This window comes from Streptomyces asoensis, assembly GCF_013085465.1.
Lineage (GTDB): Bacteria > Actinomycetota > Actinomycetes > Streptomycetales > Streptomycetaceae > Streptomyces > Streptomyces cacaoi_A.
Map to the genome: position 1 here is coordinate 9,325,997 of NZ_CP049838.1, position 230,686 is coordinate 9,556,682.

Annotated in this window: 188 protein-coding genes, 1 tRNA gene, 6 pseudogenes and 1 riboswitch (2 of these 196 cut by a window edge); of the genes and pseudogenes, 131 read left to right on the plus strand and 64 right to left on the minus strand. The window is 71.1% G+C overall.

Annotated elements, in window-relative coordinates; genetic code table 11:
• From G9272_RS41315 to hypE, 14 genes are all read left to right on the plus strand, one after another.
• Window positions 1–442, plus strand: the end of a protein-coding gene (locus tag G9272_RS41315) for a hydrogenase expression protein HypE (protein ID WP_171401323.1). The gene continues 632 nt to the left of window position 1, outside the view; only the last 442 of its 1,074 coding nucleotides appear in the window; its start codon lies beyond the left edge, outside the window; the stop codon is at window positions 440–442.
• Window positions 443–525: 83 nt separating this feature from the next.
• Window positions 526–2,307 (plus strand): nickel-dependent hydrogenase large subunit, encoded by a 1,782-nt coding sequence (locus G9272_RS41320; RefSeq protein WP_171401324.1) that lies wholly within the window; start codon window positions 526–528, stop codon window positions 2,305–2,307.
• On the plus strand, window positions 2,304–2,837 hold the full coding sequence (locus G9272_RS41325; protein WP_171401325.1) for a hypothetical protein: 534 nt from the start codon (window positions 2,304–2,306) through the stop codon (window positions 2,835–2,837). Before G9272_RS41320 ends, G9272_RS41325 begins: the two co-directional genes overlap by 4 nt.
• Window positions 2,834–3,475, plus strand: a complete 642-nt coding sequence (locus tag G9272_RS41330; RefSeq protein WP_171401326.1) for a DUF5947 family protein — start codon at window positions 2,834–2,836, stop codon at window positions 3,473–3,475. Before G9272_RS41325 ends, G9272_RS41330 begins: the two co-directional genes overlap by 4 nt.
• Window positions 3,472–4,164 carry a DUF6084 family protein gene (locus tag G9272_RS41335; RefSeq protein ID WP_171401327.1) on the plus strand — a complete coding sequence of 231 codons (693 nt, stop codon included), beginning with the start codon at window positions 3,472–3,474 and terminating at the stop codon, window positions 4,162–4,164. Before G9272_RS41330 ends, G9272_RS41335 begins: the two co-directional genes overlap by 4 nt.
• On the plus strand, window positions 4,161–5,594 hold the full coding sequence (locus tag G9272_RS41340; protein ID WP_171401328.1) for a hypothetical protein: 1,434 nt from the start codon (window positions 4,161–4,163) through the stop codon (window positions 5,592–5,594). Before G9272_RS41335 ends, G9272_RS41340 begins: the two co-directional genes overlap by 4 nt.
• The gene (locus G9272_RS41345; protein WP_171401329.1) at window positions 5,591–6,142 is read left to right on the plus strand and encodes a hydrogenase maturation protease; all 552 of its coding nucleotides are present in this window, start codon (window positions 5,591–5,593) and stop codon (window positions 6,140–6,142) included. The genes G9272_RS41340 and G9272_RS41345 overlap by 4 nt, the downstream gene beginning before the upstream one ends.
• A gap of 11 nt (window positions 6,143–6,153) precedes the next feature.
• Window positions 6,154–6,258, plus strand: coding sequence for a DUF6893 family small protein (locus tag G9272_RS46515; protein WP_020129546.1), 105 nt, complete (start codon window positions 6,154–6,156; stop codon window positions 6,256–6,258).
• 143 nt (window positions 6,259–6,401) lie between these two features.
• Complete coding sequence (hypA, locus tag G9272_RS41350) at window positions 6,402–6,794, plus strand: hydrogenase maturation nickel metallochaperone HypA (RefSeq protein WP_171401330.1); 393 nt, start codon at window positions 6,402–6,404, stop codon at window positions 6,792–6,794.
• 3 nt (window positions 6,795–6,797) lie between these two features.
• Window positions 6,798–7,574: a hydrogenase nickel incorporation protein HypB gene (gene hypB / locus G9272_RS41355; protein WP_171401331.1), complete on the plus strand. Its 777-nt coding sequence runs from the start codon at window positions 6,798–6,800 to the stop codon at window positions 7,572–7,574.
• Window positions 7,571–9,952, plus strand: coding sequence for a carbamoyltransferase HypF (gene hypF, locus G9272_RS41360; RefSeq protein ID WP_171401332.1), 2,382 nt, complete (start codon window positions 7,571–7,573; stop codon window positions 9,950–9,952). Before hypB ends, hypF begins: the two co-directional genes overlap by 4 nt.
• Before the next feature lie 31 nt (window positions 9,953–9,983).
• On the plus strand, window positions 9,984–10,289 hold the full coding sequence (locus G9272_RS41365; RefSeq protein ID WP_171401333.1) for a HypC/HybG/HupF family hydrogenase formation chaperone: 306 nt from the start codon (window positions 9,984–9,986) through the stop codon (window positions 10,287–10,289).
• Window positions 10,286–11,413, plus strand: a complete 1,128-nt coding sequence (gene hypD / locus G9272_RS41370; RefSeq protein WP_171401334.1) for a hydrogenase formation protein HypD — start codon at window positions 10,286–10,288, stop codon at window positions 11,411–11,413. Before G9272_RS41365 ends, hypD begins: the two co-directional genes overlap by 4 nt.
• Entirely contained in the window at window positions 11,406–12,491 is a 1,086-nt protein-coding gene (gene hypE / locus G9272_RS41375; RefSeq protein ID WP_171401335.1) for a hydrogenase expression/formation protein HypE, read from the plus strand. The genes hypD and hypE overlap by 8 nt, the downstream gene beginning before the upstream one ends.
• Window positions 12,492–12,587: 96 nt before the next feature.
• Here hypE and G9272_RS41380 read toward each other — a convergent pair whose 3' ends face one another.
• Together G9272_RS41380 and G9272_RS41385 are read right to left on the minus strand one after the other, a co-directional pair.
• Window positions 12,588–12,977 carry a hypothetical protein gene (locus tag G9272_RS41380; RefSeq protein WP_171401336.1) on the minus strand — a complete coding sequence of 130 codons (390 nt, stop codon included), beginning with the start codon at window positions 12,975–12,977 and terminating at the stop codon, window positions 12,588–12,590.
• A 120-nt stretch (window positions 12,978–13,097) separates the two neighbouring features.
• The gene (locus G9272_RS41385; protein WP_171401337.1) at window positions 13,098–14,120 is read right to left on the minus strand and encodes a LacI family DNA-binding transcriptional regulator; all 1,023 of its coding nucleotides are present in this window, start codon (window positions 14,118–14,120) and stop codon (window positions 13,098–13,100) included.
• Window positions 14,121–14,530: 410 nt separating this feature from the next.
• Between G9272_RS41385 and G9272_RS41390 the strand changes: the two genes are divergently transcribed.
• The 11 genes from G9272_RS41390 (at window position 14,531) to G9272_RS41440 (ending at window position 28,873) form a co-directional block, all read left to right on the plus strand.
• Entirely contained in the window at window positions 14,531–15,799 is a 1,269-nt protein-coding gene (locus tag G9272_RS41390; protein WP_171401338.1) for an ABC transporter substrate-binding protein, read from the plus strand.
• Window positions 15,800–15,892: 93 nt separating this feature from the next.
• Window positions 15,893–16,765: a carbohydrate ABC transporter permease gene (locus G9272_RS41395; protein WP_171401339.1), complete on the plus strand. Its 873-nt coding sequence runs from the start codon at window positions 15,893–15,895 to the stop codon at window positions 16,763–16,765.
• A 32-nt stretch (window positions 16,766–16,797) separates the two neighbouring features.
• The gene (locus G9272_RS41400) at window positions 16,798–17,727 is read left to right on the plus strand and encodes a carbohydrate ABC transporter permease (protein WP_253268096.1); all 930 of its coding nucleotides are present in this window, start codon (window positions 16,798–16,800) and stop codon (window positions 17,725–17,727) included.
• Window positions 17,728–17,818: 91 nt separating this feature from the next.
• Window positions 17,819–18,676 (plus strand): glycoside hydrolase family 43 protein, encoded by an 858-nt coding sequence (locus tag G9272_RS41405; protein ID WP_171401340.1) that lies wholly within the window; start codon window positions 17,819–17,821, stop codon window positions 18,674–18,676.
• A gap of 132 nt (window positions 18,677–18,808) precedes the next feature.
• Complete coding sequence (locus tag G9272_RS41410) at window positions 18,809–21,289, plus strand: carbohydrate binding domain-containing protein (RefSeq protein WP_171401341.1); 2,481 nt, start codon at window positions 18,809–18,811, stop codon at window positions 21,287–21,289.
• A gap of 188 nt (window positions 21,290–21,477) precedes the next feature.
• On the plus strand, window positions 21,478–23,253 hold the full coding sequence (locus G9272_RS41415) for a tannase/feruloyl esterase family alpha/beta hydrolase (RefSeq protein WP_253268097.1): 1,776 nt from the start codon (window positions 21,478–21,480) through the stop codon (window positions 23,251–23,253).
• A gap of 121 nt (window positions 23,254–23,374) precedes the next feature.
• The gene (locus G9272_RS41420; protein ID WP_171401342.1) at window positions 23,375–24,250 is read left to right on the plus strand and encodes a dioxygenase; all 876 of its coding nucleotides are present in this window, start codon (window positions 23,375–23,377) and stop codon (window positions 24,248–24,250) included.
• Between the two features lie 74 nt (window positions 24,251–24,324).
• Window positions 24,325–24,888 carry an MSMEG_1061 family FMN-dependent PPOX-type flavoprotein gene (locus G9272_RS41425; protein ID WP_171401343.1) on the plus strand — a complete coding sequence of 188 codons (564 nt, stop codon included), beginning with the start codon at window positions 24,325–24,327 and terminating at the stop codon, window positions 24,886–24,888.
• Between the two features lie 57 nt (window positions 24,889–24,945).
• Entirely contained in the window at window positions 24,946–25,815 is an 870-nt protein-coding gene (locus tag G9272_RS41430; RefSeq protein ID WP_171401344.1) for an ABC transporter ATP-binding protein, read from the plus strand.
• Window positions 25,812–26,792, plus strand: coding sequence for an iron-siderophore ABC transporter substrate-binding protein (locus tag G9272_RS41435; protein ID WP_171401345.1), 981 nt, complete (start codon window positions 25,812–25,814; stop codon window positions 26,790–26,792). The genes G9272_RS41430 and G9272_RS41435 overlap by 4 nt, the downstream gene beginning before the upstream one ends.
• Before the next feature lie 8 nt (window positions 26,793–26,800).
• Window positions 26,801–28,873 (plus strand): iron ABC transporter permease, encoded by a 2,073-nt coding sequence (locus tag G9272_RS41440; protein ID WP_171401346.1) that lies wholly within the window; start codon window positions 26,801–26,803, stop codon window positions 28,871–28,873.
• Here G9272_RS41440 and G9272_RS41445 read toward each other — a convergent pair.
• Complete coding sequence (locus G9272_RS41445) at window positions 28,870–29,505, minus strand: TetR/AcrR family transcriptional regulator (RefSeq protein WP_171401347.1); 636 nt, start codon at window positions 29,503–29,505, stop codon at window positions 28,870–28,872. The two genes, G9272_RS41440 and G9272_RS41445, sit on opposite strands and share 4 nt — an antisense overlap.
• A gap of 583 nt (window positions 29,506–30,088) precedes the next feature.
• On the opposite strand from G9272_RS41445, the gene G9272_RS41450 reads away from it, so the two are divergent.
• Window positions 30,089–30,277 (plus strand): hypothetical protein, encoded by a 189-nt coding sequence (locus G9272_RS41450; RefSeq protein ID WP_253268098.1) that lies wholly within the window; start codon window positions 30,089–30,091, stop codon window positions 30,275–30,277.
• Window positions 30,278–30,383: 106 nt separating this feature from the next.
• Here G9272_RS41450 and G9272_RS41455 read toward each other — a convergent pair whose 3' ends face one another.
• From G9272_RS41455 to G9272_RS41470, 4 genes are read right to left on the minus strand one after another with little or no spacing between them, the layout of a single operon-like run.
• Entirely contained in the window at window positions 30,384–32,384 is a 2,001-nt protein-coding gene (locus tag G9272_RS41455) for an acetoacetate--CoA ligase (RefSeq protein ID WP_171401348.1), read from the minus strand.
• Window positions 32,381–34,027: a bifunctional 3-(3-hydroxy-phenyl)propionate/3-hydroxycinnamic acid hydroxylase MhpA gene (locus tag G9272_RS41460; protein WP_171401349.1), complete on the minus strand. Its 1,647-nt coding sequence runs from the start codon at window positions 34,025–34,027 to the stop codon at window positions 32,381–32,383. Before G9272_RS41460 ends, G9272_RS41455 begins: the two co-directional genes overlap by 4 nt.
• A 33-nt stretch (window positions 34,028–34,060) precedes the next feature.
• The gene (locus tag G9272_RS41465) at window positions 34,061–34,999 is read right to left on the minus strand and encodes a fumarylacetoacetate hydrolase family protein (protein ID WP_171401350.1); all 939 of its coding nucleotides are present in this window, start codon (window positions 34,997–34,999) and stop codon (window positions 34,061–34,063) included.
• Window positions 35,000–35,056: 57 nt separating this feature from the next.
• Complete coding sequence (locus G9272_RS41470) at window positions 35,057–36,247, minus strand: VOC family protein (protein ID WP_171401351.1); 1,191 nt, start codon at window positions 36,245–36,247, stop codon at window positions 35,057–35,059.
• 158 nt (window positions 36,248–36,405) lie between these two features.
• On the opposite strand from G9272_RS41470, the gene G9272_RS41475 reads away from it, so the two are divergent.
• The 18 genes from G9272_RS41475 (at window position 36,406) to G9272_RS41560 (ending at window position 57,308) form a co-directional block, all read left to right on the plus strand.
• Window positions 36,406–37,041: a TetR/AcrR family transcriptional regulator gene (locus G9272_RS41475; RefSeq protein WP_171401352.1), complete on the plus strand. Its 636-nt coding sequence runs from the start codon at window positions 36,406–36,408 to the stop codon at window positions 37,039–37,041.
• 206 nt (window positions 37,042–37,247) lie between these two features.
• Window positions 37,248–37,424, plus strand: coding sequence for a hypothetical protein (locus G9272_RS41480; protein ID WP_020126694.1), 177 nt, complete (start codon window positions 37,248–37,250; stop codon window positions 37,422–37,424).
• Window positions 37,425–37,524: 100 nt separating this feature from the next.
• Window positions 37,525–39,165, plus strand: a complete 1,641-nt coding sequence (pgm, locus tag G9272_RS41485) for a phosphoglucomutase (alpha-D-glucose-1,6-bisphosphate-dependent) (RefSeq protein ID WP_171401353.1) — start codon at window positions 37,525–37,527, stop codon at window positions 39,163–39,165.
• Between the two features lie 138 nt (window positions 39,166–39,303).
• The gene (locus tag G9272_RS41490; RefSeq protein WP_171401354.1) at window positions 39,304–39,576 is read left to right on the plus strand and encodes a hypothetical protein; all 273 of its coding nucleotides are present in this window, start codon (window positions 39,304–39,306) and stop codon (window positions 39,574–39,576) included.
• A complete protein-coding gene (locus tag G9272_RS41495) occupies window positions 39,576–41,849 on the plus strand; it encodes a heavy metal translocating P-type ATPase (protein WP_171401355.1) in 2,274 nt (757 codons plus the stop codon). The genes G9272_RS41490 and G9272_RS41495 overlap by 1 nt, the downstream gene beginning before the upstream one ends.
• Window positions 41,846–42,370, plus strand: a complete 525-nt coding sequence (locus tag G9272_RS41500) for a copper chaperone PCu(A)C (protein WP_171401356.1) — start codon at window positions 41,846–41,848, stop codon at window positions 42,368–42,370. Before G9272_RS41495 ends, G9272_RS41500 begins: the two co-directional genes overlap by 4 nt.
• Window positions 42,371–42,693: 323 nt before the next feature.
• On the plus strand, window positions 42,694–44,208 hold the full coding sequence (locus G9272_RS41505; protein WP_253268282.1) for an MFS transporter: 1,515 nt from the start codon (window positions 42,694–42,696) through the stop codon (window positions 44,206–44,208).
• A 110-nt stretch (window positions 44,209–44,318) separates the two neighbouring features.
• Window positions 44,319–45,362, plus strand: coding sequence for a beta-ketoacyl-ACP synthase III (locus G9272_RS41510; RefSeq protein ID WP_171401357.1), 1,044 nt, complete (start codon window positions 44,319–44,321; stop codon window positions 45,360–45,362).
• Entirely contained in the window at window positions 45,359–45,598 is a 240-nt protein-coding gene (locus G9272_RS41515; RefSeq protein WP_171401358.1) for an acyl carrier protein, read from the plus strand. The genes G9272_RS41510 and G9272_RS41515 overlap by 4 nt, the downstream gene beginning before the upstream one ends.
• 22 nt (window positions 45,599–45,620) lie before the next feature.
• Window positions 45,621–46,511 carry a (3R)-3-[(carboxymethyl)amino]fatty acid oxygenase/decarboxylase gene (gene scoE, locus G9272_RS41520; protein WP_171401359.1) on the plus strand — a complete coding sequence of 297 codons (891 nt, stop codon included), beginning with the start codon at window positions 45,621–45,623 and terminating at the stop codon, window positions 46,509–46,511.
• Window positions 46,508–47,005, plus strand: coding sequence for a (2E)-enoyl-ACP glycyltransferase (scoD, locus tag G9272_RS41525; RefSeq protein ID WP_171401360.1), 498 nt, complete (start codon window positions 46,508–46,510; stop codon window positions 47,003–47,005). The genes scoE and scoD overlap by 4 nt, the downstream gene beginning before the upstream one ends.
• 21 nt (window positions 47,006–47,026) lie before the next feature.
• Window positions 47,027–48,589 carry a fatty acid--CoA ligase gene (locus G9272_RS41530; RefSeq protein WP_171401361.1) on the plus strand — a complete coding sequence of 521 codons (1,563 nt, stop codon included), beginning with the start codon at window positions 47,027–47,029 and terminating at the stop codon, window positions 48,587–48,589.
• Between the two features lie 32 nt (window positions 48,590–48,621).
• Complete coding sequence (locus tag G9272_RS41535; RefSeq protein WP_171401362.1) at window positions 48,622–48,867, plus strand: phosphopantetheine-binding protein; 246 nt, start codon at window positions 48,622–48,624, stop codon at window positions 48,865–48,867.
• Complete coding sequence (locus G9272_RS41540; RefSeq protein WP_171401363.1) at window positions 48,864–53,111, plus strand: non-ribosomal peptide synthetase; 4,248 nt, start codon at window positions 48,864–48,866, stop codon at window positions 53,109–53,111. Before G9272_RS41535 ends, G9272_RS41540 begins: the two co-directional genes overlap by 4 nt.
• A gap of 89 nt (window positions 53,112–53,200) precedes the next feature.
• Window positions 53,201–54,247: an ABC transporter substrate-binding protein gene (locus tag G9272_RS41545; RefSeq protein ID WP_171401364.1), complete on the plus strand. Its 1,047-nt coding sequence runs from the start codon at window positions 53,201–53,203 to the stop codon at window positions 54,245–54,247.
• Window positions 54,248–54,330: 83 nt separating this feature from the next.
• The gene (locus G9272_RS41550) at window positions 54,331–55,305 is read left to right on the plus strand and encodes a FecCD family ABC transporter permease (protein WP_171402399.1); all 975 of its coding nucleotides are present in this window, start codon (window positions 54,331–54,333) and stop codon (window positions 55,303–55,305) included.
• Window positions 55,302–56,102, plus strand: a complete 801-nt coding sequence (locus tag G9272_RS41555; protein ID WP_171401365.1) for an ABC transporter ATP-binding protein — start codon at window positions 55,302–55,304, stop codon at window positions 56,100–56,102. Before G9272_RS41550 ends, G9272_RS41555 begins: the two co-directional genes overlap by 4 nt.
• A gap of 90 nt (window positions 56,103–56,192) precedes the next feature.
• Complete coding sequence (locus G9272_RS41560) at window positions 56,193–57,308, plus strand: substrate-binding domain-containing protein (RefSeq protein WP_171401366.1); 1,116 nt, start codon at window positions 56,193–56,195, stop codon at window positions 57,306–57,308.
• Here G9272_RS41560 and G9272_RS41565 read toward each other — a convergent pair.
• Window positions 57,265–57,741 carry a MarR family winged helix-turn-helix transcriptional regulator gene (locus tag G9272_RS41565; RefSeq protein WP_171401367.1) on the minus strand — a complete coding sequence of 159 codons (477 nt, stop codon included), beginning with the start codon at window positions 57,739–57,741 and terminating at the stop codon, window positions 57,265–57,267. The two genes, G9272_RS41560 and G9272_RS41565, sit on opposite strands and share 44 nt — an antisense overlap.
• Window positions 57,742–58,003: 262 nt before the next feature.
• Here G9272_RS41565 and urtA point away from each other — a divergent pair, with 262 nt between their 5' ends.
• The 9 genes from urtA (at window position 58,004) to G9272_RS41610 (ending at window position 67,614) form a co-directional block, all read left to right on the plus strand.
• Complete coding sequence (urtA, locus tag G9272_RS41570; RefSeq protein ID WP_171401368.1) at window positions 58,004–59,260, plus strand: urea ABC transporter substrate-binding protein; 1,257 nt, start codon at window positions 58,004–58,006, stop codon at window positions 59,258–59,260.
• A 144-nt stretch (window positions 59,261–59,404) separates the two neighbouring features.
• Window positions 59,405–60,289 (plus strand): urea ABC transporter permease subunit UrtB, encoded by an 885-nt coding sequence (gene urtB, locus G9272_RS41575; protein WP_171401369.1) that lies wholly within the window; start codon window positions 59,405–59,407, stop codon window positions 60,287–60,289.
• Complete coding sequence (gene urtC, locus G9272_RS41580; protein ID WP_171401370.1) at window positions 60,286–61,383, plus strand: urea ABC transporter permease subunit UrtC; 1,098 nt, start codon at window positions 60,286–60,288, stop codon at window positions 61,381–61,383. Before urtB ends, urtC begins: the two co-directional genes overlap by 4 nt.
• Window positions 61,380–62,177: an urea ABC transporter ATP-binding protein UrtD gene (gene urtD / locus G9272_RS41585; protein ID WP_171401371.1), complete on the plus strand. Its 798-nt coding sequence runs from the start codon at window positions 61,380–61,382 to the stop codon at window positions 62,175–62,177. Before urtC ends, urtD begins: the two co-directional genes overlap by 4 nt.
• Window positions 62,178–62,182: 5 nt before the next feature.
• Window positions 62,183–62,905, plus strand: coding sequence for an urea ABC transporter ATP-binding subunit UrtE (gene urtE / locus G9272_RS41590; RefSeq protein WP_171401372.1), 723 nt, complete (start codon window positions 62,183–62,185; stop codon window positions 62,903–62,905).
• A gap of 239 nt (window positions 62,906–63,144) precedes the next feature.
• Complete coding sequence (locus tag G9272_RS41595; RefSeq protein ID WP_171401373.1) at window positions 63,145–63,993, plus strand: PP2C family protein-serine/threonine phosphatase; 849 nt, start codon at window positions 63,145–63,147, stop codon at window positions 63,991–63,993.
• A 50-nt stretch (window positions 63,994–64,043) separates the two neighbouring features.
• On the plus strand, window positions 64,044–65,060 hold the full coding sequence (locus G9272_RS41600) for an MASE1 domain-containing protein (RefSeq protein WP_171401374.1): 1,017 nt from the start codon (window positions 64,044–64,046) through the stop codon (window positions 65,058–65,060).
• A gap of 256 nt (window positions 65,061–65,316) precedes the next feature.
• Entirely contained in the window at window positions 65,317–66,075 is a 759-nt protein-coding gene (locus G9272_RS41605; RefSeq protein ID WP_253268099.1) for an FG-GAP repeat domain-containing protein, read from the plus strand.
• Window positions 66,076–66,159: 84 nt separating this feature from the next.
• Entirely contained in the window at window positions 66,160–67,614 is a 1,455-nt protein-coding gene (locus G9272_RS41610; protein ID WP_171401376.1) for a WGR domain-containing protein, read from the plus strand.
• 25 nt (window positions 67,615–67,639) lie between these two features.
• Here G9272_RS41610 and G9272_RS41615 read toward each other — a convergent pair whose 3' ends face one another.
• The 8 genes from G9272_RS41615 to G9272_RS41645 all read right to left on the minus strand — a co-directional run bounded on the left by G9272_RS41615 (window position 67,640) and on the right by G9272_RS41645 (window position 76,534).
• On the minus strand, window positions 67,640–68,719 hold the full coding sequence (locus G9272_RS41615; RefSeq protein WP_171401377.1) for an LLM class flavin-dependent oxidoreductase: 1,080 nt from the start codon (window positions 68,717–68,719) through the stop codon (window positions 67,640–67,642).
• Window positions 68,720–68,768: 49 nt separating this feature from the next.
• The gene (locus tag G9272_RS41620) at window positions 68,769–69,593 is read right to left on the minus strand and encodes a DUF1684 domain-containing protein (protein WP_171401378.1); all 825 of its coding nucleotides are present in this window, start codon (window positions 69,591–69,593) and stop codon (window positions 68,769–68,771) included.
• The gene (locus G9272_RS41625; RefSeq protein WP_437184389.1) at window positions 69,590–71,233 is read right to left on the minus strand and encodes a dipeptide ABC transporter ATP-binding protein; all 1,644 of its coding nucleotides are present in this window, start codon (window positions 71,231–71,233) and stop codon (window positions 69,590–69,592) included. Before G9272_RS41625 ends, G9272_RS41620 begins: the two co-directional genes overlap by 4 nt.
• Before the next feature lie 275 nt (window positions 71,234–71,508).
• Window positions 71,509–72,489 (minus strand): ABC transporter permease, encoded by a 981-nt coding sequence (locus tag G9272_RS41630; RefSeq protein ID WP_253268100.1) that lies wholly within the window; start codon window positions 72,487–72,489, stop codon window positions 71,509–71,511.
• Window positions 72,486–73,445 carry an ABC transporter permease gene (locus G9272_RS41635; RefSeq protein WP_171401379.1) on the minus strand — a complete coding sequence of 320 codons (960 nt, stop codon included), beginning with the start codon at window positions 73,443–73,445 and terminating at the stop codon, window positions 72,486–72,488. Before G9272_RS41635 ends, G9272_RS41630 begins: the two co-directional genes overlap by 4 nt.
• An 8-nt stretch (window positions 73,446–73,453) precedes the next feature.
• Window positions 73,454–75,076 (minus strand): ABC transporter substrate-binding protein, encoded by a 1,623-nt coding sequence (locus G9272_RS41640; protein WP_171401380.1) that lies wholly within the window; start codon window positions 75,074–75,076, stop codon window positions 73,454–73,456.
• Between the two features lie 218 nt (window positions 75,077–75,294).
• Window positions 75,295–75,426 carry a putative leader peptide gene (locus tag G9272_RS46300; RefSeq protein ID WP_367398576.1) on the minus strand — a complete coding sequence of 44 codons (132 nt, stop codon included), beginning with the start codon at window positions 75,424–75,426 and terminating at the stop codon, window positions 75,295–75,297.
• Window positions 75,427–75,445: 19 nt separating this feature from the next.
• Window positions 75,446–75,555: riboswitch (SAM riboswitch) on the minus strand.
• Between the two features lie 163 nt (window positions 75,556–75,718).
• Window positions 75,719–76,534: an SAM-dependent methyltransferase gene (locus G9272_RS41645; RefSeq protein WP_171401381.1), complete on the minus strand. Its 816-nt coding sequence runs from the start codon at window positions 76,532–76,534 to the stop codon at window positions 75,719–75,721.
• 259 nt (window positions 76,535–76,793) lie between these two features.
• On the opposite strand from G9272_RS41645, the gene G9272_RS41650 reads away from it, so the two are divergent.
• From G9272_RS41650 to G9272_RS41660, 3 genes are all read left to right on the plus strand, one after another.
• Entirely contained in the window at window positions 76,794–79,706 is a 2,913-nt protein-coding gene (locus G9272_RS41650) for a protein kinase domain-containing protein (protein WP_171401382.1), read from the plus strand.
• 75 nt (window positions 79,707–79,781) lie between these two features.
• A complete protein-coding gene (locus G9272_RS41655; RefSeq protein WP_171402402.1) occupies window positions 79,782–80,315 on the plus strand; it encodes a kinase in 534 nt (177 codons plus the stop codon).
• A gap of 319 nt (window positions 80,316–80,634) precedes the next feature.
• Window positions 80,635–81,075: an ATP-binding protein gene (locus tag G9272_RS41660; protein ID WP_171401383.1), complete on the plus strand. Its 441-nt coding sequence runs from the start codon at window positions 80,635–80,637 to the stop codon at window positions 81,073–81,075.
• Window positions 81,076–81,117: 42 nt separating this feature from the next.
• On the opposite strand, the gene G9272_RS41665 is transcribed toward G9272_RS41660, so the two are convergent.
• Window positions 81,118–82,425, minus strand: coding sequence for a PP2C family protein-serine/threonine phosphatase (locus G9272_RS41665; protein ID WP_171401384.1), 1,308 nt, complete (start codon window positions 82,423–82,425; stop codon window positions 81,118–81,120).
• Window positions 82,426–82,694: 269 nt separating this feature from the next.
• Here G9272_RS41665 and G9272_RS41670 point away from each other — a divergent pair, with 269 nt between their 5' ends.
• From G9272_RS41670 to G9272_RS45655, 3 genes and pseudogenes are all read left to right on the plus strand, one after another.
• Window positions 82,695–83,252, plus strand: a complete 558-nt coding sequence (locus G9272_RS41670; RefSeq protein ID WP_171401385.1) for a YciI family protein — start codon at window positions 82,695–82,697, stop codon at window positions 83,250–83,252.
• Between the two features lie 48 nt (window positions 83,253–83,300).
• Entirely contained in the window at window positions 83,301–83,726 is a 426-nt protein-coding gene (locus G9272_RS41675) for a VOC family protein (protein ID WP_171401386.1), read from the plus strand.
• A gap of 197 nt (window positions 83,727–83,923) precedes the next feature.
• Window positions 83,924–84,184, plus strand: a pseudogene (locus G9272_RS45655) (4-carboxy-4-hydroxy-2-oxoadipate aldolase/oxaloacetate decarboxylase); the annotation flags it as partial.
• A gap of 215 nt (window positions 84,185–84,399) precedes the next feature.
• Here G9272_RS45655 and G9272_RS41685 read toward each other — a convergent pair.
• Window positions 84,400–84,723, minus strand: a complete 324-nt coding sequence (locus G9272_RS41685) for an antibiotic biosynthesis monooxygenase family protein (protein WP_171401387.1) — start codon at window positions 84,721–84,723, stop codon at window positions 84,400–84,402.
• A 276-nt stretch (window positions 84,724–84,999) separates the two neighbouring features.
• Here G9272_RS41685 and G9272_RS41690 point away from each other — a divergent pair, with 276 nt between their 5' ends.
• The 3 genes from G9272_RS41690 (at window position 85,000) to G9272_RS41700 (ending at window position 89,962) form a co-directional block, all read left to right on the plus strand.
• Window positions 85,000–86,280, plus strand: coding sequence for a glycoside hydrolase family 16 protein (locus G9272_RS41690; protein ID WP_171401388.1), 1,281 nt, complete (start codon window positions 85,000–85,002; stop codon window positions 86,278–86,280).
• Entirely contained in the window at window positions 86,262–87,665 is a 1,404-nt protein-coding gene (locus tag G9272_RS41695; protein WP_171401389.1) for a chitinase, read from the plus strand. The genes G9272_RS41690 and G9272_RS41695 overlap by 19 nt, the downstream gene beginning before the upstream one ends.
• An 89-nt stretch (window positions 87,666–87,754) precedes the next feature.
• The gene (locus G9272_RS41700; protein ID WP_171401390.1) at window positions 87,755–89,962 is read left to right on the plus strand and encodes an RICIN domain-containing protein; all 2,208 of its coding nucleotides are present in this window, start codon (window positions 87,755–87,757) and stop codon (window positions 89,960–89,962) included.
• Window positions 89,963–90,037: 75 nt separating this feature from the next.
• On the opposite strand, the gene G9272_RS41705 is transcribed toward G9272_RS41700, so the two are convergent.
• The gene (locus G9272_RS41705; protein ID WP_171401391.1) at window positions 90,038–90,883 is read right to left on the minus strand and encodes an oxidoreductase; all 846 of its coding nucleotides are present in this window, start codon (window positions 90,881–90,883) and stop codon (window positions 90,038–90,040) included.
• 106 nt (window positions 90,884–90,989) lie between these two features.
• Here G9272_RS41705 and G9272_RS41710 point away from each other — a divergent pair, with 106 nt between their 5' ends.
• On the plus strand, window positions 90,990–91,925 hold the full coding sequence (locus G9272_RS41710; RefSeq protein WP_171401392.1) for a LysR family transcriptional regulator: 936 nt from the start codon (window positions 90,990–90,992) through the stop codon (window positions 91,923–91,925).
• A gap of 55 nt (window positions 91,926–91,980) precedes the next feature.
• Here G9272_RS41710 and G9272_RS41715 read toward each other — a convergent pair whose 3' ends face one another.
• The 3 genes from G9272_RS41715 to mmsA form a co-directional block, all read right to left on the minus strand.
• A complete protein-coding gene (locus G9272_RS41715; RefSeq protein WP_171401393.1) occupies window positions 91,981–93,090 on the minus strand; it encodes a substrate-binding domain-containing protein in 1,110 nt (369 codons plus the stop codon).
• Window positions 93,091–93,179: 89 nt separating this feature from the next.
• A complete protein-coding gene (gene mmsB, locus G9272_RS41720; protein ID WP_171401394.1) occupies window positions 93,180–94,478 on the minus strand; it encodes a multiple monosaccharide ABC transporter permease in 1,299 nt (432 codons plus the stop codon).
• Window positions 94,475–96,025, minus strand: a complete 1,551-nt coding sequence (mmsA, locus tag G9272_RS41725) for a multiple monosaccharide ABC transporter ATP-binding protein (RefSeq protein WP_171401395.1) — start codon at window positions 96,023–96,025, stop codon at window positions 94,475–94,477. Before mmsA ends, mmsB begins: the two co-directional genes overlap by 4 nt.
• A 213-nt stretch (window positions 96,026–96,238) precedes the next feature.
• On the opposite strand from mmsA, the gene G9272_RS41730 reads away from it, so the two are divergent.
• The 3 genes from G9272_RS41730 (at window position 96,239) to G9272_RS41740 (ending at window position 99,598) form a co-directional block, all read left to right on the plus strand.
• A complete protein-coding gene (locus G9272_RS41730) occupies window positions 96,239–97,507 on the plus strand; it encodes an ROK family transcriptional regulator (RefSeq protein ID WP_171401396.1) in 1,269 nt (422 codons plus the stop codon).
• A gap of 51 nt (window positions 97,508–97,558) precedes the next feature.
• Window positions 97,559–98,317: an IclR family transcriptional regulator gene (locus tag G9272_RS41735; protein WP_171401397.1), complete on the plus strand. Its 759-nt coding sequence runs from the start codon at window positions 97,559–97,561 to the stop codon at window positions 98,315–98,317.
• A 228-nt stretch (window positions 98,318–98,545) separates the two neighbouring features.
• Window positions 98,546–99,598: a PP2C family protein-serine/threonine phosphatase gene (locus G9272_RS41740; RefSeq protein ID WP_171402403.1), complete on the plus strand. Its 1,053-nt coding sequence runs from the start codon at window positions 98,546–98,548 to the stop codon at window positions 99,596–99,598.
• Here G9272_RS41740 and G9272_RS41745 read toward each other — a convergent pair.
• The 3 genes from G9272_RS41745 to G9272_RS41755 form a co-directional block, all read right to left on the minus strand.
• A complete protein-coding gene (locus G9272_RS41745; protein ID WP_171401398.1) occupies window positions 99,570–101,063 on the minus strand; it encodes a family 43 glycosylhydrolase in 1,494 nt (497 codons plus the stop codon). The two genes, G9272_RS41740 and G9272_RS41745, sit on opposite strands and share 29 nt — an antisense overlap.
• On the minus strand, window positions 101,060–104,311 hold the full coding sequence (locus tag G9272_RS41750; protein WP_171401399.1) for a discoidin domain-containing protein: 3,252 nt from the start codon (window positions 104,309–104,311) through the stop codon (window positions 101,060–101,062). The genes G9272_RS41745 and G9272_RS41750 overlap by 4 nt, the downstream gene beginning before the upstream one ends.
• A 159-nt stretch (window positions 104,312–104,470) precedes the next feature.
• Window positions 104,471–105,499 (minus strand): LacI family DNA-binding transcriptional regulator, encoded by a 1,029-nt coding sequence (locus G9272_RS41755; RefSeq protein ID WP_171401400.1) that lies wholly within the window; start codon window positions 105,497–105,499, stop codon window positions 104,471–104,473.
• A gap of 217 nt (window positions 105,500–105,716) precedes the next feature.
• Between G9272_RS41755 and G9272_RS41760 the strand changes: the two genes are divergently transcribed.
• The 10 genes from G9272_RS41760 to G9272_RS41805 all read left to right on the plus strand — a co-directional run bounded on the left by G9272_RS41760 (window position 105,717) and on the right by G9272_RS41805 (window position 116,721).
• On the plus strand, window positions 105,717–107,033 hold the full coding sequence (locus G9272_RS41760) for an ABC transporter substrate-binding protein (protein ID WP_171401401.1): 1,317 nt from the start codon (window positions 105,717–105,719) through the stop codon (window positions 107,031–107,033).
• A gap of 67 nt (window positions 107,034–107,100) precedes the next feature.
• Complete coding sequence (locus G9272_RS41765) at window positions 107,101–108,063, plus strand: carbohydrate ABC transporter permease (protein ID WP_171401402.1); 963 nt, start codon at window positions 107,101–107,103, stop codon at window positions 108,061–108,063.
• Window positions 108,064–108,086: 23 nt separating this feature from the next.
• Window positions 108,087–108,908 carry a carbohydrate ABC transporter permease gene (locus tag G9272_RS41770; protein WP_171401403.1) on the plus strand — a complete coding sequence of 274 codons (822 nt, stop codon included), beginning with the start codon at window positions 108,087–108,089 and terminating at the stop codon, window positions 108,906–108,908.
• Window positions 108,909–109,067: 159 nt separating this feature from the next.
• The gene (locus G9272_RS41775; protein WP_253268284.1) at window positions 109,068–111,002 is read left to right on the plus strand and encodes a glycoside hydrolase family 127 protein; all 1,935 of its coding nucleotides are present in this window, start codon (window positions 109,068–109,070) and stop codon (window positions 111,000–111,002) included.
• Between the two features lie 114 nt (window positions 111,003–111,116).
• Window positions 111,117–113,300 carry a beta-L-arabinofuranosidase domain-containing protein gene (locus G9272_RS41780; protein ID WP_171401405.1) on the plus strand — a complete coding sequence of 728 codons (2,184 nt, stop codon included), beginning with the start codon at window positions 111,117–111,119 and terminating at the stop codon, window positions 113,298–113,300.
• 45 nt (window positions 113,301–113,345) lie between these two features.
• Window positions 113,346–113,585 carry a hypothetical protein gene (locus tag G9272_RS41785; protein ID WP_171401406.1) on the plus strand — a complete coding sequence of 80 codons (240 nt, stop codon included), beginning with the start codon at window positions 113,346–113,348 and terminating at the stop codon, window positions 113,583–113,585.
• Window positions 113,585–113,962: a fic family toxin-antitoxin system, toxin component gene (locus G9272_RS41790; RefSeq protein ID WP_171401407.1), complete on the plus strand. Its 378-nt coding sequence runs from the start codon at window positions 113,585–113,587 to the stop codon at window positions 113,960–113,962. Before G9272_RS41785 ends, G9272_RS41790 begins: the two co-directional genes overlap by 1 nt.
• Window positions 113,963–114,140: 178 nt before the next feature.
• On the plus strand, window positions 114,141–115,247 hold the full coding sequence (locus G9272_RS41795; RefSeq protein ID WP_171401408.1) for an NAD(P)/FAD-dependent oxidoreductase: 1,107 nt from the start codon (window positions 114,141–114,143) through the stop codon (window positions 115,245–115,247).
• 232 nt (window positions 115,248–115,479) lie between these two features.
• Complete coding sequence (locus G9272_RS41800; RefSeq protein ID WP_171401409.1) at window positions 115,480–116,301, plus strand: SAM-dependent methyltransferase; 822 nt, start codon at window positions 115,480–115,482, stop codon at window positions 116,299–116,301.
• 99 nt (window positions 116,302–116,400) lie between these two features.
• Window positions 116,401–116,721 carry a DUF6191 domain-containing protein gene (locus tag G9272_RS41805; protein ID WP_171401410.1) on the plus strand — a complete coding sequence of 107 codons (321 nt, stop codon included), beginning with the start codon at window positions 116,401–116,403 and terminating at the stop codon, window positions 116,719–116,721.
• A gap of 60 nt (window positions 116,722–116,781) precedes the next feature.
• On the opposite strand, the gene G9272_RS41810 is transcribed toward G9272_RS41805, so the two are convergent.
• The gene (locus tag G9272_RS41810; protein ID WP_171401411.1) at window positions 116,782–117,147 is read right to left on the minus strand and encodes a hypothetical protein; all 366 of its coding nucleotides are present in this window, start codon (window positions 117,145–117,147) and stop codon (window positions 116,782–116,784) included.
• 382 nt (window positions 117,148–117,529) lie between these two features.
• Between G9272_RS41810 and G9272_RS41815 the strand changes: the two genes are divergently transcribed.
• The gene (locus tag G9272_RS41815; protein WP_171401412.1) at window positions 117,530–119,353 is read left to right on the plus strand and encodes a glycoside hydrolase family 15 protein; all 1,824 of its coding nucleotides are present in this window, start codon (window positions 117,530–117,532) and stop codon (window positions 119,351–119,353) included.
• Between the two features lie 49 nt (window positions 119,354–119,402).
• Here G9272_RS41815 and G9272_RS41820 read toward each other — a convergent pair.
• Window positions 119,403–120,432: pseudogene (locus tag G9272_RS41820) on the minus strand (amidohydrolase family protein).
• 272 nt (window positions 120,433–120,704) lie between these two features.
• Here G9272_RS41820 and G9272_RS41825 point away from each other — a divergent pair.
• The gene (locus G9272_RS41825) at window positions 120,705–122,837 is read left to right on the plus strand and encodes a SpoIIE family protein phosphatase (protein WP_171401413.1); all 2,133 of its coding nucleotides are present in this window, start codon (window positions 120,705–120,707) and stop codon (window positions 122,835–122,837) included.
• Between the two features lie 8 nt (window positions 122,838–122,845).
• On the opposite strand, the gene G9272_RS41830 is transcribed toward G9272_RS41825, so the two are convergent.
• Window positions 122,846–123,466: a class I SAM-dependent methyltransferase gene (locus G9272_RS41830; protein WP_171401414.1), complete on the minus strand. Its 621-nt coding sequence runs from the start codon at window positions 123,464–123,466 to the stop codon at window positions 122,846–122,848.
• Between the two features lie 173 nt (window positions 123,467–123,639).
• Between G9272_RS41830 and G9272_RS41835 the strand changes: the two genes are divergently transcribed.
• The 4 genes from G9272_RS41835 to G9272_RS41850 all read left to right on the plus strand — a co-directional run bounded on the left by G9272_RS41835 (window position 123,640) and on the right by G9272_RS41850 (window position 127,134).
• Window positions 123,640–124,485 carry a restriction endonuclease gene (locus tag G9272_RS41835; protein WP_171401415.1) on the plus strand — a complete coding sequence of 282 codons (846 nt, stop codon included), beginning with the start codon at window positions 123,640–123,642 and terminating at the stop codon, window positions 124,483–124,485.
• A 156-nt stretch (window positions 124,486–124,641) separates the two neighbouring features.
• Window positions 124,642–125,316: an alpha/beta hydrolase gene (locus G9272_RS41840; RefSeq protein ID WP_253268102.1), complete on the plus strand. Its 675-nt coding sequence runs from the start codon at window positions 124,642–124,644 to the stop codon at window positions 125,314–125,316.
• 287 nt (window positions 125,317–125,603) lie between these two features.
• Window positions 125,604–125,780, plus strand: a complete 177-nt coding sequence (locus G9272_RS41845; RefSeq protein WP_020126612.1) for a hypothetical protein — start codon at window positions 125,604–125,606, stop codon at window positions 125,778–125,780.
• A 124-nt stretch (window positions 125,781–125,904) separates the two neighbouring features.
• Window positions 125,905–127,134 carry an aminotransferase class V-fold PLP-dependent enzyme gene (locus G9272_RS41850; RefSeq protein ID WP_171401416.1) on the plus strand — a complete coding sequence of 410 codons (1,230 nt, stop codon included), beginning with the start codon at window positions 125,905–125,907 and terminating at the stop codon, window positions 127,132–127,134.
• Between the two features lie 10 nt (window positions 127,135–127,144).
• On the opposite strand, the gene G9272_RS41855 is transcribed toward G9272_RS41850, so the two are convergent.
• From G9272_RS41855 to G9272_RS41865, 3 genes are all read right to left on the minus strand, one after another.
• Complete coding sequence (locus tag G9272_RS41855) at window positions 127,145–128,044, minus strand: SDR family oxidoreductase (protein WP_171401417.1); 900 nt, start codon at window positions 128,042–128,044, stop codon at window positions 127,145–127,147.
• Window positions 128,045–128,118: 74 nt separating this feature from the next.
• Window positions 128,119–129,750, minus strand: coding sequence for a phytoene desaturase family protein (locus G9272_RS41860; RefSeq protein WP_171401418.1), 1,632 nt, complete (start codon window positions 129,748–129,750; stop codon window positions 128,119–128,121).
• On the minus strand, window positions 129,743–130,252 hold the full coding sequence (locus G9272_RS41865) for an SRPBCC family protein (protein ID WP_171401419.1): 510 nt from the start codon (window positions 130,250–130,252) through the stop codon (window positions 129,743–129,745). The genes G9272_RS41860 and G9272_RS41865 overlap by 8 nt, the downstream gene beginning before the upstream one ends.
• Window positions 130,253–130,449: 197 nt before the next feature.
• Here G9272_RS41865 and G9272_RS44840 point away from each other — a divergent pair, with 197 nt between their 5' ends.
• From G9272_RS44840 to G9272_RS41885, 4 genes are all read left to right on the plus strand, one after another.
• A complete protein-coding gene (locus tag G9272_RS44840) occupies window positions 130,450–131,049 on the plus strand; it encodes a cell envelope biogenesis protein OmpA (RefSeq protein WP_216377860.1) in 600 nt (199 codons plus the stop codon).
• A 138-nt stretch (window positions 131,050–131,187) separates the two neighbouring features.
• Window positions 131,188–131,331 (plus strand): hypothetical protein, encoded by a 144-nt coding sequence (locus G9272_RS41875; RefSeq protein WP_171401420.1) that lies wholly within the window; start codon window positions 131,188–131,190, stop codon window positions 131,329–131,331.
• Between the two features lie 258 nt (window positions 131,332–131,589).
• The gene (locus tag G9272_RS41880; RefSeq protein WP_253268103.1) at window positions 131,590–133,050 is read left to right on the plus strand and encodes a lipase/acyltransferase domain-containing protein; all 1,461 of its coding nucleotides are present in this window, start codon (window positions 131,590–131,592) and stop codon (window positions 133,048–133,050) included.
• A gap of 14 nt (window positions 133,051–133,064) precedes the next feature.
• The gene (locus G9272_RS41885) at window positions 133,065–137,396 is read left to right on the plus strand and encodes a WD40 repeat domain-containing protein (protein ID WP_171401421.1); all 4,332 of its coding nucleotides are present in this window, start codon (window positions 133,065–133,067) and stop codon (window positions 137,394–137,396) included.
• A 181-nt stretch (window positions 137,397–137,577) separates the two neighbouring features.
• Here G9272_RS41885 and G9272_RS41890 read toward each other — a convergent pair.
• Window positions 137,578–137,858 (minus strand): annotated as a pseudogene (locus G9272_RS41890) (ADP-ribosylglycohydrolase family protein); the annotation flags it as partial.
• Window positions 137,859–138,216: 358 nt separating this feature from the next.
• On the opposite strand from G9272_RS41890, the gene G9272_RS41895 reads away from it, so the two are divergent.
• The 4 genes from G9272_RS41895 (at window position 138,217) to G9272_RS41910 (ending at window position 144,999) form a co-directional block, all read left to right on the plus strand.
• Window positions 138,217–139,398 carry an ROK family transcriptional regulator gene (locus G9272_RS41895; RefSeq protein WP_171401422.1) on the plus strand — a complete coding sequence of 394 codons (1,182 nt, stop codon included), beginning with the start codon at window positions 138,217–138,219 and terminating at the stop codon, window positions 139,396–139,398.
• Between the two features lie 160 nt (window positions 139,399–139,558).
• A complete protein-coding gene (locus tag G9272_RS41900; RefSeq protein ID WP_171401423.1) occupies window positions 139,559–141,355 on the plus strand; it encodes an alpha-galactosidase D in 1,797 nt (598 codons plus the stop codon).
• Between the two features lie 54 nt (window positions 141,356–141,409).
• Window positions 141,410–143,794 carry a glycosyl hydrolase family 95 catalytic domain-containing protein gene (locus tag G9272_RS41905; RefSeq protein ID WP_171401424.1) on the plus strand — a complete coding sequence of 795 codons (2,385 nt, stop codon included), beginning with the start codon at window positions 141,410–141,412 and terminating at the stop codon, window positions 143,792–143,794.
• On the plus strand, window positions 143,791–144,999 hold the full coding sequence (locus G9272_RS41910; RefSeq protein WP_171401425.1) for an SGNH/GDSL hydrolase family protein: 1,209 nt from the start codon (window positions 143,791–143,793) through the stop codon (window positions 144,997–144,999). Before G9272_RS41905 ends, G9272_RS41910 begins: the two co-directional genes overlap by 4 nt.
• Window positions 145,000–145,024: 25 nt before the next feature.
• Here G9272_RS41910 and G9272_RS41915 read toward each other — a convergent pair whose 3' ends face one another.
• Complete coding sequence (locus G9272_RS41915; RefSeq protein ID WP_171401426.1) at window positions 145,025–145,498, minus strand: MSMEG_6728 family protein; 474 nt, start codon at window positions 145,496–145,498, stop codon at window positions 145,025–145,027.
• An 85-nt stretch (window positions 145,499–145,583) separates the two neighbouring features.
• Window positions 145,584–147,860 (minus strand): catalase, encoded by a 2,277-nt coding sequence (locus G9272_RS41920; protein ID WP_171401427.1) that lies wholly within the window; start codon window positions 147,858–147,860, stop codon window positions 145,584–145,586.
• 168 nt (window positions 147,861–148,028) lie between these two features.
• On the opposite strand from G9272_RS41920, the gene ppk2 reads away from it, so the two are divergent.
• Window positions 148,029–148,994: a polyphosphate kinase 2 gene (ppk2, locus tag G9272_RS41925; RefSeq protein ID WP_171401428.1), complete on the plus strand. Its 966-nt coding sequence runs from the start codon at window positions 148,029–148,031 to the stop codon at window positions 148,992–148,994.
• A gap of 69 nt (window positions 148,995–149,063) precedes the next feature.
• On the opposite strand, the gene G9272_RS41930 is transcribed toward ppk2, so the two are convergent.
• Window positions 149,064–149,510, minus strand: coding sequence for an excalibur calcium-binding protein (locus tag G9272_RS41930; protein ID WP_171401429.1), 447 nt, complete (start codon window positions 149,508–149,510; stop codon window positions 149,064–149,066).
• Between the two features lie 243 nt (window positions 149,511–149,753).
• Between G9272_RS41930 and mscL the strand changes: the two genes are divergently transcribed.
• The 5 genes from mscL to G9272_RS41955 all read left to right on the plus strand — a co-directional run bounded on the left by mscL (window position 149,754) and on the right by G9272_RS41955 (window position 152,788).
• Window positions 149,754–150,203 carry a large conductance mechanosensitive channel protein MscL gene (gene mscL, locus G9272_RS41935; protein WP_171402406.1) on the plus strand — a complete coding sequence of 150 codons (450 nt, stop codon included), beginning with the start codon at window positions 149,754–149,756 and terminating at the stop codon, window positions 150,201–150,203.
• Between the two features lie 75 nt (window positions 150,204–150,278).
• A complete protein-coding gene (locus G9272_RS41940) occupies window positions 150,279–150,719 on the plus strand; it encodes a phage holin family protein (RefSeq protein WP_171401430.1) in 441 nt (146 codons plus the stop codon).
• A complete protein-coding gene (locus G9272_RS41945) occupies window positions 150,716–151,144 on the plus strand; it encodes a DUF3618 domain-containing protein (protein ID WP_171401431.1) in 429 nt (142 codons plus the stop codon). The genes G9272_RS41940 and G9272_RS41945 overlap by 4 nt, the downstream gene beginning before the upstream one ends.
• A 190-nt stretch (window positions 151,145–151,334) precedes the next feature.
• Complete coding sequence (locus tag G9272_RS41950; RefSeq protein ID WP_171401432.1) at window positions 151,335–152,192, plus strand: DMT family transporter; 858 nt, start codon at window positions 151,335–151,337, stop codon at window positions 152,190–152,192.
• A 122-nt stretch (window positions 152,193–152,314) separates the two neighbouring features.
• A complete protein-coding gene (locus tag G9272_RS41955) occupies window positions 152,315–152,788 on the plus strand; it encodes a hypothetical protein (protein ID WP_171401433.1) in 474 nt (157 codons plus the stop codon).
• Window positions 152,789–152,834: 46 nt separating this feature from the next.
• On the opposite strand, the gene G9272_RS41960 is transcribed toward G9272_RS41955, so the two are convergent.
• From G9272_RS41960 to G9272_RS41970, 3 genes are all read right to left on the minus strand, one after another.
• On the minus strand, window positions 152,835–154,064 hold the full coding sequence (locus G9272_RS41960) for a PP2C family protein-serine/threonine phosphatase (protein WP_171401434.1): 1,230 nt from the start codon (window positions 154,062–154,064) through the stop codon (window positions 152,835–152,837).
• A gap of 155 nt (window positions 154,065–154,219) precedes the next feature.
• Window positions 154,220–154,534 carry a hypothetical protein gene (locus G9272_RS41965; protein WP_171401435.1) on the minus strand — a complete coding sequence of 105 codons (315 nt, stop codon included), beginning with the start codon at window positions 154,532–154,534 and terminating at the stop codon, window positions 154,220–154,222.
• 56 nt (window positions 154,535–154,590) lie between these two features.
• Window positions 154,591–155,790 (minus strand): PucR family transcriptional regulator, encoded by a 1,200-nt coding sequence (locus G9272_RS41970; protein WP_437184348.1) that lies wholly within the window; start codon window positions 155,788–155,790, stop codon window positions 154,591–154,593.
• Window positions 155,791–155,940: 150 nt separating this feature from the next.
• Here G9272_RS41970 and G9272_RS41975 point away from each other — a divergent pair, with 150 nt between their 5' ends.
• The 5 genes from G9272_RS41975 (at window position 155,941) to G9272_RS41995 (ending at window position 160,561) form a co-directional block, all read left to right on the plus strand.
• Window positions 155,941–157,440, plus strand: a complete 1,500-nt coding sequence (locus G9272_RS41975; protein WP_171401436.1) for a long-chain-fatty-acid--CoA ligase — start codon at window positions 155,941–155,943, stop codon at window positions 157,438–157,440.
• A 545-nt stretch (window positions 157,441–157,985) separates the two neighbouring features.
• Window positions 157,986–158,279 (plus strand): hypothetical protein, encoded by a 294-nt coding sequence (locus G9272_RS41980; RefSeq protein ID WP_171401437.1) that lies wholly within the window; start codon window positions 157,986–157,988, stop codon window positions 158,277–158,279.
• A gap of 113 nt (window positions 158,280–158,392) precedes the next feature.
• Window positions 158,393–158,466 (plus strand) — tRNA-Met (locus G9272_RS41985).
• 190 nt (window positions 158,467–158,656) lie between these two features.
• Entirely contained in the window at window positions 158,657–159,859 is a 1,203-nt protein-coding gene (locus G9272_RS41990; protein WP_253268104.1) for a lactonase family protein, read from the plus strand.
• Window positions 159,860–160,099: 240 nt separating this feature from the next.
• Complete coding sequence (locus G9272_RS41995; RefSeq protein WP_171401438.1) at window positions 160,100–160,561, plus strand: SRPBCC family protein; 462 nt, start codon at window positions 160,100–160,102, stop codon at window positions 160,559–160,561.
• Window positions 160,562–160,604: 43 nt separating this feature from the next.
• On the opposite strand, the gene G9272_RS42000 is transcribed toward G9272_RS41995, so the two are convergent.
• From G9272_RS42000 to G9272_RS42015, 4 genes are all read right to left on the minus strand, one after another.
• The gene (locus G9272_RS42000; RefSeq protein WP_171401439.1) at window positions 160,605–160,778 is read right to left on the minus strand and encodes a hypothetical protein; all 174 of its coding nucleotides are present in this window, start codon (window positions 160,776–160,778) and stop codon (window positions 160,605–160,607) included.
• Window positions 160,779–160,803: 25 nt separating this feature from the next.
• A complete protein-coding gene (locus G9272_RS42005) occupies window positions 160,804–161,160 on the minus strand; it encodes a PRC-barrel domain-containing protein (RefSeq protein WP_171401440.1) in 357 nt (118 codons plus the stop codon).
• A 129-nt stretch (window positions 161,161–161,289) separates the two neighbouring features.
• Complete coding sequence (locus tag G9272_RS42010) at window positions 161,290–161,784, minus strand: GNAT family N-acetyltransferase (RefSeq protein ID WP_253268105.1); 495 nt, start codon at window positions 161,782–161,784, stop codon at window positions 161,290–161,292.
• Between the two features lie 56 nt (window positions 161,785–161,840).
• Window positions 161,841–162,071 (minus strand): hypothetical protein, encoded by a 231-nt coding sequence (locus tag G9272_RS42015; protein ID WP_171401441.1) that lies wholly within the window; start codon window positions 162,069–162,071, stop codon window positions 161,841–161,843.
• Between the two features lie 216 nt (window positions 162,072–162,287).
• Here G9272_RS42015 and G9272_RS42020 point away from each other — a divergent pair, with 216 nt between their 5' ends.
• The 4 genes from G9272_RS42020 to G9272_RS42035 all read left to right on the plus strand — a co-directional run bounded on the left by G9272_RS42020 (window position 162,288) and on the right by G9272_RS42035 (window position 165,235).
• A complete protein-coding gene (locus G9272_RS42020; RefSeq protein WP_171401442.1) occupies window positions 162,288–162,959 on the plus strand; it encodes a beta-glucanase in 672 nt (223 codons plus the stop codon).
• 94 nt (window positions 162,960–163,053) lie between these two features.
• Window positions 163,054–163,479 carry a DUF6003 family protein gene (locus G9272_RS42025; protein ID WP_171401443.1) on the plus strand — a complete coding sequence of 142 codons (426 nt, stop codon included), beginning with the start codon at window positions 163,054–163,056 and terminating at the stop codon, window positions 163,477–163,479.
• 107 nt (window positions 163,480–163,586) lie between these two features.
• The gene (locus G9272_RS42030; RefSeq protein ID WP_171401444.1) at window positions 163,587–164,207 is read left to right on the plus strand and encodes a TetR/AcrR family transcriptional regulator; all 621 of its coding nucleotides are present in this window, start codon (window positions 163,587–163,589) and stop codon (window positions 164,205–164,207) included.
• Window positions 164,204–165,235 carry a DMT family transporter gene (locus G9272_RS42035; RefSeq protein WP_437184349.1) on the plus strand — a complete coding sequence of 344 codons (1,032 nt, stop codon included), beginning with the start codon at window positions 164,204–164,206 and terminating at the stop codon, window positions 165,233–165,235. Before G9272_RS42030 ends, G9272_RS42035 begins: the two co-directional genes overlap by 4 nt.
• Here the strand turns inward: G9272_RS42035 and G9272_RS42040 are convergent.
• The 4 genes from G9272_RS42040 to G9272_RS42055 are packed head-to-tail and all read right to left on the minus strand — an operon-like array spanning window position 165,217 to window position 169,167.
• Window positions 165,217–166,215, minus strand: a complete 999-nt coding sequence (locus tag G9272_RS42040; protein WP_171401445.1) for an aldo/keto reductase — start codon at window positions 166,213–166,215, stop codon at window positions 165,217–165,219. The two genes, G9272_RS42035 and G9272_RS42040, sit on opposite strands and share 19 nt — an antisense overlap.
• Window positions 166,212–166,970: an SDR family NAD(P)-dependent oxidoreductase gene (locus tag G9272_RS42045; protein WP_171401446.1), complete on the minus strand. Its 759-nt coding sequence runs from the start codon at window positions 166,968–166,970 to the stop codon at window positions 166,212–166,214. The genes G9272_RS42040 and G9272_RS42045 overlap by 4 nt, the downstream gene beginning before the upstream one ends.
• Window positions 166,967–168,304: an L-fuconate dehydratase gene (locus G9272_RS42050; RefSeq protein ID WP_171401447.1), complete on the minus strand. Its 1,338-nt coding sequence runs from the start codon at window positions 168,302–168,304 to the stop codon at window positions 166,967–166,969. The genes G9272_RS42045 and G9272_RS42050 overlap by 4 nt, the downstream gene beginning before the upstream one ends.
• Before the next feature lie 11 nt (window positions 168,305–168,315).
• A complete protein-coding gene (locus G9272_RS42055) occupies window positions 168,316–169,167 on the minus strand; it encodes a fumarylacetoacetate hydrolase family protein (RefSeq protein WP_171401448.1) in 852 nt (283 codons plus the stop codon).
• Window positions 169,168–170,031: 864 nt separating this feature from the next.
• Here G9272_RS42055 and G9272_RS42060 point away from each other — a divergent pair.
• From G9272_RS42060 to G9272_RS42100, 9 genes are all read left to right on the plus strand, one after another.
• Window positions 170,032–171,084, plus strand: a complete 1,053-nt coding sequence (locus G9272_RS42060; protein ID WP_171401449.1) for a sugar ABC transporter substrate-binding protein — start codon at window positions 170,032–170,034, stop codon at window positions 171,082–171,084.
• A gap of 109 nt (window positions 171,085–171,193) precedes the next feature.
• The gene (locus G9272_RS42065; protein ID WP_171401450.1) at window positions 171,194–172,768 is read left to right on the plus strand and encodes a sugar ABC transporter ATP-binding protein; all 1,575 of its coding nucleotides are present in this window, start codon (window positions 171,194–171,196) and stop codon (window positions 172,766–172,768) included.
• Window positions 172,769–172,770: 2 nt separating this feature from the next.
• Complete coding sequence (locus tag G9272_RS42070) at window positions 172,771–173,811, plus strand: ABC transporter permease (protein ID WP_171401451.1); 1,041 nt, start codon at window positions 172,771–172,773, stop codon at window positions 173,809–173,811.
• Between the two features lie 85 nt (window positions 173,812–173,896).
• A complete protein-coding gene (locus G9272_RS42075; protein WP_171401452.1) occupies window positions 173,897–174,610 on the plus strand; it encodes a FadR/GntR family transcriptional regulator in 714 nt (237 codons plus the stop codon).
• 116 nt (window positions 174,611–174,726) lie between these two features.
• Window positions 174,727–177,936, plus strand: coding sequence for a glycosyl hydrolase family 95 catalytic domain-containing protein (locus G9272_RS42080; protein ID WP_171401453.1), 3,210 nt, complete (start codon window positions 174,727–174,729; stop codon window positions 177,934–177,936).
• A 161-nt stretch (window positions 177,937–178,097) separates the two neighbouring features.
• Window positions 178,098–179,033 carry an amidohydrolase family protein gene (locus tag G9272_RS42085; RefSeq protein ID WP_171401454.1) on the plus strand — a complete coding sequence of 312 codons (936 nt, stop codon included), beginning with the start codon at window positions 178,098–178,100 and terminating at the stop codon, window positions 179,031–179,033.
• A 223-nt stretch (window positions 179,034–179,256) separates the two neighbouring features.
• Complete coding sequence (locus tag G9272_RS42090) at window positions 179,257–181,530, plus strand: MMPL family transporter (RefSeq protein WP_171401455.1); 2,274 nt, start codon at window positions 179,257–179,259, stop codon at window positions 181,528–181,530.
• Between the two features lie 119 nt (window positions 181,531–181,649).
• Window positions 181,650–182,858, plus strand: a complete 1,209-nt coding sequence (locus G9272_RS42095) for a sensor histidine kinase (RefSeq protein WP_171401456.1) — start codon at window positions 181,650–181,652, stop codon at window positions 182,856–182,858.
• Window positions 182,855–183,535 (plus strand): response regulator transcription factor, encoded by a 681-nt coding sequence (locus tag G9272_RS42100; protein ID WP_171401457.1) that lies wholly within the window; start codon window positions 182,855–182,857, stop codon window positions 183,533–183,535. The genes G9272_RS42095 and G9272_RS42100 overlap by 4 nt, the downstream gene beginning before the upstream one ends.
• Before the next feature lie 55 nt (window positions 183,536–183,590).
• Here the strand turns inward: G9272_RS42100 and nadE are convergent, their stop codons facing one another.
• Together nadE and G9272_RS42110 are read right to left on the minus strand one after the other, a co-directional pair.
• A complete protein-coding gene (nadE, locus tag G9272_RS42105) occupies window positions 183,591–184,421 on the minus strand; it encodes an ammonia-dependent NAD(+) synthetase (RefSeq protein ID WP_171401458.1) in 831 nt (276 codons plus the stop codon).
• 149 nt (window positions 184,422–184,570) lie between these two features.
• Window positions 184,571–185,479: an SMP-30/gluconolactonase/LRE family protein gene (locus G9272_RS42110; protein ID WP_171401459.1), complete on the minus strand. Its 909-nt coding sequence runs from the start codon at window positions 185,477–185,479 to the stop codon at window positions 184,571–184,573.
• Window positions 185,480–185,564: 85 nt separating this feature from the next.
• On the opposite strand from G9272_RS42110, the gene G9272_RS42115 reads away from it, so the two are divergent.
• Window positions 185,565–186,002 carry an Lrp/AsnC family transcriptional regulator gene (locus G9272_RS42115; protein ID WP_171402410.1) on the plus strand — a complete coding sequence of 146 codons (438 nt, stop codon included), beginning with the start codon at window positions 185,565–185,567 and terminating at the stop codon, window positions 186,000–186,002.
• Window positions 186,003–186,053: 51 nt separating this feature from the next.
• Here G9272_RS42115 and G9272_RS42120 read toward each other — a convergent pair whose 3' ends face one another.
• Both G9272_RS42120 and G9272_RS42130 read right to left on the minus strand, forming a co-directional pair.
• Window positions 186,054–186,812: a DUF5995 family protein gene (locus G9272_RS42120; RefSeq protein WP_171401460.1), complete on the minus strand. Its 759-nt coding sequence runs from the start codon at window positions 186,810–186,812 to the stop codon at window positions 186,054–186,056.
• A gap of 423 nt (window positions 186,813–187,235) precedes the next feature.
• Entirely contained in the window at window positions 187,236–188,000 is a 765-nt protein-coding gene (locus G9272_RS42130) for an esterase/lipase family protein (protein WP_171401461.1), read from the minus strand.
• A 306-nt stretch (window positions 188,001–188,306) separates the two neighbouring features.
• On the opposite strand from G9272_RS42130, the gene G9272_RS42135 reads away from it, so the two are divergent.
• Entirely contained in the window at window positions 188,307–188,978 is a 672-nt protein-coding gene (locus G9272_RS42135; protein WP_171401462.1) for a hypothetical protein, read from the plus strand.
• A 62-nt stretch (window positions 188,979–189,040) separates the two neighbouring features.
• Window positions 189,041–189,514 (plus strand): GNAT family N-acetyltransferase, encoded by a 474-nt coding sequence (locus G9272_RS42140; RefSeq protein ID WP_171402411.1) that lies wholly within the window; start codon window positions 189,041–189,043, stop codon window positions 189,512–189,514.
• 1 nt (window position 189,515) lies between these two features.
• Here the strand turns inward: G9272_RS42140 and G9272_RS42145 are convergent, their stop codons facing one another.
• Window positions 189,516–190,343 carry an alpha/beta fold hydrolase gene (locus tag G9272_RS42145; protein WP_171401463.1) on the minus strand — a complete coding sequence of 276 codons (828 nt, stop codon included), beginning with the start codon at window positions 190,341–190,343 and terminating at the stop codon, window positions 189,516–189,518.
• Between the two features lie 527 nt (window positions 190,344–190,870).
• Between G9272_RS42145 and G9272_RS42150 the strand changes: the two genes are divergently transcribed.
• The 6 genes from G9272_RS42150 to G9272_RS42175 all read left to right on the plus strand — a co-directional run bounded on the left by G9272_RS42150 (window position 190,871) and on the right by G9272_RS42175 (window position 199,743).
• Window positions 190,871–191,905, plus strand: a complete 1,035-nt coding sequence (locus G9272_RS42150; RefSeq protein ID WP_171401464.1) for a LacI family DNA-binding transcriptional regulator — start codon at window positions 190,871–190,873, stop codon at window positions 191,903–191,905.
• Between the two features lie 587 nt (window positions 191,906–192,492).
• A complete protein-coding gene (locus G9272_RS42155) occupies window positions 192,493–193,587 on the plus strand; it encodes an ABC transporter substrate-binding protein (RefSeq protein WP_171401465.1) in 1,095 nt (364 codons plus the stop codon).
• A gap of 86 nt (window positions 193,588–193,673) precedes the next feature.
• Window positions 193,674–195,233, plus strand: coding sequence for a sugar ABC transporter ATP-binding protein (locus G9272_RS42160; RefSeq protein ID WP_171401466.1), 1,560 nt, complete (start codon window positions 193,674–193,676; stop codon window positions 195,231–195,233).
• On the plus strand, window positions 195,226–196,188 hold the full coding sequence (locus G9272_RS42165; RefSeq protein WP_171401467.1) for an ABC transporter permease: 963 nt from the start codon (window positions 195,226–195,228) through the stop codon (window positions 196,186–196,188). Before G9272_RS42160 ends, G9272_RS42165 begins: the two co-directional genes overlap by 8 nt.
• Complete coding sequence (locus tag G9272_RS42170) at window positions 196,185–197,219, plus strand: ABC transporter permease (protein ID WP_171401468.1); 1,035 nt, start codon at window positions 196,185–196,187, stop codon at window positions 197,217–197,219. Before G9272_RS42165 ends, G9272_RS42170 begins: the two co-directional genes overlap by 4 nt.
• Before the next feature lie 136 nt (window positions 197,220–197,355).
• On the plus strand, window positions 197,356–199,743 hold the full coding sequence (locus G9272_RS42175) for an AbfB domain-containing protein (protein ID WP_171401469.1): 2,388 nt from the start codon (window positions 197,356–197,358) through the stop codon (window positions 199,741–199,743).
• A 26-nt stretch (window positions 199,744–199,769) separates the two neighbouring features.
• On the opposite strand, the gene G9272_RS42180 is transcribed toward G9272_RS42175, so the two are convergent.
• From G9272_RS42180 to G9272_RS42195, 4 genes and pseudogenes are all read right to left on the minus strand, one after another.
• Window positions 199,770–201,485 carry an MOSC and FAD-binding oxidoreductase domain-containing protein gene (locus G9272_RS42180; protein ID WP_171401471.1) on the minus strand — a complete coding sequence of 572 codons (1,716 nt, stop codon included), beginning with the start codon at window positions 201,483–201,485 and terminating at the stop codon, window positions 199,770–199,772.
• Between the two features lie 224 nt (window positions 201,486–201,709).
• Window positions 201,710–202,327: a hypothetical protein gene (locus G9272_RS42185; protein WP_171401472.1), complete on the minus strand. Its 618-nt coding sequence runs from the start codon at window positions 202,325–202,327 to the stop codon at window positions 201,710–201,712.
• A 313-nt stretch (window positions 202,328–202,640) separates the two neighbouring features.
• A pseudogene (locus G9272_RS42190) lies at window positions 202,641–203,473 on the minus strand (IS5 family transposase).
• Between the two features lie 37 nt (window positions 203,474–203,510).
• Window positions 203,511–206,786: a LamG-like jellyroll fold domain-containing protein gene (locus tag G9272_RS42195; RefSeq protein ID WP_171401473.1), complete on the minus strand. Its 3,276-nt coding sequence runs from the start codon at window positions 206,784–206,786 to the stop codon at window positions 203,511–203,513.
• Between the two features lie 498 nt (window positions 206,787–207,284).
• On the opposite strand from G9272_RS42195, the gene G9272_RS42200 reads away from it, so the two are divergent.
• The gene (locus tag G9272_RS42200) at window positions 207,285–208,115 is read left to right on the plus strand and encodes a class I SAM-dependent methyltransferase (protein WP_171401474.1); all 831 of its coding nucleotides are present in this window, start codon (window positions 207,285–207,287) and stop codon (window positions 208,113–208,115) included.
• 127 nt (window positions 208,116–208,242) lie between these two features.
• Here G9272_RS42200 and G9272_RS42205 read toward each other — a convergent pair whose 3' ends face one another.
• Window positions 208,243–211,671 (minus strand): CARDB domain-containing protein, encoded by a 3,429-nt coding sequence (locus G9272_RS42205; protein WP_171401476.1) that lies wholly within the window; start codon window positions 211,669–211,671, stop codon window positions 208,243–208,245.
• A gap of 527 nt (window positions 211,672–212,198) precedes the next feature.
• On the opposite strand from G9272_RS42205, the gene G9272_RS42210 reads away from it, so the two are divergent.
• From G9272_RS42210 to G9272_RS45660, 7 genes and pseudogenes are all read left to right on the plus strand, one after another.
• Window positions 212,199–216,491, plus strand: coding sequence for a discoidin domain-containing protein (locus G9272_RS42210; protein ID WP_171401477.1), 4,293 nt, complete (start codon window positions 212,199–212,201; stop codon window positions 216,489–216,491).
• A 99-nt stretch (window positions 216,492–216,590) separates the two neighbouring features.
• A complete protein-coding gene (locus G9272_RS42215; protein WP_171401478.1) occupies window positions 216,591–217,601 on the plus strand; it encodes a LacI family DNA-binding transcriptional regulator in 1,011 nt (336 codons plus the stop codon).
• A 384-nt stretch (window positions 217,602–217,985) separates the two neighbouring features.
• The gene (locus G9272_RS42220; protein ID WP_171401479.1) at window positions 217,986–219,401 is read left to right on the plus strand and encodes an ABC transporter substrate-binding protein; all 1,416 of its coding nucleotides are present in this window, start codon (window positions 217,986–217,988) and stop codon (window positions 219,399–219,401) included.
• 149 nt (window positions 219,402–219,550) lie between these two features.
• Entirely contained in the window at window positions 219,551–220,513 is a 963-nt protein-coding gene (locus G9272_RS42225) for a carbohydrate ABC transporter permease (RefSeq protein ID WP_171401480.1), read from the plus strand.
• Window positions 220,514–220,532: 19 nt separating this feature from the next.
• Window positions 220,533–221,408: a carbohydrate ABC transporter permease gene (locus G9272_RS42230; RefSeq protein ID WP_171401481.1), complete on the plus strand. Its 876-nt coding sequence runs from the start codon at window positions 220,533–220,535 to the stop codon at window positions 221,406–221,408.
• A gap of 173 nt (window positions 221,409–221,581) precedes the next feature.
• Window positions 221,582–223,198 (plus strand): glycoside hydrolase family 13 protein, encoded by a 1,617-nt coding sequence (locus tag G9272_RS42235; RefSeq protein WP_171401482.1) that lies wholly within the window; start codon window positions 221,582–221,584, stop codon window positions 223,196–223,198.
• Window positions 223,199–223,306: 108 nt separating this feature from the next.
• Window positions 223,307–223,532: pseudogene (locus G9272_RS45660) on the plus strand (nucleotidyltransferase domain-containing protein); the annotation flags it as partial.
• A 205-nt stretch (window positions 223,533–223,737) separates the two neighbouring features.
• Here the strand turns inward: G9272_RS45660 and G9272_RS42240 are convergent.
• From G9272_RS42240 to G9272_RS42275, 8 genes and pseudogenes are all read right to left on the minus strand, one after another.
• Window positions 223,738–225,246 carry an MFS transporter gene (locus tag G9272_RS42240; RefSeq protein WP_171401483.1) on the minus strand — a complete coding sequence of 503 codons (1,509 nt, stop codon included), beginning with the start codon at window positions 225,244–225,246 and terminating at the stop codon, window positions 223,738–223,740.
• A gap of 130 nt (window positions 225,247–225,376) precedes the next feature.
• Window positions 225,377–225,724: a VOC family protein gene (locus tag G9272_RS42245; RefSeq protein WP_171401484.1), complete on the minus strand. Its 348-nt coding sequence runs from the start codon at window positions 225,722–225,724 to the stop codon at window positions 225,377–225,379.
• Between the two features lie 119 nt (window positions 225,725–225,843).
• A pseudogene (locus G9272_RS42250) lies at window positions 225,844–226,080 on the minus strand (lamin tail domain-containing protein); the annotation flags it as partial.
• A gap of 210 nt (window positions 226,081–226,290) precedes the next feature.
• Entirely contained in the window at window positions 226,291–226,911 is a 621-nt protein-coding gene (locus G9272_RS42255; RefSeq protein ID WP_171401485.1) for an FG-GAP repeat domain-containing protein, read from the minus strand.
• Between the two features lie 17 nt (window positions 226,912–226,928).
• Window positions 226,929–228,209 (minus strand): DUF3533 domain-containing protein, encoded by a 1,281-nt coding sequence (locus G9272_RS42260; RefSeq protein WP_171401486.1) that lies wholly within the window; start codon window positions 228,207–228,209, stop codon window positions 226,929–226,931.
• Window positions 228,210–228,416: 207 nt separating this feature from the next.
• Window positions 228,417–229,202 (minus strand): MBL fold metallo-hydrolase, encoded by a 786-nt coding sequence (locus tag G9272_RS42265; protein ID WP_171401487.1) that lies wholly within the window; start codon window positions 229,200–229,202, stop codon window positions 228,417–228,419.
• Window positions 229,203–229,287: 85 nt separating this feature from the next.
• The gene (locus tag G9272_RS42270; RefSeq protein ID WP_171401488.1) at window positions 229,288–230,205 is read right to left on the minus strand and encodes an MBL fold metallo-hydrolase; all 918 of its coding nucleotides are present in this window, start codon (window positions 230,203–230,205) and stop codon (window positions 229,288–229,290) included.
• A 283-nt stretch (window positions 230,206–230,488) separates the two neighbouring features.
• Window positions 230,489–230,686 carry the 3' portion of a beta-L-arabinofuranosidase domain-containing protein gene (locus G9272_RS42275; RefSeq protein WP_171401489.1) on the minus strand. Its footprint extends 2,115 nt past the window's final position, so only the last 198 of its 2,313 coding nucleotides appear in the window; its start codon lies off the right edge, out of view — the gene reads right to left on this strand; it ends in the stop codon at window positions 230,489–230,491.

Genomic DNA, 230,686 nt, shown 5'->3' on the forward strand with positions numbered 1-230,686 from the left:
CGCCCCGATGATCCCGCTGGACGACAAGCTGCGTCCCACCTGGCTGTTCGGGGCCACCGTCCACGAGGGCTGCGACCGCGCGGGCTACTACGAGCAGGGTGAGTTCGCCCTGTCGTACGACTCGCCGAAGTGCCTGGTCAAGCTGGGCTGCTGGGGTCCGGTCGTCAAGTGCAACGTGCCCAAGCGCGGATGGATGAACGGCATCGGCGGCTGCCCGAACGTCGGCGGCATCTGCATCGCCTGCACCATGCCCGGGTTCCCCGACAAGTTCATGCCGTTCATGGACGAGCCGCCCGGAGCCAAGCTCTCCAGCACGGCCAGCGGCGCCTACGGAGCCGTGGTCCGCAAGCTGCGCTCGATCACGGCGAAGACGGTGGACAAGGAGCCCAAGTGGCGCCGGACCGGCGAGAAGATCACCACCGGCTACCGGCCCCCCTGGTGACGCACCGCCGCGCGTGACCCGCTTCTGCTTCGTGCACCCCCCACAACCGAACCACTCGCGCAACGAAGGGCACGGCAAAGACGATGGCAAGGACGAAGGCGGCCGGCGACGGCAGCGGCCTGGTGGAGATGGCCTGGGATCCGATCACCCGGATCGTGGGCAGCCTGGGCATCCACACGAAGATCGACTTCAAGCAGAAGCGGGTCGCGGAGTGCTACAGCACTTCGTCGGTCTTCCGCGGCTACAGCGTCTTCATGCGCGGCAAGGACCCCCGCGACGCCCACTTCATCACCAGCCGCATCTGCGGAATCTGCGGCGACAACCACGCCACCTGCTCGGTGTACGCGCAGAACATGGCGTACGGCGTGAAGCCCCCGCACCTCGGCGAGTGGATCATCAACCTCGGCGAGTCCGCGGAGTACATGTTCGACCACAACATCTTCCAGGAGAACCTGGTAGGGGTCGACTACTGCGAGAAGATGGTCAGGGAGACCAACCCCGGCGTCCTCGAACTCGCCGAGCGCACCGAGGCCCCGCACGCGGCCGAGCACGGCTACCGCACCATCGCCGACATCATGCGCTCGCTGAACCCCCTCGAAGGGGAGTTCTACCGCGAGGCCCTCCAGGTCAGCCGCTACACGCGCGAGATGTTCTGCCTGATGGAGGGCCGCCACGTGCACCCCTCCACGCTCTACCCGGGCGGCGTCGGCACCATCGCCTCCGTACAGCTCTTCACGGACTACCTCAGCCGCCTGATGCGCTACGTGGAGTTCATGAAGCGCGTCGTGCCCCTGCACGACGACCTGTTCGACTTCTTCTACGAGGCCTTGCCGGGCTACGAGGAAGTGGGCCGCCGCCGGGTCCTCCTCGGCTGCTGGGGCGCGCTCAACGACCCCGAGTACTGCGACTTCACCTACGCCAACATGACGGACTGGGGCCGGCGGATGTTCGTCACGCCCGGTGTCATCGTGGACGGCAAGCTCGTCACCAACGACCTGACCGAGATCAACCTCGGCATCCGCATCCTGCTGGGCAGCTCCTACTACGAGGACTGGCAGGGTCAGGAGCAGTTCGTCACCCACGACCCGCTCGGCAACCCGGTGGACCCGCGCCACCCTTGGAACCAGCACACCATCCCCGCCCCGCAGAAGCGGAACTTCGACGACAAGTACAGCTGGGTCATGTCCCCGCGCTGGTTCGACGGCAAGGACCACCTCGCCCTGGACACCGGCGGCGGCCCCATCGCCCGCCTGTGGTCGACCGCGCTGTCCGGCCTCGTCGACATCGGATACGTCAAGGCGACCGGCCACAGCGTGGTCATCAACCTGCCGCGCACCATGACCAAGCCGGAGACCAGCTTCGAGTGGAAGATCCCGAAGTGGTCCAACGCGCTGGAGCGCAACCGCGCGCGCACCTACTTCCAGGCGTACGCCGCCGCGGTCGCCCTGCACTGCGCGGAGAAGGGCCTCGAGGAGGTCCGCGCCGGACGCACCCAGACCTGGGAGAAGTTCGAGGTCCCCGACGAGGGTCTCGGCGTCGGCTTCACCGAGGCGGTCCGCGGCGTCCTCTCCCACCACATGGTGATCCGCGACGGCAAGATCGCCAACTACCACCCGTATCCGCCCACCCCCTGGAACGCCAGCACCAGGGACTCCTTCGGCACGCCCGGCCCGTACGAGGACGCCGTGCAGAACACCCCCATCTTCGAGGAGAACACCCCGGAGAACTTCAAGGGCATCGACATCATGCGCGCCGTCCGCAGCTTCGACCCCTGTCTGCCCTGTGGCGTCCACATGTACGTCGGCGGCGGCAAGACCGTGAAGTCGATGCACGTGCCCACCGGCCTGAGCGGACTGGGCGGATGAGCGCGCCGACGGCGACGCGACCCGTCGACGCGGAACAGACCGGACGCCGTGTCGAGGAGGTGCTGGACCGGCTGGCCGCGAGCGGCGACCCGGCCGCCGCCGAGGCGGCCGAGGAACTCGTCCGCTCCCTCATGGACTTCTACGGCTCCGGTCTGGCCCGCGTCCTCCACCTGCTGTCCGCCGCCCCGGGCGACCCGCTGGCGGGCCTGCTCGCCGACGAACTCGTCGCGAGCCTCCTCGTCCTGCACGACCTGCACCCCGAGGACCGCGACACCCGGATCACCCGGGCCCTCGACAGCGTCCGGGAACACGCCCTGGACGTCGTGGACTTCGACGAGGAGAGCGGCGCCCTGACCCTGCGGACGCGGGAGGCAGGCGGCTGTGGATGCGGCTCCGGCGACAGTGCCCGGGAGGCCGCGCGGGCGGCCCTCGCCTGCTTCGCACCGGAGGTCAGGGCCGTCGACGTCCAGACCGCGCCCGCGGGGCCCACGCTCCTCCAGATCGGCACGGCACCGACGGGCGCCCGATGAGGGCGTCCCCGGCGACGCGCACACCCGGCCTGCGGAGGTTCCTCACCGAGCGACCTCCGCGGCTCGAACGGTGCGAGCTGTGCGCCGTGCCGGTCGAGGCGGACCACCGCCATCTGGTCGACACCGAGAAACGTGCCCTCGTCTGCGCCTGTGCCGCCTGCGCGCTGCTGATGCAGCAGCCGGGCGCCGCCGCGGGCCGCTTCCGCACGGTCCCGGCCCGCTACCTCACCGACCCCGGACATCGGCTCGACGAGAGCGCGTGGGACGCGTTGCAGATCCCGGTCGGCGTCGCCTTCCTCTTCCGCAACGCGGCGCTCGACCGGCTGGTCGCCCTCTACCCGAGCCCGGCCGGAGCCACCGAGAGCGAACTCGAACCGGCCACCTGGACGGCGGTCCTCGGCGGCAGCCGCCTCGCCGGACTGCTCGAACCCGACGTGGAGGCGCTGCTGCTGCGCCGCGCCGAGGGCCGCTTCGAGTGCCACCTCGTACCGATCGACATCTGCTACGAACTGGTCGGCCGTATGCGCCTGTTGTGGCAGGGCTTCGACGGCGGGGCCGAGGCCCGGGCGGCGCTGGACGCGTTCTTCGCGGACGTCGCGCGACAGGCCCGGCCCGTGGACGAGGCGGTGCGGCCATGACGGAGTTCTCCTTCGCCTGCACCGGCGTCCGTGCCGACCGGTACGCCGCAGGACCGACCCTCGTCTTCCGGCTGCGCGTCACCGCCGCCGACGGCGCGCGGGTGCACGCCCTCGCGCTGCGCTGCCAGATCCGCATCGAGCCCGCCCGCCGCGGCTACGAGCCGGCCGAGGCCGACGGGCTGGCGGACCTCTTCGGCGAGCGCTCCCGCTGGGGCAGCACGCTCCAGCCGGTGCAGTTCGCGCAGATCTCGCTCATGGTCCCCGGTTTCACCGGAGAGACCGAAACCGATCTCGTCGTCCCCTGCACCTACGACATGGACATCGCGGCCACCCGCTACCTCGACGCCCTCACCGCCGGAGAGGTCCCGCTGCTGATGCTGTTCTCCGGCACGGCGTTCACCGGCGAAGGCGGTTTCCAGGTCGAGCCGGTGCCGTGGGACCGGGAGGCGGCCTACCGGATGCCGGTCGCGACCTGGCGGGAGATGGTCGAGCAGCACTTCCCCGGGTGCGGCTGGATCCGGCTGCCGCGCGACACCATGGACGCCCTCCTCGCCTACCGCTCCCGGCGCGCGCTGCCCTCCTGGGACGCCACCCTCAAGGCCCTGCTCGACGACAGCGGCAGCGCGGACCGGCCCCGGCGCGACCCGCTGCGCGCGCTCACCGGCACCACCGGAAGGACGGATCCGTGACCGTGACCGCGTTCGCCTCCGAGACGGAGGAGCGGTTCGCCCTCGCCCGGCAGGTGGCCGACGCCGTCCTCTTCGAGGGCTATGTGCTCTACCCGTACCGCGCCTCGGCGGCCAAGAACCGGCTGCGCTGGCAGTTCGGGGTGCTGGTGCCGCCCGGCTGGGGCGCCGAGTGCGAGGAGCACGACTTCCAGCACACCGAGTGCCTGATGGAGCCGAAGGCGGGCGCGACCCTCTCCGTCGAGGTGCGCTTCCTGCACGCCCGACGGCGCACCGTGCAGCGGGTACGTCCGGACGGCGGCTTCGACACGGTCGCCGAACTCCGCCTCGACGACCGGGTGCTGATGCCCTGGGACGAGGGGGGCGAGGAACGAGTCGAGGTGGTCGCCTCGGTGGACGAACTCCTCGGCGACGGCGTCACGCAACCCTTCCGGCGGCCCGCCCGGGAGGACATCGAGCCCGTCCTGGACGCGGCCGGCCGCACCGTCGGCCGACTCCTGCGGCGGTGCGAGGAGATCAGCGGGACGATCCGGCTGTCCGCCCGCGAGCTCGACGGCCCCTACCGGACCATGCGGCTGACCGCCGTCGTCGAGAACACCAGTGACTGGACACCGTCCGAGGCCCGAGACGCCGGCCGGGACGCGGCGCTGCCGCACTCCCTGGTGGCCACCCACCTCCTCATGGCCCTCAGCGCCGGATCGTTCCTGTCGATGACCGATCCCCCCGAGTGGGCGAAGGCCGCGGTCGCCGCCTGCCGCAACCTGCACACCTGGCCCGTGCTCGCCGGCGAGACCGGCAGCGCCGACCTCGTGCTGTCCTCGCCGATCATCCTCGAGGACCATCCGGCCATCGCACCGGAGAGCCCCGGCGCGCTCTACGACGCCACCGAGATCGACGAGATCCTCGCGCTGCGCACCGCGGCCCTCACCGACGAGGAGAAACGCGAGGCCCGGGGCACCGACGAGCGGGCGGCCGCCGTGATCGAGCTGGCGGACTCGATGCCGGCCGAGGTCCTGGAGCGGCTGCACGGAGCGGTCCGCAGTCTGCGCGAGGCAACCGGCCCGGCGGCCCCCGCCGTTCCGGGCGGCGGCTTCCCCGACGAGTACGGGGTGCAGCGCCCTGACACCCCCTGGTGGGACCCCGCCGGCGAGGCGGGCTTCGACCCGGCGCAGGACCATGTGCTCGTGGACGGCCGGCGGGTGGGCAAGGGCAGCCGCGTCGAGCTGTGCCCGGGCCTGCGGCGCACCGACGCGCAGGACATCTTCCTGCGGGGCCGCACCGCGAAGGTCGAGGCGGTGCTGCACGACGTGGACGGCGGGGTGCACCTGGCGGTCACGGTCGAGGGTGACCCGGGCGCCGACATCCGCCGTGAGCAGGGCCGGTTCCTGTACTTCCAGCCCGACGAGGTCACCCCGCTGGAGGACGACGCATGAACCCTCCCGCACCGGCAGCTCCGAGGACGCTCGTGGCGGGCATCGGCAACATCTTCCTCACGGACGACGGCTTCGGCGTGGAGACCGCCCGCCGGCTCGCCGAGCGCGACCTGCCCGGACATGTCGAGGTCGTGGACATCGGAGTGCGCGGGGTGCACCTCGCCTACCAGCTCCTGGACGGCTACGACACCCTCGTCCTGGTGGACGCCACGGCGCGCGGCGAAGCCCCCGGCACGCTGTACGTGATCGAACACGACGTCGGCGGCGGGAGCCCGCCGCCCGGCACGCCCGCGCTGGACGGCCACCGGATGACTCCCGACGCCGTCCTGGCGCTGCTGGGCACCCTGTGCGCCGGGACCGGCGGCGAGCCGCCACGGCGCGTCCTGGTCGTCGGATGCGAACCGGCCACGGTGGACGAGGGCATCGGCCTCAGCCCGCCGGTGTCCGACGCCGTACCGGAGGCGGTCCGGCTGATCGAAGAGCTGCTGCGCAACGGAGAGCCGGGAGAGTCCGCGCCGCGGGCCACGGCCGACGGGATCTCGAGATGAGGAGAGACGGGATGAAGAAGATGATCATCGGCGGAGCGGCCCTCGCGGCCCTGGTCGCCATCGGCGCCGAAGTGTTTCCCGACGTGCGGCGCTACCTGCGCATCCGCCGGATGTGAACCGCGGCCGCCACCGGTGTGCCACGCGGTTGCGTCGAACGGCGTACCCGGCGGCCGGTGACGGCGTGCCGGGCCGTCCGGCCCCGGTGCGCGCGCCTCTAATGAAGGCCGACCGGAGGCAGGCCGCGAAAGGACGGAGACCCATGCACGAGATGTCCGTCGCGCTGGCCGTCGTCGACCAGGTGGCAGAGGCCGCCGAGCGGGCCGGCGATGTCACGGCGGTGCGAACGGTACGGCTCCAGGTCGGCGAACTGGCCGGCGTCGTACCCGATTCGCTCGCCTTCTGCTTCGAACTGGTCTGCGCCGGAACCCTGCTGGAAGGCGCCGAACTGGTCACCGAGGCAGTGCCGGGCAGAGCCCGCTGCACACCCTGCGCCCACGAGTGGGCCGTCGGCATGCCACCCCGGCTGACCTGCCCCACGTGCGACGGGACGACCACCGATCTGCTCGCGGGCCGGGAACTGCGGATCGCCGCCGTGCAGTGGGAGACCGGCGACCCCATGCCCACCCGCGAACCGATCTCCGAGGAGTGCTGAACCATGTGTCGTGTCGTCGACCTGCGCCAGGCCGTGCTTGCGAAGAACGACGCGAGCGCCCACACGCTGCGCACCCGCCTCACGGCCCACGGCACCACGGTCGTCAACCTGCTGTCCAGTCCGGGCAGCGGCAAGACCGCCCTGCTGGAGAGCGAACTGCTGCGGGCACGGGAGCGGTCCGTGCCGGTCGCGGCGCTGACCGCCGATCTCGCCACCGAGAACGACGCGATCCGGCTCGCACGGTCGGGCGCCCCGGTCAAGCAGGTGCTCACCGACGGACTGTGCCATCTGGAGGCGGGCATGCTCGCCGGGCATCTGGACGGGTGGCTGCCCGACGGCACCCGGCTGCTGTTCGTGGAGAACGTCGGCAACCTGGTCTGCCCCGCCGGCTACGACCTGGGGGAGACCCTGAGGGTCGTCCTCGCCTCGGTGACGGAGGGCGAGGACAAGCCGCTGAAGTACCCCACCGCGTTCGGCCTCGCCCACCTGGTCGTCGTCACCAAGATCGACCTCGCGGAGGCCGTGGAGTTCGACGAGATCGCCTTCCGCGCGAACGTGCAGCAGGTCAACCCGGGCGTCGAGGTGGTCCTGACCTCGGCACGCCGAGGGAAGGGCGTGGGCGCGCTGCTCGACCGGGCGCTCGCCGCCGCGGAGGGCGCGCCCCTGCACACGCCGGTGATGGCCGGCCGGCCGGACCTCCATCACGGCCACTCGCACCCCCACCCGCACACCCATGCCGACGAGACCGACGCCGGCGACCTGGCACCCACCCCCTCGTGAGCGCTCCGCCGCCGTCGGCCGCCGTCGCCGGCGAACCGCCGCTGCGCCGCCGGGTCACCGTCCGGGGAGTGGTGCAGGGCGTGGGATTCCGGCCCTACCTGTACGGCCTCGCCACCGAACTCGCCCTGGCCGGACACGTGACCAACACCCCGGAGGGCGTCGTCGCGGAGGTCGAGGGCACCGCCTCGGCCGTCGCCCGGTTCTGCGACCGGATCGCCGCCCAGGCGCCCCCGCTGGCCCGCGTCGAGTCCGTCCACCACCGCGAGATGCCACCCCTCGGCGGCACCGCGTTCACCATCCTCACCTCCCGGACCGGCGGACCGGCCCGCACCCTGGTCTCCCCGGACTGCGCCACCTGCGCCGACTGCCTCGCCGAGTTGGCCGACCCGGCGGACCGGCGGTACCGCCATCCGTTCGTCAACTGCACGCACTGCGGCCCGCGTTTCACGATCGTCACCGGAGTGCCGTACGACCGGGCCCACACCACCATGGCCGGCTTCGCCATGTGCCCCGACTGCGCCCGGGAGTACGCGGATCCGGCCGACCGCCGCTTCCACGCGCAGCCGGTCGCCTGCCCGGCCTGCGGGCCGCGGCTGCGGCTGCTGGTCCCGCCGTCCGACGACCTCACGGGGACGGACCCGGTCACCGAGGCGCGCGCACTGCTGTCGGGTGGCGCGATCGTCGCCGTGAAGGGACTGGGCGGCTACCACCTGGCCTGTGACGCCACGAACGAGGAGGCGGTCGGCCGTCTGCGCCGGCGCAAGGCACGGGGGGACAAGCCGTTCGCCGTCATGGCCCGGAGCACGGCCGACGTCGAGCACCTCGTCCGGCTGGGCCCCGAGGAGCGGGACCTGATCGAGGACGGTGTCCGGCCCGTCGTACTGCTGCGCCGACGCCCGGACCCGGTGTACGGGGCGGGGGCCCCGCAGCCCGCCGAGGCCGTCGCGCCCGGCAGCCCCGACCTCGGCGTGATGCTGCCGTACACGCCCCTGCACCAGCTGCTGCTCGGCCTGCCCGGCGACCCGGACGGCCCCCGGCTGCTCGTCATGACCAGCGGCAACATGTCCGGTGAGCCGATCGTCACCGACGACGCCGAGGCGCTGGAGCGGCTCGCGCCGCTGGCCGACGCCTGGCTCACGCACGACCGGCCGATCCACGTTCCCTGCGACGACTCCGTGGTCCGCGTCTGCGACGGGGAGCCGCTGGTGATCCGCCGCTCCCGCGGCTACGCCCCGCTGCCGGTCGCCCTCCCGCTGCCCGTCCGTCCCGCCCTCGCCGTCGGCGGCGACCTGAAGAACGCCTTCTGCCTCGGGGCGGGCCGGCGAGCCTGGCTGTCCGCGCACATCGGCGACATGGACGACCTCGGTACCCAGCGGGCCTTCGAGGGCGCGGTGGCGCAACTGGAGTCCATCACCGGCGTACGGCCCGGCATCCTGGTGGCCGACCGGCATCCCGGCTACCGCTCCGCCCGGTGGGCCGAGCGCCATGCGGCGACGCGGCCCGTCGTACGCGTCCAGCACCATCACGCGCATGTCGCCGCCGCGATGGCCGAGCACGGGCTGGACGGCACCCGGCCGGTCATCGGCGTCGCCTTCGATGGCACGGGCCACGGCGACGACGGAGCCGTGTGGGGCGGCGAGTTCCTGCTCGCGGACTACGACGGCTTCAGCCGGTTCGGGCACCTCGCGTACGTCCCGCTGCCCGGTGGCGACGCCGCGGTGCGCAGGCCGTACCGCATGGCGCTGGCCCATCTGAGGGCGGCCGGGATCGACCGGTCGGACGACCTCGCCTGCACGGTTGCCTGCCCACCCGACGAACTGCGCCTGCTGGAACGGCAGTTGGAGCGCGGCCTGCACTGTGTCCCCACGTCCAGCATGGGGCGGCTCTTCGACGCGGTGTCCTCGCTGGCCGGGGTGTGCCATCGCGCCGGATACGAGGCACAGGCCGCCGTCGAGCTGGAGGGAGCGGCGCTCGGCGCGCCGAGCGGCGACCACTGCGCGTACGCCTTCGACCTCCACGCGCCCGGGTCTGCGTGCGAAGAGGGCGATGCGGTACGCGCCGACCCCGCGCCCGTCCTCGCCGCGATCGTCGCCGACCTGCGGGCCGGCGTCGAATCCGCGCTGGTCGCGGCCCGCTTCCACCGGGCGGTGACCGGCCTGGTGCACCGGATCTGCGTGCGGGCCCGGGAGCGGCACGGCCTGGACACGGTCGCCCTGACGGGAGGCGTGTTCGCCAACACGCTGCTCTCCTCGTCCTGTGCCGCCACCCTGCGCGAGGACGGCTTCACGGTTCTGCGGCACCGGCTGGTGCCGCCGGGCGACGGCGGTCTGGCACTGGGCCAGCTGATGGTGGCCGCCCGGACCACTCCCACCGACTGAGTAACGCGCGACCCACAGCGAGGAGAGGCTCATGTGCCTGGCGGTACCCGGCAGAGTGCTGGACATCGAGGACCGGGACGGCACCCGGATGGCCACCGTCGACTTCGGCGGTGTGGTCAAGGAGGTGTGCCTGGAGTATCTGCCCGATCTCCAGGTCGGCGAGTACGCCATCGTCCACGTCGGCTTCGCCCTTCAGCGGCTGGACGAGGAGTCGGCGCGACAGACGCTCGAGCTGTTCGCCGAACTCGGCATGCTTCAGGAGGAGTTCGGCGACGCCTGGGAGATGGCGGCGGCGGAGGCGGGCACGGACCCGTTGGAAGAGGTGCACAACCAGTGAAGTACATCGACGAGTTCCAGGATCCGGAGCTGGCCCGGCGGCTCCTCGACGACATCCATGCCACGGTGACCAGGCCGTGGGCGCTGATGGAGGTCTGCGGCGGTCAGACGCACAGCATCATCCGGCACGGCATCGACCAACTCCTGCCGGAGCAGCTGGAGTTGATCCACGGTCCGGGCTGTCCCGTGTGCGTGACCCCGCTGGAGGTCATCGACAAGGCTCTGGAGATCGCCTCTCGGCCGGAGGTGATCTTCTGCTCCTTCGGGGACATGCTGCGGGTGCCGGGCACCGGACGGGACCTGTTCCAGGTCCGTGGGGAGGGCGGCGATGTGCGTGTCGTCTACTCGCCGCTCGACGCGCTGCGGATCGCCCAGCAGAACCCCGACCGCGAGGTGGTGTTCTTCGGCATCGGCTTCGAGACGACGGCGCCCCCCAACGCCATGACGGTCCACCAGGCCCGGAAGCTGGGCGTTCGGAACTTCAGCATGCTGGTGTCCCATGTCCGGGTACCCCCGGCCATCGAGGCGATCATGTCGTCGCCGAGCTGCCGGGTGCAGGGCTTCCTCGCGGCCGGGCACGTGTGCAGCGTGATGGGCGTGGAGGAGTACCCGGAACTGGCGGAGCGCTTCCGCGTCCCGATCGTCGTGACGGGTTTCGAGCCGCTGGACATCCTCGAAGGCGTGCGCCGGGCCGTCCGTCAGCTGGAACGCGGCGAGCACACCGTCGACAACGCCTACGCCCGTGCCGTACGCCCGGAGGGCAACCCGGCCGCCCGGGCCATGCTGGAGGACGTCTTCGAGGTCACCGACCGGGCCTGGCGCGGCATCGGCGTGATCCCCGGCAGCGGCTGGCGGCTGTCGTCGAAGTACCGCGACCACGATGCCGAGCACCGCTTCCCGGTCGACGGGATCCGGACGGAGGAGCCGGCCGAGTGCCGCAGCGGCGAGGTCCTCCAGGGGCTGCTCAAGCCGCACGAGTGCGAGGCCTTCGGCACCCTGTGCACCCCCCGCACCCCCCTGGGAGCCACCATGGTCTCCAGCGAGGGCGCCTGCGCCGCGTACTACCTCTACCGGCGGCTGGACATGCCGGCCACCAAGACCCGGGAGGCGACCCCCGTTGTCTGACACCACCGATCTGCATGCCCCCGCCCGCGCGCTCGACGTCGAGGGCTGGACCTGTCCGGCGCCGCTGCGTGACCGGCCCCGGGTCGTCATGGGTCACGGTGGCGGGGGAGTGCTCTCCGCCGAACTGGTCCAGCAGATCTTCGCGCCCGCCTTCGGGGGCGAGGTGCTCGCTCAGCTGGGCGACTCCGCCGTCCTGACCCTCGGCGGGGCCCGGCTGGCGTTCTCCACCGACTCCTACGTGGTGCGGCCGCTGTTCTTCCCCGGCGGCAGCATCGGCGACCTGGCGGTCAACGGCACCGTCAACGACCTCGCCATGAGCGGCGCCCGCGCCGCCTACCTCTCCTGCGGATTCATCCTGGAGGAGGGCGTCGAGCTGGACGTGGTCCGGCGGGTGTCCGAGGCGCTGGGCGCGGCCGCGCGCACCGCCGGTGTGGAGGTGGCCACCGGGGACACCAAGGTGGTGGAGGCCGGTCACGGCGACGGGATCTACCTCAATACCGCGGGCATCGGTCTCGTCCCCGCGGGCGTGGATCTGCGGCCGCAGCGGGTCGTCCCCGGTGACGTGGTGATCGTCAGTGGTGCCATCGGTGTCCACGGGGTGGCGGTCATGAGCGTGCGCGAGGGCCTGGAGTTCGGGGTCGAGATCAAGAGCGACTGTGCGGCGCTCGGCGGCCTGGTCGACGCCATGCTCGCCGTCACCCCGGATCTGCACGTGCTGCGCGATCCCACCCGAGGCGGCCTGGCGGCCGCGCTCAACGAGATCGCGGCGGCCTCCGGCGCGGGGGTGGTCATCCGGGAACGCGACGTTCCGGTCCCGTCGGCGGTTGCCAACGCCTGCGCCATCCTGGGCCTGGACCCCATGTACATCGCCAACGAGGGCAAACTGGTGGCCTTCGTCCCGCGCGAGCACGCCGACGCAGTCCTCGAGGCGATGCGAGCCCATCCGCTGGGCGCGAACTCCGTGGTCATCGGCGAGGCCGTCGAGGCGCATCCCGGGATGGTCGTGGCCAGGACCGGCCTGGGCGGAACACGGGTGGTCGATCTGCCGATCGGGGAGCAGCTGCCGCGGATCTGCTGACACGGATCCCGCGCGTCGTACCCGCGCGTCGTAGGGGTCTACGACGCGGCCGCGGGGGGCGTGGAGGAGCCGGCCGTCCGCGCGCCGAGCGGGCCGTCAGTGGCCCGATCGGCGTCCGGACGGCGGGTCCTGCGGGTCCACGCCGGTCGTGGCGGACGCGTCCCGGCTGCCGCTGGGGCGCTGGGAGCGACCCTTGCGGCCGGTGTCCTGCCGGCCTTTCTCGTCCGTGTCGGCGTACTCCTCACCGCGTCCACCGTGACTCTTGACCTTGTCACCCGGAACGGACTTCGTCTCCTCCGCGGACCTGGTCCGGCCCCGGCCCTTTGCGCCGCCGTGCTCAGCGGCGTGGAAGGAGCGGTGGGCACTCGGGTTGTCCTCCTGACGTGTCTCGTCCACATCGGGCGACCAGCCGTGCTGCCCGGCGCCCTCGTGCCGGCTCGGACCCTTCCCGTGCGGTGGCTCGGACGAACGTGGTTTCTTCGTCATGATCCGACCTGCCTGTTCCTGGTCAGTGGAGGACGCCGGTCGAGCGCCACCGTGCTCAATGAATTATCCCCTCTTGTGATATTTCGAGCACATCGTGGCCGTGCGGGAGGGTCCGTCGGTTCAGGCCGGACCGCCGTCGGGCGGTGGGGCGGTCGAGTTGCGTACCACGAGCTGGGTGCCCACCTCCATGTGTTCCATCAGCAGCCGCTGGCCTTCGATGACGGAGAGCAGCGCGCGGGCCGCCTTCTGGCCCATGTCGTGCAGCGGCTGACGCACGGTGGTGAGGCCCGGGAAGCTCTGGGCCGCCTGCGGGAGGTCGTCGAAGCCGACCACCGAGAAGTCGGCGGGCACCGTGAGACCGCACGCCCGTGCGGCGTCGACGGCGCCGAGCGCCATCAGATCGGCACCGGCGACGATCGCCGTCGGACGGTGATCGTCGATCAGCCGGGAGGCGGCGCGGAATCCGCTGGCGTAGGAGAAGTCGCACGAGGCGACCAGTCGCTTGTCGACCTCCAGCCCGGCGAGCCGCATCGCGTCCTCGAAGCCCTGGTAGCGGATGGACGTGCTTTGCAGGTCCTCCTCGCCGCGCAGGTAGGCGATCCGGGTGTGCCCCAGGTCGATCAGGTGCTGTGTGCCCTGGCGCATCCCGTGGTAGTTGTCGACGCTCAGCCGGGGCAGGGGGACGTCCAGCCGCCGGGGATCGATGATGACGCAGGGCAGCTTCTGGCGGCGCAGCAGTTCGACCGTCTCGTCCTCGAGGACGGGCGCGATCATGAGGACGCCGTCGACGAGGCCGCGTCCCAGGAACTCGATCCGGTCCTTCTCCCGTACCGCGTCGTGGTACGAGGCGTTGACGAGCAGTTCCTGCTCGGCGCCGGCCAGTTCGTCGGCGACGCCGCGGAGGATCTCCAGTCCGTACTGGCTCGTCAGGTCCAGTGCGATGAGGCCGATGAGCCCGCTGCGGCCGGCCTTGAGGTTGCGGGCCGACACGTTCGGCCGGTATCCGAGCCGTCCGGCCACCTCCATGACGCGGCGCCGGGTCTCCTCGGAAGCCCCCGGCTTGCCGTTCACCACATTGGACACGGTCATCGCGGAGACGCCGGCCTCTTCGGCCACCTGCGCGATGGTCACCCGCCCTGCCACCCAAACTCCCTCTGCTCGGCGCCCGGCACGCGACGACATTAGAGCCTGCCGTTCCTCACTCATGCCACATAGTCAAGAAAACTTTAACGATAAGTTGCGATAGGCGTCAATGAACCCCGCTATGGGGGCGGTGGTCGACCCTGCGAACAGGGCTTGGGTGAGGGTCCTGCCGGTGGTGGGCGGGGGCCGTGGAGGCCTCGGCCCGGTCGGTCGGCCACGGAAAGTTACGTATAGATGTCAGCTAAGTTTTGCGTTACAGTCCCGGCCATCGGCACGTAACGTTCGCCGCAACTCGGGTCGACAGGCCCCTTTTCCACACGTATCAGCGCTGCACCCACAGGCGCGGGCTGATCGGTCCACAACCCCTTGAGAAATGACGAGTCGGTCCGTACCGACGGGTGAGGTGTGCAATGAAGCGTTCTGGGAGACGTCTCGCGGTCGCCGCCACGGTCGCCGCCATGGCGATGTCGCTGGCCGCGTGCGGAGGTGGGTCGTCCGGTGCCTCCGCCGACGGCACCGTGACCCTCCATGTGGAGGCATGGAAGGGCGGCGGCGCGGAGCCGGCGAACGTCGCGGAGATCAACAAGGCGTTCGAGAAGGCGCATCCGAAGATCAAGATCGACTTCCAGTACACCACCGCGGACCCGACCTACACCCAGAAGCTCCAGCCCGAGCTGCTGGGCGGCAAGGCCGGCGACGTGATCATGGTCGACGCGGACAAGATGAAGAAGTGGGGTGCCTCCGGCTACCTCGCCGACCTGTCCGGCGAGTCGTGGGCGAGCCGGATAACCCCGGACGCCAAGCAGTTCGCGCAGGCCGACGGCAAGACCCTCGCCATGCCGATGGAGCTGATCGGCATCGGTCTGTACGCCAACATGGACCTGCTGAGGAAGGCCGGGATCACCGAAGTCCCCACCGACTGGCCGACGTTCCTCGCCGACCTGGGCAAGGTCAAGAAGGCCGGCATCGACCCCATCGCGCTGCCCGACAAGTCGGGCTGGACCGGCAGCTCGGTCTTCCAGGCCGCCGGATCGTCCCTGGTCTACCAGCAGAACAGGAAGTGGGACGCCGATTTCCTGGACGGCAAGGCCTCCTTCGACCCCGACTGGAAGGCGTCGCTGGAGCAGTTGAAGACCCTCGAGGACGAGGGCTACGTCAACTGGAAGAACCAGCTCGGAGTCGACGAGTGGTCGCAGGGCCCGCAGGACTTCAGCGCCGGCAAGAGCGCCTTCTGGTACCAGGGCGCCTGGCAGGTCTCCAACGTCAAGAAGGCGGGCTTCCCGGTCTCCTTCGCCCCCTGGCCGGGCGGTGCCGCGGGCACCAAGCCCAACGGGATGCTCTTCTCCGGCACCATGTGGGCCGTCAACTCCCAGTCCCAGCAGGGTGACGCGGCGCGCGAGTACGTCAAGTTCTGGTCGCAGAACCAGAACCTCTCCAAGTACCTCGAGGCCGAGCACGCGGAGTCGCCCTTCATCAGCGGCCTGACGCCGGAGAGCACCGAGACGACGGCCTTCACCGCCGCCTTCAAGGACGGCCGTTACCGGATCCTTCCGTCCGACTCCTGGTACGGCTCGGCCGCCGAGACCACGACCGGCTCCAAGATCCAGGCCTATCTGCTGGGCAAGGCCTCCGCCGCGCAGACCCTGAAGGACATCCGGACCGCGGCGTCCGCCAAGTAGCCCGGCCACCCCTCGATCAGCCGTGGTGGGGGCGTCGTCGCGGCTCACCGACCGCCCCCGCCACGGCCCTTCCGGGCAAGAGGAGGATCCCTCGTGTTCCACCGACGGCGCGCCACCATGGCCGCCTTCCTGCTGCCGGCCATCGTCGTGTACGGCGTGTTCATGCTGTATCCGCTGGCCCGTGGCGTCTATCTGAGCATGACCGACAGCCTCGGAGGCCCGATCGCCGACTTCGTCGGCACCCGGCAGTACCGTGCCATGGCCGACGACCCGGCCGTCACCGACGCCCTGTGGCACACCGTGCTGTACGCGGCGGTCGTCGTGGTCGTGCAGAACGGCCTCGGGCTGCTCTTCGCGAGCATGCTGTTCCGCCGTCCGAGGGTCCGCAAGGTGCTCAACGTCGTGCTGCTCACGCCGACGCTGATCTCACCGGTGATGGCCGCCTTCATCTGGTCCTACCTGTTCGCCCCGACCGGCGGTATCAACGCGCTCCTGGACCTGGTCGGTCTGCACGGCCTGAACCACGTCTGGCTCGGCGACACGTCCACCGCGCTGTACTCGGTGGCCGCCGTCAACATCTGGATGTTCACCGGCTACTCCTGCGCGATCTTCCTCGCCGGCTATATGAACATGCCCACCGAACTGCTGGAAGCGGCCGCGCTGGACGGCGCGAGCGGCTGGCGGCGCTTCCGCAGCATCGAATGGCCGCTGCTCGCCCCCGCGCTCACCGTCAACGTGACGCTCAGCCTGATCGGCTCGCTCAAGGTCTTCGAGTTCCCCCTCGTGCTGACCAACGGCGGCCCCGCCGGAGCCACGGACACGCTGACGCTGCTGGTGTACCGCAACGTCTTCGGCGGCGGGAAGTTCGCCTACGGCGTCGCGCTGTCGGTCGTCCTCCTGGTGACCGTGGTCGTCCTGTCCAGCGCCACCTCGTCCCTGCTCCGGCTCCGCGAGCGCCGCATCTGATGGAACCCGACGGAAGCCGACGGATCGCCACCATGACTTCAGACATCACTTCGCCGCCCATCGAGACCCGGCCCGCCCACCTCGGCAAGCGCCGTGTCCCCACCCGCCCCCGTACGACGTCCGGGACGTCCCGCAACCCGCTGCGGCGGCTGGCCGGCGGCCTCGGCACCGCCCTGCTCTGCCTGGGCACGCTGCTGTTCGTCCTGCCGTTCCTCTTCACCGTCGTCACCTCGCTGCGCACCGCCGCCGACGTGGCCCGCTCCCCGCTGGGCATCCCGCACTCCCTGACCCTGAAGAACTTCTCCGACGCCTTCAGCCAGATCCACTACGGGCGAAGCACCCTCAACACCCTTCTCATCACGAGCCTTTCGTGCGTGGTCATCACCGTGATCGGCTCGCTCGCCGCCTATCCGCTCGCCCGGATCACCCAGCACTGGTCCACCGCGGTGTACCGGCTGTTCATCCTGGGCACGTCCGTCCCCGTGTTCGTCGTGGTGGCGCCGCTGTACCTGCTGATGCGCGACCTGAACCTGCTCGACAACTACGCGGGTGTCGTCCTCATCTACACGGCCCTCAACCTCCCGGTCGCCGTGTTCTTCTACACCAGCTTCATCCGCGGGATCCCGGCCGATCTGGAGGAGGCGGCCGCCCTCGACGGCTGCGGTGCCTTCCGTACCTTCTTCACGATCATCCTGCCGCTGCTGCGCCCGGTCACCAGCACACTGCTGACGTTCGTCTCCCTCCAGATCTGGAACGACCTGCTGGTCCCGCTGGTGTTCCTCCAGGACCCCGACAAACGGACCGTCATGGTGAACGCGTACTCCTTCATCGACCCGCACACCGTGCAGCCGACCACCCTGTTCCCTGCCGCCCTGCTCGGTGTTCTGCCGCTGCTGGTCATCTTCGTCTTCTTCCAGCGCCAGGTGGTCGCCGGCATGTCCGCCGGGGCGGTCAAGTCATGAACCCCGCCGGCTGATCGCGGCCTCCCGCACACGACGACCTCACCGTCCCTGGGGCACCCCTGCCCCGATGTCCCGGAAGGACCATCCACCGATGTACGTGGTCTCATACTTCACCGACGCCGACGAGGCGCTCCACCTGGCCTGGAGCCACGACGGCGAGGAATTCGCGACGGTGAACGCCGGTCGGCCCGTGCTGCGCGGCACGGTCGGCACCGGCAGACTCCGGGATCCGTTCATCGGGGTGGGGCCCGACGGCCTGTTCCACCTGCTGGCCACCGACGGCTGGACGAGCCCCCGCATCGTCCACGCCACCTCGGCCGACCTTCTCACCTGGTCGCCTCAGCGACTCCTTCCGGCGATGGCCGACGTGGCGGGAGCCCTCAACGCCTGGGCGCCGGAGTTCTTCCTGGACCGCGGGACCGGGCTGTACCACCTCATCTGGTCGTCGGTCGTCGAGGCGGGAGGCACCGCCGAGGGCCGTGACTTCGAGCATGTCGGCCAGAACCACCGCATCTGGCACTGCACCACCGAGGACTTCGAGACGTTCTCGGCCCCCGGGCTCTTCTTCGACCCCGGGCACTCGGTCATCGACGCCACCGTGCGGGAGTCGGACGGCGGCGGGTTCCTCATGGCCTACAAGGACGAACGCGGCACCAACGACCTCGCCACCGCCCACAAGGACATCCACCTGACCACCTTCGAGACCCCCGGCGGCCCGTACAGCGCCTCCACCGGGCCGGTCACCCCCTCAGTGGTGGAAGGGCCGTCGATGTTCCACCGCGGCGGCGAGACGGTCATGATCTTCGACCACTACCTCGAGGGACGGTACGGAGCGGCCCGCAGCAAGGACGGCGTGGAGTGGAAGCCCGTCTCCCTGGCCCTGCCGCCGGGGATGCGCCACGCCTCCGTCCTCGAGACGCCGCTCCCGGCAGCACTCCCACTGCGGTGAGGGGCCGGGCGGCGTGACGCTCCCGCCACAGACTCCGGGCTTCGGGCGTATCCGCTTCGGCCGGCCCGGTGCAGGACATCCGTGCCGCATCCCGCGGTGCGGAGGACACTTCACCCACCAAGGAGCGTCGCGATGAAGCGTCGCAGATCGGATCGCCCGGGAGTCCGGGCATCCCGCGTCCTCGCCCTGCTCGCCACTCTGGCGGGCGCCCTCCTGCTCCCGGCCCACACCGCCCTGGCCGCGGGCACCACCCACTACGTCGACTGCTCGGCCGCCGCCAACGGCAGCGGCACCCAGGCCAGTCCCTGGAACGCGGTCGGCAGCGTCAACGGCACCACCTTCGCCGCCGGTGACAGCATCCTCTTCGCGGCGGGCACCACCTGCACCGGGCAGCTCACCCCCGGCGGCTCGGGCGCGTCGGGCAGTCCCATCACCATGGGCGCGTACGGCAGCGGCGCCAAGCCGGTCATCGACGCGAACGGCGCCACGGGTCCGGTCATCCACCTGCTCAACCAGCAGTACTGGGAGATCGGCGGCCTGGCGCTGACCAACGCGGCCACTTCGCCCGCGTACCGCTCCGGCGTCCTGGCCGAGAACAGCTCGGGCGGAGTCCTGCACCACATCCGGGTGCACGACATGAACATCCACCACATCAGCGGCTGGTCCGGCGGCTGGTATGCCACCAACGCGGGCGTCGGCGTCCAGACCGACCACACCACCCCGGTCTCCACCTGGGACGACGTGGTGGTCGAGAACAACACCTTCGACCATGTCGACCGCATAGCCGTCGCCGTCACCCCGGACGGGGACGGCCAGGGCACCGGCCTGACCACGAGCACGGTCATCCGCGGCAACACCATGACCTACGACGGTGCCGACGACATCCTCGTCGTCAAGAACGACGGCGCCCTCATCGACGGCAACAAGGCCGGGTACGGCGGAGCGAAGAACACCTGCCCGCCCTCCGGCCAGTACTGCAACGGGGCTTCCGCCGGCATCTGGATGTCCGGCAGCTCCAACACGGTCGTCCAGAACAACGAGGTCTACTGCCACGTCAACGGCGCCGACGGCACCGGCTACGACGTGGACTGGGGCAACCACAACACCACCTTCCAGTACAACTGGAGCCACCAGAACCTCGGCGGCTTCATGCTGGTGATGCCGCCGTTCACCATCGCCAACGAGCCCACCTCGACCGTCCCCAGCGACGGCACGGTGATCCGCTACAACATCAGCGAGAACGACGGCACCAACGCCGGCTGCCCCGCCGCCGGCACCCCGACCCACGGCACCGGCGTCTTCCACTTCGTCGGCAACATCCCCAACCGGAGCGGCAGTTCGGTCGCCGTCCCGCTCATCTACAACAACAGCGTCTACCTCGACAAGAGCGGCCTGAACACCCCGATCCTGTACTCGCGGCGGGGCGGCAGCGTCACCGGCACCCTCTCCTTCCGCAACAACGCGGTGTTCGACTACGGCACCGGCGGCTACTTCACCACCAGCTCCGGTTCCGTCTACGCCAACAACCTCTTCTACGGCACCCACCCGTCCTCCGAGCCCGCCGACGCGGCGAAGGTCGTCACCGACCCCGAGTTCCGCAACCCCGGCAACACGAACACCTCCTCGACCTTCACCGGCGTCGACGCCTACCAGGTCCACCCGTCCTCGCCGGTGATCAGAGCCGGTGCGGTCATCAGCGGCAACGGCGGCAAGGACGCCTTCGGCAACACCGTCTCCGCGACGGCGGCGCCCAACATCGGCGCCTACAACGGCACCGGCGGCAACCTGGTCTCCAACGCCGGTTTCGAGACCGGCGCGCTCTCCCCCTGGACCCAGGCCAGTGGCAGCGCGTCCTCCGTGCCCGCCTCCAACGCCCGCACCGGCAACTACGCCCTGACCACCGCGGCCGCAGGCAGCGGCGCCAACCAGACGCTGACCGGTCTGACCCCCTCCACCACCTACCTGCTGACCGGCTGGGCCAAGGTCGCCAACGCCGGCGAGACCCTCGCCGTAGGCGTCAAGAACTACGGCGGCACGGAGACCTTCACCAACATCGCCACCACTTCGTACTCCCAGGCCGCCGTCCTGTTCACCACCGGCTCCGCCGCCACCACGGCCACCGTCTACTGCTGGAAGAACGCCGGCGGCAGCGGCGCGGGCTACTGCGACGACCTCGCGGTCGAGCCCCTGACCTCGGCCGCCAACGCGGTCACCAACCCGGGCTTCGAGACCGGAGTGCCGGCCCCGTGGAGCCAGAGCACCGGGACGGCGTCCGGTGTGGTCGCGTCGAACGCCCGCACCGGCACGTACTCCCTGCGCACGGGAGTCAGCGCCAGCGGGGGCATCCAGACCGTCAGCGGTCTCGCCTCCGGCAGCAGTTATCTGCTGGCCGCCTGGGCCAAGGTGGGCACCGCGGGCGAGGAGGTCGCGGTCGGCGTGAAGAGCTTCGGCGGCACCGAGAGCTATCTGCGGGCCTCGACCACGTCCTACGTTCAGCAGCCGATCTTCTTCACGACGGGCGGTTCCACCACGTCGGCCGCCGTGTACTGCTACAAGAACGCCGGCTCCTCGGCCGGTTACTGCGACGACTACACCCTGATCAAGCTGTCCTGACCGCGACCGACAGCACCGCAGGAAGGTTTCTGCGCAGCGGGCGGGTCGGTACACCGACCCGCCCGCGGGCCGTCAGGTGTCCGAATAATTGTTGTCGAAATTGTTGACGATCTCTCCGGTGTGGGCCACGCTGGCCGCTCGGTGGCGCCGTCGCCCATGGCGCGCCGCCCGTACCGAGAGGGGAACCCATGCGTTGGTCCTTCGTCCGCGGTCGAAGGAGACCGGCCGCTGTCGCCGCCCGGGTGGCGGTGGTGGCGATGCTCGCCGCTGTCCTGGTACCGGTCACGAGCGCGAGCGGCGCGCAGGCACCGCACCGCGCGGTCACGGCTGACGGTCTGGCGGATCTGCCCGCGGTACGGCCCGTGGTGGACTGCGCCCGCGTGACCGGCCTCGACCTGGACGGGGTCACCGACGCGCCGGTCACGATCTCCTCGGCGACCGTCGTGACGACCGGAGCGGCCCCCTACTGCGAGGTACGGGGGACCATCGCCCCCGCGAACACCATTGTCATGCGCCTGCCGGTCAACGGCTGGACGCAGCGCTACGTCCAGACCGGCTGCGGTGGTCTGTGCGGAAGCGCGGCCATCAACTACGGCCAGGCGTCGACCTGTCCGGTCGTCGAGGACGGCACGGTCGCGAGTGCCACGACCGACATGGGCCACCAGGGCCAGAACGACGGCTCATGGGCGCTGGACAACCCGCAGGCGCAGATCGACTTCGCCTACCGGGGTGTGCACGTCACGTCCCAGGTGGCCAAGGCGGTCATCGCGAGGTTCTACGGCAAGCGCCCCGCCTACTCCTACTTCACCGGCTGCTCCGACGGCGGCCGTGAGGCGCTCATGGAGGCGCAGCGCTACCCGGACGACTTCGACGGCATCGCCGCCGGCGCGCCCGCGAACAACATGGTCGTCCAGAACACCTTCCACCACGCCTGGAACGTGCTGACGAACAAGGACGGCAACGGCGACTACATCCTCCTCGCCGACAAGCTGCCCCTGATCCACCGGGCCGTGCTGGCGGCCTGCGACGCGCTGGACGGCCTGACCGACGGGCTGCTCGACGACCCGCGGCGCTGCGGCTTCGACCCGAGGACGCTGGTGTGCGTATCCGGTCAGGACCCGTCGACGTGCCTCACCGCAGCGCAGGCCGCCGTGGTCCAGCGACTGCACGACGGCGCCACCGACGCCCAGGGCCGCAGGCTGGAGCTCGCCATCTCCCACGAGTGGGGCTCCGAACTGGAGTGGACCCTGTTCGTGCCGAAGACGCAGGGCGAGACGGTGGCGAGCGAGAACTTCGTGACGTCCTTCGCCCGCTATCTGGCGTACCCGAACGCCCCCGACCCGGACTTCCGGCTCTCGGACCTCGACTTCACCGTCGAGTCGTTCTGGAAGACGGTCCAGTCCTCCAGCTATCTGGCGGCCATGGACCCCGACCTCGGCGCCTTCGAGAAAAGCGGCGGCAAGCTGCTCCTCTGGCACGGCTGGAACGACCAGCACATCTCACCGCAGGGGACGCTGGCCTATTACGACGCCCTGCGCGAGACGATGGGAGCGAGGACGGCCGACCGGTTCGCCAAGCTGTACATGTTCCCGGGGGTGGCGCACTGCGGGGGCGGTGAGGGGCCGAACACCTTCGACGTCCTCACCCCGGTGATGGCGTGGGCGGAGAGCGCCACCACGCCCGGGCGGATCGTCGCGTCCAACAGCACGAACGGCACCGTGACGCGCACCCGTCCCGTGTACCCGTACCCCGAGGTCGCCCGCTACGACGGCACGGGCAGCGTCGACGACGCCGCGAACTTCGTGGCCCGCACCCCGTCGGCCCACCCGGCCGGCGACGCCTACGACTGGCTCGGCAAGCGCCTGTACTCCCATGGCTACCAGACCTGGTGCAGGGTCGTGGACGGCAGGCTGGTGTGCCGCCCGACCCGGACCTGGCTGACCGAGCGGGAGGGGGCCGCCTAGCCGCGGGGCCGGCGTCCCGAAAGGGGCGCCGGTGTTCCGGCGTCGGGGCTTCCCGCGCCGGTGGAGACTGGTCCGAGGACCAGACCGTCGGCCAGGAAGCCCCGAACCGCTAGGAACGACCATGGACTTCACCGTCGAGACCGCCACCGAAGCGGTCGTGGACAGCTTCCGCAGCACCGAGGACCCCCGGCTGCGGGAGGTGCTGATGAGCCTGACCCGCCACCTGCACGCCTTCGTGCGCGACGTCGGGCCCACTCCGGGGGAGTGGGAGGCGGCGATCGACTTCCTCACCGCCGTCGGGCAGAAGTGCGACGACACCCGGCAGGAGTTCGTCCTGCTCTCCGACGTCCTGGGCGTCTCCATGCTCGTCGAGACGCTGAACGGAGTGGAGGAGGGAACAGAGAGCACCGTCCTCGGCCCCTTCCATATGACCGAGTCCCCCCGCAGGGACCTCGGCGACAGCATCGACCTCCTCGGCACCGGCCGCCCCTGTGTGGTCTCCGGCCGGGTGCTCGCCACCGACGGCACCCCGCTGCCGGGCGCCGAGCTCGACGTGTGGCAGTGCGACGAGGAGGGTCTCTACGACGTGCAGCAGCCCGACGTCCAGCCGCCGGGCAACGGACGCGGGCTGTTCCGCACCGACGACGAGGGCCGCTTCTGGTTCCGCACCGTCGTCCCGTCCCCCTATCCGATTCCCACGGACGGGCCGGTGGGCACCTTGCTGCGAGTCACCGGCAGGCACCCCTTCCGGCCCGCCCACGTCCACTTCATCGCGAGAGCCGAGGGCCATCGGCCGGTCACCACCCACACCTTCGTCGCCGACGGGCCCTACCTCGACTCCGACGCCGTCTTCGCCGTCAAGCAAGGTCTGATCACCGACTTCGCGGAGTCGCGCGACGAGCGCGCGGCCGAGCGCTTCGGAGTGACAGCGCCCTTCACCCACGCCGGTTTCGACATCGTCCTGGCGCCGGAAGTCACGGTCAACTGCCGCGAGTAAGGCAAGGCAAGCCTAAGTTAGATAATGTTCCCTGTGCAGTTATCTGCCGGACGCATGCACATGGGGAGTCGGCCTTGCCGCACACGATCGATACCGCCGGGGCCGGACCGGACGCCGTGACCCAGAGGGGCTGGGTGGGGCTGGAGTCACGGGCAGAACTGCGCGTACTGCTGGGCGAGCCCTGGCCCGTGGTGATCGACAAGGTCCATGACCGGCTCACCGACCAGGACCTGGACATCGTCGCCCGCTCGCCGTTCTGCCTGCTGGCCACCTCCGACGCGCGCGGCAACTGTGACGTCTCCCCGCGCGGTGACGGTCCGGGTTTCACCCATGTCGTCGACTCCGGCACGATCGCCCTGCCCGACCGGCCGGGGAACCGGCGGGGGGACAGCCTCCACAACATCCTCGACAACCCGCACGCCGGGCTGCTGTACCTGATCCCCGGCGGCAAGGAGGTCCTGCGCGTCAACGGCCGGGCCCGCATCCTCACCGACGCCCCGTTCTTCGATGCCATGACGCTCGACGACCGACGGCCCACGCTCGCCCTGGTCCTGGAGATCGACGAGGTCTATCTGCACTGCCCGCAGTCGCTGCGCCGCTCGGGTGTGTGGAATCCGGCGTCGTGGCAGACCGGCTGAGCCGGGAGTCGGGCACCTCTGATCGACTTGAACTTAGGTTAGGCTAACCTTTGTCGTGTGAGATCTGGTGAAGAAGCAGCCGGCACCCCGCGTCTACGCGGTCATGAACTGTCGGCCACGGGTGTGACCGTGTCGTACGACGGCGTCGATGTCGTGCACGACGCCTCGGTCGCGCTCCGGCCCGGTGAGGTGACCGTGCTGGTCGGCCCCAACGGCAGCGGCAAGTCGACGCTCCTGCGGACCATCGCCCGTTTGCAGTCGGCCCGCCACGCCACGCTCAGGATCGATGCCGACACCGACGGCCTCACCCTGACCACCCGTGAGTTCGCGCGGCACGTCGCCCTGCTGACCCAAGGTCGCCCCACGCCCAGCGGACTGACCGTGCGGGACGTCGTCGAGTTCGGCCGCTACCCGTACCGGGGCCGCTTCGGCCGGCCCGATCCGGACGCGTCGGCCGCGGTCGACCGGGCACTCGCGCTGACCGGTGTCACGGACCTCGCCGAGCGGGGCGCCGACCACCTGTCCGGCGGGCAGCTCCAGCGGGTGTGGCTGGCCGGCTGCCTCGCCCAGGAGACCGGCGTGCTGCTGCTGGACGAGCCGACGACCTATCTCGACCTGCGCTACCAGATCGAACTCCTCGACCTCATCCGCGACCTGGCGGACGACCACGGGATCGCCGTCGGCGTCGTCCTGCACGACCTCGACCAGGCGGCGGCCGTCGCGGACCGGATCACGCTGCTCGAAGCGGGCCGGATCGTCGCCGACGGCCTGCCCGAGGACGTCCTCACACCGGAACGCCTGACGGCTGTCTACGGCATCCGGATCGACGTCGAGACCGACCCCCTGACCGGCCGACTGCGCACCCGCCCGATCGGCCGCCACCACACTCGACACTCTCGAACCGAAAGGCTCGGCACCACCTCATGAGACGCCTCCTGCTCACCGCGGCCACCACCACCGCCGCGGCGCTCACCCTCGCCGCGTGCGGCACCACCGAGCCTGCCGCCGACAGCTCCGAGAAGCCCTCCCAGGCCATCAGCCTCACCGACGCCACCGGCACGAAGATCAAGCTCGACGGCCCGGCCACCAAGGTCGTCGCCACCGAGTGGAACGTCGTCGAGAGCCTCGTCACGCTCGGCGTGGACCCCGTCGGCGTCGCCGACGTCAAGGGCTACAAGACCTGGGACACCGCCGTCCCGCTGAAGAACGAGCCGAAGGACATCGGCACGCGCGGCGAGCCGAGCATGGACACCATCGCCTCGCTCTCGCCCGACCTCATCGTGGCCACCACCGATCTGACCCCCGCCGCGGTGAAGCAACTGCGCAAGGTCGCCCCGGTGCTGGAGGTGACGTCCGCCGACTCCGCCGACCAGATCGGGCAGATGCTGGAGAACCTCGACCTCATCGCCAAGGCCACCGGCACCACCGCCAAGGCGGAGACGGCCCGAACGGCCTTCGAGGCCAAGGTCGCCGAGGGCAAGAAGGCCCTCGCCGCCGCCGGTCTCGCCGGTGCGCAGTACGCCTTCGCCGACGGCTACGTCACCTCCAACCAGGTCTCCCTGCGCCCGTACACCAGCGGTTCGCTCATCGGGGCCGTCAACGAGGCGGTCGGCCTGAAGAACGCCTGGACGGTCAAGGGCGACGCGGCCTACGGCCTCGGGACCACCGACGTCGAGGGCCTCACCGCCCTGCCGAAGGACACCCGGTTCGCCTACATAGCCAACGACGACGACGCGAGCAGCACGCCCTTCACCGGTGCGCTGGCGAAGAACGCCGTGTGGACGTCCCTTCCGTTCGTGAAGGCCGGCGAGGTGCACCGACTGCCCGACGGCATCTGGATGTTCGGCGGTCCCGAGTCGATGGAGGCGTACATCGACGCCGTCGTCGACGCGCTGACGAAGTAGCGCCGGCCATGGCCGTCACCGCAACGCCCCCCGCGCTCCGTCCGCCGGCGGCCGCGTCCCGGACGGGCGCGGCCGCGGTGACGGCCGCGCTCGTCCTCCTGGTCACGGCCCTCGCCGTCATCGACATCACTCAGGGCACCGCCGCCGTCGGACCGGCCGAGGTGTTCAAGGCCCTGACCGGGCAGGCCGATCCGGCCGACGCCTCCGTCGTGATCGCCTCCCGGCTGCCGCGGATGACCGCCGGCATCATGGTCGGCGTCATCCTCGGCGTGGCCGGCGCCGTGCTCCAGGCGGTCAGCCGCAATGTGCTCGCCTCTCCCGACACCCTCGCGGTGAACGCCGGTTCGTACCTGGGGCTCGGGCTGGTCGGCGTCACCGGCGTCTCGCTGCCGATGATCGCCTCCTCCGGGGTCGCCTTCGTCGGCGGACTGCTCGCCGCGACCGTCGTGCTCGCCCTGTCCGGCCTCGGCACGGGCACCGTACGACTGGTCCTCGCCGGCACCGCGCTGGCGCTGGGGCTGACCTCCGTGACGGAAGGCCTGCTCCTGCTGTTCCCCCAGGAGACCGAGGGCCTCTACCAGTGGAACCAGGGCAGCATCAGCCAGAACGGCTTCGACGGCGTCCTCCAGATGCTGCCCGTCGTCCTGGTCGGGCTCGTCGGCCTGCTGCTGACCGCCCGTCGGGTCGACGCGCTGGCCCTGGGTGACGACGCGGCGCGCGGGCTGGGTGTCCCGGTCCGCGCCACCCGCCTGACGGTGGTCGTCCTGGCGACACTGCTGTCCGCGGCGGCCGTCACCCTCTCCGGGCCCATCGGCTTCGTCGGTCTGTGCGCCCCGGCCCTGGTGCGACCGCTCGCCCGCCGGTACCGGGGCTTCGTCCGGGCCCGGACGACCCTGCCCGTGGCCGGCCTCGTCGGCGCGGGCCTGGTCCTCGGGGCGGACGTGCTGCTGCGGGCCCTCGTGCCCCCGGACACGGCGGTCGCCGTGCCCACCGGCGTCGTCACCAGCCTGGTCGGTGCCGTGTTCCTGGTGGTGATGGCCCTGCGGCTGCGGGACACGGCCGGGGCGGACGCGCCGGACCGGTTGCGCATCCCCAGCCGGGCGGCGTTCCTGACCACGGTGGCCGTACTCGTCGTCGTGGTCGTCGGCGTGACGATCGCCGGAGTCCTGCTCGGCGACAGCAAGCTGCTGCTCGGCGATGTCGCGAACTGGGCCCAGGGGCGGGCCGGCCGGGCGGTGTCCTTCGTCCTCGACACCCGGACGCCACGCGTCCTCGCGGCGCTGTGCGCGGGCGCGGCGCTCGCCCTGGCCGGCACGCTGGTGCAGGCCGTGACCCGCAACCCGCTCGCGGAGCCGGGCGTCCTGGGTGTGTCCGGCGGAGCCGCGCTGGGTGCCGTGCTCCTGGTCACCACCGTGCCCGTCGCCGGGACCTGGGGCGTCGCGGGTGCCGCGTTCGCGGGCGCCGCGGTGACCTCCGTCGTCGTCTTCGGGCTCGCCGCCCGGGGCGGCTACCAGCAGAACCGGCTGGTACTCGTCGGCATCGGCACCGCCGCCGGTACCACGGCACTGATCAGCCTGCTCATCGTGCTCACCGACCCGTTCAACGCGACGAAGGCGCTGACCTGGCTGTCCGGTTCGACGTACGGTCGGACCATGGCGGACGTCCTGCCCGTCGCGCTCGTGCTGACGGTCAGCGTGGTCGTCGCGGTCGCCCGGCGCACCGAGCTGGACCTCGTCTCGCTGGATGCGGACACGCCCCGGCTGCTCGGCCTGCGACTGTCCCGGGCCAGGCTCGGGTTCCTGGTGGTGAGCGTCCTGCTCAGCGCGACGGCCGTCGCCTCGGCAGGCACCATCGGTTTCGTGGGCCTGGTGGCGCCGCACGCGGCGCGTGCTCTCGTGGGCCGACGGCACGTCCGGGTGGTGCCGGTCGCCGTCCTCCTCGGCGCCGCGCTCGTCTGCACGGCCGACCTGCTGGGCCGTACGGTCATCGCCCCCGCCCAGCTGGGCGCCGGCCTGATGACGGCGGTGATCGGCACGCCGTACTTCCTGTATCTGCTGGTGCGCGGCCGGCGGGTGAGTTAGGCGCTGAGACGCTCGGGGCGGGCGAGGCGGCGGACCTGTGCGGCGGCGAGGTCGCCGTCCGCCCCCACCGCGATCAGGGCGGCCGTGGCGGCGCGTGTGCCGTCGTCGCTCCAGGTCCCGGCGTTCACGCATTCCAGGAGCGCCAGCAGCAGCCCTTCGAGGGCTCGGCCGAGCGGGTCGGGCGGGACGCTGGTGTGGAAGACGCCCTGCCGCTGCCCGCGCTCGATGATCGCCGTCGCCGTCTCGCGGGCCGGGCCGAGGATCTCGTTCACGCGCTCCTCCTCCAGGTCCTGGGGGGCCAGTCGCAGCAGCGTGCGATAGCGGTCGCCGACGGGCCACAGGGCCAGGACGAAGCGTGCCATCGCGGTGACGGCGTCGGGGCCGGGGACCGGCACGGTCGTCAGCGCGCGACCGAGGGCCTCCGTCGCGTCCGAGGCGAGCCCCTCGACCAGGGCCGACCGGCCGCGGAAGTGGTCGTAGACGGTGCGGCGCACCACACCGGCGGCCTCGGCGATGTCACCGAGGCTGCTGTCGGGGTCGCGGCCGAGTTCCCGCCTCGCCGCTTCGAGGATGCGCGCCCGGGTGAGCCGTGTCCGGCGGCGTCCACCGCCTGCGACGTCTGGGTCGGTCATGTCGGACCTCCGGTCGACGGGGGAGGGCCCTCAATATTTGCACACCGACGGGTAATAAACTAGCGGGCGCGCCGCCCGGAAGCCGGCGTCGATCCGGTGCCGTGGCTGTCTGTCTCGACCGCCGGACGCGAACGCGGCCGCGCCGGGGCGTAGTTCCGGATGCCGGGCCGATGAAGGCCGGCGGCAGGTGGCCTCGCAGCGGCGTGCGACTACGGGAGATCATGGGCGCGCCCCGAGGGATCCGCGCACGCACCGCGTATCGGGGCACCGTCCGGTGCGGAGATCAGGACCGAGGGGAGCCACGGTGGGGACAGCGCCCGTCCGGCCGGTCCGCACCGCGACCTTGTCTCCCGCCCGGACGAAGCGTCGGCACGTCGATCTGTGCCGGACCCACACCGCGCTCTGCCGCTGACCGGACCTTCCGGCTTTCTCCTGGCGGGCCTGCGCGTGTCCGCCCTGCCTGCCCACGGGCGGCCGCGCAGGCGCGGGTTCTCACCGGCCGCCGGAACACCGTGTCAGGGCCACCGCCCACAGCCGGGTGTCCGCCCTTCCCGCAGAGCCATGTCCGGGTGCGCCCGCGCCCGTGGAACCCCGTCCCCCCCGAGATGACACCGACGTCGCCGACCCACGGCAGCACGGCTTCGTCGTCAACGGTCTGCTCCACGAACTGCGCAAGCGGAAGATCGTCGCCGCCGACTACACCGGTACGACGCTGCGGGAGAACCTGGGGCTCGAGCTGCCGGCCGGAAAGGCGCCGGCCCGCCGAAGCTGACCGGCGCGTGGCGCGGCGCCCAGGAGCCTGCGTGGCCTCGGCCCTTGGGACCTCGCCCGTGAGCCGCCCGGCGGCCATCGCCCCGACCGCCCCGACCGCTCGGACATCACACCTGGTCAGCGCTTCTGCGGCCGCGGCGGTCGGCGCCGAGCCGGACGAAGTGGTCGATGAGTTCGGGGGCGTCCACCGCGGCGGGGTTGACGACCTGCTCGGCGGGTGCGCCCTGGAGGAGGCGTTTCACCGGGACTTCGAGCTTCTTGCCGGTGCGGGTGTGCGGGATGGCCGGGACTTCGAGGATCTCGTCGGGGACGTGGCGGGGTGAGGCGCCGGTGCGGATGGCGTCGCGGATGCGGTCGCGGAGACCGTCGTCCAGTTCCGCACCGGCCGCGAGGACGACGAACAGCGGCATCCAGTAGCCGCCGTCGGGTTCCTCGGCGCCGATGACGAGGGCTTCGGTGATCTCGGGCAGCCGTTCGACGACGTCGTGGATGTCGGCGCTGCCCAGCCGGACGCCGTTGCGGTTGAGGGTGGAGTCGGAGCGGCCGTGGACGATCACCGAGCCGTGGGAGGTGAGCGTGATCCAGTCGCCGTGTCGCCACACACCGGGGTACGAGGCGAAGTAGGCGTCGCGGTAGCGGCTGCCGTCGGGGTCGTTCCAGAAGGACAGCGGCATCGACGGGAGGGGCCGGGTGACGACCAGTTCGCCGACCTGGTCCACCACCGGGATGCCCTCGGGGTCGTACGCGACGAGTGCCACGCCCAGGTACGGCGCGGACAGTTCACCGGCCCAGACCGGCATGTTGGGCGCGCTGCCGGCGAATCCGGAGACGATGTCGGTGCCGCCGCTGACGGAGGCGAGCAGGACATGACCGCCGACGTGGTCACGGACCCACGGGTAGGCGGAAGCCGGCAGGGCGGAACCGGTGCAGCCGACGACGCGGATCGACGACAGGTCGTGCACGGACGGGTCGATGCCGAACTTGGCCATGCCCAGCAGGTACTGGGGACTGGTGCCGAAGACGGTGACGCGATGGCGGGCCGCCAGCTCCCACAGGACGTCGGGGCGGGTGAACGGGGCGGGGCTGCCGTCGTACGTGCACGTGGTGGCGCCGGTCAGCAGGGTGGAGGCGACGAGGTTCCACATCATCCAGTGGGTGGTGGTGTACCACAGGAGCCGGTCGCCGGGGCCGAGGTCGGAGTGCAGACCGAGGGTCTTGAGGTGTTCGAGCAGGACACCGCCGTGGCCGTGGACGATGCCCTTGGGCAGGCCGGTGGTGCCGGAGGAGAAGACGACCCACAGGGGATGGTCGAACGGTACGGCGGTGCAGGCGAGTTGTTCCGTGCGGGCGGTGGCGTCCTCCCACGGGACGACCAGCGACGGGTAGGTGTGCGAGGGCCAGGGCAGGCCGACATGGCCGACCAGCAGGGTGGCCTTCAACGTCGGGAGCGCGGTGGCGAGTTCGAGGCCGGCGTCGCGGCGGTCGTGGGTGACGCCGTTGAAGAGGTAGCCGTCCGCCGTGATCAGGACGGTGGGTTCGAGCTGGGCGAAACGGTCGGCCGCCGCCCTGGGCGCGTAGTCCTGTCCGCACACCGACCACACCGCGCCCAGGCTCGCGGCGGCGAGGAACGCGATGATCGCGTGCGGGGTGTTGGGCAGATAGCCGACGACCCGGTCGCCCTTGCCGACCCCCAGGTCGCGCAGGGTCGCGGCGACGGAGGCGACCTGGGCGCGCAGCCGCTCGCCGCTCACCTCGTACCCGGCGCCGGTCTCGTCGAGCGCGACGATCGCCGTGTCGTCGTCCCCGAGGTTGCGCAGCGCGTGGTGGGCGTAGTTGAGGGTGGCGCCGGGGAACCAGTCGGCGCCGGGCATCCGTTCGTCCTCGAGCACCCGCTCGTACGGGGTGTCCGCGTCGACGTCGAAGTACTCCCACACCGCGCTCCAGAAGCCCTCCAGGTCGGTGACCGACCAGAGGTGCAGGGAGGCGTAGTCCGAGTCCACGGCGACCCCCCGGTGCCGGGCGGCCCAGTGGGCGAAGTCCACGATGCGGCTGTCGGCGGCGGCCTGCGGATCGGGTGTGAAGAAGGGGTCCGGGTACGGCGTGTTCATCGCGTGGTGCTCCTCGACAGGCTTTCCTCGACCGACCGTCGGGAAGGCAGGGGGCTTCGGGTGGTGTGCAGCAGGGACGCCCAGTCGGACGTACCGGTGAGGTCGCCGGCGCCGGACGGTACGACGTCCATGACGACGCGGTCGGGACGCAGCAGCACGGCGTCCGCCCTTCCCTCGCGCAGCCAGGCGGCGAGACGGCCGTCGTCGCCGAGGCCGGCCACCGGGACGGTCCGGGCGCCGAGGCCGTCCGCGACCGCCCGCAGCGAGGGCGTCGGCGGTACGGCGGTCAGCAGGGCGAAGGAGTCGCCGAGCAGCTCGTCGAGACGGACGCGCCGGCCGTCGACGGTCACCCACGGCTGCGGGCAGAAGCCGCCCACGAGACCGCGGCCGCCCCAGCGGGCACGACGGTGCACGAGGGGCCCCGCGGCGAGCACCGGAACGAGGTCACGGGCGGCCGCCGCGGACAGGCCGGGGATCCGCACCACCGCGTTCAGGAGGCCGCGGCGGACGGCGGCGGCGCCGTCCTGGCCGCCGGTCATGGCCCAGCCCATCGCGACCGCGAGCCGGATCACATGGCGGGCGTGCGGCTTGCGTTCACTCTCGTATGTCTCCAACAGCCGTTCGTCCGCGCCCTGTCGGAGGACACGGGCCAGCTTCCAGGTCAGGTTGTGGGCGTCGCGCAGGCCCGCGCAGAGCCCCTGTCCGATGAACGGCGGGGTGAGGTGCGCGGCGTCGCCGAGGAGGAAGACCCGGCCCCGGCGCCAGCGGTCGGCGATGCGCGCCCGGAAGGTGTACCGCGCCTGCCGCAGCACCGTGAAGTCGGCCCCCGGCGTCAGGTCCGCCCACGGAGCGATGAGTTCCCGCAGCCGCTCCTGATCGAGTTCGGAGTCGTCCCGCAGTCGGAACTCCCAGCGGTAGCGGTCCTCGCCGATGCGCATGAACGTCGCCGGCCGCCGTGGGTCACAGATCTGGTCGACGCCTTCCCAGCAGCGGACCGGGAGGCTGGTGCGCACGTCGACGACCGTCCAGCGTTCCTCGAAGCGCAGGTCCTCCCAGGCGGCGCCGATTGCGTCGCGGGTGAGGCTGCCCGCGCCGTCGCAGCCGAGGACGGCGTCCGCCCGCAGCAGGTGTTCGCCCGTGTCGTCGCGGTAGGCCACCCGGACCGGACCCTCGCCGTCCGGCCCGTCGCCGTCCTGGTAGACGCCGACGACCTCCACTCCGCCGCGCAGTTCGCACTCCGGCGTGCGGGCGAGGGCGTCGCGCAGCAGACGTTCCAGTTCGGGCTGGTCGAACATGCTGGTCTGCGGGAAGCCGTGGGCGCCCTGCGCGGTGCGCGGGAACTCGGCCATCACCCGGTGCCGGGCGTCCAGCAGCCGCAGCCCGCGCGCGGGGCGGGAGATCGCGGCGAACTCCTCCTGGACGCCCGCGGCCTGGAGGATGCGGCGCACCTCGTCGTCGGCGGCGACGGCGCGGGGCAGGGGGTAGACGTCGTGGTGGCGTTCGAGGACGACGGTCCTGACGCCACGCCGGGCCAGCAGGAGGGCGGCGGTCACGCCCACGGGCCCGGCTCCGACGATCACCACGGGTACGTGTCCCGGCCGGGGCGCGGTGTCCCGTCGTCCGGCGGCCTGGTCTACGGTCATGTGCGGCTCACTTCGGGTCTCAGGTCGCGTCGGTCATTTCGCGTCGGTGACGGCGGTGCGCTGCTCGCCGAGGTCGATCCGCCCGTCCGGCGTGGCGATCGTCGCGGTGATCAGGTCGCCCTGGCCGAGGTAGTGCGGATTGCGGGCCTGGCTCTTGAAGAACGCCTTCCACTTCACCGCCGGCGGCAGCAGCGCGCCGATCTTCTCGATCGCCTTGTGCGGTGCCTTGAGGGCGGTACCGCCGGGCGTGCCGGTCAACAGCAGGTCACCGGGGTCCAGTGCCTGGAAACGCGCCAGCAGGGTCAGTGCCTGTGCGGGGCGGACGATCATGTCGGCCAGGGTGCGGTCCTGGCGCAGGTCGCCGTTGACGGACAGTTTCAGCCGCAGGTCGAGAAGGTGCGCGAAGTCCTCCGGCTCCAGGAGGGAGAGGTACGGGCCGGTCGGGGTGAAGGTCGGGTACGACTTGCTCTCGTAGAACTGTGTCTTCGTCAGCTGTACGTCACGGGCGCTGATGTCGTTCGTGATCACGAGTCCGGCGATGTGGGCGGGCAGGTCCTCTTCCTCGACGACCGTGCCGACCGGCAGCGGCGCCCCCATGACCAGGCCGAGTTCGATCTCGTAGTCCAGGAACCGCACATGGGACGGGCGGACGATGTCGTCGTGCGGGCCGCTCACCGAGCCGGACGCCTTACGGAAGAAGGCGGGCGGGATGTCGCCGGTGAACCCCGAATCGCGGGCGTGACTGCGGTAGTTGACCATCTGGGCGACCACCCGGCAGGGGGTGGTGACCGGTGAGAGCGTGACCAGGTCGGCCACGGGCGTGCCCGTCCCGCCCGAGACGGCGGCCTCCCGGACGGCGGCCCGGTCGGCCAGCAGTTCGGCGGTGGTGACCGCTTCGGTGTCGATACGGACGGCGCGCGTGTCGCGCACCACCCACCAGCCGTCGGCGGTGCGCAGGACGTCGGTGCTCATGTTCGTTGCCTTTGTGAGAGAGCGAGGGGAGGAAGGGGCGGAAAGGGGTGGAGGGGGTCAGGTGTTCGCGGCCTTGAGCAGGCCCAGGAGACGCGCGGGGTCCATCTCGTTGTCGCCGCGCAGGGCCTGGAACACCTCGCGGACCCTGGCGGGGGAGGGGCTCGCGCCGAGGAAGTCCCGGGTGGCCGGCGGCCCCCACTGGGCGAGGCCGCTCGTGGACATGGGCGCCCAGCCGGGCTCCAGGTCGCAGGAGAAGAGGTCGCCGTCGGCGAAGTGCTCCAGCATGAAGCGGTCGGGGTCGCGCCAGTAGTCGAAGAGCTGGCTGCCCTGGATGTGCCGGCCGATGCCCCAACTGCGCTTGTAGCCACGCTCGTTCAGGTACTCGCCGCCCGCGGCGATGGAGTCGAGGTCGGTGACCTGGTAGGCGGAGTGGACATAGCCGTTGCCCGGCCCGAGGTGCATCGCGAGGGTGTGGTGGTCGACGGCCAGACTGCCCTGGTCGCAGCGGATGAACGCCATCGTCGGTCCGCGGTCGCGCTGCCCGTCCAGGAACAGGAAGTCGGACACGATCATCCCGAGGGTGTCCAGGTACCAGTCCAGAGCCCGGGCGAACACCCTCGTCTCCAGCACCAGATGGCCCAGACGCTGGATACGGGACGGTTCACGCGGCGGGCGCTGCGTGAGGTTCCTGCGACGGTGGTCCGTGCCGGAATTGAGGAGCAGCGGTTGCTGTTCGGGCAGCGCCGGCAGCGGCTCACCGCAGTGCACGACCCGGACCGGGAAGCCCGAGGGGTCGAGCAGGTCGACGGCCTTGCCGCCCCCGGGGGCGTCCGCGTCTCGTGCGCCTCGTGCGCCTGGTACATCTCGTGTGTCCCGTACGTCCGAGCCGGTGGCGCGGGCCAGCCGGTCCAGGTCGGCCCGCTCGGCCGCGCGGAACACCGGGCCGATGAAGCTGCTGGTGCGTCCCTTGCGGATCACCATGCACGGCGTGCCCGCGAAGGTGCCGCGCAGCCACAGCTCACGCTCGGTGCGGGCGGCGATGCCGAATCCGAAGTCACGGGCGAAGGCCTCGGCGCGGTCCAGGTCGGGCTTCTCGAACTCCAGCCAGGCCAGGTCGGCGACCTTGATGACGGGGTTCCGGGAGCGCCCGGGGTGTTCGCCGCGCAGGGCGCCCTGTTCGCTGTGGAGGTCCTGGTGGGCCGTCCTGAGGTCCGTGACGTCGACCGCGTTGACGTGAGTTCCGGACATGGTGTCCTCCAAGCAACATTGCTGTAATGAGGAAATCATCAGCTTTGACACTTCGATCGTCAAGAGCTGATCGGTGTCGGGTGATGAATTCATCAGGTATGGGTTGACCGATTCATCAGAACTGTGACCTGGCCCACCCGGTGGGTAGACTCCCGCCCATGTCGACGTCAGCCCCGCCCCTCAACCGCTTCGAACGGCGCCGCGCCGAGACCCGCCAGGCGCTCGTCCGCGCGGCCCGGCAGATCCTCGCCGAGACCGGAGACACCAGCGCGAGCATCCAGGCCATCGCGGAGCGCGCCGATGTCGGCTTCGGCTCGTTCTACAACCACTTCGAATCGAAGACCGAACTGTTCGACGCGGCGGTCAAGGACGCCCTCGAAGAGCTCGGCAAGGCCTTCGACGAGCATCTCCAGGGCATCGACGACCCGGCGGAGCTCGTCGCGGCGGGCTTCCGGCTCAGCGCGCGCCTGGCCGACTCCCGGCCCGAGCTGATGCAGGTACTGCGCCACCGCGGACTCGGCCACATCCACTCCGACACCGGCCTGGCTCCGCGTGCCGTGCGTGACCTGGAGGTCGGCATCGCCTCCGGCCGGTTCACCGTCGGCGACCCGACCGTCGCCCTGACCGCTCTGGGTGGCTCCCTGCTGGCACTGCTGGACCTGCGCTTCGCCCGCCCGGACCTCGACGGGGACGAGGCGGCCTCGAACCTGGCCGAGATGCTGCTGCGCATGCTGGGCCTCCCGCCGCAGGACGCCCAGGACGTCGCCCGCCGCCCGCTGCCCGACCTCGGCTGACGACGGGACGCGCACCGCTTCGCCTCGGCGGTCGAGGCGGGAGTGCCGGGACGGCGGGCGACCGCGATCGTCGACGACGTGGCGCCGAATTCGTGGTGTGTTCACGGCCCGGTCGGGGGCATCCGGTGAGCAACGACCTGGAAAGAGCAACGACACCGCACGAGCGACGCCACCGAACGAGTCGACACCCCGAAGGGACGGACCCCTTGCTCGCCATCATCTCGGCAGTGCTGTTCTTCATCGCCTTTCTGATCAACGCGGCGGAGATCTCCACCAACGACACCTTCACCTCCACCAACCTCATGCTTCTCGGCCTGACCGTGCTCGCCCTCCACGTCGCGGGCATCGGCAGCGGCTGGTCGGTGCGCGGCCGCCGGCGCTGAGCCCTGCGGGCGGAAACCGACCCGTACTCGCGGACAGCCGCCCCCACAAGGGAAGATGGAAGGCGCAAGCCTTGATCGACCGATGTGGAGGAGCGGGCACATGCAGCACGAGCGAGCGGGCACGAAGGCCGCCCCCGAGGATCTCGTCGACGTCGCCCGGCTGGTCACGGCGTACTACGCGCTGCACCCCGACCCGGCCGACCCGGGGCAGCGCGTGGCGTTCGGCACCTCGGGGCACCGGGGGTCGTCGCTGAACACGGCGTTCAACGAGGACCACATCGCCGCGACCAGCCAGGCCATCTGCGAGTACCGGACCGCCCAGGGCACCGACGGCCCCCTCTTCCTCGGCGCCGACAGTCACGCCCTGTCCGAGCCCGCCCGGGTCACCGCCCTGGAGGTGTTCGCGGCCAACGGGGTGACGGTCCTCGTCGACAGCGCCGACGGCTACACGCCGACGCCCGCCGTCTCCCACGCGATCCTCACCCACAACCGCGGCCGCACCGCCGCCCTCGCCGACGGCGTGGTCGTCACCCCGTCGCACAACCCGCCCGCCGACGGCGGCTTCAAGTACAACCCGCCGAGCGGCGGCCCCGCCGGGTCCGACGCCACCTCCTGGATCCAGGACCGGGCCAACGAGATCATCACGTCCGGCCTGAAGGACGTCCGGCGCGTCCCCTACGCCCGGGCCCTCGCCGCGCCCACGACCGGCCGCTACGACTTCCTCGGCACCTATGTCGCCGACCTGCCGAGCGTCCTCGACCTGGACGCGATCCGCGCCGCCGGTGTCCGCATCGGCGCCGATCCGCTGGGCGGGGCGTCCGTCGCGTACTGGGGCCGGATCGCCGAACAGCACCGGCTCGACCTGACCGTCGTCAACCCGCTCACCGACCCGACCTGGCGTTTCATGACGCTCGACTGGGACGGCAAGATCCGCATGGACTGCTCGTCGCCGTACGCGATGGCCTCGCTGATCGAGCAGCGCGACCGCTTCCAGATCGCGACCGGCAACGACGCCGACGCCGACCGGCACGGCATCGTCACGCCGGACGCCGGCCTGATGAACCCCAACCACTACCTGGCCGCCGCCATCGCCTACCTCTACGCGCACCGTGAGCAGTGGCCGGCCGACGCGGGCATCGGCAAGACGCTCGTGTCGTCCTCGATGATCGACCGGGTCGCCGCCGACCTCGGTCGCCGCCTCGTCGAGGTGCCCGTCGGCTTCAAGTGGTTCGTGGACGGGCTGGTCGACGGCTCGCTCGGCTTCGGCGGCGAGGAGTCGGCCGGCGCCTCCTTCCTGCGCCGCGACGGCTCCGTCTGGACCACGGACAAGGACGGCCTCATCCTGGCGCTGCTGGCCTCCGAGATCACGGCGGTCACCGGGAAGACCCCGTCCGAGCACTACGCCGGCCTGACGGACCGCTTCGGCTCGCCCGCCTACGCGCGCATCGACGCCCCGGCCACCCGCGAGGAGAAGGCGCTGCTCGGCAAGCTCTCGCCCGCGCAGGTCACCGCCGACACCCTGGCCGGGGAGCCGGTCACCGGCGTGCTCACCGAGGCTCCGGGCAACGGCGCGTCCATCGGCGGCATCAAGGTGACCACCGCCAACGCCTGGTTCGCGGCCCGTCCCTCGGGCACCGAGGACGTCTACAAGATCTACGCCGAGTCCTTCCTCGGCCCCGACCACCTCAGCCGGGTCCAGGAGGAGGCCAAGGACGTGGTCGACGCCGCACTGGGCGGCTGAGCCGCCCGGGCCGGACGGTCATCCATGTGACGCGCGCCACACCCCTGCTCCGGAACCCGGTCGGCGGCCGCTCCGACTACTGAAGCGGTACGACGCGATCCCGGCGACGTCGTACGACGTGACCTGGAGACGCGGCTGATGGACGTATCCCGGAATTCCTCCTTGTCCGGTGTGGGCGCGGCCTTACGGAGGGCGGGGCCCCCACCCGCCCTCTGCGGCTTCCTCCTGCTCATGGCGCTGCTCTTCGCGGTCTCCTACGCCGTCGGCGCCGCTTCCGGCCCCGTGGCACCCGGCATGCACGGCACCGGAACCGGGACGAGCGGCGGCGGTGGCGGCGGCGGGGGAGTGGAAGACGTCGACGACATGGGTGACATGGGCGGCATGGCCGACATGCAGGGGGGCGGCCACTGATGAGTACGGAACCGGTGACCGCCCTGGTCACCACCGATCTGACCGTCGGCGGCATGACCTGCGCGGCCTGCGTGACCCGGGTCGAGAAGAAGCTCGGCAAGCTGGACGGCGTCACGGCGACCGTCAATCTGGCCACCGGGCGGGCTCGGGTGAGCCACCCGGCGGACATCGGCCCGGACGAACTCGTCGCGACCGTCGAGAAGGCCGGTTACACGGCCGCCCTGCCCGAGCCGCCCAGGAGCAAGGAGCCCACGGACGGCGGCGACGCGTCCGAGGGGACCCGGCAGGAGCGGCACCGGCTGGTCGTCACCGCCCTGCTCGCGCTCCCCGTGCTCGTCCTGTCGATGGTGCCCGTCCTCCAGTTCCGCAACTGGCAGTGGCTGTGCTTCGTGCTCGCCGCGCCGGTCGCCGTGTGGGGGGCCTGGCCCTTCCACCAGCGTGCCGTGCGAGGACTGCGGCACTCCGCCGCGACCATGGACACGCTGGTGTCGCTGGGCGTGGTCGCCTCCTTCCTCTGGTCGGCGTACGCGCTGTTCCTCGGCGGCGCCGGCGACCCCGGCATGCGGATGCCGTTCACGCTCGTGCCGACCGCCTCGGACGGCGTCGCGCACATCTATCTCGAAGCGGCCGTCGGTGTACCGCTGTTCGTGCTGGCCGGACGGTTCCTGGAGGCGCGGGCCCGGCACGGAACCGGGGCGGCGCTGCGCTCGCTGGCCCGGCTCGCCGCGAAGGAGGTGTCCGTCCGTGACGCCGACGGAGCCGAACGGCTCATCCTCATCGAGGAGTTGAGGGTCGGTCAGGTCTTCGTCGTGCGGCCGGGCGAGCGGGCGGCCACCGACGGCGAGGTGGTGGAGGGCAGTTCGGCCGTCGACCTGTCCCTTGTCACCGGCGAGAGCGAGCCCGTCGAGGTGGGACCGGGGTCCGCGGTGGTCGGCGGGGCCGTCAACGCCGGCGGGCTGCTGCTCGTACGGGCCGAGGCGGTCGGGTCCGACACTCAACTCGCCCGGATCACCCGGCTGGTCACCGAGGCACAGGCCGGGAAGGCGCGGGCGCAACGGCTGGCCGACTCGGTGGCCGGAGTCTTCGTGCCCGTCGTGCTGGCGCTGGCCGTCACCGCCCTCGGGTTCTGGCTGGGCGCAGGGGCCGATCCCCAGGCGGCGATCACCGCGTCCGTGGCCGTCCTGGTCGTGGCCTGCCCGTGCGCGCTGGGCCTCGCGACCCCGACCGCGCTGATGGCCGCGACCGGCCGGGGCGCCCAGCTGGGAATCCTGGTCACCGGGCCGCAGGCGTTGGAGGGGCTTCAGCACCTCGACGTCGTCGTCCTGGACAAGACCGGCACGCTGACCTCCGGACACATGAGCGTCGCCCGGGTGACCGCGGTGCCGGACGGGCTCGGCCGCGAAGCGGCACTGCGGCTGGCGGGAGCCGTCGAGCAGGGTTCGGAGCATCCGCTCGGCCGGGCCCTCTGCGCGTACGCCCGACGCGAGTCGGACGAGCGGTGGCTGCCGGAGGTGAGCGACTTCGGTGCGCTGCCGGGGCGGGGAGTGCGCGGCCGGGTCGAGGGGCGACTCGTCGAAGTCCTCGAGCCGGACGAGGAGTTGCCCGACGCTCTCCGGGACGCCCTGGCGGCGGCCGAATCCGCCGCTCGTACGCCCGTACTGGTCCGGGTGGACGGCAGGGCCGAAGCCCTGATCGAGGTCGGGGACGTCGTACGCCCCGGAAGTCATCGCGCGGTGGACCGGCTGCGGCGGCTCGGTGTACGCCCCGTACTCGCCACCGGCGACCGGGAGGCACCCGCCCGTGCCGTCGCCCTGGCACTCGGCATCGAGGAGGTGCACGCCCGCCGCAGCCCCGAGGGCAAGGCCGCCCTCGTACGCGAGTTGAAGGAACAGGGCTACCGGGTCGCGGTCGTCGGGGACGGGGTGAACGACGCCGCCGCGCTGGCAGGCGCCGATCTCGGGATCGCCATGGGCAGCGGCACGGACGTGGCCATCGGGGCCGCCGACGTCACCCTCGTCCGGGGCGACATCGAGGCCCTCGCGGACGCGGTCCGGCTCGCCCGGCGCACGCTGGGCACGATCCGCGTCAACCTGGTGTGGGCCTTCGGCTACAACGTCGTCACCGTCCCGCCGGCCATGGTCGGCCTGCTCAACCCGATGGTCGCCGCGGCCGCCATGTCGGCGAGCTCGGTGCTGGTCGTCGCCAACAGCCTGCGGCTGCGCGCCTGGCAGCCCTCGGCTCGGTCCGTGGCCGCACGGAAGGGCACCCGATGACCGAACGAGCAACTCGGCGGCCCTCGCGCCGTCGGCTCACCGACACGCTGCTCGCCGCGCTCGCGCCCGTCGCCGTGTGCGGTCTCGCCCTCGGCGGGCTGAGCACGTGGACCGCCTACGGCAACGCCGGCAGCCCGGCCCGGATCAAGGTCACCGACGGCAAGGTCTTCCTGCCCTCCGGCGGCGTCCCGGAGACGGCCGCGTTCTTCCGGGTCACCAACAGCGGGGGCTCGGCGGACCGGCTGCTGAAGGTGACCACCGTCGAGGCCGGCGCAGGCTCGCCCCGCCTCAGCCGGCACCTCATGACCGGCACCGGCTCGGCCTCCGCGCAGACGGTGGCCTCCGTCGCCGTACCGGCCGGCGAGGGCCTCGACATGTCTCCGAACGGCCTCGACGTGATACTGCCGGCGAAGTCGGGCTGGCAGTCCGGTGACCTCGTCGCGTTCACCCTGCACTTCGAGCACGGCGGGGCGGTGAAGACGCTCGCGGTGGTGGTCCGGCCGGGCCAGGACACCACCTGACCGGCCGGGGAAATCGATCCGGAAACGCGGGAACTCGGGGCCGCCCGTGGCCGACTACTACTTCGAGACGACCATTCCGAAAGGAGGGAAGGAATTCGCCAGGTGAAATCCCTGGTATTCCGTGTCCGACAGTTTCCGACTGTCGGCCCCTCATGCTGCCCGGAAATACCGGGAGCGGCGGCGGCGGCGCGGAAATATGAGGTGCGGGAAAACGGTCATTCCCATTCCGGATTCCGACTGCTACGGTGACGGAAATTGATCGACCGGCCGGAATTTCGGTTCGTGGAATTCCGAATACTGTGATTCTGAGGGGGTGATGGATGATGTCCCTGTTCGTTCTGGCGTTGGGGCAGCTCGTCATCTCGCTCGACTACAACATCGTGTACGTCGCCCTGCCGGACATCGGCGCGGCCCTGGGCTTCTCCGACCACGATCTCCAGTGGGTGGTCAGCGCCTATGTCGTGGCCACCGGAGGCTTCCTGCTCCTGGGCGGCCGGGCCGCCGACCTGCTGGGCCGGCGCCGGATGTTCGTCCTCGCGGCGCTGCTGTACGCGGGATCCTCCCTGGTGGGCGGCCTGTCGGACACCTCAGGAGTCCTGGTGGCCGTCCGGGCGGTCCAGGGCATCGGCGGCTCCCTGCTGTTCCCGGCGACGCTGTCCCTGATCAACACCCTGTACACGGAAGGGCCCGAGCGGAACCGGGCACTCGCGGTGTGGGGCGCCGCCGGAGCCGCCGGTCTCTGCTTCGGGTCCCTGCTCGGCGGGGTGCTGGTGGAGGCGTTCGGCTGGCCGTCGGTGTTCTTCGTCAACGTGCCCCTCGCGGCCGCCCTCGCGGTGGCCGGCCGGCTGCTCTTCCCGCCTGACGGGCCGTGGAACCGCTCGCGGCGCTTCGACGTGGCGGGCGCGCTGACCGCGACCGGTGGGGTCACGCTCCTGGTGTTCCTGCTGGTGCGCGCCCCGGCGGAGGGCTGGGACTCGCCCGCCGCCCTGACCGGCGCGGCGCTCTCGGCCGGCCTGCTGACGCTGTTCGCCGTCGTCGAGCGGCGATCGCGTGAACCGCTCGTCCCGGCCCGGCTGTTCGCCCATCGCGGTCTGTCGATCGCCATGGGGGTGACCGCCCTGTTCAGCGCCACGTTCAGCTCGGTGCCGTACTTCCTCACCCTGTACTTCCAGACCGTCCACGGCTACACCGCCGTCGCGACCGGCCTCGCGTTCCTCGTGCCCGCCCTGGTGATCGTCGTGGGCACACAGGCCGGTGGACGGGCCGTGGCCGCCTTCGGCGTGCACCGTGTGCTGGTCGGCGGCATGGCGCTGGGGGCGGTCGGTGCGGCGGCACTCGGGCTGGGGCTCACCTCGGACGGCACGTATCCACGCCTGCTGCCCGGGATCGTGCTGCTGGGGCTCGGGCAGGGTGCCGCGTGGACGGGGATGTGGATCGCCGCGTCCGCCGGGGTGGCCGCCGACGACCAGGGCGTCGCCTCCGGACTGGCGTCGACCACGCTCCAGGTGGGCGGCGCGGTGGGCCTCGCCGTCCTGGTCGCGATCGCCGGCGGCGTCGGGCAGAACGCCCCGGGCCCCGGGCTCCTGGACGGCATCCGGACCGCCGTCTTCGCGACGGCGGGCGCCATCGCCCTCGGCGCGGTCGCGCTGCTCGCCCTCCACGGGAGCGTCGTGACCGCCGGTCCCGCCGAAGTCCTCGCGGACGGCGGCGATCCCGGCGATCCCGGCGATCCCGGCGATCCCGGCAGGGCCGGCCGGTCCGGCGGCAACGCCGACGACACCGGGGCCCCGAGAACCACCCCCCATCCCCAGGCGCCCGCTTCCGATCCCTCGTCCTGACTCACCCCCCGACCCACGCACCTGACCCGCCGCCCCTCTGCCTCACCCCTGATCCGCCCCCCTTTCCCCGGGCCGTCCGGCCCGTCCTCCGTCATGCCAGGAGCAGACCCATGTCCCCGATCGCCGGCGGTTCCTCCGCGCCCTCGGCCGCCGTGCTCTGCGGGCTGGCCGGATGGGTGCCGTCCCGGGTGGTGACCAACGAGCACCTCGCGCGACGGCTCGACACCGACGACACCTGGATCCGCACCCGGACCGGGATCCACCGACGGCACGTCGTCGAGCCCGGGCAGGCGACCTCCGACCTGGCCGTCGAGGCCGGCCGTCGGGCCCTCGCCTCCTCCGGTACCGACACGGTGGACGCCGTCGTCGTCGCCACGGCCACCCCGGACCACACCTGCCCGGCCACCGCCCCCGCGGTAGCCGCACGGCTCGGCCTCCCGGGGGCGGCGGCCTTCGACGTCGGCGCGGTGTGCACCGGATTCGTCTACGGACTGGCCTGCGCCGCCGGGCTGATCGCGGCCGGCGTGGCCGAACGGGTCCTGCTCATCGGGGCGGACACCTACTCCACGATCGTGGACCCGCTGGACCGGGCCAACGCGATCATCTTCGGCGACGGTGCCGGAGCCGTCGTCCTGCGCGCCGGACATCCCGACGAGCCCGGCGCGGTCGGCCACTTCGACCTCGGCAGCGACGGCGCCCACGAGGACCTGATCATGGTCGCCGCCGGTGGCTCCCGGCAACGCTCCCGGCCCGCCGAACCCACCCACGAGGACCGGCACTTCGCGATGCGGGGCAAGGAGGTCTACCGCCACGCGGTGACCCGCATGGCCGAGTCCGCGCGGGCCACGCTGTCCCGGGCCGGCCGGCGGATCGACGACGTCGACCACTTCGTACCGCACCAGGCCAATCTGCGGATCCTGCACTCGGTGGCCGACGACCTCGGTCTGCCCCGGGAACGGTGTGCGACCCACGTCGAGTCCGTCGGCAACACCGGCGCCGCGTCCATCCCGCTCGCCCTCGCCGACGCGGCCGCCCGTGGCACGGTCCGGCCCGGCGACCGGCTCCTGCTCACCGCCTTCGGCGGCGGACTCACCTGGGGTTCCTGCCTCCTGACCTGGCCCGTGCTCCATCGACAAGAACGGACGACGCCATGAGCACCACCTACGAGCAGCTCGTCGACATCCTGACGAGACTCCACGACGCCCCCGCCGACCGCGTCCGCCCCGAGGCGACCCTCGGCGAACTGGACGTCGACTCGCTGACCACGGTCGAGATCAGCATCCGCATCGAACGCGACCTCGGCGTGACGGTCGGCGAGGACGAACTCGGACCGGACCTCACCCTCGGCCACATCGCCGGACTCGTGGACGCCCGCCAGACGGCCGTCTGAACCCATGGAAGGAAGCACCGCAATGCAGATCGAGGAACAGCCCGGCGACGCCATCGGCGCCACGGTCGAGGGCTTCGACCACACCACCGCCTCGGACGCCGACATCGCGGCACTCAAGAACACCGTCTACACGAGGAAGATCGCCGTCCTCAAGGGCCAGGACCTCTCCCCGCGGGAGTTCCTCGCGCTCGGCAGGCGGCTGGGCCGACCCGAGACCTACTACGAGCCGATGTACAAGCACCCGGAGGTCCCGGAGATATTCGTCTCCTCCAACGTGCCGGAGAACGGCAGGCAGATCGGCGTACCGAAGACCGGCAAGTTCTGGCACGCCGACTACCAGTTCATGCCGGACCCCTTCGGCCTCACCCTGATCCACCCCCAGGTCGTGCCGGAGAAGAACCGCGGGACGTACTTCATCGACATGGGACGGGCCTACGAGAAGCTGCCCGAGGAGCTGAAGAAGGAGATCGCCGGAACGTACTGCACCCACTCGGTGCGCAAGTACTTCAAGATCCGGCCGCACGACGTCTACCGCCCCCTCTCCGAGATCATCGACGAGGTCGAGCGCAAGACCCCGGCCGTCGTCCAGCCGACCACCTTCACCCACCCCATGACCGGCGAGACGGTCCTCTACCTCAGTGAGGGCTTCACCGTCGGCATCGAGGACCGGGACGGCAACCCGCTCGACGAGGAGCTGCTCAAGCGGCTGTTCGAGGCGACCGGGCAGCTCGACGAGACCTTCGCGCACGACGGCATCCACCTCCAGGGCTTCGAGCGGGGCGACCTCCTGATCTGGGACAACCGCAGCCTCGTCCACCGCGCCCGGCACACGAGCACGCCGGAGCCCACCGTCTCCTACCGCGTCACCGTGCACGACGAACGCCGGCTGCACGACGGGATCAAGGCGGCATGACGGACGAAGCCCTGCTGGCGCACGTGCTGACGCCGTACAAGGACCGGTGCAGGTACCTGCGCTCGGCCGTCGTGACGGAAATCGACGGGCGCGCCTCGGCCCGCTGCGCATTCGAGATCCCCGAGTCGTGCTACATCGACGACACCGGCCATCTGAATTCCGTCGAGGTGAACATCTGCTACAACCAGATGATGTATTACCTCGTCGCCAAGTCCGTGCAGGAAGGACTGGGGACGGGATTCGAGTCCTGGACGCTGGACGACTTCTTCGAGCGCCAGCTCCCGGACATTCTCATCGCCCGGTTCGCCGCCAATTTCCGGCGCCCGATCGATTCCCGCGCGTTCTCGGGGGAGATGGAATTCCGTTCCGTCACCCGGCGCGTCCCGGCATCCGGTCGCCCGTTCCTCCACGCCGAGACCGCCTACCGCTACCGGGATGCCGGCTCGGGCCGGTGCGACGGCGTGGCGACCCTGGCGTTCGTCAACCTCCCCTGACCCGAGGCGAGAGAAGGATCCATGACCACGGACAGGCTCCACCACCCGGAGCTCCGGACACTCGTCCGGACCACGGGCTTCCACGCGCGGCACCGGCCCACCACCCCCGCGATCCTGTGCGAGGGGCGCACGCTGACGTACGGGCAACTGCACCGCGAGAGCAACCGCATCGCCCACGCCCTCCGCGCCGCCGGGCTCACCCCGGGCGACCGGGTCGCGTACCTCGGCAAGGAGTCCGAGCACTACTACGAGATCCTCTTCGGCTGTGCCAAGAGCGGCACGGTGCTCGTCCCCGTCAACTGGCGGCTCGCCGCCCCCGAGGTCAGCCACATCCTCCAGGACTCCGGCACCCGGCTCCTCTTCCTGGAGGACGAGTTCGCAACCGTCGTCGACAAGATGCCGACCGCGCCCCCCGAGACGGTCGTCGCGCTCGGCGAGCACTTCGCCGCCTGGAGGGCGCCCCACCCCGACACGGAACCACCGGACACCGCCACCCCGGACACCCCGGTGGCCCAGCTCTACACCAGCGGCACGACCGGCCTGCCCAAGGGCGTGGTCCTCGCCCACCGCAGCTTCTTCGCGATCCGTGACGCCCTGGCGAGCGAGGGGCTGGACTGGATCGACTGGCGCGCCGGGGACATCGCGCTGATCGGCATCCCCGGCTTTCACGTCGGCGGCCTGTGGTGGGCCGCGCAGAACCTCAACGCCGGAACCACGATCGTCGCGATGCGCGCCTTCGCCGCACGCCAGGCCGTCGACCTCATCCGCGACCTCGGCATCACCACGGCCTGCGTCGTCCCGGCCATGCTCCGCATGATGCTGACCGAACCCGGCATCCGCGCCGAGGACTTCACCACCCTGCGCAAGACGGTCTACGGCGGTTCCCCGATCTCCGAGGCCCTGCTGGAGGAGAGCCTCGCCGTCCTCGACTGCGAGTTCGCCCAGATCTACGGGCTCACCGAGACCGGCAACACCGCCGTCTGCCTGCCTCCGGCCGCCCATGTCCCGGGCGGCTCGCTCATGCAGGCGGCGGGCCGGCCGTACCCGGGCGTACGCGGCAAGGTGATCGACGGGGAGGGCCGGGAGCTTCCGCCGGGCGCGGTGGGGGAGGTCTGTCTGTCCACGCCCGCCCACATGGTCGAGTACTGGAGACTGCCCGAGAAGACCGCCGAGACCCTCGTCGACGGCTGGATCCACACCGGGGACGCCGGCTTCATCGACGAGGACGGCTACCTCTTCATCCGCGACCGGATCAAGGACGCGATCCTCGTCGCGGGCGAGAACGTCTATCCGGCCGAGATCGAGAACGCGCTGGAAGCCCATCCCGGTGTGGCCGAGGCCGTCGTCGTCGGCGCCCCCGACGAACGCTGGGGCGAGTATGTCCACGCCTTCGTCGTCCCGGCCCCCACCAAGCCGCCCAGCCCCCGGGACCTGCACACCTTCCTCGTCCCACGGCTCGCGAGCTTCAAGCTGCCCGCCCGCTACGAGTTCATCGACGTCGTACCGCGCAACCCCAGCGGAAAGATCCTGCGCCGCGAACTGCGCGACCGCTTCTGGCGCGACTCCGCACGCAAGGTCAACTAGCCCCTCACCGGGCCGGATCGAGAGAGAACGACATGCCTGCTCCCCTCACCCTGGACGGCTTCCGCGCGGACCTGGCGGAGTACCTGTACCAGCGGCCCGACGAAGTCGACCTCGACGAGCACCCCCTCCAGGCGGGCCTGGACTCCCTGCGCATCGTCACCCTCCTCGAACGGTGGCGGGAGACCGGCGTGGACGTCACCTTCGTCGACCTCGCCGAATGCACCTCGTTCGCCCAGTGGTGGCAGCTGCTCAACGCACGCCAGGGAGGAACGACGTGACCGTGCGCCGTCCGCTGCCGCCCGCTCAGGAAGGCGTGTGGACCGGACAGCGGCTCGACCCGGACAGCCCCGCGTACAACACGGCCGAGTACGTGCACATCCACGGCCCGGTGGACGCGGCCGTCTTCGACGAGGCCCTGCACCTCGTCGTCGCGGAGACGGAGGCCCTGCACGTCGTCTACGGGGTCGACGACCAGGGCCGCCCCTGGGAGACGGACGCCCCGGCCGGCGACTGGCGCCTGCACACGGCGGACCTCAGCGCCGAACCCGACCCGCACGCGGCGGCCCTGGCCTGGATGGACGCGGACCTGGCCCGCCCCGTCGACCTCACCCGCGGCCCCGTCTTCGGCCACGCCCTGCTGCGGATCGCGGGGGAGGAACACCTCTGGTACCACCGCGTCCACCACATCGCCCTCGACGGCTTCGGCCTGTCGCTGGTCGCCCGCCGGGTCGCCGAGGTGTACACCGCCCTCACAGCGGGGCAGGCGGTACGGGACAGCGGCTTCGGCACCCTGGCCTCGGTGCGGGACGAGGAGCGCGCCTACCGCGAGTCGCCCCGCTTCGCCGAGGACCGCGCCTACTGGACGGACCGGTTCGCGGACCGGCCGCCCGTGGTGACCCAGGCCGGCCGCGCCGCGCTGCCCGGGCGCACCTTCCACCGACGGGTCGTCGACCTGGACGCGGCGCGGACGGAGGTCCTGCGTGCCGTCGCCCGCGACCTGAAGGTGACCTGGTCCGAGCTGCTGCTGGCCGTCACGGTGGCCCGGCTGCACCGGACGACCGGCGCCCCGGAGATGATCCTCAGCCTGCCGGTGATGGGCCGCCTCGGCTCCGTCTCCCTCCGCGTCCCCTGCATGGTCCGCAACATCCTGCCGCTGCGGGTGACGGTCGCCGCCTCGGACAGCCTGCGCGACCTCGCCGACCGCATCTCGCGCGAACTGCGGGCCGGACTGCCGCACCAGCGCTACCGCTACGAACAACTGCGGCGCGACCTCAGACTCCTCGGCGGGCAGCGGCGGCTGTCCGGCCCGGGCGTCAACATCATGCCCTTCGCCTACGACCTCCGGTTCGCCGGACACCGCAGCACGGTCCACAACGTCTCCGCCGGCCCCGTCGACGACCTGTCCGTCAACGTCTACGACCGCTCCGAGGGCGCCGGCCTGCGCATCGCCGTGGACGCCCACCCCGACCTCTACGACACGGCGGACGTCGCCGCGTTCCAGGATGGGCTGCTCGCCCTGCTCGCGGCGGCCGTCGCCGCTCCCGACCGGGCGCTGGGCGAGCTGCGCGCCCGCGAGACCGTCCCGGTCCTGGACGGCGGGCCGCTGCCCGGCCCGGCACGTCCGGTGCTCGGGCTGATCGCCGAGCAGGCCGCCCGGAGCGGCGGATCGGTCGCCGTCGAGCACGACGGCCGCAGCGTGACGTACGCGGAACTCCTCGGCTCCGCGCAGGACCTCGCCCGCCGACTGGCCGTCCGGGGGGTGGGCCCCGGGGACCTCGTGGCCATCACCCTGCCACGCGGCATCGACGCCGTCACCGCCGTCCTCGGCGTCCTGCTCCGCGGGGCCGCCTACTGCCCGTTCGACCCGACCGCACCACAGGCGCGCGGGGCGGGGTTGCTGGAGGAGGTCCGGCCCGCGCTGGTCCTGACGGCCGACGCCTACGCCGACGTGATGGCCGACGACCGGCCGGACCCCGACACGGCTCCACCGGCCGCACCGACGCCGGACGACCTCGCCTATGTGCTGCACACCTCCGGTTCCACCGGCCGCCCCAAGGGCGTCGAGATCGGTCACCGGGCCCTCGCCCACTTCGTCGCCGGCGCCTCGCACCGCTACGGACCGCGACGCGACGACCGGGTGCTCGGGTTCGCGCCCCCGCACTTCGACACCAGCGTCGAGGAAATCTTCCTCACCCTGTGCGCGGGCGCCACGCTCGTGGTCCGCACCGACGACATGACCGACTCGGTCCCCGCCTTCCTGGACGCCTGTGCCCGGCTGCGGATCAGCTTCCTCGACCTGCCCACCGCGTACTGGCACGAGGTGGCCCACGCCGTCTCGACCGGAGCCGCCGCCCTCCCCGCCGAGGTGCGGACCGTCGTCATCGGCGGCGAGGCCGCCCTGCCCGAACGGGTCGACCGCTGGCGCGAGGCCGTAGGCACGTCCGTGCGGCTGCTGAACACCTACGGCCCGACCGAGGCCACCGTGGTCGCCACCGTCGCCGACCTCCACGATCCCGACCTCGCCCCCGGTGACGTACCCATCGGGCTACCGCTGCCCGGCACCGGCGCGGCGGTCGTCGACGGCGAACTCCACCTCCTGGGCGACAACCTGGCCCTCGGCTACCGGGGGGACCGGCCCCCGGACGCCGCCCGCTTCGCCCCTCTCCACGCCCTGCCCGGAGCCCCCCGCGCCTATCGCACCGGCGACCTGGTCCGCATCGGCGACGACGGGCAACTGCGCCATCTGGGCCGCTCGGACACCGAGTTCAAGATCAGCGGACACCGGGTGCACCCCGCCGAGGTGGAGAGCGTCCTCCTGGGTCATCCGGGAGTGCGCGACGCCGTCGTCGTGGGGCAGGTGCTTCAGGGCGGGACACGGCGCCTGGCGGCGTACGTCGTGCCGGACGGACCCGCTCCGGCGGTGGCCGCGATCCGGGAGCACCTGCGCGCGGCGCTGCCCGCGGCGATGATCCCGTCGGCGGTCGAGTTCCTGGACCACCTGCCCCGGACGAGCTCGGGGAAGACCGACCGGCACGCGCTCGCGACGAAACTCCCCGCCACCCGGACCACGGTGTCCGCCACGCTGGAACACACCGTCGCCGCCGCCTGGCAACAGGTGCTCGGGGCGCCGACCCTGTCCGCGCAGGACGACGTGTTCGAGCTGGGCGCCCAGTCCCTCCAGGCCATCCAGGTCGCCAACCGCCTCGGCGTCGCACTCGGCCGGGAAGTGAGGGTCGCCTGGCTCTTCCAGCATCCGACCGCCGCCGAACTGGCCCGTTTCCTGGAGCAGCGGGCGCGGCCGGTGACGGTCGGCCTTCCGGAGACCCTGCTCGCCGACGCCGTCCTCGACCCCGGTGTCCGTCCCGGCGACGGTCCCCGGGCGGGCGGCACACCGGATCGGATCCTGCTCACCGGCGCCACCGGATTCGTCGGCGTCCACCTGCTGGCGGAGCTTCTGACGAGCACCGGCGCCGAGATCGTCTGTACCGTCCGCGCCCCGAGCTCCGCAGCGGCCACCGAGCGTGTCCAACGGGCCCTGGACACGCATCGGATCGGCCTCACGGACGCGCTGCGCGACCGGGTCACGGCGGTCCCCGCGGACCTCACCCGCCCTCGACTCGGCCTGGACGAAGAGGAGTTCGCCGAACTCGCCCGCACCTGCGACACGATCCTCCACAACGCGGCGAACGTCAGCATCCTGCGCGAGTACGCCACCCTCCGCGCCGCCAACACCGAATCGACCAGGGAACTGTTGCGCCTGGCGGCCCCGCGCTCGATCCCCCTGCACTTCGTGTCGACCCTCTCCGTCGCCCCGCCGCTCGCCCTGGCCGCCGAGATACCCGAGGCGTTCCTCCCACCCCACCCCGGACTGCGCTACGGCTACCAGCAGTCGAAGTGGGCGGCCGAAGAGCTGCTGCGCCAGGCCGCCGAGCGGGGCCTGCCGGTCACCGTGCACCGGCTCGGCCGGATCGTCGGCCCGGCCGTCACCGGCCATGTGAACGAACGGGACTTCCTCTGGAGCGTGCTGCGCGCCGGGATCCCCGCCGGCCTCGTCCCCGACCTCTTCGAGGAGGAGATCTGGACACCGGTCGACCACATCGCCGAGGCACTCGTCCAACTCTGCCTCCGGCCTTCGGGCGCGGCGACCGTCTTCAACCATGCCGCCACGCCCCCGGTGCGGCTGAGCGACGTCTACGACTGGCTGGAGGAGTACGGCTACCCGCTGCGGCGACTGACCCTGGACCGGTGGCGTGCCGAGTTGCCGCGTTCCTCCGGTACAGCAGCGACCACGCTCGCCTTCTTCGACGCCCGGGACGCGGACCCGGGCGATGCCACCGGCCCCGACCTGCGCCTGGGACGGGTCCGCGCCGACAACGTCGTGAACGGACTGCGCACCGGCGGCATCACCTGCCCGCCCGTCGGCAGGGACCTCGTCCACCGCTACCTCGACCACTGCGTCACCACGGGCAAGCTGCCCGCTCCCGCCCGGCGGCGGCACCGTCCGACAACTCCCGCGAAGTAATGGGGGATTGCCGGGAACTCACGGGCACCGCCCCCCGACTACTTCAGCAGAACCCGTCGTATCACCAGCCCCCGCTGCAAGGAGCCCGCATGTCGAAGAAACGGCCGGTCGCCGTCGCCCTGGCCGGCGCCCTCTGTCTGGTCACCACGGCGTGCGGCGCCGACTCCTCGACCGACACGGCCGGCGGCAGCGGCGACAAGGCGTCCGCGGCCGCCGCGAAGTCCGGCTACCCGGTGACGCTCGAGAACTGCGGGGTCTCCGAGAAGTTCGGCGAGGCGCCGAGCCGGGTCGTCGTCATGAACGGCGCCTCGGTCGCCGAGGTCTCCACGCTCCTCTCCCTCGGCCTCCAGGACAAGATCGTGGCCAACCAGCAGAGCTACGGCATGTCCGAGGTCGCGGGACGAGCCGCCGCCATCAAGGCGCTGCCCACCGGTGACGTCAAGCTCAACGACGCCTACGACATCCCGCGCGAGGCGATGATCGGACTGCGCCCGGACCTGGTGCTGTCCACGACCTCGTACGGCTTCGACGAGAAGAACGGCTTCGCCACCCGGGAGCAGTTGACGCAGGTCGGCGCCAACACATATGTCTCACCGCAGGGTTGCGACCAGGACACCACGAAGATGACCATCGCCGACAGCTACACGCTGCTGCGTGACCTGGGCAAGGTCTTCAACGTCGGCGACCGGGCCGAGAAGATCGTCGCCGCGTCGGAGAAGCACATCGCCGACGTCGCCGCGAAGGTGAAGGGCGAGCAACAGCCCAAGGTCATGGTGCTGTTCTCCAACATGGCCATGGGCGGCAACGACTTCAGCTCGGTCGTCGCCAAGGGCATCTACAACGACATCCTGGCCAAGGCCGGCGGCTCCAACGCCTTCGCGTCCGCCTCCGAGACCTCCTTCGCCGACCTGAGCAAGGAGAAGGTGGCCGCCACCGACGTCGACGCCCTCGTCGTCATCGGCTACAACGACCCCGACCCGGCCGCATACGCCGAGAAACTGCTGAAGGAGTTCCCCCAGTGGCCCGCCGCGAAGAACAACACGTACGTGGCCCTGTCGGACTCGATGTACCTCGGCCCGAGCAACGACCTGGCGGTCGCGAAGATCGCCGAGATGCTGCACCCCGACAAGTTCTGAGCCCGCGACCGAGCAGCCCGCGCCTGAGCAGCCTGCGGCTTCCCGTCGCCGTCGGCGGCCTGCTGGTCCTCCTCGGCGCCGTGATGGTGGTGGCGGTGAGCATCGGCGCGGTCACCATCCCCCTCGCCGACGTGTGGGGCGTCCTCGTCCACCACCTCACCGGCCGGGGCAGCGCCGGCGACCCGGCGCTGGACCAGATCGTGTGGACCTTCCGGGCCCCTCGGGTCGCCCTGGCCGCCCTGGTCGGCGCGGGCCTGGCCGTCGCCGGGGCGGTGCTCCAGACCCTGGTCTCCAACCCGCTCGCCGACCCCGTCGTCCTCGGCTTCTCCTACGGCGCCTCGCTCGGTGCCGTGCTGGTCATCACCCTCGGCGGGGCGGCGCTCGGCGGTCTGGGCGGACTCGGTGTGTCGGGCGCGGCGTTCGTCGGCGCGCTGGCGGCCGGCGCCCTGGTGTTCGCCCTCGGGCAGCGACAGGGACGGCTCGCCCCCACCCGGCTGGTGCTGGCGGGAGTCGCGGTCGGCTATGTCCTGCTGTCCGTGACCAGCTTCGTCCAGCTGCTCGCGACGCCCACCGAACTGCGCACGGTCATGTTCTGGATGCTGGGCAGCGTCGCCGGCGCCCAGTGGAGCCAACTGCCGACCGTCACGGTGGTGGTCCTGACGAGCACGGCCCTGCTGACCCTGTTCGGACGGCGGCTCAACGCCCTGCTCGCCGGCGACGAGTCCGCCACCGCGCTCGGCGTGGACGTCAACCGGCTGCGCGCCGTCCTGCTGGTCATCAGCGCCCTCCTGACCGGCACCGTCATCGCCGTCGCGGGCGGTGTCGGCTTCGTCGGTCTGATGATCCCCCACCTGGTCCGCCTCACCGTCGGCGCCGACCACCGTCGGCTGCTGCCGCTGAGCGCGCTGCTGGGCGCCGTCTACCTGGTCGTGGTGGACCTGCTCTCCCGTACCGTCAACCGCCCCAACGAACTGCCGCTGGGCATCCTCACCGCCCTGCTCGGCGCCCCCTTCTTCCTGTGGCTGCTGCGCCGCAACAAGGGCCTGGACACCGTATGAAGCTGAGCGTGGACCAGCTCCACATCACCCTGGACCACAAGGCGATCCTCCGCGCGGTGAACCTGGAGGCGGCGAAGGGCGACATCGTCGGACTCGTCGGCCCCAACGGCAGTGGCAAGTCCACCCTGCTGCGCACGGTCTACCGCTCGCTGCGCCCCGCCGACGGGGTGGTGCGGGTGGGCGGTGACGACGTGTGGGAACTGTCGGCCCGCGCCGCGGCCCGTCGCACGGCGGCCGTCCTCCAGGACGCCGGCACCACCACCGGCCTGACCGTGACCGAGATCGTCGCGCTCGGCCGCACCCCCCATCACGGCCTGCTGGGCCGCGACGGCGCCGAGGACCGCGAGGCGGTGGCCGAGGCGGTCACCCGCTGCGGAGTCACCCCCTTCGCACACCGGGACTACGCGACCCTGTCCGGCGGCGAACGCCAACGCGTCCTGCTGGCCCGTGCCCTCGCCCAGCGCCCGCGGCTGCTCGTCCTGGACGAACTCACCAACCACCTGGACATCCGCGCCCGGTTCGAACTGCTCCACCTCATCCGCGGCACCGGCATCACCACCCTCGCCGTCCTGCACGACCTCGACCTGGCCGCCCGCCTCTGCGACCACCTCGTGGTGCTGCACGAGGGCGCCGTGGTGGCGGCGGGCCCCGTCCTGGAGGTCCTGACCCCGGACCTCCTGCGTGACGTGTTCGGCGTACGGGGCGACACGGAACGGCATGCCGACGGCGTCGTCCGCATCACCTACGCGGCCGAGCCGCTCGCCCTGGACCGGGAGGCCGAGCCCGCCGAGCGGTGACGCGCGTCCGGGCCCCGGCCCGCATGTGCGAATGGGTCTCGATCCGGGCCGCCGCTTGGGCTGCGGGAGCGGTGCGGCAATCATGGGGCCATGCACCGGCCCGTCCGTCTTCGTACCCACGAGTGGTTCACGGTCGACGACTCGACCCTGAACGTCGCGCTCGTGTACCCGATGCAGGGGCCCGCCGGGGTGTTCGGACCCACCTGTGAGACCTGCGCCCGGCTGGCCGCGGAGGAGATCAACAAGTCGGGCGGAGTGCTCGGCAAGGAGCTGCGGCTCCTCGAGGTCGACGGGGGCGCCGAGCCGCAGCAGGTCGCGGAGGACGTGGAGGCCCTCGTGGCCACCGGGGCGGTGCAGGGGGTCACGGGCTGGCACATCTCCTCGGTGCGCCAGGCGATGGCTCCGCGGATCGCGCACCGGGTGCCGTACGTCTACACCGCGCTGTACGAGGGCGGCGAGCGCACCGACGGCGTCTACCTGACCAGCGAGACCCCCGCCTCGCAACTGCTGCCCGCCATGCGGCTGCTCACCGAGGCCCGGGGCGTGCGCCGCTGGTTCGTCGTCGGCAACAACTACGTCTGGCCCCGGCGCACCGCCCGGGCCGCCCGCCGCTACGCACGCGACTCCCGCGGCCGGGTGTGCGGCGAGGCGTACCTCCCGCTGGGCGCCGACGACTTCCAGGACGTGCTGGGCCGGATCGAGCGGGCCGACGCCGACGCCGTACTGATGCTGCTGGTCGGCAGCGACGCGGTCCGCTTCAACCGGGCCTTCGCCGCCGCCGGGCTCGACCAGCGCTGTCTCAGGCTGAGCACGCTGATGGACGAGAACATGCTGCTGGGCAGCGGCCCCGAGGCCACCGTCGACCTCTGGAGCACGGCCGGTTTCTTCGCCTCACTCGCCGACCAGAACACCATGGACTTCCACGGCCGGTACGCCGACCGCTTCGGGGTGGCGGCCCCGACCCCGGGCAGTCTCGGCGAGTCCTGCTACGAGGGCGTGCTGCTGCTCGCGGCGCTCATCGAACGAGCCCGCACCGTGGACGTGACCGCCATCGGGGCCGCCGCCGACACCGTTTCGTACGAGGGTCCGCGGGGCCTGCTCGGCCTGGAGGGCCGGCATGTGCGCCAGCGCATCTATCTGGCGCAGGCGGACGGTCTCGACTTCAACGTCCTCGCTCAACTGCGCGCTCCGCACGAGTTGTCGTAGCGCCGCTGCCGTCCTCGAGCACGTCGGCCAGCCGGTCCAGCAGGACTTCCAGCCGTTCGCCGCGCTCTTCCCCCAGCAGTGGCTCCCACTCCGCCCGGTCGGCCCGCACCTCGCGGACCAGTTGCTGCCGGCGCTCCATGCCCCGCGGGGTGAGGTAGGCCAGGACGCGGCGCCGGTCGGCGGGGTCGACCCGGCGGAACACCAGGTTCTGGTCGACGAGTTGGTCGATCAGCTTGGTGGCGCTGGGGGCGGGCATGAAGGCGTGGTCGGCGAGGGCCGTCATGTGGTGTCCCTGCCCGTCCGAGAGCAGGTCCAGCACCCACCACGCCTCCACCGAGCAGTCGAACTCCTCCAGCACGGACTGGAGTCGGCGGGCGGCGAGGCGCTCGGCCCGGGTCAGCAGACGGAGCAGTTCCTGGGGCCGTCTCGCCATCGCACTCCTCCGCTCGAAACTCTGGTTCCCCGTGCGGGGTTGGGCGGGATCTTACCGCATAAGGTCCTTTCCCCAGGAAGTATCAAGGCCCGCTTTATTGCTTCCACCAGAAACTGTTCATCAATTGCGCGGAAACGCGGCGGAAACAGTTTCCTCGCAGGCTGTGCGCCAACGCCGCGGCTACTGAAGCGCGTTGTATCCCCTTCCTCCCCAGAGTCCTTCCGCTCTCTTCGCACCGCCCTTCGGGGCATGGAGGTTTTGTATGTCCGGGCTCAGCATCAGCAGGCGTGGCCTGTTGGCCGGTATCTCGGCGGTCGGCGCCTCCGCCGCCCTCAGCGCCTGTGGCGCCAAGACGGGTGAAGGCTCCTCGACGGACGCGGCCGGCGCCTCCGCCGACACCTCCGGCAGCACGGTCAAGGTCGGTCTGCTGAACTCCCTGTCGGGCACGATGGCCATCAGTGAAGTCACCGTCCACAACGCCCTGTTGCTCGCGATCAAGGAGATCAACGCGGCCGGCGGCGTACTCGGCAAGAAGCTCAAGGCCGTCAGTCAGGACGGCGCCTCCGACTGGCCCACCTTCGCGGAGAAGGCCGAGGCCCTGATCAAGGACGACAAGGTCGCGGCCACCTTCGGCTGCTGGACCTCGGCCAGCCGCAAGGCCGTCAAACCGGTCTTCGAGCGGTACAAGTCGCCGCTGTTCTACCCCGTGCAGTACGAGGGCCTGGAGGAGTCGCCGTACATCTTCTACATCGGCGCGACCACCAATCAGCAGATCGTCCCGGCCCTCGACTATCTCAAGAAGCAGGGCCTGACCAAGCTCTATCTGGTCGGCAGCGACTATGTGTTCCCGCGCACCGCCAACAAGATCATCAAGGCCTATGCGAAGGCCAAGGGAATGACCGTGGTCGGCGAGGACTACGCGCCGCTCGGCTCCACGGAGTTCGGCACCATCGTCAACAAGGTCAAGGACTCCGGCGCGGACGCCGTGTTCAACACCCTCAACGGCGACAGCAACGTGGCCTTCTTCAAGGAGTACAAGTCCTCCGGGCTGACCGCGAAGAGCATGCCGGTGCTGTCGGTCTCCATCGCCGAGGAAGAGGTGAAGAGCATCGGCACCCAGTACCTCCAGGACCAGCTGACCGCGTGGAACTACTACGAGACGACACCCGGCGCGGCCAACACCAAGTTCGTGGCGGCCTACCAGGCCGAGTACGGCAAGGACAAGCCGACCAGCGACCCGATGGAGGCCGCCTACATCTCCGTATACCTGTGGAAGGCGATGGTCGAGAAGGCCGGCTCCTTCGACGTCGCCAAGGTCAAGGCGGCCTCGGACGGCATCACCTTCGACGCCCCGGAGGGCAAGGTGACCGTCGACGGCGCGAGCCAGCACGTCTACAAGACGGCCAGGATCGGCAAGGTCGGCGCGGACGGCCTGATCACCGAGGTCTGGAACTCGGGCGGCCCGATCAAGCCGGACCCGTACCTCAAGGGCTACGACTGGGCCTCCGGCCTGTCCTGATCCCGGCCCTGTCCTGACCCCTGGCCCGTCCTGATCCCGGCCCGCTCTCCGCTCCCCGCTCCCGCGGTGGGACCCGGCCCCGTCCAGGGGCCGGGTCACGCCCATGGCCCGCCCGCACCCCCGTCCCCGACCAGGAGCCGCTTCATGACGGTCATCCTCAACCAGTCCTTCACCGGCATCAGCATCGGCGCAGTCCTCCTGCTCATCGCGCTCGGCCTGACCCTGACCTTCGGTCAGATGGGCGTGATCAACATGGCGCACGGCGAGTTCATCATGACCGGCGCCTACACCACGTACGTCCTCCAGAAGTCCATCAGCAACGCGGGCGTCTCGCTGCTCGTCGCCCTGCCGGTGGCCTTCCTGGTGGCCGGCGCCATGGGCGCGCTGCTGGAGTGGCTGCTCATCCGGCGCCTCTACACCCGCCCGCTGGACACCCTGCTGGTCACCTGGGGCGTCTCGCTCATGCTCCAGCAGCTCGCCCGGGACGTCTTCGGCGCCCCCAACGTGCAGACCCACGCCCCGGACCTGCTCACCGGCAACATCTCGATGGGCGGCGTCACCTTCGCCAGCAGCCGTCTGTTCATCCTCGGTCTGGCCCTGCTCAGCGTCCTCGCCCTCACGATCGTCCTGCGGCTCACCCCGCTCGGCCGCCGGATCCGGGCCGTCGTACAGAACCGCGACCTCGCCGAGGTGTCCGGCATCGCCACCGGCCGGGTCGACCGCGTGACCTTCTTCATCGGCTCGGGCCTCGCGGGCGTGGCCGGCGTCGCGCTCACCCTGGTCGGCCCGATCGGCCCGACGATGGGCACCAACTACATCGTCGACGCCTTCCTGGTCGTCGTCGTGGGCGGTATCGGGCAGCTCAAGGGCAGCGTGCTCACCGCCTTCGCGCTCGGCGTGCTCCAGTCGGTCCTCGAGTACTCGACGACGGTCAGCGTCGCCAAGGTCATCGTGCTCGTGGCGATCGTCGCCTTCCTCCAGTGGCGACCCCAGGGCCTGTACACACTGCGCACCCGGAGCCTTGCATGACGACGATCACCGAGACCCCGCCCACCCCGCTGACGGCACGCCTGCGCGTCCCCGGCGCCTTCGCCCTCGGCGCCGTCCTCCTCCTCGGTGTGGCCCCGCTCGCCCTCTCCGACTTCCGCCTCTCGCTCCTCGCCAAGTACCTGTGCTACGCGATCGTCGCCGTCGGCGTGAGCCTCGCCTGGGGCCGGGGCGGGCTCATGGTGCTCGGCCAGGGCGTCTTCTTCGGCCTCGGCGGCTACGCCATGGCCATGCACCTCAAGCTCACCGACGCCGCCGCGACCGGCGAGACACTGCCCGACTTCATGCAGCTGTACGGAACCGGCGACGCCCTGCCCTGGTGGTGGGAGCCGTTCGCCAACCCGGGCTTCGCGCTCGCCATGACCGTCCTGCTGCCCATGGCGGTGGCCGCACTGCTCGGCTTCTTCGTCTTCCAACGCCGGGTCAAGGGCGCCTACTTCGCGATCCTCAGCCAGGCCCTCGCCGCCGCCCTGTCCATCTGGCTGATCGGTCAGCAGGCCACCACCGGCGGCACCAACGGCCTCACCGACATCCAGGGCTTCTTCGGCTACTCGCTGGACGACCCGGTCAACCAGCGGATGGTGTACTTCGTCATCGCCGCCGTCCTGCTCCTGCTGATGGCGGCCGCCCGCCAGCTGTTCGTCAGCCGCTACGGCGAACTCCTCGTCGCCGTGCGCGACTCCGAGGAGCGGGTCCGCTTCCTCGGCTACAACCCGGCCAACGTCAAACTCGTCGCGTACGTCGTCGCCGCCGGCATGGCGGGCCTCGCCGGGGCCCTCTTCGTCCCGGCGGTGGGGATCATCTCGCCGGCGCTGATCGGGATCGTGCCGTCCATCGGCTTCGTCATCGGCGCCGCGGTCGGCGGCCGGGCCTCGCTGGTGGGCGCGGTGCTCGGGGCGATCGCCGTCGCCTGGGCGCAGAGCACGCTCTCCGACGCCTTCCCCGCCGCGTGGACGTACCTCCAAGGCCTGCTCTTCGTCCTGGCGGTCGGCTTCCTGCCCGGCGGTCTCGCCTCCGTCGGCGTCGTCCTGCGGCGGCGCCGTACCCGTACCCCTGCGACTGGAGAGACAGCATGAGCGGCGAGGGACTGACCGTGCGCGACCTGCGGGTGACGTTCGACGGGTTCACCGCCGTCGACGGCGTCGACCTGGACATCCGCCCCGGCGACCTGCGCTTCCTCATCGGCCCGAACGGCGCGGGCAAGACCACCCTCGTCGACGCGGTCACCGGGCTGGTCAAGGCGACCGGCTCGGTCCGCTTCGGCGACCAGGACCTGCTGGGCAGGCCCGTACAGAAGATCGCCCGGCTGGGGATCGGCCGTACGTTCCAGACGGCGACGGTCTTCGAGGAGCTGACCGTCGTACAGAACCTGGACATCGCCGCCGGCGCCGGCCGGGGGATCTGGACCATGCTGCGGCGCCGCAAGGACGTGCCCGAGCCGGTCGCCAGGGCCCTGGAGACCATCGGCCTGAGCGACCTGCGCGACCGCCCCGCCGGGGTGCTGGCCCACGGGCAGAAACAGTGGCTGGAGATCGGCATGCTGCTCGTCCAGGACGTGCGGCTGCTCCTGCTGGACGAGCCCGTCGCCGGTATGAGCCACGACGAACGCGAGGCCACCGGTGAGCTGTTGCGTCGGGTGAGCGAGGACCGCACGGTCGTCGTCATCGAGCACGACATGGACTTCATGCGCGCCTACGCCCGGAGCGTCAGCGTCCTGCACGCCGGCAAGGTGCTCAGCGAGGGCTCCGTCGCCGAGGTCCAGGCCGACGCCAAGGTCCAGGAGGTCTACCTCGGGCGCGCCTCCGAACCCGAGCCCACCCCCCGACCCGCGCCCGCCGCCGCGGCCGCGTCCGTCGCCGAGGAGGCGTGAAGCCCATGTTGGAGATCAACACCGTCCGGGCGGGCTATGACCGCACCACCGTGCTGCACGCGGTGACCGTCGCCGTTCCCCAGGACGGCGTCGCGGCCGTGCTCGGGCACAACGGGGCCGGCAAGAGCACCCTGCTGCGCACCGCCATGGGCCTGATCAAGCCGACCGGCGGGGCCGTCCTGCTCGACGGCGAGGACATCACCCGTCTCGCCCCGCACCAGCGGGTCGCCCGCGGTATGGCGTACGTCCCGCAGGGCCAGCAGTCCTTCCCGCACCTCACCACCGCCGAGAACCTCCAGCTCGTCGCCGACGGCCGCCCGAGGGTCGCGTCGGGCCGGTCGGGCGGTGGGGGAGGGAAGGAGGCGATCGCCGAGGCCCTGGACCTGTTCCCCGTCCTGCGTGAGCTGTCCGGCCGCCGGGCCGGTCTGCTCTCCGGCGGCCAGCGCCAGCAGCTCGCCATCGCCCGCGCCCTGGTCACCCGGCCGAGGCTGCTCCTGCTCGACGAACCGACCGAGGGCATCCAGCCGTCCGTCGTCGCCGAGATCGAGGAGACGATCCTGACCCTCGCCCGGCGTGGCGGACTCTCCGTCCTCCTCGTCGAACAGCACGTCGGCTTCGCCATGCGGGCCGCCCAGCGCTACTACGTCCTGGAGGCGGGCCGGGTGACCTCCTCCGGCGACGGCGGAACGGGCGCCGAGCAGACCGTACGGGCGGCGCTCAGCGTGTGAGCCGGCAGGACCGCGCCGGCGCCGCCCATCGGGCGGTCCGGCGCGGGCTCACGGGGTTCCATGCCCGTGCAGGGAAATGTCACCCGATCGAGGTGTCGCGCAGCGGCCGTCGAAGGTCTGTGCGACGTCGCCCCTGTCGGGCCGCGCCTCAGGGCCGCTATCATCCCCTAAAGGTAAAATGTGAGGTTTGCCCGATGTGGCTGCCCTCCCGACGAGCTGCCGTCCCGCCGGAGTGATCAATGTCCCGCAAGCGCCCCACGGACGACGGCGACGAGCTGCTGGCCAGACTCGGTTCGCTGACCGCCCAGGCGCGCGAACGCGCGGAGCTGCAACGCTCCCGCGTGGAGCTGGCCCTCGCCCTCCAGCGCGGCATGCTGCCCAGGGATCTGCCCGCGGCACCCGGCTTCCGCCTGGCCGTGCAGTACGCGCCCGCCTGCCACGGCCTCAACGTGGGCGGCGACTGGTACGACGCCTTCGCGATGCCGGACGGGCGCATCGGCCTGTCCATCGGCGACGTCCAGGGCCACAACATAGAGGCGACCGCGTTCATGGGTCAGGTGCGGGTCGGTCTGCGCGCCCTCGCCTCCGTCACCAGCGAGCCCGGTGAGCTCCTCGCCCGGACCAACGACCTGCTCCTCTCCCTCGGCAGTGACCTCTTCGCCACCTGCACCTTCATGCGGCTCGACCCCGCCACCGGGCTCCTCGAGAGCGCCAGGGCCGGGCACATCCCGTGTGTGTGGGCCACGGCGGACGGCAAGTCCGGCGTCGCCGAGGACGAGTGCGGACCGCCCCTGGGGGTCCAGGAGGGCATGGACTACCCGGTCACCCGCTACCGGCTCACCAAGGGCGGAGTGTTCGTCCTGCTCACGGACGGCGTGGTGGAGGGGCCGACCCTGAGCGTCGAGGAGGGCCTCGACCAGGTCGTACGGCTCGCCGGCATCGCCGCCGTCGCGGGCATGACAGCGGACTCCCTCGCCGCCGCGGTGATCAAGGGCGCCGAGCGCGTGGGGCACGAGGACGACGCGGCCGTGCTGGTGGTGGGACACGACGGGCTGACGGCGCCGGACGTCCCCCTGGTTCAGCCATAGGGCCGGACACCGCGCGTCTCGCCTCGCCGACCGCGCCGCGCAGGTGTCTGATGGCTGCTGTGGTGGCTACCCCGGACCTGCGTCGAGCAGCCGTCTTCGCCGTGCAGACACTGGCCGTAGCCCTGGGCTACTACGCGGCCGGGCGGCTGGGGCTCATGCGGCAGCTCGTCGTCGAGGGCGCGATCTTCACCCCCATCTGGCCGCCCACGGGCGTGGCGCTCGCCTGTCTGCTGATCCTGGGGATCCGCTGCTGGCTGGGCATCGCCCTCGGGGCCCTCTTCGTCGTCCTCTCCCTGACCTCGCTACGGCCCGTGGTGATCGGCAACCTGGTGGGCAACACCGCCGCCCCCGTCTGCGCGTACCTCATGCTCCGCAAGGTGGGCTTCCGCAACGACCTCGCCCGGTTACGGGACGGCCTCGCGCTGGTCTTCCTGGGCGCCCTCACCGCCATGCTGGTGAGCTCGACCGTCGGTGTCGGTCTCCTGATCCTCACCGACAAGCTCGGCACGCACAGCTTCTGGCCCGTCTGGCTGGCCTGGTGGGTCGGCGACGCGATGGGCGTTCTGATCGTCACGCCGGTCCTGCTCGTGCTGCATGGGATGCGCCGGCCCCTGCACCTGTCCCGCTGGAAAGAGGCCTCAGGACTGGCCCTCATCGCCGGCGCCCTCGTCCCGCTGGCCACACGCAGCCCCGTCAGCCTGCTCTTTCTCGTCTATCCCCTGCTGATCTGGGCGGCGCTGCGGTTCCAGCTCGTCGGCAGCATGCTGTGCGCCCTCTTCACATCGGTCATGGCCACGATCGCCGCGACGGACGGCATCGGCCCCTTCGACCGTCTGACCCGCGTCGAAGTGATGATCAAGCTCCAGGCCTTCAACGGGACGATGGCCCTGACCGCCCTGCTGCTCTCCGCGGTGATCACCGAACAACGCAACACCAGACGCTCCGTGGAACTCGCCTGCCAGGAACTGGTCGAGGTCCTGGAACACCTCACCGCGGGCGACGCCCCGCCCGGCCGACCGACGAAGGGCACGGAGGACGGAGGGCTGACGAAGGACACGGAGAGCTGAAGGCAGCGGCTCGGAGCGGTGGAGCGGGGCCGAAGGGTGGCACCAGTGCCGGTCGACCGGTGCCCATGTCTGTCCCCCTGACCGGCTCGCCCCGGTGCCGGACCTGGGTTTTGAGGTCCTTGTCGGTGTGCCGGGCCGGGCCCGGGTCGAGTGACGCGAGCGCCTCGATCTCGGGCCGGTGCGCGTCCCGGTGCCGCCCGCCCGCCTCCCCGGAGGCCCGATCAACCCTTACACGGGTGTGCGATAGTTGGGCGCCGTGATCGCTGTGGCGGAGGCACGCAAGAGGCAACTGAGGCGCGGCGCCTGGGCCGCCGCCGGGCTGCTGCTCTTCGCCGGATGCGAGGACTCTCGAGGAAGGGCGCCCCTGCCCCCGACCGCGCCGTCCGCCGTCACCGCGTGTCTCACGGCAGCGGGGGAGCTGACGGCCGACGTGAACAACGACGGCTATCGGGACCGTGTCGTCGACCCGTCCCGGGTCGGTGCCCGGCTGACGATCACCTTCGGCGTCGGCTCGGCCCGTGAGACGAGGGCCGGGGTACGCGCGTTGGCGGACCGGGCCGGGGAGCACCAGCAGTTCGTGCGTGCCGCCGTCGCGGACTTCGACGGCGACGGATGGACCGACCTGGTCGTCGTCGCCGGAGGGGGACAGAGAGGCGACGACCCGATCGATCCGAAGATCTCCGAGCTGAGGCTGGGACCCTTCTCCGACACCGGCCGCGGGCAGAGGACGGTTCACCTCGACATGGGGGCCGTGAAGGACATCGCCGTCGCCGACAACAACCAGGACAGGTATCCCGACCTGTTGGCGTACACCTACAGCGGGGACGGCGTGTACGAGACACGGGCCCGTCTGGGCGACAGGACCGCGGGACTCACGAACGACCCCCACGAGTACACCGACACGGCGGACGGAACCGGCTACGACCCCCCGGACGACTTTCTCCACGCCGGCCCGGAGTCCTTCTACCCGCGCTGCGCGGCGGGCGACGTGACGGCGGTTCCGGACACCGCCTGACGTGATTGTCAGTGCCTCCGCCTACGGTTCGGGGAGTGGGACTCGCCGGAACGGCCGCGGGTCCACCCTGGGGAGGGGTTTGTCATGGCTACCGGGTCCAGCACCGTGTCGACGACGTATCTGGAGCTGTCGCAGGACGGCGGCGGCGCGCACAAGTTCTACGAAGTGGCCGTCGACGGCGTGGTGGTGACGGTGCGGTACGGGCGGATCGGCGCCTCCGGGCAGCTACAGACGACGACGTTCCCCACCGCCGAGAAGGCCCGGGCCGCCGCCGCGCGGAAGGTCGGGGAGAAGGTCCGCAAGGGGTACGCCCCGGCCGTCGCCGGGCAGCGCCCTCCACGTTCGGTGACCCGCCGTCAGGTGACCTCGGCGCCGTCCACCGCGCGTGCCGTGGCCCCGGTGCTGTGGCGGTTCCGCACCGGTTCCTCGGCGTTCGGCATCCACGTGGACGACGACCGCTGCTGGGTCGGCAACCAGTCCGGTGACGTCTACACCCTGGACCACGAGGGTGCGGTCCTGGCCCGCTTCAGCCTTCCGGACGGCGTGAAGTGCCTGGTCGCCGACGACTTCTGGATCTACGCGGGCTGTGACGACGGCAAGGTCTACGACCTGTCCTCGAAGCTGCCGTTCGCGGCGTACGACATCGCGGCGGACGTCGACATCTTCTGGCTGGACATCCACGAGGGTTTGCTGAACGTCTCGGACCGCGACGGCCGGCTCACCGTCATCGACCACGAGGACGAGCACCAGTGGGCCCGCCGCAGCCAGGGCGAGCACGCCTGGATGGTCCGCGCCGACGACCGGGCCGTCTACCACGGTCACCACCGGGGCGTCACCGCCTACGCGCCCGACGGCGGCGGCGAACTCTGGCACACCCCCACCCGAGGCGGCGTCCTGTTCGGCTGGCAGGAGGAGAACGCCGTGTACGCGGGGACCGCGCACAAGGTGGTGCAGCGGCTGTCCAAGGCCACCGGCGCGGTCGAGGCCACGTACGGCTGCGACAGTGCGGTGTACTCCTGCGCCACCTCGCCCAACGGGCGCTTCGTGTTCGCCGGTGACGCGTCGTCGTCCGTCTACTGCTTCGACCGGGACGGCACGCGCCTGTGGAAGCTCGGCACGGGCGGCGGCTCGGCGCTGTCCATGCAGTACCGCGACGAACGGCTGTACCTGGTGAGCACCGACGGCTCGCTGGTGTGCGTGGACGCGAGCGAGACGGCCATCACCGCGGCACAGCAGGGAACGGTGCCGGTGGCGCGGGACGTCAAGCTCGCCGAGGCGCTGCCGACGTATGTCCCCGCCACCGCCGCGGCCACGGTGGCCACCGTGACCCGGGCGCCCTCCGGGTCGATCGTCGTCGAGTGCGTCCAGGAAGCCGGCCGGGTCCGGGTGCACGTGGTGTCCGACGGCTACGACACGTCCTGGAACGTCCAGTTCCCGCGCGAGATACGCGAGCCCGGGGCACGCTACGTCGTGGACGCCCTGCACACGGCGGCCGGCGGCTTCTACCGGGTCCGCGGTGACATCCGACGGCTGCTCTGACCGTACGGCTCCTTCCCGGTCTCGCTCATCGGCCGGCCCCGCCCCGGGCGGCGACCGGCGGTGCGACCTGCGGTGCGGTCGGGGCGGCCGCGCCGGCGGGCCGCCAGCCCAGCTCCGGCGCGATCAAGTGCCGGACGTCGTGCAGGATCTGCTCGTAGTCGCCCCGGTGGAACTCGTACGGCAGCTCCAGGCGCAGCTCCGAAACGGCCGAGACGACGGGGTCCGTGGCCAGCTGCTCCAGGATCTGCTCCGCCGTCCCGACCACGTCCGGCGCGAACAGGGTCCGGTTCCTGCCCTGCGGCGCCAGGGTGCGCGCGTGCCGGCCGGCCGCGTACTCCCGGTACCGGGCCCGGGTGGTGGCGTCGGCGCTGTCGAAGGGCACGATCACCCGCCCCAGAGCCACCCGCGCCGGACGAGCGGCGGAGACCGTGCGCCGGTACGCGGAGAGCAGGGTGAGCTGGGCCGTGGTGAAGTCGTCGGTGCCCTCCCCGGTGACGATGTTGCCGCTCAGCAGGTTCAGGCCGTGTTCCGCGGCCCACCGGATCGACCGCAGGCTGCCGCCCCCGTACCAGACACGGTCCAACAGGCCCGGGTCGTGCGGCTGTAGCCGCGGCCGTTGGGTGTTGCCCGGCGACTGGATCACGGTGTCCGGCCCCCCGAGGTAGTCCCCGCGCAGGTTGTCGACGACGCGGGCGATCCTGCCGTACGACAGATCGAAGCCGCGCCAGTCCCCGTCGTACACCAGATCGCCGAGCAGCTCGGCGTGCGGCATGCCGGTGCTGAACCCGGCCTGAAGCCTGCCGCGGGACAGCACGTCCGCCAGCGCCAGGTCCTCGGCCAGCCGGAACGGGCTCTCGTACCCGATGGGGATGACCGCGGTACCCAGCTCGACCCGCTCGGTCCGCTGGCCCGCCGCGGCGAGGAACACCGCGGCCGAGCCCACCCCGTGTTCGAGATGGCGCTGCCGGACCCAGGCGCCGTCGAAGCCGATCCGCTCGCCGTACTCGAACAGCTGAAGCGTCTCCTCCAGACCGGTGTAGGGATCCTCGTCGGCGAAGTTGCCCGGGGTCAGAAAGGCCAGCGAGGTGATGGAGGGGATGCTCATGCCAGTCCTCAGGGTCGGGGTCGGCTCGTCGGCGCTCGGTGGTCGGAGGTCAGGACCCGCCCCGCTCGCGGGGGAGCTTCTCCCCGGCCTCGACCAGCACGGGCAGCCGGTTCTCCGCGGGCGGCAGCGGGCAGGTGGCCAGATCGGTGTAGGCGCACGGCAGGTTCGCCGCCCGGTTGAAGTCCAGAACGACCGTGCCGTCGGCGGCGGGTGCGTCCAGCGCGAGGGCCCGGTTGGCCGCGTAGGTGGTGACCCCGGAGGTCGCGTCGGTGAACAGTACGAGCAGACTCCCCGGGCCGTGACCGGGGAACGCGGTCAGCGCCAGCGGACGACCGTCCAGCTCGAACTCGACCCGGCCCGGCGCGTCGTACACATGCTCCAGTCCCTCGACCGCCGCGCCCACCGTCGTCGGCCTGGGCTCGTCGAACGCCGTGTAACGGCCGGTCACCACCCAGCGGGGGTGCGGGGCGTAGGCCGGCGTGCCGGTGAAGCCGTTGCGCAGCGGCGTGTTCGGGTGGCGGGGGCGGATGATGTCCTGCCCGCCGCGCTTGGCCACCTCGATGACGGCGTCGCCCCACACGGCGTCGACCCCACCGCGCTCCGGGATCACCCCGAAGCGGTGCTCGCCCCGGACGACGGTTCCGTCGACGACCAGTTCCTCGCCCTCGTCGAGGACCACGACGATTCCGTCGGCGTCGGTCGACCACGCCCCCGGCGCGTCCGGGAAGCGTTCCGGCCGATCGCTCAGCCAGTGCAGGCCGGTGATCGCCAGGAAGCCGTGCGGGTCGGCGAGCCGTGCCTCCTGCCGGTGATGCCACTCCTGCCAGTCGTGGACGAAGGCTTCGAGTTCCGCCGACGTGTCCTGAACGGTCACAGGTGCTCCTTCGGTTGGTGCGGCCGGTCCCCGGCCGACGCGTGGCGGCCGCCGGGGATCGCCGCGAGCAGTTCGCGGGTGTAGTCGTGGTGGGGGTGGGTGAACAGGTCCTCGGTGGTACCCGTCTCGACGACGCGGCCGGACCGCATGACGGCCACCTGGTGCGCGATCTGGCGTACGACGGCCAGGTCGTGGGAGATGAACAGGTACGCCACTCCCGTGTCGGCCTGGAGCTCGGCGAGCAGGTCGAGCACCTGGGCCTGGACGGACACGTCGAGCGCGGACACCGGTTCGTCGCACACCACCAGGTCGGGCGAGAGCGCGAGGGCGCGGGCGATCGCGACGCGCTGCCGCTGCCCGCCGGACAGTTCCGCCGGACGGCGGTCCAGCACCGAGCCGGGCAGCGCCACCCGGTCGAGCAGCTCCCGGGCCCGGGCGAGCCGGGAGGCGCGGTCGCCGACCCGGAACGCGCGCAGCGGCTCGGTGATCACCTCGCCGATCGAGAACCGGGGATCCAGCGAGGCGTACGGGTTCTGGTAGACGAGCTGGGCCCGCCGGCGCAGCTGCCGGGCCTCTGCCCCGCGGGCGGTCGTGACATCGGCGCCGTCGAACAGCACGCTCCCCGAGGTCGGATCGACCAGCCGCAGCACCAGACGGGCGGTGGTGGACTTCCCCGAGCCGGATTCGCCGACCAGGGCCAGTGTCCGGCCGCGGTGCAGGGTGAGACTGACGTCGTCGACCGCGCGCAGGGTGCGGGCCGCGCCCGCGGCGGCGGGCAGCCGGAACTCCTTGACCAGGTTGCGGGCCTCCACCAGCGGTGCCTCGTCGGGAGCCGGCGCGGTGACGGCGCCCGTGGCGCGCGGCCGGGCCGTGGTGAGGCTGGGCGCGCTGGCCAGCAACCGCCGGGTGTACGCGTGCTGCGGGTTCTCCAGGACCTCCCGGGTGGGACCGGCCTCGACGACCCGGCCCTCGGACATGACCACGAGCCGCTGCGCCCGGTCGGCCGCTACGCCGAGATCGTGCGTCACCAGCAGCACGGCGGTGCCGGACTCCTCGGTGAGGTGCTGGAGGTGGTCGAGGATGACCCGCTGCACGGTGACGTCGAGCGCGCTGGTCGGCTCGTCGGCGATGATCAGCTGCGGTTTCGCGGCGATGGCGACCGCGATCAGGGCCCGTTGGCGCATCCCGCCGGACAGTTCGTGCGGGTACTGCCGGGCGCGGGTGGCCGCGTCGGGCAGCCCCGCCTGGTCCAGGATCGCGATCGCGGCCGACGGAGCGGAGCGGCGGGTCGCCAGAGCGTGGATCCGCAGCACCTCGGCCACCTGCTCACCGATGCGTTTGACGGGGTTGAGCGACACCGTCGGGTCCTGCGGCACCAGACCGATCTGCGCGCCGCGTACGGTACGCAGTTCCCGCTCGGACAACGCGGTGAGGTCGTGCCGGCCGAAGCGGACGGTACCGGCGTCGATGCCGCCGTTGGCCGCCAGCAGCCGGGTGATCGCGTGCGCGGTCGTGCTCTTCCCGGAGCCCGACTCGCCGACCACCGCGGTGACCTGCCCCGGCCACACGTCGAGGTCCACGCCCCGTACCGCGCGCACGGTGCCGCCGCGGGTGCGGTACGACACCGACAGGCCGCGCACTTCCAGCAGCGCGGGCTCGTCCGCTGAAGCTTCACCGGTTGCGGCCTCGTCCGTCGTGGCCTTGTCCGTAGTGGCCTTGTCCGTGGTGGCCTCGTCCGTCGTGGCTTTGTCGGTCGTGGGCCGACCGGTCGTGCTGTGGTCGGTCGGGCCGTGGTCGGTCGCGCTGTGGCCGGTTGCGGCCTGGTCGGTCAGGGGCTGGTCGCCCACGGCTTCGTGGGTCACGGTTTCTTCCGTCACGGGTACGTCCGTCTCGGGTTCGTTCGTCGTGGGGCGGGTCATCGCCCGCGGGACCATTCGCCGTCCAGCGCCCGCGCGATGCGGTTGGTGGCGAGGCCCGTTGCCGCGATCGCCAGGCCGGGCAGCGCGGTGAGCCACCAGGCGTTGGCCAGGTAGTTGCGCCCGTCGGAGATCAACGTGCCCCATTCCGGCGCCGGTGGGGGCGCCCCGTAGCCGAGGAAGCTCAGCGACGACACGGCGAGGATGGCGGCGCCGAACTCGAGGGTGGCGAGCACGATCACCGGGCCCGCCGCGTTGGGCAGCACGTGCCGGCCCAGCACCGAGTACCAGCGGGCCCCGCAGGAGCGCGACGCCTCGACGAAGACCGCCTGGCGCACCCGCAGCACCTCGGCGCGGGTCACCCGGGCGAAGCCGGCGACGCTGGCGATGCCGACCGCGACCGCCACCTTCACCGTTCCGTAGCCCAGCGCGGTGACCAGGGCCAGCGACAGGAACAGCGACGGGATCGACAGCAGTACGTCGACGAAGCGCATCAGCACGTCCTCGACCCAGCGGCCCACGAACCCGGCGACCAGGCCGATCAGGCCGCCGACCACGAACGCGAACCCCACCGCGATCAGGGTCGCCTTCAGTGACAGCTGGGCACCGTGCACCACCCGCGAGAACACGTCACGTCCCAGCTCGTCGGTGCCGAACCAGTGCCCGCCGCCGGGGCTCCGGAAGTTCTCCGCGGGCACCCCGTGCAGCGGGTCCTGCGAGGTGAACAGCCCTGGCCAGAACGCGGCCAGCACCACCAGCACCAGCACCAGGACCGAGGTCAGCAGCCCGGGCCGGCGCACCAGGAACAGCAGGAACCGTCGCGGTCCGACACCGCGTCCGGCGCTCGCGGGGCCCGGGTCGGCACCGGGATCCACCGGTCGGGCCAGGCCGGTGGCGGCTTCGACCGCTCCGACCGTTTCGGCAGCTCCCGCCGTTCCGGCGGCTCCGGCGGTGACATCGTCGGCAAGTGTCCGGCTCATGCGGGACGCACCTTCCTGGTCGCCGCCACCACGATCCGCGGGTCGAGCAGCGGGTAGACGAGATCGACGACCAGATTGGCAGCCACGAAGATCAGCGCCCCGAACACCACGACCCCCTGGACCAGCGGGATGTCCTGGACGGTGACCGCGGCGGCGGTCACCCGGCCCAGACCGTCGCGGGAGAACACCGTCTCGACGACGACCGAACCGGCGATCAGCTGGCCGGCCAGCAGCCCGACGACCGTCAGCGCCGGCAGCGAGGCGTTGCGCAGCGCGTGCCGCAGATGGATGCGCAGCCGGCCGGCGCCCTTGGCCCGGGCGGTCTCCACATAGGCCTGGTCCAGTGCCGTGAGCAGGCTCTTGGCCAGCACCTGCGCCACCAGGGCGCCGGTCGGGATCGCCAGCGTCACCGCGGGCAGCACCAGGCCCCGCAGCCCGTCGTTGCCGAACGCCGGGAACAGCCTCGTCCGGAAGGAGAACAGCTCGACGAGCACCAGCCCGACCCAGAACGTCGGCACCGACACCCCCAGCGGCGGCAACGACAGCAGCAGCTGCCGCAACCACCGCAGGGTGGTGTAGGTCGCCAGTACCGCCAGGCCGCCGCCGAGGGCCACCGCGAGCAGCAATGCCGCCCCGGTCAGCTGGAGGGTCTGCGGCAGCGCGTCGGCCAGCGTCGAGGTCACCGGCCGGCCGGTGGACACCGAGTCGCCGAAGTCGCCGCGCACCGCCCTGCCGAGACAGTCGGCGTACTGCGCGAGAACCGGCTTGTCGAAGCCGTACTCGTGCCGCAGCGCGGCGAGTTGGGCCGGATCGACCTGGCCCGTGTCCGCTCCCGCGCCGGCCATCGCCGAGACGGGATCACCGGGCAGGTAGTCCAGCACGAGGAAGGACACCGTGTAGGCCGCCCACAGCACCCCGAGGGCCTGCGCGAGTCGCTTGACCACATAGAGACGCATGCCGGCCGCTACCCGATCCAGGTGTCGTGCAGCTGGATCCGGCTGGAGGCCTCGAAGTCGAGGTTGTGCACCTTCTTGGCCACCCCCAGCTGGGTCTGAAGCTCCACCACGGGTACGACATAGGCGTTCTGAACGATCAACTGCTGTGCCTGGGTGACGAGTTGCTTGCGCTTGGCCGTGTCGGTCGTCGCGGCCTGCTGGGTCAGCGCGGTGTCCAGCGCGGTGGCCGGCAGGTGGTAGAAGTTGGCCAGCCGGGTGGAGTACGAGCTGCGCAGGATGTCCGGGTCGGCGCGGGTCACGTTGCCCCACACCGCGTCGAAGTCACCGGACTGAAGGGTCGGGGAGAACTGGGCGATCTGGAGCTGCTTGAGCACCACCTCGACACCGACGGCCTTGAGCTGCTGCTGGATCAGTTCCAGCGCGGGCTGGTTGGTGGCCGCGTTGGCGAACCACTTGACGGTCAGGCTCAGCTTCTTGCCGTCCTTGACCCGGACGCCGTCGCTGCCCGCCTTCCAACCGGCCGAGTCCAGCAGGGACTTCGCCTTGGCGGCGTCGAAGGCCAGGTCCGAACCGAGATCGGCGTAGTCCGGTGTGGTGTGCGCCAGGATGCTGGTCGCCGGCTCGGTGCCGGTCGGGAACACGGCGTCGACGATCTGCTGCCGGTCGATGGCGAACAGGATCGCCTGGCGTATCTTCGCGTCCTTGAAGAGCGGCCGGGAGTTGTTGAGCCCCAGGTTGAACACCACGCCCGGGTTGGCCCGTTGCCGGAGGTTCACCGCGCCGCCCTTGAGCGCCGCCTCGTTGGCCCGGCCGACGCTGCCGATCGCGTCCACCTGGCCGGACTGGAGGCTGCCGGTGCGCACGCCGGCCTCGGGCACCACCTTGAACACCAGCTTGTCCAGGTACGCCTCGCCCTGCTTGGTCCACAGCGAGGAACCCCAGGCGTACTTGGCGCGCTTGGCCAGGGTGATCGACTGGTTCTGCACATAGCCGTTCAGCACGAACGGCCCGGATCCGACCACTCCCTTGCTGCACTTCTCCTGCGGGCTCCTGCGCGCGCTCGCCGACGACTCGATCCCCAGCGAGTGCGTGGCCGTGGCCTGGAGGAACTGCGCGTTGGGCTGCTTGAACTTCACCCGCACCGTGAGCGGGTCCACGGCGGTGGTGCTCTCCACGCCGCTCAGGTACCCCTGGGCGAGTGTGCCGAGGGCGCCGAGCTTCGGCACCGCGTCGAAGTTGTCCTTGACCACCTGCGCGGTCAGCGGTGTCCCGTCGCTGAAGGTCACACCTGATCTCAGGTGGAACGTGAACGTCGTGGTGTCCGGGCTGATGTCCCAGCTCTTCGCGAGCCATGGCACGATCTTGCCGGTCTTGGGGTCCTGGTCGGTCAGGGAGTCCACGACCTGACGCAGTGAGTAGATGGTGTCGTTGCTGCCCACCTGCTGCGGATCCACGCAGCCGGCGTCGGAACCCACCGCGAAGGTCAGGGTGCCACCCGACTTCGGGCTGCCGCCCTCGCCGCTCGAGGTGCCGGTGTCGCTCGACGAGCAGGCGCTGAGCAGAAGGCTGCCGGTCACGAGGGCGGCGAGCGCCGCCCACCGGGGGGTACGGGAATCCGGATGCGCTGTCACGGGATGGTTCTCCTACTCCAAGGTCACCGCGCACATGCCGGAGCGGAACGCGGCCATGGCTGTGCGCGGAGGGTGCCGGCCTCGCACGGGCCGACACTGCTCAGAACTGTGCGGGGGACTGTTCAGGGGGAGGGGATGTCGACGACTGTGTCGATGGCGAAGTCGCTGACGGCATGACCGTGCTGTGGGCGAGGGTCAGCCTGCGAGGTGGGGCGTGATCAGCCCTGACACAGACAGCTGGCGGAACGCCGCAGGTCGATGTGGCGTCGGCGCGAGAATCCGGAGAACAGCGCCGCGGTCGCGATCGAGGCACTCAGGTTGCCGCTGAGCCGCACGCTGGTCCTCCACATCTCAGGCCCCCGAACCGGGGCCACGCGCTTGCAGAGTCGGTGACCCTGCCGGGCTTTCACCTGGAGCACCCCACCGCGGAGGAGGGTTGCCGGTCAGCTAGCCAGGGCTTGATGCTGACACTCAATGCCGGGGTCGATCTTACGGAGTACTGACATTATCCGTCAATATCGGTAGGAGAGTTGAACAGCTCCGCCGCACCGGCCGTGACGGCGGGTGCGGCGGAGCGGTATCAGCGCCGGCCGGCCGCCCGTCCGGTGAGGAGGGTGGCGGCGTGGGTGGTGGCGTGGGCGGCTACAGCTTGCGGGCGAGGCCGCCGTGTTCGCCGATGACGTCCGGCGCGGGGGAGGTGGCCTCCGGGCGCCAGAGGGGGACCGAGACGACTCCGGGCTCCAGGAGCTCCAGGCCGTCGAAGTACGCCGTGATCTCGTCGACGGATCGCAGGTTGTACGGGACGGCGCCGCTTTCGTTGTAGGCGTCCTGGGCCTCTTCGAAGACCGGGTCGATGCCCCGCGAACCGTCGTTGATGGAGAGGTAGCTGCCGGACGGCAGTGCCGCCATCAGGTTGGTGACGATGGAGCGGGCCTGGTCGTGGTCGGCGACGTGGCCCAGGATGTTGCTGAGGATGAGCGCGGTGGGACGGCTGAAGTCCAGCGTCTCGGCGGCGCGCGCCAGGATGCGCTCCGGGTCCAGCACATTGGCGTCGACATAGGAGGTCGCGCCCTCCGCGGTGGAGTAGAGCAGGGCGCGGGCGTGGGCGAGGACCAGGGGATCGTTGTCGACGTAGACGATCCGGGTCTCGGGGGCGAGACGCTGGGCGACCTCGTGGGTGTTGTCGGCGGTCGGCAGGCCCGTTCCGACGTCCAGGAACTGTCGTATGCCCGCCTCGGAGACCAGGTACGTGATGTTGCGGCGCAGGAACGCGCGGCTGCTGCGGGCGATGGTGACGATGCCGGGGAACACGGCGGTGTAGGCGTCACCGGCCTGCTCGTCCACGGGGTAGTTGTCCTTCCCGCCGAGCCAGTAGTTCCAGATGCGGGCCGAGTGCGGCACCGAGGTGTCGATCTTCTGATGTGCCGCTGATCCGGGCGTGGTCACATGGTCGGTCATGAGGGGCGTCCGTCTTTCGGCCGAGGCGTGGGCAGTTCGAGCCACAACTTACGTCCCAACGACCCTGGTACGTACACCCGTTCACATTTTCGGTGGGTTCGAACAGTGCCCTCACGGAGACATCCGGGTTCACGTCTCCGTGTCGGCCGGTCCGGACGCACCGCTCACACCTCGCTCGCACCTCGTCCCGGAACCCCTCAACTCGCCTTGTGCATAGGTACATTGAGACCGCCCAATCCTTGAGCGAGTGGGGGCGAGGATGCGCGACACGGTCCTGGACGGCCGGTACACGCTCACCGAGCGGATCGGTGCGGGCGGTATGGGTGTGGTGTGGCGGGCCAGGGACGCGCGGCTCGAACGCACGGTGGCCGTCAAGCTGCTGAGCCTGCCACCGGGCACGGTCGGTGCCGAGCGGGAACGGCTGCTCGCCATGTTCGGGCGGGAGGCGCGGGCCGCCGCCGCCCTCGACAGCTCGTACATCGTGCCGGTCTTCGACCACGGCGCGGAAGGTGAAGTCCCCTACCTGGTCATGCCGTTGCTCTCGGGGCGGACCCTGCGCGAGCTGCTGGCCGAGGGGCCGCCGGCGCCGGAGCGGGTCGCGGTGCTCGCGGCACAGGTCTGCCGGGCCCTGGCGACCGCGCACCGGGCCGGCATCGTGCACCGCGACATCAAACCGGCGAACGTGATGCTCACGGACGAGGGCATGGTGAAGGTGCTCGACTTCGGCATCGCCAAGTTCCTCGACGCGACGACCGGCGGCCGGCTCACCGTGACCACCGACTCGCCCGTCGGCACCCTCTCCTACATGGCGCCGGAGCGCTTCACCCGCGGCGCGGACGACGGGCGCACGGATGTGTACGCGCTGGGCTGCACGGTGTACGAGATGCTCACCGGCGCACCGCCCTTCGACTCGGCGTCGGCGCCCGCGCTGATGCACTGCCATGTGTACGAGACACCGCAGAAGCCGTCGGTACGGCGTCCGGGGCTGGCCCCCGCCTGGGACGAACTGGTGGGGCGGATGCTGGCGAAGCCGGTCGATGAGCGACCGACGGCGGAGGAGGCACGGGCGCTGTTCGAGACGCTGGCCGTGGCCGAGGCCGCGCCGCCGCTCTCCGAGTCCGCGCCCCCACTCCCGGATCACACCGCCCTGCCGGGGCAGCACTCCGCTTCCATCGAACCGGGGAGCTCGGACCGGGTGTCCGCGCATCGGAGTGAGCAGGATCCTGCCCCTGCCCCTGCCCCTGCCCCTGCCCCGGCTCCGGCTCCTGCCCTCGCCCCGGCGCCGACCCCGGGGCCGTTCGCGGCGGAGGCCACGCCCCTCGGAGTCGACGTCACCTCGTACCTGCTCGCGCCGCCCCGCCCGAGGCAGCCGCCGACCGTTCCCGCGGCCGCCCGTCGGCGCGGGCGCGTCGCGTGGATCGGGGCCTCCGTGGTCGCCGTCGCGCTCGTGGCCGCAGTCGCCGTCCTCCAGCCCTTCGGCGGCGGCGACAGCGACGACGAGGGGAGTGGGAAGAACGGCTCGGGCGGGTCGAAGGCCGGCCTCGTGGCCCCGGTGGCGAAGACCCAGACGCTCACGCTCGGCTCCGCCGCCGACTCCAAGGGCCCCGCCCCGGCGGTGCGGAACGCCCGCAAGGGCGGCACGGTCACGGTCCTCGAACCCGGCGAGATCACCACCGTCGACCCGGGCAACATGTGGTCCGGCGCCGACCGGTTGATCTCCCGCCTCGTCTACCGGAGCCTGACCGCCCTCAGAACCCTGCCCGACGGCTCTGTCCGACTCGTCGGGGACCTCGCCCAGGACACCGGTCGGTCGTCGCTGGACGGCCGCGAATGGACGTTCACCCTCAAGGCGGGCCTCACCTACAACGACGGATCGCCCGTACGCGCCCAGGACTTCGCGTACGCGGTCGAGCGCGCCCTCGACCCCGACGAGTTCCCGATGGGCGACCGCACCCTGCGCAGCTTCCTGCTCGGTCCCGAGGACGCGGACGGCATCGGCGGCGAGCACGAAATGCCGCCGGGTGTCATCGAGACCCCGGACGACAGCACGATCGTCTTCCACCTCGACGGCGCCCACCCCGACTTCAACGTGGTCCTGGCCGGCCCCAACGGCGCACCGGTGCCGGAGCGGGTCTCCGACATCTCCGGTACGTCCGCCCTCCTGCCGTCGACGGGCCCGTACCAGATCGGCTCCTTCACCGGCGCCAGGAACCTCACGCTCACCCGCAACCCGAAGTGGCGCGCGGACACGGACCCGGTGCGCACCGCGTACCCCGACCGGTACGAGATCACCGGCGCGCTCACCCTCGACGAGATCAAGTCCCGGATCCGCGCGGCCGGTCCGGACTCCGCCGTGATGACGTTCTCCGGCTCGCTGGACAAGGACGGGCTCGGCACGACGGACGGCGCCACCGGCAGCGGAACGGTCAGGGTGACGTCACCCGCCCCCTACGTCCACGCGTACTCCGTCGACACCGAGCGGGTACCGAAGCTGAAGGTCCGTCAGGCCATCGCCACCGCGTATCCGGCGGCGGACGTCCTGGCCGCGAGCGGCGAGGACGGCGTCGCCACGCACCACCTGATGCCGCCGGGCATCCGCGGTTCCCGCGACTTCGACCTGTACGGCGCCGGCGCGCACGGTGACCCCGGCGCCGCCCGAGCGCTGCTCACCGAGGCCGGCGAGACGGCCTACCCGCTCACCGTCGCCTATGCGACGACAGCCGACGAAGCACGGGCGAAGGCGGTGAAGAAGGCCCTGGACAAGGCCGGTTTCCGGGTGACGCTGAAGAACGTCGACATCTCCGACATCTACGAGAACGCGGGGAAGGGCGAGTACGACCTGGTCCGCCTGCCGATGAACGCCAGTGGCCTCCCACTGGCGTCGGCCTATCTTCCGGACTCCTTCGACGGCCGCTACACCTACCCGACCACCTCCAACTTCTCCCGGCTCGACAGCGAGGCCGTCAACACCGCGATCGACGAGGCCAACGCGACGACGGACCTGGCGGCGGCCGGCGAGAAGTGGTCCACGGTCGATCGCCGGGTGATGGAGCAGGCAGCGGCGATTCCGGTGTACGTGCCGGTACGCACGTTCCTCCACAGCTCCGGCCTGAAGGGCCTCCAGGCGGACCTGGACGGGCTGTCGCCGCTCAACGCGTATGTCTCCGACTGACCCCTGCCACCGCGTGGAACCGGCAGCGACGCCGCGTGCGTCGATGTCAGCCGTGCCGGTAGCGTGACCACCGTGATGGTGGGCACTCCGGAGACCCGGTTGGTCGTGCTGCGCGGCAACAGCGCCTCGGGCAAGTCGGCGGTGGCGGCCGGTCTCCGCGAGAGGTTCGGCCGGGGCCTGGCCCTGGTCGGGCAGGACAACCTCCGCCGGGTCGTGCTGCGCGAGCACGACCGGCCCGGCGCGGCGAACATCGGGCTGATCGAGGCCGTCACCCGCTATGCGCTGGACGCCGGCTACCACGTCGTCCTCGAAGGAATCCTCTACGCCGACCGGTACGGCCCCATGCTCGAACGGCTGCGCACGGACCACCGCGGCCCGACCCACGGCTACTACCTTCATGTGCCGTTCGCCGAAACCCTGGTGCGTCATGCCACCAAGCCGATCGCCCATGAGGTCGGCGAGGCGGACCTGGCCGACTGGTACAGGGAGCTCGATCTGCTGCCGGGCGACATCGAGACAGTCATCGGCGCCGACAGCACGCTCCCGCGGACCGTCGACCGCATCATGCTCGACACGGGCCTGGACCGCCTTCCCGCCCGGGAGCACTGACACCCGGTGCCGGTCCCGCACGGGTCCCGCACCGGGCCCGACCGGTGCGGTCGGACGCGGGCACCCCGTCGTAGACGTGACGGATCTGGCCTTATCAGGCAGTCGGTTGCAGCTTGAACTTCGTTGCGAGCATAGTTACGGGTGTGAAGCGTGCCGCCGCACTCGAGCGTTTCCCCGCCAACCCCTGCCACCCCCACAGGAGTTGGACCGCTCGGGCATTCGCGGTGCCGGGCCCGTCCGGAACACCCCTTCCTCATAGGCCCGTTGCTCACGTTCCCCCGCCTCTGGCTGCTGCCGCCCCCCACGGAAGGCGACCACCGTGTCCCCCCACACGACGTCCTCACCCCAGCCCTTGGACACCTGGAGCCCCGACCGGACGCACTGGATCGAACTCCCGGCACACCGCTCCAGCGTCTCGGTGGCCCGCCGTGCCATCAGCGCGCGGCTGGCCGCCTGGCGGCTGCCGGGCGAGCTGTGCGCGGACGCGGTCCTGCTCGTGTCCGAGCTGGCCGCCAATGCCGTACGGCACACGCTCGGCACCCGCTTCCTGTGCGGCGTAGGACTCGTCACGGACGGGCTCCTGCGCCTGGAGGTGCACGATCACGACCGTACGGGACGGGGGCTGCCCCGCCGCGAGCCCGGGCCGGACGACGAGGGCGGCCGCGGCCTCTTCCTCGTCGAGCAGCTCGCCGAGTCCTGGGGAGTCGACCGGTCGAGGCTCACCGGCGGCAACGCGGTCTGGGCGACCATGACGGCCTGAACGGGCCCGAGAACCCGGCACGCGCCGACCGGTCCCGGCGACTCAGCACCCGGCCGGCGTCAGTTCGGCCAGCAGCAGGGTGCGGTCGTCGGCTCCGGCCGCACCCGAGGGGGCGTGCAGGAGCCGACGGCACAGGGACGGCAGCGCGTCCTGCCCGTCGCCGTCCACGGGCTCGACGGCGGCCGCCGCGTCCACGGTGCGCGCGAGGCGGGTGATCTCCTGGTCGATGTCGGCGTCGCGGGACTCGACCAGACCATCGCTGTAGAGCACCAGCAGGGCCGGATCCGGCACGCTCAGCACGGTTTCCTCGTAGCTGCCCGCCCCGAGCCCGAGGGGCAGGCCGGCCCCGGTCAGCCTGACCGGGGCCGTGTGGCCGTCCGGGCCGCGCAGCAACGGGGGAGGGTGGCCCGCCCCCACCAGGGTGCAGGTGCGCCGCCGGGCATCCCACTCGGCGTATATGCAGGTCGCGAAGGAGACGCCGGGGGAGTCCCCGGCGAGGGTGTCGAGCCGTCCTATGAGATCGGCCGCGGGGATGTCGAGCGCCGCCAGGGTACGGACGGCGGTGCGCAGCTGGATCATCGCGACGGCGGACTCGGGACCGTGCCCCATGGCGTCCCCGACGATCAGGCTGACCCGGTCACCCGGCCGCTTCAGCACGTCGAACCAGTCACCGCCGACGAGGTTGCCCTGCCCGGCGGGCAGACAGCCGTGCGCGGTGCGGCAGCCGCCGAACTCCTGGGCCGTGCCGGGCGGCAGGCTGTTGCGGATCGCCAGGGAGGTCCGTCGCTCGCGCTCGTAGCGGCGCGCGTTGTCGAGGGCCACGGCGGCCCGCGCGGCCAGCGCCTCCACGGCGGCCACGTCCGCCGGGCCGAACGGCGCACGACCCGGTCCCCGGGTACAGGTGACGAAGCCGATCGCCAGGTCCCGCAGCCGCAGCGGCACCACGAGAAAAGCCTCCACGCTCAGGAGGTCACAGACGCGGGCCTCGCCGTCCCCGGAGGCGAGGAGCCGCTCGGACGTGTGCGGGTCCACCGCGTCGAGCGCCTGCGTGTGCCCGTCGGCGAGCGCGCGGGCGTACGGCGTGTCCCGGGGGAAGGCGATCACCTCGCCGACCGGCAGCATGCCCTCCCAGTCCTCCCGCGCGCCCGGCCCGACACGCAGCGCCATCCGGCGTGCCTCGATCCTCGGCGCGTCCAGGCTGACGTGCGCGTTCTCCTCGACGCGCCACCGCTCCAGCAGGTAGACGGAGGCCGCGTCGCAGAATCCGGGCGTCAGCGCGTGCACGACATGGCTGCCGGTCATACGCAGATCGAGTTCCGAGCCGATGACGTCGGCAGCGGGGGAGAACACCGACCGACGGGGCGAGGGCAGGGCGGCGGAGACGTCGTCGGTGCGGCTGCGCGGTTCGTTCCGCAGGGTCGTGCCTTTCCAGTGGGGATCCGGCCGCGCGGCGGGTGACAGGGAAGCACCGCGCGCCGTCGCAACTATATGATGGCTCGTCAAGTTACCGGGCCCGAAGCCCAGTTGTGGCACCGGTCCCGGCGGAAGCCCGTGCCTGCCGGTCTTCCCCGCCGAAAGCCGGTTGAGATACCGCGCCGACTTGGGAAGGGTCTGCCGGTATGGAGTTCTTCTGCTATCACCGTGACCGGCCCGCCTCCGCCGCCCTGCGCGACGAACTGCTGGAGAAGCACTGGTCCTACATGGACGGGTACGCGGCGCAGATGATCGCCCGGGGTCCGACCTTCGACGCCGACGGCGACACGCCCACCGGCAGCGTGCACATCGTCGACCTCCCGGATGTCGCCGCCGCCCGCGCGTTCGCCTTCGACGAGCCCAACTACCAGGCAGGTGTCTACCGGGACGTGCTGGTGCGCCGTTGGCGCAACATCCTGGGGCGCACCATGTGGGACTTCCCCGGTGGCCGGAGCGGTGGCAACCGGTACCTGGTGCTCGGCCTCGGCCTCGGCCAGGGCACGGACGACGGCCTCGGCGTGCCGCCCGACCGGGACGAGCTGATCGCGTACGGGCCGCTGCTGTCCGACGACGGCGTCACCCGGGTGGGTGCCGCGGTGCTGCTCAGAGCCTCCGACCCGGAATCGGCGCGCGCCGTCCTGGTCCCGGACCGGTATGCCGCCGTCGAAGTCCACGACTGGCAGTTCGGCGGACGGCCGTCATGAGGCCGGCGTCGCCCTCCGTTCGGCGCGGGTTCGGGTGACAGTGGAGGCATGAACGCAGACGACAGGAACATTCTGGCCCGGGGACGCGTGGCGACCAGGCTTCCCACCCAGGACCTGGACCGGGCGCGGCGCTTCTATGCCGAGCGGCTCGGTCTGGAGCCCGTCGACGAACGGCCCGGCGGGCTCCTGTACCGATGCGGAGGGACGGAGTTCGCCCTGTTCAGGTCGACGGGAGCCTCGCCCGGCACCTTCACCCAGATGGGGTGGGAGGTCGACGACCTCGACGCGGTCGTGGCGGAGCTCAGGCGGCGAGGCGTGGTGTTCGAAGAGGTCGACGTGCCCGGGTTCGCAACGAGGGACGGCATCGCCGAGATCGACGGGAACTACCCGAGCAAGGGCGTACGGGGGGAACGCGCGGCCTGGTTCCGCGACAGCGAGGGGAACCTCCTGGGCATCGGCGAGCCGGTCGCCTGAGCGCCCGCATGCCCCGCGACCCGCGATCCTGAGCGGCCTTGCTCTGGTCGAGCGACCGAGCGCCTTCTCCTCGGCCACCGTCCACGAGGCACAAGGCCGACTCGGGGCGCTGGACTCGGCCATCAAGCCGGTCGACCACCGCATGTCCCTGTGCGGCCCCGCCTTCACCGTCCAGCGCCCCCCCGCGCGACAACCTGATGCTCCGGACCGCCGTCGCCTACGCCCGCCCGGGTGGCGTCGTGGTCGTGTCCGCCGGGGTCTACGAGGAGCCGGGCTCCTTCGGCGACGTGCCCGCCAACGCCTGCCGGGCGAAGGGGCTCACCGGTCTGGTCACGGACACGGGCGTCCGGGACACCGAGGATCTGCGGGCCCTGGGATTCCCCGTCTTCTCCCGCAGCATTTCCATCAAGGGCACGGTCAAGGAGACCGTCGGACCGATGGGCGAGCCGGTCGCCATCGGCGGCGTACTCGTCCGCCCGGGCGACGTGATGCGAGCGGACGCCGACGGCGCGGTCGTCGTCCGCCGCGAGGACGCGGAGCGGGTGATCACCGCGTCCCAGGAACGGGTGGACGCCGAGACCGGTTGCATCGCCGCGTACCGGGCCGGCCGGACCGTCATCGTGACGCCCGGGGGCGGGTGGACGGCCGCGGCGTCCACCCGCCCCCGGCGCGACTACTCGCCCTTCGGCGCAGCCTGTTGCACCACCTCGAAGGACCAGAGGGTGGAGCCCGATGCCGCGGGCTTGGGCCGTTCCCCCTCCGTGTCGCCCCGGTGGGCGGCCTTCATCGGGCCCTCGAGCCAGGCCTGGAACGACTCCTCGTCACGCCACCGCGTGTAGACGAGGTAGGTGTCGGTGCCCTCGACCGGGCGGAGCAGCTCGAACCACTCGAAGCCGTCCGAGTTCTCGACGGCGTGGGCTCGTGCGGCGAACCGCTTCTCGAGGGTCTCCCGCTGTTCCGCCGGGACGGTCAGTACGTTGATCTTGACTACGCTCATGCTCCCATCCTGCCCTCCCGCGACGCCCGGGCGGCGGACCACCCCCTCCGTGACATTCGGCTCCGGCCCCGGAGGCACCCTCTCCCGAATCTGGTCCAGACCAAACTCTTGACAGGGTCATTACTCACTTCTTAAATCACGTAGTGAACTAAGGCTCCGCCAGGGCCGGTTCACACCCCCCACCCATTCGGCGCGGTCAGCGGCGAGCCGCCCGGCCGCGCCACGGATGTCATGACCATGTCTTGACAGTCCGTCATGTGCCAGGAAGGGAGAGTCATGGCCTCTCCGCGCCTGCCCCGGCGCCTGCTGTTGTCGCTGGCCTCGCTCCTCGCCTTCGCGTCGCTGTCCACCGGACCGGCGCTCGGCGTGTCTCCATCCGCGGCGGAACCCTCCGCACGCGCCGTCGCGGCACCCCGGGCGGCCGCCGTCACGTTCTCCGAGGAGTTCGACGGGCCCGCCGGTTCCGCCGTGGACGGCGCCCGATGGCAGACCGAGACCGGAGACAACGTCAACAACCACGAGCGGCAGTACTACACCGCGGGCAACCGCAACGCCGCTCTGGACGGCCAGGGCCATCTGGTGATCACCGCACGCCGGGAGAACCCGGGCAACTACCAGTGCTGGTACGGCCGGTGCGAGTACACCTCCGCCCGGCTGAACACGGCCGGCCGGTTCACCACGACGTACGGCCGCGTCGAAGCCCGGATGAAGGTCCCGCGCGGGCAGGGCATGTGGCCCGCGTTCTGGATGCTGGGCAACGACATCGGTCAGGTCGGCTGGCCCGCCTCGGGCGAGATCGACGTCATGGAGAACGTGGGCTTCGAGCCGGGCACCGTCCACGGCACCCTGCACGGCCCGGGATACTCCGGCTCCGCAGGCATCGGGGCCGGGTACACCCTGCCCGGCGGACAGGCCTTCGCCGACGCCTTCCACACCTTCGCCGTCGACTGGAGCCCGAACGCGATCACCTGGTCCGTCGACGGCGCCGTCTACCAGCGGCGCACCCCGGCCGACCTCGGCGGCCGGCAGTGGGTCTTCGACAAGCCCTTCTTCCTGATACTCAATCTCGCGGTCGGCGGCTACTGGCCCGGAGACCCCGACGGCAGCACGGTCTTCCCCCAGCAGCTCCTGGTCGACTACGTCCGCGTGAGCACCGACACCGCCCAGCCGGGCGGCAGCGGCCCCATCACCGGCCTCGCCGGCAAGTGTGTGGACGTGGCCGGGGCCAACAGCGCCAACGGCACGGCCGTGCAGCTGTACGACTGCAACGGCACCGCCGCCCAGCAGTGGTCCGTGGGCGCCGACGGCACGATCCGCGCGCTCGGCAAGTGCCTGGACGTCGCCTCGGGCGGCACGGCGGACGGCACCCCCGTCCAGCTGTGGGACTGCAACGGCTCCGCGGCCCAGCAGTGGGCCGTCCCCGCAGCCCGGGACATCGTCAACCCGCAGGCGAACAAGTGCCTGGACGCCACGGGCGGAAGCTCCGCCAACGGCACCCGGCTTCAGATCTGGACCTGTACCGGCGCCTCTCAGCAGAAATGGACGGTGACCCGATGACCAGGAGGTTCCCGCACAGCCGCGCGGTACGCGGCGCGCTGGGCGCGGCGGCCGTGGCCGCCCTGCTCACCGGCCTGAACGGCACGCCGGCGAGTGGTGCCGCGGCGGCCACCGGGCAGATCACGGGCATCGGCGGCAAGTGCGTCGACATCGCGGGTGCCGCCACGGCCAACGGCACGGCCGTCCAGCTCTACGACTGCAACGGCAGCGCGGCCCAGCAGTGGACGGTGGGCGCCGACGGCACGATCCGCGCACTCGGCAAGTGCCTGGACGTGACCTCGGGCGGCACCGCCGACGGAACCCGGACCCAGCTGTGGGACTGCAACGGCAGCGCGGCCCAGCAGTGGACCGTCACCGCCGCCCGGGACATCGTCAACCCGCAGGCGAACAAGTGCCTGGACGCCACCGGCAACAGCTCCGCCAACGGCACCCGGCTCCAGATCTGGACCTGCACCGGATCCGCCAACCAGAAGTGGACGGCGCCCGGCGGCGGGGGAGAGCCGGCGCCCGGACCGGGAGCCATGGCCGTCGCGCCGTACCTCTACAACGGCTGGGGCAGCCCGCCCAGCCCCACCACCGTGATGAACGCGACCGGCGTCAAGTGGTTCACGCTCGCCTTCGTCCTCAGCAACGGCTACTGCAACCCGCAGTGGGACGGCAGCCGCCCGCTGACCGGGGGAGTCGACCAGCAGACCGTCAGCACCGTCCGGGGAGCCGGTGGTGACGTGATCCCGTCCTTCGGCGGCTGGAGCGGCAACAAGCTGGAGAGCTCCTGCGGCAGCGCGGGCGAACTGGCAGCCGCGTACCAGAAGGTCATCAACGCCTACGGGCTCAAGGCGATCGACATCGACATCGAGGCGGCGGCGTACGACAGCCCGACCGTGCAGCAGCGCACGGTCGACGCGTTGAAGACCATCAGGGCCAACAACCCCGGCATCAAGGTGTACATCACCTTCGGCACCGGACAGAACGGCCCCGACAGCAGTCTGATCGGCAGGGCCGCCGCCTCCGGACTCACCGTGGACAGCTGGACGATCATGCCGTTCAACTTCGGCGGCGCGGGCCAGAACATGGGCCAGCTCACCGTCCGGGCGGCCGAGGGACTCAAGACCGCGGTGAAGAACGCGTACGGCTACTCGGACGACCAGGCCTACCGGCACACCGGCATCTCCTCGATGAACGGCATCACCGACAACGGCGAGACGGTGACCGTCGCCGACTTCCGCACCATCCTGGCGTACGCCCAGCAGCGTCATCTGGCCCGGCTGACCTTCTGGTCGGTCAACCGTGACCGGCCCTGCACCGGCGGCGGCGCCGACACCTGCTCGGGCGTCTCCCAGCAGCCCTGGGACTTCACCCGGGTCTTCGCGCAGTACGCCGGCTGACCCGCCCGCGCACCCCGCCGACCCGTTCCTGCCTTCCCCGACCCTTCCGCGATCCCCACTCACGCCGTCCCGGCGGCACAGGAGAAGACGTGCTCCGCATCCCTCGACCATCCCTCGCCGGCCCCTGGATCGCGGCTTCCGTGGCCGCGGCCACGGCCGTCTCGCTCTTCACCGGCGTCCAGCCCTCCCGGGCCGCGACCGACGCGGCCACCGCCCTGCCCACCGGCTGGTCCACGGTGGTGAACTCCGGCAGCGGCAAGTGCCTGGACGCCCGGTCCGCCGCGACCGCGAACGGCACCGCCGTGCAGCAGTACGCGTGCAACAACAGCACCGCCCAGCAGTGGAGTTTCACCGCGACCGGCGACGGCTTCGTGCGGATCGGCAACCGCAACGACGCCCAGCAGGTCGTGGACGTGAGCGACGTGTCCACCGCCGACAACGCGGCCGTGCACCTGTGGACGTACGGCGGCGGCGCCAACCAGCAGTGGCAGGCCGTCGACGAGGGCGGTGGCGCGTACCACTTCGTCAACCGCAACAGCGGCAAGTGCCTCGACGTCCCGTCCGCCTCGACGGCCGACAGTGTCCAGCTGGTGCAGTACACCTGTAACGGCACGGCCGCCCAGCGGTTCCAGGTCGCGCCGGTGAGCACCGCCCCCGGGGACGTCGACCTCGGCCCCAACGTCGTCGTCTTCGACCCGTCGATGCCGTCGTCCACGATCCAGAGCCGGCTGAACTCGATCTTCCAGCAACAGGAGACGAACCAGTTCGGCTCCCAGCGCTACGCGGTCATGTTCAAGCCCGGCACGTACAGCAACGACGTCAACGTCGGCTTCTACACTCAGGTACTGGGCCTCGGCCAGTCACCCGACTCGGTCACGATCAACGGCGCCGTGCATGTGGAGGCCGACTGGTTCCCGCCGCAGAACGCCACCCAGAACTTCTGGCGCGGCGCCGAGAACCTCTCGGTCAACCCGACCGGCGGCACCGACCGGTGGGCGGTCTCCCAGGCGTCCGGCTACCGCCGCATGCATGTCCGCGGCAATCTGGAGCTGAGCGACGGCGGCTGGTCCAGCGGCGGGTTCATGGCCGACAGCAAGATCGACGGCCAGGTGCGGTCCGGCACCCAGCAGCAGTGGCTGACCCGGAACTCCCAACTCGGCAGCTGGACCGGCTCCAACTGGAACATGGTCTTCGTCGGCAGCCAGGGTGTGCCCGGCAACAGCTTCCCCAACCCGCCCTACACCACGGTCACCCAGACCCCCACCGTGCGGGAGAAGCCCTTCCTGTACGTGGACGCCGCCGGCGCCTACAAGGTGTTCGTCCCCTCCGTGCGGACCAACTCCTCGGCCACCAGCTGGGCGAACGGGACCGCCGCGGGCAGCTCGCTCGGCATCGACCAGTTCTTCGTCGTCAAGCCGGGCGCGACCGCCGCACAGATCAACGCCGCTCTCGCCGAGGGCAAGAACCTGCTGGTCACCCCGGGCGTGTACCACCTCGATCAGACCCTGCGGGTGACCCGCCCCGACACCGTCGTACTCGGTCTGGGCCTCGCCACGTTCGTCCCGGACAACGGCGTCACCGCCATGACCGTCGCCGACGTCGACGGAGTGAAGGTCGCCGGCGTGCTCTTCGACGCCGGTACCACCAACTCGCAGACACTCATGGAGATCGGCCCGGCCGGCGCCGCCGCCGACCACGCGGCGAACCCCACCTCCCTCCACGACGTCTACTTCCGGGTCGGCGGGGCCGCCGTGGGCAAGGCGACCACCAGCCTCGTCGTCAACAGCGACGACGTCATCGGCGATCACATGTGGATCTGGCGCGCCGACCACGGCACCGGGGTGGGCTGGACCACCAACACCGCGGACACCGGACTCGTCGTCAACGGCGACGACGCCACCATGTACGGCCTGTTCGTCGAGCACTACCAGAAGCACCAGACCCTCTGGAACGGCAACGGCGGCCGGACGTACTTCTACCAGAACGAGATGCCCTACGACCCGCCCAACCAGGCCGCCTGGATGAACGGCTCGACCCAGGGCTACGCCGCCTACAAGGTCGCGAACTCGGTCACCAGCCACCAGGCCTACGGGCTCGGCAGCTACTGCTACTTCAACGTCAACCCGGGTGTCACCGCCGAGCACGCCTTCGAGGTGCCGGCCAACCCGAACGTGCGCTTCCAGAACATGGTGACGGTCTCGCTCGGCGGCACCGGAACCATCCGGCACGTCATGAACGACCGGGGCGGACCGTCCAACTCCACCACCAACGTGGCCAACCTGGTGAACTACCCATGAGGTGAACCACCCACGAGCCGTCAGGTGCGGCGGGCCCGGCAGGCGGTGACGCCGCCGGGCCCGCCGGTCACGCTGTCACTCCGTGTCGAAGTCCGTCCCCCGGGAGACCTTCTCCCACTCGCTGAGTTCGGCCCGTACGGAGTCCAGGTGCCGGGTCAGGTAGTCGACCGCGTCGCCACCGAGAGCGAGGCGGAGCGGGGTGTTCTCGGCGTCCAGTGCCAGCCGGATCGCCGCCGCGGCCTTCGCCGGGTCGCCGGGCTGCTCGCCGTCGCTGCCCTGCACCAACTGCCGGGTCGCGCCGACCTTCTCCGCGTACGCCGGGTTCTCCTCGGAGAAGTACGCCGCACCCTTGCCGAACAGGTTGGTACGGAACGCGCCGGGCTCCACGATCAGCACCTTGATCCCGAACGGCGACACCTCGTCGGCCAGGCCCTCCGACAGCTGCTCCAGCGCCGCCTTGGTCGCGCTGTACGCGGAGAACCCGGCGAAGGACAGCTGACCGCCGAAGCTGCTGATGTTCACGATCGATCCACTGCCCCGCTCCCTCATCTGCGGCAGCAGCGCCCGGGTCAGCCGCGCCGGGCCGAACACATGCAGCTCGAACAGGTCGCGCAGCTCCTGGTCGGTGGTCTCCTCGAACGCCCCGACCTGGGTGCGGCCGGCGTTGTTCACCACCACGTCCACCCTCCCGTAACGGGCCAGGACGTCGGCGGCCACCGCGTCGACGCGCTCGCCGTCGGTGACGTCCATGCTGATCGCCTCCGCGCGGTCCGGGTACGCGGCGACCAGGTCGTCCAGCGCCTCGATCCAGCGGGCCGTGCCGATCACCGTGTCGCCGGCGGCGACCGCGGCCTGCGCGATGGCCCGCCCGAAACCGCTGCTCGCGCCGGTGACCAGCCAGACCTTGGCGTTCTCGCCCATCTTCGTCTCCCTCGTCGACTGCCGTTCCGGGCTCCCCGCCCGACAGCTCCCATCCTTCGACGGACATCAGGGCGGCGTCCAAGACCCGTTGTGATAGCCATGAGTCATGGACATCCATGGACGCGATCTGCGCTACTTCACCGCGGTCGCCGAGGAGTTGAGCTTCACCCGCGCCGCCGAGCGGCTGTTCGTCTCCCAGCCCGCGCTGAGCAAGCAGATACGGATGCTGGAGAAGCAACTCGGCGTGGTCCTGTTCGAACGGGACCGGCGGACGGTGCGGTTGACCGCCGTGGGGGAGGCCCTGTTACCGCACGCCCACGAGGTGCTGGCCGCCTGGCAGGCCGCGGAGGCGGCGGTGCAGGGTGCGAAGACCGCCGAGCGGCGCACTCTGGTGATCGGCATGTCCACCAGCCCGGGCCGCGGGCTGCTGCCCGCCCTGCGGACCCGCCTCGTCTCCCGCTGTCCGCAGGCGCAGCCGGTCCTGCGTCAGGTCAACTGGGCCGATCCCAGTGCCGGGTTGGCGGACGGATCCAGCGACGTCGCCTTCGTCTGGCTGCCGCTGCCGGACGAAGACCGTTACCGGTACGCGGTGGTGGCCCGCGAGCCTCGCCTGGTCGCGCTGCCGGAGGGACACCCCTTGGCGGCGCGGGCCGCGTCCGATCCCGAGGGACAGGTGGACTTCGCCGACCTGCTGGAGGAGCCCTTCCTCGCCCTGCCCGCGGAGGCCGGCCCGTTGCGCGACTACTGGCTCGCCCTCGACGCCCGGGACGGCCGGCCGCCACGGATCGGCGGGGTGGTGGCCAGCGCCGAGGAGACCCACGAGGCGGTGTCCGGCGGACAGGGGATCGCGCTGCTGGCCACCGGCAACGCCCCACTGGTCGTCCGGGACAAGGTGATCGCCGTACCGGTCCGGGGCATCTCCCCGTCCCGGCTGGCGGTGGCCGCCGCCCAGGACGACAGACGGCCCCTGGTGCTCGCCTACCTGGCCGCCGCGAGCGAGGTCGGAGCCACCACCTGTTGCGACCCGGTGCCTGGAGCATGACCGTCCTCGCCCGCCCCGGAGAGCCTTTCGGGGCGGGCGAAGACGGTGGTCGGTGCTACTTGGTGAGCGCTGCCAGCTTGGGGTCGTTGGCGTAGGCCTCGGCCGCGTTCTCCTTCGTCACGATGACCGGCGGCAGGAGGAAGGACGGGACGACCTTCTTGCCGTTGTCGTACGACTTGGTGTCGTTGATGGTCGGCTTGTCGCCCTTCTGGAGCGCCTTGACCATGTTGACGGTCTCCGCCACGAGCTTGCGGGTGTCCTTGTTGATGGTCGAGTACTGTTCACCGGCCATGATCGACTTCACCGACTCGACCTCGGAGTCCTGGCCGGTGACGACCGGGACCGCCTTGCCGGCGCCCTTGACCGAGGTGAGGATCGCGCGGGCGAGGGTGTCGTTGGGGGACAGCACGCCGTCGAGGGTCTTCTTGCCGCCGTAGGCCGAGGTCAGCAGCGAGTCCATGCGCTGCTGGGCGTTCTCGGCCTTCCAGCCCTGGGTCGCGGTCTGCTTGATGTCGGTCTGCCCCGAGCCGACAACGATGTCGCCCTTGTCGATCAGGGGCTTGAGCACCTCCATCGCGCCGTCGAAGAAGACCTTGGAGTTGTTGTCGTCCGGCGAGCCGGAGAACAGCTCGATCGTCCAGGGACCCTTCGGCTTCTTCGCCTTCATGCCGTCGATCAGGGCCTGGCCCTGGAGCTGGCCGACCTTGAAGTTGTCGAAGGCGATGTAGTAGTCGACGTCGGGGGTGTTGGTGATGAGCCGGTCGTAGGCGATGACGGTGGCGCCCTCGTCCTTGGCCTGCTTCACCTGGGTCGCGAGCTGCGAGGCGTCGGTCGCGCCGATGACGATGACCTTCGCGCCCTTGGTGACCATCGAGGAGATCTGCGCCTGCTGGTCGGCGACCGTGGTCGATGCGCCCGCGTACTGGACGTCGGCCTTGAAGCCGGAGTCCTTCAGGCCGTCGGTGAACAGGTCACCGGCGAGCACCCAGTTCTCCGAGGTCTTGGCGGGCAGGGCGACGCCGATCAGGGAGTCCTTGGCGAAGCCCTTGCCGTCGGAGCTGTCGCTGCCGGTGGAGCCCTCGCGTTCGTTGGAGCAGGCCGTGCCCAGGGTGAGCAGGGCGGCGGCGCCGACGGCGGCGATGCTTCTGATGACGAGTGTGCGCATGGTGGAGTTGGCCCCTTCGTACGGTGTGCTGGTTGCGGGAGTGCGGTGTGCCGTCGAGCGCGGCGGGGGAGGAGGCGCGGGCTCTGCGGTCAGCCCGCGATCCTGGCCTTGTCGGCGTCGGAGTTCGGGGCCGCCGGTGGAGCCGGTGCCGCCGGGTCGTCCCGCCGGAACGGGCGGGTCAGCGCGCCGATGATCGAGAAGCGTCCCTGGCTCTTGTTGTAGACGTCGAAGGCGACGGCGAGCAGGAGGACCAGCCCCTTGATGATCTGGACCATGTCGGATCCGACGCCCTCCAGTTGGAGGCCGTTGTTGAGCAGTGCCATGACCAGACCGCCGACGATCGAGCCGCTGACGGTGCCCAGGCCGCCGGAGACCGCCGCGCCGCCGATGAACACGGCCGCGATGGCGTCCAGTTCCCAGCTCAGGCCGTCCTGCGGTCCGGAGGCCGAGGACCGGGCGACGAAGATCATGCCGGCCAGCGCGGCCAGCACCGACATGTTCATCATGACGAGGAAGTTGACCCGCTTGAGCTTCACGCCGGACAGTTCGGCCGCTCGCGCGTTGCCGCCGACGGCGTAGATGTGCCGGCCGCCGATGGTGTTGCGGGTGTAGTGCGAGTACGCGAGGACCAGAACGATCAGGATGATCCCGGAGATCGGCAGGCTGGTGCCGATCCGGCCGCCGGCGAAGCGGAGCGTCGCGAAGACGATCACGCCGAACATGACGGCCAGACGGATGCCCGTGACCCACAGCGGTGCCAGGTCGGCCTTCATCTCGCGGCGGGTCCGGCGCGCCGTCCACTCGCGCCACAGCACGCCCGCGCAGGCGGCCACACCGAGCAGCAGCGTCAGGTTGTTGTACCCGGTGTCCGGCCCGACCTCGGGCAGGAAGCCCGCGCCGATCTTGCGGAAGCCCTCGGGCACCGGAACCGTGTCGGCGTTGCCGATGTACTGGTTGCCGCCGCGGAACAGCAGCATCCCGGCGAGGGTCACGATGAAGGCCGGCACGCCGATGTAGGCGACCCAGAAGCCCTGCCAGGCGCCGATCGCGGCGCCGACGAGCAGGCCGAGCGCGATGCCGAGGGGCCACGGCAGGTCGTACTCCTGCATCGCCTTGGCGACGACGATGCCGGTGAACGCGGCGACGGAGCCGACCGACAGGTCGATGTGCCCGGCGACGATCACCATCAGCATCCCGATGGCCAGGATCAGGATGTAGGAGTACTGGCTGACGACCGCGATGAGGTTGCCGGACGTGAGCGTCAGGCCGTCGGTCCAGATCTGGAACAGCAGGACGATCGCCACCAGGGTGGAGATCATGCCGAACTGGCGGGCGTTGGAGGTCGTGCCTCCGAAGAGGTTCTTCTGAAGGTCGGATATACGGCTCATGGAGTGGGGCTCTTCTTGGTAGCGGTCATCTGCTTCATCAGGAGTTCCGGATCGGCGTCGCCACGCGCCACATCGCCGGTGATGGTGCCCTCGAACACCGTGTAGATGCGGTCGCACAGGCCGATCAGCTCGGGCAGCTCGGAGGAGATGACGACGACCCCCTTGCCCTGGGCGACGAGCCGCTGGATGATCCCGTAGATCTCGAACTTGGCGCCCACGTCGATGCCGCGGGTCGGCTCGTCGAGGATCAGCAGGTCAGGGTCGGTGAACATCCACTTCGCCAGGACGACCTTCTGCTGGTTGCCGCCGGAGAGCTTGACGACACCCTCGTCGACGCTGGGGGTCTTGATCCGCAGGCTCTGGCGGTACTCCTCGGCGATCCGGTGCTCACGCACCGGGTCGATGACGCGCCGCCGGGCGATCTTCGACAGCTTGGCGGCCACCATCGAGGTCTTGATGTCGTCCAGCAGGTTGAGGCCGATCGACTTGCGGTCCTCGCTGACGTAGGCCAGCCCGTGCCGGATGGCGTCCGACACGGTCTTCAGCCGGACCTCCTCGCCGTCCTTGAAGACCCGCCCCGACAGCCAGGTGCCGTAGGACCGGCCGAAGAGACTCATCGCGAGTTCGGTACGGCCCGCGCCCATGAGTCCCGCGAAGCCGACGATCTCCCCGCGGCGGACGTGGAACGTCGAGCCCTTGCACACCATCCGCTCGTCCGAACTGGGGTGCCGTACCGTCCAGTCGCGGACCTCGAAGAAGATCTCGCCGATGTCGGGCGTGCGGTCCGGGAAGCGGCTGTCGAGCTCGCGGCCGACCATGCCCCGCACGATGCGGTCCTCGTTGACGCCGTCGGCCCGCACGTCGAGGCTCTCGATGGTGCGGCCGTCGCGCAGGATCGTGATGGTGTCGGCGACCGCCTCGATCTCGTTCAGCTTGTGCGAGATGATGATCGAGGTGATGCCCCGCTGGCGGAAGCCGCGCAGCAGGTCCAGCAGGTGCTGCGAGTCGTGCTCGTTGAGGGCCGCGGTCGGCTCGTCGAGGATCAGCAGCTTCACGTCCTTCGCGAACGCCTTGGCGATCTCGACGAGTTGCTGCTTGCCGACGCCGATGTCCTTGATCAGGGTGTCGGGGTCCTCCCGGAGCCCCACCTGTTCCATCAGCTCCAGGGCGCGGCGCTGGGCCGTCTTCCAGTCGATCGCGCCGCGGCGGCGCGGTTCGTTCCCGAGGAAGAGGTTCTCGGTGATCGACATACCGGGCACCAGGGCCAGTTCCTGATGGATGATCGCGATGCCGGCCTGCTCGCTGGCCCGGATGTCGTGGAACCGGACCTGCTCGCCGCGGTAGACGATGTCGCCGGTGTAGCTGCCGTGCGGGTGTACCCCGCTGAGCACCTTCATGAGGGTGGACTTGCCGGCGCCGTTCTCGCCGCAGATCGCGTGGATCTCACCTTCCCGCACGACGAGGCTGACGTCGGCGAGCGCGGTGACGCCGGGGAAGGTCTTGGTGATCGACCGCATCTCCAGCAGGGTCGGGGCGGTGGGCGTCATGAGCGGTGCTCCCCACCGCCGGGAACGCGCCGATGCGTACCCGAGCCTTCGGGCCTGCGGCATTGCATGGACATCAACTTGCCTCCGATGGCACTGCCCTGTGCCTTCGTGTCCGAGATTTCGTCTGCGGGACCGGACACTAAATCCATTTGTTTTACTAAGTCAATGGGCTGCGAGAGATAGGTTGTAGGGGGAAACGAGAGAGGACCGTGCGTGCGGCAGGCAGGAACGAACCTTCCCAAGGTCGGGCGATACAACCGGGCCGTCGTCCTGGACCAGATCCAGCTCGCCGACGGCATCAGCCGGGTCGAGATCGCCCAGCACACGGGCCTCACCCCACAGACGGTCTCGGGCATCGTGCGGCGCCTGCTCGACGAGGGAATCGTGCGGGAGGACGGCGCGAGCAGGGTGTCCAGCGGCGGGAAGCCCCGCACCACCCTGCGGATCAACGCCGAGGCGGGCAACGCGGTCGGCCTCCACTTCGATCCCGTGGAACTCAGCTGCACCGTGGTCGACCTGCTCGGCCGGCCGCTGGTCGTCAAGAAACGCCCCACGGACCCCGGCACCGACCCGGCCCAGGTAGTCAAGGACATGGCGGAACTGGTCGCCGATGTGCTGGCCGAGACGGGCGTCGCCCGGGACAAGGTCCTCGGGCTCGGCCTCGCCACCCCGGGGCCGATCGACCTCGAGGCGGGCGCGATCGTCGGCGCTCCCCAGCTGGCCCGCTGGACGCGGGTGCCGGTGCAGCACATGCTGAGCGAGGCGACCGGCCTGCCGGTGACCCTGGACAACGACGCCACCGCCGCCGCGGTCGGCGAGCGCTGGTCGGGCGCGGGCAGGGGAGTGGCGGACTTCGCGTACTTCTTCTTCGGCACCGGCGTCGGCGGGGGTCTCATCCTCAACCACCAGGTGTACCGAGGCGGTTCACTCAACGCGGGCGAGTTCGGACACTCCTCGGTGCTGCCCGACGGACCGGAGTGCTACTGCGGCAACCGGGGCTGCCTGGAGCGGCTCGTGAACCCCACGGCGATCGTCGCCGAGGTGCACCGCAGGCTCGCCGCCGGACCGCATCCGGACAGTGCGCTGGCGCGGGTGTTCGCCGAGCGTCCCGAGGCGGTCGACCACGCCGCCATCGGGGTGGCCGCGGCGGCCGGCGACCCGGTCGCGGCGGCGGTCATCGACGAGACCGCGGAGCACGTCGCCTCGGTCGCGGTCGACATCGCGAACTTCATCGACGTGGACCTGATCGTCCTCGGCGGCCACGGCATCCAGCACGTCGAGTCGCGGTACGTCGAGGTCGTCGCCGCCGCGCTGGCCGCCCGGCCGTTGTCCCGCCACGTCCGGGTCGTCGAGGTCGAGGCGTCCTGGCTCGGCACGGACGCGGCGGTGGTGGGCAGCGCGGCACTCGTCCTGCACGCCACGTACTCCCCGCAGCTGTCGGCCCTCCTGGGCACGGCCGCGGCCCCCGGCGGGATGCGCTAGCCGGGCCCCGCGCGCCTTGCCTGGGCCGGGTGTCTGGCGCAGGCTGTTCCTATGGGTGCGCAGGACGGCCCCACGCTCATCACCTCCGTGCAGCGGGCCTTCCGCTTGCTGGAGGCGGCGAGCGCGCACGAGAACGGCGCGCCGGCGAAGCAGCTGGCGCGCGAGACGGGGCTGCCCCTGGCCACCGCCTACCATCTGCTGCGGACCCTCGTGAACGACGGCTACCTGCGGAAACTCCCGGACGGCGGGTTCATCCTGGGGGACCGGCTCCAGACGCTGCACACCGCGGGCCGCGCGCAGGCACTGCTCAGCCGGGTCCGGCCCGCCCTCGCCGCACTGCGGGACGAGCTCGCCACCGCCGCCTACCTCACCTTCTACGAGGAGGGGGAGATCCGGGTCGCCGAGATCGTCGACGGCCCCCGGGCGCCCCGCGTGGACCTGTGGGTCGGGTTCGAGGACGCGGGACACGCCACGGCGCTCGGCAAGTCGGTCCTGCGGGAACTGGACGAGGAGGCCCGCAAGGACTACATCTCCCGCCACCACCTCGCCGATCTCACGCCCAGGACCATCACCAGCGCCCCCGAACTGCTCCGGCAACTGGACTCCTCGCCCGTGGCCCCGGCCGTCACGGACCTGGAGGAGTACGCCCTCGGTACGGTCTGTGTCGCCGTGCCCGTCTACAGCGGCGACACCCTCGGCTCGCTCGGCGTCTCGCTGCCGGTCGACCGGCTGTCCCGGCTCGATCAGGTGCGGGCCCGGCTGCTCCCGACCGCGAACCGCGTGACCAGGGGTCTTTCGCTCACGATGTGATCGTTCACTATCTGAAAATCTGATCCTTGTAAGCAGTGGGCCGAAGCCGTTTCCTAGACGAAACGGACATTTCCGAAGTGCCCCGGCGCACGCACAGATGAGGATTGCGGACGAAGCATGGGTCATGCGCGCAACCATGGCGGCGATCACTGCCCGACACGGCTGTTGAAATCGTTCAGACACCGGGTGGCAGGGCCTCTGCTGCCGGTTCTGATCCTCCTGGTCATCATGCTCGTCGGCCTCTTCGGCGACGCGGGAATGATCTGGCTGCCCCTGCTGTCGGCAGGGCCCGCGCTGGCCGCCACGACCAACGGCCCGCGCGGTGTCCTCTGCGTCGGCCTGCTCGCAGCGGTGGTCGGCGCGACGCTCGGCGCCCGGGTCGGTGCACCCGGCCGCGAGGTGGCCGCCGTACTGGCCGCCCTGGTGGCCGTCACCCTGGCGAGTGGCCTGGCCAGCGCGCTGCGCGGGCGCCGCGAGCGGGTGCTCGCGGACGTCCGGTCGGTCGCGGAGGCCGCCCAGCACGCGCTGCTCAGGCCGGTCCCGGCGACCGTCGGTCCGTTCGAGGTCGCCGTCCGTTACAGCGCCGCGGCCGCGGAGGCCCGGATCGGAGGCGATCTCTACGCGCTGGTGCCCACTCCGTACGGCGTACGGCTGATCGTCGGTGATGTGCGAGGCAAGGGGCTGCCCGCCGTGGGGACCGCCGCACTCGTCCTCGGTGTCTTCCGGGAGGCCGCCTACGACGAACCCGATCTCCTCGCCGTCGTCGACAGGATCGAGCGGAGCCTCGCGCGCAACCTGGGTACCGACGACTTCGTCACCGCAGTGGTCGCCGGATACCCGCGATCCGGTGAGCTGGAGATGGTGAACTGCGGACACGCGCCACCGCTGCTGGTCGGCGACTCTCGGAGCGTCGTGGCGGTGGAGCCCACGCAGCCCGCCCCGCCCCTCGGGCTGCGCGCCCTCACCGACCAGACCCCGAGCCTTCAGGTGCTGCCCTTCGCCGACGGGGACCAGCTGCTGCTCTACACGGACGGGGTCATCGAGGCCCGGGACCGCGACCGGGAGTTCTACCCGCTCGTCGAGGGCCTCGCGCGCCACCTCTGCGACGATCCGGCGCGCACGGTCGGCGCGATCCACGACGAACTGCTGGCGCACGTCGGCGGACGACTGCACGACGACGCGGCCCTGCTCCTGATCCGCAAGCCCGCCGTCGTCACCCCCTCGGTTCCCCAACCGACCAGCCCTGAGCCGGCTACTCGCCCGACGGAGCGGTCAGTGTGACGCCGAGGGCCACCGGCGTGCCGAAGTTCGGCGTGCCGTCGGTGTTCCAGGTGAACTTCTGCGCCCTGGTCGTCCGGTTCATGTCGCAGCCGCCGCCCGTGGAGTTGTTGGCGTGGTAGACGATCCAGTCCTCGGTCCCGTCGGGCGACTTGAAGAAGCCGTTGTGCCCGGGACCGTAGACACCGTTGGCGTTGGATCGCTGGAAGACCGGGTTCGGTGACTTGACCCACGAGGAGGAGCTGAGCGGGTCACCGCCGTTGTAGGTGAGCATCCCCAGCTTGTAGTCGGGCGTCGAGCAGTGGCTGGCGGAGTAGACGATGAACGTCCTGCCGTCCCGCTGGAGCACCTCGGCGCCCTCGTTGACCGCGCCGCCCACCGTCTCCCAGCCGAGGGTCGGCGTGGACAGTACGCGACGGGTGCCGCTCGCGGTCCACGGGTTCGACAGCGGCCGGATGAACATCGGCTGCGAGCCGTTGTAGAAGGTGCCCAACAGGTAGAGCCGGCCGTTGAGTTGCAGGATCCCCGGGTCCAGCTCCCAGGTGTTGTCCTGGGTCGGGTCGAGCAGGTCGGCCTTGAAGCTGTACGGCCCCATCGGGTCGAGGCCCGCGCTCTCCAGCACATGGATCCGCTGGGTGCCCAGGTCGTAGGGCTCGCGGCCGGCCGTGTAGTAGAAGTACCACCGCTTGCCGTTCGGACCGTCGAGCAGATGGAACTCCGGCGCCCACATCGTGCCCGCCCCGTTGGGCCGGGTGAGGTTGAAGATCACCTGGTCGGTGGCGGTGGCGAGCCCGGCCAGGGTGCTCGCCCTGCGCATGGTGACCGTGGAGTTCCAGGTGGTCGTGGCGAGGTAGTAGTACCCGTCGTAGTACGTGAGCCAGGGGTCGGGGCCGTGCTGGGACAGGGGGTTGGTGAACGTGTGCGGGCTGGTGCCGCCGCCGGTGAAGCCGGGCAGCCGCCACACCCTGCCGTTCGCGGCGGAGCACGGCAGCTGCACCAGGTCGGTGTTGGACGCCGAGGACCCGCCGCTGGGCGTGACGCACTTGCCCGAGCTCGCGGAGACCAGGTTGAAGGTCTTGTCGGTGCCGCCGACCGACACCGCGACGAGCCGCCACTGCTGGTTCGTCCCGCCGTGGCAGGGCCACTGGATGACCGCCGCGTTGTCCGCCGTGGACGCCCCGTACACGTCGACGCACTGGCCGGACCGGGTGGTGATCGTGTACGTCTCGCTCGTCCCGGAGACCAGGGTGTGGGCGAAGATCTGGTTCGCGCCGGAGCCGCAGGCGACGGCACGCAGTTGTGTCCCGTTGGCCGTCGAACCGCCCGGTAGGTCGAGGCAGTTGCCGCCGTTCTGGTTCACCCCGGTCGAGGTGAACGCGACGGCGGCGGAGGCGGGCGGCGCCACCAGGAAGGCGACCGCCAGGGTCAGCAGGGCGATGAGCGCGGCCAGGCATCTGGAACGAGTCACGGTCCGTACACCTTTGCTTCGAGGAGGCCGACGGAGTTGGTGCCGTTGCCGGTGAGCAGCACCCGTAGTCGGGTGGTGCTCGTGGCGGTGAAGGCGACGGTGTTGTACTGGTTCTTGACCAGTGGGTAGCCGCCGGCGCCGGGCAGGTCGACGTAGGCGCTGCCGTTCCAGTACTGGAGCTTCCAGGCGGCCGGCATGTCGATGCCCTGGTCGTCGTCGAAGAAGTACACCTCGGCCCTGTTCAGGGTCTTCGCCGACGGCCAGGTCAGTTCCGCCCACTGCTGGCCGGTCTCCGGCCAGGTCCCCCAGCGCGGGTTCACCGTGTCGTTGGACGACGGCGGGTCGATGCCGTCGTTGACGGCGGTGACCGCCTCCCAGGGGGAGGTGTACGACGCGGACGGCGTCGCGGACGTCGCCAGGTTGGCCGGTGGCTGGACGCCGCCCCGGTTGTACACCTTGACCTCGGTGAGCCCCGTCTTGGCTCCGGAGGCGTTGGTGGCCAGGATCCGTACGCGTTGGGCGGTGATCGCCGGGAACCGCACGAGGTTGTAGTTGGCGCGTGGCGCCGCCGGGCTCCTGGTCTGGCCGGGCGCGTTCACCCATGAACTGCCGTCGTAGTACTGGACGGTGTACGCGGACGGCGCCCGGTAGGTCGTACTGGCCGGGCGGCTGTCCTTGAAGTACAGGCGCAACTCGTCGAGCGTGCGGGCCGTGCCGAAGTTCAGCTCGTACCAGTCCTGGCTGTTGGCGGACCCGCCGGCGCCCCAGAAGGGCTCATTGGTGGGGTATCCGTCGACCGCGCCGGCGGTGCTGCTGCCGGTTCCGGTGGCGGAGGCGGACACGGTCGCCCCGGTGGCGAGGTTGGTGAGGTCGGCGGTCAGGTCGACGCCCGCCTTGGCGAGCATGTCGACCATCCGGGGGCTGTTCTGCACGACCTGGTTCGGGGCCTGGAGCCCGGCGACGGCCGTGTGGTGGGTGACCGTGCCGCTGGTGGTCACGTTTCCGGTGGCCGGGTCCCAGGTGAAGGGCACCAGCGAATCGACGGTCGCGGCCCGGCTGCCGTTGACGAAGATCGAGTAGCCCTCCGGGACGCCGGGGTAGCGCACCACGCCGTCGGCCGGGTCGTCCCAGACGACGGTCAGGTCGGCGCCCCGGTAACGGAGGTTGTTGACGGTGAAGTGGCTCCAGCCGATGTCGATCGGGGACAGCTCGACCTTCGCGTCGTTGCGGGGCCGCAGCCCGGCGACGTCCTCGATCACCGTCCAGTTGCTGCTGCCCAGGATGTTGTGGTGGATCCAGGACCGGTAGTCGATCCCGGTGCCGTTCCAGTCGGCCCAGAACTCGTTCGCGTCAGGCCACTGGGTGTTGCCGCCGACGTACTGCGCCCAGGTGTTCCAGTAGAGCAGCTTCTTGTAATCCGTCGCGTTCATCCAGGAGTTGGGGTAGTTGCGCAGCACGGAGGAGTAGAGCCGGAACTGCACGGTCGAGTTGATGGTGGAGAAGTTGTTGGAGCCGGGGTTCCCGGCGTCGGCCGCCGCCTTCTTGTCGACCTGGTTGGCCGTGTAGAAGGGGAAGACGGGGTACTGGGCCGGGTCGTCGTACAGCCGCAGGGCCTGCTTGTACGTCGCGGTGTCGGGGACCGCTCCGACCGCGAAGGGGTAGTAGTTGTTGATCTCCTTCCAGGGCACCCACTCGTTGGTCGACTTGAGCCGGTGCTCGAACAGCTGCCGGTTCGGGTTCCACAGGACGTTGACGATGGCGTCCTTGATCTGTGTCGCGAGGGTGCGCATCTCGGTGGCCTTGGCCGTGTTGCCGACCGCCTCGTAGGCCTGGGCGGCGGCGAGCGCGCCGCTGTACTGGTAGGCGGACTCGGCGCGGTCCATGTTGCCGGGCTTCCAGTGGAAGGAGACGGCGTCGGCGTCGTTGCCCGTCAGAGCGCCCCAGTCGTACTCGATGAGCTTGTTGTTGTCGTGGTCGTAGTAGGCGAGCTGTCCTTTGACGTCTCCCTCCGCGTAGCGCGCGAGGTTGCCGGCGATCGCCGGCTGCCCGCCGTGGATCTGGTAGCTCTTCCAGGCCGCCTCGGCGATGTACTGGGTGTAGCTGTTGGACCAGTTCTCCGGGTCACCGGGATTGTCCAGGAAGCGGCCGCCCTTGGAGGTCTGGCCGGCGCTGAGCCAGTCCCCGTAGGCGTAGGCCGGGTTGCGCAGGTACTTGAGGTCGTCGATGTGCATGGGCTGGGTCAGCGCGATCGCGTTGTTGTAGCCCAGGACGCCCTCGGTCGAGGTCGGGAACTGGAAGGTCTGGCCGGGGATGTCGGCGTCGAGGTTGTTGAAGCGCATCAGCCACCAGCGGTAGTAGATGTTCTTCTTGATCGCGGGCTCGGGCACGTCGATGTAGGGCACGTTCTGCGCCCACCACAGGTTGTACGCCTTTACGTGGGTGGCGAAGGCGGCGGTGTCGGAGTAGCCCGCGTAGGCGTTGTACTCGGTGAGCGACTCGGGGATCTCGTCGGTGACGAAGCCCATCACCACCTTGGCGGTCACCGTGGCCCCGGCCCCGACGGTCACGGACCGGTTCAGGCCGCCGCTGGACACGCTGAAACCGTCGCCGGTGAGTCGCGGCCGGATGGTGGTGAGGTTGTTGTAGGCGTTCACCTGCCCGGTCAGCTCGCTGCCGGTACCCGTGGTGGCGATCGGCGAAGTCGCCCGTAACTGGAGGGTGGTGGAGCCGGTGCCGTTGTTCTTGATCGACAGGTTGGTCACGGCGACGTTGTTCTCGGTGATGAACTTGGTCTGGGTGACGGCGATCGAGCCGTTGGTGTGCACGCTCTTCCAGTGGCTCGGCACCTGTCGGCGCTGGGCGACCTGTTCGGTGAAGGTGCCCGGGCTGATCGCGACGGTGTAGGCGTTGTTGTCGTTGACGCTCTCCCAGTAGGCGACATGACCGCCGAAGCCGAGGACCGCGGGGTTGTGGGTCTTCATGAAGACCGCCCGGCCACGGCTCATCAGCCAGGGCCCGGCCGGGTCGTCGCCGGAACGGGCCAGCAGACGGTCCATCCAGAAATCGGTTCCCGAACTTTCCGCGTCGTAGATGCTCCGCATCATGTCGCCCGGTGTGTAGGCGACGGGCGGAGCCGGGATCGCGGGTCCGCTGAAGGACGGGAACCCGATGGTCTGCGCGGCGGCGGCCGGGGTCACGGAGCAGACGGAACAGAGGATGAGCACGAGTGCGACGAGGAGGCGCTTCATGAGGTGCTCCCTGTCCGGGTGACGGCGAGCGGGCGATGGCATGTGCCTGACATGCGTGACGGAAACGGACCTAAAAGGTTTTCGCAACGTAGGAGCGACCTGATGAAGTGTCAAGAGAGGGTGCTGCGGGCGTGCGGACCGGGAACGCCGGCCGGCAATTCAGGACAGCGGCGCCGTCGACCCCCTGATCACCACGCGGCAGCGCACGGTCTCCACGCCCGAGCGCCGCACCCCGCCGATCGCGCTGAACAGGGCGTGCGCCGCCGCGCGGCCGACCTGCTCCAGGTTCATGTCGACGCTGGTCAGCGGCGGCCGCGAGGCGGCGGTCAGGACCTGCCAGTTGTCGAAGCCCATGACCGCCACGTCCTCCGGCACCCGGTGGCCCCGCTCGCGCAGGACGTCCATGACGCCACGGGCGATCTGGTCGCTGCCGCACAGCACGGCGTCGAGATCCGGATGCCGGTCGAGCAGCAGCGCGGTGGCCGCCCGCCCCCAGCCCTCCGACCACGCCCCGAACCGCGGTTCGCCGACCGGGGCGAGACCGGCGTCGGCGAGAGCGGCCCGGGCGCCCTCGGCCCGCTCCTGCGCCGCGAGGTACCCGGGGTCGCCGGTGATGTGCGCGATCCGGGTGCGGCCGCAGGCCAGCAGGTGCTCCACCGCGATCCGGCCGGCGTCGACGCTGTCGGGCACGATGGACAGATCGGCCGGATCGTCCGACGGCGCGTAGGCGTAGACGACGGGCACGGGCAGCTCACGCCCCAGGGACGGCCGGGGGTCGGTCCGGCTGCCCACCACGATGAGACCGTCGACGCGGCGCCCCAGCAGCGCGCGGACATGGTGCTGCTCGCGGATCGCGTCGCCGCGGGCGTCGCACAGGAACACCGCGACCTCGCCCGCCCCGAAGGCGTCCTCGGCACCCATGAGGATCGGGATGCTGAACCGGCCCTCCAGGTCGCTGGTGAGCAGACCGACCGTGCCCGACCGCCCGACGAGCAGACCGCGGGCCAGCTGGTTCGGCCGGAAGGCCAGCCGCTCGGCCGCTTCGATCACCCGCTGCCGCGTCTCCGCGCGCACCTGGCTGCGGCCGTTGAGGGCCTTGGACGCGGTGGCGATGGACACTCCGGCCAGCCGGGCGACATCGCTGAGTGTGGCGGGCTGCGAACGAGAGGGGCCGACGGCCGGTGTCATGGAGGTTCTCCTGTCTCGCGGCGCGTGCGTAAACCGTACGCGAGATGTTTCGGCCGGGGTGCGCGCAGGAGGCTTTCACAGCTTTCGGCAGCGCACGGTGCAGCGACCCGTACAGCCGTTCCCTGCAAGGGGATTGACGGGCCGTGAGCCGGGTCCTAACTTTCAGAAAGCCTTTTCGGTTTCTTTCCGTCGCAGAACCCATCCAAGGGGGATCGTCATGGGGAGCACGACCGGACCACGTGGACCCGTCCGCCGGCTCACCACCGGCGCCGTCGCGCTCCTCGCCGCAGCGAGCCTGATCACGGCCTGCGGGTCGGGGGACGGCGGCTCGGACGGCGGGGGAGGGGGCGGAGCGGCGGACGCCAAGGGCGTCGACGACGGCACCACGCTGACCATGTGGACGCGCGCGGCCACCCGCCCGCAGAGCGAGGCGCTGGTCGAGGCGTACAACGCGGCCCACAAGAACAAGATCAAGCTCACCGTCGTCCCCACCGACGACTACCAGGCCAAGGTCGGCGCGGCGGCCGGCTCCCGGGACCTCCCCGACCTCTTCGCCTCCGACGTGGTGTTCGTGCCGAACTACACCACCAGCGGGCTCTTCGCCGACCTCACCGAGCGCGTCGACGCCCTGCCCTTCGCCGCCGACCTGGCTCAGTCGCACATCAAGGCGGGCACGTACGAGGGCAAGAAGTACGTCGTCCCGCACACCCTCGACCTGTCGGTGCTCTTCTACAACAAGGAGCTCTACCGCAAGGCGAAGCTCGACCCCGCCAAGCCGCCCACCACGCTGAGCGAGTGGGACCAGCAGGCCCGGGCCGTGGACGCGCTGGGCGGCGGCGTCGACGGCACCTTCTTCGGCGGCAACTGCGGTGGCTGTGGTGTCTTCACCTGGTGGCCGTCCGTCTGGGCCGGGGGAGAGGAAGTACTGAACAAGGAAGGCACCGAGGCCAACCTGGACTCCGCCACCGCGAAGAAGGTCTACGACACCTACCGGGGCTGGGTGCAGGACGACATCGTGGCCCCCGGCGCACGCGACGAGACCGGCACCACCTGGACCGGCGTCTTCCCGAAGGGAAAGGTCGGCGTCATGCCCATGCCGTCGACCACGCTGGGCCTGATGCCCAAGAACCTGGACCTCGGTGTCGCCCCCATCCCCGGACCCGACGGCGGCACCTCCACCTTCGTCGGCGGTGACGCCATCGGCATCTCCGCCACCAGCAAGTCGGCCGACCAGGCCTGGAACTTCCTCGCCTGGTCACTGGGTGACGAGGCCCAGGTCGACGTGGTCGCCGCACACAAGGACGTCGTGGCCCGCACCGACCTCGCCGCCAACAAGTACTCCGCCGCCGACCCGCGCCTCGTCACCATCAACCAGCTCGTGACGAACGGCCGCACCCCGTACGCCCTGAAGTTCGGCCAGACCTTCAACGACCCCAACGGGCCCTGGCTGTCCCTGATGCGCGACGCCGTCTTCGGCGACGGAACGTCCGTCGAGAAGGACAACAAGGCGGTCACCGCCTCACTGGCCGACTGAACGGCACGGCACCGGACGCACCGGACCCCGGCACGACCCCTCCCACGTCACCCGGCAGAGGAGAGCCATGCAGGTCAAGGCGCCCGACCGAGCGACCACCGCGGACCGGCCCGCGGTGCGGCGCCCGGCCCGCCGACCCCGTACCGCCGCGCCCCGCCGGCACTCCCGCACGATCCAGGGCCTCGGCTACGCGGCCCCCACGGCCGTGTTCGTCGCCGTCTTCTTCCTGCTGCCCCTCCTCCTCGTCGGGCAGATGTCGCTCAGCGACTGGCCGCTGCTCGCCGGAGACCAGGGCGGCAACGCCCCGGAGAACTACACCGACGTCACCGACAGCCCCCTGTTCTGGCCCGCCGTCCGCTTCACCCTCCTCTACACAGGGATCGTCACGGTCGTCCTGCTCGGCCTGGCGCTTCTCCTCGCCCTGCTGGTGCAGGAGTCCCGCCCCGGCGCCGGCTTCTTCCGTACGGTGTACTTCCTGCCCGGCGCCCTCGGACTCGCCTCGGCCTCCCTGCTCTTCTGGGGCCTCTACAGCCCCACCACCGGCCCGCTCAGCCGCGTCCTGGAGCGGCTCGGCCTCGTCGACGACCCGGTCTCCTTCCTCGGCACGCCGACCTCCGCCCTCCTGTCGACGGTGTTCCTCGTCGTCTGGAAGTTCGCCGGTTTCTACATGCTGATCCTGCTCGTCGGTCTCCAGCGCATCCCCCACGAGGTGTACGAGGCGGCCCGGATGGACGGCGCGCGCCGCGGCCAGATCTTCCGCTCCATCACGCTGCCGCTGCTGCGTCCGTCGCTCGCCCTCTCCCTGCTGCTCTGCGTGACCGGATCACTGCTCGCCTTCGACCAGTTCTTCGTCCTCACCAAGGGCGGACCCGACAACAGCACCGTCACCGTCGTGCAGTTGATCTACCGCGAGGCGTTCCAGCGGCTGAACCTCGGCACCGCGGCAGCCCTGTCGATCGTCGTGCTGGCCGCGCTGCTCCTCCTCAACGCCCTTCAATTCCGCGGTCTTCGCCGCGCCGACGAGTCATGACCCGCTCGAGACAGGAGACTTCGGTGCTCACCAGAGCCCTCGGCCGGACGCCCTACTACGTCGTCGCCGGAGGACTGGCCGTCATCTTCCTCTTCCCGTTGCTGTGGAACGCCTGGGCCTCGGTCAGCGCACAGCCCGGCACCGCGCAGGAGACCGGCTACGGCCTCGGCAACTACCGCACGCTGCTCGACTACGACGCCGGCCTGTGGCGGTACCTCGGCAACAGCACCGTCGTCGCCGCGCTCACCGTCGCGCTGACCCTCGGTGTCTCCCTGCTCGGCGGCTACGCCTTCGCCCGCTTCGACTTCCCGGGCAAGAACCTGCTGTTCCTGCTGACCCTGGCCATCCTCATGGTCCCGTACGCCACGCTCCTGATCCCGCTCTACGTGCTGCTCGGCAGGCTCCACCTCCAGAACTCGCTGCTCGGGCTGAGCCTGGTGCTGGCCATGTTCCAACTGCCGTTCGCCACCTTCATGATGCGTATCTCCTTCGAGGCGGTGCCGCGCGAACTGGAGGAGTCGGCCCTGGTCGACGGATGCGGCACCGCGGGCGCGCTGCGCCGGGTACTCCTTCCGGCGGTGCGACCGGGGCTGATCACGGTGGGGCTGTTCGCCTTCCTCGCGGCCTGGAACGACTTCATCGCACCGCTGATCCTCATCTCGGACAGCGAGAAGGCACCTCTGCCGCTGGCCGTCGCGAACCTGCGCCAGCAGAGCATGGGCGCCGTGGACTACGGCGCCACCGAAGCCGGGGTGGTGGTGCTCGCCGTGCCCTGCCTGCTCCTCTTCCTGCTGCTCCAGCGGCACTACGTACGGGGCTTCATGGCGGGCGCGCTCAAGGGCTGAAGCCCTCGCACCCGCATGGAACCCTCGCACCTGCACGCAAGCCCATGCACCTGCACGGACGGCCTGACGGACCACCTGCACGGCCATACCTGACGGACCACCGAAGGGACGAACCGAAGGCATGAACTGGTGAGGGAGAACACGGCGCGGTCATCCTTTGTGCCGGTGGCGCCGACCCGGGGACGGCTGCGGCCGCTCGGCCTCGACGAGGTCCGGATCACCGGGGGTTTCTGGGCCCGGCGCCGGCAGACCAACGCGACCGCCACACTCGACCACTGCCGGGACTGGATGGAACGCGTCGGCTGGATCGGCAACTTCCGGGCCGCCGTGGAGGGCCGGATCCACCGGGACCGGCGGGGCCGGGAGTTCGCCGACTCCGACGTCTACAAGCTGCTGGAAGCCATGGCCTGGCAGGCCGGGCAGGCTCCCGGCGGTTCGCTCGACACGCAGGTCGCCGCACTCACCGAGGCCATCGCCCCCGCCCAGGAACCGGACGGCTACCTCAACACCGCCTTCGGCCGCCCCGGTCAGCAGCCCCGCTACAGCGACCTCGAATGGGGCCATGAGCTGTACTGCTACGGGCACCTGATCCAGGCGGGCGTCGCCCAGACCCGGGCCCGCGGCGAGGGTGAACTGGCGAAGATCGCCCGGCGGGCCGCCGACCACGTGTGCGCCACCTTCGGCCCGGGCGGCATCGAGGGCGTCTGCGGACACCCGGAGATCGAGACCGCCCTGGTCGAACTGGCCAGGGCGACGGGGGAGCAGCGCTACCTCGACCAGGCCGCGCTCTTCGTCGACCGCCGCGGGCACGGCACCCTCGCCGACCCCGAGTTCGGCCGCGTCTACTACCAGGACGACCTGCCCGTCCGTCAGGCCAGGGCGCTGCGGGGCCACGCCGTCCGCGCCCTCTACCTCGCGGCCGGCGCCGTCGACGTGGCGGTGGAGACCGAGGACGACGCCCTGCTCGACGCGGTCGTACGGCAGTGGGAGACGGCGGTCGCCCGGCGCACCTACCTGACCGGCGGCATGGGCTCGCACCACCGGGACGAGTCCTTCGGCGACGACTTCGTGCTGCCGCCGGACCGCGCCTACTCGGAGACCTGCGCCGGGGTGGCCTCCGTGATGCTCAGCTGGCGCCTGCTGCTCGCCACCGGGGAGCCGCGCTACGCCGACCTGGCGGAGCGGACCCTGTTCAACGTGGTCGCGACCTCCCCGTCCGAGGACGGCCGAGCCTTCTTCTACGCCAACACCCTGCACCGGCGCCGCCGCGGCACCGTACCGGCTCCGGACGCCGACAGCCCACGCGCCGAATCGAGCCTGCGCGCCCCCTGGTTCGCGGTGTCCTGCTGCCCGACCAACGTGTCTCGGACCCTGGCACTGCTGCCCGGCTACCTGGCGACGGCGGACGACCACGGCATCCAGCTGCACCAGTACGCCGACGCCGAGATCGCCACCTCCCTCGCGGGCGGCCACGGCGTCGCGCTGCGCGTCCGTACCGACTACCCCACCGGTGGGAGCGTGAGCGTAAGGATCGACCGGTCGCCGGACCACCCCTGGACGCTGTCGCTTCGCGTCCCCGCGTGGACCGAGGGTTCCCCCGCCTGGCTGCTCGACCCGGACGGCGCGCGCCGAGCCGTGGCACCCGGCACGGCCACGGTCACCCGGCTGTTCCGGCCCGGTGACGAGGTACGGCTCGCACTGCCCGTGATCCCGCGCTGGATCGCGCCCGACCCGCGCATCGACGCGGTGCGCGGCACCGCCGCCGTCCAGCGCGGCCCGCTGGTGTACTGCGCCGAGTCCGTGGACCTGCCGGACGGACAGGAGGTCGACGCGGTACGAGTGGATCCGTCCGCCGAGCCGCAGGACGGGCCGGACGACACGGTCCTGGCGCCCGGTGAACTCGTCGCCCCGCGAGACGAGCCCCGCGCCGCCACCTGGCCGTACCAGCCACTCGGCCAGGCCCCCGCTCCCACCGCCGAGCGCACCGGCATCGTCCTGGTGCCGTACCACTCCTGGGCGCGCCGAGGTCCCTCGACGATGCGCGTATGGCTGCCGACCACGACGGAACCGCCGACCGCGCGCCCCGGGGAGTAGGTGTGCACCGGTGCGCGACCGGCAGCGCACATGCGGCCGCGCGACGCCCGTCCAATACGTTCCACCCCCACGCGTGTCCGTCCCACCCCCCCACACACACAAACGGAGCCCAGCATGTCCCAACCCCCCACTCGCCGCCATCTGTTGAGGCTGGCCGCAGGGACCGCGGCCGCCGCCCCGCTGCTGTACCCGATTCCGGCGGCAGCCCGTACCGCCTCCACCTCTTCCACCGCCACGCCGCTCGCCGGGACTCCGGCACACGTCCCGTCCACCGCTGCCCCGGCAGCCGTCCCGGCGACCTGGGCGGTACATCCCTTCCCGCTGGACCAGGTGACCCTCGGCGACGGCGTCTTCCGCCGCAAGCGCGATCTGATGCTCGACTACGCCAGGGCCTACCCCGCTGACCGCATCCTGGCCGTCTTCCGGGCCAACGCCGGGCTCGACACCCGAGGGGCCCGGCCACCCGGCGGCTGGGAGACCGCCGACGGCAATCTGCGCGGCCACTACGGCGGCCACTTCCTCACCCTCGTCTCCCAGGCGTACGCCGACACGCGCGAGGCGGCGCTGAAGACCAAGCTCGACCAGCTGGTGGCCGCGCTCGGCGAGTGCCAGCAGGCCCTGGCCGAGCACGGCTCGCCGAAACCGAGCCACCCCGGCTATCTGGCGGCGTACCCGGAGACGCAGTTCATCCTGCTGGAGAGCTACACGACCTACCCCACCATCTGGGCGCCGTACTACACCTGCCACAAGATCATGCGCGGTCTCCTCGACGCGTACACCCTGGCCGGGAACGCACAGGCCCTCGCCATCGCCTCGAAGATGGGCGACTGGGTGCACAGCAGGCTCGGCCGGCTGCCGAAGGCGCAGCTGGAGCGCATGTGGTCGATCTACATCGCCGGTGAGTACGGCGGGATGAACGAGGTGCTGGCGGACCTCCACGCCCTCACCGGACGGGCGGAGCACCTCGCCGCCGCCCGCTGCTTCGACAACACCTCGCTGCTGGAGGCCTGCGCCGGCGACCGGGACATCCTGGAGGGCCGGCACGCCAACCAGCACATTCCCCAGTTCACCGGCTATGTGCGGTTGTTCGACCACACGGGGGACGAGAAGTACGCGGCCGCGGCCCGCAACTTCTGGCACATGGTGGCGGGACCGCGGACGTACAGCCTGGGCGGCACGGGTCAGGGCGAGATGTTCCGGGCCCGGAACGCCATCGCGGCCACCCTGGGCGACAACAACGCCGAGACCTGCGCCACGTACAACATGCTCAAACTGAGCAGGCAGTTGTTCTTCCACGAGCCGGACCCCGCCTACATGGACCACTACGAGCGGGGCCTGACCAACCACATCCTCGCCTCGCGCCGGGACGCCGCGAGCACGGTCAGCCCGGAGGTCACCTACTTCGTCGGCATGGGTCCGGGGGTGGTGCGCGAGTACGACAACACCGGCACCTGCTGCGGCGGCACCGGCATGGAGAACCACACCAAGTACCAGGACTCGGTCTACTTCCGCTCCGCCGACGGCAACGCGGTGTACGTCAATCTCTACCTCGCCTCCACCCTGCGCCTTCCGGAGCGGGGGCTCGTCATCGAGCAGGCGAGCAGCTACCCGGCCGAGGGCGTGCGCACCCTGACGTTCCGTGAGGGCGGCGGCACACTCGACCTGAAGCTGCGGGTGCCGTCCTGGGCCACGGCGGGCTTCACGGTCGCGGTCAACGGCGTCCGGCAACAGGCTCAGGCGATGCCCGGCAGCTACCTCACCCTGAGCAGGAACTGGCGGCGCGGTGACCGGGTCACGGCCTCGGCCCCCTACCGCCTGCGCGTCGAAAGGGCGCTGGACGATCCCACCGTCCAGTCGCTGTTCCACGGGCCGGTCCTGCTGGTCGCGCGGAGCCGGGAAACGGCGTTCCGGCAGTTCTCCTTCTACCGTGACTTCACGCTCCGGGGCGACCTGGCCGACGCGGTCCGGCCCGAGGGGCGCCCCCAGCACTTCACCACACACGGCCTGACCCTGGCCCCGTTCCACATCGCGGACGACGCCGCCTACCACGCCTACTTCAGGCGTACCGAGCCGGTCGTCGTCTTCGGCGCCAGCGACTCGGGGGTGGCGAACCGCGCCCGCGGGGACGGCCTGACCTTCCTCGACGTCCTCTGGGAGCAGGCGCCGTTCGCGACCTCCGCCCGTTTCGTGGACGCGGTGCGCGCCGTGGCCGACGTCTGGCTGTCGGAGGGCCTCTTCACACGGTCCGAACGGGACCGGGTCGTCGCGGCCGCGGGCGCGGCGAACCTGCGCCGCTGAAGAAGGGGGCTGCCGCAGACTGGTAACAGCTGTTACCGTCGGCCTATGGCGAAGACACAGTTGGGTGCGCGCGTCGACGACGAGATCGCGGAGCTGGCCAGGGCCCGGGCCAAGGACCGTGGCCTGCCTCTCGGCGAGTACATCGCCGCCCTGGTCCGCGAGGACGCCGACGGGCTGCGTCAGCGCGGCCTGGACGCGGCACGACGCTTCCTGGACGAGCACCAGTCCGTCTTCGACGAGGCCGAGGACGCCGACCGGCACGTCCCGGGAGCGCACGCCGCCTGATGGAACTCCACATCGACGTCCCCTGGATCCTCCAGGTCGCGGAGATCGCCGGCGCGGCCGACCCCACCCCCGAGGACTACGGGGTGCCGGTGGCGGCGGTCGCCTGCCACCGCGCCGAGCTGCTCGAGCAGCCCGTCTACGACGGCCCCTACGCCCGCGCCGCCGCCCTGGTGCACGTCCTCGGCCGCTGCCGCTGGCTCGAGCGCTCCAACATGGCCGTCGCCGCGGCGACGGGCGTGATGTACCTGGACGCCTCCGGGATCCCGGTCAAGCCCACCCGCGAGGACGCGGTGGCCCTGCGCGACCTCCTGCGGGATCCCACCTGCACCGCCGGAAGGATCGCCGCGCTGCTGCGCGCCTGGCCGCGAGCCACCTGAACCCCGCACGGCTCACGGCCCACGACTTCACGGCTCTCGGCTTCACCGAACGTGCACACAACTGCACACGGCTCCACGTGAACTTAAAAGTTCAAGCGCTACGCTCGTCGGCAGTTCGAGTGGCCGAGGAAGCCCCCACGGCGCGCCGCTCGCTTCCCCCCATGCACAGGAGACGCGCGTGCGCGACGGCGACATAGTGGTGATCGGCGGAGGCTACGCGGGCGTCCGGCTGGCGAAACGACTGGACGCGACGGCCCGGGTCACCTTGGTGGACCGCAAAGAGGTGTTCTTCCACCGCATCGCCTCGCTCCGGGCCGGCGTGCGCCCGGAGTGGTCGGTCACCCCCTTCATTCCGTACGACCGGCTGCTGCGCGACGGCCGGGTGGTCGTGGGCAAGGCGGTCCGCATCGACACCGACGAACGGCAGGTCGTCCTGGCGACGGGCGAACGGCTTCCCTACGACGTCGTCGTGATCGCCACCGGCGCCGACTACCCCGAGCCGGCCCGCTTCACCGGCACCACCACCGAGGAGACGATCAAGTCCTTCGCCGGCCACCAGCGCAAGGTCGCCGCCGCCGAACACGTCCTCGTCGTCGGCGGTGGGCCCTCCGGCGTCGAGCTCAGCGCCGAGATCCGCCTGGCCCGGCCGGACGCCCGGGTCACCCTCGCCCACGCGGGGACGGCGCTGCTCAACTCCGCCGGCAGTGTGCGGGCCGGACGCCGAGCGCTGGCCTGGCTGGAGTCCCACGACGTGGAGGTGCGCCTCGACTCGTTCATGTCCCCCGGAAACGACTTCGGCACCTATCGCGACGCGCGCGGCAACGTCATCGACGCGGACCTCTCCTTCTGGGCGACGGGCACCACACCCAACACGCTCTGGCTGCGGCTGGCCGGACACGGTGACTGGCTGAACGCGGCCGGGCACATCAAGGTCGACCGGAGGCTCAGGGTCGCGGGGCACCCGGACGTGTTCGCGGTCGGCGACGTGAACGACGCCACCGAACTCAAGATCACCCCCGCCGCGCTGGCCCAGGCCGATCTCGCCGCGCACAACATCCGCGTCCACCTGAAGAGTTCCGGCAGGCATCGCAAGGAGCCCCGCTTCTACCGGCCGGTCCAACGCACCCCGCTCATCGTGCCCTTCGGCCCCGCCGACGGACTGACCGTGCTGCCCGTGCCGGGCGGCGAGAGCGCCGTACTGGGCGGACGCACCTCGGTGCTGGCGAAGGCGAAGACCCTTATGACCCCGTACATGAGGCGCCAACTCGGCTACAGCGCCGGCTGAACCACCCGCCCCGGGCCGCCGCGGTCGCCGGCCGTCGTCGGCCACATGTCGGTCACATGTCGGTCACCCTCGGGAAACCGCTTACCGGTGTCGACTCGCCGCACGGAGCTGCCGATTTGGCCGAAACGGCATGCCGGGCGACGGCAAGCGCTCTCAACTTCCCTGCCTGGAAAGAAAGTTCGCCTACGTTGGTGCCCTGATCATCTACGTAGCCGTGCAGGAGGCTTTTGCCGTGTCGGATTCCACCTCCCAGACCACCGCGACCGCCGGGGGACCCGGCCGGATCGACACGTCCAAGCCGCACTCGGCCCGGTTCTGGAACTACTTCGTCGGCGGCAAGGACAACTACGAGGTCGACCGGGAGATCGGCGACCACATCAAGGAGATCTTCCCCGGCCTCGTCGACGTGGCGGTCACCAGCCGGCACTTCCTGGGGCGTGCGGTGCGCTATCTCGCCGACGAGCAGGGCATCCGCCAGTTCCTGGACGTGGGCACCGGTCTGCCCACCGCCGACAACACGCACCAGGTGGCACAGCGGGTGGCCCCGGACGCCAGGATCGTGTACGTCGACAACGACCCCGTCGTCCTGGCCCATGCGAACGCCCTGCTGACGAGCACGCCGGAAGGCAGGACCGCCTATCTGGACGCGGACCTGTACGACCCGGAAGCCGTGCTGGAAGCCGCCGCGGGGACGCTGGACCTCTCCCGGCCGGTCGCACTGATGATCCTCAACACGCTCGGCCACGTCGGCGACTACGAGCAGGCACGCGACCTGGTCCGGCGGCTCATGGCGGGTCTCCCCTCGGGCAGCCACCTGGTGATCAGCGACAGCACGGCCACCAGCGAGGGCATGATCGCCGCGTCGGAGGCGTACAACGCGAGCGGTGCCGTGCCGTACCACGTGCGCGCCATCGAGGAGATCGGCGGCTTCTTCGACGGGCTGGAACTGGTGGAGCCAGGGATCGTCCAGGTGACGAAGTGGCGTGCGCACCTCGATGATTCGGCCAACTTCGCCGCCGTCGACGCCTACTGCGGCGTGGGACGCAAGCCGTAGCAGTCCGGCCGGCCCCGGGGCATCGGCCCCGGATCACCGGGGCCGGGAGCCCGCCGGGGCCGCCTGTCCACCTCGCGCGTCGGCCCGGATACTGGGGGCATGGGATTCGCCGTCTTCATGACCCTGCCCGGGCTGGTCATCCTGCTGACCGCGGTGGCCTTCGCCGACCAGCTGCTTCTCCACGCCGGGCGGGCCGGACTGCTGCCCTGGCGCAACAGCGCCCGGCAGGGCCAGATATCGGCGACCGGGTTCGAACAGCTCCACGCGAGCTTCTCGCCGGGAAAGCAGAACGAGCTCAAGGAGCGCCGGTCGGCGCTGGTGATGCGGGACGACGAGGAGGACGGCGCGCCCCCGAACCGGACGACGGTGGACCTGGACGGCGGAGTCGCGGTCGTCCGGTTGCCCCAGGCCGACCGCTAGCCGTACGGCCCGGCTCACGACCGACCGCGAGCGTCCGGCTCCCGCGGACAATCCCGCAGCTCAGCCGCTGTGCCGGTCCCTGGAGAGCAGCCACCGCCACCGTTGGCGTTCCGTGACGAGGGTGATGGCCACCAGGAGAGACACGAGGACTGCCGCGTAGGTGGGCCATACCCACCATGCGGAGATCGCGGCAGCGGCGAGTTGGAGCAGCACGAGCAGGATCGTGACCGTGCCCGAGACAGGGATGATCACCTGTGTCTTGTCCCCCGGGGTCGAGAAGACGGTCGGCAGGCCGATCAGTACCACCACGGCCAGGACGGCGTACAGCCACGAGTACGTGGACAAGGCCCACGGGGTGGCCACCCAGGCGACGAGTTCCGAGGCGAAGCGCAGGACGGATGCGATGCGGTCGTCCGGTCTTTCCATGTAAGCCCCCAGGCTGTGCCGACCACCAGCGGGAGATCCTACGACGCGCACTGTCGTACCGGGACGACTCCGGGAGCCGCTGGGTCACCGCCACCGGTGAGGCGCCCGTCCACGTCGGCCGTTCCGCCGCCGACATCGAGCTCGCCGGCACCGTCAAGGTCGAACAGCTCCGGTAGCTCCGGTAGCTCCGGTAGTTCCGGTCGAGAACGCCGGTCACCGGCCACCGCGGGAGCGGGCGCAGGTCCTCGACGACCTGGTGCCGGCCGGCCCGACCGGGGATCGGTGACCCGCGGCCCGACGTGCCGGGGCGCGGGTGCGGCGCAATCCTTGTGGTGGCGGACGCGGTCCGGCCGGAACGTCGGAGCAGGCCGAAAGGATCACCATGCGCCGCTATCCCCCCATCGCGGACCACGGGCTGGTCGGAGACCTCCAGACGGCCGCCCTCATCTCGTCCGACGGAGTGGTCGACTGGTTCTGCGCCCCCCGCTTCGATTCGCCGAGTCTCTTCGCCGCGCTGCTGGACCACGAGCGGGGCGGTCACTTCGCCGTCACGGTCGACGGGGCGGACGTCACCACCCGCCAGCTGTACCTGGCCGACACCGCCGTCCTGATCACCCGCTTCCTCACCCCCGACGGGGTCGGCGAGGTCGTCGACTTCATGCCGGTCGAGCGTCCGGAGACCGCGACCGACCGGCACCGGCTGGTCCGGGTCATGCGGGTGACGCGCGGCCGGGTCCGTTTCGCGCTGGCCTGCCGCCCGCGCTTCGACTACGGCCGCGCCGTCCACCGCCTCGACCTGCGCCCGGACAGCGCACACTTCTCGGGCCCGGGCACCGACGCGTTCCTGCGGAGCGCGGGGCCGGTGACCCTGGAGCGGGACGGCGAGGACGTCCGGGGCGCCGTCGAGCTGGGCCACGGTGGGCGGGCCGCCGTCGTCCTGACCGTGTGCGCGACGGGAGCCGACCCGCCCGCCCCACCGACCGTCGAGAGCCTGCGGGCGGACTTCGACGGCACCCGGGGCTTCTGGTACCGCTGGCTCAGCCGCAGCCACTACCGGGGGCGCTGGCAGGACATGGTGAACCGGTCCGCGATCACCCTGAAGCTGCTCACCTACGCCCCCACCGGCGCCCCCGTCGCGGCGGCGACGACCGGCCTGCCCGAACAGCCCGGCGGAGAACGCAACTGGGACTACCGCTACACCTGGGTGCGGGACGCCTCCCTCTCGATGCAGGCCCTGCTCGGCCTGGGCTTCACCGACGAGGCTCTCGCCTTCCGGCACTGGCTCGGGGAGCGCGTGCGCGACGGCCGCACGGTCACCGGCGAACCCCTCCAGATCATGTACCGGATCGACGGCGACCCCCACCTCGCCGAGGAGACCCTCGACCACTTCGAGGGCTACCGCGGTTCGGCCCCCGTCCGTGTCGGCAACGGCGCCGCCGACCAGCTCCAGCTCGACATCTACGGCGAGGCGGTGCACGCCCTCACCCGCACCGACGACCTCGTCCACGGCGCGGGCTACGACGGGTGGCTGGGCCTGGCCGGGCTGCTGGACTGGCTCAAGGAGAACTGGGACCGCCCCGACGAGGGCATCTGGGAGACCCGTGGCGGCCGGCAGGACTTCACCTACAGCCGCCTGATGTGCTGGACGGCCTTCGACCGCGGCATCCGCCTCGCGAGGGACTTCGCCCGCCCCGCCGACCTGACCGGCTGGACCGCCGCCCGTGACGCCATCCTGCGCCAGGTGATGGAACGCGGCTGGAGCCGGCGGCGCGAGGCGTTCGTCCAGCACTACGGCAGCGAGGTCCTGGACGCCTCCCTCCTGCTGATGCCGGCGGTCGGCTTCATCACGCCGCGCGATCCGCGCTGGCTGTCCACCCTCGACGCCATGGAGCGGGAACTCGTCTCCGACAGCCTGGTCTACCGCTACGACCCGGCCGCCTCGCCCGACGGCCTGCGCGGCAGCGAGGGCACCTTCTCGCTGTGCAGCTTCCTGTACGTCGACGCCCTCGCCCGAGCGGGCCGCGTCGACCAGGCCCGGTACGCCTTCGACAAGATGCTCACCTACGCCAACCACGTCGGCCTCTTCGCCGAGGAGATCGGTCCCACCGGCGAACAACTCGGCAACTTCCCGCAGGCGTTCACCCACCTCGCCCTGATCGGTTCCGCCCTTGCCCTCGACGAGGAACTGGCGCGGGCGCAGCGCTGAGCCGCCGTCGCGGAGGCACTCCCCGGTGAAGGCGCTCGCAGGGGAGCCCTCAGTCGGTTCCGGGTTGGACGATCTTGAAGAAGAGGCGGGCGCCGGCGCGCTGTGCGGACCGGCGCAGGCGCACCGGGAGCGGACGGGCGGCCACCGGCGCGGGGGCGGTGCCGGCCAGCCGGGGGAACAGCGCCTCCGCGTTGGCGCGGTTGACGGCCGCGCGGGTGCCGGAGTCGACGCCGCTGTCGAGGCCGTTGGCGAAGTACTGGCCGGCGGGCATCGGCGCGAAGGGTCAGTCGCTGCCGAACAGGACGTGTCCGGGGCGGGCGAAGGCGAGCAGAGTGGGCAGGGCGGCGGGGCTGGAGGACAGCGCGGTGTCGTAGTGGAAGCCGCGCAGGTCGTCGAGGATGTCGAGAGGGCTGCGTCCGATGTCGGCTGCGATGGCGACGGCCATGCGGTGGGAGGCGTAGGGCACGAAACCGCCGGCGTGGCTGAGGACGAACCGGATGTTCGGGTGGCGGCGCGGGACGCCGTTGCGTACGAGGAGGTAGGCGGCGCGGGTGGCGTCCAGGAGGAAGTCGGCGGCGAACGGCGGGATGCCGTCGACGGCGGGGGCCGGGAGATCGGCGGGGTGGACGAACACGACGGCACCGTGCTCGTCGAGGACCCGCCACAGCGCGTCCTGGCCGCCGGCGCCCAGGTAGCTGCCCCGGTTGTTGGCGAGCAGGGTCACCCCGTCCGCGCCGAGCCCGGTCAGGGCGCGCCCGGCCTCCACCGCCGACGCGTGGACGTCGGGCATGGGCAGCGTGGCGAACCAGCCGAACCGGCCCGGGGTGTGCGGCGGGAAGAGCGGCGGAGAAGTCGTTGAGGCGCCGGGCCAGGCCCGCGGCCTCGCCGGGGTCGGTGAGGAAACCCGCCCCGGGAGTGGAGACGGAGAGGATCGCCGTTTCGGTGCCCAGCAGATCCATCAGCTCCAGCGCCGCCTCGGGACTCCAGTCGGGCAGCGCGCGGCCGCCCGCTTCGGCGATACCCGCCCTGGCGAGGACGTCCCGGTAGAGCGACGGGACGAGGTGCTGGTGGACGTCGATCCTCCGCCTCGGCGCGCGCTCCCTCGCCCGCCCGGAGAAGACCGTCCCGGCTCTCAGCGGTGCGGGCATCCCCGACGACTGACCCGCACGGCCGAACACGCCCTCCCTGCCCGAGCGGCGGCGTCCGGGCCGGGAGAAGCGACCGTCGGGCCCCGATCCACTCGGCGAGGGTGCGCACGTGATCGTCCGGAACGGCCGCTACAGCAAGAGAGGCACCCGGGTGGACCTCTCCCGAGGAGGCCTACGCGCCCGTACGGCGTAACGTCGTCCTTGTGGACCTGACGGCTGCCGGTCTCGTGTCCCGTGTCGTACGCGAGCTCGGTTCCCGAGCGGACGAGCTGATCGCCGAGGTGGAGAGCGGCCTGCGGCGGGAGCTTCCCGAGCTGTGGGACGACCCCGGCATCGCGCGTATAGCGGCGGAGAACATCGCCGACCACATCGCCGCCGGGCTCTTCGGCCTCGAGCACGCCATCGAGCCGGGCCTGATCGAACCACCGCCGGCGGACGTGGACCGCGCGCGCCGGCTGGCCCGGCACGGCACCCCTCTCGGCACGATGCTGCGGGCCTTCCGGCTGGCGCAGGCCGTCGTCCTCGACCGGCTGCTCGCGGAGATGCCCCGGTTCACCGAAGACGCCGAGCTGGTCAGCGCGGCCACACGGCACGTGATCGCCACGGCGGCCGCGTACGTGGACCGCACCTCGGAGCAGGGCGTCATCGCGTTCCAGGAGGAGCGGGACCGCCGGCTGCAATGGCGGCTGTCGATGGTGAACGAGGCGGGCGTACGCATCGGCACCACCCTGGACATCGCCCGCACCACGCAGGAGCTGGCCGATCACGCCGTCGAGTACTTCGCCGACCTGGTCACCGTCGACCTGCTCGACGCCGCGCTGCACGGCCACGAATTCCCGAGCGAAGGCCCCCTCGTACTGCGCCGGACCGCACGGGCATCAGTGGCCGACGACGGTCCGGAACCTGGCGCCGCACCGCAGGAGCTCCACATCTGCCCGGACGGGTCGCCCGAGGCTCGCGCCCTGGTCACCGGGCAGCCCGCCAAGCACCACGGTGACACGGCCGCCGCCGACGCCCCTCGCGTCCATTCCGCCCTGGTCGTGCCGCTGCGCGCCCGCGGCGCCACGCTGGGCGTCGCCCGGTTCTGCCGGCACCGCAACCCCGTCCTCTACGACGACGAGGACCTGCTCCTCGCCCAGGAGATCACCGCCCGGGCGGCCGTCGCCGTCGACAACGCCCGCCGCTACAGCTACGCCCGCGCCACCGCCCTCGCCCTCCAGCGCAGCCTGCTCCCGCGCGGTGCGCCGCGGCAGTCCGCGGTCGAGGTCGCCTACCGCTACCTTCCCGCGGGCGACCAGGTCGGCGTGGGCGGCGACTGGTACGACGTCATCCCGCTGTCCGGCGCCCGGGTCGCCCTCGTGGTGGGCGACGTGGTCGGGCACGGCATCCACGCCGCCGCCACCATGGGCCGTCTGCGGACCGCCGTACGCACCCTGGCCGACATCGACCTGCCGCCCGACGAACTCCTCACGCACCTCGACGACATCGTCCTGCGTCCGTCCGGCGAAGCCTCCGACGACGTGGACGGCGAAGCCGCCGGGGACATGGGCGCCACCTGCCTGTACGCCGTCTACGACCCCGTCTCCCGCCGCTTCACCCTGGCCCGCGCGGGACATGTGCCGCCCGCCCTGGTGACCCCGGACGGAACGGTCGAGATCCTGGATCTGCCGCCCGGCCCGCCACTCGGCCTGGGCGGCCTGCCGTTCGAGGCTGCGGAGCTCGAACTCCCCGAAGGCAGCCTCCTCGCCCTCTACACCGACGGCCTGGTCGAGTCCCGCGACCACGACGTCGACGCCGGCCTCGCCACGCTGCGCCACGCCCTCGCCCAGCCGGCGCCCTCCCTGGAGGCGATCTGCGACAACGTCATCGAGGCCCTGCTGCCGCACCGGCCGGACGACGACGTCGCCCTGCTCCTGGCCCGTACCCACGCCCTGGGCGCCGGCCAGGTCGCCACCTGGGACCTCGCCGCCGAACCCGCCGCCGTCGCCCGGGCCCGCTCGGACGTCTCCCGACAGCTGAGCGAGTGGGGCCTCGAGGAACTCGACTTCACCGCCGAGCTGGTCGTCAGCGAACTGGTCACCAACGCCATCCGCTACGGCCGACCCCCCATCCGGCTGCGCCTCATCCACGACCGCGCCCTCCTGTGCGAGGTCTCCGACGGCAGCAGCACCACCCCTCACCTGCGCCGGGCCCGCGTCTTCGACGAAGGCGGCCGAGGCCTGCTCCTGGTCGCCCAGCTCGCCGAACACTGGGGAACCCGCCACGCCCGCCGCGGCAAGACGGTCTGGGCCGAACTGAGCGACACCGCCGAACTCCCGCTGCTCGCCTTCACCTAGGGCACGCATCAGCGGCGGCGCGCCCGGAACAGAGCGTGACCGCCCTCGCCCTCGGGCACGAACTCCTCCTGCTCGACCACCATCCCGGCCCGAGCGATCCAGCCCCGATACGTCGCGACGTCCGCGTGGCTCCACCACATGGGGGTCCCACCACCGAGCCAGTCCTCATCGACACCGGTCCAGGCCCGATGGCCGGTGGTGCCCAGGAACCAACCGCCCGGTCGCAACCATCCGGCGACCTTCCGGAGCAACGGAAGCTGTTCGTCGAGCGGAATGTGGATCAGTGCGTAGAACGAGACGACCGCGTCGAAGGAGGCCGGCCCGAAGTCCACCGCCGTGGCGTCGGCATGGATGAACTCGGCCTGCGGCACGCGCTCCCGAGCCCTGCGGATCTGCACCTCACTGATGTCCACGCCCGTGACACGGTGACCTGCGGCCGCCAGGTCACGTGCGACGGGGACCCCACTTCCGCACCCGAGGTCCAGCACGGTGCCGCCTGCCGGGACACGACGGGACAGTTCGCGGATCCATGGCCGGTACTTCGTCTCCGCGCCGTACGTCTCGTCGTAGCGGAGGGAGAGCGCGTCATACCCGCGCCGGACCAGCTCTTTGGGATCTTCGATGTCCACGCCGGTGCACGCTAGCCGCGCCCGGTGAGGAGTCGCGAGTGGTTTTCCCCGAGGGCGACAAGGCGGTGTGTGCGGCCCCACGAGCGCGTGGGCTCGCCTCTCCCGATAGAACCTCCCGGACCTGGGCACACGCTCGATGATCTTCGTTGTCGTACTCGGGAGGACGCACCGTCATGGCCGTACCGCCACACGTTCCGCAGCCCGCGCGTAGTCCGCGTCGGTTCGAACTTCGTTCCACGGCCGTGTACTTCGTGCTGCTCGCCATCCTGCTGACCCTGCTGGGCACGGTCGCCCGTACCGCCATGGCCGCGGCGGAGCGCCGTCCCGGCTGGGCCGTCTCGCTCGTGCTCGTCGGTGCTGCCGCTGTCGTCGCCGCCGGACGGCGCAGGTTCTCGGCGGCGAGGCTCGCACGCCGTGCCGCGAAGTCCTTGGAGGCGGCCACGGAGACGGTGGTCGAGGCTCTCGAGACCGCGCCACCCGCTGTTGCTTCGGGGCCGGCCGTGCCGCGGGCGGAGTTTGTCGGTGGGGGACTCGACGTGGAACCGACGATCCCGCTCGGTCAGCCCCTCGGTCAGATCTCCGAGCACCCTCTCGACGACGTGTCGGCCGACACCGAGGAGATCGGTTACGAGGAGCTGGACCCCTACGAGTTCGAGCAGGCGATAGCCGAGCTGTGCCGGCGCGACGGCTGCACCGAGGTGGAGGTCGTCGGCGGGGCCGGCGATCTGGGCGCCGATGTCGTGGCGAGGACACCGGACGGACGTGTGCTCGTCATCCAGTGCAAGCGGTACAGCGATACCAACCGTGTCGGTTCCCAGGACATGCAGCGCTTCGGCGGGACGTGCTTCGCCGTGCACGGGGCCGAGGTCGCGGCGGTCGTCACCACCGGCGACTTCACGGCGCCCGCCGTCGAGTACGCGCGGCAATGCGGCATCGTGTGCGTGGACGGCGAGGACCTTGGGCGTTGGCAGGACGCGGCGGGTCCGAGGCCGTGGGAGCCGGAGTTCGTGGCGGGCTGAACCGGTGACCGTCGAGAAGATCCGGGTGTGCGGCGAGAGAGGCGGCGGGCAGTGCGCGAAGAAGCGGGCGAAGAGGCGGGCGAAGAGGCGGGCGAAGAAGCGGGCGAACGAGCGGTCGGGGAAGCGGGCGGAGACGGAGGAGGCGTTGCGGGGAGCATGTCCGCCTTGGTGGTGCGGCACCGGCCGGCCGCCTCGCCGGGCGCCGCGGTCGTGGTCCTGCACGGCGGCCGGGAACACAGCCGGGAGGCATCGCGGGGCTGGCACCTGGCCGCCCTGCGCATGCGTCCCGTCCTCCGGGCGGCCGTGGCCGCGACGGACCGTCAGGACGTGCTGGTCGGCGAGGTGCGCTACCGCTACCGGGGCTGGAACGCGACCGCCGACCCCGTGCACGACACCGTACGGGCCCTCGACGAACTGCGCCGGACGGTCGGCGAGGTGCCCGTGACCCTGGTGGGCCACTCGATGGGCGGCCGGGCGGCGCTACGGGCGGCGGCCGACCCCGCGGTGCGCGGTGTCCTCGCGCTGGCGCCGTGGTGCCCGCCCGGCGAACCCGTCGACCATCTCGGCGGGAAGAGGATCGTCGTGCTGCACGGAGACCGTGACCGGGTGACCGATCCGGGGGAGTCCGCGGACTACGTCCGGCGGGCCCGGCGGGCGGCGGCGCAGGCAGGCATCGTCCTCGTCCGCCGCGGTGACCACGCCATGCTCCGGCGCTGCGCCGACTGGCACCGTGCCACCGCCGCGATCGTCGCCCAACTCCTGCGACCGGAGCCGGTCATCGAGGGTCTCGCCGGCGAGGCCTGCGCGGCGGACGGCCCCCTGCCGTGGTGACGGCGGGCGGAGCCGCACGCCGACGGCAAGGGGTCGTGCCGAGGGCGGTTGGGGCACCTCCGGGGCACCTCTCGGCAGCCCACCGCGACCGCTTCCGGGCCCCCATGGTCACCCGCACCCGGGCCATCGGGGACAATACGATGACGTCACCGCGGGCGGTTCCGCTGTCGAACCGTCAGGAGACGTCACAAAAGCGCCGGTTCGCTCCGTCGGATCGTCGGCCGTGTCCGAAGCAAGTCCTGCCCGCGTCGGCCTGCCCGACCGTCCACGAAAGCAGAGCCCCCTCGGTGATCCCCGTCTTCGACGACACCCCGATCTACCACCGCCTCATCATCGAACGCGGTGACGTGCCCGCTCAGGTGAAGGGCGAGGCCGAACGCATCAAGCGAGACCTGGACCGGGTCATGAGCGCCCCGTCCTCCTTCACCCCCGGCCTGCCCGCGCAGCGGTCGTTCTTCGGCTGAGGTTCTGAGGTTCGGGGGGGCTGAGGTCCCGAGGACGCCCGTCCCGAGTCCCCACGCGCCCTGGGTATCGTGGGCCCGCCCGGCACCGGCAGGGCACCCGACCAGGGACGATCCGAGGAGATCCGTGAACGAGGGCGAAGTCGTCACCGTGCCCCGACCGTTGACGCTGCCGGACGGGCGACCCGCGTCGGCGGCCTGGACGCTCGACCCGGACATGCGGCATCTCAACCACGGCTCGTTCGGCGCCGTCCCACGGGTGGCGCAGGAGCGGCAGAACGCCCTGCGGGCGGAGATGGAACGAGCCCCGGTCGCCTGGTTCCCGTCGCTGCCCGGCCGGATCGCCGCGGCCCGCGCGGCCGTGGCGGGTCGGCTGCGGACCGACGCGAAGGACCTGGCGCTCGTGCCGAACGCCAGTGCCGGGGCCAGCGTCGTCTACGCCGCGCTGGCCGCCCGGCCCGGCGGGGACATCGTGGTCACCGACCACGGCTACGGCGCCGTCACCATGGGCGCGGAGCGGCTGGCCCGCCGCTGGGGGACCGGCGTACGCACGGCCCGGGTGCCGCTGGCGGCCGACGCCGAGCAGGCGTACCGAGCGGTGATGGCGCAGGTGGACGACGGCGTCGCCCTGATCGTCCTGGACCAGATCACCTCCGCGACGGCCCGGCTGATGCCGGTCGAACGCGTCGGGACCGAAGCCGCGCGGCGCGGGATCACCCTGCTCGTCGACGGCGCGCACGCCCCCGGTCTGCTGGCCGCGCCCCTGGACGGACTGGTCTGCGACGCCTGGGTCGGCAACCTTCACAAATGGGGGTGCGCCCCGCGCGGTACGGCGGCGCTCGTCGCCCACGGCCCGCTGCGGGCGGACCTTCATCCACTGATCGACTCATGGGGCGCGGCCGAACCCTTCCCGGACCGCTTCGACCACCAGGGCACGCTCGACGCCACCGGCTTCCTGGCCGCGCCCGCCGCACTGGACTTCATCGACGACACCTGGGGCTGGGACACGGCCCGCCGGTACATGGACGAACTGGCGGACCACGGCGCCCGTGTCGTCGCGGAGGCCTTCGGTCGGATCGGGGCCCCGGCCGATCCCGTCGACGTCGGGCTGCCCGTCCCGGGGATGCGGCTCGTCCGCCTGCCGGAGGGCCTGGGCACGAGCCGGGTCGCGGCGGACGCCCTGCGCGACCGTGCGACCGCCGAACTGGGCGTGGAAGCCGCGTTCACCAGCTTCGACGGACTCGGCTACCTCCGGCTGTCCGCCCATCTCTACAACACCCCCGACGACTACGCGTACTTCGCCGAGACCTGTGTGCCCGTCGTCGAGAAATGGGCCCGCGAGGCAAGGGAGTCGTAGGCCCCGGCGCTCACCGCCCGTTCGGCGTGCCACGGCGCTGCGCCGCCGCCGTTTCGTCGGCTCGGCCACCGGCGCCGAGCGGCCCGGTGGGACGCAAGGCATCCGCTGCCTCCAGACGGGGCAGCGCGCGGCGGGACCGGCGTACGACCAGGGCCGGCAGTGCGGCCCGCGTCAGCTGGACGAGGCGCAGCGAGGCCGGGACGTAGACGGCGGTGCGCCGGCGTTCCACGGCCGTGGCGAGGCGGGTCGCCACGAACTCCGGCGGGAAGACACGTCGGGCGGGCGGTGGCATGTGAGCGCGCAGCTCACGCAGCACCGCATGCCGGTCGGCGTCCCGGATCATGTCGGTGTCGGTCCAGTTCAGGTAGGCGATGCCGACGGCCACGCCGTGGTGTGCCGTCTCGGCCCGCAGCGCGTGCGCGAAGGCCTCCACGCCGGCCTTCGAGGCGCAGTAGGCGCTCATCAGGGGGGCGGCCCCCATCGAGGCCAGCGAAGCGATCTGGAGGTAGTAGCCCGCCGACTCCACCAGGTCCGGCAGGAAGACGCGTGCCGTCAGGGCGCTGCCCGTGACGTTGACGTCGATCACCCGCCGCCAGGAGGCCATGTCCGCCGAGGCGAACGGGCCGCCTTCCGCGATTCCCGCGTTCGCGACGACGACCGACGGCGGCCCCAGCCGCGCGCGGACGACCTCGGCCGCCCGCTCCAGCGCCTCGCCGTCGGTGACGTCGGCCTCGACGGCCAGCGCGGGAGTGGGCAGCGACGCGGCCACGGACCGCAGCGCGGCCCCCTCGTGGCCGATCAGCGCCAGGCGGGCGCCGCGCCGTGCGAGCTCCCGAGCCAGCGCCGCTCCCACCCCGCGGGCGGCTCCCGTGACCACGGCGGTGCGGTCTTCGAGGGGACTGTCATGCACGGCGTGCTCCGTTCCTCGGCTCTTCGACTTTTCGGCTCCTCGGCTCTTCGGTTCCTCGGCGGGAGTGGCACCGGTCAGCCGGCAGACGGCTTCTTCGCGCCGGTGCGGTCCCGGCGGGCGAGCGCCCGCTGTACGAACGTGCCGCCGGGCGGGCGGTGCCGGCGCAGCGCGGCGCGGGCGGCGTTGGCGCCCGGCGCGCCGTGGACGCCCCCGCCGGGATGGGCGCCGGCCGAGGCCAGGAACAGCCCGCGCACCGGGGTCTCCGGCCGCCCGCTGCCGGGCAGGGGGCGGAAGAGGAGCTGCTGGTGCAGCGCGGTCGTGCCGCCGTTGATCGCGCCGCCGTGCAGATTGGCGTCGAGGGACTGGAGAGTGGGCGGGGCGAGGATGCGGCGGGCGCGGATCAGGGACCGGAAACCGGGAGCGAATCGCTCGACCTGGTGTTCGACCCGGTCGGCCATCAGCTCCTGCTCGCTCGCGTCCCAGGCGCCTGTGAGTCCCTCGTCGCCGGCGTCGCCCTCGACCAGCTGGGGCACATGGGTGTAGGCCCAGGCCGACTCGGTGCCGGCGGGGGAGCGGCCGGGGTCGGAGGTCGTCATCTGGCCGAACAGCGCGAAGGGGCGGTCGGGAACCTGCCCCATGGCGAGCTGGGCGGCGAATCGGGTGAGCTCGTGCAGGCCGTCGGCCAGATGCACGGTCCCGGCACGACGCGCCGCCTCCGCCTGCCAGGGCACCGGCCCGTTCAGCGCCCAGTCGACCTTGAAGGTCGCGAAGTCCCACTGGAAACGCTCCAGGTCGGACAGCAGCTGGGAGGGCAGGTGCTCCGGCTCCAGAAGCACTCCGTACAGCGCGGGGACGGAAACATCGGCCAGCACCGCGCGGTCGCCGGCGACCTGCTCCCCGTCGGTGGTCCGCACCCCCACCGCGCGCCCGTCCCGGACCATGATCCGGCCGACCCGCTGCCCGCAGCGCAACACGCCGCCGTGGGCGCGCAGCCGCCGGACCAGGGCCTCGGTGAGGGCCCCGGAGCCGCCGGCCGGCACGGGAAAACCGTAGGACTGGCCGAGCATGGCCATCAGCCAGCCGAAACCGCCGCTGCCCGCGGCCTCCGGAGCGAGATCGGCGTGGAGGGCGTTGCCGGCCAGGAGCAGCCGGCCGCCCTCGCCCCCGAACTCCTCCTCGCCCAACCGCCGCACCGGCAGGGCCAACGTCCTGGCCAGTCGCAGGCCGCCCGCGGCGCGCAGCCGGGCCGCCAGCCGGGCCGTGGCCCGCACCGGCGGGAACGGGGTGAACAGCGCGCCGAGGATGTCCGGGCGGAGCTGTTCCCACACCTCGTGCAGACGGCGCCAGGCGGCTCCGTCCCCGGCGTGGAAGGCGTCGAGGGAGCGGGCGGTGACGTCGAGCCTGCGGTCGAGGAGCGCACAGCCGCCGTCGGTGAGGGGATGGGCCACGACACTGGGCGCATGGTTCCAGCGCAGACCGTGTTCGTGCAGCCGCATCCCGGACAGGACCGGGGAGGCGACGGCCAGCGGGTAGAAGGAGCTGAAGAGGTCGCTGACGAACTCGGGATCCACCGACCGGTCGTGCCGCACCGCGCCGCCGGGCTCGGGCTGTTCCTCGAGGACCTCCACGCTCCAGCCCGCGTCCGCCAGCAGGTTCGCCGCCACCAGCCCGTTGGGTCCGGCCCCGATCACCACCGCGTCAGGCATCGGCGCCCCCCTCGGCGTGCGCTCGCGCCGCCGCGGGCGTCCTGCGGGGGCCGTCGGACCGTCCGCCGCGGGCCTCGGACTCGCACACCTTCGCCAGCCGGCCGAGCAGGGCCCGGTGGCGGATCTGGGTCACCACCTCCACGCCGGCGTTGTGCAGCAGTCCGCCGACGCCTTGCAGCGGATGCTCGTCCAGGATCACCAGACAGTGGCGGCCCCACGGCCGCAGCTCGAACGCGATGCGCGCCGTGCCCAGCACGCCCGCCCGTGCCTCCAGCTCCAGCACGTCCGGTTCCTCACAACGTCGTACGACCGTCTCGTTGGCGAGGCTGACGGGCCCCACCCGGACCGCATAGGCGATCTTCGCGTCCACGTGGGGCCACTCGCCCGTCATCTCCCGGGTCGACGACGTGCCCACCACCCACTCCGCGTAGCGGTCTCCGTCGGCGAGGACGTCCCACACCGCCTGCGGACTCGCTTTGACCAGCTGATGCCGTACCGCCACCGTGCACCTCCCGCAGTCGCTGACACGTGGCTCGCCGAGTGCCCGTATCGCCGGAGGTCAACCGCTGGGAGGGCATGATGCGGCGCCGGTGAACCCGCCCGTTGTCAGTGCCGTCATGAAGGATGCCCCACATGAGATCAACTTCGGCTCAGCGGGGTAGTCGGTCTCATGTCCCTGCCGAGGAAAGGTCATCGATCATGCCGCCCACCGCCGTCCAGCCGCAGATCCTCGACGTACGTTCCGACGCACACCCCTGGCGGCGTCGGAACGAGGAGATACCCGGCGCGGCGGGCACAGTCGTCATGGCCGCCGGGGTGCCGCGTCAGCGCGGCCCGCTCCCGCTCGGCCGCGAGGAGAAGGCACGTCCGGTGACGCGTCCGGCACCGCGACCGGCGCCCGCCGCGGCTCGCACGGACGGCGGCGGCGCGGCAAGGGACAGGCGGTCGGCCCAGCCGTCCCGCACCGGCGCGTCGCCGGGCCGTGCCGGGGCCGATGTGCTGCGCATCGTCTCCGACCCCCGTACGCCCGTGTTCGTCACCGAGCACGCCAGTGGACGCCGGGTGTACGGCTACTGGCGGCCGCTGGACGCCGACAGCGGCCGGGGAGGCTGCTATGTCGCGCTGTCCGCCACCGAGTGCGACGAGCTGTACGCGGCCGGCCGGATCACGGTCGGCGAGCCCGTCACGGACCCGACGAAGACGACCTACCGGGTCCGCGCCGCCCGCACCCAGGCGGCGGGCGCTCGCCCCGCGGCCGCGCCGGTGCGGACGACGGCGGCCAGGGGACGCGCGGCGTGAGCGGACGGCCGACGGCGGGGGAGCGGGCCGTCCGTCCGAGCGATCCCGACGACCCGTCCGACGAGCCTGATCGGCGCGTTCGGGGGTAACCGGACGACCGGAAGAGGCAGTACACCGACAGACAAGGGGAGGACAGAGATGAGCGTCATTCAGCGCATCAAGGAGTTCGCGAGGAGCCCGCAGGGGCGGCGCACGATGGAGCAGGCACGGCGTGCGGCGGCCGATCCGCGCCGTCGTGCCCAGGCGCGCGGCCTGCTGGCCCGCCTGCGCACGCGACGCTGACCGCCGACGATGTCTTCGTTGACGGCGAAACTGTCACCAGGGTCGCTGACGCGAAGGGCCCCCTCCAGGCGATGACCACCGGTACGCACGGTTTTCGACTCGCGCCAAGTGCGCCTTGAGACCTCGGTTTTCGTCTCCCTCCGCCTTGTGCGCTGGCTACAGTTCCCTGATATGACGCCTCGGGGTACGCAACGCTCAGATCTCTCGTCGGCGCAGCTGCCGGGGCCGTGGACCGGTCAGCCGCTGATCTCGCGGGACATGACGCATGACGCGGTGGTCGTGGTGCCGGGGATCATGGGAAGCGCGTTACGGGAGACCACGGGGTCCCGGCGGCTCTTATGGGGACTGGAGGATCTCGGCTGGCTGCTGTCGGCGTGGCAGGGGCGCGGTGAGTCACTGCGGCGGCTGCATCTGGACGAGAGCGAGCGATCGGGGCGCTACGGGCGGGTCGAGCCCGCCGGACTGCTGAGATTCCCTGCCTGGGCGCCCTTCCTGCACGGCTTGGAGCCATACGACCACCTGCTGAAGACCGTACGGGATGCCGTGGCCGATCCGGCGGCCGTGTTGGCGTTCGCGTACGACTGGCGGCTGCCGGTGGAGGTCAACGGCGCACTGCTGGCCGAGGCCGCTCATCGCCACCTTGCCGCCTGGCGCGGCAGCGAGGCCCACAGCAGGGCACGGCGACTGCACCCCGACGAACGAGAGGCACGCCTGGTGATCGTCGCCCACTCCATGGGCGGCCTGGTCACACGCGCCGCGTTCGCCCGCGCCGCGGCCCAGGGGAGCGATCTGGGCGCCGACACCCGCTGTGTCGTCACTCTCGGGACGCCGTTCCTCGGCTCGGTCAAGGCCGCGGTCATCCTGGGCGGCAACCGCTCCGCCCCGCTGCCCGCCAGGCCCAGACGCAGAATGCAGGCCCTGGCCAGGACCCTGCCGGGTGTGCACGACCTGTTGCCGGACTACCGGTGTGTCGACGCGGGCGAGGACGTGCTCCGGCTCACCCCGTCCGACGTCGCCGGACTCGGCGGCGACAAGGAACTGGCCGCGGAGGCGCAGGACTTCCAACAGCGCATGCGTGCCCCCGGCGCGCCGGGCCTCCCCGGGCATCGGTCGATCGTCGGAGTTGCCCAGCCCACCGCGCAGAGCCTGCGTCTTGAAGGCGGGGTGGTGTACGAGCAGTACCTGTCCTTCGAACGCGACGGGGATGGCGAGTTGGCGCGAGATCCGGCAGCGGGGCTTCCCGTTCGCCGGGACCGGGCGGGCGATGGCACCGTCTACCGCGACGCCGCCGCGCTGTCCGGCAGCAAGGGAGTGACGTGGCTTCCGTTGCAGCACGGCTCCCTGGCCAAGGACGGAGTCGCCCTCGCCCACGTCCGCGCGATCCTCACCGAGCGCGACCAGCACCTCGGCCCCGCCCTGGGCGCCGGCGGCATCGGCCTGGACCTGCCCGACTGTGTGGAAGCCGGCCGGCCCTGGCTCGCACGCCTGACACCCGCACCCGGCGAGGAACTCGAAAGCCATGCCGGCATCGCCTGTTCGGTGCACGACGCCGAAACCGACCGACGCGTCGACACCGGTCGCCTGGGCTGGCACGACGGCACCGTCGCCGCCTCCCTCACACTGCCCTCCCCCGGGCTGTATCGGATACGGGTCATCACCGAGGGCACCCCGCCCCTCACCCAACTCGTCCTCGCCCTCGATCTCACAGACCCGATCTGAGACCCGCACCTCCCATGGCCCCACAGGACACCCAGGACGACGACCGTTCCGCCGGCAGCCCGCTCCAGTTCTTCCCCATCGACATCGGCCACTACGACAACCACCCTCCCCTGCCCACGGGACCGGAAGTCGACGCGGTTGCCGCCCTGTTGACTCCGTTCGGCGCCGAGACCGACGCCTGGCGTGCTCCGCAGGAAGGCCGCGGTCCCGACGCCGTCCACGACCGCCTCGCCGCATGGTCCGCCGACCGCACCGGCTGTGACACCGTCCTGTACTGGGTCGGACACGGCGCCAGCGACGGCTTCTTCCACGCACTGCTCGCCCACGCGAAAAGCCCTCGACCGCTCGACACGAACGGCATCTCTCATCTGGAGATTCTTCAGCATCTCAAGAGGAGGCAGGCACGGCAGGACGCCGGTTGGGCCGCCGTCGTCGTCGATACCTGCAAGTCGCGCCGCTTCATCGAGCTGATGAGCAGTCAGGCGATCCTGGACCCGGACGTCAGCGACTTCATCCTCGTGGCCAGTTCGCACGACGGCAGTGCAACCCTCGGCGCGTTCCGGGAGATCCTTGACCGTCTGCTCACCGTGACCTTCCGAACGCACGACACCATCAGCCTCTACGCCTTGGCCGAGCAGATCAACTGCGCCATGGGCGACACCGTCGCCTACGCCCGGACGCACAACCGGGCAGCCCTGCGGCGGACCCACCCGACCGTGGTCGGCCGGATGCAGGCCCCGCTCGACACCGAGGCCGAGATCGAGAACGCCCTTGTCGCGCTCACGGCCGACGAGCGTCGTCATTTCGTCGAGAAGGCCGCAGGTGGTGAACTGGGCGAACAGGCCTGGTACTTCGAGGGACGCGAGACCGAACGCTACGACATCCTGTCCTGGCTCGACACCACGCGGGAAGGGCTGCTCGTGGTCACCGGGCCGGCCGGCTCGGGCAAGTCGGCACTGCTCGGGCACATCCTGATCCACACCCGCCCGGACCTGGCCGAACCCCTCTTCCGTGCCGGACATCTCTCCGACCTACCGCCGGGAACGCCCCGCCCCACCGACGCGTTCGACCTCGCCGTCCACCTCACCGGTGTCTCGGCCCAGGCACTGCTCGACAGGATCGTCGAAGCCGTGGGCCGCAAGATCGGAGCCAACGGCTTCAAGCCGCTCTCCCCCGACCAGCCCTTCGACTCCCAGATGGCCCGGCTCACCGGACGGCTGGCGGACCTGCGGCTCGGGGCACCTGGGGGCGGGGGAGGGAAGTGGACGTTCACCCTGCTCGCGGACGCCCTCGACGAGGCTCATCTGCCCCTGGTCATCGCGGAGGAGGTACTCCGGCCGTTGGCCCGAACGCCGGGCGTCCGGGTCGTCGTCGGAACCCGCCGCTCCACCCGGGAGGGGCCGGACCTTCCGGCCCCCGACGACGAGGATCTCCTCGACGCCCTCGGAGCCACGGAGGGATCCGACCACCCCGGCGACAAAGTGCTCGTGGTGAGGCGCGACCGCGAGGCCACCATCCGCTACATCCGCCGTCGCCTGAAAACCGCACACGAACGCGGCGCGCTCAAGGTCGGCCAGACAGACATCGAGCGTACGGTTCATGCCCTCGGACGCCTCGACCGCGAGTTTCTCTTCGCCCGCTTGGCCGTGCACGAGATCCTCCACGATCCGGGCCTCGCGCACGACCCCGCACCGCTCCTCGCGACCGACCACAGGGGGCTCTTCGGCCGCGCCGTGCAGCGCCTCACCGCCGTCAACCCGATACATCGCCATCTGCTGGAGGCTCTGGCGCTCTCACGGGGGCTCGGGCTGCCCGACCGGGACGACATCTGGTCCACCGCGGCCACCGCGCTCATGCCCGATGACGGCCTACTGCCGATCACCAGCGAGGACATCGTCCGGCTCATCGAGGGCGGAGCCCCTTACCTCATGGCCGCGATCGAGTCCGACCAGACGGTGTACCGCCTCGCGCACCGCGCCTTCATCGAGCACTTCGAGCGTCCCGCGCAACCGCCGGAAAGCGACGACCGCCACCGACGCATCGCCATCCGGCTCGCCCGCCATGCGGACGCCCGGGTGCCCGACGAGGTACCGAATCCCTACGTCCGTCTCCACTTGGCCGATCACGCGGCTCTCGGCGGCCCCACGGCTTGGGAGGTTCTCGGCGCCCGCCCCTGCCTGCTGGACCGGTTGGACGCCACTGCCGTGCGGGGCAGTGCCAAACTGACCGGCTTCGGACGCTTCGCGTTGCCGCCGGCCGTGGCGGGCGTGGTCGCGGCGTACGACCGGCTCGCAGACGCGTCGGCCGGTGACCGGCGTGGCCTGCGGGAGCTGGCCACGGCGCGCTGCACCGACCAGAGCAGCCCTCCTCGCCAGCCGTTCGACCCGCAGGCGGCGTGGTCCCTGGCCTGGGCCCGGCTCCAACGGCGGCCCCTCCACCTTCCGTTGCAGGGCCACCAGAGCGAGGTCGTGGCGGTGACGGCCTTCGCGGCGCCGAACGGAGACACACTGCTGGCCTCCGCCAGCGACGACGGAACGTTGTGTCTGTGGGATCTGGCCACGGCCGAGCAGACGAGTTCCCCGCTGGACAGCGGCACCGGTCCCGTACGCGTGGTGAAGGCCTTCACCATGTCGAGTGGGCGCACGTTCCTCGTCACCGGCACCGACGGCGGGAAAGTACACATCTGGAATCCGGTCACGGCCGACCAGACCGCCGTCTCGCCCCTGGTGGGTCATGAGGGCCCCGTCCAGGCGATGGCCGTCTTCACCGGATCCGACGGACGCACGCTCCTCGCCACCGGCGGCGACGACTGCACCGTCCGTATCTGGGACCCCGCCACGGGCCACGAAACCGCACAGCCGCTGACCGGACACACCGGCGCGATCCAGGCCATCACGGCGTTCACCACGTCCGACGGACGCACACTTCTCGCCAGCGGCGGCGACGACGAGACCCTCCGCGTCTGGGACCCGGCCACCGGGCACCAGACCATCGCACCTCTCGAGGGACATACCGGTGCCGTGCAGACGGTGGTGGCGTTCACCACGCCCGAGGGACGAAACCGGCTCGCCAGCGGCAGCGACGACTGCACCATTCGTGTCTGGGACCCAGGCACCGGCCGCCAGACGGTGCCACCTCTCGAAGGACACACCGACTGGATCGGCGAGGTGACCGCGTTCCGCGGGCCCGACGGGCTGCCGCTGCTGGCCAGTTGCAGCGACGACGAGACGATCCGGCTCTGGGACCCGGCCACCGGACGGGAGACCTCACCCCCTCTCTACGGCCACGGCCACCGCAAGTTGATCGGCGCGATCACTGCGTTCACCGGGCCCGACGGACGCACGCTCCTTGCCACCGGAAGCAACGACCGCACGGTCCGTATCTGGGACCCGGCCACGAGTCGGCAGGCCTCGCCGACCCTGCGGAGTCACGCACAAGAAGTGGGCGCGGTGGTGGCGTTCGCCGGGGCCGGCGGACGCACGTTCCTCGCCACCGGCGGCAACGACGACACGACCCGAATCTGGGACGCGGCCACGGGCCATGCGATCGGCACCCCTCTGCGCGGACAAGGACACCGGGTCGAGGCTCTCGCGCCGTTCACCGGGTCACATGGGCAAACGCTCCTGGCCGTGTGCAGCGGCGACGGGTTCGTGGAGATCTGGGACCTGGACGTCCCGGGCAACGGGGTGCTGTCGCTCATAGGACACACGGGTGGCGTGCGAGCGGTGGCGGCATTCCCCGCACCGGGCCGCGGAACGTACCTGGCGATCGGCGACGACCGCACGGTGCGCCTGTGGGACCCCGTCACCGGACAACAGATCACGGCACCGCTGTTGGGGCACACCGGCGCCGTGCGTGCCATCAGCACCTTCACCGCGCTCGACGGACACATCCTGCTCGCCAGCGGAGGCAATGACGGGAGTGTGCGCATCTGGGATCCCGTCACCGGCCAAGAGACGCAAGCGCCCCTGCGAGGCCATGCCGGCGCAGTCCGCACGATGCTGGTCCTCCCCTCATGGGAAGGGCGCACCTTGCTCGTCACGGGCGGCGAGGACTGCACCGTGCGGGTCTGGGACCCTGCCATCGGCAAGGAGATCATCCACCCTCTGGCCGGGCACTCCGCCGCTGTGCAGGCGGTCACAGCGTTCACCGCGACGGACGGACACACTCACCTCGCCACCGGCAGCAACGACCGGACCGTACGCATCTGGGACCCGGCGTCCTGGATCGAGCGTCTTGTCATCTCCGTGGACCTGGCGGTGCACGGACTCGCGGCAGCCGGCTCGAACCTGGCCCTGGCCACGGACCAGGGCGTCGCCATGCTGAAGGTGGCGCAACGGGCATGAGCACGGACGACGCAGTTCATGAGCTCATCCACGGTCACCGCACGGAGACAAGCCGTCAGGCCGGCCGTCCCGGCAACAGCGGACCCGGGCTCCCTTGGTCACAGTGGGGATCATTTGGCGGGAACGGTACGGCGGTTGCGGTTGCGTGCCGGGCTGACACAGGAGGCCTTGGCGTAGCGTTCGGCATGCCGTTGGTCAGGACGTCTTCGGTCTGTAGTCCGATGTCCTTGGGGTCTGATGCCGCCCACCGCTGGAAGCGGGCGAAGATGTCCGGCAGATCCAGTCCGCCCCGCTCCAGCAGCGGCTCCGCGACCAGGACGGCCATCTGCGTGTCGTCAGTGGCCTCGCCGGGGTCCCAGCCACCGCCTCCGCACATCTCTCCACCGGCACCAGGCGCGGGAAACCGCGCGGAGAAGGCTCCAGGGGGACGAACTCGAAAGGGCCACCCAGGGCGTCACCCACCGCTGAGCCGACGACCGTGCCGGCGGCCCTGTTCCTTCTTCGGCTCCCCGAACCATCGGCGGCGAAAGGGCCTCGTCTACGGAGGTGCGCCGCCTGAGACACCGTGGGTCTGAGGCATCCGTACAGGTCACCTAACGCCATGCCCAGGAGCTGCGGGCGCAGGTGAGGTGGAACAGGGCTTCGGTTCGGTGTGGTGGGCGTCGTCGTCGTGGTCCTCAGGGGAGCATCAGCTTCGATCGCACGTCAATACCTCGTCGCCGTAGGTCTTTTGAAAGGAACTCAGGGCTCAGAGCGGACCTTCGGCTAATTCCTGTTTCTTTCATTGACAGCGGAAAATAAGGGCCCTAGGTTCCGGGCCATGCCCTCGTCCTTCGCCGCGCATCCCGCCGAGACGTTCCCCGCCGGAACGCCGGCCGCTTCGCAGGTCTTCACCACTGTCCTGTCCCAGGGCCCGCTCACCCGGCTCGAACTGGCCCGGCGGGCCGGGCTGTCGGCGGCGGCCGTCACGAAGGCGGTCCGGCCGCTGATCGAGTCGGGATACCTGGTGGAGGACGTGGACACGGAGGCCCGCACCGCGCTCGGGCGGCCCGCGAACCTGGTCCGGGTCGACGGGGGCCGCGCGCTGTTCCTCGGGCTCAAGCTCACCGGAGACGCGATCTTCGGCGTGCTCACGGACCTGCGCTGCCGGATCCTGCTCGCCCGGCGCGTGCCGCTGACCGACCGTGCCGCCAAGGCGGTCCTGGCGTCGACCGCCGAGGTCGTGCGGGAGTTGCTGACCGAGGCGGACGGCTACGGCGTACGCGTCATGGGGCTGGGCATCGCCGTCTCCGGCGACGTGGACCGCGGGGAGGGTGTGGTGCGCTACTCGCCGTTCCTGGAGTGGCGCGACGTACCGCTCGCCGAACTCGCCTCCGTCGTCACCGGCCTGCCGGTCACCGTCGACAACGACGTACGGGCCCTCACCGTCGCCGAGCAGTGGTTCGGCGCCGGCGTGGGCCTGTCGAACTTCGCCGTGGTGACCGTCGGCGCGGGCGTCGGCTGCGGCCTGGTGGTACACGGCCGGGTGGTCGCCGGGGCGCACGGGGTGGCCGGCGAGATCGGTCATGTCACCGTCGACCCGAACGGGCCGCTCTGCCACTGCGGCAACCGCGGCTGCGTCGAGGCGATCGCCGCGGACCCGGCGATCCTCACCCGGATCCGCGAACTGAGCGGCGTCGAGGTCACCGACACCACCGAGGCCGTCGACCTCGCCCGCCGCGGCGACGCGCACGCCCGTGACGCGTACTCACGGGCGGGGGAGGCGATCGGCCGCGGCATCGCCACCGTGGCCAATCTGCTCGGCCCGGAGCGGGTCGTCATCTCCGGCGAGGGCCTGGCCGCCTACGACCTCTTCGCCGAGCAGATCCGCAGCGCCTTCGCGGCGGCCGCCTTCGGCTCGGCCGCGCAGTGCGACCTCCAGACCCGCCCGCTGCCCTTCGAGGAGTGGGCGCGCGGCGCCGCGGCCACCGCCATCCAGTCCTTCATCACCGAACCGAACTGACCGTACGAGCAGCGTCCCCGCACGCTCCGGCCGGCGCCGGTTCGCAGCGGCCCGCCATCGGTGGGAGCCACGACCGGCCGCTCCGGAGCCGTTCAGCCGAACCCCACCCCCCACCCCCACCCCCACCCCCAACCCGCCCCCACCCAGGAGGTCAGACCCCATGCGGTCACCCTCGCACTCCGTCCTGCCCGCACGCGCCCTGAGAGCCGCCGTCGTTCTCGCTCTCGCCCTGGGCACCGCCACCGTCGCCCCCGTCGCCCACGCCGAGAGCACCGCACCGGGGCCGGCCGCCAAGCCGTACATGGGCTGGTCGAGTTGGAGCATGCAGTCCTCCAAGTACCCGGGCCTCAACCCCGACGGCGACTACAGCTACCTCACCGAGGCCAACGTCCTGAAGCAGACCGACGCCCTGGCCGCGAAACTCAAGAAGTACGGCTACGAGTACGTCAACATCGACGCCGGCTGGTGGCGCGACAAGGCCTGGAAGCCGCAGTTCGACCGGTACGCCCGCCAGAAGGCCGACCCGCAGCGCTTCCCCCGGGGCATGAAGGCCGTCGCCGACCACGTGCACGCCAAGGGCCTCAAGGCGGGGATCTACCTCCCCGTGGGCCTGGAGAAGGAGGCGTACGCCGACGGCAAGGCCCCGATCTGGAACGCCGCAGGCTGCACCACGGCCGACATCGTCCACGACGACCTGCGCACCACCAACGGCTGGGACAGCGCCTACAAGATCGACTTCTCCGACCCCTGCGCGCAGAAGTACATCGACTCCCAGGCGCGGATGTTCGCCGACTGGGGCTACGACTTCCTCAAGCTCGACGGCGTCGGTCCCGGCTCCTTCAAGAGCGGCGACAACTACGACAACGTCGCCGACGTGGCCGCCTGGCAGAAGGCGATCGCCGCCACCGGACGCCCGATCCACCTGGAGGTGTCCTGGTCCCTCGACATCGGACATGCCGCCGACTGGAAGAAGTACACCGACGGCTGGCGCATCGACACCGACGTCGAGTGCTACTGCAACACCCTGGTCTCCTGGGAGAACTCCGTCGACGACCGCTTCGACGACACCCCGGCCTGGACCCGCCACGCCGGCCCCGGAGGCTGGAACGACCTCGACTCGCTCGACATCGGCAACGGCGCGATGGACGGCCTGACCAAGGCCGAGCGGCAGACCTACGCCACCCTGTGGGCCATCGCCAAGTCGCCGCTCTACACCGGCGACGACCTCACCCGCCTGGACTCCTACGGCCTGTCCCTGCTGACCAACCGCGAGGTCATCGCCGTCAACCAGGGTGCCGCGCCGCCCGTGCACCCGGTCACCCCGTCCGACCCCCAGCGTGTGTGGGCGGCCGAGAACCCCGACGGCACCTACACCGTCGCCCTGTTCAACCTGGCCGACGCGCCTGCCTCGGTCAGCGCCGACTGGACGACGCTCGGCTTCACCGGCAAGGCGGCCGTCCGTGACCTGTGGAATCACGAGAACCTCGGCACGTACAAGAACCGGATCACCCAGGCACTGCCCGCCCACGGCTCCCGCCTGTTCACCGTCACCCCGCGCGGCAGCGCACTCGAACGCACCGGCTACGAGGCCGAGGCCCCGGCCAACATCCTCGGCGGCAACGCCTCCGCCGCCGACTGCTCCACCTGCTCCGGCGACCGCAAGGTCGGCAACCTCTACCTCGGCGGCGAACTGACCTTCACCGACGTCGTCGTCGACAAGCCCGGCACGTATCAGATCGAGGTCGCCTACATCAGCGGCGACGCACGGGCCGCCGCGGTCTCCGCCAACGGCGGCGGCGCCACCCGCCACACGTTCCCCGCCACCGGTGACTGGGGGACCGTCGCCCGCGTCCATGTGCCGGTGACGCTGAAGGCGGGCGCCAACACGATCACCTTCGACAGCGGTTCGGGCTACGCGCCGGACATCGACCGGATCGACGTACCGAAGACCTCCTGACGACACCCGGGGCCCGGTACCGCACCCGGGCCCCCTCAGACCTCCGGAGCCGCCATGAACCCCCGCCCGACGGGCCCCGACAGACGCACCCTCCCCGACAGACGCACCCTCCTCGCCGCCGGTCTCACCGCCGCGGCCCTGGCCGGCCTGCCCGCCTTCACCGCCGCCGCCGCACCCCGGCGCCCCACCGACGCGCCGCCGCCCACCGAGGACTCCCGGCACCTGCTCTGGTGGCAGGCCCCCGCCGACGACCAGTCCATGATCGAACAGGGCCTGCCCGTCGGCAACGGCCGTCTCGGAGCACTCGCGAGCAACGACCCCGGCCGGGAACTCCTGCTGATCACCGACGCCACCCTGTGGACCGGCGGCCTCAACGACAAGCTGGACGCCGACGGCCAATTCCCGTACGGCCGCACCGACTTCGGCTCCTTCACCCTGCTCGCCCGGCTCGCCGTGGACATCCCCGACCACGACCTGTCCGCCGTCAACGGCTACCGCCGCACCCTCGACCTCTCCCAGGCCCTGCTCACGACGACGTACGTCCGCGCCGGGGTGACGTACCGGCGGCAGATCTTCGCCAGCCGCCCGGACGACGTGATCGTCCTGCACTTCACCCAGAGCGGCGGCGGCCGGTACACCGGGTCCGTGACCCTGGACGGCACACACGGCGAGACGGGTGGCGGAGCGGAGTCCTTCGGCGCTTCCTTCCCCGGCGGTCTGCGCTACGGCGCGGCCGTCACGGCGCACGGCACCGGCGGCCGGGTCCGGGTGAACGGCGCACGGATCGACTTCTCCGGCTGCACCGACCTCACGGTGGTCGTCAGCGGCGGCACCAACTACGCACCCGACGCCCGGGCGAAGTACCGCGACCCGTCCCTCGACCCCGAGAAACTGGCCCGTACGAAGGTCCGCGCGGCAGCCGCCCACCCGGCCGGCACGCTGCTGCGCACCCATGTCGCCGACTACCGCGCCCTCTACGGCCGGCTCGACCTCTCGCTCGGCACGTCGACCGCCGAACAGCGCTCCCTCGACACCTGGGAACGCCTCGCCGCGCGCGCCCGCGACAGGACCCCGGACCCCGAACTCGAAGCCGCCTACCTCCAGTTCGGCCGCTACCTGATGATCTCCGGATCCCGTGGCAGCCTTCCCCTCAACCTCCAGGGACTGTGGCTCGACGGCAACGACCCGGACTGGATGGGCGACTACCACACCGACATCAACCTCCAGATGAACTACTGGATGGCCGACCGTACGGGCCTGTCCCCGTGCTTCGACGCCCTCACCGACTACTGCCTCGCCCAACTGCCCTCCTGGACCGCCCTCACCCGGTCCCTGTTCAACGACCCGCGCAACCGCTACCGCAACTCCACCGGAAAGAACGCCGGTTGGACCGTCGCGATCTCCACCAACCCGCACGGCGGCATGGGCTGGTGGTGGCATCCCGCGGGCAACGCCTGGCTCGCCAACACCCTCTGGGAGCACTACGAGTTCACCGGCTCCCGCACCCACCTGAACAAGATCTACCCGCTGCTGAAGGGCGCCTGCGAGTTCTGGGAGGCACGGCTGCTGCCCACGACCCTGCCCGGCAGCGCGCGAGAGGTCCTCGTAGCCGACAGCGACTGGTCGCCCGAACACGGCCCGCTCGACGCCCAGGGCATCACCTACGCCCAGGAGCTGGTGTGGGAGCTGTTCGGCCACTACCAGGCCGCGGCAGGGGAACTGGGCAAGGACGCCGCCTACGCGGCCACCATCGCCGGCCTGCGCAAACGGCTGTACCTGCCGGAGGTGAGCCCGAAGACGGGGTGGCTGGAGGAGTGGATGTCACCCGACAACCTCGGCGAGACCACCCACCGGCACCTCTCCCCGCTCGTCGGCCTGTTCCCCGGCGACCGCATCCGCCCCGACGGCTCGACCCCGCAGGAGACCGTCGACGGCGCCACCGCCCTCCTCACCGCGCGCGGCATGAACAGCTTCGGCTGGGCGAATGCCTGGCGCGCCCTGTGCTGGGCCCGACTGAAGCACGCGGAGAAGGCGTACGAGCTGGTCACGACCAACCTCCGCCCGTCGACCGGCGGCGGCAACGGCACCGCCTTCAACCTGTTCGACATCTACGAGGTCGAACAGGGCCGGGGCATCTTCCAGATCGACGCCAACTTCGGCACCCCGGCGGCGATGACGGAGATGCTCCTGTACTCCCGCCCCGGGCATCTCGAACTCCTGCCCGCCCTGCCCGACGCCTGGGCCGCCTCCGGGTATGTCACCGGCCTGCCCGCGCGCGGCGGGTTCGTCGTCGACCTGCGGTGGCGCGACGGCACACCCACCTCGGTGCGGCTGCGCAGCGTCGGCGGCCGGACCACGACGGTGGCGCACGGCGGGACGTCCCGGACGGTGGACCTACGGCCGGGGAAGTCCGTCACGCTGAAGGGCTTCACCCGATGACGGCCCGCCGCACGCCGCTCCGCGTGCTCGTCGCCGTCCTCGCCGTCCTGCTCGCCGTCGTCCTGCCGCAGGCCTTCCCGGCGGTCGCCCGCGCGGCGGACACCGGGCACGATGTCGTCACCTGGGCGGCGTCCGCGGACCGGCTGGGGGAGGGCGTCGCCGACCGTGGCTACCGGCTCGTCGTCCGCACCAGCGTCGGCGGCGCCGACCTGCGGATCCGGCTCACGAACGCCTTCGGCGACCGGCCGGTGACCTTCGACAGCGTCTACGCGGGAGTCCAGCAGGAGGGCGCGACGCTGGTCCGGGGCAGCAACCGGCGGCTGAGTTTCGGCGGCGCGCACTTCGTCACGATCCCCGCCGGCGGCACCGCGTCGAGCGACGCGCTGCCCGGCAGGCTGTCGGCCGCCACCGACCTGGTGGTCAGCCTGCACTCGCCGGACGCGGGAGGCCCGGCGAGCGGTCACGGGATGGCCATGCAGACCTCGTACCTCGCCCAGGGCGACCACGCCGCGGAGGAGAGCGGCGACCCGTGGAGCGCGACGACCGGCTCCTGGTTCTACCTCGACTCCGTCTCGGTCCGGGCGAACGCGGCGACGGGCGCGGTGGTCGCGCTCGGCGACTCCATCACGGACGGCTGGCAGTCCACCGCCGACCTCGACCGCCGCTGGCCCGACTACCTCGCCCGCCGACTCCAGCGGGCGGACACCGAGGTCAAGGGCGTGGCCAACGGGGGGATCTCCGGCAACAAGGTCCTCGCGGACGGAGCCGGCCAGAGCGCGCTGAACCGGCTCCAGCGGGACGTGCTGTCGCAGCCGGGAGTACGCACCGTGTTCCTCTTCGAGGGCGTCAACGACATCAAGGCGCACACCGGGGTGACCGCCCAGGACATGATCGCCGGATACCGGGAGATCGTCCGCCGTGCGCACGCGGCCGGAAAATGTGTCGTCGGCGCCACCGTGGCCCCCTTCGAAGGCTGGTCGGAGTGGGACCCGGCCGCCGAGTCCGTACGCCAGGACGTCAACACGTTCATCCGGAGCAGCGGGGAGTTCGACGCCGTCACCGACTTCGACCGCATCCTGCGCAGCCCCTACGACCCCGAGCGGATCCTGCCCTTCTTCGACGGCGGCGACCATCTGCACCCCAACGACAAGGGGATGCAGGCGATGGCCGACGCGGTGGACCTCACGGCGCTCGACTGCACCTGACGACGGGCCGCGCGAGGGGGGAGGCTCACCCCTCGCGGGGCGCGGTCCGGTCGGAGGCCGGCCAGACGTACGGCAGATCGTCGGGCACGCCGGGGAACAGAGCCGCGTAGAACTCGGGATCCTTGCGCACGAGCGCGGATCGGTGACTGCGGTGGAACGCGGGATCGCCGAGCCACGGCGGCAGCTCCCCCGCCGCCGCGAGCCGCTCCTGCGTGCGGATGCCGGCCCGCTGCCCGGCGAAGCCGGTCACCAGCGAGGCGGCGCAGGTGTCCGCACGTCCGGTCGCCGTCCACACACCGCAGACCTCCAGGCCGTAGCGCACGAGTGCCTCCTCGTACCCGGTCCACATGCGCACCGCCGGGTGGTGGCGCCATCCGTAGCCGGTGACCGTCAGACCCCGCAGCACCTGGAGCGCCTCGACCCGCTGCTTGCCCAGCCGACGAGGGTCCAGGGCGGCGGCCGACGCGGTGAAGTCCGGGTACGGCAGAAAGGTCTGCACGGTCCGACCCCCATATGGCGGAAGCGTTTCCACAACGCGGCCCGGGCGGCACACCGATCGACGGGTGCCGCCCCGGCCGGACTGCTCAGGCCACGGTGAACCTGTCCCACACGCGGTGCCCGCCCAACAGCGGGACGAGCTGTTCCAGGGCGGCCGTACCGGTGTCACCGACCACCACGCCCGGCGCGCCGGTGGGTACCCCGGCCCCTTCGAGGACGGCTTCGCCGCCCGCCCAGGCGCCCACGGCCTTGCCGTGCCGGAAGGCCTCGGACACCAGCAGGGTGACGCGGGGATCGCCCGTCAGCTGCTGCGCGGCGGCGGGGAACGCCTTGGCGTCGCGCGCGCCGTACGCGTCGCTTCCGACCCCGGGCAGACCGGCCAGCAGCACCGCGTCGAACTCGACGGACCGCGCGGTGGCGTACGTGCGCTGCACGGTCACAGCGCCCTCGCCGGAGCCGAGGACGCCACCTGCCTGGGCGACGACCAGCGGGACCATGCCGCCCTCGACGACCGCCTCACGCACGGCCCGTACGCCGTCCAGGTCGCCGTCCGGGCCGACGACGATGCCGATGACGCGGCCGTCCGTCGGCCAGGTACGGCCGAGCTGCGACAGGGCCGGGCTGGGCTGGACGTCGGCCAGGGGCACCGTGGGCGCGGGCGCCGGCAGTCCGAGGCCCGTCGCCACCTCGCCGCACAGCTCCGGGTCGATGTTGGCCAGGACCAGCAGGGCCCGCTCCCGGATGGCCTGTTCGTAGCACTTGGCGAGCTCGAAGGTGTACGCGCCGATGATGTGCTCGCGCTCCAGCGGGGACATGCTGAGCCAGAACCGGCGGGGCTGACTGAAGTGGTCCGCGAACGACTCGGGCGCCTCGCGGACCCTGGTGCTCTCCGGCACCCGCACCGGAGCCTCGATGAACGCCCCGGTGTCCGCCCCCGCGAGGAACGGGCAGCCGCCGTCGAGCGAGTTGGGCCGGTAGGGGGCGACCCCCCGGTGCACGGCCGTCTGGTGGAGGCCGTCGCGCAGCATGTCGTTGACGGGCGCGTGCGGACGGTTGATGGGCAGCTGCGGGAAGTTGGGGCCGCCCAGGCGGGTGATCTGGGTGTCCAGATAGGAGAACAGCCGGCCCGCGAGCAGCGGGTCGTCGGTGATGTCGACGCCCGGCACGAGATGGCCGACGTGGAAGGCGACCTGCTCGGTCTCGGCGAAGAAGTTCGAGGGGTTGCGGTCGAGGGTCAGCAGCCCGACCGGCTGCACCGGCGCGAGCTCCTCGGGCACGAGGTTCGTCGGGTCCAGCAGGTCGATGCCCTCGAACATCTGGTCCGGGGTGTCGGGGAACGTCTGGATGCCCAGCTCCCACTGCGGGTACGCGCCCGCCTCGATGGCGTCCGCGAGGTCCCGCCGGTGGAAGTCGGGGTCGACGCCGTTGATGATCTGCGCCTCCTCCCAGACCAGCGAGTGCACACCCAGCTGGGGCTTCCAGTGGAACTTCACCAGCGTCGTCGCGCCTTCGGCGTTGACCAGGCGGAACGTATGGACGCCGAAGCCCTCCATCGTCCGGAACGAGCGCGGGATGCCCCGGTCGGACATGTTCCACAGCGTGTGGTGGGTGGCCTCGGTGTGCAGGGTGACGAAGTCCCAGAAGGTGTCGTGTGCGCTCTGCGCCTGCGGGATCTCCCGGTCCGGGTGCGGTTTGCCGGCGTGGATGATGTCGGGGAACTTGATCGCGTCCTGGATGAAGAAGACGGGCATGTTGTTCCCGACCAGGTCGAAGACGCCCTCGCTGGTGTAGAACTTCGTCGCGAATCCCCGGGTGTCCCGTACGGTGTCGGACGACCCCCGCGACCCCAGCACCGTGGAGAAGCGCACGAACACCGGCGTCTCCTCGTCCTCGGCGAGGAACGCCGCCTTGGTCACGGTGGCCGCCGTGCCGTAGCTCTGGAACGTGCCGTGCGCCGCGGCGCCCCGGGCGTGGACCACGCGCTCCGGGATGCGCTCGTGGTCGAAGTGCATGACCTTCTCGCGCAGATGGTGGTCCTGGAGCAGCACGGGCCCCCGGGGCCCCGCCTTGAGCGAGTGGTCGGTGTCGTGGAGCCGGGTGCCCTGGGCGGTCGTGAGATAGCTGCCGGACTGCGCCGTACGGGCCTGATCGGCGCCCGTCGGCTGCCCGGTCGGTGACACGGTGTCGGGGCCGCTCTGATCCGGCTTGGGCGGCAGCGGGTCGCGCGGCTCCGTCGGCTCCGCGACGGACGGCGACTCGGGCGCCGGCTTGCCGGGGATCCCCTCCTCCGGCGCCCCGCCGTCGCCCCGGAGGCTGTCGGTGATCTTCTGGGCCGCCCGCTTGAGGGGGTTGGTCTCGCTCATGAAATGACAGTCCTCCGATACATACCCGAAAATGTACAAAAAGGGCATTTGGTGTGCCACGCTCTCACGGCCCGCAGGGCCGCGCACCAGGTGCGCTCGCGTTTGAGGTGATCACCGGCACGGAACCCGGTTGACGCGAGCGACGCATTTCAAGGAGGCGCGGAACCGATGGATCGTGAAGAGGTCGAGGCCCGGTTGCTCGACGGGCTGACGGTGGACGACCGCAGACCGGAACAGCCGGTGCTGCTCGACGGCGCACGTCAGCCGATCACCACGTGGCGGGAGAACTACCCCTACGACCGCAAGGTGAGCCGCAGGGAGTACGAGCGCACCAAGCGCGTCCTCCAGATCGAGATGCTCAAGCTCCAGCGCTGGGTCAATGACACCGGCGCCCGTCTGGTCGTGATCTGCGAGGGGCGGGACGCGGCGGGCAAGGGCGGCACCATCCAGCGATTCACCGAACGCCTCAATCCCCGCGGCGCGAAGATCGTGGCCCTGGGCAAGCCCACGGAACAGGAGCAGGGCCAGTGGTACTTCCAGCGTTACGTCGACCATCTCCCCGGGCCGGGTGAGATCGTCTTCTTCGACCGCTCCTGGTACAACCGGGCGGGCGTCGAACGGGTCATGGGCTTCTGCACGCAACAGGCATACGAACTGTTCCTCAAGCAGTGCCCGCTCTTCGAGGAGATGCTCGTCGAGGACGGCGTCATCCTGGTGAAGTTCTGGTTCTCCGTCTCCAGGACCGAGCAGCGGACGCGGTTCGCGATCCGCCAGGTCGACCCGGTACGCCAGTGGAAGCTCTCACCCACCGACCTCGACTCCCTCGACCGCTGGGACGAGTACACCACCGCCAAGGTCGAGATGTTCCGTGTCACCGACACCGCGCACGCCCCCTGGACGGTCGTCAAGAGCAACGACAAACGTCGGGGCCGCCTCGAAGCCATGCGCAGTCTGCTGTCCCGCGTCGACTACGCGGCCAAGGACGCCGAAGCGGTCGGCAGCCCGGACCCCCTGGTCGTAGGTGCCGCCGCCACCCTCCTGGAGCCGGGCGAAGAGGACACCGTCCTGTCGCCGACTCCGCTGACCAACCGGACCGAGGGCCCCGGCCGGCATCCCGGCGGCACGGCCTCCTGAAGCGCGGTGCGGGTCCGTCCGCACGGGATGCCCGCACGGCGCTGCCGGCGAGGCCCTGGCCGGGGTCGGTCAGACGCGGCGCCGGCGCCGTCTCACGCAAGCGGCGCCGGCCAGCAGGCCCGCCGCCGTCAGGGAGGCGCCGATGCCGATGTCCCAGCCGGACGGTCCCGCGGTCATGGCGCCGCCGACGCCGCCGCGCACACCGAGGCTGGGCAGCGCCGCGGGGCTGATCGTCACCGGCGCGGAGCTGGTCGGGACCGGCGCCGGAATGCTCGTGGCGGGAACGAGGGTGGGCGGCGACTGGCGAGGGAGGACCTCGCAGGCGATGCCGTCGTCCGGTCCCTGGTCCTCGTCGAGGCGGTTGGGGTCGCTGGTGTCCCGGTCGAACTCCGCCTGGGCGTCCTCCTGGTAGGTGAAGTCGCGGCAGTCGATGTCCTGGGCGTGGGCCACTCCGGACAGCGGAGCGAAGGTCATGATCGTCGCGGCTATTCCCGCGACGACGGTGCGATGGGGCATGGGTGTCTCCTCCCGGCCGGGGGCCGTCGCTTCGACGCTAGGCAACGACCGACGCCGTCGCGCGAGGCGAGCGGCCATCCGGGTGGAGCCGCCCCGATCCTCCGGGCCGCCGGCGGTGGTGTGACCGGCGCCGACGCGGCAAGACGTCCTCCGACCGCCGCTACCCGCTACCGCCCGGCGAAGCCGCGAGCAGCCGGGTGAAGCCGGGTGAAGCCGAGAGAAACGGAGTGCACTGTGAGGGATCTGCTGGGAGGGTTCCGCAGTTTCATACTGCGCGGGAACGTGGTCGACCTGGCCGTGGGCATCGTGATCGGCGCGGCCTTCACCGCACTCGTCAACGGCTTCGTGAAAGCGTTCCTGACCCCCGTCGTGGGCTTCGCGACCGGTGCGACGGGCGACTACAGCCGCAGGACCTTCGCCGTCGGCGGGGCGGTCTTCCCGTACGGAAGTTTCGTGAACGCCGTCATCAGTTTTCTGCTGATCGCCTGCGTCCTGTACTTCCTCGTCGTTCTGCCGATCAACAAGCTGCACGAACGTTTCGCCCCGCACCAGGACGTCCAGGCGGACAAGCGGGACTGTCCCGAGTGCCTCAACCCCGTCCCCGCCCAGGCGCGCCGCTGCGGGTTCTGCACCAGCGACCTCGTGCCCCTTCCCGACACGGCCGGCGCGGGGGAGACACGGGCGCAGGCCTGACGGGCCCGTTCCGGGATGTCTCTCCCGCCGGTCACCGGGTACCCGGTGCGGCACCGAGAGGAAGGGGTGAAGGCTATGGCTGAAGCAGGACGGTACGGCACGGACGGTGAGCGCGGCGCGCGGACCGCCGACGGCGGTGAGTCGGTCGGCGACCTGGTGCAACGCGCTTCGCAGCAGCTGACCGAACTGGTGCGCGGCGAGATGCAGCTCGCACGGGCGGAGATGGTCGAGAAGGGCAAGCGCTACGGCAAGGGCGGTGGACTGTTCGGCGGGGCCGGACTCTTCGGCTTCCTCACCCTCCAGGCGCTGGTCGCCACCGCGATCGCCGCGATCGCGGTGCCGCTCCCGGTCTGGGCCGCGGCCCTGATCGTCACGGCCGTGCTGGCGGTGATCACCGCCGTGCTGGCCCTGACCGGCAAGAAGCAGGTCGGCGCGGCCGCCCCACCGGTGCCCGAGCGGACCGTCGACAGCGTGAAAGCCGATGTGTCGGAGATCAAGGAGAGTGCACGACGATGACCCAGCCACCCCATGACGAGCCCACCGCCGCCGACCCCGAAGAACTGCGCCGACAGGTCGAGCAGACCCGCCACGAACTCGGCGAGACGGTCGAGGCACTGGCCGCGAAGACGGACGTCAAGGCCCGCGCACAGGAGAAGGCGACCGCGTTGAAGGAACAGGCCGGCATCACGGCGGCGCATCTGTCCGAGCAGGCCAGGACGAAGGCGGCCGAGGCGGCCCACCTGTTGGAGGAGAAGGTCCCGGCCCCGGTCAAGGACACGGCCGGCGCGGCCGTCGTCCAGGTCAGGGCCAAGGCCGGGCAGGCCGAGCAGATGTGGCAGGACAAGGCGCCCCGACAGGTGCGCGATCATCGCGCCGCCCTCATCGGCGCCGCCGTGGCGGTGACCGTCGCCTACCTGCTGCTGCGCCGCGGCAAGAAGTAGCCGCCGGCGGGACAGGGCGCCGTCGGCACACCGGGCGGGCGGCGCCCGCCGCCGAACTGCGGATCATGCCCCCAGGTGTGAGACTGCGGCCAAAGCGATCGGTCCCTCCGGTCCACCTGGTCCGTCCGGCAGCGATCAGCCGACCAGGCGGTGACGACGCGACGGCCGAGGATCCGCACACACCGGAGTCATGATGGTGCTCGCCGTGCTCTTCGCCGTCCTCGGCGCCGTCAGCAACGCGGTGGGCACGGCGTTCCAGCGCAAGGCCGCCTCCACGGTGGAACAGGGCGGCGGAGTACGGCTGCTGCTCGCCCTCGCGCGGCGGCCCGCCTGGTCGATCGGCATCGCGGGCGTGGTGGGCGCCGCGGTGTTCCAGGCCCTGGCCCTCATCAACGGTCCCATGGCGCTGGTCCAGCCCCTGTTCATCCTTGAGCTCCCCTTCGCGCTGCTGTTGGCGGTGCCGCTCATGCATCGCCGGCTGTCGGCCGAAGGCTGGTGGGCGGTCGGGGGAGTGGTGGCCGGACTCGCCGTGCTCCTGGCGTCGGCAGCCCCCTCCGGCAGCCGGGAGCAGGCTTCCATGGCGCGCTGGATCCCGGTCCTGGCGCTCACCCTGGGAGCGATGACCGTGGCGTTCCTCCTCGCGCGCTCCACCTCCTCGCCGTTGTTCCGAGCCGCGGCGCTGGCCTCGGCCGCGGCGGTCGGCAACGCCCTGACCGCCGCCCTGCTGAAGTCGGCCACGGGAACCCTCGCCGACGCGGGCCTGCCGGCGTTCCTCACCGCCTGGCAGACCTACGGATTCGCGCTCACCGGGGTCCTTGCCCTCCTGCTGCTGGAGAACGCCCTGCAAGCCGGCCCCCTGGCCGCTTCACAGCCCGCGCTGACCATCGGTGACGCGGCGGTGAGCCTTCTGCTGGGTGTGGCGCTGTTCGACGAGAGCATCCGTACGGGCTGGTGGCTGCTGCCCGAGGCGATCGGTGCGCTCCTCATCCTCTGGGCCGTTGTGCGGCTCACCCGGGTGGTGCCCCACCTCGTCGACGTCGTGCGCTGAGACCGGCTCGATCGGGTTCCACCGATCGCGCATCCGGACGGCACGGACGGTGCCGCCGCCCGTGCCGTGCTGTGCTGGTCCGGACAGATCGGGAATCCCTGGGCGCGAAGGAAGTGGCGAAGATGGGTGACCTCCAGGGTCCGGACCACGAGCACCGGCGTCCCCCGGGCGTCGGCGACGAGACGGTGGAAGCGCTCGGCTCACTGTCCAAAGCGCTGGAGACGATCGAACGGGCCCGTGGGCACCTCTACTCGTTCCACCAGCTCACCGGCACCGCGGACCTGGAACTGGACCGCACGGTCGCACTGCTGCGCGGGGCGGGCCACGAGAGCTGGGCCGACCGCGTCGAGACGGAGATCCTCGGGCGCAACGTCATCCCGGGACACTGGACGTTCCAGATCGTCGAAGCCTACGACGCGACGTACTACCAGGTGTTCAGACAACTGGAGCACGAGGCGGTGCAACAGCTCGCCGAAGGGCGTGACCACCTCTACGAGGCGGAGATGAAGGAAGCCCGCCGCACCCGTGACCACCCCGATCACACGGCCCTGCCCGACACCCCCGGCAGCCCCGACCCGACCGGCTCCTTCGACTGACGGCGTGGGCACGATCTCGGGCGAGGGCCGGTCCCGGGAAGGTGGGTCACAGGCGTAGGACGATCAGGGCCGTGTCGTCGGTGGTGCCGGTGGTGGGGAGGAGGTCGGCGAGGAGGGCGTCGGCCAGGGGTTCGGGGGCTGACAGTCTGTGGTGGGTGAGGGAGGCGGCGAGCCGGGCCAGGCCCGTGTAGATGTCCTCGTCGCGCCGCTCGATCAGACCGTCGGTGTACAGGACGAGGGTGGCGCCCTCGCTGAAGCCGGTGCGGGCCTGGGGGCGGGGCAGATGTTCCGGGCGGGCGGCGAGCGGGGGATCGGTGGCCTGGTCGAGGAAGGTGACGGTCCCGTCGTGGTGCACGAGGGCGGGCGGCGGGTGGCCGGCACAGCTGTACGTGATGGTGTGGCTGTCCCAGTCGATGAAGGTCGTCACGACGCTGGTCGCCTCGGCGCCGTCGACGAAGCGGGCGTAAAGGCCGAGGGCCTCCAGGGCCTGGGCCGGGCCGTCCGCCACGCGGCAGGCGGCGCTCAGGGCGCTGCGCAGCTGCCCCATGGTGCAGGCCGCCGCGAGGCCGTGCCCGACGACGTCGCCGACGGCGACCGCGAGGTTGTCGCCGGGCAGGTCGACCAGGTCGTACCAGTCGCCGCACACGTTCAGCGCGCCGACCGCGGGCCGGTAGCGCACGGCGGCGGCGTGCGGCCCGGTCGGGCCGGGCGCGGGCAGCATCGCCGCCTGGAGGGCGAGAGCGACCTCCCGCTCATGGGCGTGCGCCTGGCGGAGCCGTTCGTTGACCTCTTGCAGCTCGCGGGCCCGGGTGTACAGCTCGGCCTCCAGCACCCGGGCTCGGGCCCCGCCGTTGGGGCCGCCGCGGGCGTGGATGAGCTCGGTGACCTCCTCCACCCGGTGCACGACCAGTGCCACCTGCCCGTCGGGGCCGTGGACGGGCGCGTTCACGGGGCTCCAGTAGTGCTCGCGCCACACGCCGGACCGCTGGGGGTCCTCGATGTCGTAACGCAGCAGTGCCATCGTGTCGCGCTCGCCGGTGGCGACCACCCGCAGCATCGACTCCCGGGTCTCCCGCATGCCGGCCGCGGCCGGGTCGTTCGGATTCTCCGGGAAGACGTCGAAGATGTATCGGCCGAGCAGCTGCTCGCGGGTGCGCCCGGCCAGCCGCAGGAAGTCGTCGTTGGCGTCGGCGTAGATCAGGTCGGGGGTGAGGAGGGCCACCATGCCGGGCAGGGCTCGGAAGACCGCCACATAGTCGATCAGTGGTTTCCGCATGTCCTGCCGCCTGTCTCGGTGCCGAGCGTCACTGTGCCGTTCCACGATAGAAGGGAGATCGCGACGGGGCCCGGAAACCGCGTCTCTCGGACCCGACGCGTTCCCCGATCGCGGACAGCCCAATCGGCCCCGGCCGAGGGCTGGCGGCATCCTCCTCACCTGCGACGAAAGCCGCACGAAAGTGTGGTCGGAGCGGAGGTCTCACCTTCCTCCACGGGGGCTCCCCGGCCGCGGGGCTCTCCGGCCGCGGGCGGCTTCCCGGTGCGCAGGTAGGCGGTGGGGCCCTCCCCGGGCCGGTCCCAGAAGGCGCAGGGGGTGATGTCGTCGGTGAAGGGCCACGGCAGCGTCCAGACCGCGATCCGCTGCGGTGACGTGCCCGCCCCGCGGGCCGACCCGTCGTCGCCCCCTTCACCAGATGGTCCAGCACGGACGGCCGCGAGGCGGGCCACCGCGGTGCGGAGGTCGCTCATGCCGTCGCCGCGCCCGTCACGGTCGTACTCACCGCGCAAGCCCGTGAGCAGCCGCGTCAGTCCGGTGCGGGCGGCGGCTGTTCGCCCGGTCCGACGCCGGCGTTGCGGACGGCCAGCAGCGCCGCGCCGATGTCGGCGACCGCGCGCGGGTCGGAGAGGGAACGGCCCGTCAACTCCTCGATACGGCGTAGCCGGTAACGGACGGTGTTGGGGTGGACGAAGAGGCCCTGAGCCGCTTCGGTGGCCGAGCCGGCGGCGCCGAACCAGTGTTCCAGGGTCTCCAACAGGCGAGCACGTTCCGCGACCGGGAGGTCGACCAGGGGTTGGAGGACCACTCCCACGAGATGCGCCGCCTCCGCCGGAGCGGCGGCCACCACCATGGCGAGCGGGTTGTCGTCGAACCGCGCGACGCCGGGACCGGTGCCCCGCAGCCCGGCCAGGGCCAGGCGAGCGAAGCGCAGCGCCTGTGGAGTGTCCCGCAGGGAGGGGAAGCACGGGCTGACGCCCACGCGGGCCTGGGCGCGACGCAGGACGCGCAGGACCGCGCTCTCCGCCGCCGGCGTGGGCAGCGCGATCACACCGATCTGATGGTCGGGCAACAGCCGCCAGGCCGAGGCGAGTTGGGCCTGACGCAACACGGCTTCGATGCCCGCCAGAGGCTCCTGGCCGGGCGCGCCGGCCGCCGCCGCGGCCACCGCGTAGGGGCCGTGCTCGGGCAGGCCCAGCTCACGGGCGGCCTCCCACAGCGTGGTCCGGTCGGCGAGGACGCCGGTGAACAGCGCCTCCACCAGTGCCGAGCGCCGGGCGTGGCCCTGCGAGGTCAACTCGGCGGAGGTCTCCCGGTAGGCCGCCGCCACCGCCTCCGCGTACAGGCCGAACAGCGCCCAGATCTCCGCGGACTGGGACACCAACTGGTCGTCGGAGACCTCGGGATGCGTCCGTGACTCCAGAAGGATCTCCGTCCACAGCAGTTCGAAGCCGACCCGGTAGGCGTGCAGGGTGTCCGCCAGCGGCACGCCCTGTTCGGCGCGCACCCGGCCGGTCTCGCGGGCCGGGCTCGGGTCCGGGGCATCCGCGTGACCGAGGTGGCTCAGGACCAGGTCCGCGTTGGCCGTGCAGGAGCGGCGCAGCGAGTCGAAGGGGATCAGCGACTCCTCGTCGTAGGCGTCGACGTCCGAGCGGATACGCTGCGCGATCCGCTCACCCAGTTCCGGAAGTCTGGAATGAAGCGCCGCGGCCACGCCCGAGATGTCCATTCCCGCAGCTTAACGCCATCGTTTTGTTCTCCGGAACAATCGGGGAGGGGCGGCGCTGTCCTGCCGCCCATAGTCCGCCGCCCAGTGTGGCAGCACGATGTCGCGGAGGTGAACAGCGGATTTCAACGGTGACGTTCGTGGAGGCGGGTCATGGCCAATCTGGCGCAGTTCCTGGTGGAGACGGCACAGCGGCAACCGGGACGCCCCGCGCTGCGCCTGGGCGAGCAGGTCACCAGCTACGCGGAACTGGACGAGCGCAGTGCCCGCGCCGCCGAGCTGCTCCGGGCCGAGGGTGTGCGGCCGGGGGACCGTGTCGCCCTGATGCTGCCCAACGTGCCCGAGTTCGTCGTCCTGTACTACGGCGTGCTCCGCGCCGGGGGGATCGTCGTGCCGATGAACCCGCTGCTGAAGACGCGGGAGACCGAATACCACCTCGCCGACTCCGGGGCGGTGCTGCTGTTCGAATGGCACCAGGCGCCAGGGGAGGGCGCCCAGGGCGCGGCCGCCGCCGGAGTGCGGCACCTGGCCGTCGAACCCGCCGCCTTCGCCGCACTGCTGGCCGGGCACGAGCCGCTGTCCGGGGTGGCCGAGACCGGCGTCGACGACGTGGCCGTGCTCCTGTACACCTCCGGCACCACCGGCCGCCCCAAGGGCGCCACGCTCACGCATGGCGGGCTGCGGCACAACACCGAGGTCAACACGGTCCACGTCCAGCGCATGACACCTCAGGACGTGGTGGTGGGCTGTCTGCCCCTGTTCCACATCTTCGGTCAGATCTGCACGATGAGCGTGTCCGTCCGCGCCGGCGCCTCCCTGACGCTGATCCCCCGCTTCGAACCGCAGACCGTGCTGGACGCCATCGCCCGTGACCGGGCCACGGTCTTCGAGGGCGTTCCCACGATGTACGCGGCGCTGCTTCAGCACCCGTCGCAGGCGGACGTGTCGACGCTGCGGATGTGCATATCCGGCGGGGCCTCGCTGCCGGTGGAGGTCCTGCACGGCTTCGAGCGTCGCTTCGGCTGTGCGGTGCTGGAGGGCTTCGGCATGTCCGAGACCAGCCCGGTGGTCACCTTCAACCACCCCGACCGGCCGCGCAAGGCCGGCTCCATCGGCACCCCGATCCGTGACGTGCAGGTGCGGCTGCTCGACGACAAGGGCCAGGACGTCGCCCCGGGTGAGGTGGGCGAACTGGTCGTGCGCGGCCCGAACGTGATGAAGGGCTACTGGAACCGCCCCGAGGAGACCGAGGCGGCCATCCCGGACGGCTGGCTGCGCTCCGGCGACCTCGCGCGGCAGGACGAGGACGGCTACCTGTACATCGTGGACCGCAAGAAGGACATGATCATCCGCGGCGGCTACAACGTCTACCCGCGCGAGATGGAGGAGGTCCTGCACGAGCACCCGGCCGTCGCCCTGGCCGCCGTGGTGGGAGTGCCGCACACCCACCTGGGCGAGGAGATCGCGGCCGCCGTCGTCCTGCGCCCGGGTGCCCATGCCACCCCGGACGAGCTGCGGGAGTTCGTCAGGAGCCGAGTGGCGGCATACAAGTACCCGCGCGAGGTGTGGCTCGTGGACACCCTGCCGACCGGCCCCAGCGGCAAGATCCTCAAGCGGGAGATCACCGCGCCCGTCGGACCGGGCCGAGGCTGACCGAGGTCGAGGTCGAGGCCGAGGAGAAGTCGCCGGGGAGGGTGACTACGCGGCCTGCATGGCGGATTCGGAAGGTGCCGCGACGAGCTGTGAGCGACTGGTCCGGCTGGTGGCACGACCGGCCGAACCGTTGGACGCCGCCGGGGACTGGACCGCCGTGGAGGAAGGATCGGTAGTCGGCTGCCCGCCGACCACCGACGGCTCGTGGAGACCTACGGCCGGGGGAGTTCTGCGGCTTCCTCCACCTCCGCACGCCGTTCGGCACGAGCAGGCACAACGGCATCGAACGGCGGAGCGTCGACCTCACGACATCTCCCGCACGGGAGCGTGACCGCCACCCGCATCCACCGCATCCACCGCATCCAACCCCGGGCGCCCGCCCCCCGAGGCGCTGCTGATCTGGGGCACCACCCTGGACGCCGACCGGCTGTGCCGGCTCACCGGTGGGGACCCCGAGGAGTGGCCGGTCGTGGTGTGGAGCAGCGAGGGCCGCGCATTCCATCCGACCACTGATGAAGCGCGCCGATCGGGGTACCTGGGCCCACATGGCACAGAAAACTGATCACCTCGAATCCGTGCGTGCCGTGCGGCAGCTGCGGCGCATCCGCCCTGTCTACGCGGGCGGTGCGGCCTTGTGGGCCGCATCGGCTGTCTGGACGGGATGGGACGATCCCGGGAGTCGGCAGATGTGGGTGTCGGTGCTCTTCCTGGTGGTCTTCGCCGGTCTGCTGTCCGTGACTTCGCTGTGGCTGTGGCGTCAGCAGACGGCCGGCGAGGGCAGGTCCGTGCACCACGCCGCCCCACGAAGGACGGCCACGCGTCGCCACGCCAACGCCTGAGGGCGGAGGGCTGCGGGCTGAAGTCTCGGCCCCTCCGCTTGTCCCGGCGTCCGCCGTGGCAGGGCCCGATAAACCCTTGGCCCGCCACGGTCCCGGCGTCCTACAGTGGAGGTCGCCGGGTGGAGCAGGTAGGCAGCTCGCTGGGCTCATAACCCAGAGGTCGCGGGTTCAAATCCCGCCTCGGCCACGAAGACCGGGCCCGCCGCGTGTGCGGCGGGCCCGGTCCTGCGTTGTGGCGTGATGCCGACGGGTCTCGGCGGCCCGAACCGTCCGGGCGCGGTTCTTACGGGACTCTGACGTGAGCCTCGGACACCTTCAGCACTGCTGTCACTTCGGCAACTCTGGTCACGCAAGCCCCCGGACTCGAGGAGCCGCACGTGAGCAGGCACAACAAACGCAGGTCGACGCTTCAGAAGAGGATGACCGTCCTCGGCGGTGGCACGGTGGCTGTCGCTGCCGTCGTGGCGACGGTCGACGTCGCCTCCGCAGGCCAGGTTTCACCGACCGCCACCGCGCCGAAGGCCGACCACGCCGTCTTCGTTCAGGGCAACGGGCTCGCGGGCAACATCATCCATGTCTTCCGCCGAGGCGACGACGGCAAGCTGACCGCGGCGGGGGAGTACGCGACCGGAGGCAGGGGCGGGGACCAGGTCGACGCGCCCACCGACTCCCTTGCCTCGCAGGGGAGTCTCGTCTACGACCGGCGTTCCGGCCGGCTGCTGGCAGTCAACGCGGGCAGCGGCACGCTGACATCCTTCGCGGTGCACGGCCAGAAGCTGACGGATCGACAGACCGTTTCCGCGCGAGGACAGTTCCCCGCGGGCATCGCGGTCTCGGGCGACCTGGCGTACGTGCTGAACGCGGGTGGCGCCGGAAGCGTCCAGGGATACAGGATCACCTCGAAGGGGCTGAAGCCGCTGAGCGGATCGAACCGCAGCCTGGGGCTCAAGAACGGGAGTGTGCCATTGTTCAGCAGCTCGCCGGGCCAGGTCGCGTTCACGCCGGACGGCCGGAACCTGGTGGTCACGACCAAGTCGGCGAACACCATAGAGGTCTTCCCGGTGGGCCGCGACGGCCGCCCGGCGGCGAAACCCGTGGTGACCAGGTCCGCGGGCATGGTGCCGTTCGCCGTCACCTTCGACAAAGCCGGCCGCATGCTGGTCGCCGAGGCCGCCAAGTCGACCGTCACCACCTACCGGGTGCGACAGAACGGTGCGTTGGACATCGCGCAGAAGCCACTGCCCAACGGGCAGGACACGTTGTGCTGGCTGGAGCGGGCGGGCGACTTCTTCTACGGCGGCAACACCGGCAACTCGACGGTCACCGGCTACCGGATGGACCCGCACGGCCGGCTCGCGCTGACCAACGAGGCCGGCATCGCCACCGCTCCGTCGGGCACATCCCAGGGTGTCATCGACATCGCCGTGGCCGAGGACAGGTTCGTCTACGTCCAGAACGCCACCTCGGGCACCGTGGACGGCTTCAGCGTCGGCCGCAACGGCGCTCTCACCAAGGTCACGACGGTCACAGGTCTGCCCGCCTTCGCCGAATCCGGCATGGAGGGCATCGCCGCGGTGTAACGAAGCTGCCTCCGCGGCAGAACGCCCCGGGCCCGCGCACCGCGTGCCCGGGGCGTCTCTCCAAGACGCGTGCCCGGCTCGCCCGGGTGTCTCCGCTCCCCGCCGTGCCCGCCTCGCGGAGCATTGCCGATTGCCGGGCGAGGTGTTCGGTGGTCCTATGGGGTCGCGGTGCCGTCACGACATGACGGGCGGTACGGCGCGGCCTTCGCGCGCGTGCGACTCGACCGATGGGGAGTGCTCATGTCAGGACAGTTCGAAGCGACGGTGGAGGTCGATCGGGCTGTCGAGGAGGTGTTCGCCTACCTCGCCGACGGACGCAACGATCCGCAGTTCAGCCCCCGTGTGCTCAAGATCGAACGGATTCCCGAGGCCCCGACCACGGTGGGCACCGTCTTCCGGAGCACGGTCAAGGACGCCGGGATGAAGACCGCCAGGGAGTTCCGCATCACCGCTCTCGAAGCCCCGGTGAAGATCCGCTGGGCCGAGGTCTCGAAGAACACCGTGACGGTGCGTGAAGGCGGTTACGACCTGGAGCCGCTGCCCGGCGGCGGAACCCGGGTCCGTATCTTCAACGTCCTCGAAGGCCACGGGCTGGGCAAGCTCCTCGTCGGCCTGGCGCTCGCCGCCGCCCGCAAGGACGCCCCCGGCTTCGGCGCGCGCATCAAGGCGGCGGCCGAGGCGGCGATCGCGCCGCGTCGATGAACTGACCGCGTCGCCGGCGCTTACCCGTCCGGGAAAACGCCGGTCAGCGGGCAATACGGTGTTTCCTGCCGCCACGGCGGAAGCGAACCGCGACGTAACAGAGATCGGCGAGGAGAACGACAGCGCCGATGATCAGCAGGTAGAACAATCCGTGGACCGCGAATCCGATGATGCCCAGGACGAGGGCCACGAGGATCAGAAACAGAAACAGGTTCATCGGCTCTCCCGGCGGCCTCGACGTGTCAGCGGCGGGCGAGGCGTCGCTCGCCGCCGACGCCCGGTGCGTAGTCCAGTTCGTAGTGCGTGAAGACCTTCGATTCCTCCGAGGCATGCAGTTCGCCGTCGAGGTCGATCGACGGGGCCTTCTTCACCGCGTTCTTGTCGTGGGCGACCTTCAGATAGCCCGGACCGACCGTCGCCCCGAGGAGCGGCACGAACACCAGACGGCGACGGGTGGGAAGACCGACCGTCACCGTGGCGAAGCAAGGCATGTCGGTCCCGGTGTCCACATAGACCGACTCCAGGACGCCGATCTTGTGCCCCTGCGGGTCCACCACGTCATGACCGCGCCATTCACGGATATCGCTTGCCTCGAACATGAGCTACCTCCGCAGATGCGGGTACCCGTGTTCGCGTCCCCGATGTCATGCGCACACGCCTGCACACGCCACGGCCGCACCTGCGGATGCGTGAACGAGCCGGCGGCGCGAACCTGCGAGTGCTGACTCCTACAGCGGGGTTTCCAACGTCACCGACTTGGCCGCGAAGCCGTTGCGCTCATAGAAGCGGAGGGCGTCGGTGTTGCTCGAATACGCCGTCACCTCCACGAACCTCGCTTCCTTCCGCTTCGCCCAGGCCGTGAACTCGCGGATCAGGCGCCCACCGATCTGTTCCCGGCGGTGCGCGGGCTGTACGTACATGCTCACCAGCGTGGCGATTCTGACCGGCTTCATCGCAGAGGCCTCGGTCAGCACACCCGTGAGATGGCCGACGACCTCGCCGTCTCGATCGGCGACGAGCAGCAGCCGGTCAGGGTCGTCGATGCCGTTGGCGAAACGCTGCGGTCCGTGTTCGCGCGGCCAGTCGATGTCGATGCTCGGATCACGGGTTCCCGCGTCCTCGGCGAACAGGGCACGACTGCACGCCACAAGACCCTCTACATCCGCGTGCTCCGCGGTGCGGACAACCACCCCATGCAGTTGATCACTCATGGGGCGCGACACTATCGCCCACCACTGACACCGCCGCCCGGCATCCCGAACGGTCGCAAGCGGTGCGCTCACCGACGATCCGGTCCGTGCTCCCACGTCTTCGGGCCGCCGCCTCGCCACTCGATCAGCGCGGACGACTCGACGTAGGCCTCGTCGGCATCCTCCAACCCGGTCTCCCGGAGGAACTCGGCGACGTCCAGCAGGCCGTACGCCATCCCCAGGAAGTGGTCACCGGCACGCACCCGTCGCCCGCCGTCCGCGGCGGGCGGATAGATCACGACGGGGTGCGCAAGGTCCATGCCCACAGCGTGCGCCCTGCGCCGAGCGAGCGCATGCGGACCAATGGCAGAGCGGGCGAGCCCGATGCGGACGCCGTCCCTGTCCGCGCACCGCGCGTGCTCTACGCCGAACGGGTGAATCGCGAGTCGCGCGAATTCGGGCACCGCATGGCCGGGGCTGCCCTGGGGAGAAATCCGGCATGTGATGCCGTACCCGGCGACAGAGGGAGCCCGCGGGTGAGCGCAGTCGTCTTCACAGCTGATTTCTCCTCTGACCGTCAGTGGGTGGCGGGCCGTTCCTGGGCCTATCCCGACGGCGGCCCCACCAACCCCGGCGACAACAAACTGGACCACCTCACGGCCGACCCCTCGTACTCCCGCACCGGCACGTTCCGCGCCACGCGCAGAGCCGACGGACTGTGGGACGCGGGCCTGTTGACGACAGAAGAGAGTGCCGAGGGCTTCATGGTCCGTACCGGAGACCGCCTCGACACCCGGGTGCGCCTGCCCACCGGCTCGGGTTCCTGGCCGGCGATCTGGACCTGGCGGGACGGGGGCAACGAGGTGGACGTGTTCGAGTACCACCCGGACAACCCCGACCTGCTGGAGTTGAGCAACCACGTGCGGGAGGGACACAGTTACGTGCGCGACGAAGCCGTCCGCCCCGGTGGCGTCATCGATGTGAGCGTGACGTTCGGCAGGCGCAGCGTGGTCTGGTCGCTGAACGGGGAGCGGGTCTTCGCCGACGGACGGGGTGTCGGGTCCTCCTGGCACGCCTACCTCATCGTCAACCTCTCGGTGTGCGCGGGCCGTTACCACCCGCCTCCCGACGATGCCACCACCGAGTTGTCGTACGAGGTGGAGAGCCTGGTGGTGCGCCGTGCGGTGCACCGGGACTCCGGCTCCTGACGGCGGACGGTAATCCGGGTGCCGTGGGGTAGAGGGACGTCGATCGGCCCCTCACCGTGGTGGCCGGATGTCTCCCGTCGAGAAGGAGCCGAGCATGACCGACGAGGCCTACCTGTTTCTGCTGGACGACGCCGCCGTGGCGCTCGGGGTGGCTCCGGCCGCCGTCGGTGACCTCGCCTGCATGGAGACCACGGCGGTACGCGCGTGGCTGGACGCTCAGGGAAGCACGGCGACGTCCCCCCGTCTGCGACTCGTGCCGCCGGAGGAGAGGACGGCCGTTCCCGAGGGAGCGGAACGGCTGCCGGTCCCACTGAACGAGGAGGAACTGAGCCGTGTGCGCCATCACATGGCGCCGGCGACGCATGCCCGGGTCGAGGAGGAACTGCTCGCCTACCGCGACTGCGCCGACGGCAGGGACGATCTGATCGGTCGGGCGCTGGCCGTCGGCGTGCCGCCGCACCGCATCGTGGAACTGACCGGTGTGGATCCCGCGACCGTGACCGCAGCGGCAGGGCGATGAACACGGCGGAGGCAACCCAGGCCGACGCGAGTCCCCGACACGCGCGGCGCGTCGAGCGACCCAGTTTATAGGTAGACTGACCTACCTAAAACCTGGGAGGGAACGGAATGAGTGACACCCCCGCCGCCGCGCCGAGACCCGGCAAGGGACCCGGGAAGGGACCCGGCAAGGCGCGCACGCGACTGCTGGCCGCCGCCGCGCGCCGCTTCTACGCGGACGGCGTGTCGGCGACGGGGATCGACACGATCACCGCCGAGGCGGGCGTGGCGAAGATGAGCCTGTACAACAACTTCTCCTCGAAGGCCGACCTGGTGATGGCCTACCTCGATGCGCGGCACGAGGAGTGGCTGGGCCTGTACCGGCGGCGGCTCGAGGAAGCCCGGGACGGTCGCGGCGGCGTACTGGCCGTCTTCGACGCGTACGCCGATCACGCCGCCTTCGCCTACGAGCACGGCTTTCGGGGGTGCGGGCTGCTGAACGCGGCCGCCGAACTGCCCGCCGGGCACGAGGGCCGTGACGTGGTGCGCCGGCACAAGGAGGAAGTCGAGTCCCTGCTCTGCGGGCATCTCGGGGAAGTGCTGCCCGACCGGCCCGAGGAGGCCGACGCGCTGGCGGAGCAGCTGTCGTTCCTGCTGGAGGGCGCGATGGCGCGGGCCGGCCTGGAGGGCGCGGGTACGCGGCTGGAGCATGCGCGGACCATGGCGGCGAACCTGCTGGACCGGCTGTGACGCGGCCCACCGGACCTGTGAGCGGCTCGGTGGGCGTGGGCTCGCTGTGCGTGCTCGTGGCGTCGGTGCTGTGGGGCACCACGGGCACCGCCGCGACCTTCGCCCCAGCCGTGGGACCCCTCGCGATCGGGGCCGCCGCCATGGGCCTGGGCGGACTCCTCCAAGCCCTCGTCGCCGCCCCGCGTATCGCACGGGAGATGTCCGCGCTGCGCGCGCAGCGCGGGGTGGTCGTGCTCGGCGCGCTGGCGGTGGGGGCCTACCCGCTGGCGTTCTACACCGCCATGCACCTGGCCGGGGTCGCCGCCGGCACCGTGGTGTCGATCGGCTCGGCCCCCCTCGCGTCGGCGGTGATCGAACGCGTGGTGGACAAACGCCGTCTGACGCGCCGTTGGATGACCGGCGCCGCTCTGGGCCTGTCCGGCACCGTTCTGCTGTGCCTGGCCGAAGCGGCCCAGGCGCATTCCGGTCCCGGGGCCCATTCGGTGCGGACGACCGTGCTCGGCGTGGGGCTGGGGCTGGTGGCCGGCTTCACCTACGCCCTGTACTCCTGGGCGGCCCATCGCCTGATCAGCGGCGGAGTCAGCTCCGGCGCGGCCATGGGTGCCGTCTTCGGGCTGGGCGGCCTGCTGCTTCTGCCCGTGCTGCTGGCCACCGGCGCCCCGCTGTTCGGCTCCTGGTCCAACGCGGCCGTCGGCACCTATATGGCCCTGGTCCCCATGTTCACCGGGTACGTCCTGTTCGGCTGGGGCCTCGCACACGTCCCGGCGAGCACCGCGACCACGCTCTCGCTGCTGGAACCCGCCGTCGCCGCCGTGCTCGCCGTACTGGTCGTCGGGGAACGCCTGCCCCCGCTCGGCTGGACCGGCATCGCCCTGGTCGTCGGCTGTCTCGCCGTACTCACCACACCGACCCGTACCGCCCCACCGACCCGTACCTCACCACGGGCCCTTGTATCCGAGGCCGAGCCGGGGGAGAGGGCCGAGTCGCCGGAGAAGGCGACGCCGGCGCGTCACCCGGCGGAGTGGTGAGGCGTAGGGGTAGGGGTGTTCGGGGCCAGCAGCCCCTCCGTGCGCAAGTCGTCCCAGAGGGCCGGCGGGACGGGGCGCCGCAGCTGCTCCACCGTGTCGAGCACCTCCTGCGCGGAGCGCGCGCCGGTGAGGACGCTCGCCACCGCCCGGTGGCCGAGCGGGAAGTGCAGGGCTGCGGCGCGCAGAGGCACCCCGTGCCGCTCCGTGACCGCCTTCAGCCGCAGCGCCCGGGCCACTACGACATCCGGCGCCGGCGCGTAGTCGTACGTGGCTCCGGGCTTCGGATCGCTGAGCAGCCCCGAGTTGAGGACGCCGCCGATGACGACGCTCTTGCCGCGGGCGGCCGCCTCGGACAGTGGTCCGGCGAGCCCCTCCTGTTCCAGGAGGGTGTAGCGGCCGGCCAGCAGGACGACGTCGATGTCGGTCTCGCGCAGGAAGCGGGCGGGGAGCCCGCACCGGTTCATGCCGATGCCGATCGCCCGCACGACACCTTCGTCCCGCAGGCGCTCCAGTGCCGGATAGGCCTCGTCGAGCGCCTGCTCGGCGTGGTCGTCGGGGTCGTGCAGCAGGGCGATGTCCACCCGATCCAGGCCCAGGCGGTTCAGGCTGGCGTCCAGGGAGCGCAGGACTCCGTCGGCGCTGAAGTCCCACACCCGGCGGTGCGTGGCCGGGACGGCGAAGCCGTTGGCCAGGTCGTCGCCGTCGGCGTCGTCGGGCACGAGCAGCCGTCCCACCTTGGTGGAGACGGTGTACGCGGCACGGGGCCTTCCGCGCAGCGCCGCGCCGAGCCGTCGCTCGGACAGTCCGAGTCCGTAGTGGGGTGCCGTGTCGAAGGTGCGGATGCCTGCCTCCCAGGCGGCCTCCACGGCGGCGACGGCGGCGTCCTCGCTGATCGGGCGGTAGAGGTTGCCGATGCCCGCGGCGCCGAACGCCAGTTGGGTGACCTGGACCCCGGTGCCACCGAGCCGCCCGGTTCTCATGACCCGGCGGCCGGGCGGAGCCGGAGTCCCTGCATACCTCCGTCGACGGCCAGAGCGGTGCCGGTCACGCTGGCGGCGGCGGGACTCGCGAGATGGACGATGGCGGCGGCGACCTCGTCCGCGGTGACCAGACGGCCCATCGGCTGCCGGGCGTGGAGAGCCGCGCGTTCGGCCTCGGGATCGTCGGCGGCATCCAGCAGCCGGGCCACCCAGGGGGTGTCGGCGGTGCCGGGGTTGACGCAGTTGACGCGGATGCCCTCGCGGACGTGGTCGGCGGCCATCGCCAGGGTCAGCGACAGCACGGCGCCCTTGCCGGCGGAGTACAGGGCGCGTTGCGGCAGGCCCGCCGTGGCGGCGATCGAGCAGGTGTTGACCACGGCGGCGTGGGACGAGCGCCGCAGATACGGCAGGGCCGCACGGGTCGTGCGCACCATGCCGATCACATTGACGTCGAGGACGTGGTGCCACTGCTCGTCGGAGTTGTCCTCGACGGTTCCGGCGGCGCCGATACCCGCGTTGTTGACGAGGATGTCCAGGCCGCCGAACCGCCCGGCAGCTTCCTCGATCGCGGCCCGCACCGAGGCGTCGTCCGTGACGTCGGCCTTGAGCGCGAGCAACGGCTGTGGCACCCCGGCGGGCTCCCGGTCGAGTACGGCGACCGCGGCGCCCTGCTCGGCCAGCAGCCTGGCCGTGGCCAGTCCGATGCCGGACGCGCCGCCGGTCACGACGGCCGTGAGACCTGAAAGGCCGGTCATGAGGTCTTGTCCCCTTCGGCGAGGTCGGCGGCCCAGAAGGTGCCGTCGGGGTAGCGGTACTCGGTGAGGGACCCGGGGTGCATCGCGGCGGAGAAGCCGGGGGAGAGTGGCGCGGTGTAGTGGCCGTCGCGGATCACCACCGGTGCGAGGAAGTGTTCGTGGAGGTGGTCGACGTACTCGATGACCCGGTTCTCGGTGGTGCCGGACACGGCCAGGTAGTCGAACATCGACAGGTGCTGCACCAGCTCGCACAGCCCCACACCGCCGGCGTGCGGGCACACCGGCACGCCGAACTTCGCGGCCAGCAGCAGGATCGCCAGGTTCTCGTTGACGCCGCCGACGCGAGCGGCGTCGATCTGGAGGACGTCGATGGCGCCGGCCTGGAGCAGTTGCTTGAAGACGATGCGGTTCTGGACGTGTTCGCCGGTGGCGACCTTCACGGGCGAGACGCCCTCGCGCACGGCCGCGTGGCCGAGGATGTCGTCCGGACTCGTGGGCTCCTCGATCCAGTACGGGTCGAACTCCCCGAGGGCCCGGACCCACTCGATCCCCTCGCCGACGTTCCAGCGCTGGTTGGCGTCGATGGCGATGCGAATGCCGTCACCGACGGCGGCGCGGGCGGTGCGCAGCCGCCGGATGTCGTCCGCCAGGTCGGCTCCGACCTTGAGCTTGATCTGGGTGAAGCCGTCGGCGACCGCTTCCTTGGCGAGCCGGGTGAGCTTCTCGTCGGAGTAGCCGAGCCAGCCCGGCGAGGTGGTGTACCCGGGATAGCCCCGCTCCAGCAGGACCGCCTCGCGCTCGGCGAGCCCGGCTCGCCCGTCCCGCAGCAGGGTCAGGGCGTCCTCGGGGGTGAGGGCGTCGGCGATGTAGCGGAAGTCGACCTGGGAGACCAGCCACTCGGGGTCGGCGTGGGCGAGCAGACGCCACAGTGGCTGCCCGGCCCGCTTGGCGGTGAGGTCCCACACCGCGTTCACCACCGCCCCGATCGCCATATGCATGACCCCCTTCTCGGGGCCGAGCCAGCGCAACTGGCTGTCGCCGATCAGATCGCGGTTGAGCGATCCCGGATCGGCGCACAGCTCCTCGACGGAACGTCCCAGGAGATGAGGGCGCAGGGCGCCGATCGCCGCGACCTGGACGTCGTTGCCGCGCCCGATCGTGAACGTGAAGCCGTGGCCCTCGAGCCCGTCCCCGGCGTCGGTGCGCAGCACCACATAGGCGGCGGAGTAGTCGGGGTCCGGGTTCATCGCGTCGGAGCCGTCCAGTTCCCGGGAGGTGGGGAAGCGGATGTCGTGTGTGTCGACCGAGATGATCCGGGCGGGAGTCGCAGACAAGGGGGTGCCTTTCACGCTTGGCCGAAGGTCTGCCGCTGGCCGCCGAGCCCGTCGATCTCGAGCTCGACGGTGTCGCCGGGACGGAGGTAGGGAGTGCCGGGCAGGCCGAGGGCCACACCCGCGGGCGTACCCGTGTTGATCACGTCACCCGGCTCCAGAACCATGTACTGGCTCAGGTACGACACGAGGTGGTGGACCGGGAAGATCATGTCGCGGGTGTGGCCGTGCTGGCGCTTGACGCCGTTGACGGTCAGCCGGAGTCCCAGGTCCTGCGGGTCGGCGACCTCGTCGGCGGTGACCAGCCACGGGCCGAGCGGGTTGAAGGTCTCGCAGGACTTGCCGAGATCCCACTGCGGCGAGTACTCGAGCTGGAACTCCCGCTCGGAGACGTCGTGGCTGACCGCGTACCCCGCGATCACCTCAGGCGCTTCCTCGGGACCCGCCAGATAGCGGGCGCGCCGTCCGATGACGACCGCGAGTTCGACCTCCCAGTCGGTCTTCCGTGAGCCGCGCGGGACCAGCACCTCGTCATAGGGGCCGACGACGGTGCCCGGGTCCTTCATGAAGACGACCGGACGGGCCGGGATCGCGGCCCCGGTCTCGGCGGCGTGGTCACGGTAGTTCAGACCGACGCAGACGATCTTCCCCGGCCGGGCGACGGGTGCGCCGACGCGCAGGCCTTCCGCGTCGAGCTCCGGCAGAGCGCCTGCCTCGACCGCCGCCCGCGCCCGGTCGACACCGCCCGAGGAGAGAAAGGCGCCGTCGATCTCGGGGGTCACCGGGCTCAGGTCCAGCAGTCGGTCGTCGTCGACGCGGACCGCGGGCCGCTCCTCTCCCGGGGGACCGACGCGTAGCAGTTTCACTGAGCAACTCCCTTGCCATGGGTGCTTCGTCCGCGAGTGCGCTCCCCGTGCCGCGAAGAGCCGCCGGGCGAGCCGGGCCGGCCTCTTCGCGCAGGTCACCGGCCGGATCACGCGCACGGACTGGACTCGACCGCATTCATCGGAGGAATGACGACTCCGTGACTGTAAAGGCTGGCAAGCGTCTGGGCAATGCAGTCCTCGGATGTATCCGTCGCGACCCGGTCGTTCTCGCCGAGGTCCGCAGGGACTTGTCAGTATTCGTCGGGGCGACGGCATGATCCGGGCGTGGTCCATCGGACGAATGTCCGCCGAGCGTGGCACGCGACGGATCGACGACCTCGTCCCGGTCGGCGGCGGGCGGCCCCCGACCACCGAGGCGCTCGACGCGCCCGTGGCGGTGGCGACGGACGCATCGGCCCCCGGGCCTGGCTTCCGAAAGCGGGACCATGCCGAATCGTGAACTCCGGTACCTGTCGCGTCCCGAGCGGATGGCGGAGGATAAGCCCAGCTCAGCCCCGCTCGGGCAGGCGCAGCCAAGGTCGTCCGTCGGACTCGTGACCACATGCGGGGTGAGGTCGTGGAAATCGTTGGGGGACGGACTCTTGTCAACGTCGGCAACGCCGTCGTAACGTCCACGTCGTCCCGGATACATCGGAGGAATCGGCTTCGCTGTCTTCTCTCGGCTGTTCGGTTCCGCTTTCTCGGCCCTCCGCTTCACCCTCATCCCATCCCCGCCGGCACGGTCCGCGCACGCCCTCGGCAGCGGCCACCTTCACGATTCGGGTTCCGTCCCGCCCACCGGGCGCGGACGCCTCTGCCGCCGCCGCGCACCACCCTGCCCTGGCTAAGGAGAAACACACGGCCATGAAGCTCGCTCGCACCCGCTCCGCCGCCGCAGCCGCCGGCACCGTCCTCGTGACGCTCGCCCTCGTCACCGCATGCAACCGCGAGAGCACCAGCGCGGGTGCCGCGGGCGGCGCGGACAAGCCTGCCATCGGCATCGACCTGCCGCGTTCCGACTCGGACTTCTGGAACTCCTACGCCGACTACGTGAAGAAGGACGTCAAGGCCGACGGCGTCAACGCGCTGCCGCTGAGCAACTCGCAGAACGACGTCACCAAGCTGGTCGCCAATGTGCAGGTGTTCCAGAACACGGGCGCCAAGGCGGTCGTCATGGCCCCCCAGGACACCGGCGCCATCGCCTCCACACTCGACACGCTCGCCTCGAAGAAGATCCCCGTGGTCAGTGTCGACACCCGCCCCGACAAGGGTGACGTCTACATGGTCGTACGCGCCGACAACAAGGCGTACGGCACCAAGGCCTGCGAGTTCCTCGGCAAGCAGCTCGGCGGCACGGGCAAGGTCGCCGAACTCCAGGGCGCCCTCGACTCCATCAACGGGCGCGACCGCTCCGAGGCCTTCGCCGCCTGCATGAAGGAGAAGTTCCCGAAGATCAAGGTGTTCGAGCTGCCCACCGACTGGAAGGGCGACGTGGCCTCCGCCAAGCTCCAGAGCCTGCTCGCCCAGCACCCCGACCTGAACGGCATCTACATGCAGGCGGGCGGTGTGTTCCTCCAGCCGACCCTGGCCCTGCTGGAGCAGAAGGGCCTGCTCAAGCCGGCCGGTCAGAAGGGGCACATCTCGATCATCTCCAACGACGGCATCCCGCAGGAGTTCGACGCGATCCGCAAGGGCCAGATCGACGCGACCGTCTCCCAGCCCGCCGACCTCTACGCCAAGTACGCGCTGTACTACGCCCAGGCCGCGGCCGACGGCAAGACCTTCAAGGCGGGGAAGACCGACCACGACTCCACGATCATCGAGATCCCGAACGGTCTCGAGGACCAGCTGCCCGCCCCGCTGGTGACCAAGGACAACGTCGAGGACAAGACGCTGTGGGGCAACAACGTCGGCTAGCGACCGGCTCCGAGGGCAGGCACGCGGAGGGGGCGGCGCACCCCGTCCCTCCGCCCCGCCCCCACCTCGCCCGTACCCCCGTATCCGGACCAGAAGGACGGTATTCACCATGGCGGACTCCGCGACCGCCCCGGCGACAGGCACCGTGAGCCGCGCCCCGGTGGCCGAGGCGACCGGAATCAGCAAACGGTACGGCGCCACCGTCGCACTGCGCGACGCCCGCATCACCATCGCCGAGGGCGAGTCGCACGCCCTGGTCGGACGCAACGGCGCGGGCAAGTCGACGCTCGTGTCCATCCTCACCGGGCTTCAGCAGCCCGACACCGGCACCCTGCGCTTCTCCGGCGAACCGGCGCCCGTCTTCGGCGACATCGACGCCTGGCGGTCCAGGGTGGCCTGCGTCTACCAGCGGTCCACGATCATCGGCGATCTGACCGTCGCCGAGAACCTCTTCCTCAACCGGCAGAGCGACGCCGCGCTGCGCCCCATCCGTTGGAAGGACCTGCGGCAGCGCGCCGAGCAGCTGCTCGGCGAGTACGGAGTGGACGTCGACCCCACGGTCCGGGCCAGGCATCTCACCGTGGAGCAGCGGCAGTTCGTCGAGATCGCACGGGCCCTGTCCTTCGGCGCCCGGTTCATCATCCTGGACGAGCCGACCGCCAAGCTGGACGCGCGCGGAATCGACCGGCTCTTCGACAAGCTCCGGGACCTCCAGCGGCAGGGTGTCGCCTTCCTCTTCATCTCCCACCACCTGCAAGAGGTCTACGACCTGTGCACCACGGTCACCGTCTACCGCGACGCGGCCCACATCCGCACCGCGGCGGTGGCCGGGCTCGGCAAGCACGAGCTGGTCGAGGCCATGACCGGCGAGTCCGCCACGACGACGAGTGCCGACGACGCGAGGACGGCCTCCCCGGCCGGCTCCAAGGAGCTCCTGGCCGTCGACGGGCTGACCCTGACCGGCACGTGCCGGGACCTTTCGCTCTCCGTCCGCACCGGTGAGGTGGTCGGCCTCGCGGGCGCCACCGCCAGCGGCAACGTCCAGGTGGGGGAGGCCGTCGCCGGACTGCACCGCGCCGAGGGAGGCAGGATCTCGGTCGACGGCCGGACCGTCCGTACCGGCAGTGTCCCGGCGTCCCTCACCGCGGGCGTCGGCCTGGTGCCGGAGGACCGGCACGTCCAGGGCCTCGTCAACAATCGCAGCGTGGCGGAGAACGCGACCCTCACCGTCACCGACCAGCTCGGCCCGTTCGGTACCGTCCTGCCGGCCCGCACCAGGATCTTCGCCCAGCGCATGATCCGCGATCTCGACATCAAGACGCCGGGTGCGGGCACCCCGGTCTCCGCGCTCTCCGGCGGCAACCAGCAGAAGGTCGTCGTGGCCCGGGCCCTGGCCACCGACCCCCATGTCCTGGTCGCCATCCGACCCACCAACGGAGTGGACGTCAAGTCCAAGGAGTTCCTGCTCGCCAGGATCCGTGGGGTCGCCGAAGCCGGGAAGGCCGCGCTGATCGTCTCCGACGAACTGGACGACCTCAGGGCGTGCGACCGGGTCGTGGTCATGTTCCACGGACGCGTGGTCGCGGAGTTCGACCGCGGCTGGAAGGACGAACAGATGGTCGCCGCCATGGAGGGCGTCGCCGGTACCCCCGCAGCAGCCGACACCGAAGAGCACGGAAGGTAGTCATGTCCGCCACCACCGATGTCACCGACCCCGCAGCGAGCGTGGCGCAGACGACCGCCAAGGGCACCCGGCGCGGACTCGATCTCGGCCGCTTCCGTGAACTGTCCCTCGTCCCGGCCATCCTCGTTCTCGGCCTGATCGGGTTCATCGTCTCCCCGGCCTTCCTCACCTCCGACAACCTCATCGGCGTGGCCCAGCAGTCCACCGAGCTGAGCCTGCTCGTCCTCGCCACGGCGCTGATCCTGATCGTCGGCCGGATGGACCTGTCCCTGGAGTCCACGATCGGGGTGGCGCCCGTCATCGCCGTCTGGCTCGTCCTGCCCACCAGCGGCGGCCGGTTCAACGGCCTGGGGCTCCTTCCCCAGTGGACGGCGATCCCGCTCTGCCTCCTGGTCGGGGTGGCGATCGGCGCCCTCAACGGTTTCCTGATCCTCAAGCTGCGCCTCAACGGGTTCATCGTCACGCTCGGCGGCCTGACCATGCTGCGCGGACTCCAAGTGGCCCTCTCCGAAGGCCAGTCCATCGTGGATCTGCCCCCCTCCTTCACCTATCTGGGCAAGGCTTCGTGGCTGGGTGTCCCGGCCGCCATCTGGATCTGCGCGGTGCTGTTCGCCGCCGGCAGCTGCGCGCTGGCCTGGCTGCGGCACGGGCGGGCGCTCTACGCCATCGGCGGCAACGCGGAGGCCGCCCGGACCGCCGGTATACGGGTCGACCGGATCGTGTGGGTCGTCCTGATCATCGGCAGTCTGCTGGCCGCGTTCGCCGGCATCCTCTACAGCGGTCACTACGGTTCCATCTCCGCCACCCAGGGCAGCGGCTGGATCTTCCAGGTCTTCGCCGCGACGGTCATCGGCGGGGTCAGCCTCAACGGCGGCAAGGGTTCGGTGTTCGGCGCGCTCACCGGTGTGCTGACGCTCCAGCTGGTCGTCAACGTGATGACGCTGGCGGGCGTACCGCCGCTGTGGAACCAGTTCCTCAACGGCGCGATCATCATCGTCGCGCTGATCATCTCCCGCTTCGCCTCCGGCGAGAAGCAGGAGTAGACGCGGTACCCGGGGCATCGCGCGGACTCGCTCCGGGCCCGCGTGGAGCCCCGTCGTGTTTCTTCGGGACAGAGAGGCTCCCCTCGTGGCACTGACGGACGAGGCGATGGAGAAGATCAAGGCGATGATCGTCGCGGGCGAACTCGCGCCCGGCTCCCGACTGCCCAAGGAGGATGCGCTCGCCGGTCAGCTCGGTCTGTCCCGAAGCTCGCTGCGCGAGGCGGTCCGTGCGCTGACCGCCATGCGCATCCTGGTCACCCGGCAGGGCGACGGCACCTATGTGTCCAGCCTGGAGCCGCACCTCCTGCTGGAGACCATGTCCTTCGCCGCCGACGTCTCCCACGGGCGGACCGCCCTCCAACTGCTCCAGGTGCGCAGGCTGTTGGAGCCGCCGGCGACCGGGCTGGCCGCCACCTTGCTGACCTCCGAGGACCTCGATGAGCTCGGCGCCGTCCTCGAGCGGTCCCGGGCGGCCGCCACGGTCGACGAGTTCGTCGCCCACGACATCGCCTTCCACCTGCGCATCGTCGAAGCCGTCGGCAACCCGGTGCTGTCCATGCTGTTGCGCGTCCTCTCCACCCGTACCCAACGGGTCCGCATCGTGCGGGGGAGCCGGGCGCAGCGCGCCGTGGAGCGCGCGCACGCGGAGCACGACGAGATTCTCCGGGCGCTCAAGGCACGTGACGCGCTGTTGGCCGTGTCCGCCGCGACGGTCCATGTGGCCGCCGTCGAACACTGGCTGGCGGCGAGCTACGTCGAGGCGGACGGGCCGTCAACCGACGGCTCATCACACCTCTAGACATCCGATCTATCTTCCCGCGAAGATGACCAACGTTGACCAAGCCCTCGATATATGTCGATGCGGCCGCTACTCCCTCCGTGAAAGAGCCGATGAATGGGCCGGGAGATCTTGCTGTGATCAATGAATCCCAACCGCTGCGACGAAGCATCCTCAAGTTCGGCGGTGCTCTCGCCGTCGCGCCTCTGGCCACTCAGCTGACGGGCGCCACGCCTGCCGCACAGGCCGTCGCCGCCGAAGCCCACGGGTCGGCGGGCATCCAGTGGCCGACCCTGTCGCGCAAGGCGCTGAAGTACTCCGTCCCCGCCGCGGACTGGCAGTCGCAGGCCCTGCCGATCGGCAACGGCCGGCTGGGCGCCATGCTCTTCGCCGATCCCTACGAGGAGCGCATCCAGTTCAACGAGCAGAGTCTGTGGGGCGGAGCCAACAACTACGACAACGCTCTCGCCGGCAAGCCGGACAGCGATTTCGACACCGGCATGACCGGCTTCGGCTCGTACCGCAACTTCGGCGACCTCGTCGTCACCTTCGCGTCCCGTCCGAAGACCACGGTCACGGCGCCCGGGGGACCGTACAGTTCCTCCTCCTCGGAGGGCGTCGACAAGTCGTACGACGGCGAATCGAGCACCAAGTGGTGCATCGAGGGGCCCGGTTCGAAGGTGCAGTGGCAGGTCGAACTCCCCGACCCCGCCGCGGTCGCTTCCTACCGGCTGACGAGCGCCGACGACGTGCCCCAGCGCGACCCGCAGGAGTGGACGTTCTCCGGTTCCGCCGACGGCGCCACCTGGACCACGCTGGACAGCCGCACCCTGGAAGCGCCCTTCGAGAGCCGTTTCCAGACCAGGGAATTCACCTGCGCCGACAGCGCGGCCTACCGTTTCTACCGGTTCGACTTCATCCCCAAGGCGGGCGTCAGCCACTTCCAGGTGAGCGAGATCGGCCTGGCCGGCGTCGACCTCGGCGGGGACGCCACGATGTACCTGTCGTCGCCGAGCGGGCACTCCCAGGGATCCGGTGCCCGGCCCGGGTCCCGGGCCAGGGACATCTCGCGTTCGGTGGACCGCGATCCGGCCACCGTCTGGCGGGTCGACGGCGCCGCACCCGCCGTCGTCTGGCAGGCCGACCTGCCCCGCGCGGTCGCCGTCACCTCGTACACGCTGACGGCGGCCCCCGACCGCCCGCGGGACGACCCCCGGCAGTGGAGGCTCGAGGCGTCGCAGGACGGCACCGCCTGGACGACCCTCGACACCCAGAACCCGGGAGCGCCCTTCGCCGGCCGCGGCGAGACCCGGACCTTCCCCCTCACCAACAGCACGGCCTACCGCGTCTACCGGCTCACCCTGACCCCCGGCGCGTCCTCCGCCGGCTTCCAGATCGCGGAGATCTCGCTGGAGGGCCAGGGCTTCGACACCCGCGCTCGGCGCACGGTCGTCGACTACCGGCGCACCCTCGACTTCGTCGAGGGCCTCCACATCACCCGCTTCGGCGCGCCAGGACAGCGCGTCCTGCGGGAGGCCTTCGCCGACCGGACCGCGGACGTCATGGTCTTCCGCTACACGTCGGACAGCGCCGAGGGACTCTCCGGAGCGGTCTCGCTGACGTCCGCACAGGACCGGGCCCCGACGACCGTCGACGCCGGCGCCGGGCGGATCGCCTTCAGCGGTGTCATGGGCAACGGACTCAAGCACGCCTGCACCGTCCAGGCCGTACACACCGACGGCCACCTCAGCGCCGAGGGGGCGGTGCTGAAGTTCAGCGGCTGCACGACCCTGACCCTGTTCCTCGACGCCCGCACCGACTACAAGCTCGACGCCGCCGCGGGATGGCGCGGAGCCGCTCCGGAACCGATCATCGCCAGGGCGCTCGCCAAGGCGGCCGCCCGGCCCTACGACAAGCTGCGCGCCAAGCACGTCGCCGAGACGCGCGCCCTCATGAACCGTGTCTCGGTCGCCTGGGGCACCTCCGCCGCCGCCGTCGTCGCGTTGCCCACCGACGCGCGGCTGGCGCGGTACGCGGCGGGCGGGGAGGACCCGACACTCGAACAGGCGATGTTCGACTACGGCCGGTACCTGCTGATCAGTTCCTCCCGCCCGAACGGCCTGCCCGCCAACCTCCAGGGCCTGTGGAACGACAGCAACCAGCCGGCCTGGGCCTCCGACTACCACACCAACATCAACGTCCAGATGAACTACTGGGGAGCCGAGACGACGAACCTGGCGGAGTGTCATGAGGCGCTCGTCGGGTTCATCGAGCAGGTGGCGGTGCCGAGCCGCGTGGCGACCCGCAACGCCTTCGGCAAGGACACGCGCGGCTGGACCGCCCGCACCAGCCAGAGCATCTTCGGCGGCAACTCGTGGGAGTGGAACACCGTCGCGAGCGCCTGGTACGCCCAACACCTGTACGAGCACTGGGCGTTCACCCAGGACCTGACCTATCTCCGTACCGTCGCCCACCCGATGATCAAGGAGATCTGCGAGTTCTGGGAGGACCATCTCAAGGAGCGCGAGGACGGACTCCTCGTCGCGCCGAACGGCTGGTCCCCGGAGCACGGGCCGCGCGAGGACGGCGTCATGTACGACCAGCAGATCATCTGGGACCTGTTCCAGAACTACCTCGACTGCGAGGCGGCGCTCAAGGAGGACCCCGCCTACCGGGCCAAGGTCGCGGACATGCAGGCGCGCCTCGCGCCGAACAAGATCGGCCGGTGGGGTCAGCTCCAGGAATGGCAGGAGGACATCGACAGCCCCACCGACATCCACCGCCACACCTCGCACCTCTTCGCTGTCTACCCGGGCCGCCAGATCACCCCGAAGACGCCCGACTTCGCCGCCGCGGCCCTCGTCTCCCTCAAGGCGCGGTGCGGAGAGAAGGAAGGCGTCCCCTTCACGGCCGCGACGGTTTCGGGCGACAGCCGCCGCTCCTGGACCTGGCCCTGGCGGGCGGCCCTCTTCGCCCGCCTCCGTGACGGTCGGCGCGCCCAGATCATGCTGCGCGGACTGCTGACCTACAACACGCTGCCCAACCTGTTCTGCAACCACCCGCCCTTCCAGATGGACGGCAACTTCGGCATCTCGGGCGCCGTGGCGGAGATGCTCCTCCAGAGCCACGACGGAGTCATCGACCTGCTGCCCGCCCTGCCGGACGGCTGGAAGGCCGAGGGATCCTTCACCGGGCTCCGCGCCCGGGGCGGCTACGAGGTCAGCTGTGCGTGGCGGAACGGAAAGGTGACGTCCTACGAGATCGTGGCCGACCGGGCGCGGAACCGGAAGGACGTCACCGTACGGGTGAACGGCGTCGACAGGAGGGTGAAGCCGGCCAAGCCCTGACGGCGGCACCGGCTCGTTTCGGCAGCGAGCCGGGCCGACGGCCGTCCGCCGCCCGAAGCGCGGCGGCACTGGCCGTCGGCAGGGCCGGGTGATGGATCCCTCACGGATTCCCCGGGCAAAGGAGTGGACCCGCCGCCTCACCCGGGCCGATCGTGGGCGCCATGGATGATCACCGCACGGAACCCGTCGACCCTGGTGCAACCGCCGAACCCACCCCTGTGGGGGAGGAGGCCGGGGAGGTGCGCCGTTTCTGGGGCCGGCTCGGTCTTCCCGGCCTTGTCGACGTCCACACGCACTTCATGCCCGAGCGGGTCCTGCGCAAGGTCTGGGCCTACTTCGACGCGCTCGGACCGCAGACCGGCGGACTCGAGTGGCCGATCACCTACCGGAACGAGGAGACGGAACGGACGGCCCTGCTGAGGGAGTTCGGCGTACGGGCCTTCACCGCGATGCTCTACCCGCACAAGCCGGGCATGGCCCGGTGGCTGAACGACTGGGCGGCCGACTTCGCCCGCCGCACCCCCGAGTGTCTGCACACCGCCACCCTCTACCCCGAGCCGGGCGTCGAGGCGTACGTCCGGGAGGCCGTCGAGGCGGGCGCGCGCGTCTTCAAGGCACATGTACAGGTGGGGGCGTACGACCCGGCCGACGAACTCCTCGACCGGACATGGGGGTTGCTGGCCGAGGCCGGGATCCCCGTCGTGATCCACTGCGGCTCCGGCCCCGCTCCCGGCAAGCACACCGGCCCCGAGCCGATCGCGCGGGTGCTGGCGCGGCACCCCCGGCTGCGACTGGTCGTCGCGCATCTGGGGATGCCCGAGTACGAGGAGTTCCTCGGCCTCGCCGAACGGTTCGGGGAGGTGCGGCTGGACACGACGATGACGTTCACCGACTTCTCCGAGGAGCTGATGCCGTTCCCCCGCCGGGCCCTGCCCCGGCTCGCCGGGCTCGGCGACCGCGTCCTGCTCGGCTCCGACTTCCCCAACATCCCCTATCCGTACGTGCACCAGCTCCACGCCCTGGAGCGGCTGGGTCTCGGGGACGAGTGGCTGCGGGCGGTGTGCCACGACAACGCGGCAGAGCTGTTCGGCCTGTGAGAGCCCCGTCGTGGTCCTTGGCGGCCCGGCGACGGCGAAGGAGCCGGCCGAGGGCGGGACGTCGTACCGGAGCATGAGCCGGTGACCGGACGTGTACTGCGGTTTCAGTAGTCGGTCCTCCAGATACGGGAGGCGGCAGTGCCAGTAGCCGGACGACGACGGGAGGGCCCTCGCCGCGACAGCCTGAGCAGGGCAATCGAGAACAGATCTGGAGTTCCCTGACGTGGCTGATCATCTGTATCGACTGGGCCGTCTGGCCTTCCGGCGGCGCGGTTACGTCGCCTTGATGTGGCTGGCCGTACTGGCCGCCGTCGGACTGGGAGCCCTCCAGGCGCCGGGAGCCTCCGACGAGGAGTTCTCGATGCCGGGCATCGAGTCCCAGAAGGCGTACGACCTGATGCAGGAGCGCTTCCCGGGCGCTGCCGCCGACGGCGCCACCGCCCGGGTGGTGTTCGTCGCCCCCGACGGGCAGAAGGTCACCGCCGCCGCAAGCAAGGCGGCGATCGAGCGGACGGTGGACGCCCTGGGCCAGGGCTCGCAGGTGGCCGGCGTCGCGGATCCCTATGAGGCGAAGGCCGTCAGCGAGGACGGCTCCACCGCGTACGCCACCGTCACCTACAAGGTGAAGTCCTCCGAGGTCACCGACGCCGGCCGTACGGCGCTGGAGAAGGCGGCCGACCGGGCCCGGGACGCCGGGCTGACCGTGGAGACGGGCGGCTCCGCCATGGACAGCGGCGGCGGACCCGGCGGCGTCGCCGAGATCATCGGCATCTCCGTGGCGGCCGTCGTGCTGCTGGCCACCTTCGGCTCGCTGGCCGCCGCCGGGCTGCCGTTGCTGACGGCGATACTCGGCGTCGGCGCGAGCATGTTCACCATCACGATCCTGGCCGACGCCCTCGGCCTGTCCACCAGCACCGGCACCCTGGCGATGATGCTGGGGCTGGCGGTCGGCATCGACTACGCGCTGTTCGTGGTCTCCCGCTACCGCGAGGAGCGCGCCGAGGGACACACTCCGGAGGAGGCGGTCGGTCTCGCGGTCGGCACGGCCGGGTCGGCGGTCGTCTTCGCGGGCCTGACCGTGGTCATCGCGCTGGCCGGTCTGGCGGTCGTCGGGATTCCGATGCTGACCAAGATGGGCCTGACCGCCGCCGGAGCGGTCGTCGTCGCCGTGGTCATCGCCCTGACGGTCGTGCCCGCGCTGCTCGGCTTCTGGCCGAACGCCGTGCTGTCGGGCGCCGTACGCAGGCAGGGGCGCGGCGGGCGTCTGCTCCGCCTCGTGAAGTCCGACAAGGCCGGGGCGCGCGAGGGGCAGGGCGCGAGCGACAACCGCGGCACCCGCTGGGCCGCCTTCGTGCTGCGCCGCCCGATCCCCGTCCTGCTGCTGGGCGTCCTGGGCCTCGGCGTCCTCGCGATCCCGATGACCCAGTTGGAGCTCGGCATGCCGGGCGACGAGGCCAAGGCCGCCTCCACCACCGAGCGTCGCGCCTACGACGCCCTCGCGGAGGGCTTCGGCCCCGGGTTCAACGGGCCCCTGACCATCGTCGTCGATGCCGAGGGGGCCGATGACGCCAAGGCCGCGGTGAACACGATCAACCAGAAGATCGCCGACACGAAGGGCGTCGTCTCGGTGGCCACGCCCCACTTCAACGACGCCGGGGACACGGCGGTGTTCAGCGTGACACCGTCCACCAGCCCGACCGACGAGAAGACCAAGACCCTCGTCACGACCATCCGCGGCGAGCGTTCCGCCATCGAGTCGGGGGCCGGCGCGTCCTTCGAGGTCACCGGTACCACCGCGCTGAACATCGACATCGCCGGGAAGGTCCAGGCGGCGCTGGTGCCGTACCTCATCACCATCGTCGGCCTGGCCGTCGTCCTCCTGCTGGTGGTCTTCCGGTCCGTGCTCGTCCCCCTCAAGGCGGCGCTCGGCTTCCTGCTCTCGGTGCTCGCGGCGCTGGGCGCGGTCGTCCTGGTCTTCCAGCAGGGTCATGGGGCGGGCGTGTTCGGGGTGGAGCAGACCGGGCCGATCATGAGCCTGATGCCGATCTTCCTCGTCGGCATCGTCTTCGGCCTCGCCATGGACTACGAGGTCTTCCTGGTGTCGCGCATGCGGGAGGCGTACGTCCACGGCGAGTCGGCGAAGCAGGCGGTCGTCTCGGGGTTCCGGCACAGCGCCCGGGTCGTCGTGGCCGCCGCACTGATCATGATCGCCGTCTTCGCGGGCTTCATCGGCGAGAGCGACTCCATGATCAAGATGATCGGTTTCGGTCTGGCCTCCGCCGTGCTGCTCGATGCCTTCGTCGTCCGGATGGCCATCGTGCCCGCCGTCCTCGCCCTGCTGGGCGACCGGGCCTGGTGGCTGCCGAAGTGGCTCGACCGGCTGCTTCCCCGGGTCGACATCGAGGGCGAGGCCCTCACCCGGCACCCGGTCGACGCCGGGGACCGCCGCTCCGACCCGGGCCCGACCTCGGACGAGCCGGTCGAGGCGCACGTCTGACCGGGCCGGCCCCGGCCGTTCCAGGGCCGTCCGTGGCCGAAGGCCACGGGCGGCCCGCGCGTCCTTGCGTGCCGCATGTCGTCCACCATGGGGCTCAGGCCCTGCACCTGGAGAGACAGATGACCATCAGCCTGGAGCGCTACACAGGGCGCCGGCACATCGCCACGGACCTGGTCCTGGCCCTGGGGCTGCTCGGCACCGTGACCCTCGGTGCCTCGATCGCCATCCCCGGCATCAGCCAACCGCGCGAGGACTGGCCGGCCGTGCTCCTCGCGGCCGTCTCCTGTCTCGTCCAGTTGAAGGCGCGCACCCGCCCGCGCACCGTTCTCTTCGTGGCCACGGTCTGCACGGTGATCACCGTGGCCCTGGGCTACCTGGTGACACCCCTCCTGCTGGCCCCTCTGATGATCGCTCTGTACCGGATGGCCGCCGGGACCGACCCCCGGACCACGCGCGTGTACGGCGGCCTGACCATCGCCGTGGTGGTGGCCACCGCCGTGATCGACACCGACACCCCCACGACCGGGATGTACCTTCTGCGCAGCATCGGCCCCGTGCTGTGGCTGATGCTGCCCCTGGTCGGCGGCGGCCGGGACCGTCTGCGCCGTGACTACGTGGACTCCGTGCAGGCGCGCGCCGCGCACGCCGAGCGCACCCGCGAGGAGGAGGCCCGGCTGCGGGTCGCCGAGGAGCGGATGCGTATCGCCCGCGAGCTTCACGACGTGGTGGCCCACCACATGGCCGTCGCCAACGCGCAGGCCGGCACCGCCCGCCACCTCGCACCCACCCACCCCGAACAGGCGCAGAAACTGCTCGGCGAGCTGACCACCACCACATCGTCCGCACTGCTCGAACTCCGCGCCACCGTCGGGGTGTTGCGCCAGAGCGGCGACCCTGACGTCGACCCCCTGAAACCCGCCCCCGGCCTGGACCGCCTCCCCGAGCTGATCGCGACGTGCGAGTCCGCCGGCGTCGAGGTCTCCGTCACGACCGAGGGGGAACCCCGGCCCCTGTCACCGGGCGTGGACCTGACGGCGTACCGGATCATCCAGGAAGCCCTCACCAACGTCACGAAACACGGCGCGGGCAAGGGGGCCGGCGTCCGGCTCACGTACTCCGACTCCCGCCTGCTCATCTCGGTCACCAACGACACGACCGCCACCCCTCCGCCGGTCCCGGAAGGCGGCTACGGTCTGATGGGCATGCGTGAGCGTGCCCACTCCGTCGGCGGCGACCTGCACGCCGGTCCTCGCCCCGAGGGCGGCTTCGAAGTCGCCACCGCACTGCCGTTGCACCTCGCCCCGGAAGAAGACGAGACAAGCCTTTGAGCATTCGCGTCCTGCTCGCCGACGACCAGGCCCTGCTGCGCGGCACGTTCCGGCTGCTGATCGACTCCTGCGAGGACATGGAGGTGGTCGGCGAGGCCGCCGACGGCCAGGAAGCGGTGGATCTCGCCCGCACCCACCGCCCCGACATCGTCCTGATGGACATCCGTATGCCCGGCACGGACGGCCTCGCCGCCACCGCCGCGATCTGCGACGACCCCGGGCTGGCCGGCACCCGGATCCTCGTCCTCACCATGTTCGAGACCGACGAGTACGTCGCCAAGGCACTGCGCGTCGGCGCCAGCGGCTTCCTCGGCAAGTACGTCACCACCGACGCCCTGCTGGCCGGCATCCGCACCGTCGCCGCGGGCGAGGCCCTTCTCTCGCCCGGAGCGACCCGCGCCCTCATCACGCGTTTCCTCACCGCCCCGGCCCCGGGCGCCCTCCTGGCGGCTCCGGAGCGCCTGAACGACCTCACTCCCCGCGAACGCGAGGTCACCGTGCTCGCCGCCCGGGGCAAGTCCAATGACAAGATCGCCGAGGAACTCTTCCTGAGTGTCCTGACCGTACGCAGCCACATCCAGCGCGCCCTGACCAAGCTCGGCGCCCGCGACCGCGCCCAACTCGTCGTCATCGCCTACCAGACCGGACTGGTGCGGCCCACGTCGCCACAGAGCTGAAGCCCGACCGGTCCCCGGCTGGTGGGGGTTGTGAACAACGACGAGTCTTCGAGTCTCAGGGAGCGATGGGCAGTTGGCGCTTGTGGTCCGTGAGTCGGTAGCGATCGACGATCGTTTTGAAGACGGCTTCGTCCACAGGCCTGCCTTCCAGGAAGTCGTCGATGTCGTCGTAGGCGACCCCGAGCGCGTCCTCGTCGGTCTTGCCGGGATCGAGGGTCTCCAGGTCGGCCGTCGGGACCTTGTGCACCAGGTCGGCCGGTGCCCCCAGCGTGTCCGCCACGGCGCGCACCCGGCGTTTGGTCAGGCCGGACAGCGGGACGAGGTCCGCCGCGCCGTCACCGAACTTGGTGAAGAAGCCGGAGACCGCCTCGGCGGCGTGGTCGGTGCCGACGACCAGTCCGTGGTGCCCGCCGGCCACGACGTACTGGACGATCATGCGCTGTCGGGCCTTGATGTTGCCGAGCACGAAGTCCTGGTGGTAGGCGTCGCGGAAGCTCACTTCGGCGGCGAGCACGGCATCGAGCGCGGCGTCACTCGCGGGCTTGATGTCCACGGTCAGCACGTGATCGGGCTGGATGAAGGAGAGCGCGAGCCGGGCATCGTGCTCGTCGGCCTGGACGCCGTAGGGCAGCCGCATGGCATAGAACCGTGCCTCGTGCCCGGCGTCGCGAGCTCGCTCGACCGCGAGTTGGCACAGGCGGCCGGCGGTGGTGGAGTCGACGCCGCCGCTGATGCCGAGCACGAGGGAGGACAGGCCGGTGGAGGTCAGCCGCTCCGCGAGGAAGGCCACCCGGCGCTCGATCTCCACCTCGACCTCGAAGGTCTCGGCGACCTCGAGTTCCCGGGCGATCTCCTGCTGGAGGGTGAGGGAGGCGGGGTCGTTCACATCTGCTCCTGGTTCCGGTTCACGTGGTGTCGGCGCCCCACCTCTTGAGGACGGGGAGGACCGTCGGTGGATCAGTGTCGGACAGCGGCGACTGTCCGGAGCCGGGGCGCGCAACACGGAGTGCCCCGAACCGCGCTCGGACATGCGCTCTAGACGCGGGGCGTTCCCGTCACCGACATCACCAGCGAGTACAGCGAGGTGGTGGCGGTGATGAACAGGCGGTTGTTCTTCGGCCCGCCGAAGGTGATGTTGGAGACCGATTCCGGCACCCGGAGCCGTCCGATGAGGGTGCCGTCGGGGTCGTAGCAATGGACGCCGTCGTCCAGGGCGGCGGCCCAGAGGCGGCCCTGGTCGTCCAGGCGGATGTTGTCGAAGCGGACGCCCGCTCGCGCTTCGGCGAAGACCTCCTGCCCGGAGAGCGTGCCGTCGTCGTGGACGTCGAAGCCGTAGATGCGCGCGCCTCGCGTGTCGGAGACGTACAGCCGCTTCTCGTCCGGGGACAGGATCACGCCGTTGGGTCCGTCCAAGCCGTCGGCGGCGAGGCTCACCCGACCCGTCGCCGGGTCGATCCGGTAGAGGTTGCAGGCGCCGATCTCGGACTCGGCCCGATGGCCCTCGTAGTCGCTGGTGATGCCGAAGTCCGGGTCGGAGAACCAGAGAGTGCCGTCGGATCGCACGACGGAGTCGTTCGGGCTGTTGAGCCGCTTGCCCTGGAAACGCTCGGCCAGGACCGTCACCGCGCCGTCCGGCTCGGTGCGGGTGACCCGGCGGTTGCCCTGCTCGCAGGTGACGAGGCGGCCCTGCCGGTCGAGGGTGTTGCCGTTGCTGTGTCCGGCCGGGTAGCGGAAGACGCCGACCGTCCCGGTGGCCTCGTCCCAGCGCAGAATGCGGTCGTTCGGGATGTCGCTCCAGATCAACTGGCGCCAGGCGGGCAGGTACAGCGGCCCCTCTGCCCAACGGCAGTCGCTGTGCAGCACCTCCAGCCTGCCGTCGCCGTTCGTGCAGCGTCCGGTACGGAAGCGGTCGTCCAGGATCTCGTACAGGCCATCGGCGGGCATCGGCGTCCCCTCAATACGTTGATCAGGATCTGATTCAACGTAGCACGTAGATCACCGAACGAGATATGGTCAGAACATGAAGCCGATAGATGACATCGACCGCGGCTTGATCGCGCTGCTCCAGAAGGACGCGACCCGGTCCTACGCCGAGTTGGGCAAGGGGGTCGGTCTGTCGGCGGGCGCCGCCCATGAGCGAGTGCGCAGGCTGCGGGAGCACGGGGTCATCAGGGCCACCACGATCGACGTGGACCCCGCAGCCCTCGACCGCGGGGTCCTCGCCTTCGTGCTCATCGACTCGACGGCCTGGATGGGCGACCGCGCCGAGGACTTCGCCGGCATTCCGGAGATCCAGGAGGCCCACGTCATCGCGGGCAGCGCGGCGGTCCTGGTGAAGGTGCGCACGGCGAGTACCGAACAACTCCAGGACGTACTCCGCCGCCTGTACGCGATCGACGGGGTCAGCGGCACGCAGGCGACCGTCGTCCTGGAGACGTTCTTCGAACGGCCCCTGGCCGCCGGGTAGGCGAGCTGCGCGACCGCGCCGGGCCGCACCCCGTTCCCTGCCGGGCGCAGGTCACCGTATGGCGTTGTCCAGGTGGGTGATGGCGGCCGGCACGTCGTCGCTCTCGGTGCTTCGGATCAGATGCAGGGCCGGCCGGACGAGGCCGCTCGGTCGCGCTATCAACCGTGCGAGCACGGCGGCGCGGACGTCGAGCCGCTCGATGGTGGCCTCGCGCTCCTCCTCGTTCTGGCCGGCAAGCAGGACGGCGTTGTACCACGCCTCCTCGCGGGACTGGCGGACACTGAAGTCGAGGATCCGCTCGTCGGTGCGGGCCCCGACCTGATCCAGCAGCGACATGAGTGGCGACAGGGCGCCGATCGAGTCCTGCACCGCCAGCACCACCCGCGCAAGGATGTCGTTGATCAGCAGAAAGTCGCGCCGCAACGCGTGGATGGCCTTGCCCGGGTTGGTCCGGGCGGCGGCGATGGCCAGGTCGAGGTTGATGTGCGCGTTCACGCCGAGCAGCAGGTGCTGGACGATGACGGTGTCGGCGTCGTCGAGCAGCCCGAACGTCTCGCGCCAACAACGCGGCCCGCCCCGGTCACGACGCCAGGCGTCGTACGCGTCGAAGTAACGGTTGCCGAAGAGCGTGTCGAAACGGTCCATTCGGGCGCCGTCGTCGAACAGTCCACCGTGAATGGCCGTGCGGACCTCGACGGTCACCTGTCGGTAGAGCGCCGCGAAGTACCCGACCCGGTCACCGGCGTGGCCGGCCTCCCGGACGATCCCGGCAAGCCCGTCCACGACATCGTCGATGTTCTCTGCCGCCATGCCCAACTCCCCTTCCCTGGAACCGCGTTCGGCCCGCACTCCGGCCGCTGTCCGTAGTGCCGATCACAGCCCCTTCCTACCACCGCGCACCGGGGAGGGCCCCCGCCCTACAGGAACCGGAACGGGAACTGCTCGACGGAGAACTTCCCCCGGCGCCGGCCCGGCGTGTTCGTGTAGTCGCGGTCCAGGGCGAGCACCGCGGTCACCGGTGCGCTCTCCGACTGCATTCACCGCCTCCCCGGGCACGGAGAGCCACGAGAAGCTCGCCCTGCTCACCGTGCTGGGCACCGACCGGTTCGCCGTCGACGCCGGGTGACTGCCCCATGCCGTGCGCCCCGTTCCCGGCAGTCGCGATGCCGGGAACGGGGCGTGCTTCAGGCCGCCTGAGCGCTGGTCACCACCGTGGGTGGCTCGCGCGGCGGGTCAGGAGGCGATGAAGTCGGCGATCCGGCCGAGTACGACCGTGTCCGTCAGGTAGCCGATGTGGGTCTGGCAGAGCACGTTGTTGTTCGTCGCGCCGTCCAGTCGGGTGCTGGTGTACGGGATGATGATGCCGTCGCACGCCGAGTACCAGGTGGCGTACGCGGTGGTGCCCGGCGTCTCGTCGCCCGCGGTGATCTGGGAGATGAACGACGAGCCCGGGTACATCTGCTGACAGGTCGTGTAGACGAGGCAGGCGCCGGCGTAGGTGGTTCCGTGGTTCGCGCCGGCGATCGAGGCCAGGTGGCTGACGCTGGTGTTGCCGCCCAGGACCTTCAGGTAGTACTGGCTGACGAGGCCGCCCATCGAGTGGTTGACGATGGCGACCTTGCTCGCACCGGTCCGCGCCTTCACGTTGTTGACGAAGGTCGCGAGCCCCTGGGCGTTGGTGATGTTGTTGCCGTAGGAGTTGTACTCGTAGGCGAAGAGGTTGGAGCTGGACCAGCCGTTGAGCCGGAAGACGCTCATGGCGGTGGTCCAGTTGGACGCGCTGCCGGTGTAGCCGTGGACGAAGACGACCGGTGTGCTCGTCGACAGCGGCTGGGCGGCCGCGTCGGCGGACCGCGCGGCGGAGGCGACCGACGCGGCCGTGGTGGACGTGGTGGCCGTGGTGGTGGCGCCGGCCGTCTGCGCTGCGGAGAACAGGGTGAACGCGAGGGTGGCGGTCGCGAGAACACCGAGGAGCCGGCGCGGGGCATGACGACGCATGGAGCCCTCCTGACGAGGATGCGGGTGGCTGGACCTGACCAGAGTCGTGGCGCCGGGCGGGGGAGCAATCGGCGAAATCACCGGTGTGGCGGTGACGCCGGGCGCCCCGGATCGTGGAGCCCTTCGTGCTGGTCGGCAGCCGGCAAGGTGGTTTTCCCACCCGGGCGGGCGACGTCGCGTCCGCGGTCGGGCTCGGCGTGAGGGCACGCCTGCCGTCCACCGAGCCCGCTGATCGCTCTGCCGGGCGGAATCTCCGTTGCCGGGAGGCCGCGGCGCCCGCGATCCTGAGGCGATGAGGTACTTCGTATGCAGCTGAGGCTTCAGCAGTTCAGGCCCCGGACCGGGCCGCACGAGCACCGTGTCGTCCAGCCGAGAAAGCCCCTTCGCCACACGTCGCTGAGCGCCCCGGAGCCCATCGGTCTGTTGCTCGGCGACCATGACGGGCTGAGCCGGCTCGCGGGTCTGTTCTCCTTCGCCGCCTACTCCCGGCACACGATCGTCCATGTGCCGCTGCGCGACGGACTTCCGCCCGACGAGGGCTTCGGCACGCCGGTCGACCTCGTCCTGGTCCACGACACGCTCGGTCTGCGTCCCAGCAAGTGGCCCGAGCTGCGGCGCAAGCTGGTGAACGGTACTCCGCTGACCGTCGGCACCCTCGAAGAACGCACGGCCAGGGACGCCGCCGGATGGCGGGAGCGCGCGAGCCGGGCCAACGCCCGGGACGAGCTGCGGCACGCCACCCACGCCCGCACGTTCTTCCTGTTCGGCAATCGGGAGGTGTTCGCCGAGACCGCCACCTGCCTTGCCCACGCGGCGGGTTGGGGCCCGCGCCAGAAGGGTGTCACCCAGGGCCACTCGGCACTGATGACGGCCCTCCCGACGCTGGTCCAGGAGCCCGGCGGCGGCCACCCCATCGAGGTGCTGATCTGCTTCAAGCCGTACCCGCCCTACGCCCACTTCCAGCGGCCGGGACGTTGAGCGGGCAGCCCGACTCGCGCGATCCGGGCGGCTTCTCGCCTGCGACTGGCGAGGCGCCTGCCATGATCGTCGCCATGGGCATACAGATCGCACCGGCCGGCGTCGCCGACTTTCACCAGGTCCTGACCGATCACCCCCGTTACTGGGGCGAACGCGACCTTCGATCGCTGCACCTTCTGGCACTGGTGCAGGAGTTCGGTTCCACCTGCCTGGTCGCCCGAGCCGAGGACGGCATCCGTGGGTACGTCTTCGGGTTCGTCACGCCGGAAGGCACCGGGTACGTGCATCTGATCGCCACGCGGGACGACGCCCGCGGCACGGGTCTCGGGCGTCGCCTGTACGCGGCGTTCGCCGAAGCGGCGGAACGTCAAGGCGCACGGCGGTTGAAGGCGATCACGTCGGTCGCGAACACCGGCTCGATCGCCTTCCATCGCAGTCTCGGCTTCGAGGTGAAGATCGTCGACGACTACAACGGACCGGGCCGGGCCATGGCCGTCTTCGACCGAGATCCGGTCGTACCGGCCTTTGTTCCGTAGCTCAGCCGCGGGCGAATTCGAGGAGGTCCTTGTTGAACTTCTCGGCGAACTTCGGAACCATGGCCAATCCGTGGGGCGCACCGGAATACACCTTGTACACCGCGTCCTTGACCAGCTTCGAGCTCTTGTCGCCCGAAGCGACGATGGGAACGATCTGGTCGTCGTCTCCGTGCACGATCAGCGTCGGGACGTCGATCTTCTTGAGGTCCTCGGTGAGATCCGTCTCGGAGAATGCCTTGATGCAGTCGTACGCGCCCTTGATGCCCACCGTCATTCCCCAGAGCCAGAACTCGTCGCGAGTTCCCTGGGTGACGGTCGAATCGTCACGGTTGGCACCGTAGAAGGGTGCGCTGAGGTCCTTGTAGTACTGGGAGCGGTCCGTTGCCACGCCCGCACGGATCTCGTCGAAGACCTCGATGGGCAGCCCCTCCGGATTCGCGTCCGTCTTCAGCATCAGCGGGGGGATGGCGCCGACCAGGACGGCCTTGGCGACACGGCTCGAACCGTGTCGACCGATGTAGCGCGTCACTTCACCGCCGCCGGTGGAGTGACCGACCAGAATGACGTCGTGCAGGTCGAGTTCTTCGATGACCGCAGCGAGATCGTCGGCGTAGGTGTCGAGATTGTTGCCGTCCCAGCTCTGTCCTGAGCGGCCGCCGCCTCTCCGGTCGTGGGCTATGGCCCGGAATCCGTTGTCCGCCATCAGCTTCAGTTGTGGATCCCAGGCGTCGGCGGTGAGCGGCCAGCCGTGGGAGAACACGACCGGCCGGCCCGAGCCCCAGTCCTTGAAGAAGATCTTTGTGCCGTCCTTGGCGGAAGCAAAGGGCATGACTTTTCCCTCTCGTGCCGTTCCGGAACTCCGCAGCAGGCGGGTTCGATGCTCGAATCGGGTTGTCGAAGAACGTGCCGCGCCCAGCAGAGGAACGCACGCAAGGTCGACGGCCAGGTCAGCGCCGAGTGGCGACCGTGGGAGCACGTCTCCGGGAAACTGTAGTCGAGGAGCGGTTGCGCGGCGCGTCGGCCGTGAGGCCGGATCACGGCAGGAGTCGCGGACGTCCACGGGCTGACCGGCAACCTTCGGCGGTGCCCGTGGCCGTCGCAGCCGTGGACCGGTGACCCGTTCACGGACGACACTTCTCCCGGTTGCGTCGTGGACCCCCGGATTCCGTGGTCCAGCCCGTCGGACGGGGGCTCGCGCCCCGTGCGGCGGCCGTCCGGCACCCGCCTTGTCAGTGTGGCGAGGACGCCTGTATAACGTTGTAAAAGTCAAGTATGGGGGCTCGGCGCTCGCCCACGGCGACGACCCCGTAGCCGCACCGACCGTCATCCCGTCGGGACGCTGCGAAAGGGAATGCCGTGCGGGTCAGCCTCAAGGACGTCGCCGCGCACGCGGGGGTCTCCATCAAGACCGTCTCCAACGTGGTGAACAACTACCAGCACGTCACGCCCGCCATGCGCGAGCGCGTCCAGCGGTCCATCGACGTGCTCGGCTACCGGCCCAACCTGGCCGCCCGGCATCTGCGCAAAGGGCGTACGGGCATCATCGCGCTCGCCCTGCCCGAACTCGGCAACCCCTACTTCGCCGAGCTGGCCGCCGCCGTCATCGACGCCGCCGCCGCGCACGAGTACATCGTGCTGCTGGACCACACCGGGGGGCACCGCGAGCAGGAGATCCTGGTCAGTCAGGGTTTCCGGGCGCGGGTCATCGACGGTCTCATCCTCAGTCCCATCGAGCTCGAGACCGAGGACCTGCGCGACCGGGTGGAGAACGTACCGCTGGTGCTGCTCGGCGAACGCGACTACGACCTGCCGTACGACCACATCGCCATCGACAACGTCGCCGCCGCCCGCGCCGCCGTCCGGCATCTGAACGGGCTGGGGCGGCGGGAGGTGGCCTTCATCGGCGCCCGGCGCGGTCGCAGTGAGCCCGCGCAACTGCGCGTGCGCGGCTGGCGCGAGGAGCTGACCGCGGCGGGCCTCCCGGCCGACGACGGGCTCGTCGCCGCCACCGACGGGTGGGGCCACGCGGACGGGGCGGCCGCCATGAACCGCATCCTGGAATCCGGGCGGCGCCCCGACGCGGTGTTCGCCTACAACGATCCGATGGCCATCGGCGCGATGCGCGTCCTGCACGAACGGGGACTGCGCGTCCCCGAGGACATCGCCGTCGTCGGCTTCGACGACGTGGTCGAGGGACGCTTCGGCGCGGTGACCCTCACCTCCGTGTCGCCGGACAAGGGGGCCATCGGCCGTCTCGCGGTCGAGTCGGTGCTGGCGCGGCTCGGCGGCAACGAGGTGCCCGCGCCGCGCCGCGTCTGGGCGGACTACCGCCTCGTGGAGCGGGAGAGCACCCTGGGGCGGGCGGCGGCGGGCGGCGGCGACCGCGGGTGACCTCCAGGGCGGTGCGTATGCGAATCGCCTTCTGCCCGAACCTTCGCAAGGCTGCGTGACGCGCCCGCCGTCTCGACGATCCGGTCAAGTGCCCGCAGCGTTCGGTGTGTTGGCCGGTCGGTCACCCACCTTCTGACGTCCGTAGTCGAGCGGATCGCCAACTCCGCTGTGCTGGACGGGCGTTGCTCTTTGCATGTGCGGTCGCGAGCGGCGCGGTTCCAGGTGGCGCGTCCTCGCGAGCCTGTCGGTTCGCCCCGACGGCGCCGCGGAGCGCCTGAATTCCCCGGCGGTGACGCGTTCCCCGCCGCTGCCGATGAGGCCGCAGAGGCGGGTGGTGTTCCCCGACTCGCTCGCGGCGAGCCCCGCACAGTGCGTGCACAGGGGGTTTACAGCACTCTTCCAACGATGTAAAAACCTCTGTGCGGCGGGTCGAACGACCTTTCCCGCCAGGGGAGAAGCACCTTTCTCGGCACGGCTACTGCTCAGGTACTGCTCGGCTACGGCACGACCAGGCTCGACCTTGCTCGACCTCTGCTCGTTCACCACCTCCCCATGGTTCTTTCCGCGTCGCCCGGATCGGGGTCACCATGCAGCGCACCACGCACCGTCGTCGTCTTCTCGCCCGTCCCGTGGTCGTCTCCCTGGCCGCGGCGGTGGCGTTGACCGCCACCTCCTGCGCGAAGTCGGAGGACGACACGTCGAGCGACACCAAGTCCTCGGCCGCCGCCGACGCCGCACAGAAGGTCGCCTCGCCCGAGCCGGGCGGCAAGACCTGCACCGTCGACGCGTACGGCGGTGGGAAGTCGGATCTCGAGAACGCCACCGTCGGCTTCTCCCAGTCGGAGAAGGAGGCCAATCCGTTCCGCATCGCCGAGACGCAGTCCATCAAGGACGAGGCGAAGAAGCGGGGCGTCAAGCTGCTGACGGCCAACGCCCAGTCGCAGTTCTCCAAGCAGATCAGCGACGTCCAGGACCTGTTGGCCAAGGGCGCCGACCTGCTGGTCATCGCGCCGCTCAACTCCGACGGCTGGGATCCGGTGCTCCAGGCCGCCGCGGCCAAGAAGGTCCCCATCGTCACGATCGACCGCAAGATCAACGCCACCGCGTGCAAGGACTACGTCTCCTTCATCGCCTCCGACTTCGTCGAGCAGGGCCGGCGCGCCGCCGACCGGATGATCGAGGCGACCGGCGGCAAGGGCGAGGTCGCGATCCTCCTCGGCTCGGCGGGCAACAACGTCACCACCGAGCGCACCAAGGGCTTCAAGGACCGGATCGCCGAGAAGGCGCCGGACCTGAAGGTGGTCTTCGAGCAGACCGGCGACTTCGCCCGCGAGAAGGGCCAGCAGGTCACCGAGCAGCTCATCCAGTCGAAGCCCGGCATCAAGGGGATCTACGCCGAGAACGACGAGATGGGCCTGGGCGCGGTGGCCGCGCTGAAGGGCGCCGGCAAGAAGGCGGGCGACGTCGAGATCGTCACCGTGGACGGCACCCGCAACGCCGTCCAGGGCATCGTGGACGGCTGGATCAGCGGTGTCGTCGAGTCCAACCCGCGCTTCGGACCGCTGGCCTTCCAGACGCTGGACACCTTCACCAAGGGCGAGAGCGTCGCGCAGGACATCGTCATCGAGGACGGCGCCTACACCCCGGACAACGCCAAGTCGGGTATCGGCAAGGCTTACTGACCTGCCGTCAGGGGCCCGCCCACCGCGGGCCCCTCCCGCTCTCCGTCACTTCCTGCACCGCACCGCACCGCATCCTGGAGGCGCAGGTGGCACCCCCCGCCGAAGTGCTCGCCGTCCGCGGACTGAGCAAGACCTTCCCCGGCGTCCGGGCCCTGGACGACGTGGACCTGACCCTGCACGCCGGTGAGGTCCACGCCCTGATCGGCGAGAACGGCGCCGGCAAGTCGACCCTCATCAAACTCCTCACCGGCGTGTACCGGCCCGACGCCGGCGAGATCGTCTTCCAGGGCCGCAAGGTCTCCTTCGCCACCCCGCTGGAGGCCCAGAAGGCCGGGATCTCGACCATCTACCAAGAGGTCAACCTGATCCCGCTGCTCAGCGTGGCCCGCAACCTGTTCCTCGGCCGCGAGCCGCGCAACCGGTTCGGCGTGCTGGACATGGGCCGTATGAACCGCGAGGCCGAACAGACCCTGAGCACCTACGGGGTGAGGGTGGACGTCCGCAGGCCGCTGCGCACCCTCGGGGTCGGCGCCCAGCAGATGGTCGCCCTGGCCCGCGCGGTCGCCACCGAGGCGCGCGTCGTCGTCATGGACGAGCCGACCTCCTCCCTCGAACCACGTGAGGTCGAGACCCTGTTCTCGGTGATCCGGAGCCTGCGGGACGCGGGCATCGCGGTCGTCTACGTCAGCCACCGCCTGGACGAGCTGTACGCCGTGTGCGCCACCGTCACCGTGCTGCGCGACGGCCGACGGGTGCACCGCGGCCGGCTCGCCGACCTCGACCGCCTCTCCCTGGTGTCGACGATGCTCGGCCGGGATCTGGGGGAGGTCCGCGAGGAGGGCCTCACCAAGTTCACCGGCGACCACGGCACAGCCGACGCCGAACCGGTGCTCACCGCCTCGGACCTGACGGTGCCGCACAAGCTGCACGGCGTCTCCCTCGGCATCCGCCCCGGCGAGGTCGTCGGCCTCGGCGGACTGCTCGGCTCCGGACGCACCGAGACCGCGAAGACCATCGCCGGCGCCCTGTCCGCACGCTCGGGCGGCGTCACGGTGGCCGGGGTGCCCCTGCGCACCGGCTCGACCCCGGCGGCCATCCGCGCGGGGATCAGCCTGCTGCCCGAGGACCGCAAGAGCGAGGGCATCGTCCCCGGCCTGTCGGTGCGGGAGAACATCGCGCTGGCCGTGCTGCCCCGGCTGTCCCGCTTCGGTCTGGTCTCCGAGGCCCGCGTCGACAGCGTCGTCGACACCTTCATCGAGCGGCTGCGCATCAAGGCGTCCTCACCGCACCAGAAGGTCGGCGAACTGTCCGGCGGGAACCAGCAGAAGGTGCTGCTCGCCCGGTGGCTCGCGATGAACCCCAAGGTGCTGCTGCTCGACGAGCCCACCCGTGGCATCGACGTCGGCGCCAAGGCCGAGGTGCAGAAACTCGTCGACGAACTGGCCGCCGACGGCCTGGGCGTCCTGCTCATCTCCTCCGACCTGGAGGAACTCATCGAAGGGTCCGACCGCGTGGTCGTACTGAAGGACGGCGCCGTCGTCGGCGAGCTGACCGGCGACGACGTCACGCAGGACAAGCTCATGCGGACCATCGCCGGGAACGACCCCGCGCGGGACGCGGGCGAGGAGGCGGCCGTCGATGGCTGAAGCCACCCTCCGCACCGCCCCGCTGGACAGGACCCGCCTCGTGCAGTGGCTCCAGACCTACGGCGTCTACGCCGGTGTGGCGGCGCTGCTCGTCGTCAACGCCGTCATCACCCCGCACTTCCTGACCGCGGAGAACTTCCGTACCCAGGCCGTCCAGGTCGCCCCCGTCATCATCGTCGCCCTCGGCATGGCCCTGGTCATCGGCACCGAGGGCGTCGACCTGTCGGTGGGCGCCGTGATGGCGCTGGCGGCCTCCGTGACCGCTCTCTACCTCGGCTACGGTCTGCTGCCCTCGCTGCTGGTGGTCGCGCTGTTCGCGGCAGGGGTCGGGCTGGCCAACGGCGCGCTGGTCGCGTTCGTCGGGGTGCAGCCGATCGTCGCCACGCTGGCGCTCATGGTCGGCGGCCGCGGACTCGCCCTGGTGCTGCTGCCGCAGCTGAAGGACCTGCGCAACCCCTCGCTGGCCTCCCTGGGCTCCGGCGACGTCCTCGGCGTCCCCTACCTGATCCTGATCGCCGCGGCCCTGGCGCTGCTGGTGGCCTTCGTGGTGCGCCGCACCACCTTCGGACGCCAGCTCCTCGCCATCGGCGACAGCCGCCCCGCCGCCCAGCTGGCGGGCCTGCCCGTGCGACGCGTGCTGATCATCGTGTACGTCGTCTGCGCGCTCCTCGCCGCGGTCGCGGGCGTGCTGGCCACCGCCCGCCTCCGGGCCGGCGACCCCACCTCACTGGGCAACCTGATGGAGCTGTCCGCGATCACCGCGGTCGTCGTCGGCGGGACCCCGCTGACCGGCGGCCGGGTCAACATCGGCGGCACCGTGGCGGGAGCCGTCCTCATCCAGCTCCTCACCGCCACCCTCATCAAGCACGATCTGCCGCCCTCCTGGACCCAGATCGCCCAGGCCATCGTGATCGTCGCCGCGGTCTACGCGGCACGGGGACGGGGGAAGCGTTGACCACCACGAACACGGACGTACCCGTGACCACTGCCAGTATCGAACCGCCGCAGGACGCCCACCCGGTGGGCTCCGCACGCTCCGAACGGCTGAGCGCCCTCGTCCAGCAGCACGGTGCATCGGCCGTCCTGCTGATCGTCTCCATGGTGGCGTCGTTCTCCTTCGACTCCTTCGCCACCGGCGACAACATCAGCAACATGGCGACCAGTTCGGCCTTCCTGGCGATCGTCGCCCTCGGCATGACCTTCGTCATCGTCACCGGCGGGATCGACCTGTCCGTGGGCTCCCTGTTCGCCCTCGGCGGCGTCCTGGCGGCCTGGGGATCGCGCCACGGCACCCTGGTGGCCCTGCTGCTGCCGCTCGCCGTCTGCGGGTTGATCGGCGTCGTCAACGGCCTGCTGGTCGCGCGCTCCCGCCTCGCGCCCTTCATCGTCACCCTCGCGGCCATGCTGGGCGCGCGCGGACTGATGCTGGCGCTCACCGACGAGGGCGCCGACACCTACCTGATCGGCAAGGGCTCCTTCCTCGCCGAGCTCGGCCAGGGCAGCACCCTCGGCCTCGCCAACCCGGTGTGGATCACGCTGGGCCTGTTCGTCGGCGGAGCCGTCGTCCTGCGCCGGACCCGCTTCGGGCAGCACGTCTACGCGGTCGGCGGCAACGAGGACGCCGCCGCCCTGATGGGCGCCCCGGTGGCCCGCACCAAGATCCTCGTCTACGCCCTGTCGGGACTGCTCGCCGGACTGGCGGGCGCCCTCAACGCCGCCTGGCTCGCCTCCGGCGTGACCATCCTGGGCAGCGGCATGGAACTGGAGGCCATCTCCGCCGTCGTCATCGGCGGCACCCTGCTGACCGGTGGGCTCGGCTACGTCAGCGGTTCGCTGGTCGGGGTTCTGCTGCTGAAGGTGATCCAGAACGTCATCAACCAGATCGGCTCGCTCGACTCCTCCTACCAACAGGTCGTCAGCGGCGCCTTCCTGGCGGTGGTCGTCATCGCCCAGACCTGGCTGGGCCGCCGCCGACAACTCATGTGACAAGCCCGGGACCAGCCCCGGACGGCGGCGGAGCCTGGCCCGGCCCCGCCGCCGCGTCCGGTTCCGGGCGGCCGGACCTCCCCCGGCCGTCTCTTGCACGCGCACGTCTCCCCACCCCACGAGTCAAGGAGGCACGATGCGTCGAGTACCCGCAGGCCGAAGGCCGTTCGCCCGGATGGGACGACCAGCGCGGTGGGCCATCACCGCGCTCGCCGCGCTCACCCTGGTCGGCGGCACGGCACTGACCGCCACCGCCCCCGCGGCCGCGGCCGCCACCGCCCCCGCGGCCGCCGCCGCACGGGCGTGGACGCCCAAGCCGTCGCCGATGACCACCCCGTGGACGAACCAGGTCCCCACCGACACCCCCCTCCCCGAATACCCCCGCCCGCAGCTGACCCGCCCGGACTGGGCCAACCTCAACGGCATCTGGGACTTCGCGGTCACCTCCGCGGACGCCGGCCGGCCCGCCTCGTTCACCGAACGGATCCGGGTCCCGTTCGTCGCCGAGTCCGCGCTCTCCGGCATTCAGCGCAAGATCACCCAGAACGACAAGCTCTGGTACCAGCGCACCTTCACCGTCCCGTCGGACTGGAACGGCCGCCGCGTCCAGCTCAACTTCGGCGCCGGCGACTGGCGTACGACCGTGTGGGTCAACGGCCGTCAGGCCGGGGCCGCCCACAGCGGCGGCTACGACGCCTTCTCCTACGACATCACCGACCTCCTGAACGGCGGCACCAACACCCTGGTGGTCTCCGTCTGGGACCCCACCGAGACCGGCAGCCAGGCCGTCGGCAAGCAGCGCATCCGTGACGTCGCCCCGCACGCCGGCGGCGGCATCTTCTACACCGCCGCGTCCGGCCTCTGGCAGACGGTGTGGCTGGAGCCGACCGCGCCCGCGTACGTCAGCCGCCTCGACCTGGTCCCGGACCCGGCGAACAGCCGCCTCAAGGTGACCGTCCGGGGCACCGGCACCAGCGGCCACCAGGCCCGCGTCACGGTCTCCACCGGTGGCACGACCGTGGGCACGGCCACCGGCGCCGTCGGCACCGAGTTCACCGTGCCCGTCCCCAACCCGCACCTGTGGAGCCCGGACGACCCGTTCCTCTACGACGTCAGGGCCGACCTGCTCTCCGGCACCACGACCGTCGACTCGGTCGGCAGCTACACCGGCATGCGCACCATCGGCCTGGCCAGTGTGGGTGGCATGCAGCGCCCGGTCCTGAACGGGAAGTTCGTCTTCCAGACCGGCACCCTCGACCAGGGCTACTGGCCGGACGGCATCTACACCGCGCCCACCGACGCGGCCCTCCGTCACGACCTCCAGAAGCACAAGGATCTGGGCTTCAACATGGTCCGCAAGCACATCAAGGTGGAGCCGCAGCGCTGGTTCTACTGGGCCGACCGGCTCGGACTGCTGGTCTGGCAGGACATGCCGGCCATGGACCTGCGCACCCCCGACACCGCGGCGCGCACGCAGTGGGAGGCCGAGTACGACCGCGTCATCGACCAGCACCGCAGCTCGCCGTCCCTGGTGATGTGGGTCGACCAGAACGAGGGCTGGGGCCAGTACGACCAGGCCCGCATCGCGGCCGAGGTCAAGGCGTACGATCCGACGCGCCTGGTGAACAACATGAGCGGCGTCAACTGCTGCGGCTCCGTCGACGGCGGCAACGGCGACGTCGTGGACCATCACGTCTACGTGGGCCCCGGCACCACCGTGCCCAGCGACACCCGGGCCGCCGTGCTCGGCGAGTTCGGCGGACTCGGGTTCAAGGTCGCCGGACACGAGTGGTACCCCGGCGGCGGCTTCAGCTACGAGGACCAGCCCGACCTCGCGCACCTGAACAACCGGTTCGTGGGCCTGCTGGACGCGATCCGCGAGGTGCGCATGCCGCGCGGCCTGTCCGCGTCCGTCTACACCGAGATCACCGACGTCGAGAACGAGGCCAACGGCCTGCTCACCTACGACCGTCAGGTGGTCAAGGTCGACGAGGCCCGGGTCAGGGCCGCCAACCGCGCGCTCATCGACGCGTCCCAGGCCTCGACCACCCCGGTCACCCTGCCCGTCGACCAGTACAAGTCCCTGCGGGTGACGACACCCGGATACACCGACCGCTATCTGCGCCACAGGGACGGCGCGGGCTTCACGGAGGTCGTCACCGGTGGCAGCGACGCGTTGCTGAGGAACGACGCCACCTGGAGGATCGTCCCCGGCCTGGCCGGCAGCGGCTGCTACAGCTTCGCGTCGCGCAACTACCCCGGCCAGTACCTCCGCCACCGCGAGTACCGCGTCTACAAGGAGTCCGGCAGCACCGACCTGTTCCGCGCCGACGCCACCTTCTGCCCTGTCCGGGGCGCGAACGGTGCCGTGCGGCTGTCGGCGTACGACTTCCCCGAGCAGTATCTGCGGCACTACAACGCCGAGTTGTGGCTGGCCACCCCGGGCGGTACGCACACCTGGGACAACCCCGCCCTGTTCACCGAGGACACGACATGGTCCGTGGAGGCGCCCTGGGCGCCGTGACCGGTCTCCTTGTCTCCGCAGGCCGGTCAGAGGTCGAGGACGACCTCCGCCACCGGAGTGCCGCAGCACACGAGGGCTGTACCGGGCTCGGGGAGTTCCAGGGGCGGGGTGGTGTAGGTGACGTCACCCGACACAAGAGGTGTGACGCAGGTGTGGCAGACGCCGGTGCGGCAGGACCAGCGGGTGGGGATGTCACAGGCCTCGGCGAGTTCGAGGAGCGAGGCGTGTGCGGCGGACCAGGGGGTGGCGAGACCGCTGCGGGCGAAGGTGACCAGGGGGCCGGTCCCCGTGGGACCGGGCGGCTGGTGCGGCCGGATCGCAGCGCCGGCGGTGACGCCGGGGTTGATGGCGGGCAGCGCGCTGAACTGCTCCGTGTGGATCCGCGCGGCACTCACTCCGTGCGCGCGCAGCCCGGCGCCGAGGTCGTCCATGAAGGCGGTCGGGCCGCAGAGATAGACGTCGGCGTCGGCGGGAATGCCCAGGGCCGCGAGCGACTCGGCGGTCGGCCGGCCCTGGACGACTCGGCGATCAGCGGGCCGCGGTGCGGGCCCCGCGGTGTAGTAGATGTGCTCGTGGGCGTCGGGGAGTTGTGCCAGCAGCGCGCGGGCCTCGTCGGCGAAGGCGTGGTGGGCGCGGTCGTGGGCGGTGTGGATCCACCAGACGGGCCGCGGATCGCGGGTGGCGGCGAGCCGGTGGAGCATGGCGAGCACGGGGGTGACGCCGATCCCCGCGGAGACCAGGACGACCGGGCGGTCGCCTTCTTCGAGTACGAACGTCCCGCGTGGACTCGCGACGTCGACGAGGTCGCCGGGGTGCAGCGCGGTGTGGAGGTAGCCGCTGACCTGCCCGTGGGGCTCGTGCTTGACACTGATGCGGTAGGCGCCGGAGCCGGGCGCGGAGGACAGGGAGTAGCTGCGTACCGCGGGGGCGCCGTCGCCGACGGGGAGTCGCAGGGACAGATACTGACCGGGCCGGGACGGGGGCAGGCAGGTGCCGTCGACGGTGTCGAGGTGGATCGACGAGACGGTGGGGGTCTCCCGGACGACGCGCGCGACGCGCAGGGCCTTGAACCCGGGCCATCCCGGCTCGCTCCCGGGCTGCCGTGCGGCGACGAGCTCCTGAAAGGACTGCCGCCAACCAGGGCTCAGCGCGGGGATGTCGAGCGCTCTGCGCAGCTTGGCCGGGTCGCGGTCGGGCAGGTAGAGCAGCGCGTCGATGTCGGCGACGCTGAGTTCCTCCGGGCCCTTGCGGACCAGGGTGATCTCGTCGCCGGCCTCGACGCGCCCTTCGTTGATCACTCTGAGGTAGAAGCCGGGGCGGTGGTGGGCGACCAGCAGGGAGGCCATGGCCGGTTCGCCCAGGCGCATGCCGACGCGGTAGCAGGTGACGCGCGGCTGGGTGACCTCGAACTCGGCTTCGCCGATGCGGTACCGGTCGCCGATGCACACCTCGTCGTCGGGCAGGCCGTCGACGGTGAAGTTCTCCCCGAAGATCCCGAAGGTCAGGTCGTCGCGGCCGAGGTGCTTCCGCCAGTACTGGTAGGACTGGAGCTGGTAGACGAGGACGGCACGGATGTCTCCGCCGTGCCCGGCCAGATCGCCCTGTCCGTCTCCCTCGACATTCAGCCGTCGCACCATCCGCGGGCCGTCCACCGGGGACTTCCAGGCCGAGGTGTGGACGGTCCTGCCCTGCCAGGAGACGTCCTGGGGCAGGCCTACGTTGACGGAGAGCAGCGTCACCATCGCGGACCTCCTGGGGATGTCCGGCCGGGCCGGCCCCCCCCATGGCGCTCTTCGGTGCGCCGAATCCGATACTAGTTCGCGAGCGGACGCCGCCGCGATACGGCGACGGCGCGGTCCGGTCGTCGTCCCGCTCACGGTTGCGGGCGGCGGCTCCGCGGTCCGCACCCGGTGCGCTCCTCATGCGCCGCCGGACATCGACGTCGTCCTCGCCCGCGGCGTGAGGCTCAGCGTGACGGGAACGTCCACGACTGGCGGATCAAGGCGCCGAGGAGCTTCTGGCCGTCACCGTCGTCGGCCACGTCTCCCTGGGCAGACATGGAAATGGTGAAGGAGCTTCCCCGGGTGCCCCGCATCCAGGGACCGTTACAGGTGCGGACGTACGTGGACCGCTGCATGCGGCTGGTGTACCAGTTCTGGCTCGAGCAGCGGCCGATCGAGGGTGCGCCCGAGCCGGCACGCCAACCGCCGTCGATGATCACGTTCTTGAATGTCATGCTCGGGTTTTTCAATGCGCGCCCGGCCGGGCAGGAAATTCCACCGGACGGCGGGATTCCGACACTCAAGGAGCAGTCGGTCGGCCAGTCGACGCGGAATTGCCACCGGCCGCGCACCAGCCGGTAGCCGTTCGCCGAGGCCGCCGTCCATTCCAGGCAGAGCCTCTCGGACACCCGGGACCACTGTGCGCTCGTCTGCCAGACCTTGCTGTTCGTGTAGTCGGAGCAGGCCACCTGGGTGGCGGGTTCCGCTGCCGAGGCCGATGGGCTGCCGACCGACACGCTCAGCAGACACAAAGACGCCGCGGTGACCAGTCCGCGGATGAACCTTCGATTCCCTTGCAACATTCGCCCCCCATTTCGCTTTCACCCGCGAACGTGACAGGTCGCGAAGGTGAAATCTGGAATGTCCCACATGATGCAGCACGCGGGCGCGCCGAAAATTGTGGAATCTCGAAAAGGGTGGGTCGGCGAGAAGGAACTACGTATATCGGTGGGGCGTGCGAAAGCGCGCGGGGCAAGCGCGGGCGGCGCGTGCGAGCGCCGTCGCGGCCGTCCCTGGGCCGCGGTCGACCGGTGATCGGTGGCGCGGCCCCGCCCCGCGAGAGGACAAGGCCGCCACCGTCCACCAAGCGCAGCGCCCTAGGTCGTGTCCGCAAAGTCAGGGGAGCCAGAGTCGTAGGCAGGCGAGGGTGACCAGGGCCTGGTAGTGGCGGGCGCGTTTGTCGTAGCGGGTGGCCAGGGCTTTGTTGTGCTTGAGCCTGTTGAAGCAGCGTTCGACGACGTTGCGCCGGCGGTAGGCCGCGCGGTTGAGCCGGCACCGGCTCTCGCCTCGCCGGATACGGCCGTTGATCTGGTCGATCCGCTCGGGGATGGCGGCCTTGATGCCTCGTCGGCGGAGATAGGTGCGGATCTTCGTGGACGAGTAGCCCTTGTCGGCGGCCACCAGTTCCGGCCGGGTGCGAGGACGGCCCGGCCCGCACCGCTCGATGCGGATGCGGGCCATGACCTGCTCGAACTGGGTGCAGTCGTTGACGTTGCCAGCGGTGAGGGTGAAGGCCAGGGGTCGTCCCCGGCCGTCGCAGGCGAGGTGGATCTTCGTGGTCAGTCCGCCGCGGGACCGGCCGATCGCCTCGCCCGGCCAGGGCCCCCTTTTCGGGCCCCGGCGGCATGCTGGTGGGCCCGCACGGTCGTGGAGTCGATGCATACGATCGACCAGTCGACGGCTCCCACGGCGTCGGAGTGCTGTTGGACGTGGGCGAGCAGGCGGTCCCAGGTGCCGTCCGCCGACCAGCGGCGAAAGCGTTCGTAGACGGTCTTCCACGGCCCATAGCGCTCGGGCAGATCCCGCCAGGCCGCGCCGGTGGACAGCTTCCACCAGATCCCGTTCACCACTTGGCGGCGGTCCCGCACCGGCCGGCCCATCCGGGGAGGGGCCAGCAACGGTTCGATCACCGCCCACGACTCATCGCTCAGCTCATGACGACGCACCATGAACCGACCAACGAGCAAGCGACTTTGCGGACACGCCCTAGGGCTTCTCCTCCGCGTAGAGGCCGCTCACCTCCTCGGCGCCGAGCGCCCGGTCGACGGCGTGGACCTCGTCGACCGCCCCGTTCCAGTAGTCGACGTTCGCGCCGTCCCAGTGGGCGCGCCCCACGGTCAGCGGACCGGTGCTCGGAAGTGCCGAGCCGCCGGTGGCCGTCGCCGCGAGCTTTCCGTCGACGTACAGCCGGATCTGGTTGCTCGTGGCGTCCCGCACGCCGACCAGGTGGTACCAGCGGCCCGTCTCGGCGGAGACGGCGACCTGGGCGCGGTGCTCGCCGGGCGTGCTGAAGGCGAACGTGCCATGTCCGTACTGGAGGTAGAACGAGTTGGCCGTGGCGCGGGAGTCCTGGCTGACCGCGGTGGCGTAGTTGCCGGGGATCGCGTCGAGCCGTACCCAGGCGGCCACCGAGTAGCTGCCGCCGGTGTCGAGCACCGGTCCGGCGGTCTCGGCGTACTGCTTCTGACCGTCGAACTTCAGGGCGCTGCCGCTGACGCCGGGGGTCCAGGAGGCGCCCTCGCGGAGGGTGAGAGGCCTGGCGTTCGGGCCCTCGTCCTTCGCGGTGGTGCCGGTGCCCTCGTCGAGGCTCCAGTGCCCGCCGCCCTTCAGCGGTCCCGCACGGCCCGCGGCGGCGCCGGCGGCGATCACCTTGCGGTTGATCCTCCGTACCTGGTCGGGATCGACCTTGATCTCGCGGCGGTCGTATGTGTACAGGCCGTTCAGCTCGTTCTCCAGGTCGGTGATCTGCGTGTACACCGACCCCGACAGTTCGGCGCCGGCCTGCTCGACATAGAACTGCTCGGTGTTCTCCACGTACTTGCGGGTCAGCTCCTCCTTGGTGGTGACACCGCTGTAGATCACCGTCGGGGCGCCCGGCCACAGGTGACCCGGGGTGCGCAGGGTGAAGCCGCCGTGCTCACCGTCCATGGCCGCCCGGCCGTCGTCGGGGAAGGCGGGGTCGGTGTTGTTGTAGTCGTGGTGGTCGATGATGTCGCCCTTGCCCGAATCACCCTTGGAGTTGCAGCAGTTGACCCCACTGTGGGCGTTGACGACGCGGGACGGGTCGGCGGTCTGGACGGACTCGGTGATGCGGCCGGTCTCCTCGCGGTTCCACTCGCCCCAGCCCTCGTTGAAGACGATCCAGCCGATGACGGAGGGCGAGTTGTGGTGCTGGCGCACGATCTCCTTTCCCTGGTCGACGAACGCCTTCTGGCCCGTGGCGTTGGTGAGGTTCCCGGAGACGAAGTCCTGCCAGACCAGCAGGCCGAGCCTGTCGGCGTGGTAGAACCAGCGCTGCGGTTCGACCTTGATGTGCTTGCGGACGGCGTTGAAGCCGAGCTTCTTGTGTGCCTCGAGGTCGAAGGCCAGGGCTTCGTCGCTGGGCGCGGTGTAGAGGCCGTCGGGCCAGAATCCCTGGTCGAGCGTGGCGAGGGAGAAGATCGGCTTGCCGTTGAGGACGAGCTTGTCGAAGCCGCCCACCTTCTCGATGCCGACCTCGCGCATACCGAAGTAGCTGCCGACCCTGTCGGTCGACCTCCCGTCGGTGAGCGTGACGTCGAGGTCGTAGAGGTAGGGGTCGTCGGGGCTCCACAGATGCTGCTTCGCCACTGGCAGGCGCAGTTCCTTGCCGGCCGGTCCGGTGACCTTGCCGACGACCTTGCCGCGGGCGTCGCGGGCGACGGCCTCGACCCGGGCGGTGGGGGAGGCGTCCTCGGAGTTCACCGTCACCGCGAGGGTGCCGGTGTCGATGTCGGGCGTCGTGACGATGTCGTCGATCGAGGCGGCGGCGACGGGCTCCATCCACACGGTCTGCCAGATGCCGGAGGTCTGGGTGTAGAAGATGCCGCCGGGGTTCGTGGACTGCTTGCCCATGGGCTGGTCGGCGCCTCCGGTGTCGGTGACGGCGACGACGATCTCCTGCGGGCCGGTGCCCTTGAGCGCGTCGGTGATGTCGGCGCTGAAGGCGTTGTAGCCACCGGTGTGTTCGGCGACCTTCGTGCCGTTGACGTAGACGCGGGCCTGGTAGTCGACGGCGCCGAAGTTGAGCTTGAGCCGGTCGGCCCGGCCGCTCTTGCCGACCTTCCAGCTCTTGGGCACGTCGACGAGCCTGCGGTAGAACATGTGGTCCTCGTGCCGCTCAGGACCGGACAGCCGGGACTCGACCGGGAACGGCACGATGATCTTCTCGTCGAGGTTCTTGCCGAAGACCGGCTGCTCTCCCGCCTCGGCGGCGCCGAACTGCCAAGGGCCGTTGAGGTTGCGCCACTTGGACCGCACCTGCTGGGGGCGCGGGTACTCCGGCAGTGGGCGCTTCTCGTCGAGTTCGTCGCCCCACTCGGTGGTGAGGCGGTGGGTGGAGGCGTTGTCGGCGTAGCGGATGACCTTCGGCACGCTCTCGCCGCCGGCCGTCAGTCCGCCCTCACCGTCGTAGGAGGCCCTGACCAGTTGGTTCTGTTGGATCGGCTCCGCGAGGTCGACGTTCAGGGAGGTGGGATCACCGGGGACGGCCGTCACCGACTTGATCGGCATGGCGGTGGTGTCGGCCTCGACCGTCAGATGCTCCTTGAGGTCCTGGAGCCTGCCCACCCTGCCTTCGAACCGGGCGCGCAGCCGCCGCCCGTTCTCGGCGATCGACATCTCGACCGGGTACACCTCGAAGTCGGCCGGTGGGGTGAACGCGGACATCGGCACGATCTGCCGGGACATCGTCGGCGTGGACCAGCGCAGGTACATGTTGGCGCCGCCGGTGTCCTGGAACAGCTCCAGACGGAAGTCGTGCTGCTCGCCGGCGGTCAGCCGGACGGCGGCGCTGGTCTGCTCCCGGTCCCAGTCGCCCACCCAGTGGTCGATGACGGGCCGGTCGTCGATGAAGAGCCGGAAACCGTTGTCGCCGATGGCGTGGAAGGTGTAGTCACCGGTGGCCGGTGCCTCGATCCGGCCCGTCCAGCGCGCGGTGGTGTGCTCGGTCCTGCCGGTCAACTCCTGGAAGGTGCCGGTCAGTCCGGAGAAGTTGATCTGCGGGTCGAGCAGGGTGCCGCCGAGTCGGTCGAAGTCCCGGGCGCCGGGCGCCGACATGCTGAAGTACTCGCCCTTCAGGCCGTGCGTCTCGACGGCCGCCTGTTCGGCGGCGGGTGCCGACGCGCTGCTCGGCGGCTCCGCGGCCGCCGCGGTGGGAAGCAGCCCGCTCGGGGGCAGGATCAGGGCCGCCGCGGCGAGCAGGGCCCACACTCCGGCTCTGGGGCGGGTGTCGTGTCGTGTCATCGAACCCTTCCTCGACAGAGGCCGTGACCACGCCCGGCGGGAGTGAGGGCTCCTGGCCGGGAGCCCGGGAAGACAACTGCACACCGGTGACGGGGCGCTCGGTCAGGCGGCCTTTTCAACGTTGGAAATTCTGTGACAGCGGTATGACAGCACGCTCACAGGGGAGTGTCCAGACCTCACGCAGCACTCTGTCGGTCTGCCGTCACGAGGAACCGGGGGAGCTCCGTTCCGTGTCAAGTGCGGTTCTGCGCAGGTCGGTTCGGCGCCGTCCCGCGGACCCGCGCGGCCATGGACCGTCGGCGGTCCCGGTTGCCCGAGAGGCCCGTGTCCGGGCGGCAACTCGGCGCGACGGCCCCGCCCCGAGACCCTGCCCGGCGGGTCGAACCGTGAGACAGTCGAATGAGGCGCCGGAGTCGGCGAGGCTCGGGCGCAGCGGTCCGAGGCGGTGGCCCCCGCCCGGAACCGTACGCATACGGTGCCGCAGCGGAGGGATCCGTCATGTCCGAGGCGAGTGAGGCGACCCGGGCCGACCGGGCCCTGAAAGCGAAGCATCGTGCCATGTGGGCGCTGGGCGACTATCCCCTCGTGGCCACGGACCTCATCCCGGACCTGGGACCGGAGCTCGTGCGGGAGAGCGGCGTCCGGCCGGGGACCCGAGTGCTCGACGTCGCGGCCGGCTCGGGGAACGCCGCCATCCCCGCCGCCCTCGTCGGGGCCGACGTGGTGGCTGTGGATCTGACCCCGGAACTGCTGGAGGCCGGCCGTGAGCTCGCCACGGAGCGCGGTGCCAAGCTGGAGTGGCGCGAGGGCGATGCCGAGGAACTGCCGTTCGCGGACGCGGACTTCGACACCGTGATGTCCTGCGTCGGCGTCATGTTCGCCCCGCACCACCAGCGGGCCGCCGACGAACTGGTCCGCGTCTGTCGACCCGGCGGGAAGATCGGCCTCGTCAACTGGACTCCGGAAGGGTTCATCGGGCAGATGTTCGCCGCCATGCGCCCGTACGCGCCCCCGCCGCCGCCCGGAGCGCAGCCGCCGCCGCTGTGGGGCGACGAGGGTCACGTGCGTTCTCTGCTCGGCGACCGCGTGACCGGCGTCGACGCCCGTCGTCAGTTGCTGCGCATCGACCTGTTCTCCGCTCCGGAGGACTTCCGGGAGTTCTTCAAGCGCTGCTACGGCCCGACCGTCGCCGTCTACGCCTCCATCGCCGGCGACCTCGACAAGGTCACCGCCCTCGACACGGCGCTCGCGGACCTGGCCGCCCGGCACCTCGCGGACGGGGCCATGGAATGGGAGTACCTGCTGGTCACGGCCGACAGGGCCGCCTAGCAAGGCCGTACGACGCTCGCGTTCGGGCGGGCGATCTGCCGGCGGAGCCGAGCGGGCATCGGGCGCTCGCCGAGCGGTGGAGCGGCGAGGCGGTGGGCCCCCGGTACCGGGGGCCCACCGGTCGTGCTCAGTAGGCGTCGCGTCGCCCCGCCGCCCCGTTCGGGGTGCCGGTGATCGTGAACTGCGAGCCCGGTTCGACGAGTACGTCACCCTGGGCGGAGCCGGTGATCGTCACGCCGGACAGGATGGCGCTCCCACGGGCCCCGCTCATCGCCAGGATGCCGGAGCCGTTGTTGGACCTGTCGATGCGCACGTTCGTGATCTTCACGCCCGGCATGGCGCCGCCACCCGTCTTGAACTGGATGCCGTCGTACGTCGAGTCGTGGATCTCGGTGTCCCGGACGGTGACGCCCGGGATGTCCTGGCCCTGGGCGAACAGGGTGATCGCACCGAACTCCTGGTCCTCGTTCCAGAACGCGCCGCCCGTGCGGTACAGGGCGTTGCCCGCGATCAGGGTCTCACCGCTGAAGGGCAGCGGGTCGTGGTCGGTGGCCAGCATGATGCCCGGGTAGTTCATGGTGTCGGAGACCACGTTGTTCTCGATGGTGTTGCCGTAACCGCCGTACACCGCGATGCCGTTGGCCCGCCACGGCAGCTGGATCGTGTTGTTGCGGAAGTGGTTGTCGTGGCCGATGTCCACCGAGGTGTCCTTCACGTATTTGCTGGCCCACACGGCGAGCGCGTCGTCGCCGGTGTTGCGGAAGGAGGAGTTGTACACGGTGGAGTTGCGGGTGCCGTTGGCGAAGTTGACGCCGTCGGCGTAGGTGTCGCGGATGCGCACCCCGGAGAACTCCAGCCCGTCGCCGGGGCCCCACAGTTCGGGGATGTTGGAGTAGTCGCGGCCCACCCAGACACCGACGTTGGCATGCTCGATCCACACGTTGGAGATCTTCGTGCCCTTGCCGAAGCGGCCGTTGAGACCGACGCCGCCCTCGGCGTTGCCGTCGCCGCCGCGGATGGTGCCCGAGCCGAAGATGGCGATGTCGGAGATCTGGGTGTTGGAGTCGATGTCGAAGCCGAAGTTGCCCTCGTGGGGGTGGTTGATGCCACCCGCCTCCTGCGGCGGGGTCAGCGTGTACAGCTGGGAGTGCCACATGCCCGCGCCGCGGATGGTGACGTCCCGGATGCCCACCTGGTTGAACTGCCCCCGGTTCAGCGGGTCGTCGGTGAGGATCTTCTGCTCCTGACGCCACTGCCCGGCCGGGATCCACACACAGGAGATCTGGCCGTTCTGGTCGGCGGTGACCGCCCGCTGGATGGCGTCGGTGTCGTCGATGCCGTCGTTGGGCACGGCCCCGTACTCGGTGATCGAGGTGCAGTCGGCCGGCTTGGACGCGGCGGGAGCCACCTGCTCCAGGTCGACCAGGTCGATCACCTGGAAGGCGGCCGAGTCGCCCGCGTCGCGCTGGAGGCGGAACACGGTGCCCGGCGGGTAGCTCTTCGACAGCAGTGCGTGTGACTCGTCGAACAGGCGCCGCGCGTCACCGCCCGGCCGGTTGGTCAGGCCCTCGGGGTCGTCGGTGGTGCCGTACAGCCAGCTGTGCTTGGACGACAGGGGCAGCTTCTGCACGAAGGCGCCGTCGGCGTACAGGCTGACGGTGGCGTCCGCGCCGCCGCCGGACGCGGAGTCCGGGACGGAGTTGCGCACCACGAGGGAGTTGGCCGCGTTCGTGGAGGTGAACTCCACGTACTGGCCGGTCGCGGTGAGCCGGACCGACCTGCGGCCGGAGGACTCGGTGGCGAAGTTGGTGTGCCCGAAGGTCCGCTGGGCGTCGGCGGTGAGGAGGGTGCCGGTGTACCGCCCGTCCTCCGCCTCGTACTCGGTGTACGGAACGGCGGCGCCGCGTCCGACCACCAGGGACTTGGTGAGGACGTTGTTGTTCTCGTCGGTCTCGGCGACGACTCCGGTGGCGTCGGCGGTCGCGGTGAGGGTCGCCCCGCCCGCGGTGGCCGTCCAGGTCCCGCCGATCGTCACGTTCACCGTGGCGTCGGGGGCCACCTGGCCGGTCGTGCCGTTGAGGGTGGTCGAGCCGGCCTGGAGCCGGGTCACCGAGCCGGCTGGAGCGGCGCTGATCCCGCGGTTGTGCACGGCGACGGTGAAGGAGACGGCCTGGCCGACGGCCGGGTTGGCCGGGCTGGTGGTGATCGAGCGGACCTCCAGGTCAGGGCCGGGCGCCTGGGTGACGACCAGCCTGCTCGTGGCCGTGCGGCTGTTGTTGCTGTCGTCCAGCTCCGGGACGGTGTTCCGGGGGTCCACGACGGCCGACACGCCGTAACTGCCCGCCGCTCGGGTACCGGTGGCGACGTCCACGGTCGCCGAGGCGCCCGGGTCCAGCGCCGGGACGGCGGCGCTGCCCGCGACCGTGCCCTCCACGCTGACGTCGACGGTGGTGGCTGCGGAGCGCGCGGTGCCCGCGTTGCGCACGGTGGCCCTGACGGTGACCGCGTCCCGCTCGCTGGGCGCGGCCGGCGTCCAGTCCAGCGTGGTGACCGTCAGGTCGGGGGCGGGCGCGGCGGTGCCCACGACCTGGAACTCGGCGACCTGCCCGCCGGGCGCACCGGAGTTGGCGGTGAAGTGCAGCCGGACATCGGACCAGCGACCGCTGACCGGAACGGTCACCGTGTTGCCGCTCGCCGGGCTGAAGGAGTACGGCTTCGCGGCAGCCAGCGAGGTGAAGCCGCTCGCGGACTGCTGTCGGCCGAGGACCTGGATGGTCTGGGTGCGGGCCGCCCACACCGGGGCGGGGTCGAGCTTGACGACCACGCCGGTCACGTCGGCGTCGGCGCCCAGCTTGACGGTGAGGTCCGAGGGGTGACCGGCCGCCTCCCAGTAGGTGGTGACGGAGTCGTCGGTGGCGTTGGCGGCCACATAGGTCTGCGTGGAGGAGGTGGCCTCGACCGGCTTGTTGCGGGCCAGGTTGGTGCCGGCCGGCGGCGGGTCGCCCGGGTCCGTGCCGCCGTCCTCGCCGTACACCTCCAGCTCGGAGAGCTGCGCCGCGTTCCACCCGGTGTTGCCGGAGACGTTGACGCGGAGGTACCGCACGTCAGCCGGGGAGGCGAGGGCGACGGACACCGTGTTGGCCCGGTCCGGGTCGAACACCCGGACCGCCGAGGCCGCGAGGGTGCTGAAGCCGGAGCCGTCGCCGCTGCCGAGCAGCGACAGGGTCTCGTTACGGCTGCCCCACCCGGTCGGGAGCTTGAGCACCACCCGGTCCACCTCCCGGGCCACGCCGAGGTCGACCTGCGCCCACTGCGGGAAGGACCCCGCCGGGCCCTCCCAGTAGGAGGCCTGGACACCGTCGGTGAGATTGCGGGCGGGGTACTCGGCGTGCGCGCCGCCCGCCGTGGCGGGGCGGCCGAGGGCGAGGTTGACATCGGCCGCTGCCGGAGCCGCCCGGGCGGGGGAGGCGAAGGCCAGCGGCAGCAGGCCGGCCGACAGGAGCCCGGCGACGACCGCGCCGGTCACGGGCCGACGGCCCGGTGGTCTCCAACTCATGAGGTCCTCTGTTCGTCGGTGAACACGGGGGAGGGCACGGCGGGGCGGCCCCGGAGGTACGGGGAGGCGCAGGAGGGTGCGGGGGAGAGTGCGGGAGCGGCCCCGAGGGGCCGACCCGAGGTGGGAAACGCCGACCGTGCACGCAAATTGAGTTGAACAGTCGATTCTTTGCGGAAAGTACGCCCACAGGTTTCTAGCGCGTCTCCGCTTTGTCAACGGTCCCGGCAGTAGCGGGAGTTGGCTACGCAAGCTACTTGCGCCGCTTGCAGATCCGCTTGCGTTATCGCGAAAGCCCGGACGAAAGTCGCTGATCCCGGCCCTGGGCAGGTCGCCCCGGGGATGGGCGGCCCGGATCCGCCCCGGTCGTGACGGTGGACGAACCTCTATCGGTCTGCAACTCTCTGATCGATTCACGCAAAAGCGGTGACCTGTCCCGCACATCGAGGCGTGTCCGGTGCACCGTCGATCCACCCATCCACAACCGTGTCCCTCCGCGCCCCGGCGGACGGGACGGAGATCGGGGAGAGATGAGACCGAAGCGCAGGGGACGGCGGGCCATGGCCGCCGTCCTCACGACCAGTCTGCTGATGCTGGGCGCGTCGTCACTGACCACCGCCTCGGCGGCCGACGGCCCCAACCTCGCTGCCGGTCGGCCGACCGCGGCCAGCAGCTCCCACGCCGAGTACGCGTCCCGCAACATCACCGACGGCGACCAGGGCTCCTACTGGCAGAGCGCGGGCGGCAACCTGCCGCAATGGGTCCAGGCCGACCTCGGCTCCACCGCCCGCGTCGACGAGGTCGTGCTGAAGCTGCCCGTGTCCTGGGAGAGCCGCAGCCAGACCCTGTCCGTGCAGGGCAGCGCCGACGGCACCGGCTTCAGCACCCTGAAGGCGTCCGCCGCCTACACCTTCAGCCCCGGCTCGGCCAACACCGTCACGGTGGCCTTCCCGGCCGGGCAGACCCGCTATGTACGGGTCGAGATCACCGCCAACACCGGCTGGCAGGCCGCCCAGCTCTCGGAGCTGGAGGTGCACGCGGCGGGTGAGTCCTCCACCGACCTCGCCCGCGGCCGCACCCTCACCGCGAGCAGCCACACCGAGACATACGTGCCGGCCAACGCCGCGGACGGCAACAAGGCCAGCTACTGGGAGAGCCGCAACAACGAACTCCCGCAGTGGATCCGGGCCGACCTCGGCTCCTCCCTCGGCGTCGACCGGGTGGTGCTCAAGCTGCCCGACGGCTGGGGCGCCCGCACCCAGACCCTGAAGATCCAGGGCAGCGCCAACGGGACCGACTTCACCGACCTCACGGCGTCGAAGGCGTACCAGTTCGCCCCGACCGACGGGAACACGGTGACGGTCACCTTCGACACCGCCACCACCCGCTACCTCCAGGTCCTGGTCACCGCCAACACCGGTCAGCCCGCCGCGCAGTTGTCCGAGTTGGAGGTCTACGGCCCGGCGACCGGCGACACCCAGGCGCCCACGGCTCCGGCGAACCTGGCGTACACCGAGCCTGCCGCCGGGCAGATCCGGCTGACGTGGAACGCCTCCACCGACAACACCGGCGTCACCGGCGTCACCGGCTACGACGTCTACGCCGACAACGAGCTGCTGACCTCGGTCGCAGGCAACGCCACCACGTACACCGACATTCGGCCCGCGAGCGCCACGGTCTCCTACTTCGTGCGTGCCAAGGACGCCGCCGGGAACGTCTCCGGCAACAGCAACACCGTCACCCGACGTGGCGCGACCGGCGACACCCAGGCGCCCACCGCCCCCGCGAACCTGGCCTTCACCGAGCCTGCCGCCGGGCAGATCCGGCTGACGTGGAACGCCTCCACCGACAACACCGGCGTCACCGGCTACGACGTCTACGCGAACAACACCCTGCTCACCACGGTCGCGGGCAACGTGACCACCTACACCGACAACCGCTCCGCCACCGCCACCGTGTCCTACTTCGTGCGGGCGAAGGACGCCGCCGGGAACGTCTCCGGCAACAGCAACACCGCCACCCGCACCGGCACCTCAGGCCCCGGCTCCAACCTCGCGGTCGGCAAGCCCGTCACGGCCTCCTCGACCGTGCACACCTTCGTGGCCGAGAACGCCAACGACAACTCCACCAGCACCTACTGGGAGGGCTCCGGCCACCCCGCCACGCTGACCGTGCAGCTCGGCGCCAACGCCGACGTCACCTCACTGGTCCTGCGCCTCAACCCGGACAGCTCCTGGGGCCCGCGCACCCAGACCGTCCAGGTGCTCGGGCGCGAACAGTCCGCGAGCGGCCACGCCTCGCTGGTCGCCGCCACGGGGTACGCCTTCAGCCCGGCGAGCGGCAACACGGTGACCATCCCGGTCGCCGCGCGCGTCGCCGATGTCCAGCTGCGGTTCACCGGCAACTCCGGTGCCCCCGCAGGGCAGATCGCCGAGTTCCAGGTGATCGGCACCGCCGCGCCCAACCCCGATCTGGAGGTCACCTCGCTGACCGCCTCGCCGGCCTCGCCCGTGGAGTCGGACGCCATCACCCTGGCGGCCACCGTCCGCAACAGCGGCGAGACCGCCGCGCCCGCCGGCAGCCTCGCGCTGCGGCTGAACGGCACCAAGGTCGCCACCGCCCCCGTGGGCGCCCTGGCCGCCGGCGCGCAGACCACCGTCAGCGCCTCGATCGGCGCCCGCGACGCGGGGACCTACCAGCTCAGCGCCGTCGCCGACGAGGGCGGCACGGTGATCGAGCAGAACGAGACCAACAACGCCTACACGGCGCCCACCGCCCTCACCGTGCGCCCGGTCAGCAGCTCCGACCTGGTCCCGGCGGTCACCACGGCGCCGTCCGGCCCGGCCGCGGGCGACACGGTCACCTTCCGGGTCGCCGTGCGCAATCAGGGCACCGTCGCCTCCGCGGGCGGCGCCCACGCCCTCACCCTCGCCCTGGTCGACTCCAAGGGGGCGACCGTCCGCACGCTGACCGGCTCCCACGACGGGGCGATCACCGCCGGTGCCACCACCGCACCGGTCACCCTCGGCACCTGGACGGCCGCCAACGGCACCTACACGGTGCGCGCCACGGTCGCGCCCGACGGCAACGAACTGCCCGTGAAGCGGGAGAACAACACCGTGGAGCAGTCCCTGTTCGTCGGACGCGGCGCCAACATGCCGTACGACATGTACGAGGCGGAGGACGGCACCACGGGCGGCGGCGCCACCACCGTCGGCCCCAACCGCACCGTCGGCGACCTCGCGGGCGAGGCGTCAGGACGCAAGGCCGTCACCCTCGACGGCACCGGTGAATACGTGGAGTTCACCACCCGGGCGGCCACCAACACCCTGGTGACCCGCTTCTCCCTCCCCGACGCCCCGGGCGGCGGCGGCACCGACGCCACCCTGAACGTCTACGTCGACGGCACCCTCCGCAAGGCCCTGCCGCTCACCTCGCGGTACGCCTGGCTGTACGGCGCCGAGGCGTCGCCCGGCAACGCGCCCTCCGCGGGAGCCCCGCGCCACATCTACGACGAGGCTCATCTGATGCTGGGCGAGACCGTCCCGGCCGGTGCGAAGATCCGGCTCCAGAAGGACGCCGCCAACACCTCGCGCTACGCGATCGACTTCGTCAGCCTGGAGCAGGTCGCGCCCGTCGCCAACCCCGACCCGGCGGCGTACGCCGTCCCGGCCGGCTTCACCCACCAGGACGTGCAGAACGCCCTCGACCGGGTCCGGATGGACACCACCGGCAAACTCGCCGGCGTCTACCTGCCGCCGGGCGACTACCAGACACCGTCGAAGTTCCAGGTGTACGGCAAGGCCGTGCAGGTCGTCGGCGCCGGACCCTGGTACACCCAGTTCCACGCCCCGGCCGGCCAGGAGAACACCGACGTCGGCTTCCGGGCCGAGGCGAGCGCCAAGGGCTCCGCGTTCCGCGGCTTCGCCTACTTCGGCAACTACACCTCGCGCATCGACGGACCGGGCAAGGTGTTCGACTTCGCCAACGTGTCGGACATCGTCATCGACAACACCTGGACCGAGCACATGGTCTGCCTGTACTGGGGCGCCAACACCGACCGGGTGACGATCAGCAACTCCCGTATCCGCGACACCTTCGCCGACGCGATCAACATGACCAACGGGTCGACGGACAACCACGTCGTCAATAACGAGTCCCGCGCCTCCGGAGACGACAGCTTCGCGCTGTTCTCGGCGATCGACGCGGGCGGCGCCGACATGAAGGACAACCTCTACGAGAACCTGACCTCGCTGCTGACCTGGCGGGCCGCGGGCATCGCCGTGTACGGCGGCTACGACAACACCTTCCGCAACATCCACATCGCCGACACCCTGGTCTACTCCGGCATCACCATCAGCTCGCTGGACTTCGGCTACCCGATGAACGGCTTCGGGACCGACCCGACGACGGTGGAGAACGTCTCCGTGGTCCGTTCCGGCGGGCACTTCTGGGGCGCCCAGACCTTCCCCGGCATCTGGCTGTTCTCCGCGTCCAAGGTGTTCCAGGGCATCCGGATCAACGACGTCGACATCGTCGACCCGACCTACTCCGGAATCATGTTCCAGACGCAGTACGTCGGCGGCCAGCCGGTGAACCCGATCAAGGACACCGTCCTCACCGACATCTCGATCACCGGCGCCCGCAAGAGCGGCGACGCCTTTGACGCCAGGTCCGGCTTCGGACTGTGGGCGAACGAGTTGCCCGAGGCCGGTCAGGGTCCGGCGGTCGGCGAGGTCACGATCAACGGGCTGCGCCTGAACGGCAATGCCGTGGACATCCGGAACACCACCTCCACCTTCAAGATCAACATCAATCCCTGATCACCGGACCGCAAGAGGGCCATGGATCCTGACGGAAACTGAACATTGAGGCCCTGGTTGGCGCAAGCCGCTTGCGTGGCTTGCGCTAACCTTGCGCCCATGACGCGACGACTTGCTCAGGTTGCCAAGAAGGTAGGGGTCAGCGAGGCCACGGTCAGCCGGGTGCTCAACGGCAAGCCGGGGGTCTCCGAGACCACCCGTCAGTCGGTGCTGACCGCGCTGGACGTGCTCGGCTACGAGCGCCCCACCCAGCTGCGCGGCGAACGCGCCCGGCTGGTGGGACTTGTGCTGCCGGAGCTCCAGAACCCGATCTTCCCGCTGCTCGCCGAGGTCATCGGCGGCGCGCTGGCCCAGCAGGGGCTGACCCCCGTGCTGTGCACCCAGACCAAGGGCGGCGTCTCCGAGGCGGACTACGTCGATCTCCTCCTCCAGCAGCACGTCTCCGGTGTGGTCTTCGCCGGAGGGTTGTTCGCGCAGGCCGACGCCCCGCACGAGCACTACCGGCAGCTCGCCGAACGGCGCATCCCGGTGGTCCTGATCAACGCGCCCGTGGAGGAACTGGACTTCCCCTGTGTCTCCTGCGACGACGCCGTCGCGGTGGAACAGGCCTGGCGCCACCTCTCCCTGCTGGGCCATGAGCGTATCGGGGTCGTCCTCGGGCCCCGCGACCACATGCCCTCCCGGCGCAAGCTCGCCGCCGCGCAGGCCGCGGCCGAGGCGGCCGGCTCCCCGCTCTCCGAGGACCGGGTGGAGCGCTCGATGTTCTCCCTGGAAGGCGGCCAGGCGGCCACCTCGCGCCTGCTGGACCGCGGGGTCACCGGCATCATCTGCGCGAGCGACCCGCTGGCGCTCGGGGCCATCAGGGCCGCCCGGCGGCGCGGCCTCGCGGTGCCCGAACAGGTGTCCGTCGTCGGCTTCGACGACTCCGCCTTCATGAACTGCACGGAGCCCCCGCTGTCCACCGTGCGCCAGCCCATCGAGGCCATGGGGCGCGCCGCCGTGGACCTGCTGTGCACCCAGATCCAGGGCGGCGAAGTGCCGCCCGGTGAGCTGCTGTTCGAGCCCGAGCTGGTCGTGCGCGGCTCCACGGCCCAGGCGCCGCGCGACTGACGGGGCCCGTCCCGCCCGGCGCGCGCCCCTCGCGTACACCCTGCCCGTCGCGTCATCGGCCGGCCCACGGAACCTCGTGGGCCGGCCGCGTCATGTCACCGCCCGTCCGGATCCGTCCCTCCCGGGGTGCCGGTCCTGGGCTGTCGGTCCCGGGCTGCGGGTCCCGGGGTGCCGGTCCGGAAGCGGTACGCAATGTTCCGTACTCGACATCGGCTTGCAGGGAATCGCCGGGTGCAGATCGCTCCATCTGCGTTGCTCTGTCAAGCAATTACGAAATCGGCGCGAGATATTGCGCAGTCTTGTTGGCGGTGATTGAGTGTGCGGCGCCCCACCTCGTACCGGCGAGGGGGCGCCTTCCACGTTCATGCCCGAAGGGGACCACCCATGAGAAGAGCTCGGTTCCGCCGCACCCGCCGCGCCGGCGCGGTCACCCTCGTCTCCGCTCTCACACTGACGGCGCTCGCCGCCTGCGGCACGAGCAGCAGCGACGACGGCGACAACGGCGACGGGAACAGCGCGAACGCCAACCCCGCCGCGCCGCTGGACCCCAGGACCAAGGTGACCATCACCATCGACTGCATGCCGCCGGCGGCCAAGAAGGCCGAGCTCAAGGAGTGGAACGAGGACGTCAAGGAGTTCAACAAGACGTACCCCAACGTCACCGTGCAGGGCCGCTCCACCCCGGGCCAGTGCCTGGAACCGCCGCGCTTCACCGCGATGCTCAAGGCGAAGTCCCAACCCGACGTGTTCTACACCTACTTCACGGACCTCGACCAGGTCCTCGACAACGACGGCGCCCAGGACATCAGCGCCTACGTCAACGACAGGACCGTGCCGCTGCTGAAGGACATCGACCCCGACGTCCTCGGCTCGCTCAAGAAGGACGGCAAGCTCTACGGCCTGCCCACCAGCAACTACCGGATGGGCCTGCTCATCAACCGCTCGCTCTTCGAGGAGGCCGGGCTCGACCCCGACACCCCGCCCGCCACCTGGGAGGACGTCCGGGCGGCGGCCAAGAGGATCGCCGGACTCGGCGGCGGCGTGGCCGGCTTCGGCGAGTACAGCGCGGGCAACACCGGCGGGTGGCACTTCACCGCGCAGATGTACAGCCTCGGCGGTGAGGTCGTCGACGCCTCCGGCACGAAGGCCGCGTTCAACGACGCGATCGGCAAGCAGGTCGCCCGGAACCTCCACGCGATGCGCTGGGAGGACGACGCCATGGGCAAGACCCAGCTGCTGAAGTGGGGCGACCTCCAGAAGCAGATCGCCACCGACAAGCTCGGCATGTTCCTCGCCGCGCCCGACGACGTGACCTACATGGTCCAGCAACTCGGCGCCAAGTACGAGAACTTCGGCATGGGCCCGATCCCCGGCGGCAAGAACACCCTCGCCGGAGGCAACAACTACATGATCAAGAAGGGCATCTCGTCCGACAAGGTCAAGGCGGCGATCGCCTGGCTCAACTTCAAGTTCACCACCGTCGGCAAGGGCCAGTACGACTGGGAGCGCACCAAGGCCGACAGCCTCCCCGTCGGACTCCCGCAGCCCAACCTGTGGCTGAACGACAGCAAGACCAAGGACGACGCCGCCCGTCAGCAGTTCGCCACCATGCCGGTGCAGAACTTCAAGGCCTTCATGGACAACCCGGTCCCGGGCAAGGCCGAGCCGCCGAAGGCGCAGGAGATCTACAAGGTCCTCGACAACGTGATGTCCGGCATCCTCACCAACAAGGACGCCGACATCGACAAGCTCCTGTCGACGGCGGAGACCCAGGTGAACCAGGTCCTCGCCAACCAGTGACCCCCGCGGGGCCGGGCGGTCTCCCACCGCCCGGCTCGCGAGCGTGCCCACGGCGCCGCCCCCACCCGGCGGGCCCGGCGCCCGTCCGCCCACGTCACGCATCCGGACCGTCCCGTCCGGCGACACCGCAGTCCGACCGAGGAGCACCCATGTCGGCCCCCACCCTCACCCAGGACCCGGCGGCCAAGGAACGCCGTCCCCGCCGGCCGCGTGCCGGCGCCGTCCGGCCCCCGGCCGGAGGCCTCGGCAAGGCCCTGCGCCGCAATGTCACCGCCCACGGATTCCTCATCGGCGCGGTGCTCTGCTTCGCCTTCTTCTCCTGGTACCCGATCGTCCGCGAGTTCCTGCTGGCCTTCCAGAAGACCGAGGACGGCCAGGTCAGCTGGACCGGCTGGGACAACTTCGTCACCATCTGGAACGACCCCGCCTTCGGCCAGGCCTGGCGCAACACCCTCTGGTTCACGGCCCTGGCACTCGTCCTGGGCTTCGCCGTCCCCTTCGTCACGGCCCTCGTCATCAACGAGTTCCGGCACGGCCAGGGCTATCTGCGGCTCCTGGTCTACCTGCCCGTCATGCTGCCGCCCACCGCGTCGGTACTGCTCTTCAAGTACCTCTACGACCCCGGGTACGGCATGTTCAACGAGGTGCTGGACGTCTTCGGCGTACCCGCGCAGCAGTGGCTCCAGGACCCCGACACCGCGATGCTCTCCGTCGTCGTCGCCTCCACCTGGATGAACATGGGCGGCGCGACCCTCATCTACCTGGCCGCGCTCCAGAGCGTCCCGGGCGAACTGTACGAGGCCGCCGAACTCGACGGGGCCGGCCTGCTGCGCAAGGTGTGGCACGTGACGATCCCGCAGACCCGGCTGATCCTGGCGCTGATGCTGCTCATGCAGATCATCGCCACGATGCAGGTCTTCATCGAGCCCTTCCTGCTGACCGGCGGCGCCGGACCCGAGGGGTCCACCACGACCGTCGTCCACCTGATCTACCAGTACGCCTTCAACTTCAACAACTACGGTGCCGCGGCGGCGCTCGGCCTGATCCTGCTCGTCACGCTGGCCGTCTTCTCGGCCGTGTACGCCAGGCTCAACCACGCCACCGAAGAGTAGGACCGGGGGAGACACGGACATGTCCACACGCACGCTCATCTCGCCCGCCGCCCTCGCCCGTCCGCGCGGCAGGCTGCTGTACTGGCTGTGCTTCGCGCTCGTCGTCGTCCTGTTCACGCTGGCCTTCCTCGGCCCGCTCTACTGGATGGTGTCCGGCGGGCTCAAGACCACCCAGGAAGCCGTCCAGACACCCCCGACCTGGGTGCCCGGCTCCGTCCACCCGGAGAACTACCAGCGGGCCTGGGAGGTGATGGACCTCGCCCGCCTGCTCCTCAACACCCTGTACTACGCGTTCGGCGCGCTCGCCTTCCAGCTGGTGCTGGACGTCGCCGCCGCCTACTCCCTGTCCAGGCTGCGGCCCGTCCTCGGCAAGGCGATCCTCGGGATGATGCTCGTCACCCTGATGATCCCGGCGACCGTCCTCGTCGTCCCGCAGTACCTCACCGTGCTGGACATGCCGATCGTCGAGCGCAACCTGCTCAACTCGCCCTGGGCGATCTGGCTGCCCTCGGTGACCAACGCCTTCAACATATTCCTGCTGAAGCGGTTCTTCGACTCCATCCCCAAGGAACTCCTGGACGCCGCCTCCATGGACGGGGCGGGCCCGCTGCGCGTCCTGTGGTCCGTCGTCCTGCCCATCTCCCGGCCCATCCTCGGCGTGGTGTCCATCTTCGCGGTCGTCGGCGTCTGGAAGGACTTCCTCTGGCCGATGCTGGTATTGCCCGACCCGACCGGCCAGACCCTCGCCGTCGGCATCTACTCGCTCGCCACCAGCGTGCCCGAGAACGTGCTGATCGCCGCCCTCACCATCGCGTCCCTGCCGACGCTGCTGCTGTTCCTGGTCTTCCAGCGCAACATCATGAGCGGACTGACCGCGGGCGGCCTCAAGGGCTGAATCCGACCTCCCCTCCCGTCACCGGCGTCCCCCGGCTCCTCCCGCCGGCCGTGGGCGTCGCGCCCGCCCGGCCCGTCGGTACCCCTTCCGATCCTCCGCCGCCGCCCCGTCCTCGACGCCCCGCTGTCCGGGGCGGCGGCGGAGAACCACCCCTGCCCCGAAAGGACCGTCACGTGGCAGCCCCGCACCCCGACAAGACCTCGGCCCCCTCGGACGACTGGTGGCGTGGCGCTGCCATCTACCAGGTGTACCCCCGCAGTTTCGCCGACGGCGACGGCGACGGCACCGGGGACCTGGCGGGCGTACGGGCGAGACTGCCCTACCTCGCCGAACTCGGCGTCGACGCCATCTGGTTCACCCCCTGGTACCTCTCCCCGCTCGCCGACGGCGGCTACGACGTCGCCGACTACCGCACCATCGACCCCGCCTTCGGCACCCTCGACGAGGCCGAGAAGCTGATCGGAGAGGCCCGGGCCCTCGGCATCCGCACCATCGTCGACATCGTCCCCAACCACGTCTCCGACCAGCACCCCTGGTTCCGGGCCGCGCTCGCCGCCGGACCCGGCAGCCCCGAGCGCAAGCTGTTCCACTTCCGCCCCGGACGCGGCGAGCACGGCGAACTGCCGCCCAACGACTGGCCGTCGCAGTTCGCCGGCCAGACCTGGACCCGGGTCGAGGACGGCGAGTGGTACCTGCACCTGTTCACCCCCCAGCAGCCCGACCTCAACTGGGCCCACCCGGCGGTCCGCGAGGAGCACGAGGACGTCCTGCGCTTCTGGTTCGAGCGGGGAGTGGCCGGCGTCCGCATCGACTCGGCCGCCCTGCCCGCCAAGGACCCCGACCTGCCGGACTTCGTCGAGGGCCGCGACCCCCACCCGTACATCGACCGCGACGAACTGCACGAGATCTACCGCTCCTGGCGGAGCGTCGCAGACGCCTACGGCGGCGTCTTCGTCGGGGAGGTCTGGCTGCCGGACGCCGAGCGCTTCGCCCGCTATCTGCGCCCCGACGAACTGCACACCGCCTTCAACTTCAACTTCCTGGCCTGCCCCTGGGACGCGGACCGGCTGCGCGCGGCGATCGACGACACCCTGGCCGAGCACGCCCCGGTCGGCGCGCCCGCCACCTGGGTGCTGTGCAACCACGACGTGACGCGCACGGTCACCCGCTACGGCCGTGCGGACACCGGATTCGACTTCGCGACCAAGGAGTACGGCACCCCGACCGACCTGGCGCTCGGCACCCGCCGGGCCCGCGCCGCCGCCCTCCTCACCCTCGCACTGCCCGGCTCGGTCTACCTCTACCAGGGCGAGGAACTCGGCCTGCCCGAGGCGGACATCCCGCGCGAGCGCATCCAGGACCCGATGCACTTCCGCTCCGGCGGCGCCGACCCCGGCCGCGACGGCTGCCGGGTCCCGCTGCCGTGGACCGCCGACGCCTTGTACGCGGGCTTCGGCTCGCGCACCGAACCCTGGCTGCCGCAACCCGCTGGGTGGTCCGCGTACGCCGCCGACCTCCAGGCCGCCGACCCCGGCTCGATGCTGGTCCTCTACCGCACCGCTCTGCGGCTGCGCCGTACCGAGGCGGGCCTCGGCGACGGCCCCCTGGAGTGGCTGCCCGCCCCCGCCGGGGTTCTCGCGTTCCGCCGGGCGCCCGGCCTGGTCTGCGTGGTCAACCTGGCCGCTGCTCCGGCCGCCCTCCCCGAGCACGATCACGTCCTGCTCGCCAGCGGCCCCCTGGATGCCGCAGGCCGGCTACCGGGCGACACCGCGATCTGGCTGCGCGCATGAGCGACGCGCACACCGTCGCCGGGCCGGGTCGGGGCCTTCCCGCCACCGGCCCGGCGCCGCGGGGCGGTGGACCCGCCGTCGCGCGCGAAGGACCGTGAGGCTGCCGCGATGATGACGGCGGAGGACGCGCTGTCCGGGTCGGCGCTGCTGCTGCGGCGCGCGGGTGCCGACACCTGGATCGGGGGCGGCTGGGGCATCGACGCCCCTGGTGGGGGAGCAGACCCGCGAGCACCGGGACCTGGACCTGATGCACCGCCTGGACCAGGAGCCCGACGTGGTGGCCGCACTGGCGGCGGCGGGTTTCACCGAGACCCTGGACCGGCGGCCCGTGCGGCTGACGTCGGCGATGTGTCGCCGACTTCGGGCGCCCTGGCACTGCGTGGCGCGCCCCGGCCCCCCAGATCCCGGCCGGGCACGCCGTCGTCGGGCCCGTCGCCCCCTTTCCGCCGACAGGCTTGCCCCTCCGCAGCCGACGGCCGGCCGGCCCGCTGCCACCGCCTTCGACAGGCCGCTCTCCGCCCGACGACGTGGCCCGCAGATCAGGACTGGCGGGAGTGCAAGGGATCATGAGCGACCTCGTCCGGACACTTCTCGTGGGGCCGCCGTGTCCGCCGGTCGCGCCGCCAGTCGACGGTCGCGAGGGCCAGCGACGCTCCCATGCCCGCCAGGGCGGCGACCAGTGCGACGGCGAGGGCGCCGCGGTAGTCGTCGCCCGCTCCGAGCGCCAGGTAGTACAGGCCAGGCAGGGCCGCGGTGCCCACCGCGGCGCCGAGACGTTGACCGGTCTGGAGGGCGCCGCCCGCCGCGCCCGCCATCCGCACGGGCACGTCCCGCAGGGTCATGGTGATGTTCGGCGAGACCACGAAGCCGCCGCCGATGCCGCCGAGGAACAGCAGCGGGGCGGCTGCCCAGGGGGCGATGTCGAGGGGTGCGAAGCGGAGCAGCAGCGCGGCACCGCCCAGGCCGGTGATCACGCCCGTGAGGCCGCACACGGTGAGCAGCCGGCCGAAACGGTCCACCAGTCTGCCGGCGATGACGGCAGCACTCGCCGATCCGATGGCGAAGGGTGTCACGGCGAGGCCCGACCGCAGCGGCGAGAAGCCGAGCCCGCGCTGGTAGAAGAGGGCGAAGACCAGCCATACCCCGCTGAAGCCGATGAAGTACAGGGTGCCGACCCCGGCGCCGACGGCATAGCCGCGCACGGTGCTGAACAGCCGAGGATCGAGCAGTGGCTGGGCGTCACGGGCGACGAGACGGCGCTGCCACCACACGAAGACGCCGAGCAGCGCGGCGCCGAGGAGGAACAGCCACCACAGGCGGCTCAGCCCGCCTGAGTCCGCCTGGACCAGCGGATACATGAGCGCGAGGACGCCGAGGCCGAGGAGCACGACGCCGGGCACGTCCACGTGTCCCCGGCCGGTCGGCCGGGTGCGGGGCAGCAGACGGCGGCCGAGCAGGACGGCGAGAATGCCGATGGGGACGTTGACGTAGAAGATCCAGCGCCAGCCCTCGGAGCCGGAGGCCAGCGCCAGGATGGCGCCGCCGGTGAGCGGGCCGACGGCCGAGGAGATGCCGACGGTGGCACCGAAGAATCCGAAGGCCCGTCCGCGCTCGGCGCCGCGGAACATCTGCTGGATGAGCGCGGAGTTCTGCGGAGCCATGAAGCCGGCCGCCAACCCCTGGGCGAGGCGGGCCACCACCAGCCAGGTGATGTCGGGGGCGGCGCCGCAGGCCGCGCTGAAGATCACGAAGCTGCTCAGGGCCAGCAGGAAGATGCGGCGTCGGTCGAGGGCGTCACCGAGGCGGCCTGCGGTGACCAGAGCGAGGGCGAAGGTGAGGGCATATCCGGAGACCACCCATTGCACCTGGGCGGCGGAAGCGTGCAGCTCGCGCTGGACGGTGGGCAGGGCGACCGCCACGATCGTCACGTCCAGCAGGCTCATGAAACCGGCCACCAGAGTGACCCACAGAGCCCGCCACCGGTTCGGGTCCCGCTCGGAATCACTCTCCTGAGCGAACGGACTTCCGTTCTTCGCCGACGCCGTCACAGGGCCTCCTCTTGCCGGGCCGCGTCCGAGAACACCTGGTCACGCTGTGAAGGCGCGCCGCTGTGCCCCCTGTGCCCCCTGTACCCCCTGCGCCGAAATGACCGACACCGTCCTCATGGTGCGCGAAGCCTCAGCGGTGGCTCAGCACGTTGACCACGCGGCCATTGGGGTCGCGCACGAAGAACCGCCGTACTCCCCACTCCTCGTCCCGTAGGGGGTGAACGATCTCCGCGCCACTGTCCCGCATCAGCGCGTAGGCCGCGTCGACGTCGTCGACTTCGACGCTCATGTCGGGGGTGACGGGGGCGGCTTTGTCGCTGCTCATGATGCTGACCTGCGCCGCCGGAGTGGACGGCGAGGCAAGCGTCGTGATCCAGCCCAGATTCATGACTTCCTCGAAGCCCAGCAGGCCATAGAACTCACGGCTCTCCTGTACAGCCTCCGACTGGATGACGGGCATGACACGGCGAACGGCCATCGACGACTCCACATGAGAACGGACACGGATCCCGGACTGTTCAGGGGTACTACGTCCCTCCCGCCGCCGCATGCGCTCCTGGCAATGGAGGGCAACTGGCGGTCGGCCCCTTTTCAGCTGTTGTCGTTGTCCTTGAGGATCCAGCCCGAGACGTCGAGCGTGGCGGTGCCCTTGTTGTAGAGCTCGATCGAGTCGTTGACGTCGCCGGTGGTCACGACCTCGTTGACGCGGATGTCGTCGGCGGCTGCGGCGTGGGCGGCAGGGACGCCGGTCAGGGCACCGACAGTGAGCAGCGGTCCGGCGACGAGGAACCGGGTAAGACCACGGCGCCGACGGCGGGCGATCGATGCAGTCACGAGGTTCCATCCCGAAGTTGTCATGGGCAAGGCGGCATGACGGTCCCTGCGCAGGCCGAACAGCACTCCTCCGTGGAGTCGGACGGCCGGTGAACGACGGGCGAAGCTTGCGCGCCCGCCCCGGTGCGGGCGAGGCCCGCTACGGCTCACGCACTTGGCGGCCGCACCCCCACCGGCGGGGCCACGCCCGGTGGAGGTGCGGGTGGGTGCTCAGCCGCAGGAGCCGGTGAAGATGTCCAGCTGGTCGCTGCCGCTGCTCGCCACCACGAGGTCCTGCGTGCCGTCGGACGTCAGATCGGCCGCCGTCGCCTCGTAGGCGCCGTCCGCCGCCAGCTCGCTCGGTCCGGTCAGCTCACCGCCCGACGTGCCCTGGAAGACGGAGACGGAGTCGGGCGACGCTGGTGTACTCCGTGACGTCGCCGAGTCGGCGGTGGCGATGTCCGGGTTGCCGTCGGCGTCGAAGTCGGCGATGACGGACTGGTACGGCTTGTCGCCCACCGCGTACGTGGTGGCCGTGCCGAAGGTGCCGTCACCGTTGCCGAGCAGTACGGACAGCGAGTCGGCGTCGTTGTCGGCCGCGACGACGTCCGTGTTCCCGTCGCCGTCGAGGTCGCCGGCCACCACGTGCCGGGGGTTGTCGCCGACCGCCGCGGGGCTGTCCGACCGGGTGAAGACGACGCCGGACGAACAGTCGGCGGCCTTCGCCGCGAGTGGCGCGGTCGCCGAGGCCAGCGCCGCGACGCTCGCGCCGAAGGCTAAGGCGCCGACCGTGCCGAGCACCAGGATGCGGCGGGACCTGCGTTTCTTCGGCCGCCCGGAGCGGGCTCTCAACTACCTGAGCGCATTGCTCAAGCGGGCTGCGGGGTGAGGCGTTTGTGGCCCCTGCGGTCGTAGTACGTGGTCATCGCGAAGCCGAAGAGGAGACCGATGGCCGCGCCGATGGCGATCATGGTCCAGGCACGGGTGAGTCCGGCGTCGCCGCGTGCGTCGAAGTAGAGGATGGCGCGGACGCCGTCGCTGAGCTGGCGCATGGGCTCGAAGTGGGACAGGAAGCGGTAGAAGTCGGGGACGGCCTGGAGCGGAACGGTGGCGCCTGACGAGGGCAGGCCGAGCACGATGAACACGAACATGGACACCAGCTGGCCGATCCCGCCGAAGGCCGCGTTGATGGCCTGGACGCCGAGGCCGACCGCGAGGGCCGCGCAGTAGGAGTAGATCCACAGCAGTGGGATGTGGGTGGCGTCCATCCCGAGGGCGCTGACGCAGGCGAGCAGTACGAGGGACACGCTGAGGACCGTGATGCCGGCCGTCATGGCCATCTTCAGCAGCAACGTCTGGGAGCGGCTGATCGGCACCGTGGGCAGCCGGGTGTGCCAGGGGCCGATCTCGTTGTCCGCGTAACCGAGAGCGGTGTCCACGCCGTTGCTGATGACGTTGCCGCCCATGAAGCCGGCCAGCACGAGCAGCAGGGTGTAGTAGAAGGCGCTCAGACCGAGGCCGCTGTTGGCGCCCAGGGGGTGGCCGACCTGGGTGACGACGTTCACCGGGTCGGCGAGCAGCAGCTTGGCCGTGGAGTTCGCTCCCGAGGCGGCGGCCGTCAGCTGTTTGCCGATGTTGTGGGAGGCCTGTTGGGCCGCCGTAGTGGTGATCTTGCTCGCGAGGGAGGAACCGAGGCTGCCCTTGGCGGGGTTGGTCAGCACGGTCATCGTGGGTCGCGCGGTCGCGTTCGCGCTGGTGAGTGCGGCGACGGAGTCGGTGAAGTCCGCGGGGATGACCAGGGCGCCGTAGACCTTGCCCGAGTTCAGCTCGTCCTGGGCCTGGGCCGGGGTCAGCTGCCGCCAGTCGGCCGTGTCGCTCGAGGTGTCCGAGGTGATGGCCGCGGCCACCTGGGTGCCGAGGTTCTGTTTCTGCCCGGTCGGCGGCTTGCCGGTGTCGCTGTTGACGAGTGCGATCGGCAGGTCGTGCAGGTCGCGCTGCGGGTTGACGATGCCGCCCATGTACAGCAGCGACAGCAGCAGGGCGAGCAGTCCGGTGAGGATCGTGGGCACCAGCCACAGCTTGGGGCGGCGCAGGAGCGTGGCGGCGTGTACTTGCGGGCCGGTGTCGGGGGCCGTGCCGTCGGCGGTCATGGTTCTCCGTCGTGTTGTGAAACCTGGCGGGTGGGTGTCCGCGTCGGGACCGGCCGCCGTGGGCTGCCGGCCGGGATGAGAAGGTACGGCGAGTCGTCCCAAGTCTCGCCGTCCCTCGGCCCGGGGGAGTGCAGACAGACTGTTCGGGAGCGGGGCACCAGCCGGATGGGGTCACCCTTCCTCTCCCGCCGTTCGACGCTCTCCTCGTTACGCGCTCGCCCGCGCCTTCTCGTAGAGGACGGGGTCGTGGGCGTTGACGATCGTGAGGTCGGGGTCGTCCTGCCGGTACAGCTCGGCCAGGCGGGCGTGGTTGTCGCGGACCTGCTTCCCGTCGTACGCGATGAAGGTTTCCATCCCGCGCAGGGACGCCGGAATCGCGGAACGGTCGCCCAGGGTGCCGTGGTGGTAGAAGGCGTCACCGGCGTGCAGGAGCCAGCGTGTGCCGGCGTCGACCGCCACGGCGGCGTGGCCGCGGGTGTGGCCCGGGAGGGCGATCAGGACGATGCCGGGAGCGATCATGTCGAGTTCCCGGGCCGCGGCGAACCCGCGCCATCTGTCGCCGTCGGGGCGGTGCTCGACGAGGTTCGGGCCGTGCGCCCACTGCAACGGCCGGTAGCGGATCCGCTCGCGCCAGGAGGGGGAGTGAACGGTTCCGCGCGCCTCGTCCGCCGTCAGGTGGACCTGGGCGTCGGGGAAGTCGGAGAGGCCGCCGATGTGGTCGACGTCGAAGTGGGTGACAACGATATGGCGGACGTCGTCCCGGCGGAACCCGAGTCTCTCGACCTGCCGGACGGCCGTCTCGTCGGGGGCGAACACCGGCCGCACGAGGTGCCGCACAGGTCCGACGCGCCGCTTGGGGTCGGCGATGTCACCGAGCCCGTAGCCGGAGTCGACGAGCACCAGGCCGTTCGCCGTCTCGATCAGCAGGACGTGGCAGACGAGCCGGGAGCCGGGCGGATGCATGGTGCCGCAGTTGAGGTGGTGGACCTTCATACAGGGCGTCCTCGGAGGGCTGAGGGAGGGGTTGAGTTTGTCACACTTGCTTACCCCGGCGAGTCGAGCCACCAGAGCGTCCGGGTCAGGACGGCCACGGGTCGGCTCGTCGACCCACCACGGGCAGGGCCAGGGCGACCCCCGTGCGTTCGGCCTTGCGGGACAGGAAGCTCATGGTGGCGGTGAAGTCGTCGAAGAAGGCGGGGAAGGGCCGCAGCGGCCGGTCGAGGGGGCGGGTGAAGTCGTCCCAGTGAACGGGCACGACGCGCCGGGCACCCGTCGCCGTGACCAACCGGTCCCAGTACTCCTCTCGGAACGCCTCGTCCTGCTTGCCGAGCGCGCCGATCCCCAGGTACACGGTGTCGGCGCGGCGGCCGTCGAGAGCGCCGGGCAGGCTGTGGGCGCTGGCGTGGACGAGGAGTTCGCGTTCGCCGTGCCGGATGTGCAGGGTGTAGCAGTCGCCGGTCCGGTAGGCCGTGGCGCGGGCCGGAGGACTCAGGGGGCGGTCGATCCGGCCGGGGGCCAGATCACCGGGGCTGTGCCGGGCGGGCAGGGCGGTGAGTGTGAAGCGCCCGATCGTGAACGGCTCGCCGGTGACGACCAGTTGGAAACTGTCGTCGGGGAAGCCGTGCCCGGCGGCGATGTTGCGGGTCGAGGCGGAGCCGATGAGACGGGCGCCGGTGGCCGCGGCCACCTCGGGGGCGTCCAGGGCATGGTCGTAGTGCGAGTGGACGACGAACACCGCGTCGAGGCGATCGATACCGGCCCGGCGCAGGGCCGCGGTGATGCGAGCGCGGTCCGGTCGCACCCGGCCGAAACGCACGCGCAGCAGTCCGGGACGGCTGAAGAACCCGTCGGTGAGGATCGCCGTGTCACCGTCGTCGATCAGGATCGTGGACACGCCGAGGAACACGGTGTGCGGCGCCCCGGGCCGGAGCGGCGCCGGTGGCTCGTACAGGTGCGCCCAGGGGGCGAGGCCGGGCGCCCGAAACCCCCGCAGCATGGCTGCCACCCCCGGGCCACGGCCTTCGGCGCCGACATCCATGCCTCTCCCTCGCCTTCCTCGCTCAAGTGACCGGGCGAACAATGTAGATGACGAACCATCATTAGGGTCAGTACTCACCGTGGCCGATGATCTGCTCGATCGCCTCTGTGAACTCCTCGCCTGCGGCCGTCGCGCGATGCTCTCGCCCGGGAGCCTCTGGTCCGGAGCGGTGGCCCCGGGGCGCACGACGGCCGTGGCTGTCCGGGCCGGCGCCGGACAGCCACGGAACCCGCGACCCCTGTCAGGCGCTCGCGATGCGCCACCGGTTGTCGGCGGTGCCGTCGTCGGGCGCCTGGACCGCGAAGGCCCCGACGGCGGTGGAGTTGCCCGCGATGGCGAGCAGCTTGCCGCTGTGCACATTGCGGATCTTGTAGGTGCCGTCGCCCTGGTCGAGCAGCGTCCACTGATGGTCCGCGGTGCCGTTGTCCGTCCACTGGAG

Bases quoted from the DNA above. Each gene is read 5' to 3' on its own strand.
- G9272_RS41320 (WP_171401324.1), top strand. From the start codon at position 526: ATGGCAAGGACGAAGGCGGCCGGCGACGGCAGCGGCCTGGTGGAGATG.
- G9272_RS41325 (WP_171401325.1), top strand. From the start codon at position 2,304: ATGAGCGCGCCGACGGCGACGCGACCCGTCGACGCGGAACAGACCGGA.
- G9272_RS41330 (WP_171401326.1), top strand. From the start codon at position 2,834: ATGAGGGCGTCCCCGGCGACGCGCACACCCGGCCTGCGGAGGTTCCTC.
- G9272_RS41335 (WP_171401327.1), top strand. From the start codon at position 3,472: ATGACGGAGTTCTCCTTCGCCTGCACCGGCGTCCGTGCCGACCGGTAC.
- G9272_RS41345 (WP_171401329.1), top strand. From the start codon at position 5,591: ATGAACCCTCCCGCACCGGCAGCTCCGAGGACGCTCGTGGCGGGCATC.
- G9272_RS46515 (WP_020129546.1), top strand. From the start codon at position 6,154: ATGAAGAAGATGATCATCGGCGGAGCGGCCCTCGCGGCCCTGGTCGCC.
- hypA (WP_171401330.1), top strand. From the start codon at position 6,402: ATGCACGAGATGTCCGTCGCGCTGGCCGTCGTCGACCAGGTGGCAGAG.
- hypB (WP_171401331.1), top strand. From the start codon at position 6,798: ATGTGTCGTGTCGTCGACCTGCGCCAGGCCGTGCTTGCGAAGAACGAC.
- G9272_RS41365 (WP_171401333.1), top strand. From the start codon at position 9,984: ATGTGCCTGGCGGTACCCGGCAGAGTGCTGGACATCGAGGACCGGGAC.
- G9272_RS41380 (WP_171401336.1), bottom strand. From the start codon at position 12,977: ATGACGAAGAAACCACGTTCGTCCGAGCCACCGCACGGGAAGGGTCCG.
- G9272_RS41390 (WP_171401338.1), top strand. From the start codon at position 14,531: ATGAAGCGTTCTGGGAGACGTCTCGCGGTCGCCGCCACGGTCGCCGCC.
- G9272_RS41400 (WP_253268096.1), top strand. From the start codon at position 16,798: ATGACTTCAGACATCACTTCGCCGCCCATCGAGACCCGGCCCGCCCAC.
- G9272_RS41405 (WP_171401340.1), top strand. From the start codon at position 17,819: ATGTACGTGGTCTCATACTTCACCGACGCCGACGAGGCGCTCCACCTG.
- G9272_RS41410 (WP_171401341.1), top strand. From the start codon at position 18,809: ATGAAGCGTCGCAGATCGGATCGCCCGGGAGTCCGGGCATCCCGCGTC.
- G9272_RS41415 (WP_253268097.1), top strand. From the start codon at position 21,478: ATGCGTTGGTCCTTCGTCCGCGGTCGAAGGAGACCGGCCGCTGTCGCC.
- G9272_RS41420 (WP_171401342.1), top strand. From the start codon at position 23,375: ATGGACTTCACCGTCGAGACCGCCACCGAAGCGGTCGTGGACAGCTTC.
- G9272_RS41435 (WP_171401345.1), top strand. From the start codon at position 25,812: ATGAGACGCCTCCTGCTCACCGCGGCCACCACCACCGCCGCGGCGCTC.
- G9272_RS41440 (WP_171401346.1), top strand. From the start codon at position 26,801: ATGGCCGTCACCGCAACGCCCCCCGCGCTCCGTCCGCCGGCGGCCGCG.
- G9272_RS41445 (WP_171401347.1), bottom strand. From the start codon at position 29,505: ATGACCGACCCAGACGTCGCAGGCGGTGGACGCCGCCGGACACGGCTC.
- G9272_RS41455 (WP_171401348.1), bottom strand. From the start codon at position 32,384: ATGAACACGCCGTACCCGGACCCCTTCTTCACACCCGATCCGCAGGCC.
- G9272_RS41460 (WP_171401349.1), bottom strand. From the start codon at position 34,027: ATGACCGTAGACCAGGCCGCCGGACGACGGGACACCGCGCCCCGGCCG.
- G9272_RS41465 (WP_171401350.1), bottom strand. From the start codon at position 34,999: ATGAGCACCGACGTCCTGCGCACCGCCGACGGCTGGTGGGTGGTGCGC.
- G9272_RS41470 (WP_171401351.1), bottom strand. From the start codon at position 36,247: ATGTCCGGAACTCACGTCAACGCGGTCGACGTCACGGACCTCAGGACG.
- G9272_RS41475 (WP_171401352.1), top strand. From the start codon at position 36,406: ATGTCGACGTCAGCCCCGCCCCTCAACCGCTTCGAACGGCGCCGCGCC.
- pgm (WP_171401353.1), top strand. From the start codon at position 37,525: ATGCAGCACGAGCGAGCGGGCACGAAGGCCGCCCCCGAGGATCTCGTC.
- G9272_RS41490 (WP_171401354.1), top strand. From the start codon at position 39,304: ATGGACGTATCCCGGAATTCCTCCTTGTCCGGTGTGGGCGCGGCCTTA.
- G9272_RS41495 (WP_171401355.1), top strand. From the start codon at position 39,576: ATGAGTACGGAACCGGTGACCGCCCTGGTCACCACCGATCTGACCGTC.
- G9272_RS41500 (WP_171401356.1), top strand. From the start codon at position 41,846: ATGACCGAACGAGCAACTCGGCGGCCCTCGCGCCGTCGGCTCACCGAC.
- G9272_RS41505 (WP_253268282.1), top strand. From the start codon at position 42,694: ATGTCCCTGTTCGTTCTGGCGTTGGGGCAGCTCGTCATCTCGCTCGAC.
- G9272_RS41510 (WP_171401357.1), top strand. From the start codon at position 44,319: ATGTCCCCGATCGCCGGCGGTTCCTCCGCGCCCTCGGCCGCCGTGCTC.
- G9272_RS41515 (WP_171401358.1), top strand. From the start codon at position 45,359: ATGAGCACCACCTACGAGCAGCTCGTCGACATCCTGACGAGACTCCAC.
- scoE (WP_171401359.1), top strand. From the start codon at position 45,621: ATGCAGATCGAGGAACAGCCCGGCGACGCCATCGGCGCCACGGTCGAG.
- scoD (WP_171401360.1), top strand. From the start codon at position 46,508: ATGACGGACGAAGCCCTGCTGGCGCACGTGCTGACGCCGTACAAGGAC.
- G9272_RS41530 (WP_171401361.1), top strand. From the start codon at position 47,027: ATGACCACGGACAGGCTCCACCACCCGGAGCTCCGGACACTCGTCCGG.
- G9272_RS41535 (WP_171401362.1), top strand. From the start codon at position 48,622: ATGCCTGCTCCCCTCACCCTGGACGGCTTCCGCGCGGACCTGGCGGAG.
- G9272_RS41545 (WP_171401364.1), top strand. From the start codon at position 53,201: ATGTCGAAGAAACGGCCGGTCGCCGTCGCCCTGGCCGGCGCCCTCTGT.
- G9272_RS41550 (WP_171402399.1), top strand. From the start codon at position 54,331: ATGGTGGTGGCGGTGAGCATCGGCGCGGTCACCATCCCCCTCGCCGAC.
- G9272_RS41555 (WP_171401365.1), top strand. From the start codon at position 55,302: ATGAAGCTGAGCGTGGACCAGCTCCACATCACCCTGGACCACAAGGCG.
- G9272_RS41560 (WP_171401366.1), top strand. From the start codon at position 56,193: ATGCACCGGCCCGTCCGTCTTCGTACCCACGAGTGGTTCACGGTCGAC.
- G9272_RS41565 (WP_171401367.1), bottom strand. From the start codon at position 57,741: ATGGCGAGACGGCCCCAGGAACTGCTCCGTCTGCTGACCCGGGCCGAG.
- urtA (WP_171401368.1), top strand. From the start codon at position 58,004: ATGTCCGGGCTCAGCATCAGCAGGCGTGGCCTGTTGGCCGGTATCTCG.
- urtB (WP_171401369.1), top strand. From the start codon at position 59,405: ATGACGGTCATCCTCAACCAGTCCTTCACCGGCATCAGCATCGGCGCA.
- urtC (WP_171401370.1), top strand. From the start codon at position 60,286: ATGACGACGATCACCGAGACCCCGCCCACCCCGCTGACGGCACGCCTG.
- urtD (WP_171401371.1), top strand. From the start codon at position 61,380: ATGAGCGGCGAGGGACTGACCGTGCGCGACCTGCGGGTGACGTTCGAC.
- urtE (WP_171401372.1), top strand. From the start codon at position 62,183: ATGTTGGAGATCAACACCGTCCGGGCGGGCTATGACCGCACCACCGTG.
- G9272_RS41595 (WP_171401373.1), top strand. From the start codon at position 63,145: ATGTCCCGCAAGCGCCCCACGGACGACGGCGACGAGCTGCTGGCCAGA.
- G9272_RS41600 (WP_171401374.1), top strand. From the start codon at position 64,044: ATGGCTGCTGTGGTGGCTACCCCGGACCTGCGTCGAGCAGCCGTCTTC.
- G9272_RS41610 (WP_171401376.1), top strand. From the start codon at position 66,160: ATGGCTACCGGGTCCAGCACCGTGTCGACGACGTATCTGGAGCTGTCG.
- G9272_RS41615 (WP_171401377.1), bottom strand. From the start codon at position 68,719: ATGAGCATCCCCTCCATCACCTCGCTGGCCTTTCTGACCCCGGGCAAC.
- G9272_RS41630 (WP_253268100.1), bottom strand. From the start codon at position 72,489: ATGAGCCGGACACTTGCCGACGATGTCACCGCCGGAGCCGCCGGAACG.
- G9272_RS41635 (WP_171401379.1), bottom strand. From the start codon at position 73,445: ATGCGTCTCTATGTGGTCAAGCGACTCGCGCAGGCCCTCGGGGTGCTG.
- G9272_RS46300 (WP_367398576.1), bottom strand. From the start codon at position 75,426: ATGTGGAGGACCAGCGTGCGGCTCAGCGGCAACCTGAGTGCCTCGATC.
- G9272_RS41645 (WP_171401381.1), bottom strand. From the start codon at position 76,534: ATGACCGACCATGTGACCACGCCCGGATCAGCGGCACATCAGAAGATC.
- G9272_RS41650 (WP_171401382.1), top strand. From the start codon at position 76,794: ATGCGCGACACGGTCCTGGACGGCCGGTACACGCTCACCGAGCGGATC.
- G9272_RS41655 (WP_171402402.1), top strand. From the start codon at position 79,782: ATGGTGGGCACTCCGGAGACCCGGTTGGTCGTGCTGCGCGGCAACAGC.
- G9272_RS41670 (WP_171401385.1), top strand. From the start codon at position 82,695: ATGGAGTTCTTCTGCTATCACCGTGACCGGCCCGCCTCCGCCGCCCTG.
- G9272_RS41675 (WP_171401386.1), top strand. From the start codon at position 83,301: ATGAACGCAGACGACAGGAACATTCTGGCCCGGGGACGCGTGGCGACC.
- G9272_RS41685 (WP_171401387.1), bottom strand. From the start codon at position 84,723: ATGAGCGTAGTCAAGATCAACGTACTGACCGTCCCGGCGGAACAGCGG.
- G9272_RS41690 (WP_171401388.1), top strand. From the start codon at position 85,000: ATGGCCTCTCCGCGCCTGCCCCGGCGCCTGCTGTTGTCGCTGGCCTCG.
- G9272_RS41695 (WP_171401389.1), top strand. From the start codon at position 86,262: ATGGACGGTGACCCGATGACCAGGAGGTTCCCGCACAGCCGCGCGGTA.
- G9272_RS41705 (WP_171401391.1), bottom strand. From the start codon at position 90,883: ATGGGCGAGAACGCCAAGGTCTGGCTGGTCACCGGCGCGAGCAGCGGT.
- G9272_RS41710 (WP_171401392.1), top strand. From the start codon at position 90,990: ATGGACATCCATGGACGCGATCTGCGCTACTTCACCGCGGTCGCCGAG.
- G9272_RS41715 (WP_171401393.1), bottom strand. From the start codon at position 93,090: ATGCGCACACTCGTCATCAGAAGCATCGCCGCCGTCGGCGCCGCCGCC.
- mmsB (WP_171401394.1), bottom strand. From the start codon at position 94,478: ATGAGCCGTATATCCGACCTTCAGAAGAACCTCTTCGGAGGCACGACC.
- mmsA (WP_171401395.1), bottom strand. From the start codon at position 96,025: ATGACGCCCACCGCCCCGACCCTGCTGGAGATGCGGTCGATCACCAAG.
- G9272_RS41735 (WP_171401397.1), top strand. From the start codon at position 97,559: ATGGGTGCGCAGGACGGCCCCACGCTCATCACCTCCGTGCAGCGGGCC.
- G9272_RS41740 (WP_171402403.1), top strand. From the start codon at position 98,546: ATGCTCGTCGGCCTCTTCGGCGACGCGGGAATGATCTGGCTGCCCCTG.
- G9272_RS41750 (WP_171401399.1), bottom strand. From the start codon at position 104,311: ATGAAGCGCCTCCTCGTCGCACTCGTGCTCATCCTCTGTTCCGTCTGC.
- G9272_RS41755 (WP_171401400.1), bottom strand. From the start codon at position 105,499: ATGACACCGGCCGTCGGCCCCTCTCGTTCGCAGCCCGCCACACTCAGC.
- G9272_RS41760 (WP_171401401.1), top strand. From the start codon at position 105,717: ATGGGGAGCACGACCGGACCACGTGGACCCGTCCGCCGGCTCACCACC.
- G9272_RS41765 (WP_171401402.1), top strand. From the start codon at position 107,101: ATGCAGGTCAAGGCGCCCGACCGAGCGACCACCGCGGACCGGCCCGCG.
- G9272_RS41780 (WP_171401405.1), top strand. From the start codon at position 111,117: ATGTCCCAACCCCCCACTCGCCGCCATCTGTTGAGGCTGGCCGCAGGG.
- G9272_RS41785 (WP_171401406.1), top strand. From the start codon at position 113,346: ATGGCGAAGACACAGTTGGGTGCGCGCGTCGACGACGAGATCGCGGAG.
- G9272_RS41790 (WP_171401407.1), top strand. From the start codon at position 113,585: ATGGAACTCCACATCGACGTCCCCTGGATCCTCCAGGTCGCGGAGATC.
- G9272_RS41805 (WP_171401410.1), top strand. From the start codon at position 116,401: ATGGGATTCGCCGTCTTCATGACCCTGCCCGGGCTGGTCATCCTGCTG.
- G9272_RS41810 (WP_171401411.1), bottom strand. From the start codon at position 117,147: ATGGAAAGACCGGACGACCGCATCGCATCCGTCCTGCGCTTCGCCTCG.
- G9272_RS41815 (WP_171401412.1), top strand. From the start codon at position 117,530: ATGCGCCGCTATCCCCCCATCGCGGACCACGGGCTGGTCGGAGACCTC.
- G9272_RS41835 (WP_171401415.1), top strand. From the start codon at position 123,640: ATGGCCGTACCGCCACACGTTCCGCAGCCCGCGCGTAGTCCGCGTCGG.
- G9272_RS41840 (WP_253268102.1), top strand. From the start codon at position 124,642: ATGTCCGCCTTGGTGGTGCGGCACCGGCCGGCCGCCTCGCCGGGCGCC.
- G9272_RS41860 (WP_171401418.1), bottom strand. From the start codon at position 129,750: ATGCCTGACGCGGTGGTGATCGGGGCCGGACCCAACGGGCTGGTGGCG.
- G9272_RS44840 (WP_216377860.1), top strand. From the start codon at position 130,450: ATGCCGCCCACCGCCGTCCAGCCGCAGATCCTCGACGTACGTTCCGAC.
- G9272_RS41875 (WP_171401420.1), top strand. From the start codon at position 131,188: ATGAGCGTCATTCAGCGCATCAAGGAGTTCGCGAGGAGCCCGCAGGGG.
- G9272_RS41880 (WP_253268103.1), top strand. From the start codon at position 131,590: ATGACGCATGACGCGGTGGTCGTGGTGCCGGGGATCATGGGAAGCGCG.
- G9272_RS41885 (WP_171401421.1), top strand. From the start codon at position 133,065: ATGGCCCCACAGGACACCCAGGACGACGACCGTTCCGCCGGCAGCCCG.
- G9272_RS41895 (WP_171401422.1), top strand. From the start codon at position 138,217: ATGCCCTCGTCCTTCGCCGCGCATCCCGCCGAGACGTTCCCCGCCGGA.
- G9272_RS41900 (WP_171401423.1), top strand. From the start codon at position 139,559: ATGCGGTCACCCTCGCACTCCGTCCTGCCCGCACGCGCCCTGAGAGCC.
- G9272_RS41905 (WP_171401424.1), top strand. From the start codon at position 141,410: ATGAACCCCCGCCCGACGGGCCCCGACAGACGCACCCTCCCCGACAGA.
- G9272_RS41910 (WP_171401425.1), top strand. From the start codon at position 143,791: ATGACGGCCCGCCGCACGCCGCTCCGCGTGCTCGTCGCCGTCCTCGCC.
- G9272_RS41920 (WP_171401427.1), bottom strand. From the start codon at position 147,860: ATGAGCGAGACCAACCCCCTCAAGCGGGCGGCCCAGAAGATCACCGAC.
- ppk2 (WP_171401428.1), top strand. From the start codon at position 148,029: ATGGATCGTGAAGAGGTCGAGGCCCGGTTGCTCGACGGGCTGACGGTG.
- G9272_RS41930 (WP_171401429.1), bottom strand. From the start codon at position 149,510: ATGCCCCATCGCACCGTCGTCGCGGGAATAGCCGCGACGATCATGACC.
- G9272_RS41940 (WP_171401430.1), top strand. From the start codon at position 150,279: ATGGCTGAAGCAGGACGGTACGGCACGGACGGTGAGCGCGGCGCGCGG.
- G9272_RS41945 (WP_171401431.1), top strand. From the start codon at position 150,716: ATGACCCAGCCACCCCATGACGAGCCCACCGCCGCCGACCCCGAAGAA.
- G9272_RS41950 (WP_171401432.1), top strand. From the start codon at position 151,335: ATGATGGTGCTCGCCGTGCTCTTCGCCGTCCTCGGCGCCGTCAGCAAC.
- G9272_RS41955 (WP_171401433.1), top strand. From the start codon at position 152,315: ATGGGTGACCTCCAGGGTCCGGACCACGAGCACCGGCGTCCCCCGGGC.
- G9272_RS41960 (WP_171401434.1), bottom strand. From the start codon at position 154,064: ATGCGGAAACCACTGATCGACTATGTGGCGGTCTTCCGAGCCCTGCCC.
- G9272_RS41965 (WP_171401435.1), bottom strand. From the start codon at position 154,534: ATGAGCGACCTCCGCACCGCGGTGGCCCGCCTCGCGGCCGTCCGTGCT.
- G9272_RS41970 (WP_437184348.1), bottom strand. From the start codon at position 155,790: ATGGACATCTCGGGCGTGGCCGCGGCGCTTCATTCCAGACTTCCGGAA.
- G9272_RS41975 (WP_171401436.1), top strand. From the start codon at position 155,941: ATGGCCAATCTGGCGCAGTTCCTGGTGGAGACGGCACAGCGGCAACCG.
- G9272_RS41980 (WP_171401437.1), top strand. From the start codon at position 157,986: ATGGCACAGAAAACTGATCACCTCGAATCCGTGCGTGCCGTGCGGCAG.
- G9272_RS41995 (WP_171401438.1), top strand. From the start codon at position 160,100: ATGTCAGGACAGTTCGAAGCGACGGTGGAGGTCGATCGGGCTGTCGAG.
- G9272_RS42000 (WP_171401439.1), bottom strand. From the start codon at position 160,778: ATGAACCTGTTTCTGTTTCTGATCCTCGTGGCCCTCGTCCTGGGCATC.
- G9272_RS42005 (WP_171401440.1), bottom strand. From the start codon at position 161,160: ATGTTCGAGGCAAGCGATATCCGTGAATGGCGCGGTCATGACGTGGTG.
- G9272_RS42015 (WP_171401441.1), bottom strand. From the start codon at position 162,071: ATGGACCTTGCGCACCCCGTCGTGATCTATCCGCCCGCCGCGGACGGC.
- G9272_RS42025 (WP_171401443.1), top strand. From the start codon at position 163,054: ATGACCGACGAGGCCTACCTGTTTCTGCTGGACGACGCCGCCGTGGCG.
- G9272_RS42030 (WP_171401444.1), top strand. From the start codon at position 163,587: ATGAGTGACACCCCCGCCGCCGCGCCGAGACCCGGCAAGGGACCCGGG.
- G9272_RS42040 (WP_171401445.1), bottom strand. From the start codon at position 166,215: ATGAGAACCGGGCGGCTCGGTGGCACCGGGGTCCAGGTCACCCAACTG.
- G9272_RS42045 (WP_171401446.1), bottom strand. From the start codon at position 166,970: ATGACCGGCCTTTCAGGTCTCACGGCCGTCGTGACCGGCGGCGCGTCC.
- G9272_RS42060 (WP_171401449.1), top strand. From the start codon at position 170,032: ATGAAGCTCGCTCGCACCCGCTCCGCCGCCGCAGCCGCCGGCACCGTC.
- G9272_RS42065 (WP_171401450.1), top strand. From the start codon at position 171,194: ATGGCGGACTCCGCGACCGCCCCGGCGACAGGCACCGTGAGCCGCGCC.
- G9272_RS42070 (WP_171401451.1), top strand. From the start codon at position 172,771: ATGTCCGCCACCACCGATGTCACCGACCCCGCAGCGAGCGTGGCGCAG.
- G9272_RS42085 (WP_171401454.1), top strand. From the start codon at position 178,098: ATGGATGATCACCGCACGGAACCCGTCGACCCTGGTGCAACCGCCGAA.
- G9272_RS42095 (WP_171401456.1), top strand. From the start codon at position 181,650: ATGACCATCAGCCTGGAGCGCTACACAGGGCGCCGGCACATCGCCACG.
- G9272_RS42110 (WP_171401459.1), bottom strand. From the start codon at position 185,479: ATGCCCGCCGATGGCCTGTACGAGATCCTGGACGACCGCTTCCGTACC.
- G9272_RS42120 (WP_171401460.1), bottom strand. From the start codon at position 186,812: ATGGCGGCAGAGAACATCGACGATGTCGTGGACGGGCTTGCCGGGATC.
- G9272_RS42130 (WP_171401461.1), bottom strand. From the start codon at position 188,000: ATGCGTCGTCATGCCCCGCGCCGGCTCCTCGGTGTTCTCGCGACCGCC.
- G9272_RS42135 (WP_171401462.1), top strand. From the start codon at position 188,307: ATGCAGCTGAGGCTTCAGCAGTTCAGGCCCCGGACCGGGCCGCACGAG.
- G9272_RS42140 (WP_171402411.1), top strand. From the start codon at position 189,041: ATGATCGTCGCCATGGGCATACAGATCGCACCGGCCGGCGTCGCCGAC.
- G9272_RS42145 (WP_171401463.1), bottom strand. From the start codon at position 190,343: ATGCCCTTTGCTTCCGCCAAGGACGGCACAAAGATCTTCTTCAAGGAC.
- G9272_RS42155 (WP_171401465.1), top strand. From the start codon at position 192,493: ATGCAGCGCACCACGCACCGTCGTCGTCTTCTCGCCCGTCCCGTGGTC.
- G9272_RS42165 (WP_171401467.1), top strand. From the start codon at position 195,226: ATGGCTGAAGCCACCCTCCGCACCGCCCCGCTGGACAGGACCCGCCTC.
- G9272_RS42175 (WP_171401469.1), top strand. From the start codon at position 197,356: ATGCGTCGAGTACCCGCAGGCCGAAGGCCGTTCGCCCGGATGGGACGA.
- G9272_RS42180 (WP_171401471.1), bottom strand. From the start codon at position 201,485: ATGGTGACGCTGCTCTCCGTCAACGTAGGCCTGCCCCAGGACGTCTCC.
- G9272_RS42185 (WP_171401472.1), bottom strand. From the start codon at position 202,327: ATGTTGCAAGGGAATCGAAGGTTCATCCGCGGACTGGTCACCGCGGCG.
- G9272_RS42195 (WP_171401473.1), bottom strand. From the start codon at position 206,786: ATGACACGACACGACACCCGCCCCAGAGCCGGAGTGTGGGCCCTGCTC.
- G9272_RS42200 (WP_171401474.1), top strand. From the start codon at position 207,285: ATGTCCGAGGCGAGTGAGGCGACCCGGGCCGACCGGGCCCTGAAAGCG.
- G9272_RS42205 (WP_171401476.1), bottom strand. From the start codon at position 211,671: ATGAGTTGGAGACCACCGGGCCGTCGGCCCGTGACCGGCGCGGTCGTC.
- G9272_RS42210 (WP_171401477.1), top strand. From the start codon at position 212,199: ATGAGACCGAAGCGCAGGGGACGGCGGGCCATGGCCGCCGTCCTCACG.
- G9272_RS42215 (WP_171401478.1), top strand. From the start codon at position 216,591: ATGACGCGACGACTTGCTCAGGTTGCCAAGAAGGTAGGGGTCAGCGAG.
- G9272_RS42220 (WP_171401479.1), top strand. From the start codon at position 217,986: ATGAGAAGAGCTCGGTTCCGCCGCACCCGCCGCGCCGGCGCGGTCACC.
- G9272_RS42225 (WP_171401480.1), top strand. From the start codon at position 219,551: ATGTCGGCCCCCACCCTCACCCAGGACCCGGCGGCCAAGGAACGCCGT.
- G9272_RS42230 (WP_171401481.1), top strand. From the start codon at position 220,533: ATGTCCACACGCACGCTCATCTCGCCCGCCGCCCTCGCCCGTCCGCGC.
- G9272_RS42245 (WP_171401484.1), bottom strand. From the start codon at position 225,724: ATGGCCGTTCGCCGTGTCATGCCCGTCATCCAGTCGGAGGCTGTACAG.
- G9272_RS42260 (WP_171401486.1), bottom strand. From the start codon at position 228,209: ATGACCGCCGACGGCACGGCCCCCGACACCGGCCCGCAAGTACACGCC.
- G9272_RS42265 (WP_171401487.1), bottom strand. From the start codon at position 229,202: ATGAAGGTCCACCACCTCAACTGCGGCACCATGCATCCGCCCGGCTCC.
- G9272_RS42270 (WP_171401488.1), bottom strand. From the start codon at position 230,205: ATGCTGCGGGGGTTTCGGGCGCCCGGCCTCGCCCCCTGGGCGCACCTG.